The organism is Aminobacter anthyllidis (genome assembly GCF_018555685.1).
Taxonomy (GTDB): Bacteria; Pseudomonadota; Alphaproteobacteria; order Rhizobiales; family Rhizobiaceae; genus Aminobacter; species Aminobacter anthyllidis.
Map to the genome: position 1 here is coordinate 55670 of NZ_JAFLWW010000003.1, position 225134 is coordinate 280803.

Consider the following 225134-nt stretch of genomic DNA (forward strand, 5'->3'; position numbering starts at 1 on the left):
CTTCAAGCGCAGGTCACAGCACCCGGTGCTACCTGGATCGATCATCGCCTTGTCGAGCGCGATGCCATGTCGATGTCGCAGACCGGGTTTGGTCGCGAGGTACGCGAGGCCATGCAAGCGCGCGCCGAACATCTCGCCGATGAGGGTCTTTCCCGGCGCGACGGCCAGCGCATCATCATGCAGCGCGATCTCCCCGCCACGCTTCGCCGCCGCGAGCTCGAGGCCGTCGGCGAGAAGCTTTCGGCCGAGACCGGCTTGCCGCATGTGAAGACGCAAGCCGGGCACCGCGTCACGGGCGTCGTGCGCCAGCGCCTTGCCCTCTCTTCTGGCCGCTTCGCCATGATTGACGACGGTCTCGGCTTCCAGCTCGTGCCCTGGTCGCGCGATCTCGACCGCAAGCTCGGCCAGCATGTCGCCGGCGTCGCGAAGGTGGCCGGCGGCATCGAACTGTCGGGACGCAAGCGCGACCTCGGCCTCTGACAACGACGGAAAAGGATCACGCATGTCGGCGACCAAAATCCTCTGGGGCCAAATCACGGTGGTCTTCCTGATCGTGATCGTCACCACCTGGGCCGCGACCCAATATGTTGCCTGGCAGCTTGGGTATCAGGCGCAACTCGGCACGCCCTGGTTCAGTCTCGGTGGTGTCCCGATCTACTATCCGCCCGCCTTTTTCTGGTGGTGGTACTTCTTCGACGCCTACGCGCCCGAGATCTTCAACAAGGCTGCTTTCATTGCGGCCTCAGGCGGCTTCATCGCTATCGCCGTCGCCATCGGCATGTCGGTCTGGCGCGCTCGCGAGGCCAAGAACGTCCAGACCTACGGCTCCGCACGATGGGCCCAAAAGAAGGAGGTGGAGGCCGCTGGGCTTCTCGGCCGAGACGGAGTCGTGCTTGGCCGGCTCGATCACGACTATCTGCGCCATGACGGGCCCGAGCATGTGCTGTGCTTTGCGCCGACACGTTCTGGCAAAGGCGTCGGCCTTGTGGTGCCTACGCTCCTGACCTGGCCGGGCTCGGCAATCGTTCACGACATCAAGGGCGAAAACTGGCAACTCACGGCCGGCTTCCGCGAAAAGCATGGTCGCGTGCTGCTCTTCGATCCGACCAATCCAAAATCAGCCGCCTACAATCCCCTGCTCGAGGTTCGTCGCGGTGAATGGGAGGTGCGCGATGTACAGAATGTCGCCGATATCCTCGTCGACCCCGAAGGCTCGCTCGACAAGCGCAACCACTGGGAAAAGACCAGCCACTCCCTTCTCGTCGGCGCGATCTTGCATGTCCTCTATGCTGAGGAGGAAAAAACGCTCGCCGGCGTCGCAGCCTTTCTCTCCGATCCGCGCCGTCCGATCGAAGCGACACTCGCAGCGATGATGACGACGAGGCATCGCGGGGAGGCCGGCCCGCATCCCGTTGTCGCATCGACGGCACGCGAGCTCCTCAACAAATCCGACAACGAAAGATCCGGCGTGCTGTCGACCGCCATGTCTTTCCTTGGCCTTTATCGCGATCCGGTCATCGCGGAAGTGACTGGGCGTTGCGACTGGCGCATCTCTGATCTCACCTCGGACTCAAGGCCAACGACGCTCTATCTGGTCGTACCACCCTCGGACATCTCCCGAACCAAGCCGCTGATCCGTCTCGTCCTCAACCAGATAGGCCGACGGCTGACCGAGGACCTGCACGCAATGGAACGCAAGCACCGCGTCCTCATGATGCTCGACGAGTTCCCGGCGCTCGGCCGCCTAGATTTCTTCGAGTCCGCGCTTGCCTTCATGGCCGGCTACGGCATCAAGAGCTTTCTCATCGCACAGTCGCTCAACCAGATCGAAAAAGCCTACGGCGCCAACAACTCGATCCTCGACAATTGCCATGTGCGCGTGAGTTTCGCGACCAATGACGAGCGGACAGCCAAACGCGTGTCCGATGCTCTCGGTACAGCCACCGAAATGAAGGCGATGAAGAACTATGCCGGCCACAGGCTCTCGCCATGGCTTGGGCACCTGATGGTCTCGCGTTCAGAAACGGCGCGCCCCCTCCTCACCCCCGGCGAGGTCATGCAACTTCCACCGTCCGAAGAAATTGTCATGATCGCAGGCACGCCGCCGATCCGGGCAAAGAAGGCGCGCTACTATGAGGATGCGCGCTTCCGCGAGCGCATCATGCAGCCGCCGGATCCGGCCAAATTGGGCAAGACCCCTCGCTGCGACAGTTGGTCGACAGTCCTGCCGCAGAAGCCCGACCCAGTACCTGCAGTCGCTGAAGGGCCTGACAGCGCCAATGCCGGCCTGCGCCGCGAACCGGAACTTCCCGAACACGTCGCGATCGCAAAGGAAACCGCTGACCAGAAGCCGGCCGAGGAGTTCGCGCATATCCTCGACGACGAGCCGGAGGACACCGCTCGACAGCGTCAGACGCTACGCCGCCAGATGAGCGGCATCGCTCGCCAAGTCTCGCTCGATCCGGGCGACGGAATGGAGCTCTAAGCACATGCGCGACCGTCTTAACTTGACCCTGCCGGTGGAACTTATCGGGCGCATCAACGAGCTTGCCGACCGCAAGAAATTGCCTAGGTCGGCCATCGTGGAGGCGGCGGTGAGCTCGTTCCTGTCGCCCGACCACTCAGATGTGCGGGAAGCAGCTTTCGCACGCCGGCTCGACCGACTGTCGAGGCAGGTCCAGCGGATGGAGCGCGATCTTGGCGTCACCGCGGAAACACTCGCCCTTTTTGTGCGCTTCTGGTTGTCGATCACCCCACCACTCCCGCCGGAGGCGCAAGCTGCGGCTCAGGCCAAAGGCCGCGAGCGTTTCGACGGCTTCGTAGAAACGCTCGGCAAGCGGCTTCAGAAGGGCCAGAGCTTCCTGCGCGAGATTCCCGAAGATGTTGAGGGCAATTGAATCCGTAGATGTGACAATAGGCGGGTTCTTAGGGCGAAAGGAAATACCCCGGCTGCGACCGCACAATTTGTTCCCACCATGGATTAGTCAGGTTACGCGTTTTGGAAAACCCCCATCCGCCTAGTAAGGGATGTTTTACTTAGGTTGCTCTAATATAGTAAAATGACTAGACGGAATCTCATCCTTGCTAAGGCAGCGGTCGTGAGCGCCATTGCGATCATTTCGACCTTTGCACTTTCATTTTCCACCAGATTAGCTCTTGGAATGCCGATCGACTGGCTCAGCTGGATCGAATGCACCGTGATTCCTATTGTGATCGCGATGCCGGTCGCCTCGTATATTTTCCATCAGTCCGAGTTGTACAGGGAAGCCAGTGAGGCGCTCGCGAAATCGCATGCGGCATTGAGAAAGACGCACGAAAAACTCAACTATGCGACCAGCCACGATCCGGCGACAGGACTTTTTAATCGCGAGGCCTTCATTAGCCATCTGGCTCGTGCGCGTCGTGATGAAGACTGCGACACACTTCTCCTGATCGATGCTGATGATTTCACAAAGATCAACGACCGGCACGGCCATGCCAAAGGGGATGAGGCCTTGGTCCGTATAGCTAAGGCTCTTCTGTACGCAACGCGACCCGGCGACGTTGTTGCCCGAACCGGCGGCACCGAGTTTGGCGTCATCCTAGGCGGCGTCGACAAGGAGAACGCGATGTTGCGGGCAGACATCATCAGACGGCAAGTTGAGACGATCCCCTCGATGAAAAGCGGTCGCGGAAGCGTCAGGGCAACGGTCAGCATAGGCGGCGCGGAGATCCGCGGCTCGGCCGATGCAGCAGAAAGCCTGCGTCAAGCCTCTCGATGCCTATACGAGGCAAAACTTCAGGGCAAAAACCGCGTCTCTTTCAGCTACAAATCGGCGTAATGCCCGGCTGGCTATGTGTGGTTGAATTGGCTGGAAGCCCACCCGCGCTCATCGCTTGCCCTTACGTTAGGATTGGCTAAATCACGGCTGAAGCTCAGCATTGTCGGGTCTGCCTAGACACGTACCTCGCTGGCCTGTGCTGGGAAGGTCTCGTCCTGCCCCGGGGTTGATCGCGTGCTTGACAATGCGGAATGCTGGTGCAGTTTTACATGGTGGTGGAATGTCTGAAATCGAACTGTCCGAAGCCCAAGAACTGGCGCAGGCTATGGGCGATCCGGAGTTCACTTATACTCTGGACGCAAATGAGGCCGTCGAGATTGGCATGATTGCCCTCGGCCGGTTAATCTATTGACCATGCCGTCCTCAATGGTGCTGTCGAACTCCGGCTGATCTCGAGAGCGATCTGGGCATGCTGCTTTGAACCGCCAGCCACCCGCGAGCCTCCAGCCGGGGCTTTCTCGGCGAACGCGCATGCGGATGCGGCCCTCTGCCCCGCCCTTTTTCCTGCAATTGCACGCTGCTCTACTACGCTTCGTGAAATCTGTTGAACCTGCCTGATTTCTGGCTCCCTTAATCATCCCCGATCAGGGTCGCGCGGCGCGCCACCCGCACCAGAACGGGGACGATGTGGCAACTTCTCAACGACATTCCGAAGCATCCTTGCGCGGTGCGCGCATGCTTCGCACCGCGCTGGGCCCAGCGATCGCTGGATTCCTTGAAGATCCGTTGATCGCCGAGGTGATGCTCAATCCCGACGGGCGGATCTGGATCGACCGTCTCTCCGGCGGCCTTGAAGATACAGGTTGCACGCTTGTGGCCGCGGACGGCGAACGCATCATTCGCCTCGTCGCCCACCATGTCGGCGCCGAGGTACATCCTGGCAATCCACGCGTTTCGGCCGAGCTTCCCGAAACGGGAGAGAGGTTCGAGGGGTTGCTGCCACCCGTCGTCGCAGCACCAGCCTTTGCGATCCGAAAGCCGGCCGTCGCCATCTTCACCCTCGACGACTACGTCGCAGCCGGCGTCATGACAGCGCAGCACGCAACGGCCCTGAGTCAGGCAGTCGCCGCGCGCGCCAATATTCTCGTCGCTGGTGGCACCTCGACCGGCAAGACCACGCTCACCAATGCTCTTCTTGCGGAAGTCGCCAAAACCTCAGATCGCGTCGTCCTGATCGAGGACACACGCGAGCTGCAATGCGCTGCGCCCAATCTCGTGGCCCTTCGCACCAAAGAAGGCGTCGTCTCCCTCTCCGATCTCGTTCGCTCGTCACTTCGACTGCGGCCCGACCGCATTCCCGTGGGCGAAGTGCGCGGCTCCGAAGCGCTCGATCTCCTCAAAGCCTGGGGCACCGGACATCCTGGCGGCATCGGCACCATCCATGCCGGCACTGGCATTGGCGCCCTGCGGCGCCTCGAACAACTCATCCAGGAAGTCGTCGTCACCGTCCCGCGCGCACTGATCGCGGAAACCATCGATCTTGTCGCGGTGCTTTCGGGGCGCGGGTCCGCCCGACGACTGGCTGAACTTGCCCGCGTCGAAGGGCTCGGCCCCGGTGGCGACTACCGCATCGCACCAATCCCCTCCAACAACGAAGGAACGTCCGCATGACCTCGCCCCTTTCCCGAGCCGGACGCCGCATCGCGGCATTTTGCTCGGTCACCGCCCTCGCACTCGCTGTCGCCCCTGTCGCACACGCCGCGGGCTCGTCCATGCCCTGGGAACAGCCACTGCAGCAGATTCTTCAGTCGATCGAAGGCCCGGTCGCCAAGATCATCGCCGTGATCATCATCATCGTGACCGGTCTAACGCTCGCTTTCGGCGACACCTCGGGCGGCTTCCGGCGGCTGATCCAGATCGTCTTCGGCCTCTCGATCGCCTTCGCCGCATCGAGCTTCTTCCTCAGCTTCTTTAGCTTCGGCGGCGGAGCGCTCGTCTGATGGAGGAACAGGTCCCAGGGTTCAGCGCACCTGTTCATCGGGCGCTTTCAGAACACATCCTGCTCGGCGGCGCCCCACGCTCGATCGCCATCCTGAACGGCACACTGGCTGCGGCCCTCGGGCTCGGCCTGCGGCTCTGGATCATCGGGATCGCGCTGGGGTTGATCGGCCATCTTGCCGCCGTCTGGGCCGCCAAGCGCGATCCGATGTTCGCCGACGTTGTGCGCAGGCATCTGCGCATCCCCGGCCACCTCGGGGCGTGAGGTGATCGCCATGATGAACCTTGCCGAATATCGAAACCGCAATGCCCGTCTCTCGGACTTCCTGCCCTGGGCCGCTCTGGTGCGCCAGGGCGTTGTCCTCAACAAGGATGGCAGTCTCCAGCGCAGCGCCCGATTCCGCGGCCCGGATCTCGACAGTTCGGTCGCAGCTGAGTTGGTCGGCATCTCAAGCCGGCTCAACAATGCTTTCCGACGCCTCGGCTCGAACTGGGCGATCTTCGTCGAAGCCCAGCGTCATGCAGCCGGCGCCTATCCGGAAAGCACATTCGCTGACCCCGCCTCCGCCCTGGTCGATGCCGAACGCAAGGCCGGCTTCGAAGAGACCGGGGCCCACTACGAATCCAGCTATTTCCTGACATTCATTTATCTGCCGCCGGCCGAGGACGCCGCCCGGGCGGAAAGCTGGCTCTACGAACGCAAAGCCGAAAGCGGCGTCGATCCGCACGAGATCGTCATCGGCTTCGTCGACCGTACCGACCGCGTGTTGCAACTTGTCGAAGGCTTCATGCCCGATTGCGCATGGCTCGACGATGTCGAAACCCTGTCTTACCTTCATGCCTGCGTTTCGACCGAACGCCATCGAGTGCGCGTTCCCGAGACGCCGATGCATCTTGACGCGTTGCTCGCGGACCGATCCCTGACCGGTGGCCTCGAGCCACGTCTTGGCGACCAACATCTTCGCATTCTCACCATCATCGGCTTTCCGACCGCGACCACACCTGGAATCCTCGACGAGCTCAATCGCCTCGCATTCCCCTATCGTTGGTCGACCCGCGCCATCCTCCTCGACAAGACTGACGCCACGAAGCTCCTTACCAAGATCAGGCGGCAATGGTTCGCCAAGCGCAAGTCGATCGCAGCGATCCTCAAGGAGGTGATGACCAACGAGGCTGCTGCCTTGGTCGACACAGATGCGGCCAACAAGGCTGCCGACGCCGATCTCGCCCTGCAGGAACTGGGCGCCGACTATGCCGGACAGGCTTACGTCACAGCGACGCTCACCGTCTGGGACGCCGATCCGCGTGTCGCCGACGAAAAGCTGAGGCTCGCCGAAAAGGTCATCCAGGGGCGCGACTTCACATGCACGCCCGAGACCATAAATGCCGTTGACGCCTGGCTAGGTTCGCTGCCCGGGCACGTCTACGCCAATGTGCGGCAACCGCCGCTCTCCACCGTCAATCTAGCCCACATGATCCCGCTCTCGGCTGTATGGGCAGGACCGCAAGAAGATGAGCATTTCGCAGCGCCCCCTCTGCTGTTCGGCAAGACCGATGGCTCGACTCCGTTCCGCCTTTCGCTTCATGTAGGCGACGTCGGCCACACGCTGATCGTGGGCCCCACAGGTGCTGGCAAATCGGTGCTGCTCGCGCTGATGGCACTACAGTTCCGCCGGTATCGCCGCTCGCAGGTCTTTGCCTTCGATTTCGGCGGCTCAATCCGCGCCACCACACTCGCCATGGGTGGTGACTGGCACGATCTTGGTGGCGGACTGAGTGGCGACATTGCCGAGCCGGTTCAACTCCAGCCGCTCGCACGCATTCATCATGTACCGGAGCGTGCCTGGGCGGCGGACTGGATTGTCTCGATCCTGGTCCGTGAGAGCGTCTCCATCACGCCAGACATTAAGGAGCATCTGTGGTCGGCGCTGAGCTCTCTCGCCAGTGCTCCGGTCCATGAGCGCACGATCACTGGCCTCAACGTCCTGCTCCAGTCAAATGACCTGAAACAGGCGCTTCGCCCCTACTGCGTCGGAGGTCCTTATGGCCGGCTCCTCGACGCCGAGTTCGAGCGGATCGGCGAGACATCGGTCCAGGCCTTCGAAACCGAGGGGCTGGTCGGCACAGCTGCCGCGCCCGCGGTGCTTTCTTATCTCTTTCACCGTATCGAGGACCGGCTCGACGGCTCGCCTTCGCTCATCATCATCGACGAAGGATGGCTCGCGCTCGACAGTGATGGCTTCTCCGGCCAGATCCGGGAGTGGCTGAAGACGTTGCGCAAAAAGAACGCCAGCGTCGTCTTCGCCACGCAATCGCTGGCAGACATCGACAACTCGACGATCGCGCCCGCCATCATCGAGAGCTGTCAGACCCGGCTCCTGCTGCCGAACGAACGCGCAATCGAACCGCAGATCACCGCAATCTACCGTCGCTTCGGCCTCAATGATCGTCAGATCGAGATCCTGGCGCGCGCTACACCAAAGCGCGACTACTATTGCCAGTCTCGGCGAGGCAACCGGCTCTTTGAACTCGGCCTTTCCGAAGTCGCGCTGGCGCTTTGCGCCGCATCTTCAAAATCCGACCAGACGCTGATTGGGCAGATCTTCAGTGAGCATGGCCGCGACGGCTTCCTCACAGCTTGGCTGCGCGCCCGCGGCGTCGACTGGGCGGTCGACCTCATCCCCAACCTCACCAACTTCGTCCCCGAACCTCATAAGGAGCCCGCGCCATGACCACCCAATCCTCGACCCTGCGTGCTGCCTTGCTTGCGGCAACGGTTCTTTCCATCACCGGAGCCCTTTCGCCCATGGTGACGAGCCCAGCGAAGGCCTTCTTCGGCCGGATTGTCTACGATCCGACCAACTACGTACAGAACGTGCTCACCGCCGCCCGCACGCTTGAGCAGATCAACAACCAGATCAAAAGTCTGCAGAATGAAGCGCAGATGCTCATTAACCAGGCGAGGGACCTGGCGAGCTTGCCATACTCGTCTCTCCAGCAGCTGCAGCAGTCGGTCCAAAAGACTCAAGCGCTTCTCAGCCAGGCGCAGAACATCGCCTTCGACGTGCAGCAGATCGACCAGATTTTTGAACAGAAATACGGCAGCGTGTCATTGTCTGCCTCAGATCAAGAGCTCATCGCCGACGCGCGTACCCGCTGGCAAAACACCGTGGGCGGCTTGCAGGACGCCATGCGTGTCCAGGCAGGCGTCGTCGAAAACATCGAGACCAATCGTGCCCAGATGTCGGCGCTGATCGGCCAGAGCCAGAATGCCGCCGGCGCACTTCAGGCAACACAAGCCGGCAACCAGCTCCTTGCGCTCCAGGCTCAGCAACTCGCCGACCTCACCGCTGTCATCGCCGCCAATGGCCGGGCGCAGGCGCTGACCGAGGCCGAACGCACAGCCGCTGCCGAACAGGGCCGCGAGCAGCGCCGCCGCTTCCTGACCCCGGGTTCCGGCTATCAGCCCGGCAATGCCCGCATGTTCAACAATGGCAACTGACGGCCAGAGGAGAACATCATGGACGGCAAGATGCTGGCGCGCCTCGGCGCAGTCGTGTTCGTCGCTGTCGCCATCACGGCGACAGCGATCGAATTGACCCGGAAGGAAGCAGTGCCTGCGACGGCGCCGGTACTGGTTCTGCGGCCCGAGGCCGATCAGTTGCACGAGAGACAACGCCGTTGCCAGCAGTTTGGACTGAAGGCGGCTGAAGACGCCGAATGCCTGCGCGTCTGGGCGGAAACCCGCGACCGATTCCTTGGTCGCACGCCCGTGCCTCCTGCTCCGCAAATTCAGGAAGGGCGGTGAAGCATGGGCGGCGCCGGCGTCATCGACAACTTCCTCGAAGTCTTCGCCCGCTACATCGACAGCGGATTTGGCCTGCTCGGCGGAGAAGTCGCCTTCATCGCCACCACGCTGATCGTCATTGACGTGACGCTGGCGGCTCTGTTCTGGAGCTGGGGCGCTGACGACGACATCATCGCACGGCTGGTCAAGAAGACACTGTTTGTCGGCGTCTTCGCCTATCTCATCTCCAACTGGAACAATCTCGCAAACATCGTCTTCGACAGTTTCGCAGGTCTCGGCCTCAAGGGCTCCGGCACGGGATTTTCGACGGCGGACCTGATGCGCCCCGGCAAGGTGGCACAAACCGGCCTGGATGCCGCCCGGCCGCTGCTTGAGTCCATCTCCGACTTGATGGGATGGGTCGCCTTCTTTGAGAACTTCATCCAGATCGCCTGCCTGCTCTTCGCATGGGCGCTGGTCATCCTCGCCTTCTTCATTCTGGCAATTCAGCTCTTCGTCACGCTGATCGAGTTCAAGCTGACCACGCTGGCCGGCTTCGTGCTGATCCCCTTCGGCCTGTTCGGCAAGACCGCCTTCATGGCGGAACGTGTGCTCGGAAACGTTGTGTCATCCGGTATCAAAGTGCTGGTGCTCGCGGTGATCATCGGCATTGGCTCGACATTGTTCAGCCAGTTCACCCAAGGCTTCGGCGGCCAGACCCCGAGTATCGATGACGCCATGGCTGTCGTGCTCGCCGCCCTGTCGCTGCTTGGTCTCGGCATCTTCGGTCCCGGCATTGCGTCGGGGCTAGTCAGCGGTGGACCCCAGCTTGGCGCAGGCGCGGCGGTGGGCACGGGTCTTGCCGCAGGTGGTATGACGCTGGCCGCTGCTGGTGCTGCTGGTCTTGCAGCGAAGGGCGGCGCTGCCGCTTTGTCGACTGGCGCGGCAGCCGTCCGTGGCGGTGCATCAGCCGCTGGGGCGGCATCTTCTGCCTATTCACTCGCATCCCTCGGTCAGTCCGGAGCGGCCAGCAGCGCATCCGGACTCGGGGGCGTCGCACATGCCGCCGGCAGCGCCGTGACATCCCCGCTTCGCAGGGCTGCAGCCAGCGTCAAGTCAAGCTTCTCCGACGGCGTCAAGGCCGGCTTCAACGCGACCGGCGGCTCCTCGACCATGGGCTCGGTCGGAGGCGCGGCTGAAACTGCGCCCGCTTCCACCATCCATGCTTCCAGCACACCACCCGGCTGGGCGCAGCGTATGCGCCGGTCTGGCCACATCGGCCATGCCGTCCAGACAACTGCGCATGCCGTTCGCTCCGGCGACAGCCATGCCTCCGCCTCTTCCGTCAACCTTCACACGAGTGACCGTTCATGAACCTCTTCAGGCGACCCGCCGCGCATTACGGCAAAACACCTCAACCCGAGACCCCCTATCAAAAGGCCGCGCAGGCCTGGGACGAACGCATCGGCTCGGCCCGCGTTCAGGCGAAGAACTGGCGGTACATGGCGTTTGGATCGCTGATCCTTTCTGGCATGTTCGCCGCGGCGCTCGTCTGGCAGTCGGCTCGCGGGACTGTCGTGCCCTGGATCGTGCAAGTCGACAATCTCGGTCAGGCGCAAGCTGTCGTACCAGCAAGCACCGACTATCGGCCAACCGATCCGCAGATCGCATGGCATCTTGCCCGCTTCATCGAACAGGTCCGCTCGATCCCGGCTGACCCGATCATCGTTCGACAGAATTGGCTGCGCGCATATGAGTGGACCACGGATCGTGGCGCGGCGGCGCTCAACGACTACGCTCGCACCAATGACCCGTTCACCAACGTCGGCAAGCAACAGATCGCTGTCGAGGTCTCCTCGGTGATCCGCGCCTCGCCGGACTCGTTTCGCGTCGCCTGGACCGAGCGCCACTACGAGAGCGGGAAGCTCTCCACGACCCAGCGTTGGACAGCGATCCTGACCAACGTGATCCAGCCGCCACGCAATGCCGAAAGGCTTCGCTCCAATCCGCTCGGGATCTATGTCAACGCCATCAACTGGTCGCAGGAGATGAGCCAATGAACCGGCCGATGATCCGCAGAGGCGGCAACCCGTCCTTCCGCAAATCCACAATTCCAGCCCTTTTGCTTTCCGCAACCTTGCTCGCGGGCTGCGCCACCAACAAACCGCCAGAGATCAGCTACGACGCCGACGTGCCGCCTCTCCCGGCGATGCCAATGGCTGCCGCAGATGTGCAACCGAAGCCTCTCCATATCCCGCCTGCCTGGGCCCCGGCACGTGGCGGCACCGCCGCCTCGACGCCCACCGCGCGTGTCGAGAATGCCAATGCCGCCGCGCGCGTCCAGCCACGCCGCGAAGGCTATTACAATGCCATCCAGATCTATCCCTGGAGCGAAGGTGCCCTCTATCAGGTCTATGCCACGCCCGGGCAGATCACCAATATCGCGCTCGAGCTCGGCGAGAGCCTGACCGGCGCGGGCCCGATCGCCGCAGGTGACACCGCTCGGTGGATCATCGGAGACACCGAGAGTGGTAGCGGGATCACCCGACGTATCCATGTGTTGGTAAAGCCCACGCGCGCCGACATCTCGACCAACCTCGTCATCACAACCGACCGGCGCACCTACATGATCGAGCTGCGTTCCGGCGAAAAGCCATACATGCCGGCGGTGGCTTGGGCCTATCCAAAGCAGCCAGCCGGACAGCGCCAGGCCATTCCGGCAACACCCCTCATTCCGGCTGCCGCAGCGCGGAACTATCGCTACGGACTTAAGGGCGACAATCCGCCTTGGCGGCCGGTCGCTGTCTATGACGACGGCCGGCGCGTCTTTGTCGAGTTTCCACGCGGGATCGTGCAGGGCGAGATGCCGCCACTGTTGATCATCGGCCCGGACGGCGAAGCCCAGATCGCCAACAGCCGCATCTACCAACATGTCCTGATCGTCGATCGCCTGTTCGGCGCAGCCGAACTTCGTCTTGGCGGCGGCGATCGGCAGCAGACCGTAAGGATAGTGCGCACTGATGGAAGGCCATCGACATGAGTGAGACAGACAATGTCGCTCCGATGCGCCTTCGCGCCGAAACGCCGCGCATCACCCGCCTGTCGCCAAAAGTCATCGTCGGCGTCGGCGTCGTCGCCTTGCTCGGCATCGGCGGAGCGCTGATCTATGCGCTTCAGACGCGTGTGTCCGGCGCCGACGACCAAGAACTCTATTCGACGGCCAATCGGCAACCCGCCGATGGTCTCGCCGGCTTGCCACGCGACTATACCGGCCCGATCCTCGGGCCGCCGCTACCCGGTGATCTCGGTCGGCCTATCCTCAATGCACAAAGCAGGGGGCAACCGGTCGTGCCGCCCGTGATCATGGCACCGGCTGTCGACGAGGCGGAACAACGCCGGCGCGCTGAGGAAGAGGCCGCACGGACGAGCACCGTCTTTTTCCAGTCACGCGGAGGATCAACCGCAACGGTGGGGACGGAAGGAGAACCGGCGAGCTCTGTGGGCCTTGATCTGAGCGGCCAGCCTGGCCAGCAGGCGGCGCAGGACAAGCAACTGGCTTTCCTCAACGCCGCCGCCGACAGACGCACAGTGGCGCGCGACCGCGTCATGCCACCGGCATCACCTTTTGTTCTTCAGGCTGGCGCCGTCATATCTGCCGCGCTCATCACTGGCATCAGGTCCGATCTACCTGGACAGGTCACGGCGCAGGTGACGGAGAACGTTTACGACAGCCCAACCGGCCGCGCCCTGCTCGTGCCGCAAGGCACGCGGATCATCGGGCAGTACGACAACAACGTCCAATTCGGCCAGCGCCGTGCGCTTCTAGTCTGGAACCGGCTCATTTTTCCGACTGGCCGTTCCATTGTTCTCGAACGTCAGCCGGGCGCCGATACGCAAGGCTATGCCGGCCTTGAGGATGGGGTCGACTATCATTGGTGGGATTTGGCCAAAGCCGCCGGTCTCTCCACGTTGCTTGCCGCCGGTGCTGAACTGGCCATCGACGACGAGAGCCGGCTATTGCGCGCAATTCGTGACGGAGCGCAGGACACGATCAATGATGCCGGCCAGCAGATCATCCGCAGACAGCTCAACGTCGCGCCGACGCTCACTATCCGGCCGGGCTTCCCGGTACGCGTCATCGTCACGCGCGACCTCGTGCTCGAGCCTTATGGAGCAACGCAATGATCAAACTGAAGTTGAGCCCCATCGCCGACGACAGGCCCGTCAAGGTGACGCTGGAGCTTCCAGCGTCGCTGCATCGCGATCTCAAAACTTATGCTGATGTTCTCGGCCGCGAGAGCGGTCAGCCGGCAACCGAGCCAGTCCGGCTGATCGTACCGATGCTCCAGCGCTTTATCGAGACCGATCGAGGATTTGCAAAGGCTCGCCGGAACGCCCATCCAGATCCGTAGGGCGGCGCAGTGCTGACAGCTGTCGAAGAGGGTTCGGGCAATTTCGGCCATCAAGCCCTATGCAAGCGGCAACGTGCGGCCGGCTTCTACAACATCGGCCAGCTGACACGGGCGCAGAATTAATCAAGCAATGCATTGATGAGACCGGAAGCATCGACCTGACCGTAAGCCTGTCGGCCATCATTGCGAAAGCCAGAATTGCTCGCATGCGCCGGAAATAGGGGGATCGGTTGGGAGTTTCCTACACTCCGCCCGATCAAACAGCGGCGGCAACCACGTTGAGGTTCGCTATGGCGGCGTGGATTTCCGCGTAGAGTTGCGCGTTCGTCTCGCCCGCATCGATCTCAACGATCAGGGCAAAGCGCGCTTGGCGGTTTTGCGGATCTTCAACAGTTTTGGTTTTCCACCAGCCGGCGACCGGGTGCACCGCGATGAGATTACGCCTCGCCAAGTCCGAGGCGGGGCAAACCAGTTCGTCGATCTGGAGAGATCCGACGTCTCGCCGATTCCGACCGTATGACCAGTTGTCATCTTCCTCAACGATTGGACCGTCAGGTTGCTCCGCGGCTTTGCTAATGCGGGCAAGGAAGGCGGCTTGGTCCTCGTTAGGGCGATTGAGCTTGAAGCGGAGATTGTGTGAGGCATATCGGAACTTCGAGCCCCTCGCCGGCTCGGAAGGGTTCGGATCGATGAAGGTACTAAGAGCGACACGAAGCGTCACTGGGGCGTTGACGAGGTTGCGGAGCTCCTCGACCGGCCACGGGAGTTGGAACAGCTTCATCTCGTTGTGAATGTGCTGTGCAGAGGGTTTATTCGCCACTCGATAGGGTGTGATCGTGTCTTCTACGATGAGAGTTAGAGCATTCGAGGCGCTGCGCCGGGCGCGCTCGAGCTCCGGGACCCCGTAGCCGTAGCGTTTGAAGAGAGGGCTATAATCGCCTTTTGCAGGGTTGGCAGGCAGGTGGCTGCGCATCTTCGGCGTCCACCGAGCAGAGGATACGAAGAGGGCACGGATTGTTTCGGGCCATAGATCAGGGTAGTCCGCCCAAAGCTCGGTTACGGCGCGGGCTGCGAGCGCTGTTGCGCCACTTGTCTCTCCGGTCGTCGTGAAACTGCGCATCGGGTACTGATGGTTGGTGGTGAGCAACGACAACGCGGGGTGCTTCATCGGTGGAGGGGCGCCGTGGATCAACCAATTGCCACCCTCGAAAACCACATCCGGCTTCAGGGGCCAATGGGAGGACCAACTCGCCGTTCGAGATGAGGGCGCAAGATCGCCGAAGGGCGCCAGTGGCGTGCCCGCCTCGCCGTCCGGCAGGGCATTTTTTTCAGTGAAGGCTCCGACGCAGATCGCGTTCCACGCATGGGCAGGAGACTCCACTTCATTGTCGGGATGGTCGCAAACGGCCAGGTAGTCGCCATTGCCATAGACGTTCTGGTTCGTGTTTCCCGCGGAGATGAGCATCAAGCGTTTGATGTTGTTCTCCCCTGAAGCGCCCGAAGTCAGCTGGTCTATTTCACTCGACCAGGATGTCGGAGCACCGTCGTGAGGAGTGTCGTCCTCTGTGGTGTTCGCCATCGTGAAGGTCCGCCGGCGCTCGCCCGTCATTTCGGCCGCATTGATACCGGCGCGCGTGACAGCGCCAAGAAGATGATGGGGGTTGTGACCCGCGTCTGGGATGATCTTCGCCGATTCCAGGCGATGTCGAACCTGGATTGGGTTCATCGTCTGGAGCGCGACGGTGAGATCCCCGAAGAGCGCCAGGCCCGCAAGCTGCGTGCCATGGCCAACCTGATCCTCGACACTCCACCCGGGTTGAGCTGCATGGCGATCGGCAACGGCGAGTGCGGGAGCAATCAGGGGGTGGGCACGGCTCACACCTCGGTCGAGAAGGGTGATGTAGTTGGCATTGGGTTCGTTCTGAAACGTCGTCCTACCAACCAGTTCATCGACCCATTCCACCTGCCCCTCAATATCCATCGCGTCGAAATAGTCGGCGGTGACAGTCGGCGCCGCTAGCGCTCTCACGCCGCCCAACCGCCGCACAGCGAGAGCCAGAGCCTCGCTCGTCGCCGCCCCAATGACCACGATGTCTTCGGGAAACGTCAGGCGATCAGCGCTGATGACGACGCCGAGCTCGGCAGCACCATCGATGAACTTGGCTGCCGTCTCCCTGCCGAGCCAGATTTCCCAGGGCCTCGGGTCATTACCAACGGGGAACTTGTGGCTCGGACTGCGCCACAGTGCCCGCAAGCCCGCCTCAACGATCGTACCGATACTCAGAACGAGATCGGCATTATAGGGCCGACCTTCCGATCCATCCTGTTTCGTTCGGTTCTTGTCCCGGAAATCTTCAATCTTCTGGCGCAGCTTGCCGAGGCCTTTCTCGGAAGCGAAGACGGTCGCGGAGGCGGCTTGGTTGGCGGCCACGGCTGGCGCGACCTTCAAGAGGGTCAAGCCACTTGCATCGAGGCCGGACGTGATCATCACCTCGCCTGGACGCCCTGCGACCTGGAGATAAACACCGGGCCGATCGTCGGCAGTTACGTCGGGGAGATGATCGAGCGCCTGCAGGAGAGCAAGGGCATGGGCCGCGCGATCGGCGACGTTATTTGGTCTTTTTGGTGACCCGCCGCCCTTGGCCTTGAAGACCTGTGCTCTTCCGAGATTTTGCAAGATGAAATGTTCGCGATCCCTCGGCATGCCCAGGCATTCCCCCTATTCCATGCAGCGAGCGGCGTCGGTCCAGGGAAGCGATGAGGGCTGCGGTCTCGATGCGGTCCTGATATGCTAATACTGCCCGTCTCGCGGCATCTTCCGCTGCAGCAACAACGTCGGCGGTCGACAAGCCTTCAGCGTGGTGCGTCACGGCAGTCCATTCGACGCCTGTCGAATCGAAACCCGTCAGCCGTCGGCGCAGTGCAACCTCGATCGCCGGCCCCGTGGGCATCTCGTATGGCAGAACGAGGTCGAAGCGGCGCAGAACTGCCTTGTCGAGGATTTGGGGGAGGTTCGTGGTCGCAACAACAATCGACGGACCGGTATCCTCATCGAGGAACTGCAAGAAAGAGTTCAGGATGCGTCGTGCTTCGCCAATGTCGTTATCGGATCCCCGCGCTGCGGCAAGCGCATCGATCTCGTCGAAAAGGTATACGCCACGTGTTGTACGGACAGCGTCGAAAATCATCCGCAGCTTTTGGGCGGTCTCGCCCATGAACTTTGTAATCAGACCGTGGAGAAGTACGCTAAAGAGGGGGAAGTGCAATTCGCCGGCGAGTGCTGCCGCGCTCAGTGTCTTCCCTGTCCCGGGCGGTCCTGCAAACAGAAGGCGGCGACGTGGCCGCAACCCCTTTTCCTCAAGCCGTTCACGCATGCGCGTCTCAGTGACGATGTGCGCAAGTTCGTCCTCGAGGTGAAACGGAAGGATTACATCGATTAGCCGCGTCGAGGGGTAGCTTGCATCCAGGAAGCCTGCCAGATCCCCTCGAGGCGCTGCCAAAGGTGTTGGTTTGCCCGACGACGTTTTCGGCGGCACCCGGCTGGCCTCCGCCCATTGCCGAAGCTGTACGGCAAGTTTGATGTGGCCTTTCTGGTCCTCGGCGGCAGCAAGCTGCATGGCGAGATCGAAAAAACGCGCCTCGTCACCTTCGGCATGGCTCTTGACGAGTCCTATAAGTTGCTGTGCCGATGCCATGTTACTGCGCCTTCCAGAAGTCCCCAAGGTAATTGCACGAAATCACCTGCGAAGAACATTATATGTCTCAACTGTTAATGGAAGAGCGAGGACGCGGTTCCGGGCACGTTCAACCACTTTATTGCGGCCGTCGTTCCAGCATTACGCCATTCGTGTGAGGAATAGCCCGCGAAAGTGATTCGAATCGGACGGGCAAACCTAGCATTTGAAGCGATGAGGGACGATTAGATCCGTCCCAGCACGTGAGCGATATTGCCTCATGATGTTCCCTAAGCGCTCACCATCGCAGTGGCCGGCCCTGCCCAATTGAAGCCGACCGCACCGTACTCGTGTATGCTTACATCGCGCATGTGAGCATAAGGTGACGCCCGGCCCTTGTCATAGCCACCGAATAAGAACGAACCCAGCGCCGGGTGGGGCACCGGTTAGGCTGACGACAAACAAGGCCTTTCAAAGGAATTGCTACCCGCGTTAGAACTCCTATCTGACTGAAGGAGTGTCTGCTTTTGGTGCGGATTCCTGATCGACTTAATGGCTGACATGGGCGCATACCAGACACTCAGTAGCTGGCCGACTGCGGGTCGGTCCCTTCGCGGCGTCTTGGCGAACAACGCTGTAATGACCGCGATGGTGGACGCCCTCGCCTGCTACGAGACCGCCATCACGTCAGCAACCTTTCTCTTGCCTGTATTGAATGGGACTTCGCCTTTACCCAAGGCCAGATAGGCAGCGGCGGCCTCCGGCATTGGCGAGAGATTATCTCCGCAGCCATGCCGCTGCAAAGCCAGACTGCCTTGGGGCAAGCCGGACGGTTGATCGGCCGGGACCGGCTACTCCGACTTGATGGCCCGGCAATGAAGGACAATCCCATCGAACGTGACGATTTGCCCGTGCCTTCGCAGAGCTGCCAGCCATGGCTAAGAAAATCGTCAACGACAGCGAGGAAAGACTCGCCGCGTTCTTTCATACGCTGCGGCCGACGTGTGCGACGCAGAAAGTTCGAAAGAATTTCACGACCAGCCAACAATTCCACAACAAAAATCGTGATACGGCAGGGAAATTGGTCCTTTATTTTTTGAATCTCTAAGCTTCCGATAGGTCCTGCACGAGGCCGCGTCATGCCCACCGATAGCCAGTACATTCTCGAAAGCATCAAGCAGGGATGCACGACGCTTAGCGATGACGAGTTCGTCGTCGACAGGCTGGTAAAGTACTTCGGTAACGGGAGGATCCGGTGGCACGTCGAATTCCGTGGGCATCGCATCGAACTGACGACGGGCCAGATCAAGAAGCAGCCTACCTTCCGAAGGAAGATACTCGAACAAGCTGGTGTGCTTCCGCCCCAGCGTGCCGGGGCCAACTACCGGCGATGGGCTATCGACCTGAGGAAGAATGCCATCGCGCTTCCCTGGCGGGACAGGCCGGTCGATGCCGGTTTCGCCATTGATAGGCTCGCCAGCCATGGGGATGGGCGCTGGATGGTTGAATACCAAGGCAAGGCGATCAAGTTCACGACGACCAAACTTCGCAGGCAAGTCAGTTTCCGCAAACGCATGCTGGCCAAGGCCAAGGTGCTGCCGCCCCAACTGGACCCGGCTACCTATCGGAAGTGGGTGGACTGGCTCATTCAAAACGCCACCGAGGCTGCACCGCAGACGGAGGATGCCTCGATGAAAGAGAAAAGCTGGCTTGATGACCTACCAGAGCTAGCCGGTTGGCAAAATGAAGCACCGCCCCAAGCGACCAGCTAGGGCGGCGGTTCCCAAAGCAGAAGCAATCGAGCCAAAGGGGGCAGCGGACGGTGTTTGCCCGATGCAAGTACGATCCGCTCAGATCGATATGTCCTGGGACTCGCCGTTGCTTAGTTCCATTGTTCCTTCGAAACTTCGCCGGGAGATGCGCCGCAGCACAACAGTGCCGGTCAATTCACTCGTCATTTGACCGGAAATTCTAGCTCCGTTGATCCTGGCTCGAATCAAGGTTCCCTAGGCAAACTGGACGCCGCGGCGGATAAAGGAACGGATATCACGGCGAACATCCGCGTTGGAGCGGTCACAGCCTTCGGCTGCAGTGCGCCCGAAAAGGGCTATCGGCGGGCCCCTCGTGGGAACGAAAAAAGAAGAGAAGCAGAACTTTCGTGCGCAGTTTTTGCACACGAACACTAATAACCTATTGATATTACTTATCTATCTTCCCCATCCATCATCGGTGCAACCGATACCACCGGGGCACTGAAGTAGCGCTGCATAGGCTGTTTTGTTGGCTTTGCGATCAAGTCCGGCCTGCCTGTTTGACGTCTTTGTGGCACTTTGCCCATTCTCACGGCGCCGTTTGCTACACCGCAGCATTCAAACCGGTCGTGTAGCACCGAAGGACAGTGGCAGCCAATAGCAGGAAGGCTTGCCGGTGAGCTATCGCTGCAGGCCTCAATATGGAGTGATTTCTGGTGAGCCCGCAGGGTTCCATACCCACAGTCCGAAATAACCACGGCGGCGCCATCAGACGAGTAAGCTACGGTCACCCATCGCAATGAACTGATTGTTTCTGTACCTCCGAAGGGCATAGATTCGAGTTCGTGAAGGTGGGGTAGCGCCGACGCGGTGTGCCTTAATTCCTAGGTGTCGGGTCCGCGCCCGCCAAAACTGAGATGGGCAGCGCGCAGCAAGACGGTCTCTTCGACTCTATGCCGCCCCCTTTCGGAGTCAAATCCTGACTGGCCTGTTGCCGCCTGATTGCGCTGAATTGCACCTAGCCCGCGAGATGTTCGAAAAGCCTCGCCACCGCTTCAGCGCCCGGGTCAATGTGGCCTTCTAGCTGCTTGGCGTTGATGTAGGCAGCACGTCCGGCCTTGGCGCGGGTAAGGGTCGACGTGAAGTTCGCTCCCTTCCGCGCCGCATTGGCAGCGTTGGTCAAGCTCTCGTCAAGCGCCTCGAGAGCGGGGGAAAGGGCGTCCACCATCGTCCTGTCGCCGATCCTTGCACCGCCGATCTCCTGCATGCGGGCAAGCCCGGCTCGAAGCGCCTCGCGCATCGGCAGCCCACTAGACGCGCCGTCGCCGGCGGCGGCAAAGAAGATGGCGAGCAGCACGCCGGAAGAGCCGCCCATCGTCTGGCTCAGTTCCTGGCCGATGGCGCGCAACAGCTGCGTGTGATCAGACAGCGGCAGGCGGTCGACAGCGTTGATCAGCGCGCGGGCGGCGCCAGCCAGTGTAGATCCAGTATCGCCATCGCCTGACTTGGCGTCGAGGGCATTGAGGTCCTGCTCGGAAGCGATCAGCACGTTGCAGCAGTTGATGAGGAAGGTACGTGTTGCCGCGTGGTTTGACGGCATGGGGGTGATCGGTGTCAGGCCGTCGGGCATAGGTGCGATCGCAATCGGTTCGACCCGCGAAACGCCCGTCCAGGCCGGGATCGTAACAGGTGCCTTGAGCAGTTCCAGCTCGACCGCATCAGCCGGGAAGACCGAGACCGAGAAGCCCTGCATGTCGAGCGACGTCATCAGCGGCGAAGGGCCGATGGCATGGGTGATCCTCTCGCCTATGGATGACTGGAGAAGTTCGTGCGCGAGCACTGACATTTCGAGGACCGAGGTGCCGCCGAGATTGTTGATGAGGGCTACATGCGGCCCTTCGCCCATCACGGCTGCCAGCCTCTCGACCATGGTGGCGACGGATGCGCGCGCGCCGGCAAAATCGATCTGCTCTACGCCGGCTTCGCCATGAATGCCGAGGCCGAGCTCGGCCTTCCCTAGGGGGATGCGGTCCTCCTTGGGCGAGCCCGGGACGCTGCAGGTGTCGAGCGACATGCCGATGGAGCGGGTTCCCGAGATGACGTGCCTTGCCGCCGCCGCCACCGTTTCAAGGTCAGCGCCGCGTTCGGCAAGCGCGCCGGCGATCTTGTGCACGAACAGCGTGCCGGCAACACCGCGCGCCTGCGGCAGGTCAGGCAATGCGATGTCGTCGCCGACGATCACCATCGAAACGTTGAGCCCGAAGGCGCGCGCCCGCTCGGCGGCGAGACCGAAGTTCAGTCGGTCGCCGGTGTAGTTCTTCACGATCAGCAGGCAGCCAGCCGGCCCTGTCACAGCCAGGATGCCGGCGAGCACCGCATCGACGCTGGGCGAGGCAAAGACGTCGCCGCAGACCGCGGCCGTCAACATGCCCTTGCCGACGAAGCCGACATGCGCCGGCTCGTGGCCGGAGCCGCCGCCCGAGACGATCGCCACCTTCGACTTGTCCCAGTCGCTTCGCAGCACGACGCGGATATGCGGATAGCCGTCGAGGCGGGTCAGCGCGCCGCCCGACAACGCCAGCACGCCATCGATGGCCTCGGTGACGACGTCTTCGCGCCTGTTGATGAATTGCGCCATGGAATTCTCCTCAAGCTATGCGTATGCCAGCCGCATCGAAATAGAGCGGCCGCGACGGTTGAATCCTGATGGTTTCGCCGCCTCGGAGCGGCGTGTGGGGGTCGGTGACGGTGACGAGGTCGTGCCGCTTCAGGGTCAGATGCAGGCGCGTCTGGTCGCCGAGATGCTCGACACGCCTGACCAGCGCCTCCTCGCCCTCGCCCTGCACGATGTGCTCGGGGCGAAGGCCGATGCTTTTCGCGCCCGAAGGCGCGCCGGCGAACAGGTCGGCAGGCAGCACGTTGATGCGCGGCTGGCCGAGCCGGGTCGCGGCGTAAACGCTGACTGGGTGCTCATAGACCTCGCGCGGCGCGCCGAACTGCACCAGCCTGCCTTCATTCAGCACCCCGACATGGGTCGCCATCGTCATCGCCTCGATCTGGTCGTGGGTGACATAGAGCAGCGTCGCCCCCAATTTGGCCTGGATGCGCTTCAGTTCGATGCGCAGGTCGGCGCGCAGCTTGGCATCGAGCGAACTCAACGGCTCGTCCATCAGGAAGATCTGTGGGTTTCGTACCAGCGCCCGGCCGATAGAGACGCGCTGCATCTCTCCGCCCGACAGCGCGGTTGCCTTGTTGTCGAGCTTGTGGACGATCTGCAGGACCTCGGCGACCTCCTTCACAGTCCGGTCGATCAGCTCCAGTGGCGTCCTGAGCAGCGGCGATTTCAGCGGGAACTCGAGGTTCTGCCGCACCGTCAGGTGCGGATAGAGCGAGTATTGCTGGAACACCATCGCGACGTTTCGTTCGGCCGGCGACAGCCCTTTCATCGGCCGCCCGCCGATATAGACCTCGCCGCTGTCGGGCGTATCGAGGCCGGAGACCATGCGTAAAGTCGTCGTCTTGCCGGCGCCCGTCGGGCCGAGCAGCACAACGAAGGAACCGTCGGGGATCGTCAGCGAGACATTGTCGAGCGCGACCGTGCCGCCAAAGGTCTTGGTCACATTTTCAAGGACAATCTCAGCCATGTCCCAGCACTCCGTCATTGGCGTCCGACCGCAGGACCTTGCCGGTTTCGGCGTCGAACACCGACAGCGTCCGCGGATCGAACTCGAGACCGACAAGTTCGTCCTCGCGAACAAACTGGTCGGATGGAATACGCGCCTTGAGGTCGCCATGGCTCGACCTCAGCGTCACGATCTGGGTGGTGCCGAGATACTCGACCGCGCTGACCCGACCCCGATATGCCGACTCGGTGACAAACCGGACATGTTCGGGCCGCACGCCGAGCGTCAGCTTGCCGGCCCGGCCCTCGCGCGCGGCCGGCACCTCGATCCTCGCCTCGCCGAGATCTACCGACTTGCCGCCGATGCCGATCATGCCCTCGAACTCCAGGAAGTTCATGGGCGGCGAGCCGATGAACTGGGCGACGAACTTGGTCGCCGGCCAATCGTAGATCTGCTGCGGCTTGCCGAACTGCTCGACAACGCCATGGTTCATGACGACGATCTTGTCGCCCATCTGCATGGCCTCGAGCTGGTCATGCGTCACGTAGACGGTGGTCGCGCCCATGCGGTCGTGCAGCGCCCGCAGCTCCTCTGCCATGTGCTCACGGAACTCGGCATCGAGTGCGCCAAGCGGCTCGTCCATGAAGAAGGCTTTTGGCCGCCGCACAATCGCCCGGCCCAGTGCGACGCGCTGGCGATCGCCGCCCGACAACCCGCCGACGGGCCGGTCGAGGATGTTCTCGATCTTGAGGATACGGGCAACCTCGGCGACGCGCGTCTTGACGTCGTCGCGTTTCATGCCCTGGCTCACCAGCGGATAGGAGATGTTCTTGCGCACGTTCATGTGCGGATAGAGCGCGAACATCTGGAACACGAAGGCGATGTCGCGCTTGCTGGCCGGCTTCATGCCGACCTCCTCGCCATCGATGAAGATCTCACCCGAGGTCGGCAGTTCGAGGCCGGCCATCATCCTGAGCGTCGTCGTCTTGCCGCAGCCGGACGGCCCGAGCAGCATGAAGAACTCGCCATCCTCGATGGTGAAGGTCGAGGAGCGGACGGCGGTGAAGGCGCCGAACTCCTTGCGCACATTCTGGATTCGGATCTGCGCCACGGGCCTACTCCGGAAAATGGCTGACGATGATGAACATCACCGTGCCCAGCAGGGTTACGAGGAAGGACCAGGAATAGAGGACCAGGGCGAAGGGCTGCATGAGCATGAAGACACCGGCAGCGATCAGCACCGAGGCCAGCATCTCCCAGGCGCCGCGCCGGAAATGAAGCAATCCGTCGAAGAAGCTGGTCATTTGCGTACCGCTCCGAAGGTGATGCCGCGCAGGAGATGCTTGCGCAGGAGGATGGTGAAGACCATGACCGGCACGAGGAACAGCGTCGCGCCCGCGGCCACCGCCGGCCAGTCCTGGCCGCTGACGCCGATGATGGTCGGGATGAAGGGCGGCGCCGTCTGGGCATTGCCCGAGGTCAGCAGCACGGCGAAGGCGTATTCGTTCCAGGCAAAGATCAGGCAGAAGATCGCGGTAGACGCGATGCCCGTGGCCGCCTGCGGCAGCACGACCTTGTAGAAGGCCTGGAAGCGCGTGTAGCCGTCGATCAGCGCCGCCTCCTCGTACTCGATCGGAATCTCGTCGATGAAGCCCTTGAGCAGCCAGACCGACAGCGACAGGTTCACCGCCGTGTAGAGCAGGATCATGCCGGCATGGGTGTCGCTGAGGCCGAGCGAGCGGAACATCAGGAAGATCGGGATGGCGACCGCGATCGGCGGCATCATGCGCGTCGACAGGATGAAGAACATGAGGTCGTCCTTCAGCGGCACCTTGAAGCGCGAGAAGGCATAGGCCGCTGCCGTGCCAAGCACGATGCAGAGTATGGTCGAACCAAAGCCAATGATCACCGAATTGGTGAAACGCTCGGCAAAGCGCGAAGGCCCGGAAATGACCAGACCATCCTTGCGCACCAGCCTGTCGTACCAGGTCTGGGGCTCTCCGACCGCCTGCAGTTGCTCCTCGGTGAGACGGGTACGTGTCGTGAAGACGTTCACATAGCCTTCGACGGTTGGCGTGAAGAAGGTCTTGGGTGGATAGGCAATGGCATCAGACGGGGTCTTGAAACTCGTGGCGATGATCCAGACCAGCGGCAGGATGGTGATCAGCGCGTAGAGGACGACGAGCACCCCGGCGAACCATTTCTGCCGGCGTGACGGCTCGGTGACGGAATAGCTCATCGCTGCTTCACCTTGTTCAGGGCTTTGACGTAGATCGAGGCCAGGCCGAAGACGGTCACGAAGAGGATGACGGCGTAGGCCGAGGCATAGCCGGTGCGCCACTTCTCGAAGGCTTCGCGCTTCAGGTTGATCGAGGTGAGCTCGGTGATCGAGCCCGGACCGCCGCCGGTAAGCTGGACGACGAGGTCGAACATCTTGAAGTTCTCGATGCCGCGGAAGAGTACGGCGAGCATCAAAAACGGCAGTACCAGCGGGATGGTGATGGTCCAGAACTGCCGCCACTTGCTGGCGCGGTCGCATTCGGCGGCTTCATAGATGCTATCGGGAATGGAGCGCAGGCCGGCCAGGCAGATCAGCATGACGAAGGGCGTCCACATCCAGGTATCAACGATGACGATCGCCCAGGGCGCCAGTGACACATCGCCGATCATGGAGAAGCTCGACGGATCGGCGCCCGTCAGGAAGCCGACGGCATAGTTGAACAGGCCGATCTGCGGCTGGTAGAGGAAGGTCCAGAAATTGCCGACCACGGCCGGGCTCAACATCATCGGCAACACGATGATCGTCGTCCAGAGATCGTTGCCGCGGAACTTCTTGTTGATCAGGTAGGCGAGCGAGAAGCCGATCAGCACCTGCAGCACCAGCGTCCAGATCAGGAAGTGGGCCGTCGCCTGCATCGTCAGCCAGATGTCCTTGTCGGACAGGATGCTGATGTAGTTCTTCAGCCCGACGAACTCGACCTCGGCATTGGGGCGATTGACGCGGAAATTGGTGAAGCTCAGCCGGATCGTCCAGATCAGTGGAAAGATGTTGACCGCTAGCAAAAGCACGATCGATGGGGCGACGAAGAGCCAGGCGAGCGAGCGATCCGACAGTCCCCTGAACCGTTTGGCAATGGCGTGCGGCGTCGCTTCGGCGACCCGTTCCACCGGTGAATGCAGCATTGATATTCCCCTGATTATCAACTGTGCGGCGACGGAGCCGGGTTAGTCCCGGCTCCGTACCGTAGCATGGCCCCGCTGGGAGGATGCGGGACAGGGCTTTGCAGCGATCAGTACTTGCCTTCGTCGTCGAAGACCTGCGTCCAGTCCTTGGCGAGGCCGTCGAGCGCATCCTGGGCAGAACCCTGACCAGCGACCACATAGTCGTGGAAGCGCTTCTGTGCCGCCTGCAGCAGCGAGGCATAGGACGGCTCGGCCCAGAAGTCCTTCACGATGGCCATGGAGTCGAGGAAGGTCTGCGCATAAGGCTGGCTGGTCGCAAAGCCCGGGTCTTCGACCACCTTGCGCAGCGCCGAATAGCCGCCCATCTGCCACCATTTCTGCTGGATTTCGGGCTGGGCGAACCACTTGATGTAGGCGAGCGCGTCGTCCTTCTTCTCAGACGCCGAGACCACCGAGATGCCCTGCCCGCCAAGCTGGGCGAAGGCTTTGCCGTCAGGACCAGCCGGATTGGGGAAGTAGCCCGACTTGTCGCCGCCGACATTGGCATCGGCATTGATGCCCGGCCAGGTGAAGGCGAAGTTCATGTGCAGGGCGACCTGGCCCGACTTGTAGGCGTCGATGTCTTCCGACATGTAGGCGTCGGAGTGGCCGGGCGGCGTGCAGCAATCATAGAGCTGCTTGTAGAACTCGAGCCCCTGCACCGCATTGGCGGAGTTCACGAAGCCTTCCAGCTCATAGGGCTTGTCGGGGTTCTCGTACTGGAAGCCGAAGCTGTAGAGAACATCCATGACGCCCATGGTGATGCCTTCCGAACCGCGTTCGGTGTAGATGGCGGCACCGTAGACAGTCTTGCCGTCGATCTCGCGCTTCTGGAAAAATTCGGCGATGTCCTTGAGCTCGGCGAAGGTCTTCGGCACGGCGAGATCGCGGCCGTATTTCTGCTTGAACTCGGCCTGCAGCTCGGGGCGGGCGAACCAGTCCTTGCGGTAGCTCCAGCCGACGACATCGCCGAAGGCCGGTAGCGCCCAGTAGTTCGGCGAGTTCTTCGGCCATTCGGCGTAGCCCACGACGGTCGCCGGAATGAAGTCGTCCATCTTGATTCCTTCCTTGTCGAAGAAATCGTTGAGCTTCACATATTGGCCGTTCTCGGCCGCGCCGCCGATCCACTGGCTGTCGCCGATCATCAGATCGCACAGCTTGCCGCCTGAGTTCAGCTCGTTGAGCATGCGGTCGGCGAAATTCGGCCACGGCACGAACTCGAACTTCATCTTGACGCCGCTCTTGGCCTCGAAATCCTTGCTGAGCTCGACGAGCGCGTTTGCCGGATCCCAGGCGGCCCAGCATAGCGTCAGGTCCTTTGCGCTGGCCTGGCTCGTACCTGCCACGCCGGCAGCCAAAACGGCGCCGAATGCGGCCAATGATCTAACATGGCGAAATGTCATGGCTGGGACCTCCCTCCCATCCTTCCGACCTCCATCGGAAGGTGAAAACGCCCTTTGCGGGCACCTGACGCGGAACGATCTTCCCGGCGGGCCAGTTTCCTCCGCGCCGCCTGCGTGGCTCGCTCAAATCCTCCGGGCGACCACGATTAGAGTCATAATTGAGGTGCGCACCTCAACGCAAGCGGTTTTTGAGGTGCGCACATCAATTCTTGCTTTTCGCCTGTTTTTGTTTGAGAAATCGCGTGACGATCACGTAGCTGTGCAAGAGAGCGGAATGCGGCCAACCACACGAGACCTGGCAGAAGCCGCGGGCGTAAGCCTGGCGACGGTCGACCGCGTCCTCAACGAGCGCCCGAATGTCAGCAACAAGGCGGCGAAAAGCGTCGCCGAGGCCATCGAACGCATCGGCTTCGTACGCAATCCGGCTGCCGTGGTACTGGCGCGGAACAAGACCTATCGCTTCCGCTTTGTCCTGCCGACCTCAGGGGACCAATACCTCGCGGAGCTCATCGCCCGTGTCGCCGAGGCGAAGGAGGCGCTACGCGCCGATTCCACCGAGGTCGAGGCAGCACAGATCCCGATGAGCGACCCCCACCATGTCGCCAAATACCTCGCCGGCATCGATCACGACATGATGGACGGGGTGGCCGTGATGGCCCCGGAGTCGCCACAGGTGCGCGACGCGCTGGTCCGGCTCGTCGAGCGAGGCGTCAAGGTCGTGCAGTTCCTGTCGGGCCAGGAGCATCTGGAGAGCGCGGACTACGTTGGCGTCGACAATTTTGCCGCAGGTGCTACCGCCGGAAAGATCGCTGGCCGCTTCGTCGGCGCGCGGCGCGGCAAGATCATGGTTGTCGCAGAAACCATGATGGCGCTCGACAGCATCCAGCGCCGCCTCGGCTTCGACAGCATCATCAACGCCCAGTTTCCCCACCTTGAGAGCTTGCCGTCACTGGAAACCTATGGCGACGAAAAGCGCGCGGACCTCATCATCCAGCGTACCTTGCAGCACAACCCGGACACTGTCGCTGTCTATGTCCTGAGTTCGGAAGCAAGGATGCCGCTCACGGCCATCTGGAACACGCAAGGCTCACTGCCCCTGACCGTCGTAGCCCACGAGCGAACCCCCTTTAGCGAACAGGCGCTGATGGATGAGCGCATCGACGCCGTGATCGCACAGGACCCCGGCCACGCCGTCCGCAGCGCGGTCCGCATCATGCGTGCCCGCTCCGACCACCGCGAGCTTGTGGCCTCACAGGAGCGTATCCGTATCGAGGTGCTGCTCAAAGAGAACCTGCAGTTCGATTGCTCCGGCGGTTCGCGGACCTGACGAACCCAGGCACCCGCCGGCCGCGCACAAAACCGATCAGCCTGACCTACCGGAAATCGGCGGCGGTCAGGGTGTAGTAGGTGCGGCGACCGTGGGAATAAGCTTCGCGTGCGACATCGTAGATTGATTTGCGCTCTGCATCGAAGGCCGTCAGGCATTCTGACTCTGATAGCTGTGTCCTGCCTGCCCTGGCCCCTGCCTTCGCCAATGCGGCGGCTTCGATGAAGAAACGCACTTCGAACATGCCGTCATGACCGATGAAGCGGACAGCTTTTTTGGATTCGTCGAAGCTGCGGCTCGGATTGAGAAAAGCGAGTGTCATGTGTTGCCTGCCGTGCTGCCGTTAGGTCCAAGCGCGCCCAACCTGATCCGCTCCTTATGGCGACCGACGTTGCGACGATTGAGGGACATCATACTACTCGCTGCACCCGACCGGGTCATGCCCGTCATTGCCTGGCCGTCGACATGCACCGGAACGGTGAAGACATGATAGACGGTCCAGGAGCGATCCGCCTCGACACGCCGCCCGACCTCATTTTCGATGGAGCAAAGCGCCCCGCCTTCATTGTCCCAGATGGCGATCGCGGCAGCATCACGTCTGCGTTGGCTTTCATTGATGCGGTCATTCATGGTCGTGATCATCCTTCATGGTGTGCGCGGCGATGAAAGCAGAAATCCGCAGCCAGGTTAGTCGGGGATGCCTGCGGTCGGCTCCTCCATGCGGCTTGCCGGTTGCGGTGCGTTGAGGACTGCGAACGAAAACGCGAATGAGACGTGGCCGACGGAGTGCGTGGTGCGACGGGCCATCATTGCCTTCTCCGCCGCATTGCGCTCGCCTGCATCATTCCGATCCCACCCGAAATGACACTGATGCCGCCAGTACATCCATGGCCAGCGTCAGGCTTCATTTCAGGGCTCGAACCAAACGACAGGAGCGCCGGATCGGCGTCCTCAATTCACTATCGAAAATCCGGTGGTGATGGCGGGTCGAAGGCCTCTGACACCGCGAAAAGCCAAGTCGGCCAAATCATCGAAATACAAATATACGCCCACCGGCGGTCGCTAGCAAGGTGAAATATATAAACCACAAATTTCAAACAAGTATTATTTCCTTACCTCACAAAGAATATAAATTGTTCAATTTCCAAAAATACGCATGCATTGCGTCAAAGATTCTCGGAAAAATACTATTGAATTTACAAAAACATTATATAATAATCTCCATATGCAAATTTAGTCAATTTCAATCAAGATACAAATATCAACAAGTCCATTAGTTTCCCCACGGTACTTTCGACCTAACTATTTCGCGCAACCATAAGCGATCGGCCGGGTTTTCGCATTTCCTCACCGCGGGCGAAGCTGATCTCGCCTTGGGCGATGATTGGCTCACCTTCCTGGGTTTCAACTTCGCGGCTTCCTCCGCCGGGTCACCGCTCGCCCGAGCTATCCGCTGTTCATTGGATGGATGACTTCAGCGGCGGCCACGCTTTGGCGCCCTGGCCGCTGTATTTTCATCATGCAACTTACGCCAGCGTGAAAAGCGCTCGGGATCGATGCCGCCACGCGCAAGGGCGCTGAGCACGGCGCAAGAAGGCTCGTGGGAGTGCGTGCAATCGCTGAACTTGCACTGTGTCGCCAGTTCGATGATTTCGGCGAACACCACATCCAGTCCGTCAGCCACGTCGCCCAGATGCACCGTACGGATCCCGGGAGAATCAAGTACCCAGCCGCCGCCTTCGACCGGATGGAGCGAGCGCGCCGTCGTCGTATGCCGCCCAGTTGAATCATGGGCTCGAATAGCACCGGTGAGCTGGGCTGTACCTCCGCCCGAGGCGGCTAGCGTGTTGACGAGTGTCGACTTGCCGACACCCGACGACCCCGTGAGCGCCACCGTCCTGCCCAGGCCAAACCAGGTCTGCAGCTTTGCTAACGCGTCGGGCCTTCGCGGATCGACGACCACCACCGGCAGATCGCGCGCCAGATCGGCTGCTTGCGCGAGAAAGGGGGCGGCGTCATTGGCCGTGTCGGCCTTGGTCAGAACAAGGACCGGCGCGATTTCGGCCTGGCCTGCCATGGCCAGATAGCGCTCGAGCCGTGGCACGTTGAAATCACCATTGCAGGAGGTGACGATGAACAGTGTGTCGATATTTGCGCCGGACAGCTGTGTGCTGCCGTCCCCCATACGACGTGTGAGAAGCGAAGTGCGATCAAGCCGCCGCCGCACGAGGAAATCGCCTGGCTCGGCGAGCACGAAGTCGCCCACCGCATAATCACCGGTGACACTGTTGGCCGGCAGGGTGAGATTTACCGCACCCATGATGGATTGCCCGCTCATTCGCGCGCGATGGACATGGGCGATGCGGACGGGCACAAGGCTGGCCTCCTCTACGCCCACCTGATCCCCAAAGAAGGAAGACCAGCCCAACCCGATGAGTTCGGCGTGGTGTATCGGTTCTATCAATGCCATTTTCCTTGTCCAAGCCGCGCGTCTACCTAGCGAGGCAGCATAGTGAGACGCCGCTGTCTCCAAACCGCGACCCTAGCACAGCGCAAGGAGCCCGCGCCTGGGGAAATGGGTATCGTTGCGCAGCGGGCTGCACAACTTAACCGGCTGTCGCATGCCAGTTTGATTTTCCGGCACGCAATCAAGTCTGCGGTGAAATCGAAATTCGCGACTTTGGCCGGGGCACCGCTTTCGGTGGCAGCTGCCATCGGCTTGTCGAGCTGGCGCATATTTTTCTGAACGAGGTTTGCCAAAGGCAGAGAATCCGAGCGGAGCATTATTGTCTTTTACTCATCAAAAGATTGAAATAATAAATTTGTCTAAACTAATCGCTCGTGCTCTCTTTCCCGTCATAACAAGAATGCGGGAACAAGCTGTGCGCGATACTCCAACTGCATCGATCGCAGACCTTATCTCTGGCCAGTCCTTTGCACTCACCGGGGGAGCTGTCATTCAGACAGACGGCTCGCAAGCGCTTAGCGACATCATCGTGGGGGCGGATGGGCGCTTTGTCGCAATCGCGCCGTTGCTGGACACAAAGGCCTGCAGCGCGTGCGTCGACATTACCGGCATGCTGGTTTCGCCCGGCTTCCTCGATGCACACCAGCACCTCGACAAGACCGGAGTGCTGCCCTTCACCCCCAATCCCTCCGGTACGCTCCAGGGCGCCCGCGAGGCCTTCGCCAAATATGCCCGGACCGCCGGTCCCAACGACATCCGCAAGCGGGCGATGCGCACCATCAGGCGGTGCCTTTCCCGCGGCACGACGGCCATTCGCAGCCATGTCAACGTCGACAAGGATGCGGGTTTTCATGGCATCGAGACACTGGCAGGCGTCCGCGACCGGGCACAAGACGACATCATTCTCCAGCTCGTCGCCTTCATGACACCGCATCCCGGCCAGGACTTCGATTGGCTGGCTGAGAACATCGACCGCGCGGTGGCGCTCGCCGATGCAGTGGGTGGCACGCCTGCTGTCTCCGAAGACCCGCCTCGTTACCTGGACATGTTGTTTTCTGCCGCCGTGAAGGCCGGAAAACCGGTCGATCTGCATCTCGACGAACACCTCAAGGCCGATGTGCATCTGCTCGATGCCGCGCTCGAACGGGTTGAGCGCTTCGGCATGCAGGGCCGCACCGTGTTCAGCCACGTCTCCGTGCTGAGCGCCCTGCCCCGCAAGGAATTCCAGCGTATCGCCGAACGTCTTCGGGCGCTTGATGTCGGCGTCGTCACATTGCCGGCGGCGAACCTCTACCTGCAGGGCCGCGACGCCGAGATGTTGCCGCCGCGCGGCCTGACGCGCGTCGCCGAACTCTACCGCGCCGGCGTCACCATCGCCACGGCGTCGGACAATATCCAGGACCCGTTCGTGCCCACCGGCTCGGGCGACATGCTGGAAATCGCGCGCTGGACGCTGCTCGCCGGCCATCTTCGCGGCGACGAGCTCACAGCCGCGCACCGCATGATCACCACGGCGCCGGCCCGCCTGATGGGCCTCGGCAAGGATTACGGCCTCAGGGCCGGCGCTCGCGCTGACTTCGTCGTCACCAACTGCGTCGATACCGACACGCTGGTTGCTGGCGGACCGGACCGGACCTTCGTCTTCTCGAGGGGCCGCCTCGTCTCACAAAGCGCGACCGAAACATTTGGCTTGAAGGAGGACGCATAAGTCGAGCAGCGGCTCCGGGGGATTGGACTTCAATCTAATGGGAGAATGGGATGAAGAGCACTGCAATTTCACGTCGTTCGCTGCCTGTCTCCACTCTCGGGGCGGTACTTGCCGTCATTGTCTGGCAAGGCCATGCCCACGCCGAAGATTTCAAGATGGGCCTTCTGGTACCCGGCAGTGTCGCGGAAGAAGGTTGGAACCGGATCGCTTATGACGCGCTGAAGCGGGTCGAAAAGGAACTCGGCGCCCAGATCAGCTATGTCGAGCTGCCCGACAATCCGGCAGCCTTCGAAAAGGCATTCCGCGACTATGCGAGCCACGGCTACCAGGTCGTCCTGGGCCACGGTTTCCAGTTCCAGGACGCTGCGCTGACGACGGCGGAGGATTTTCCCGAGACCGTCTTTCTCGTCTCGTCGAGCTATGTCCATGAAGGCAATGTCATCGGCCTCAACACCGATGCCAGCCAGCCCTTCTATCTCATGGGCATGATCGCCGCGAAGATGGGCAAGGGTGCGGGCCTTATCGGCGGTATGGAAATTCCGCCCATCGCGCATGCCTTCGAGGGCTTCCGGAAAGGTGCCGAGAGTGTGAACCCGGATTTCCCCGTGTCCACGGTTTTCATCAACAGCTTCACCGATGCGAGCGCCGCCAAGGAAGCAGCCGTGAGCATGATGTCCCAGGGCGCCGATTTCGTCGTTCCCAATGCGAACGCCGCAGGACTCGGCGTCATCCAGGCCGCGCAGGAAGCAGGCACGCAGTCCGGCACCTTCAGCGTCTACAGCGACTACACGGAGGTCGCCCCCAAGAACATCCTCGGCACGTTCATCGCCGACTACGGTCAAGGCATCGTGCGCATCGTCTCGGGCATTCGAGACGGCACCGTGCCGCAAAGCAATGTCGATTTCGGCCTGAAGGATAAGGACGTCATGAAGTTCACCTTCAACGACGAAGCCGCCAGATCGATACCGCAGGACCTGCGCAAGCACCTGGAGGGGGTGAGTGCGAAGATCGTTGCGGGCGAGATCCAGACACGCGCGAAATAAGCGCGGCCCCTGGGAACTTATCAAATGGGAGGAAGAGCAATGAGACTTTCACGCAGGACGTTCGTGGAAGGAGTGGCGGCGCTGTCCATCGCCGTGTCCATTCCGGCGACGGGATATGCCGAAGACTTCAAGATGGGCCTTCTCGTGCCCGGCAGCGTTTCGGAAGAGGGATGGAACCGCATCGGCTTCAATGCGCTGAAGGGCGTCGAAGGGCAGCTCGGCGCCAAGATCAGCTATGTCGAGCTGCAGCAGAACCCGGCGTCCTTCGAAAAGGCGTTTCGCGACTATGCCAGCCAGGGCTACAAGGTCATCCTTGGCCACGGCTTCGAATTCCAGGACGCCGCACTCGAAGTGGCACTCGATTATCCGGACACCTATTTCCTGATCTCCTCGAGCGCCATCCACGAAGGCAATGTCATCGGCCTCAACACCGATACCAGCCAGCCCTTCTACCTGATGGGCGTGATAGCAGCGAAGATGGGCCGCAAGGCCGGCCTTGTCGGTGGCATGGAAATCCCGCCGATCCAGCAGGCCTTCGCCGGCTTCAAGAACGGCGCAAAGAGCGTCAATCCGGACTTCCCGATCAGCGAGGCCTATATCGGCAATTTCACCGATACGACAGCCGCCAAGGAAGCAGCCCTCAGCATGATTTCGCAGGGTGCCGATTTCGTGGTGCCAAATGCCTCGGGCGCCACCGTCGGCGGCTACCAGGCAATCTCGGAATCCGGGCCGAACGTGCGCTCGTTCTCGATCTTCAGCGATTTCACCCAGGTCGCGCCGAACAACATTCTCGGCCTCTACGTGGCCGACTATGCGCAGGGCGTGGTGGAGGTCGTGCGCTCGATCAAGGACGGCAGCCCGCCTAAGGAAAACGTGATCTTCGGCCTCAAGGATCCGAAGGTCATGTCCTTCACCTTCCGCGATGACGGCCCGGTCTCGGTGCCGGAAGACATCCGCTCCGAGGTCAAGGCGATCAGCGACAAGATCGCTGCCGGCGAGATCAAGACCGGTTCCGAGTAGCCGGCATGCGCTGCGGCCGGCCCATCCGGCCGCAGCGCCTGTTGCACGCCACACCAACATCCGGAGCGATCCATGGAACAGGTAAACCAGGGAGTGCGTGAGAACGTGTATCCTCAAGCAGCCCAAGCCCTCTACCGGACGCTCTCGCAAGCTGCGATCAGCGCCGTGACCCCGATCGCGGCGGTCCTCGTTGCGCTCGCCTTCGGCGCGACCCTCCTGTGGCTGAACGGCTTCGACGGGACCGACGTGGTCACGGTGATGATCTTCGGCTCCTTCCAAGACACGCGCTCGGTAGCCGAAATCCTCCTGAAGGCGACGCCGCTCATTCTCATTGGCGCCGGCCTCTGTGTCGCCTTCCGGTGCAGCATCTGGAACATCGGCGCCGAGGGGCAGCTCTATGTCGGCGCAATCGCCGCCACCTTCGTCGGCACCAGCATCGACGGCCTTTCCGTCTGGGTGCATGCGCCGCTGGTCATGCTGGCGGGCGCCCTGGCGGGCGCTGCCTGGGCAGGCATTGCCGGCTATCTCAAGGTTCGCTTCCAGGCAAGCGAGATCGTGACGACGATCATGCTCAACTACATCGCCATCATCCTGACGAGCTATCTCGTCACCGGGCCGATGAAGGACGCGAGCGCCGCCTATCCGCAATCGGCCCGCCTCGTGCGGGAAGCCTGGACGCCGCGCATCGTCTCGGACATGCGGCTCCATATCGGCATCCTCGTGGCCGTGGTGCTGGCGGTGGCACTCTATATCTTCCTGCAACGGAGCAGCCGCGGCTTTGCGCTGCGCGTCGTCGGCCTCAATCCGCATGCGGCGCGTTATGCCGGCATGGATGTAAGACGCAACGTGATGATCGCCATCTGCATCAGCGGTGCTCTGGCAGGGCTTGCCGGTGCCTTCGAAGTGGCGGGCGTCACGCACCGGCTCTACCAGAACATCTCGCCGGGCTACGGCTTCGAGGGCATCGCCGTCGCACTGCTTGCCAACAACAATCCGCTTGCGGCGATCATCTCGGGCGGGCTTTTCGCGACACTCCGGTCCGGGTCGGAAGTGCTCCAAATCACCTCGCAGGTGCCGCAGGTCCTCGTGCTCGTCATACAGGGCATGGTGATCCTGTCGGTCGTCGCCTTCGCGAAGTTCCGCGACAAATTCAGGTTCGTGGCTTGAAAGAATGGAAACTCCCGCAAAGCACATGTCAGCTTTCGGGAAAACAAAGACTTAGGCGACATTCCTGAAGGGTCTATTCAATGGACGACATGATGTTTCTCACCTTCCTCGCGACGCTCGTGGGCGCCGCCTGGAGGCTTGCCACGCCGCTGATCTTCGCCTCGATCGGCGAGGTCTTCTCTGAGCGCGCCGGCGTTCTCAACATCGGGCTGGAAGGCACCATGCTCGTCGGCGCCTTCTGCGGTTTCGCCACGGCATTCGCGACCGGCAGCATCCTGCTCGGGCTTCTTGCCGGGGTCGGCGGCGGCATGCTTTTCGGGCTCGTCTTCGCCTTCTTCACGATCACCATCAAGGCGGACCAGATCGTGGTGGGCGCGGCGCTGAACTTGCTCGGCATGGGCCTCACGGCCTTCCTGTTCCGCACCTACTATGTCTCGACCGGCAAGGGCATCGAGATCGCACAGCCGATCCATATCCCGTGGCTAAGCGACCTGCCCTTCCTCGGCGAAGCCTTCTTCAAGCAGAACCTCATCGTCTACTCGACGATCCTGGTCGCCATTCTCGCCACGCTCGTCCTCTACCGCACGTCCTTTGGACTAACATTGCGTGCGGTCGGCGAGCATCCCAAGGCCGTGGATGTCGCCGGCCGCAACGTCGCAGGCTATCGCTACGCCGCCGTGCTGGTCGGCACGGGGCTTGCGGGGCTCGGCGGGGCGTTCCTGACGCTCGGCCATTCCAACCAGTTCGTTGAAGGTATCACGTCGGGCCGCGGCTTCATCGCGCTCGCTGTGGTGGTCTTCGCCCGCTGGTCGCCGATGGGGGCCTTCTTTGTCTCGCTGCTCTTCGGCCTCTTCTATGCCTTGCAGCTGATGCTCCAGGCCCAAGCGTCCATCGTCGTGCCCTACCAGCTCCTGCAGGCCCTACCCTACATCATGACCATCATCACGCTGGTCGTGGTCCGCGGCAAGGGTGCAGCACCGAGCAAGCTCGGCCAGCCTTACGAGATGAGGTAATCGACATGTCCGCAAAACCTTTCCTGCGCATCGACAACATCCGCAAGCGCTTCGGCCCCATCGTCGCCAGCGACGGCGTGTCTTTGGAAATCGAAGAGGGCGAGATCCACGCACTGCTCGGTGAGAACGGCGCCGGCAAGAGCGTGCTGATGAGCATGATCTGCGGCATGGTGCGGCCCGACGAGGGCGAGATCATCTACCGGGGCCAGTCCGTCCGCTTCAACAGTCCGCGCGAGGCGATCCGCCAGCGCATCGGCATGGTGCATCAGCACTTCATGCTCGTGCCCAACCTCACCGTCGCGGAGAACTACATCCTCGGCCAGGGATCGGCGCTCAAGGTCATCAATGACATGGACAAGGTCGATGCGAAGATCCGCGAATTGAGCGACCGCTATGCGCTCGACGTGCGCCCCGACGCAATCATCGAGGACCTGTCGGTCGGCGAACAGCAGCGCGTGGAAATCCTGAAGGTCCTGTTCCACGGCATCGACCTGCTCATCCTCGACGAACCGACCGCGGTGCTGACGCCGCAGGAAACCGACCGGCTGCTGGCGCTGATGGGCGACCTCGTCAAGGATGGCAAGACCGTCGTCTTCATCTCGCACAAGTTGGACGAAGTGATGCGCGTCAGCAACCGCATCAGCGTCATGCGTGACGGGCGCGTGGTGCACACCGTCAATGTCGGCGAGACGGATGCGCGCGGCCTTGCCCGCATGATGGTGGGGCGCGATGTCGGCATGGAGCTTCCCCGAAGCCCTTCCGCTCCAGGCCCGCTCGTGCTGTCGGTGGACAACCTCACCTGCCGTGGCGAGACCGGGCTTCCGGCCGTGCGTGGCGTAAGCCTCGATGTGCGGGCCGGCGAGATCGTCGGCATTGCCGGCGTTTCCGGCAACGGCCAGACCGAACTCTCGCTGGCGCTCTCCGGCCTGCTGCCGGTCGATACCGGCCGTGTCGTGCTGAACGGCAAGGATATTACCGGGCTGGGGCCTGCCCGCATCAATGCCAGCGGCTTTTCCCACATCCCGGAAGACCGGCACAAGCACGGCATCGTCATGTCGCTCTCGCTCGGCGAGAACACTATCCTACAGCGCTACGACCAACCGCCCTTTGCCGCCCGCGGCATGCTGAACCGGCGCGCGATCGGCGAACATACCCGCGACCTCATCAAGCGTTTCCGCATCAAATCCCGCGACGAGAACCAGCGCATCGGCGACCTTTCCGGCGGCAACCAGCAGAAGCTGGTGGTCGCGCGCGAACTCGCGCGCAATCCGGATTTCATCCTCGTCAACCAGCTTGCCCGGGGCATCGATATCGGCGCCATGGAATTCGTCATGGAAGAGATGCTGAAGCAGCGCGACAGCGGCAAGGCGATCCTGCTGATTTCTACGGAGCTGGAAGAACTCTTCGCCATCTGCGACCGCATCCTCGTCATGTGCCACGGCGAAATCCTCGGCGAACTGCCGCCGGAACGCACCCGTCTCGACGAGTTGGGGCTGCTCATGGCGGGCAAGAGGGCGGATGTAGTACAACCACCCCTTGCCAGCTAGACAAGAGGGCCCACGACGGACCATCTACATAGCCGGCTGGTCCCGAAACGTGGATTGCTCGATATGAACATAACGCTGCGGCAACTCAAGGCTTTCATAGCGGTGGCCGAATTCGGACAGTTCAATCTTGCCGCCCGAAGCCTCCACCTCACCCAGTCGGCCGTCAGCATAGTCATTCGAGATCTAGAAACGGAGATCGGCGTACGCCTGTTTGACCGCCACACCCGCATGGTTTCGCTCACCCTCGTGGGCCAGGAGTTCCTGCCGCAGGCCCGCAAGATACTGAAAGACCTGGACCTTGCGGTTGGCGACATGCGCGACAACGCCTCGTTGAAGCGCGGCCAGGTGACGATCGCTGCCGCAATCGTGCTTGCTGCCACCATTGTGCCGCCTATCATCGCAGCGTTCGTGAGCATGCATCCCGAAATCCTGGTCAGCATCCGCGACATGCCGGAAGAGGCAATCAGCCCGGCGCTCAAGCGCAACGAGGTCGATATCGCCATCGGCACGCTCTCGGAAGACGACCCCGAAATCACCGCTACGCCTCTCATGCGCGACAAGCTCATGCTGGTCTGCCGGGAAGACCATCGTTTCGCCAGGCAAAAATCCGTGCGCTGGGCCGAGCTGAAGGATGAGACTCTCATTACGCTCGCGGCCGCGAATCCGCTTCGGAGCATTGTCGAGCACAACCTCATCCGTGTTGTGCCCAATTTTCAGCCAAAATACGAAGTGCGCTTCTCGACCACCGCCATCAGCATGATCTCCGCCGGCATGGGCGTGGCCGTCTTGCCGGAGAATTCCAGCCAACTGGCGTCAGCGGTGCGCGTAACCACCGTGGATCTCGTCGACCCGACCGTAATGCGCAATGTCTCCCTGTTGCAACGGCGCCATCACAGCCTGTCACCGGCAGCAGAACATTTGAAAGCGGCCTTCGTGGTGGCGATGCAAACTGAAAATGCCGGCGCAAGCACGGTCGGTAGCACTTAGGTGCGCGCTCCAACCACCGTCATACGGCTTCTCAATGAGCTTGCGGCTGGCCTGGACCTGTCAGCACGCATTGAACATGACGAGTTCACGGCTTCTTAGCGCGCTGACAGTCTCTTCGGCGATACCTTCGGGCGGCTGATTTACGGGAAACCATCGCGCCTCATCCAATTGACCGGAGGCTGTCACGCCCAGCTCTCCGGAAATTATTGAAACAGCATAGGTGATCGAAAGTACGTGGTGGCCAGCAACGTCATCTAACTGGTCATTGATGAACACAGCCGAGACGGGCCATGCGAGGATTCCCAGATCGTCATGAAGGCATCGCACAATCGACATGGCACAATTTTCTCCACGCCGTATCTGGCGACCCGGCATCTGCCATAGGCAATCAGCGGAATTCTTGGACCGGACCAGCAGGATGCTGCCACGCTCATTCCTGATGAGCGCGCGAGCGGTTAGTTCGACGCGATTTGACAAAGACGCCTCCACCCCTTGCGGACAGGCACCGTGGATGCTGCCGTTTGCTCCTGGAATGGAAACGCTCTTCATCGGTTCGCCTTTCACACGACTGGCTGGCACTCCAGGCCGAGCAGAACAGGGAGCCGGCGACGCCAGGGAGCGTTGTGGAACCCCCTGAATACGCCGCCGGCCTACGCCGGGCTTTGGGAACACGCAGGGCAAGCTGGGAGGCTTGAGGCCCGCGAAAAGCCCGGACGTATCGTTAGTCGACCACCGCGCTTGTGATGTGTTCGCTTGCGTGCATGGGGTCGAAGCTCTTGTTGATGTCTTTGGGCGCAAGCGTGCGGGTGATCATCGGGTCGGTCTGGACCTTGCACTTCATGTCGAGCAATCTTGCCCGCGCAAGGTCAGCGACCACCGAAAGGGCAAGCGAGTTTGCGTCTGTCGCCTTGTCGAAGATGCCGATTGGTGCCTTGATCCGGGCCAGCGTGGTCTCGCCGTGACCGCGTTTGCGCAAGGCCTCACAACGTTTCGCGTGGGTACGACGGCTTCCCAGAGCGCCAATGTAGAAGGCGGATGAGGCGAGCGCGGCGTCGAGCAGCGGCAATTCGCGGTCGATGTCATGGAACAGGAGCACGACCGCGGTGTCAGCGTCCAGTTGGTCCTGCGACAGGGTTTGGCCCCGCTCGACCTTGACGACGTCGTAGCCGGATACTTCCGCCACACGCGCCACCGCGCCAGCCTCCAGGGGCGTGCCGGCGAGAAGCATGCGCTGCCTTGGGCGGTAGGCGCGCACAAATTCCTCCCCTTCCCAGCCACTCACGCCCTCGCCCGGTTCGAACAAAAGAGCCTGCCTGCCAGGATGGTACCGGAGGCGCGCGGGTGCGCGGCGGTGCAGCGCGGCAAGCACATGACGGAGCGCGGTGGCATCCCTCAGGACGTGGATAGCCAGCGTGATGCCGCCGCCACAGGGCAGCACGATGTCGAAGAAAGGCGAGCCTTCGCCGAGGCGCAGCTTGCGGTCGATGCCTTTCTGGAGGGCGACTACGGCATCAGCGGCGACGGCCGCTTCGGTGCAGCCGCCGGAGACGAAACCGCAGTAGAGGCCGTCGTCGCGCACCGCCATCTGCGCGCCGATGGCGCGGGCAGCACCGCCGCGGATGTCAACGAGCGTGACGAGGGCGACGGCGTGGCCCCGCTCGATCGCATCAGCGGCGAAGGCCAGGATGTCGATCGCATCGTCCGATAGGAAGGCGGCGCTGGGTTCTGGCGCGAGTGTTTTCGGCGACGTGGCAATGCGGGTGGCCATATCATTCCCCTCCCTGCGTTCCCTGCCAGCGGCGCACCATGCCAGGGTCGAGATCGAAGAGGTCGAGCACCCGGCCGACGGTGTGGTCGACCATTTCCTCAAGGCTTTGCGGCTTGGCGTAAAAGGCCGGAACGGGCGGATAGATGATGCCGCCCATTTCGGTGACCTGCGCCATGTTCCTGATGTGGCCGAGATGGAGCGGCGTCTCGCGAAGCATCAAAACGAGGCGGCGGCGTTCCTTCAGCACGACGTCGGCGGCGCGGGAAAGCAGATTGTCGGTCGTTCCAGTCGCAATTTCCGCCATGGTCTTCACCGAACAGGGAGCGACGATCATGCCGAGCGTCTTGTAGGAGCCGGAAGAGCAGACGGCACCGATATCCTTGTTGGAATGGGTGACCGTCGCCAGCGCCTCAAGATCCTGCTTGGTGAAATCGGCCTCGGCAGTGAGCGTGATGCAGGCGGCGCGCGACATGATCAGATCCGTCTCGATTTCGAGGTCGCGCAGCACCTCGAGGATGCGCTTGCCGTAGATGACCCCGGAAGCCCCCGAAATGCCGACGATCATCCGTCTTGGCCGCGTCGTCATGACCTATCCCACCGATTTGAGGAGTGCGGCGGCGCGGGCCGAGGCCTCGTCGCTGATGCGGGCACGAACGCCATGGAAGTTCGGGCCGCGTGTCGCGTCGAGGCCCATGCGCGAGGTCGTGCCAATGCCGCTCGCCGAAGGGTCGAGCGCATTGCCCGGCAGGCCCTCGATGATGACGACATCCTTGTGCGGCTGGAAATGGGTGGCGAGCGCCCAGAGGACTTCACTGTCCTTGGTGATATCAACGTCAGCGTCCACCACCACGACATTCTTCAGGTACTGGTCCCAGCCAAGCAGGCCCAGCATGACCTGCCGCGCCTCGCCCTCGCGCGACTGGTTCATCGCGATATAGGCGTGGAAATGAGTGCCGGACGACGGGTAGTGCACGGCGGTAATGGAAGGAAAACGCGCCTTCAGCTTTTCCACCACCTCTGCCTCGCGCGGTACGCGGCCGAGATTGAGATGCTCGGCCGAATTGCCTCCGGCGACGGAAACGAGGATCGGATCACGCCGGCGCATGATGGTTTCGACGGAGAAGAGGTTGTTGGTCGAGCGGTCGGATGAATAGCCGGTGAACTCGCCGAACGGCCCCTCCTCCACATGGGCCTCGGGGTCCAGCACGCCTTCCAGCACGATCTCGGCATGGGCGGGAACGCGAATGCCATATTTCGGCGAGCGCACAACCTGCAGCGGCTCACCCATAAGGCCGCCGGCGACATCGCGCTCGTCCTCGCCGAAGGCAAGACGGGCGGAGGCGGCGATCATGAACAGCGGATGGCCGCCGATCACCATGGCGACCGGCATCGGCTCGCCCTTCTCCTTTGCCATGTTCATCAGGCGCCAGAGATGGCCGCGCGAATGCAGCGAGGTCGCGAGCGAATTCTTCGAATGGATCATTGCGCGGTGATAGCTGAGATTGCCGGCGCCGGTTTCAGGGTGCTCGCCGATGATGATGCCTGATGTGATGTATTTGGCGCGGTCGGTGTCGAAGTGCTTCAGCATCGGCAAATTGTGGAGATCGACGTCATCGCCGGAGATGATCTCTTCCGTGATCGGACCGCTATCCATGACCTCCGGCGCGAACGGCCGGTTGGAGCGGGCCTGGTAGGCCTCATGCAGCTTGTCGGCGGTCGAGCCGAGCAGACGGGCGATGCGGTCACGCGAGGCAAAGATGTTGCAGACGACCTCACTTTCGATGCCGTTGACATGCTTGAGATGCAGCATCGGATGCTGGCCCTTGTCTGCAAGATTCCAGATCAGCGCGGTTGCGTCCTGATCGTCCGAGACCGGCCCGTCGATGGTGATGACGTCCTCGGGATGCTGGTCCCGATAGTCGGCGAGGAAACGGCGGACGTCTTGCTTGTGATGCTGGGTCATGTCTCGGCCTCGATGCTGCGGGTGGAGAGCGGCGCCCCGGAGGGCGCCGCCCTAATCAATCACGCGAACTCCAGATGCTTGCCGGTGGCGCGGTCGATGCCAGCGTAGGAATCCTTGAGGCGTGCCTGGGCGTCCTTCACGTCGCGCGGCGGCGGCGACGGGTCGATGCCGACGAGCTTGGCGATGTTGTTGCCGAGATAGCCTTCCAGATCGTCCTCGGAGAGGTTGATGCCGTGCGGCGGGTCCTTGCAGAGCACTTCCAGTTCGCGTAGCCACATGCCCGGATCGTTCGGCGGGCTGTCCGTGCCGAAGACGATCTTGTTCTTCGGCAGCTGCTGGGCGAACTCCACGATGCGCGACTGGAAGCACCAGCCGGATTCGCAGTAGACGTTCGGCGTATCCATCGCCATCCAGAAGGATTCGAACGAGTAGTTGCCGCCCGTCTGGATGCCGAAATGGCCGATGATGAAGTTGACCATCGGGAACTCGCGGATGATCGGGTAGAACATCGTCGGGATCGTGTATGGGCCGTCGCCGGTGTGGATGAGCACGACCACGCCGAGTTCGGCGCACTTCTTCATTGCCGGACGCAGCCAGTCGAGCGCACGGTCGGGACGATAGCCGTGCATGTTGGCGTGCAGCTTCAGCATCTTGAAGCCGTATTCCTTGACGTGGAATTCCAGCTCCGCCGCGCCGTTTTCAGGGCCCCAGCGCGGGTTGTAGTTGAAGTTGCCGATGAAGCGGTCCGGGTATGTCTGGCACAGCTCGGCGCAATAGGCCATGTAGTCGCGAATGCCGTCGCGGCCCTTGCGGTTGCCGTCGCGGTAGCCGGTATTACCCGGCGGCGGCTGGATGAAGCCCATGTCGATCCGGCGCGGCTTGCCGTTGATCATGTAGGGGCCGTCCATCAGCTTCAGCATGCGCTCGCCGGTGAAAGGCGTTCCGGTATGGCGCCATGCCTCGTCGACGAGGTTGGTCGGGTGAAGATGGGTATCGATGATCATGATTCACTCCGTTCAATTTTACGCGGCGAGCGCGACGCCGTGCTGGCGCAGATACGCTTCGGCTTCCTCGACGCTCGCCGGCGCCTTGGTTGGCTCGAGGCCGATCATGCGGGCGGTGTTGTTGCCGAGGTAATCCTCCAGCGTATCCTCATCGAGGTTGAGGCCCTGGGGCGGCTCGTGGCAGAGGACTTCCAGGAGATTGATCCACATGCCCGGCTCGTTTGGCGGCGTATCTGAGCCGAACAGGATCTTGTGCTTGGGCAGGACCTTGGCGAATTCGACGATGCGCGACTGCAGGCACCAGCCGGATTCGACGTAGACACTCGGTGTATCCAAGGCCATCTGCATCGGCTCGAACACGTAGACGCCGCCGGTCTGCACGCCGAAATGCGCGAGGATGAAGTTCACTTCCGGGAACTCGCGGATGATCGGGTAGAACTCGGTCGGGATCGAGTACGGACCGTCGCCGGTATGCACCTTCACCATCAGGCCGAGCTCGGCGCATTTCTTCATGGCCGGACGCAGCCAGTCGAGCGCGCGGTCGGGACGGTAGGCGTGCATGTTCGCCTGCAGCTGCACCATCTTGAAATCGAACTCCTTGGCGTAGCGTTCGATCTCTTCGGCGCCGTTCTGCGTGCCGTAGCGCGGGTTGTAGACGAAGCATCCGAGGAAGCGGTCGGGGTGCTCGGTCACCATCTTTTCCGTATAGGCCATGTACTGGCGGATGGCGGCCTTGCCTTCCAGGTCCATGACTTCGTGGGTGTAGATGGTGTTGCCCTGCGGCGGCTGGATGAAGGCCTTGTCGATGCGGCGCGGCTTGCCGTTCACATAGTACGGGCCGTCCATCATCTTCAAAAGCTTGTCGCCGGTGAACGGTGGTCCGTCGTGGCGCCAAGCCAGGTCCACCAGATCGGTGGGGTAGCAGCTTAGATCAATGATCATCCTTGTTCTCCTGTCGTAGAGGGTCCGGTCGATGCGGGGCCGCGCGACGAACGCCATCCCGGCGAAAAGCCGGCATGGCTGCGCGATCTCAGGAAATGCCGATGACAGGGAAGGATAGTCGGTGCGGATGCCGCAGCGCGGCTGCAACCGACAGGTGTTCCTTTCGCAGTGAGCATCGACATCGCGGCCTCATCGTCCAACAGACGGTGAGCAATTGTCGGCGCTTCTACTCGCCTTTGAAGAAACCATGAGGCCGACTCTTTGTCAACGGGCAAATCCATCTAAGCTATTCTTTTTAAAGTGTTTTTACCGAGAATAGCAGCCAATCGCCCGCGCTGGATATGGCGCGAACGTCTTAGGCAGAGGACTTGAACAGGCGTACTAGGACGAGAGAAGCACCGCTAAGCGGCCAGGCATGCGCGCAAGTTCCTGTCTATGCCGTCACGGTCGAGATTGCGGCCGATGAAGACGAACTTCGACTTCCGCGTGTCCTCGCCCCAGCTGTGGTCCGGGCGGAAATCGACCAGCTTGTGCACCGCCTGGAGCACGAAGAAGCGCTCGTCATTGGCCACCGAAACAATGCCCTTGGTGCGGAAGATGTCGTCGCCGCGCTCGCCTAGATAATCCTTCAGGAAGGTGGCGAGCTTCTCGCCGTCGAAGGAGTGCGGGTAGACGAAGGAGTGGGACTTCACCGTCGCGTCGTGGCTGTGCGGGCGCAGGACCGATGCGTGGCCGTGATCATGATCCGGATGGTCGCAGGCCGCATCGTGGCATTCGTCGTGGCCATGCGCGTCGTGGTCATCGTCCATGTCGATGTCGAGTATTTCCGCCCGCTCGCGCACGTAGGACGGACGGAAGCCATTGACGCCGAGGATGTTGGAAAGATCGACCACACCGTAACTGCAACGCAGAATGGGTGCTGTCTGGTTGAGCTTGCGCAGCGACGCCTCCAGCGAGCCGAGCGCCTCTTCGCCGGCAAGGTCAATCTTGTTGACGATGATGCGGTCGGCCGCGACGATCTGGTTGACCGCCTGGTTGTCGCTGCCGTCAAGCACCGGATCGTAGAGGTGCTGATCGATATGCATGGCATCCACCAGGGTCACGATGGCATCCAGTTCGACCTCGTCGGCAACGCTGCGGTCGACGAAGAAGGCTGTGGCGACGGGGGTTGGGTCCGCCAACCCCGAAGTCTCGACGATGATGTGGTCGAACTTGTCCTTGTGGCTCAACAGCTTCTTCATCACGTCGATGAGGTCGTTGCGCACGTCGACGAAGCAGCAGATGCAGCCGTTCTGCATCTGGAAGATTTCTTCGTCGGAGGCGAGCACCAGGTCGCTGTCGACGTCGACTTCGCCAAACTCGTTCTCGATCACCGCGATGCGGTGGCCGTGGCGTTCGGTGAGGATGTAGTTGAGCAGCGTCGTCTTTCCCGATCCCAGGAACCCGGTAAGGATCGTTATCGGGAGCTTCTGGCTCGCAGGTTCGATATGCGTGTTCATGCGCCCTTCTCCCTCAAGGCCTTCAGGATGTCTTCCGGAGTGATCGGATAGTGGTGGAACCGAACGCCAATGGCGTCGTGGATGGCATTGGCGATGGCTGGGCCGATGGCAATGATCGGGTCTTCGCCAACACCCTTGGCGCCCCAGGGACCGCCCGGATCGGGTGCTGCTTCGAGGATGATCGTCTCGATGTCCGGCATGTCCATGGAGAGCGGCATCTTGTAATCGACGAGGCCGGCGTTGAGCGACCGCCCGGTCTTCTTGTCGATGATGTAGTCTTCGGTCAGCGTGTGGCCGATGCCTTGCTGGATGCCGCCCTCGATCTGGCCCTGCGCCGCGATCGGGTGGATGACCCGGCCGACATCGTGCACCGGTATGACGCGCTTGACCTCGACGATGCCGGTTTCCGTATCGACATGCACCTCAGCGAAATGCGCGGCGAAGGAATAGGACTTCGTCGGCTCGTAGGTGCCGTTCGCGACGATGTTGGCGGCGGGAATGCCGCGGGACGGCCCCATGGCTTCCGCGACCGTCATGAAGCGGCCCGGCTCGGCCTTGACGAAGATATTGCCTTCGGAAAGGTCGATCTCCCCAGGCTTGACCTGCAGCTTCATCGCAGCCCGTTCGAGAACGGACGCCCGTACCTTGGTGGCGGCCATCTTGGCGGCCGTGCCGACAAGATAGGTCGTGTGGCTGGCAAAGGCGCCGATGTCCCAAGGCACCACGTCCGTATCGCCATGGATCGTGCCGACATCCTCGAAGCGCACGCCGAGTTCTTCGGCAACGATCTGCGCCAGCGCGGTATGCGCGCCGGTGCCGAGGCCGGCGGCACCCGTGAGCAGCGTCACCGTGCCATCCTCGTTGACCTTCACCGTGGCGTTGCCCTGTTCCTTGATGCCGGGATAGGCGGAAGAACCGTGCATTTCGCAGCCGATGCCCCAGCCGGTACGGATGTGGGGGCGCTTGGGGTCCGGCGTACGGTCGCGATTGCGCAGTGACTTCCAATCGAGCACATCCATGCCGTGCTGGAGGCAGATTTCCAGGCCGTGGCCGAGAATGGGATGGCCCGATGGGGCGATATCGCCGGCGCGTACTACGTTCTTCAGCTTCAGCTCCGCCGGGTCCATGCCAATCCGCTCGGCCGCCTCGTCCATCTGGATGTCGAGCGCATAATAGCTCTGCACCACCCCATAGCCGCGGAAAGCGCCGTTGATCGGCGTGTTGGTGTAGACGCAGCGCCCTTCCAGTCGCACGTTCTCGCAGCGATAGAGCGAGGTGGCAGCCGTCGTGCCGACGATGGTGACGCCCGGACCATGCGAGCCATAGGCGCCAGAATCGTAGACCAGCTTCATGTCACGCGCGACGAGCGTGCCGTCGTTTTTGAAACCCTGCTTCAGCCAGATCTTGCACGGGTGGCGCGAGCGGCCGGCGACGAAGGTCTCGTGGCGGGTGAACTCCATCTTCACCGGCCGGCGCGTTTCTTTCGCAAGCAGCGCGCAGAGGAATTCGTGCTGGAACAGATCCTGCTTGGCCCCAAAGCCCCCGCCCATATGGTCGACGAGCACGCGGACCTTGGTCAGCGGCAGGCCGAGCACTTCGGCAAGGATGCCGCGCACCATGAAAGAGGTCTGGGTAGAGGTCCAAAAGGTCAGCTTGTTGGAGCCGTCCCAGTCCGCGATACAGACATTCGGCTCCATATAGGCCGGATGCGGCCGCCCCCCGGAGAAGGTGCCTTCGAGCACGAAATCCGCCTGGGCAAATGCAGCGTCCACGTCGCCACGATTGACGCGCACCGGATCGAGCACCAGGTTGCCGCCCGGCCCGACCTCATGGATCAGCGGCGCACCCGGCTGGGCGGCATCTTCCGGCTCAAAAACGGCCGGCAGGGGCTCGTATTCGACCTCGATCAGGTCAAGCGCCTCATCGGCGATCTCCTCGCTGATGGCGGCGACGGCGGCGACGCCCTCGCCCCAGAACCGTACCCTGTCGTCGAGGATATACTGGTCCTTGGTGCAGGAGGCCGAGCGCGGATGCGGCGAACCGTAGTGCAGCACGCGCGGCACGTTCTCATGCGTCAGCACCGCCTTGACGCCAGGATAGGCGAGCGCCTTGCTGACATCGATGCTCTTGATGCGGGCATGCGCGATTGCCGCGCGCTTGATCTTGCCGTGCAGCATGCCGGGCAGCTTGACGTCGCCGGTATATTCGGCCTCGCCCGTCACCTTTTCCAGCACGTCGTCGCGGCGAACGCTCTTGCCGACGATCTTGAAATCGCGCTGTTCAATAGGGGTCGTCACGTTCATGATCTTGCAGCCTCCATCTCGATCGCGGCGGCTTTGATCGCGTCGAAAATCTTGGTGTAGCCGGTGCAGCGGCAGATATTGCCGCTAAGGCCGAAGCGGATGTCCTCGTCGCTCGGGCGCGGATTGTCGTCGAGCAGCTTCTTGGCCATCATCAGGATGCCCGGCGTGCAGAAGCCGCATTGCGAGGCGCCGTGGCGCATGAAGGCATCCTGCAACGGATGCAGCGTATCGACGCCAGGCTGTAGCCCCTCGATCGTCTCGACCGTGCGGCCTTCGGCCTCCACCGCAAGCATCAGACAGGCATTGACCGGCTCGCCATCGACGATGACCGTGCAGGCACCGCAATCGCCGACATCGCAGCCCTTCTTGGTGCCGGTGAGGCCGACATCGTCGCGCAGCGCATCGAGCAGCGAGCGGCAGCTGTCCACCGTCATGTCGCGCGGCTCGCCATTGATGGTGAGTTCGACGATGCGTTTCATGCGAAAGCCTCCAATGCCTGTTTGATGGCGCGGCCCGTGAGCACGCCGACCATGTCGCGGCGGTATTCGGCACTGGCGCGCACGTTGCTGATCGGCGTGCACTCTTCCATCGCCTTGTCGGCGGCGTTTTTGACAATTGCCGCGTCGAGCGAAGTGCCGCGCAGCATGGCTTCGGCTTCTGGCGCGCGCAGCACGGTTGCTCCGACCGCGCCGAGCGCGATGCGGATGTCGTTGCAGAGGCCATCTTCCATGGTGAGGCTGACAGCGACGCCGACGGTGGAGAGTTCCATCGCCTTGCGGCGGCCGTGCTTGAGATAGGCCTTGCCGGCGTTGTCACCGGCGGGCGGCACGGTGATGCCGGTGACGATCTCGCCCTTGGCCAGCACCGTCTTGCCGGGGCCGGTGAAGAATTCGGCAAGCGGCACGACACGCATGTTGGTGCGGCTGTAGATGTGGATGAACGCGCCATCGGCAATCAGCGGTGGGATCGTATCGGCCGACGGCGAGGCACGACAGACATTGCCCACCACTGTCGCACGGTTGCGCACCTGGATGGAGCCGAGCGAGGCGAAGGCCGCGCGCAGGTTCGGGTAGCGCTGGCGCACCAGCGGCAGGTTTTCCAGTCGTCCAACGGTCACTAGCGCGCCGAACGTCAGGCCGCGTGTTTCGTCATAGGTGATGTCGGACAGGCCCCGGATCTGCTTGATGTCGACGACGTTGCGCACCCGGCGCAGCCGTTCTCGGATTTCGACCAGAAGGTCCGTACCACCGTTGAACAGAAAGGTGTCGTCACCGAGATCGACGAGAAGGCGGGAGGCCTGCTCCAGCGTGTCCGCCCGATGGTATTCAAAGCGCCTCATGGCATTCCTCTTGGATTCTGGCCGCTTGGCCTCTTGGGCTGCGCGGCTCGGGGCTCCGGCGGCGCGAAGGCCGCCGGACTCATGTTTGTGCTGTTCAGGCGAGGTCAGCAGCCGGCGTATGGTTCTGCAGCTCGCTGTCCTCACGCTCTTTCGCGGGCACGCCGTTGAAGAGGATGTTGAGGAGTGCTGCCGCAAACGTGCCGACGAGCACGCCACTGTGCAGGAACTTTTCGACTGCGGCCGGAAGCTGGGCGAAGATGTTGTCGGCGACGACCGGCACCATGGCGAGGCCGACGCTGACCGCAACGATGTAGAGATTGCGACGGTTGGCGACGAAATCCACCTTCGCCAGGATCTTCACACCCGTCGCCGAGACCATGCCGAACATGACGATGGCGGCACCGCCGACGACGTAGCTCGGGATCGACGCGCTGATGAAGGCCACCTTCGGCAGCGAACCGAGCAGGATCAGGATGACGCCGCCCGCCGCGACCACGAAGCGACTCAAGACGCCGGTGATCTGGAGCAGGCCGACATTCTGCGCATAGGTGGTGTAGGTGAAGGTGTTGAGCAGGCCGCCAATGATGTTGCCCACGCCGTCGGTCCTCAGGCCGCGGGTAAGTTCGGCCTGGCTGATCTTGCGCCCGGCCATGTCGCCGACCGCCAGGAATTGCCCGGTCGATTCGATCATCATGACGGTCATCACCGCACAGAGAGACAGGATCGACCAGAACTCGAAGACCGGCCAGCCGAAGGCGAGCGGGTGGATGATGCGCACCCAGCCGGCGTCCGCAACGCCATGGAAATCAACCTTGCCGGATGCGATCGCGATGGCAAAGCCGACGCCGATGCCTATCAGTACCGCAAGGTTGGACAAGAAGCCCTTGAGAACCCGTGTGAGCAGCAGGATCGACAGCAGCACGATGGCCGCGACGGCAAGCGCGAAGGGTGCGCCAAAAGCGGGATTCGGGATCATGCCTTCCGGCCCCCGGATCATCGGCTGGCCGCCGGCGGCCCAGTTCACGCCGACGCGCATCAACGAAAGGCCGATGACCAGCATGACCGTGCCGGTGACAACAGGCGGGAAGAACCGCACCCAGCGCCCGAAAAAGGGCGCGGCGATGACAGTGAAGACACCAGAGCCGATGACCGCGCCAATGACGCCAGGCATGCCTAGGTCCGGATTGGTGCCCGTCGCGATGATCGAGGGAACGGCGGTGAACGAGATGCCCATCATGATCGGCAGCCGGATGCCGACGTGGCGGCCGAAGCCAAGCGCCTGGATGATGGTGACGATGCCGCAACAAAACAGATCCGCGCTGACCAGCATCGCGATCTGATCCTTGGGCAAATGCAGCGCGCTCCCGACGATGAGCGGCACGGCGACAGCGCCGGCATACATGACGAGAACGTGCTGCAGGCCTAGAGCGAAAAGGCTCGGGATCGGATACTTCTTCTCGACGGGATCCGTCGTATCAAGATTGGACATTCGCTATCCTCCCAGCGAATAGTGTTCCGGCGCGGTGGGGGCATCTTGGCCTCATGTTTTGTCACCGCACGCCGTACAAGAGGGATCATGCGGCTGGCCAACTCAGCAAACAATCGGCACAATCATATTTATTCATCTAGTAACTGAATGAATGGATCGGCATGGACATCACGCTGAAACAGCTTCGCGCCTTCGTCACCGTGGCCAATCTCGGGCAGTTCACGCTGGCCGCCGACAAGCTCGGCTCGTCGCAATCGGCCGTCAGCACGCTGGTGCGGCAGCTCGAGCAAAATCTCAATCTTCGTCTCTTCGACCGGCACACCCGCCTGCTGCGCCTTACCCAGGCGGGCATGGACATCCTGCCGGTCGCAGCCCGCGCCGTTGCCGATATCGAGGGCATGGTGGAGGGCTCGCGGGAACTGAATGCGCTGCGGCGCGGCAAAGTCACGATAGCCGCCGGCACGGTTCAGGCTGCCCTGATGCTGCCGCAGCTCGTCAACGCCTTCACCAAGCTCTACCGCGAGATCACGGTCGAGCTGCACGATGTCGCGGAGAAAACCGTGCTGGAGCAGGTCGCCAACGGTTTGGTGGACCTTGGACTAGGCACGGTGCCGGAAGACGATTCGGAACTCGTCGGTACGCGGCTCTCCACCGATGAGTTCTTGGTGGTGCTCCATGCCGATGACCCGCTGGTGAAACGTCCCGAACTGCGCTGGACCGACCTTGCCGACTGCAAGTTGATCGGCCCGCAGCGCGGCAACCCGATCCGCGACCGGCTGGAAAACGAACTGGCGCGCAACGGCATCGTTCTGCCGCTCGACAAGTCGATGCAAGAAGTGGCGCTGCCGCTGACCATCATCGGCATGGTTGAAGGCGGCCTCGGCGTCGCGATCATGACCTCGGCCGTCACGCGCCTTGCAACCTCCATGGGCCTCGTCGTTCGTACCCCGACCGAGCCGCACATCAAGCGCGAGGTCAGCCTGATCCAGAAACGGACCCGTTCCCTTTCGCCTGCCGCACGGTGCTTCCGCGATTTTCTGCTGAAGTCGGTTCATTGACCCGCGACTAGCGCCATCTGACGTTGCGTCCACGGCCGTCTCTTATAGCCGGGCTGGATTGTGCCCAAGCGTCTATCGGTGGCTAGCCTCATAGCCAAGATCGGGATCCACTTTTCGGCAAACCTCTAGTCGTTTGCAGGAAGCCCTAGACGCCCCCATTGCTCGCGCGGAATCGTAGCTCCGACGCGGAAGGATAACGACAGGATTGTCGTCGCGTCGGTGTCGACCTCGCATCGGAAGCTCAGAGCGTGCCACGCTGTTCGCGTGCGGAAAGCAGCCTCCGGGACGTCGAGGACATTGCCCCGCTTTAGCGAAACAAGTGGCACCAGGTCGGGGGAATAAGAAGCGGCCAGCAATTGCTTCTGCAACGCGCTGGCGCAGAGTTTGGCAGCCCGCTTGTCACGAGGCACGCCAGCCATCGAGGTCGTGGCCAACGCATCGCCGGTAGCACCTTGCGATTGGAGCCTTCGAACACCCGGCAATCCCGAATAGGGTTGCGATTTGGCAACGTCCACATTCTTGGAGTTTGGACTCCTGGTACTCCCGTTTTCGGGCTTCGAGATCTTTGCAAGGCTGGGCTTCGGCGTATTCGCGGGTCTGGGCTGTGGCGCCTTGGCCAAGGCGGGAAGCGCTATCTCACCGTCGCTGCCGGCTCCACCCAACGGCGTTTGTGCCAGGGCTGTTTGCTTGTCGGCACCGTCCACCAGGCCCTCTTGTTTGTCTTTTTCCTGCTTGCCTATGTCCTGGTTCGCGGCTGCTTCGTTCTCCATATCCTGGGCGGACTGGGTATCATTTGCCGCGGCTGCCTGCTTTTCGGCGTCGTTGGCTGCATCCGGCCGCTCCTTGGAAGGCGGCTTCGAATCGTCATCCTTCGCCGGCGAAGGCGAGGTGTCTTGAACACTTCCCCCCTCAAAAGATTTGCCAGAGCCGGCATCCTTGTCGCCGAACCGGAAAACAGGCTTCAGGACCTCGATTTGCGCCGGCTTGGGCGGCTGCCTTTCCGACGCAGGCAGTTGCTTCGGTTCGAGAGGCTTTTCGGAATCGGGATCCTTTGCGGGCGGCGGAGGCGCAGGTTTTGACTTTGGCTGCTCCGGCGGAGGCGCGAGTGTGACGTTTACCGCCTGCTCCTGCAACTCTTGAGGAAGCCTCGGCTGGCTGTAGGCCACCAAGACCGCGACGAAGAACCCGTGCAGGATCAGCGATGTGGGCAAGGCCCACGGCAAATCCCGACGTCGGTTTCTTATCTCATCCGCCATGCTGACCGATGTGCAGTGAAATATTGGCGGCATCAAGCATGATCGTCGGTATTGCGCAAAATGGCCGCCGGAGGCCCGAACAGTGGAATTGGATCTCGGATTGCCAGGGCCAGCGCAGCGTGTTCGGGTCCGCCTACTTCCTCGCGTGCATCTCTCCTTTCTGCGTCGACAGCTGGAGGGCGAATCCCCAGCGGCCACCTTCGGCCGCAGCAATCAGTCGGCAGACATTCCGCCGGTCAATCGTTAGTCCGGATGGTCGCACCCAACAGTCAGTCGCTTCGGCTTGAAAAGCCGGTCTCACAGAAGCTGATGATGTCATCGATCAGAGCGCTGTCGCTGACGTGATCCTGGATATCCTCGAGACCGGGGATGCGACGGGCATTCGGGTCGAGGTCCGCGAGGATGTGCAGGATGGCGCCGCGGATGTATTCGTAGCGTAGCGCGATCTGCACCTCGCTGAGGTGCGGTGTCACCTGCCTCAGCATTTGTCGGGACAGGCGATGGAGTTCGTCGAACTGCTCGGCGAAGATTTCATTGGTCAGGCTTCGAGGCAATGCCTTGGTTTGCAGCATCAGCCGGATCGCCGCGCGCCCCCCGCGCTCGTCGAGGCTGAGCTCGACAAGCGGTCCCACGATCGCGCGCAGCACCGTGCGCAGGGTTGGCTGCGGGTCTTTCTCACATGCCTTCATCGCCCACAGGCGCGCCGCGTTCAGCGGGCCGAGGCATTGTTCGAGCGTCAGGCGCAGCAATTCGTCCTTGGAGCGGAAGTGATAGTTGACTGCAGCAATGTTTGCCCCAGCCACCTTGGTGACTTCCCGCAGCGTGGCCGCGTCGAACCCGCGGTCGGCGAACACGAAGGTAGCCGCGCGCAGCAATGCGCTGCGCGTGTCGCGATCGTCGTGCCGGCCGGTTTTTTCTTCTGCTGCCTCCATCCACCCCTCATAGCCGAAAGCTGGTTCGCGCGCTTCTCCCACCGGCGTCAAATCTGAGGATATGTAGCAGCGGAGCGCCGACAAACCGCGACGCCGGGTGGCAGTCTCGTTCTCGGAGTGTGGGGCCGTGGCCACCAATCAGCGCGTCAGGCGGTAGCCGTAGGTCCTGTCGAGTTCAAGTTCGCGGACGATACGGATGCCGTCTTCAAGCAACTTGGGATCAGCTGCCCGGAGTGGTTTGCGCAGCGGTCCTGCCGGCAGGCCGACCGCCGCCATGAGCGACTTCATCGAAACGGGATTAACGGCCGCATAGGCGAAATGCAGCATCGGCAAGTTGCGCAGCCAGGCCGAGCGGCAGGCGAATGCGTCTTCGCCTGACACCCATGGCTTGGAGATGACTGCCATCTCGCGCGGGATGATGTTGCCCGTCATGTTCGCGGTACCATCGCCGCCCAGCGCCATGGTCGGGATCACCAGGCCGAGATTCGGCGAGCAGCAGCACATGACGGAGATGTCGAGTTCGGCGCGGCAGACCTGCGCCACCTGGCCGACGCGGGTGGTCGATTCCTTGAGCACGACCATGTTCGGATGGGCTGCGATGCGTTGAATGTCGGTCCAGTGCAGGTCCGTCTTCACGCGCGGGGGATTGTTGTAGAAGCCGATTGGGAAGTCGACCGCATCGCAGACTTCCAGAACATATTCGACGATCGATTCATCGTCGGCGCAGATATAGGAAGGCGCCGCGATGATGGCGCCGTCGCCGCCTTCGTTCTTGGCGTAGCGCACCAAGTCGATTGTGCCTTGGGTGTTGGAGCCCGTGCAGCCGAAATAGAGCAGCATGTCGCCGCGCGGCATCTTTGCCGTTTCGGTGATGATCGTGCGCCGCTCTTCCGGCGTCAGCATCGAGACCTCCCCAGTCGACCCCATGATCAGGATCGCCTTCGTATGGTTTTGCCGGTGAAAATCGAGCAGGCTGCGAAACCCGGCCATATCTACAGAGCCGTCGGAGTTCATCGGCGTAATCAGCGCCACGAACGAACCATTTGGTCTGGTATGCACGACACCCTCCAGCGTTCAAGACACCCAGCCAAGCCATGGGCGAATACGTATTTGAATTGTACGTTTCAAACATATGTTTGAATCTTGAGGACGCATTGTCAATGGCGCGTGCACCTCGCGCGTTCGCGCATCACCAGCCGTTTAGGTTCTGATGCAAAGCTGCATGTATACTGTGCCAGCAGCCAGTTGCTCAGAACTCAGACACTTTACTCTGCCTGCCCGTCGCGCGCCTCATCCGCGCCATCAGCTGCGCTTGCCGTGCCAAGCCGTTCGGGTCGCGTGGTGACATAAATGGCTGCGGCCACGACGAATGCGGCAACCACGACAGCCAGCAATGGCTCAGGCCTGGCTCCGGCAAAAAACAGGCCATAGCCTGATGCCATGCCCAGGCAGGCTACGATCTTCGCCTTGCGCGGCACGGCCCCGTATTGCCGCCAGTCGCGCAAGGTCGGGCCGAAGCGTGGGTGATTGAGCATCCAGGCCTCGATGCGTGGCGACGAACGGCCGAAACACCACGCCGCCAGAATGAGGAAAATCGTCGTCGGCATGACCGGCAAAAAAGCGCCGATGATGCCGAAGGCGAGCATCAGCACGCCGAGCGCGACCAGCCCGGCGCGCTTGGCGCTGAATGCCGCCTTGCCGGCGGCTTTGCGCAACGACGGCTTCATTCAGTCAAACAAAGCCCTGACCGTCTGCCATCATGCGAAAACCTCCTTGACCAGTCCGTGCACGCGGCGAAACGCAGCCTCGGCCCCCGCAATCGCGCGATCCTCCTCGGAAACGCTCATCTCCAGGGCGTCGAGTGCGGCAGTGAACGTGCGCCAGTGCAAACCGCGCCCTTCCGGCGCTGGCGCAAGATGCCTTGCGCCGAAGGTTTCGGAAAGCCCAAGCTTGGCTACCTCCTTCAAAAGGAAGGCCGCGCCAAGGTTCGAGCCTTCCGCAACGTAGTGCCAACCGAGAGCAGTCGGAGTGTCGGCTCCGCTTTCCAAAGCAGGCGCCGACGCGAAAGTGGGCGGTTCCAGCCCAAGATCGGCGACGTCTTGCGTGATCAGGCCCAGACGCCGGCGCCCCTCGAGATCGGGCAACAATCCGTCCAGAACCGGGTTCGCATACAGTGCGTCGATGTCGCGATGGAAGCTGTACTGCACCGTCAGGAAAAGCCCGTATCGCTGCCGGTCTTCGAACGGCCGCCCCGCTATGATCGATTGGTCCGCGCCTTCAGACGCTTGGCCCAGCTCGCCTCAACAGGTTTTTCAAATATCGATGGTCGTCATGGTCTTCCGCGACACCCTCGACGTCCCTGGCATCGGTGACATGCCTGCCCTCGACGGAGCGGCGGCGTATGCAGTCGATCGCAAGGTTGCGGATGATGCGGCAGAGATAGCCGACAGGCTCGTCCAATGTGCGCCCGGCGGTGGCCGCGTCGAGACGCAGGAACGCCTCCTGCACTTCGTCTTCGCCGCGCGCGATCGCCAACGATCGCTGTCGCGTAGTCGACGAGCTCGACACGGTGAGCAAGGTAGAGATCCGAATAGCCCACTCAAATGACCCTGCCGGCCATCGCCAGAAAGCGGATGCCGGTTTGGAATTTCCAGATTTGCGAGATGTCTTCGGGCTACTCAGCCATGACCCATATTGGAATTGACGACGACGCTCAAGCCCGCGGCTCGTGCGTCGACGGGTCCTGGTGCCGCCAGATTCTCAGCGCCGGGCGATGATACGGCTGTCGACGTCCTTGATGTCGCGCAGGCCGCAGAAGGCCATGGTGATGTCGAGCTCCTTGCGGATGATGTCGAGGCACGCGGTCACGCCCGCCTCCCCACCGGCGCCGAGGCCGTAGAGGAACGAGCGGCCGATGAATACGCCCTTGGCGCCAAGCGCCACGGCTTTGAGCACGTCCTGGCCGGAACGGATGCCGCCGTCCATCAGCACCTCGATGCGGTCGCCGACCGCGTCGACAATGCCGGGCAGCGCCGAGATCGAGGAAATCGCGCCGTCGAGCTGACGGCCGCCATGGTTGGAGACGATCAGCGCATCGGCGCCGCTTGCAACGGCCTTCTCGGCATCCTCGGCATCGAGGATGCCCTTGAGGATCAGCTTGCCGCCCCACTGGTCCTTGATCCACTTGACGTCGTCCCAGCTGAGTGCCGGGTCGAACTGTTCGGCCGTCCATGACGACAGCGAGCGCAGGTCCGTGACGCCCTTGGCGTGGCCGGCGATGTTGCGGAAGGTGCGCCGGTTGGTGCGCAGCATGTTGAGGCACCAGCGCGGCTTGGTCGCCAGGTTGATGATGTTGGAGACCGTCATGCGCGGCGGCGTCGACAGGCCGTTGACGATGTCCTTGTGGCGCTGGCCGAGAATCTGCAGGTCGAGCGTCAGCACCAGGGCCGAGCATTTGGCAGCCTTGGCACGACGGATGAGATTGGAGACGAACTCGCGGTCGCGCATCACATAGAGCTGAAACCAGAACGGCTTTGACGTGTTTTCGGCGATGTCCTCGATCGAGCAGATGCTCATAGTCGACAGCGTGAATGGTATCCCGGCCTTCTCGGCAGCCCGCGCACCGTGTATCTCGCCGTCGGCATGCTGCATGCCGGTGAGCCCGGTCGGAGCGATCGCTACCGGCATCGACACGTTCTCGCCGGCCATCGTCGTTTCAAGGGTGCGGTTGCGCAGGTCGACGGCGACGCGCTGGCGCAGCTTGATCGGCACGAAGTCGCTCTCGTTCTCGCGATAGGTGCTCTCGGTCCAGGAGCCGGAATCACAATAGTCGTAGAACATGCGCGGCACCCGGCGCTTGGCAATGGCTCGAAGATCGGCGATCGAGGTAATCGGACGCGCCATTCCACTATGCTCCAGGATGCTGATGAGTTGCGACAGGACGGCGGCATGTAAGCCGCCTTCGCGACCGATGCCAAGGGCCGACCGGCAAGATGTCTATCCGGAAATCGCAGACTTTCGTTCTATGTCGCGTGTTCGAGGATGTTGATGATGTTGCCGAACGGATCGCGGACAAAAAACCGCCTGACGCCCCAAGGCTCATCGGCAAGATCGTAGACGATCTCATGGCGCGCGGCCTTCACCCTGTCATATAGCTCATCGACATTGTCGACCTCGATCGACAGCACCGGTACCGGCGTACCCGCCCCACCCTCGCTGGCAACGCCAAGCTGCGGCGTCATTGAGCCGTCGGTGCCGAAGGTCAGGATCCAGCCATGATCCATCAGAATGTCGAGCCCGAGCAGGTCGCCGTAAAATGCTTGTGCTGCCCTGGGGTCGGCTGCGTGGAGATTGGCCACGATGCGACGAACGGCCATGTAGGCTCCTCTTGTGTTTCCCACATGAAAAGGGGCCCGAAAGGCCCCTTCCCCTCTTGGGATCGTGGCCCTTTCAAGCGTTGGCGGCTGCCACAGCGCGCTTGGCCATGACGACCACGAGATTGGCACGGTATTCGGGCGTGGCATGGATGTCGCCCATCAGGTTCTTCGACGGCACCGAAACACCGTCAAGCGCCGCCGGCTCGAACTTCTTGGTCAGTGCAGCCTCTATCTCCTTGGACCGGAACACGCCGTCGTCGCCGGCCCCGGTGACCGCCGCGCGCACGCCGTCCTTGCCCTTGGTCACGAACACGCCGGTCATGGCATAACGCGACGCCGGGTTCGGAAATTTGGCGTAGCCTGACTTGGCGGGCGCGGTGAAGGTGACGGCGGTGACGATCTCGTCGTCCTTGAGCGTGGTTTCGAACAAGCCCTTGAAGAACTTGTCAGCCGCGATCTGGCGCTTGTTGGTGACGATGGTCGCGCCCAGCGCCAGCAGCGCCGAGGGGTAGTCGGCCGCCGGGTCGTTGTTGGCGACCGAACCGCCGATGGTGCCGCGATGCCTGACCGCGGGATCACCGATGTGACCGGCGAGATGCGACAGCGCCGGGCAGACTTTCTTGAGTTTCTCGTCGTTGGCGACGTCGAAATGCGTCGTCGCCGCACCGATGGTGACATTCTTGCCCGAGACCTTGATGCCCTTGAGGTCGGCAATGTGGCTCAGGTCGACAAGATCAGACGGTGCAGCAAGCCGGGTCTTCATGGCGGGAATGAGCGTCATGCCGCCCGACAAGAACTTGGCGTCGCCGGCCTTGATCTTCTTGGCTGCGTCCGCGACCGAGGTAGCGCGGTGATAGTTGACGGAATACATTTATCTTTCTCCCTTCGGGGAAAGAAGCGAGAGGGAATAGCGAATAGCGAGCAGTGCGCCTTCGCTTTCGTTTCTTCCCTATTCGCTACTCCCTATTCCCTATTCGCTTTTCTCAGTGTTTCGCGCCGGCGCGCAGTGCGGCCCAGACCTTGCCCGGCGTCGCCGGCATGGTCAGGTTTTCGTGGCCGAGCGCGTCGGTGATGGCGTTGATGACCGCCGGCGGTGAACCGATCGCCCCGGCCTCGCCGCAACCCTTGATACCGAGCGGGTTGCCCGGGCACGGCGTGTTCGACGTCGATATCTGGAATGACGGCAGATCGTCGGCGCGCGGCATGGTGTAATCCATGTAGCTCGCCGTCAAAAGCTGTCCGCTGGCGTCATAAACTGCACCTTCGAGCAGCGCCTGGCCGACACCTTGCGCAATGCCGCCATGAACCTGCCCCTCGACGATCATCGGGTTGATGATGTTGCCGAAATCGTCGGCGGCGACGAACTGGACAATGTCTGTCTTGCCCGTCTCGGGATCGATCTCGACTTCGCAGATGTAGCAGCCGGCCGGGAAGGTGAAATTGGACGGATCATAGAAAGCCGTCTCCTTCAGGCCAGGCTCCATGCCTTGCGGCAGGTTGTGCGCGGTGTAGGCCGCCAGCGCCATCTGGAACCACGGCACGTTCTTGTCGGTGCCGGCCACCTTGAGTTGACCGTTCTCGATGACGATGTCGCCCTCGTCGGCTTCGAGCAGGTGGGCGGCGATCTTCTTGGCCTTGGCCTCCACCTTGTCGAGCGCCTTGACGATCGCCGACATGCCGACGGCACCGGAGCGCGAGCCATAGGTGCCCATGCCCATCTGCACCTTGTCGGTGTCGCCATGGACGATCGAGACGCTGTCCAGCGGCACGCCGAAGCGCGAGTTGACGAGCTGGGCGAAGGTGGTTTCGTGACCCTGGCCGTGGCTGTGCGAGCCGGTCAGCACCTCGATGGTGCCGACGGCATTGACCCGCACCTCGGCGGACTCCCACAAGCCAACGCCGGCACCGAGCGAACCCACCGCCGCCGACGGCGCAATGCCGCAGGCCTCGATGTAGCAGCTCATGCCTATGCCGCGCAGCTTGCCTTTCTTGGCCGCCGCCGCCTTGCGCTTGGCGAAGCCGGCGTAATCGGCCTGCTTCATTGCCGCATCGAGCGAGGCGCCGTAGTCGCCGGCGTCGTAACACATGATGACAGGGGTCTGATGCGGGAAGGAGGTGATGAAGTTCGTCCGCCTCAGTTCCGCTGGCGACACGCCGAGCTCGCGCGCGGCAATCTCCATCGTACGCTCAAGCACGAAGGTGGCCTCCGGTCGCCCGGCGCCGCGATAGGCGTCGACTGGCGCAGTGTTGGTGTAGACCGTGCGCACATTGCCGTAGATCGCCGGGATATTGTACTGGCCCGACAGCAGCGTGGCATAGAGATAGGTCGGCGTCGCCGAGGAAAACAGCGACATGTAGGCGCCTAGATTGGCGATCGTGTCGACCTTCAGCCCGACGATCTTGTTGTTCTTGTCGAAGCCCATCTCAACAGTGGTGTGATGGTCACGGCCGTGGGCGTCGGTCAGGAAGCTCTCGGTGCGATCGGCCACCCATTTGACCGGCACACCGGTTCGCTTGGAAGCCCACAGGCAGACGATTTCCTCGGGATAGATATAGATCTTTGAGCCGAAGCCGCCGCCGACATCGGGTGCGATGACGCGCAGCTTGTTTTCTGGCGCGACATTGTAGAACGCACTCATCACCAGGCGAGCGACATGCGGGTTTTGCGAGGTCGTCCAGCAGGTGTAGTGATCCTCGGCCTTGTCGTAGTGGCCAAGGGCCGCGCGCGGCTCCATCGCATTCGGAACCAGCCGGTTGTTGACGATGTTGAGGCGCGTGACGTGAGCGGCGGATTTGAGCGCCGCGTCGGTCGCAGCTTCATCGCCGATGCCCCAATCGAAGATCAAATTGCCTTCGGCCTCGGGGTGAAGCTGCGGCGCGCCCTTGCCCAAGGCCTCGACCGCGTCGGCGACCGACTTGCGTTCCTTGTAGGTGATCTCGACCGCTTCTGCAGCGTCGCGCGCCTGGCCCTTGGTGTCGGCAACCACGACGACGACGGCGTCACCGACATAGCGCACCCGATCGACCGCCAGCGGCGACCAGGCACCCATCTTCATCGGCGAACCATCCTTGGAGTGGATCATCCAGCCGCAGATCAGGTTGCCAATACCGTCGGCCTTGATCTGCCTGCCGGTGAGCACGCCGATGACACCCGGCATGGCTTCCGCCTTCTTGACGTCAATCTTCTTGATGTCGGCGTGCGCGTGCGGGCTGCGCACGAATGCAGCGTGTTTCATGCCCGGCACGACCATGTCGTCAACATAGCGGCCGGCACCGGTGATGAATCTCTTGTCTTCCTTGCGCGCAACGCGTGCGCCAATGCCTTCGATTCCCATCTGAGTTCCTCCCGAACTTCAAAGAGCGAATAGCGAATAGTGAGTAGTGAGTAGTGGATAGCGGAGAGTGGGAAAGCAGATCAGCGATGGGACACGTCCCTACTTGCTACTCGCTATTCCCTATTCGCCCCTACCTCATGCCGCCTTCTTCGCCTTGCTCTTGGACGCCTTCGACATCGTTTTCGAAGCAGCGAGGATCGCCTTGACGATGTTGTGGTAACCTGTGCAGCGGCAGATGTTGCCTTCGAGTTCCGCGCGCACGGCTATTTCGTCGAGCCCTTCGGGATGCCTGCGGATCATATCGGTCGCGGTCATGATCATGCCCGGCGTGCAGAAGCCGCACTGCAGGCCATGGTGTTCCTTGAAGGCCGCCTGCACGGGGTGCAGGTCGGCGCCATTGGCGAGGCCTTCGATGGTGGTAATGGTCGAACCCGAGGCTTGGACCGCGAGCATCGTGCAGGACTTCATCGCCTTGCCATCGACATGGACGACGCAGGCGCCGCATTGCGACGTGTCGCAACCGACATGCGTTCCGGTCAGGCCCAGATTCTCGCGCAGGAAATGAACTAGAAGCGTGCGGTCCTCCACCGCGCCGCTGACCTTTCGGCCATTCACGACCAAAGATACCTCCGACATGAAACCTCCCATGTTGCCGCGACCGGCTAGGCAGACCCGCGCCAGTCAGGTGAAACAAATCCTATCTGTGCAAATGCAGGCTGCAAGCGCCTTTTTGGATCCAGACACGCAATGCGTGCAGGCCAGTGCAGAAAAGACGCCAGATCGGAACCGCTTCGACTCTCGTCATCTTGCCGCGAGCGAGCAACAGCCGCCACCGGATCGTTGATTGCAAGTGGAATGCGCGCGCAGATCGTGCCAAAAACCGTCATCACGTTTGCGGGAGGTACTGCTTGGTCAACTTCGTCATCGCTCCGCCCGAGCCAGCTTCGGTCGCCGTTTCCGGATCGTCCGAACGGTTTCCGGTACGGCGCATCTTCTGTGTCGGACGCAACTACGCGGCGCATGCCCGCGAGATGGGCAAGGATCCTGATCGCGAGCCGCCGTTCTTCTTCGGCAAGCCTGCTGATTCGGTCGTCGACAGCGGCGTGACGATCCCCTACCCGCCGCTGACCAGCGACCTGCATCACGAGATCGAGCTTGTGGTCGCCATCGCAAAGGGCGGATCGAACATCGCCGCAGCCGACGCACTCGACCACGTCTGGGGCTATGGCGTCGGCATCGACCTGACCCGCCGCGACCTGCAGGACGCCGCCAAGAAGCTCGGCCGCCCCTGGGACTGGGGCAAGGGCTTCGACCGCTCGGCGCCATGCGGGCCGCTGGTGCCGGTGTCCGACATCGGCCACCCCGACAAAGGCCGCGTCTGGCTCGCCGTCAATGGCGAAACCAGGCAGCAAGGCGACCTCTCCGAACTGATCTGGTCGATCCCCGAAGTGATCGCCATCTGCAGCCAATCGATGGAACTGAAGGCCGGCGACCTGATCTACACCGGCACGCCGGCGGGCGTCGGCGCCGTGAAGCCCGGAGACCGCATCACTGGCGGTGTCGACGGCGTGGGCGAGATCGAGGTTTCGATCGCCTAGCTGACCGGAAAATGGCGGCGGCTCAGGCCGTCACCTTCTTCCGCTTCTCGTAGAGCATTACCAGCGTTTCAGCGACCAGCGCCGGCTTGTCCTCGCCTTCGATCTCGATGGTGTTTTCCGCCTTGAGCAGATATTGCCCCGGCCCCTTGTCGTCCATCGACATCAGCACGGTACGCATGCGCACCCGTGAACCGACCTTCACCGGCGAGACGAAACGCACCTTGTCGAGCCCATAGTTGAAGGCAGCAAGCGTATTGTCGGGCACCACGCCGATTTCCTGGACCAGCGCGCCGATCAGCGACAAGGTCAGGAAGCCATGCGCAACCGTGGTGCGAAAGGGGCTGCGCCGCTTCGCCCGTTCGGGGTCGACATGGATCCACTGACGGTCGCCGGTGCAATCGGCAAAGGCGTCGATACGGCTCTGATCGATAAGCACCCAATCCGAAACGCCGAGTTCCTGCCCGATGTTTTCGCGCAATTCCTCATAGGTCTCGATTGGTTTCCGCACGCTTCCCTCTCCTGACGTCAGGTGCCAAGTGCTGCGTTGGGGACCATAAACGAGGCGCGCTTGTCAACCTCCAAGCGCAGCGCAGAAGCTACTCCGCCGCTTCGCGCTCAGGGAGATCGTCCGTTCTCTCTGGGTCGCCAAGCGCGGTTTCGCAACCAAGCTCGGGGAATGCCACCGAGCGCTTGCCGTGGAAATCGGTGCGCACGACAACCAGCCCCTGTTCTTCGAAATAGGTGAGCAGCCGCCGCGCCCGGCGCGCCGAATGACTGCCATAGGCATGCGCTATGGCAGCATCGGAGGGGCAAGGCGCCCCCTTCACCGCCGCTTGGGCAACGATCAGGAACACCGCCTGCAGATCCTCCGGAAGCGCCACGGACATGCCGAGCGCCTGCTGCCAGGTGTCGCTCGATGCGGTTTCGTCGTCGATGCCCGACCGCGCAACCGCGTAGCGGCGACGGAACATCGACAGCGCCGGCGGCTCGCCCTGCATGCGCTTGATGCGGCAGCGGACCAGAAAATCCTGGTAGAGCACGGCATCGGTGCGGAACGCCGCGTCGGGATCTTCGACCATCTCGCGCACGATGGTGTCGATCAGCGCTTCGCGCTCGGCTTCGTCGAAAAGCGGGAAGATCGGCTCGGCGACCGGCGCCGAAGCCTCGGCGCGCACCTGGGAAAGCTGGGCGATGATGTCGGCCGTCGGCGTCGGCGCGGGCGGCGCCGTGCGCCGGACCGTCTGGCGCGTTTCCAGCGGCGCCGGCGCGAAAATCAGCTCGCGCGTATCGTCATTGGCATCAGGCAACGGCATCAGCTTGGGGCTGACCGAGCGCGCCGACGTCTCCACCGGGCCGATGGCGACCGGCAACGGTCGGCGCGACATCGCCGGTCCCAATGCAATGAAATTGCCACGCGCCAGATCGCGGAACATTTCCGCCTGGCGCCGCTCCATGCCGAGCAGGTCAGCGGCGCGCGCCATGTCGATGTCGAGGAAGGTGCGGCCCATCAGGAAGTTGGACGCCTCGGCGGCGACGTTCTTGGCGAGCTTGGCCAGGCGCTGGGTGGCGATGACGCCGGCCAGGCCGCGCTTGCGGCCTCGGCACATCAAATTGGTCATCGCGCCGAGCGAGATTTTCCGCGCCTCGTCGGAGACCTCGCCGGCGATGGCCGGCGCAAACAATTGCGCCTCGTCGACCACGACCAGAACCGGGTACCAGAAATCGCGCTCGGCATCGAACATGCCGTTCAGGAAGGCCGCGGCGCCGCGCATCTGCTGCTCGACGTCAAGGCCCTCGAGATTGAGCACGACCGAAACGCGATGCTGGCGGATACGGCCGGCGATGCGGGTCAGCTCGGCCTCGGTACGCTGGGCATCGACGACGACGTGCCCGAATTTGTCGGCGAGCGTGACGAAGTCGCCCTCGGGATCGATGACGCATTGCTGCACCCAGGGCGCGCTCTGTTCGAGCAGACGGCGCAGCAGATGCGACTTTCCCGAGCCCGAATTGCCTTGAACCAGCAAACGGGTCCCCAAAAGTTCTTCGAGATCAAGCTGAGCCTTCGTCCCGCCGGACGCCGCTCCCATCTCGATGCCTACCTTCATCCTCTACCCCAGTTGAACCCTGCTGCGCCGGCCCGCGAATCCAAGTCGATTCGCGGAATGCACAATACCCGGATTCAAAGTGTTAAAGCGTCTTTGTGCGCCCAGATGGACGCGCAACGCTCCAGTGGTGATCGGCCTTCATTAGCATCCGAAGACCGGCAATGCGCGGCCCGTCTCGCGAAACCCACAAGAGAGCTGACATCTGCCGCAACAGCAGGATTTGGTCGAGATTGGCTACTTCTTCTTGTCGTAGCTGTCGCGGATCTCCTGCATCGATTCACGAATGCGCTCGCGCAGGACCTCAATCGACTCCGCGCCCGATTTACGCACGATTTCAGCCGCTTCCCCGGCATTCCTCAGCGCTGCCTCAAACGATCGCTTGGCGAAATCGGCCTGCTTGCCGAGCAGTTCCTGCGGATTGCCGGGCGCTCGGATGCCTTGTGCAGCCTCGGTGATTTCGTGCAGCGCGCTCTGGATCATTTCGCGCTGCTTAGCCACAAGCGAAGAGGCCCCCGCGGCGCTCGCCTTGACCGATTTCTCCAGCGCTTCGAGGTTCTTGCGATGATGGCTGACGATGTCGTCGACATCGACCGCGGGCATCTTCAGATCGCGGCCGAACTTCGAAAACATGTCCAGAAAGGATTCCGGTTCCGGCTTCTTCGCCATGACTTGCTCCCGTTTGGCTCCGAGGCGCTCCCGGAGGTCCAAGACCAGAATAGAGCAGCAACTGTCCCGGTCAATTCGCGAGCAACAGCAACTCAGCGGAATAAAGCGCAAGGCCTGCAAGGCCGCCGATCAGCATGCCGTTGAAACGGATATATTGCAGGTCGCGGCCGATGTTGATCTCAATCAGCCGGGTCAGCTGGCCGAGGTCCCAGCGCCTGACTTGCTCGGATATGAAGCCAGATACACCGCTCTTCTGGCTTTCGACGAAAGAGGTAAGCGCCACGACGAAACCTGCATTCATGTCGGCACGGATTTGGGGATCGCGCGCGAGGTTCTGGCCGACTTCGACGAAGAGACTGGTCAGGTGCTTCCGCGTCATTGATTGAGGCGATGCGACGTCTTGTTCGATGAAGCCGCGCATGCTTTTCCAGACATCCTGCGCCAACCCGCGCAGTTCCGGGCGGGCAAGGAAGTTGCGCTTCAACTGCTCGGCGCGCTTGGCGTAGTCAGGCGAATGACGAAGCTGGTCGATGAAGCCGTGGACGAACTGGTCGAACTCGCCGCGCAGCGGATGGTCGGGATCGCCCCTCACTTCATCAAGCAAGGTCGCTGCCGACGCAACGATCCGCTTGAGCAGATAGGCATCGGCACGAAACAGGTTGAACACCGATGGCAATTCTTCCCTGATCTTCTCGCGAAGCACCGCCAGCGCCTGCTCGTCGCTCAGGAAATTGCCGATGATCTTGGTGAACTCGTCGAGCAGGCGCTGGTGCCGACGGTCTTCGGTGAAGGCCGACAACAGCTCCGCCGCCAGCGGTGCGACCTCGACCTTGCCGATACGATCCAGCATGCGGCGCGTCGCAAACTCGCGCAGGCCCGAGCCTTCGATCGCCTGCAGCATCTGCGGCACCAGCCGGCCGACAAACAGCGACAGCCCCTCCGCCCTGCTGCGGTCCGAAAGCCAGTCGGCGACGAGTGCTGCGAAATCCACCTCCTTGAGCTTCTGCCGCACCGGCTCGGGCGCCAGGAAGTTGGCTTCGATGAAACGGCCGAGATTGTCGGCGATCCTGCTCTGATTGGACGGAATGATTGCCGTGTGCGGGATCGGCAGGCCAAGCGGCCGCTTGAACAGGGCAACCACGGCATACCAGTCAGCCAAGCCGCCGATCGTCGCGGCCTCGGCGAAGGCGGCGACGAAGCCCAGCCATGGCCAGTTGCCCTGCAGCGACTTGGCGACGGCAAAGATCGCGACACAAACGACCAGCGCGCCGGTGGCCACGAACTTGGTCCGGCGCAGCGCGGCCAGTTTGGCGGCCTCGTCGGAACTCAACGCGCGCAAGGCCGTGGGCATGGCGTCGCCGTCTGCCGCAGCCATTCCGGGTCCATTCTTGCTCATTTTCCACCCTCGCCTGCGGCTGCCTGGTCGACGCGACAAACATGCCTCATGCCGGTCAGATATCGAGACGGCGCAGCCGATTACAACCCTTCAGGCAAATCAGGCCTGCTCGTCTTGAAAAGCTTATGCCAGGAGCGAGCAGACCCAGACGACCGAGATCGCGGATCTGTGACGCATCCATGGGCGCTACCGCGCACCATCAAGACATGCATCAGGCCGCAATGGCCTTACCGGTAGCGCGCCTGCCCAGATCGGTGGGCGCTCGCCGATCGGCATCGAGGTCTGTCTCGCCGTTGAGTTCGATGATGCCGTTGGTTTCGCCCTGCTGGAAGCTGAGCTTGGCATTGAAACGTCGGGCCAGGGCCTTCATGGCGCTGTTGTTGGAATGGGTTGTCACCTGCAGCCGGAGGTAACCGAGCCCCCTCGCCTGCGCCACGAGCCGCTGGAACAGACGCCCGCCGATACCCCGGTGCTGGATCTCGCGCTCGACGCTGAAAGCGATTTCGGCTGTCGGCTCGCTCGCTTCGGCGCGTTCGTGCAGTTCGGCGGCGGCAAGCACCTTGTCGCCCTCGACGTAGCCGATGACGGTTGCACCTTCGTGGAAGCTGCGTTCGGCATAGGCTTGGAGAAAGCCGTCATGCGTGAGGCCGTTGAAGCGGTCGCGCCGGCTCTGATCGTCAAGTCGCAGGAGATGTTCGGCAAAGCGAGGCAGATCGGACGGCCTCAACTGACGGATCACGCCCGTCAATGGCCTTTGTGTACGTATGATCTGTTCCATGTCGCAGTCCTCTTGGGTTCCTCCCCAGAGTCTCCGACTCCCGACGCAGCACATATTGTGCAACGCAGCATCAAAATCAACCGTTTGACCTTTACGTAAACGCAAGGCTGCTATGCGCCAAAATATGACTGATGATGTCATATATTTTTCGAAACCCTGTCTGGAATTGTTCTAAGGTATGGGCCATATTAAGAAGCACTCGCGGACTCACAACGCAGAGCAAGGAAATCGCAATGCGCCTCACACGCCAGACCAACTACGCCATGCGCATCCTGATGTATTGCGCGGCCAATGACGGACGGCTGAGCCGCGTCCCTGAAATTGCCGCCGCCTACACGGTGTCGGAACTGTTCCTGTTCAAGATCCTGCAGCCGCTGGTCGAAGCCAAGCTGGTCGAGACGGTGCGTGGACGCAATGGCGGCGTACGCCTTGCCAAGCCGGCTGACCAGATTTCGCTGTTCGACGTGGTGCGCGTCACCGAAGAGAGCTTCGCCATGGCCGAATGCTTTGAAAACGACGCAGCTGAATGCCCGCTGGTCGATAGCTGCGGCCTGAACTCTGCGCTGCGTGAAGCGCTGAACGCGTTCTTTGAAGTGCTCGGACGTTACTCGATCGCCGATCTGGTCGCCGCGCGCCCCAACATGCGTGATCTGCTCGGCATCCATTTCCCCGAACAGCATGCCCTGGCCGGCTAGAGCCGGCTAGGCAACTGCCGACTGTGGCAGTACGAACGGCACATTTGCTGCCGGAATGGCACCGACGCGCAAGCGGCAGCCGAACACCTTTTCGATCAGATCGTCAGTGAGTACGGCTTGTGGCGCACCTGCAGCCGCCAGCTTGCCACGATGCATGACGCAGATCTGATCCGCATACATCGCAGTCAGGTTGAGGTCGTGCAGGATCGCGACGACACCACCGCCGCGCCGCGCGAAATCACGGGCGATGTTCATGATGATCAGCTGGTGCTTGATGTCGAGGCTGGACACCGGCTCGTCGAGGAACAGGTAGCGCGGCTGCCCGTCCAGCACTGGCGCCCACACCTGGCACAGCACCCGGGCAAGCTGCACGCGCTGCTGCTCGCCGCCCGAAAGCTCCTGATAGAAGCGCCCGGCAAAGCCTTCGAGATCGACTCGGGCCAGCGCGCGCTCCGGCAGCCGGTCGCCCTCCCCGGCCAATACGCCGGAGCGGCCGCCCGTCATGCCAAGCTTGACGATCTCACGAACCGTGAAGGGAAACGACAGGGCCGTCGACTGCGGCAGCACGGCCCGGATGCTCGCAGCTTCCCACGGCTTGAGCTTCGCGGCGTCGCGGCCATTGAGCGATACCTGGCCCGAATAGGCGAGTTCGCCCGTCAGCGCCCTCAGGAAGGTCGTCTTGCCGGACCCGTTGGGTCCGACGATCGCGGCAAGTTCGCCCGGGCGCACGATGAAATCCACATCGCTGACGATGCGCGTGCTGCCGATCGACACGGAGACTTGGCGTGCTTCGATCATTTTTTAACCCTCACAGCCGCATCAAAGATCGACGACGCCGCGCTTGCGCAGCAATATCCACAGGAAGAATGGGCCGCCGACGGCAGCGGTGACGATGCCGATCGGCAGTTCAGCCGGCGCAACGATGGTGCGGCTGACCGCATCCGCCAGAAGCAGCAGGCATGCGCCCAGCAGCGCCGACGCCGGCAGCAGGTAGCGGTTGTCGGGTCCGATCGCCAGGCGCAGCAGATGCGGCACCACGATACCGACAAAGCCGATGCCGCCGCTGACCGCCACCGAAGCGCCGATTGCCGCCGAAACCGCGACAATCGCCACATATTTCAGCCGCTGGACCGGAACGCCCAGATGGCTTGCCGTCGCCTCGCCCAGCGCCAGCGCGTTCAGGCCCTTGGCCATGAATGGCGTCGTTGCCAGCGCAAGGATGATGATCGGCCCGGCACCGGCAATCTTCAGCCAGGTGGCGCCAGCGAGCGAGCCAAGTTGCCAGAACGTCAGATCGCGCAATTGCCGGTCGTCAGCGATGTAGACCAGCACTCCGGTAAGGGCCATGGCCATCGCCCCTAGCGCAATACCGGCAAGCAACATGGTGGCAATCGATGTCCGCCCCTGCCGGGTCGCGACGTTGTAGAGGATGATGGTGGTGAGCAGGCCGCCGCCAAACGCGGCGAACGGCAGCGCATAGCTGCCGAGCAAAGCCGTGAGCGGCGCAAGCACCGTTGCCCCCAGCACGATCACCGAGACCGCGCCGAGGCCTGCACCAGCGGACACGCCGACCAGTCCGGGATCCGCGAGCGGATTGCGAAACAGGCCCTGCATGACCGCACCCGACACGGCAAGTGCCGCGCCGACGAGCATGCCCATCACGATACGCGGCAAGCGTATGTCGTAGACAATGACGCTGTCTCTCATGGAGAGCGCTTCGTTGCCCGGTGTCGCTCCGAACAGCCAGCTGCGAACGAGCCCGAGCGCCGAAGCGTCTGACGCACCCCAGGTCAGGCTGAACAGCGCTGTGATAGCCAAAACCACCGCGAGCACGGCGATAGCCAGCAAAGCACGACCGGAGCGGTCGCCACTTACCGGGCGGCCACTCTCTTGCACGCCGGCAGCGCCGGCGATCGTTTCATCCACCACTGTCTTGGCCTTATTTCTTGACCGCGTCGCCATAGAACGCAACGGCGAGATCCTTGATCGCCGCTGCCGTCCGTGGGCCGAATCTGAGCAGATAGGCGCCATCCATGCGGATCACCCGCTTGGCCTGGCCGGCGGGCGTCGACGCGATGGCCGGATGGGCAAACAGTTCGGCATCGGGAACCGCGGTGCCGCCGCCGCGATCCATCATCAGGATCACATCAGGTTTTGCGGTGATCGCCGCCTCGTCGGTCAGCTGCTTGTAGCCGGGATAGCCTTCGACCGCGTTGACACCACCGGCCAGCGCGATGATGCCATCGGCAGCCGTATGGTTGCCGGAAGCCAGTATCTTGCCGCCCTGCATGCTCAGGACGAACAGCACGCGCTTGCGCTCGCCCTGCGGAATGTCCTTGGTCAGCGCCTCCGCGTCGGACAGCTGCTTGCCGACATCGGCGGCAAGTGCCTCCGCCTTGGCATCGGCGCCGAGCGCCTTGCCGACGATGCGGATCTTCTGGAGGATGCCGTCATGGCTGAAGCCTTCCGGCACCTGGATGTAGGGTACGCTGGCCTTCTTCAGGACGTCGATGGCTTCCTTCGGCCCGCTGCCTTCAAGCGCCAGGATGCCAGTCGGATTGACCGATAGCACACCCTCGGGCGACAGCGCCCGCATGTAGCCCACATCGGGAAGCTTGAAGACGGCTTCCGGATAGACGCTGGTCGAATCGCGGGCAACGAGTGCCCGCTCTTCGCCGAGCGCATAGACGATTTCGGTGATCGAGCCGCCGACGGAGGCGACGCGCGTGCGGTCAGGCAGAACCGAGGCTCCCTCGACCGCCAGGCTGGCTGTGCCAGATGCAAGTAGAACCGACAGGCCTAGTGCGGCTGAGCGAAGCAGCCGTTGGGTAGTCGACATGATCATCTCCTTACGCCGCGTCCTGCTGGACAACCGGCAGCGCCTCGACCAGGCCGCGCCAATCCGCGCGCTCGTCGTGACCTTCCTTGCGCTTGCCGAAGAACTGAATGATCATCTCTCCATTGGCGTCATAGGCCTCGACCGACGTCACATGGCCATCCTTGGTCGGCTTGCGAACAGCCCAGAGCTCCTGGACGTGATCGGTTCGGAGATGGAGGTGGAACGTCTCGTCCATCACATTGAGCCACGGGCCCATCGGCTTGATGTTCTTGACTGAACCGGAATGGATCTGGATGCAGCCATGATTGCCGACGAAGCACATGATTAGCTGGCCGCTTTCGGCCGCCCGGTCGAACACGGCCGGAAGCGCGTCCTTTTCGAGCCTCCAGGCATAGTCCTCGCCGACCATGCGCATGGCCTGCTGGCGGCCGAGCTTGAGCGACTTCAGCATGCCGAAGAACTCATGCGTGTCGGTCAGCTTGCTCCAGCGCTCACGCAACTCCTCGACGCCGGTCGACGTTTCCTCGACCGGCGACTTCAAGACAGAAGGAACCGTCACAATGGAAGGATCCTGATTGTCGCTGATCAGCTGCTCCACCAGCTTCTGATAGGCATAGAGATTGGACGCGGGCCGCAGATGGATCTTGTGCACCGCCATGCCGGCAGCGTCGAAGAACTGCAGGCTGCGGCGGATGTCGTCGCCGTCGCGCTTTTCGACGGCAAAGCCGTGGACCCAGGCCCTCGGAAAAATCCGGAGGTCGATCTGTTCGCCGAGCACCATTGCGGCTTGCGCGCCGGGCACGACCTTGTCGTAGACGCCGATCTTTTCGTGGACCGCGCTTTCGTTGCGGGTCAGGGCCATGACCTCGCCGACGGCCTCGATGCCGGCGAGCAGGTCATTGACGCGCGGTTCGATGCGAACGACACCGTCACCGCAATGCGCGGCCACCAGTTCAGCCTCGGAAATGCCGAGCTGGCTGGCGAGATCGCGCTCGCGCATCTTGGGGTTGTCGGTTCGCGCCCGCCTGATTTCGTGTGGGTTGGGCCTTACGCGCTGATCCATTTGAAAACACCTACTTGTTGAGAATGAGTTTGCCCTGACGGGTAATCTTGAGGCGGTACATCGCGCCGCCGTGGTCGATGCCGATCTCGAAATCGCCGAGAAACAGCGACTCGCTGGTCAGTGTCCTGGCAGTCGATCCACCGATCGGACGCGGCGCCACCTGGCCTTCCGGCCGGCGATATCCAGCCCGAAACTGACCAGAACGGAATTGGTTCGGATTGTGTGAATTCATCTCATTCCACTCCTTCATCCGTCCGCCGCGCCGGATAAGCCCGGTCGAGGCGCTCATGACTGAATCTATTAGTTGACTCGAACATTCATGTTTACTAGTCAGTGCAATACCGGAGTGATCAAGTCAAGATTTAAGACGTAGCCGGCGAGCGAAAAATTGCTAGCGAGCGGAAAGCAAGCCAGCACGGGACATTTGGAGTGGGACATGGGGCTAGTTGGTCGGAATAAGGCTGCTCTGCTGGGCGGAGCGGCGATGGCGGTTCTCGTGGGCGCGCATGCTGCCTACGCGCAGGAAGTAAAAACCACAGAACAGGACAAGAAGCCGCGCGTCACGGTCCTGCAGCGCCTCGTCGTCAGCGCCGGCGTCGCCAAGGTCGCAATCGACACGCCGCAGGCGGTGACTGTCGTTGAGCAGGAAGATATTGACCGCCTTCAGCCCGAGACGATTGGCGAGATCATTCGCGCGACACCCGGCGTCAACGTTACTGGCTCCGACAGATTGCTTGGCCAGAGCTTCAACATCCGTGGCATCGGCGCTCCCGAAAACACCGGCGACGGTGGCCGCATCATCGTCAATGTCGATGGCGCGCAGAAATTCTACGAGCAGTACCGCCTCGGTTCGTTCTTCTCGGAGCCAGAACTCTACAAGCGCGTCGAGGTGCTTCGCGGACCAGCCTCCTCCACGCTCTACGGTTCAGGCGCTCTCGGTGGTGTCATCAACTTCGAGACCAAGGATGCCTCCGATTTCATCGCGGAAGGACAAACCGGCGCCCTGCGCCTGAAGAGCTCCTGGAACAGCAACGGCAATGGCTACTTGCTGAATTCCGTGCTTGCCCAGCGGCTCGGCGAGAACGCCGAGTTCCTGTTGACAGGCAACTACCGCGCTTCCGACCCTTATGAATCCGGCAACGGAAAAGAAGTCATCGGTACCAATTTCAACGCCTGGTCGGGCCTAGCCAAGGGCACGTTCAACGTCGGCGACGAGGGCAAGCTGCGCCTTTCCTACCAACAGTGGGATTCCGATCTCGAGCGTCAGCAGCTGTCGCAGACGAGCGGCGACGCGGCTTTGGTCTCGTCGACCGACACATCATCGATCGGACAGCTGCCGTATCCTACGAGAATCCGTTTGCCGACAACGACATGCTGGATGTGAAGGTATCGGCGTCCTACTCCAATACGTATAACGAACAGCGCGCTGCCACCTTGCGGTCAAACTGCAGCAGCGGCACTTTCGCCGTGGTTTGCGACTCGAACTACGGCTACGAAACCTGGCAGTTCAATGCCCAGAACACGATGCAGTGGACGGGTGACAACTGGGTCAACCATCTGACCGTCGGTTCCCAGTCGAGCTACCAGACCCGCAAGGCGGAAGCCTTCTTCAACAACGGCGCACAGTTTCCGGTTCAGTTCCATCCTGAGGGCACGGACCTGAAAACCGGTGCCTTCGTGCAAAACGAGTTCGTCTGGGACGAACGGCTGACGATCACCCCCGGAATGCGCCTGGATTGGCACCAGCTGACACCCGGCGATGCGTTGAACGCGCCGTCCAGCGACGACACAGCTTTTTCACCGAAGATCGCGGCTCACTACAAGTTCAACGACACCGTCGCGGTTTTCGGCTCGATCGCCCACACCGAACGCTTCCCGACCATTGACGAGGTTTTCTCGACCCGAAGCTCCTCCTCGGTATTCCTGCCAAGTCTCGACCTGAAAAAGGAGCAGTCGAACAACTTCGAAGCTGGCTTTGCCTTGTCCGGATACGACCTGGTTCAGGACGGCGACGCAGCTCAGCTGAAGTTCACCGGTTTCTACAACGACGTGAAGGACCTCATAGCCCTCAAGCAGGTTCTGCTTCCCACGCAGCCCGGCTACCAGAACATCGACAATGCGAACATCTATGGCTTTGAAATCGAAACTGCCTATGATTCCGACTACGTCTTCGCCAATGCGTCCTATTCGTACGTGGTTGGCAAAGACAAGGCGACCAAGGCATATCTGACGACCATAGCGCCGCACGAGTTGGCACTGACTCTGGGCGGAAAAGTTCCGGACTACGACCTTACCTTCGGCTGGAAAGCTCGCTTCGTTGCCGATCCGCAGGATGCCCGCCGCCAGGCTTCGGCTCCTGTGATCATCGCACCGAGCACGCGACCATCGTCGCGCTATGCGCAGGCGTTCGACGTCCATGACATCTTCGTCACCTGGAAGCCGCAGGACGGTCAGCTTGCCGGATGGGAAGCCAATTTCGGCGTCGATAACATCTTCAACAAGCAGTACAAGGAGTTCCTGATGAACGACGATGCCAAGGGCCGGACGTTCAAGGTCTCCCTGTCCAAGCAGTTCGGATGGTGATCGTGAGGCTCAGCGTGAAATCGTTGTCGCCTCTGGCCGCGGCAGCATTCCTCACGGCCACAGGCATGGCGGGCGCGCAAAGCGCCCCGCCGGCCCCTGCCCTGGTGCTGGAACTCAACGCCGCGCAACCCTCGGACAAGGGCTGCCGCTTCACTTTCGTCGTCACCAACAATCTCGGCGCCGAGCTTTCCAAGGCGGCGTTCGAAATTGCGCTGTTCAACGAGGCGGGCGTTGTCGACAGGCTGACGGTGCTCGATTTCAAGGAGCTGCCGGCCGGCAAGACCAAGGTCACGCGCTTCGACCTCTCGGGCACCGACTGCACGAAGGTCAGCCGTGTCCTGATCAACCAGGCAACTGATTGCGCTGGCGCCGGCATAGACGCGGCGGCCTGTCTCAAGGCGCTGCGAACCGAATCCAAATCCGGCATCGCCTTCGGCATCTGAGACCAGCCTTGCCCAGACTCCTCTCCCCTGGCGCCAGGCGCATCGAAAGGCATAAGCGCGTGTTCGGACTGAACAAATTCGATCAGTTGGTGAAGCGCCAAGGCGACGGGCTGCTGCCCGAGATGCGCGAGCTGTTCGATCGCCTGGCAGCGATCAAGGCAAGCGAAAACGTCACCGAGCTCGCAAGCTACCGTGCTCAGTCCCCGGCCCAGGCTGGGCCAAACCCGAGAATTGCCGGCGACTGCCCCGGCGCCAATGTTGTGTCGCTACGCAGCGCTCAAAGGACTACAACAGCGCAACGCAAGGCCCGTTGAAAGGAAGACCATGTACATCGCAATGAACCGCTTCAAGGTGCAGAACGGCTCTGAGACCGCCTTTGAAGACGTCTGGAAGAACCGCGACTCCTCGCTCAACGAGATGAAGGGTTTTCGCGAATTCCACCTTCTGCGCGGCCCGGCAAACGAAGCCGAAGGCTACACGCTTTACGCCTCGCACACGATCTGGGCGAGCCAGGACGACTTCGTCGCCTGGACGAAATCGGAAAACTTCCGCAACGCCCACAAGAATGCCGGCTCGTCCAAGGCATCCTATGTCGGCCATCCGCAGTTCGAGGGTTTTTCCGTCGTCGAAGGCGCCTGACGATTGACCGACCTCGCCCGTAGCATTCCGGTGATGCCCTCGCCTGACATCGGCGAGAGCCGCGATTTCTATCGCGACAGGCTTGGTTTCGACGTCATAGGTCCCGAGATGGACGACTATCTGATCGTGCGACGCGGCGAGATCGAGATCCATTTCTGGAAGACGGACGACCGCAAGCTGCCAGAGGTGACGTCCTGCTACATCAGGGGCGGCGAGGTTCCTGCCCTTCACGCCGAGTTTTCGGCGCGCGGCGTGGAACGGCTAAGCTCATTCACCGCACGGCCTTGGAACATGAAGGAATTCTACATCCACGACCCACACGGCAACCTGCTGCGCTTCGGTTGCGCGCCGGAAGAAACATAAAAAAGAGGGGCAGGCCCAGGCCTGCCCCTTTCGTTTTGTCCGAGCAAAATCTTGCTCTGGACCATGCCTTAGGCCGAGGCCAACAGGCTGGCGTTGCCGCCGGCCGCCGTCGTGTCGACGCAGACAGCACGCTCATGGGCGTAGGCGGCGGGATAGATCACCTCGCTGATCAGCGGAACGATCGGCCCCTTGCGCTCGGCGATGACCTTGCGCACGATCCGCGTGCTCTCTTCCGTACCCGAATAAGCCACGACATCGACGGCCAGCGCGCGCGCTTCCACCGGGTCGGGGCGACCGTCGATCGCGGCGATCGGCAAGTCCTTGCCCATCAGGGCATGGACGGCCGCCGGCGCGCCGGGCGCAACGGCCAGGACCGCATTGCCGGCGGCCAGCGCCTGGATTGCCTGGGCAAGCAGCGTCTCGGCGTCGGGGCCGAGGCACAACACACGGCCGCGCGGATTGAGCGACAGCGTGTTCGCTTCGCCAGTCGGTCCAGGAAGGTCGACCTGGCCGAAGTCGATGCTCGCCGCGGCCGCAATGGCCTGGGCACCCTTGCCACGCAGATGCTTGCGCAGGATGGCGATACGGTCGGGCCGCGTCGCCCATTCGCCGGCATCGACAAGATTGTCGACCAGCTCAGTCGCGGTGACCTTGCGGCCTTCCGGCAACTCCGTTCCCGCTTCGGGCGACTTGCGGAAGCGACGGAGATAGTGCGGGCCGCCGGCCTTGGGCCCGGTGCCCGACAGCCCCTCACCGCCGAACGGCTGCGAACCGACGACAGCGCCGATCTGGTTGCGGTTGACGTAGATGTTGCCGGCGTGGATGCCGTCGACGATGTGCTGGACGCGGCCCTCGATACGGGTGTGCAGGCCGAAGGTCAGGCCGTAGCCCTTGCGGTTGATCGCCGAAATGATGGCGTCGATCTCGTTCGCCTCGAAAGTCGCGACATGAAGCACGGGGCCAAACACCTCGCGCTCCATCTCCTCGATGCCCTTGACGCGGAAGACGTGCGGGGCCACGAAGCGGCCATCCGCAGGCGCATCGAGCTTGGCGATGAGCTTGCCCTTGGCCTCCATCTTTGCACAGTAGTCACTGATCGAGTTCTGCGCCTCTTCGTCGATGACCGGGCCGACATCGGTCGACAACTGCCACGGATCGCCGATGGTCAAGGCAGCCATCGCGCCCTTTAGCATCTCGACCATCTTCTTTTCGACATCGGTCTGGACGTAGAGCACGCGCAGGGCTGAGCAGCGCTGGCCGGCGCTCTGGAACGATGAGGCCAGCACGTCGCGGATCGCCTGCTCGGGCAATGCGGTGGAATCGACGATCATCGCATTCAGGCCGCCGGTCTCTGCGATCAGCATCGCGTCGGGCGCCGCCGTCTCAGCGAGCTGCTTTTCGATCAGCTTGGCGACCTCAGTCGAGCCTGTGAAGCAGACTCCGGCAATGCGCGGGTCGGCGGTCAGCGGCGCCCCAACGGTCGGGCCGTCGCCCGGCAGAAGCTGGATCACGTCTTCCGGAACGCCGGCCTCGCGCATCAAGGCAACCGCGCGGGCGGCGATCAGCGGTGTCTGCTCGGCGGGCTTGGCAATGACCGAATTGCCGGTGACGAGCGCCGCCGCGATCTGGCCGGTAAAGATGGCGAGCGGGAAATTCCATGGCGAAATGCAGACGATTGCACCACGCGCCTCGGTGCCGGCCTCGGTCTTCTCGGCTTCGGCAGCATAGTAGCGCAGGAAGTCGACCGCCTCGCGCACCTCGGCGACGCCGTCCGACAACGACTTTCCGGCCTCACGGGTGGCAAGGGCGAAGAACTCGGCGGCATTCGCCTCATAGAGATCGGCCGTGCGGCGCAGGATCGCTGCGCGCTCGCCAACAGGCCTCTTCGCCCAGGCCGGCTGCGCCTCGATGGCGAAACGCACGGCCGTCGGAACCTGCTTGGCGGCTGCGTCGGTCACCGTGCCGACAATATCGCCCGGCTTTGCCGGGTTGATCACCTTGCGAGATGCGCCGTAGCCGGCAGCACGGGTGACCGGTTTGGCCGTCCAGCGCTCCGGGCCCTTGAACTCCGCCTTGGCCTTGTTGAGTGCGGCAAGCGTCACCGGGTCGGTGATGTCCCAGCCCTTGGCGTTGATGCGGCCGGCACCGAAAATCGCGGCCGGTGCCGGGATCGACGGATTGGAGGCCGGGCCCTGCATTTCCACCGTATCGAGCGGATCGCGGGCGATGTCTTCCGGCGCCACGTCCTCGTCGGTCAGCTGATGCACGAAGGACGAGTTGGCACCGTTCTCGAGCAGGCGGCGGACCAGATAGGCGAGCAGGTCCGAATGCGCGCCGACCGGCGCATAGATGCGGCAGCGCGTACCCTCTGCCTTGCGCACCGTCTCGTGCAGCGCCTCGCCCATTCCGTGCAGGCGCTGGAACTCGAACGAGGTGCGGTCCGTGGCCATCGACAGGATGGCAGCGACGGTGTGGGCGTTGTGGGTGGCGAACTGCGGGTAGATGCGGTCCGTCATCGACAACAGCTTGCGGGCGCAGGCCATGTAGGACACGTCGGTGTTGGCCTTGCGGGTGAACACCGGATAGCCCGGCAGGCCCATCGTCTGGGCACGCTTGATCTCGGTGTCCCAATAGGCGCCCTTGACCAGCCGCACCATGATGTTGCGGTCGAGCTTGTTGGCGAGCGCATAGAGCCAGTCGATGACAAAGGCTGTACGTGGACCATAAGCCTGGACGACGACGCCAAATCCGTTCCAGCCTTCGAGCTGCGGGGCAGCCAGCACACGTTCGATGACGTCAAGCGAGAGATCAAGGCGATCGGCCTCCTCGGCATCGATGTTGAGGCCCATGCGCGCCTGCTTGGCGGCGAGGCACAGCGACAGCAGGCGCTCGGTCATGACAGGCAGCATCTCGTCCTTGTGCGAGACCTCGTAGCGCGGATGCAGCGCCGACAGCTTGACCGAAATGCCGTGGTTGTAGCGGATGTCTGGGCCGTTGGTGCCATTGTCGAGCGACGAGATCGCCTCGGCATAGGCGCGGTGATAGCGCAGCGCGTCGGTCTCGGTGCGGGCGGCTTCGCCCAGCATGTCGAAGGAATAGAGATAGCCCTTCTGGATCATCGAGCGACCGCGCTTGACGGCCTCGGTGATGGTGCGGCCAAGAACGAACTGCTCGCCCATTTCACGCATCGCTGCCGCAACCGCCGTGCGAATGACAGGTTCGCCCAAGCGGCGGACCATCGAGCGCAGGGTGCGTTCGATCGAGCCCTCGCCTTCGTCGAGCACGCGACCGGTCAGCATCAGCGCCCAGGTCGACGCATTGACGAAGATCGAACTCGAACCGCCGGAATGCGACGACCAGTCGTGCGGGGCGATCTTGTCCTTGATCAGGTCGTCCATGGTCTCGGTGTCGGGCACGCGCAGCAGCGCCTCGGCCAGGCACATCAGCGCAACGCCTTCCTTGGTGGACAGGCCGTAGGCCGAGAGGAAAACCTCCATCAAGCGCGGATCGGTCGAGCCGCGCACGGCGCGCACGAGATCGGCAGCGCGGGCGGAGATTGCCTTGCGGTCGTCGGCGGAAAGAGCGGCAGTCGCCGATAGCCGCTTCACGGCCTCAGCTTCATCAGGGAGGTAGTTGGCGCGGATTTCCTGGCGGATTGGGTCGAGCGCTGGCATGGCGTTCCTGTCGAGCAAATTGAGGCTGCGCCCGGCGGGAAACTCGCTGCCGAGCCTTTGTCGAAAGCTAGCACATCGCCCCGAAACTGGCCGGTCCAAAGAATTCGACTTTCTAGTCCAAAACGCCTAGGATCGGCACGCCTGCATCGCCAATAGAGCCGCCAAATTCATGCCTGAAGACCAACTGGACCGTATCGACCGCAACATCATGTTCGCTCTTTCACGCGACGGACGCCTGTCGATGGCAGAGCTTGCCACAAAAGTCGGGCTTTCCAAAACCCCCGTGCAGGCGCGGGTCAAGCGGCTGGAAAAGGATGGCTTCATCAAGGGCTATCAGGCGATCATCGACAGCGAACGCATGGGCGAAGGCCACGTCGCCTTTGTCCAGGTCAAGCTGTCGGATACGCGTTCGGCCGCACTCGACGATTTCAACCGCGCGGTCCATGCGGTGCGCGAGATCGAGCAATGCCACATGATGGCAGCGAGCTTCGACTATCTGCTGAAGGTGCGGACCAGGGATATCGCAGCCTACAGGCGTGTGCTCGGCGAGCGCATCTCCGCCCTGCCCCATGTCGCCCAGACATCGACATTCGTGGCAATGGAAACGGTGAAGGACCGCTGACTACTCGCTGAGGGTCTTCAGGAACGCCACGAGCGCTGCCCGTTCGCCGTCGGACAGCGCCACCGCATGTATCTCGCTCTCGCCCTCGACTGATTTCGGCGCAGTCGCGTAGTGGCTCACGACCTGCTCAAGGGTCGCGAACTGGCCTGCATGCATGTAGGGTGGACGCCCGGCAACGTTGCGCAGCGACGGCGTCTTGTAGGCGCGGACCAGTTCGGGCGAACTCTTTTGCACGAAGCGCAACTCGCCGCACGCCTCCTCACCGCCATCGCGGAACTTTCCCGCACAATTGAACGGATCGGCCAGAACCTCATCGACCACTGCGATGCGTCCACGATCCGCAGGCAATCCGGCGACCGGCGGCACACCGGTGTTGTGGAAGTGGTTGTCGGTAAAGCGGGGCCCGGTATGGCAGGTCGAGCAATTGGCCTTGCCGATGAAAAGCTTGAGCCCATGCCGCTCCTCGGCCGACAGATCGTCTTCGGCTGATGGACTTCGCCCCTGTGCCAACGCGTCGGCGAAACGGTCGAGGCGGGTTTTGCCGTGGACCAGCGAGCGCTCGAAGGCAGCGATCGCCTTGCCGATGTCGGAAAAGATGCGGTCGACGCCCTTGCGCTCCGCATCGCTCATCCCGGCCCAGGCGGCCTTCTCCGCCGGCGTGCCGAACGGCCCGGCACTGGCCGGCAACATCGACAGCTCAGGCAGCGGCTGGAAGATGCGCTCGTAGCGCTCGCCGAAGCGGCGCTTGAGGTAGTGCGCATAGGCCGTGCGCGTGCCGGCATGCTCGAGCACATTTTCCAGCGGCACCAGCGCTTGCGACCACAGGCTGTCGCGCCGGCCATCCCAGAAAAAAAACGGATCGCGCGCCACGCCCGCCAGCGGCATGGTGCGCCGGTTGGTCTCAGCTACACCTATGCCGCGCGGAAGATCGTCCTGGAACTGCCGGTCGATCTTGTGGCACGTGCCGCAGGCGACATTGCCGTCGCGGCTCATGCCGGTGTCGAAGAACAGCGTCGCGCCAAGTGCTGCAGCGCCCGGATCGTCGGCGAAGCGGTTGGTCGGATCCGGCGGCAGCGGTGCAAGTGCGGCCAGCGACATCGACACGATGGTACGCTTCTCCGCATCGCTGAAATCGGCATCGCTACAGCCCGCCAGCGCTGCCGTTATCGTCGCAGCGGCAATCAGCTTGGTGAGCAGGCCGCGTACCATCGCCTCACAGCACCAGGTTGAATGTGGCTTCGTCGGCGCCGGCAGGTGCGGTGATGCCAAACTTGAGCTGCCACCAGCCGGTCATGGAAAACTTCATGCCTTCGATGCGATAGCGGCCGTCGCCGAGATAAGCTGTCGCCTCTGGGCTCGTCGGCAGGCCATGCGCATGCTCGGGCATGCCGCCACCTATCGCGATCTCTGCACCTTCTACCGGCGCGCCCTGGCGCGTCTTCACCGTCACCACCCAGGCATGCAGGTCGCCCTGCCTGGGCTCACCGGCCTCGGGCGCAATGGACAATGCATAGAGACCCTTGGCCGAATTCTTGGAACGCGCGAGGTCGGGTCCCGGAGCCGCAGGAGCCGTCAGGAAAACGACTGACAGAAAGCCGATGGCCAGCGCCACCAGCCCGAACGCCCCGACAACCATGCGCCACGCTGAAGTCATTCCAGTTCCTCCCGCCTGCCGACAACGTTTTGCTGGCAGCGCGCCTTCCCGGCGCCACCAGATTCGCGGCAACGGCAAGATGGCCCGTTCTCAAGCACTTGGCTATTCGATACGCGACACGATGTCGGGACGGACTGAGCATAACAGTTACAACAGGTTACGCCGCTTTCCGGATTCTTCCTGTCAAAGTCTCAAAAGAAAACGCGCGACCCTAACGGACCGCGCGTTCATTCATTCCGGAGGAATCTGGAGCGCCTTAGAGGCCCAGCCCGCCGATGCAGACATATTTGGTGTCAAGATAATCCTCGATGCCCTGATGCCCGCCTTCGCGGCCAAGGCCGGATTCCTTGACGCCGCCGAACGGCGCTTCCGGCGTGGTGATCAGGCCTTCGTTGACACCAACCATGCCGTATTTCAGCCCCTCCATGACGCGGAAGGCACGGCCGAGGTCGCCGGTGTAGAAGTAGCTCGCAAGGCCGAACTCGGTGTCGTTGGCGAGTGCAATCGCCTCCTCTTCCGTCTCGAACTTGAAGACGGGGGCCACAGGACCAAAAATCTCGTCCTTCATGAACATCATGTCAGGCGTTGCGCCAGAAATGACGGTCGGCTCGAAGAACGAGCCGCCGAGCGCATGGCGCTTGCCGCCGGCAACCACCTTGCCGCCCTTGGCGGTTGCGTCGGCAATGAATTCCTCGACCTTCTCGACGGCCTTCTCGTCGATCAGCGGCCCCTGCTGCACGCCGGCGTCGAGGCCGGACCCGACCTTGAGCTTGTTCGAAGCCTCAGCCAGCTTCGTCACAAACTTGTCGTAGATGCCGGCCTGGGCGAAGAAGCGGTTGGTGCAGACGCAGGTCTGGCCGGAATTGCGGAACTTCGCGGTGATGGCGCCCTCGACGGCACGGTCGATGTCGGCGTCGTCGAAAACCAGGAACGGCGCGTTGCCACCGAGTTCCATCGACACCTTCTTCACGGTTGAAGCCGACTTGGCGATCAGCATCTTGCCGACCTCGGTCGAGCCGGTGAAGGTGATTTTCTTGACCAGCGGATTGGCGCAGATTTCGTCGCCGATCTCGCCAGCCGAGCCGGTCAAAACGTTGACCACGCCCTTGGGGAAGCCGACTTCCTCGCACAGCGCGCCCCAGGCAAGGCCCGAATAGGGTGTCTGCGACGCCGGCTTGACCACGGCAGTGCAGCCCGCGGCAAGTGCCGGCCCGAGCTTGCGCGACAACATCGACGACGGGAAATTCCACGGCGTGATGGCTGCAATGACGCCTACCGGCTCCTTGTTGACGAGGATGCGACGGTCGGCCCAGGGCGACGGCACGACATCACCATAGGTGCGGCGCGCCTCCTCGGCGAACCACAGCACATAGGCGGCCGACGAGCCGATCTCGCCCTTGGCCTCGGTCAGCGACTTGCCCTGCTCGATGGTCAGGAGTTCGGCCAGCGCATCCTGGTTGTCCATGATCGCGTCATGCAGCTTGCGCAGCAGCTTGGAGCGCTCGAGCGCCGAGGTCTTGCGATAGGTCTTGAAAGCCTCGTTGGCGGCCTCGATGGCACGCCGGGTCTCGGCGCCGCCCGAACGCGGCACCGTGCCGATCTTCAGGCCCGTCGCCGGGTTGATGACGTCTATGGTCTTGCCGGAATCGGCCTGCACCCATTCGCCGTTGATGAGATTGGCCTGCCGCATGAAATGACTTGTTTTCTGAAGCATGGCTTCATCTCCTGAAATGGCGCCGGTTGCGACGCAGGCTTAATCTGAAAATCTTCGAAAAGCGCCTGTTCGGGACGGATTGTCGCCCGATGCGCCCGGCAATTTAGTAGCGTGCCGCCGGGCCAGCGATCAACCGCATTATGGCATAGATGCGTTGGTCCAGCCTAACTGAATACCGCGCCTAACCAGGCACCCGGCCTACCCAAACACCATTGTCGCAACGGTCAGCCAGAACGCGGTAGTGACCACGGCGCAGGCCGTGGCGATCGTCATCTGGTTGGAGGCAAGCGCTTGGCCGGTGCCGAACTGCGTGGCGATGAGATAGGAATTGACGCCCGACGGCAGGCTCGCCGCTGCCACCGCGACTTTCGCCGACAAGGGCGGCAGGCCGAACAGCCAGGCAAACAGCAGCGCCACGGCCGGCATCAGCATCAGTTTGAGAACCGACAGTACCAATGCCGGCTTGATATTGCCCGAAATGCCGAACTTTCTGAGCCCGAGGCCCATGGCAAACAGCGCGACCGGGCCGGCAATGTTGGCAAGCGCATCGACGAAGCGCGTGGCAAGGCCTGGCATAGGCACGCCGGTCGCCCGCCAGGCGAGCCCGGCCAGGATGCCGACGATCAGCGGATTGGTCAGGATCTTGCGCAGGAAATCACGAATGATGACAAGCGGATGCATGGGTTCGCTACGCCGTGGCCCGAACATCTCGAACAGAATGATCGAAGCCATCATCATGGTCGGCAAGTGCACCGAAACGATCAATGACAGTAGCTCAAAACCTTCCTGGCCGAAGACGCCGAGCATGAAAGGGATGCCGAGCAGCACGAGATTGGAAAAGGCCGAGGAAACACCACCGACCACGCCTGCCTGCCCGTCGCGACCAAAAACGCGCGTCGTGACCAGATGCCCTGCTGTCCAGGCAACCGCAACGGCGATGAAATAGGTCGCCCACAGCGCCCATGGCGCCGATCCGTTGAAATCGGCGCCTATCATCGTGCGAAACAACAGCAGCGGCAGCGCGACCCCAATGGCGAATTCGGAAAGTGCATCGCCGGTTTCGGTGCGCAGATAGCCGGTCGCGCCTGAGAGATAGCCGAGAGCCACAAGGCCGAAGACGAAGAGCACGGTTTCAACGAGTGGTGACATCGGCGCTCTGGGAAGTCGAGAATCAGTTTTCAGAAGCATTGCGCCCTGCTCGACCTCGATCAAGCTCGGACGCGATCAGATCAGATGCCGGCCGACATCATTTGGCGTCGCCTTGCCTTTCAATCAGCTTTGGCCTCCCTATATCCGCATCGCCTGTTCGGGATCATTCATGCTCAGAATTGCCATTGCGATCATGCTGTTGTTCGGCGCGCTGCCCGCCCAGGCCACGGAAGCCGGTTGGGCGTTGCTGCGCAATGGCGGACATGTCGTGCTGCTGCGCAACGCCATGACCACCGGCACGGTCGAGCCACCCAACTTCGACCTCGAAAAATGCGCGACCCAGCTCAACTTGTCCGACCGCGGCCGCCAGCAGGCACGCAAGATCGGCGCGCTGTTCGCCGCCCGCGCCGCTCCCGTCGAGCGCATCCTGGCAAGCCGCTACTGCCGGACCCTGGAAACCGCTCGCCTCGCCTTCGATGACCAAAAGGTCGAGCCGATGGCCGCGCTCGACAAGCCGACGGAAGCCACCGCTGAAGCCGATATCGCCGCAGTCATGGACATCATCCGCAACTATTCCGGCTCTGATAACATCGTGCTCGTCACCCATCTCGAGAACATCCAGGCACTGACCGGCGCAGCGGCGCGCGAAGGCGAAGCGCTGATCGTCGGCCTGCAAGGAGAAAAGCTGCATGTGCTTGGCCGCATCGTATTCTAGTGCATCAAGAGGCTTGCCTTCCGCAACGTGCGGGGCCGGGCACTGCAACGCAGGCGCAGGATTTGGCCTTTTCCTGTCCGGAAAAACCGATTAGACAGCCCCTCAAAACTATGCGCGCAGAATCTGTCCCGGGTTCATGACCGCCCTCACCAAAGGAAAAACCGTGTCCACGACCTTCGAGAAAGTCGCCAAGATCATTGCCGAGACCAGCGAGATCGACATCGACACCATCACGCCCGAAAGCCACACCATCGACGATCTGGGCATCGACAGCCTCGACTTCCTCGACATCGTCTTTGCCGTTGACAAGGAATTCGGCATCAAGGTGCCGCTCGAGAAGTGGACGCAGGAAGTCAATGACGGCAAGGCTTCGACTGACGAGTACTTCGTCATGAAGAACCTCTGCGCCAAGATCGACGCGCTCGTCGCGGCGAAGAACGCCTGAGCACGCTGAAGCCGCCCATGGCCAATCGCGACGTCGTCATCACCGGCATCGGCCTCGTCTCCTCCCTTGGAGAAGGCGGCGCTGCCCATTGGGAAAAGCTGACAACAGCGGGCACAGCCCCGGTGATCGACGCCGAACGCTTCCAGCCCTATGCCATCCACCCCCTGCCCGAGATCGACTGGGGCCTGCAGATCGCCAAGCGTGGCGACCAGCGCCAGATGGAAACCTGGCAGCGGCTTGGTACCTATACGGCGGGTATGGCGCTGGACGATGCCGGCATCAAGGGCAATGACGAACTCAGCGCGACCATGGACATGGTCGTGGCGGCAGGCGGTGGCGAGCGCGACGAGTCGGTGGACGCCGGCGTGTTGGCGGCATCCGAAAACCGCACCGACCTCGACGTGCTGATCAACGAAAAGCTGACCACCGAACTTCGACCGACGCTGTTCCTCGCCCAGCTTTCCAACCTGCTCGCCGGCAACATCTCGATCGTCCACAAGGTTACCGGCTCCTCGCGCACCTTCATGGGTGAAGAAGGTGCCGGCGTTTCGGCCATCGAGACGGCAGCAGCCCGCATCCGTTCTGGCCAGTCGACGCATGTGCTGGTCGGCGGCGCGTTCCAGACCGAACACTCCGACATGCTGCTCGGCTACGAGCTCGCCGGCTATCTGCATCGCGGGCCGTGGAAACCCGTCTGGCAGCGTCAGGGCTCGGAAGGCGGCGGCGTCGTCACCGGCTCCGGCGGCGCGTTCCTGGTGCTTGAATCGCGCGATCACGCCGAAGCGCGTGGGCAGAAGATCTATGCCGAACTTGGCCCGGTCCTTTCTGGCCGCACCAAGCGCCGCAATGGCGGGCTCGAAGCAGCCATTGGCGCGCTGCTTGCCAAGGCCGAGATTCCGGAAGGCGAACTGCTGGCAATCTCGGGCTCTTCTGGCGCCCATGCTGCAACGGCCGCTGAAAAGGCCGCCCTCGACTCCAATCCCGCAATCGCCGCGCGTGCCCTTTCGTCACTAACCGGGCACATGAAGGAAGCACAATTTCCGTTCGCGGTTGCTCTGGCCGCCCTCGCTGTCGAGCGCGGCGCCGGCTATCCGGCATTTGAAGCAGGCGAAAGAGAATTTGCGGGCAAGCCACGCAATGTTCTCGCAACGGCGATCGGCTATCACCAATTCGAAGGCATGGCGCTCGTCTCCGCGCCGCGCTGAAGGGTGTCAGGACAAAACATGGCCAATCTGAAGGATCATCTCGGCAGACCCGTCGTTGCCGTCACCGGCATCGGCGTCGTCACCTCACTTGGTGTCGGCAAGGCCGACAACTGGGCCGCACTGACGTCAGGCAAGTCGGGCATTCATCCGATCACCCGCTTCCCCACCGATCTGCTCAACACCCGCATCTCCGGCATGGTCGATTTCCTGCCGTCGAGCGCCAAGGGCGCCAGCGCGCTGACTTACGAACTGGCCGAAACGGCAGCACTCGAAGCCGTCGAGGAGGCAGGTTTTGCCTCCGACGACTTCGACGGGCCGCTGTTCCTCGCCTCGCCGCCGGTCGAGCTCGACTGGCGCGACCGCTTCACGCTCTATGCCGGCGACGACGAAGGCTCGGCCTCCGAGCGCCTGCTGAAGGTCGCGCGCAGCCAGAACTCGCTCGACATGTTCGACACCTCGCAGTTCGGCTCGATCGCCGATCGCCTCGCTGACCGGTTCGGCACGCGCGGCCTGCCGATCACCACCTCGACCGCCTGCGCATCGGGCGCCACCGCCATCCAACTCGGGGTTGAAGCCATTCGTCGCGGCGAATGCGACCGCGCGCTGTCGGTTGGTGCCGATGGCTCGGCGACGGCAGAAGCGCTGATCCGCTTTTCGCTGCTCTCGGCGCTTTCGACCAACAACGACGTGCCGGAAAAGGCCTCCAAGCCGTTCTCAAAGGACCGGGACGGCTTCGTGCTGGCCGAAGGTTCGGCCGCGCTCGTGCTCGAATCGCTCGAAAGCGCGCTCGCCCGTGGTGCCGAGGTGCTCGGCATCCTCCGAGGCTGCGGCGAAAAGGCCGACGACTTCCACCGGACCCGCTCCAAGCCCGACGGCTCGCCGGCGATCGCCGCGGTCAAGGCAGCCCTTGCCGATGCTGGTCTCGCCGAAGACGAAATCGACTACGTCAATGCGCACGGCACCTCGACGCCCGAGAACGACAAGATGGAGCATCTGTCGCTGTCGACGGTGTTCGGCGAGCGCATCCGCAAGATTCCGGTGTCGTCGAACAAGTCTATGATCGGTCACACGCTCTCGGCAGCCGGCGCCATTGAGGCCGCTTTCTCGCTGATGACCATGCGTGAAGGCGTCATTCCCCCGACCATCAACTACGACAATCCCGATCCTTCGATCGAGCTCGACGTGGTGCCGAACGTGAAGCGGAAGGCCGAGGTTCGCACCGTGCTTTCCAACTCCTTCGGCTTCGGCGGCCAGAACACCTGCCTTGTCATGGCGCGGGAACCGGTCTAAGCGACCGCCTATACGTCCCAGAGACAAGGATTTAGCGACATCATGCGCGCATTGCAGCTCGTCGAGGACCGCCGGCTCGAGCAGGTGGACATTGCACCACCTCCCCCTCCAGGCCTTGGCGAAGTCACGTTGCGCATCAAGGCCGTGGCGCTCAACCACATCGATGTCTGGGGCTGGCGCGGCATGGCATTCGCCAAGCGCAAGCTGCCGCTGGTCATCGGCGCCGAAGCCTCCGGCGAGGTCGACGAAGTTGGCCCCGGCGTCACCGGCCTAGCACCCGGCCAGCTCGTTTCGATCTACGGCGCCCGAACCTGTGGCCTGTGCCGCCCGTGCCGCGAAGGCCGCGACAATCTCTGCGAACACGTCTCGGGCGTACACGGCTTCCACCTCGACGGCTTTGCCCAGGAAAAGATCAACCTGCCGGCGCGCCTCTTGGTGCCAGCCCCTCCCGGCGTCGACGCCATCGGTGCTGCGGTAGCTCCCGTCACCTTCGGCACCGTCGAGCACATGCTGTTCGACAACGCCAAGCTTGAGCCTGGCGAGACGATCCTGGTTCACGCCGGCGGTTCGGGCATCGGCTCTGCCGCGATTCAGCTCGCCAAGAAGATGGGCTGCACCGTCATCACCACCGTCGGCTCCAACGACAAGATCGAGAAGGCCAAGGCACTCGGCGCCGATCATGTCATCAACTATCGCGAAGACCGCTTCGAAGGCGTCGTGCGCAAGCTGACGAAGAAAAAGGGCGTCGACGTCGTGTTCGAGCACGTCGGCAAGGACACCTGGGCCGGTTCAATGTTCAGCCTGAAGCGCGGCGGCCGCCTCGTCACCTGCGGCTCGACGTCAGGCGTGTCGACCGAAATCAACCTGATGATGCTGTTCCAGCAGCAGCTCAAGCTGCTCGGCTCCTTTGGCTGCCGCATGGAAAACATGGCCGACGCCATGCAGAAGATGGCCGCCGGCCTGGTCAAGCCGATCATCGACACCGAAGTCGATTTCACCTCCATCGACACCGCGCTGAAGCGGATGGAGGGTCGCGACGTGTTCGGCAAGATCATCCTCCGCATCGACTGAGGATTTTCCCGAATTGCCCCGCAGGAAGGCCAGCAAGATCCCCAGCCCCACGATGATGCGCATCATGGGGCGGCTGCGCATGCTGAACTACTGGCTGGTGGCTCAGGTCGCCTTGGTGGCGCTCAAGCTGCTGCGCTTGCTGCCTGTCGACAAGGCGCTCAACTTCGCCGATCGCGCCGCCCGCACCGTTGGCCCATGGTTCGGCCGTCACCGCGTGGCGCTGTCCAACCTGCGCGCCGCCTATCCCGAGAAAAGCGAAGCCGAAATCGAAGCCATTGCCCTCGACATGTGGGGTAACATGGGCCGGCTTGGCGCGGAATATATCTTCCTCGAGCAGATATTCGACCATGATCCGGAAGCGAAGACGCCTGGTCGCATCGAAGTGACCGGACGCGACCATTTCCTCAAAATCGCCAGCGAGGACAGGCCGCACATCGTCTTCACCGCCCATCTCGGCAATTTCGAGCTGCTGCCGATCGCCGCCGCCACCTTCGGCATGAAGATCACATCGCTGTTCCGCCCGCCGAACAACCCCTATCTGGCGGAATACATCTTCTCGACACGTGCTTCGAACATGGGCGACCTGCTTGCTTCGCAGCGCGGCGCATCCTTCGCGCTTGCCGGCATTCTTGACCGCGGCGGCAATGTCGGCGTGCTCGTCGACCAGAAATTCAAGCGCGGGCTGAGGACGACATTCTTCGGCCGCGAATGCGAGACCAACCCGGTGCTCGCCATGCTCGCCCGTCACTACGACTGCGACGTCTACCCGGCCCATTGCATCCGCCTGCCCGGCGGGCGCTACAGGCTGACGATCGAAGAGAAACTGACACTGCCGCGCCGCGACGATGGCGCCGTCGATGTCCAGGCGACCACACAGATGCTCAACGACACCGTCGAGCGCTGGATCCGTGAAGATCCGGGCCAGTGGATGTGGTTCCACAAGCGCTGGGGCCTGACCGAAGGCAAGCGCCGCAAGGTCAACAAGGCGGGGAAGATATCAGCCGATTCCTGACGGTCTATCCGCCGTAGTAGTTCATGACCGCGTGCCGGGCTTCGGCGAAGAACAGCCAGCGTTCGACGACAAGGCCGAGCGCGTAGCAGAGCGCGGCCAGGACAGCTGCCGGCACGGCTGCCGCTCCACCGGCAAAGATCGCCATCAGCAGCAGTACGATGGGGGCCACCCCACCGACCAGGATAGCAAGCCTGGACAGCTTGAGCGCATGTTTGCGCGCGACCTTGAAGCCCATTTCCCGGGTCAGATAGTTGTCGTTGATGTGGGGTCGTTCGAACAGCCTGACATGGCCGATATTGCCGAGCCCGGTGGCGCTCTCGGGCGTCGAGAGCGGTACCAAAGTGCGCAGCCGGTTCCACCAAGCGTGCTTCGCAATCCACGCAACCGCGACCAAGATCAGCGCCAAAATGGCGCAAACTGTAGCCCCGCTCCCCGAGACAAAGGCGCCGACAGTTGCTAGCAGCAGCCCGCCAGCAGCAGCGAACAACAGGTAGCACAGCGGCGTAAGCCCTGTGTTCCAGGCCTGGATCGAGCGCAGCGAGGCATAGATCATCGCCGTGCAGTAAACGGTGATGCCACACATGACTGACCCGATCAGGCCTACCACTGGAAGGTAGCGCCCCTCGACGACGGCGAACCATGTCGAAACCATCAGCGGCAGGAAGGTTGCAATCGCCATCACGCCCTCGCGCGAAAGCCAGCTCGAGCGCCATTGCGACAGCGCCCGCCATGCCCGTTGCGGATTGCCGAGATGCAGCGTCGACGACAGCAGCCCGCCCGCTATCATCGCCAGCGCGCCTAGATGGGCAAGCTTGACCGACAGGGTCGAGGCGTCGAGCAGGCCAAGCCCGAGCACCGCCGCCAGGCCGTAGCCGAGCCCGGAAAGCGTGGTGAACAAGATGATGGAGAATGCGGGATGCATGTTTCAGATTCGGTCTAGCATGCCGTCGAGCCAGGCAAAGAAGCCCTTGGCACCGTCAGTGTTTTCAGCGAGCACGGCAGAACCGGCACTTGCGGCCAGCGGCTTGCGCGGCCGTGGCGGCAGGTACTTGTTGGTCGGGCGTGTGCCCTGCTCCGGCATCAAGTCGTAGCCGCCGCGTTCGGCCACCATGCGCGAGACCTCGGAGCCGGGATCGGCGAGATCGCCGTAGTGTCGGGCGTTGGCCGGGCATGTGCGCACGCACGAAGGCACGCGGTCGATCTCCTTCAGCGTCTCGTTGTAGACGCGGTCGACACACAACGTGCATTTCTTCATCACGCCGGCGGCGAGGTCCATCTCACGCGCGCCATAGGCACAGGACCATGCGCACAGGCCGCAGCCGATGCATTTGCTCTCGTCGACCAGAACGATGCCATCTTCGGCGCGCTTATAGGAGGCGCCTGTCGGGCACACCGTGACGCACGGCGCGTCCTCGCAATGCAGGCAGGATTTCGGGAAATGCACGATACGTGCCTCGCCCGCCTCGCCGATCACCTGCCCGCCTTCGGGCACGACTTCAAACGTGTGAATGCGGTTGAGGAACGTGCCGGATACTTCGGCGCCATATGGATCCTGGTCGGACAACGCCGCGCCATAACCTCCGGTGTTCCATTCCTTGCAGCTGATGACGCAGGCATGGCAACCGACGCAGACGTCGAGGTCGATGACCAGCCCGAGCTTTTTCGGTGTCGGCAATGACGGCAGGCTGGTCATGGTCTGTCCCTCCCTTCGCCCCGTTCACGGGGAGAAGGTGGTCTGAAGGACCGGATGAGGGGCAGCGCAAGCCGATGATGGCGATGCGGCCCCTCACCTGCCTGCCGGCATTCTCTCCCCGTAAACAAGGAGAGGACACGTGTTCTGGCCGCCGCAGCAATGGTCATTTCGCCCACTCCTGGCCGTAGCGGAGTTCGTCCACAGGGGTGCGCGCCTCACCCGGCTGTGCGACAGCGGCAAAATGCGGCTCGCTAACTTCAGCCGGTTCGGCTTTCTCGATGCGTACGCGCAGATCGTACCAGGCGGCCTGACCGGTGATCGGATCGGAGTTCGACCAGCGCATGCCATCGCCCTTCGGCGGTAGAAGTTCGTGGATCAAGTGATTCATCAGGAAGCCTTTTTTGGCTTCGGGCGCATCCTTGTCGAGCGCCCAGGCGCCTTCGCGCTTGCCGATCGCGTTCCATGTCCAGATCGTGCTCGAATTGACCGCCTCCATACGCGCGACCTCGACCTTGATGCGGCCGTGATGCGAGATCACCCAGACCCAGTCGCCGTCGACGAGCCCGACTTGGTCGCAGATCGGGCCGGGCACGTAGAGCGGGTTCCTGGTGTGGATCTGCCTCAACCAGGCGTTCATCGAGCCCCAGGAGTGGTACATCGCCGCCGGTCGCTGGGTGATGGCGTGGTAAGGATACTCCTCCCGGCTGACCGCCGCTTCCTCGAACGGCCGGTACCACATCGGCAGCGGATCGAAGGTGGCGAGGATGCGCTCACGATGCGTCTCGGGCGCCACCGGTTCGCGCAGGCCTTCGGCCGAAAGCCGGAATTTCTGCAGCGTCTCCTGATAGAGCTGGAAAATCACCGGCTTCGGCTCGTCGAAGAAGCCCATGCGCACGGCGAAATCCTGGTAGGCCTTGTTGGCGTGCTTGAAGAATTGCGCTTCGAGCGGGATGTGGGCCGAAAAGAACGAGCCGTTCTCGATATAGCGGTTGAGCTGCTCCGGGTTGATCGCCCCACGCCCGGTACGGTCGCCATTGCTGCCGCGGAAGCCCGCCAGCGGCCCGATGCCCGGACGCCGTTCATGGCGCACGATGTAGTCGGCATAGTCCTTGTACAGCGCCTTGCCACGGCTATCGACGAATCCGGGCAGCTTGAGCCGCGCACCAAGGTCGATCAGCACGCTCTGGAAGCCGCGCACGTCGCGATCGGGTTCGACCACCGGCCAGCGGATGGCGTCCTGCACCGCGTCGGGCTCGGAGATCGGCCGGTCGAGCAGCGAAATACAGTCATGCCGCTCAAGATACGTCGTGTCCGGCAGCACGAGATCGGCATAAGCGACCATCTCGGAGGAATAGGCGTCGGAATAGATGATCTTCGGGATGCGGTATTCGCCTGTCTCAGGGTCCTTGTCTTCCAGCATCTTGATGACGCCCGCCGTGTTCATCGACGAGTTCCACGCCATGTTGGCCATGTAGAGGAACATCAGGTCGATTGGATACGGGTCGCCGGCATGCGCGTTGGCGATGACCATGTGCATCAGTCCATGGGCCGAGATCGGGGCATCCCAGGAAAACGCCTTGTCGATGCGCATCGGCTTGCCGTCGGCATCGATCAGCAGGTCCTCCGGCCCGCGGGGAAAACCGAGATGCGGGCCCGACAGCGGTTTGTTGGAGCCGAAATGCTCGGCCTTGCCGTGCGGCGTCGGATGCGCCTCGATCGGCTTGGGATAAGGCGGCTCGAAACGGAACGCTCCCGGGCAGTCGACGGCGCCGATCAGCACCTGCAGCATGTGCAAGGCGCGTGCCGTCTGAAAGCCATTGGAATGCGCCGAAAGCCCGCGCATCGCGTGGAAAGACACCGGCCGTCCGACGAATGCCTCGTGGTGCTCGCCATTCATGTCGGTCCAGGGCTGATCGATTGTGATCGCGTCGTCGAAGGCGACACGCGCGATCTCGGCGGCGAGGCCCCGGATGACGTCGGCGGCGACGCCGGTTTCCCTGGCGACCGCCTCCGGCGCATATTGCGGGTCGAGATATTTTTCCGCCAGAAGCTGGAACGACGGCACGGCAAACCGCCCGTCCGGCAATTCTACCCGGCCTGACAAGGCCGCCCTTGCGCCTTTCGTGCCCAGTGGCACGACATGCTCGGTCACGGATTCAAAGACCTGCGGCTTGCCGCTGTCGTCGCGTACGAAAAGTCCGTGTTCGGCTGTTCCCGGCGCATCGACCACCAGCCAGGTCGCGTTTGAATAGCGCACGATGTAGTCGACATCGATCTTCCGCGCCTTGAGCAGTTCGTGCACGACGGCAAGGATCAGCAGGCCATCGGTGCCGGGGCGGATACCGATCCAGTTGTCGGCAACGGACGAATAGCCTGTACGCACAGGATTCACCGAGACAAAGCGCGCGCCGCGTTTCTTGAGCTTCGAAATGCCGATCTTGAGCGGGTTGGAATCGTGATCCTCAGCGACGCCGAACATCACAAACAGCTTGGTGCGGTCCCAGTCCGGCGCGCCGAACTCCCAGAACGCCCCGCCGATGGTCATGATGCCGGCGGCCGCCATGTTGACAGAGCAGAAGCCGCCATGGGCGGCGTAGTTGGGCGTGCCGAACTGCTGCGCCCAGAAGCCGGTCAGTGACTGCGACTGGTCGCGCCCGGTGAAGAAGGCCAGCTTCTTCGGATCGGCCTGCCGCACGCCGTCCAGCCAGCCGGTCGCAAGCGCCAGGGCCTCGTCCCAGGAAATCTCCTTGAACTGGCCCGACCCGCGCGGTCCGGTCCTGAGCAACGGCGCACGCAACCGTGCCGGCGCATAATGCTGCATGATGCCAGCCGAGCCCTTGGCGCACAGGACACCGCGATTGACCGGATGATCACGGTTTCCTTCGATGTAGCGGACCTTGCCGTCCTTGAGATGGACGTCGATGCCACAGCGGCAGGCGCACATGTAGCAGGTGGTCTTGCGGACCTCGTCGGAGACACGTTCCGAAAGCGCGACATGCGGTTCTGACTTCATCCGGCGAACTCCCTGAACATGAGTCCTACCGAGGCCACGGCTGAAAGGAAATGCCCGAAAAAGGCTCTCTACGGCAAAATTTGTCTATATCCTGAAAGGAACTTAGGTCAGGCGCCTAAAGTAGCGCCAGAAATGAAAAGGCCGAGGAGCCCCCACTCCCCGGCCTTTTCGTAGGCACGTCGCCCCGAAACTGAATTGAGGGCACATTAGCACCAACTTTATAGACGGCAATTCCCGGACCGTTGATCGACGGATCGTTCAGGGACTTTGGCCGCCGCATGAAGCAATTTTGCAACAGAAATGCCAGTATCCGGGAAAACGATACGTATGTTTCCGCATCGAACGGTCAGTTGGTAACGACGATCCTCGTATTGCTCGCCCCGACTTCCCTGACCAGCGAATAGAACCTTGCGGCATTGGCGGTCTGCAGCCGCACACAACCATGCGATGCCGGACGGCCCAACTGCCTGACCGCACCCGTGCCATGGATGGCGTAGCCGCCATTGTAGAACACCGAATAGGGCATCGGCGAATTGTCGTATTTCTGCGAGTACCACATCCGGTGCAGGCGCTTGGGCCGCCAGCTGCCGCGCGGGGTGACATATCCCCTGCGTGCCGTCGAAACCGGCCATTGGTGGATCACCCGCCCGTCAAAGCTGACGGTCATGGTCTGCGTCGCGATACTGACCCTCGCGACAAGAACATCTGCAAGTGCCTGAGTTGGAACGCCAGCAAAGCCCAGTGCGGCGGCCATGAAGAGAGCCTTGTACATTCTTCGCACACTCCCCGAACCGGCAGTATTTTCCCTGCCCGCCAAAGATGGGAGCATGAAAAGCTGTACGGTTGGTAAATTGAACGCGAAAGATGAACACAACCAACAACACTACCACAGGTAGCGGTCGCGCATTTTTGCCGGCTTTCAGGTGGCCCAAGTCAGTGCCCCTCGCCGCCCCCTCTGGCCCAGTTGACTCGACCCGGCATGGGCATAGGCTGCCCGTCGCAGCTGGAGCCACGTTCCAAGATGCTCCAGCCGGATAACGTGCGGCCAACAGCGGACCGTCGCCCGGAGGATCTCAGAAATGCAACAATCCCAATATTTTAGCGGTATGAGCAGGCGAAACCTGCTGTCGTTGATCGGCCTCACGGCAGGCACGGCGGCGATGTACCAGGCGATGACCAGCCTCGGTCTCGCGGTTGAATCAGGCTACAAGGGACCGGTGAAACTGGAAGGCGATCCGAAGGGCGCCAGCGTGCTTATCCTCGGTGCCGGCCTCGCCGGCATGACGGCCGCACTGGAACTCCGGCAGGCCGGATACAAGGTCAAGATCCTCGAATACAACAACAGATCGGGCGGGCGTAACTGGACGCTGCGCGGCGGCGACACCTACACCGAACTCGGCGGCGCGACGCAGAAATGCGAATTCGACGAAGGCCTCTACATCAATCCCGGGCCGTGGCGCATTCCCTATCACCACAACGGGCTCCTGGCCTATTGCCGGCGTCTTGGCGTCACACTGGAACCGTTCCAGCAGATCAACCACAACGCCTTCTTGCATTCGTCCAAGGCGTTCGGCGGCAAGCCGCAGCGCGTCCGCGACATCAAGATCGACTTCCAGGGCCATGTCTCCGAACTGCTTGCCAAGGTCGCGCACACCGGCAAGCTCGAAGGCAGCGTCACCAAGGAAGACCAGGAGATGCTGGTCGAGGCACTGCGTTCCTGGGGCGCGCTCGACAAGGACTATGCCTATACCAAGAGCGTTGCGAACTCCGAATTCCGTGGTTTCGCCAAGGATCCGGGCGGCGGTCTCGGCGCGGCACCGGTGCCGAGCGATCCCATTGCGCTGACTGACATCCTGAGCTCGGGCCTGTGGGGCAGCCTCGCCAATTTCGCGCTCTACGAATTCCAGACGACGATGTTCCAGCCTGTCGGCGGCGTCGACATGATCGGCAAGGCCTTCACCAAGGAGGTCGGCGACCTCATTACCTACAACGCCAAGGTCTCCAAGATCCACCAGGACGACAAGGGCGTCACTGTCACCTACGAGGACGTCCAGAAGCCAGGAACGATGACGGAGGAAAAGGCCGACTGGTGCATCTGCACCATCCCGCTGACCATCCTCAGCCAGATCGAGATCAATGTCGGCGCCCCGATGCAGGCGGCGATCGAGGCAGTGCCTTACGCGTCGTCGGTCAAGGTCGGCCTGCAGTTCAAGCGCCGTTTCTGGGAACAGGACGAACTCATCTTCGGCGGCGTCAGCTACACCGACCTGCCGATCACCCAGATTTCGTATCCGAGCACCGGCTTCAACACCAACGGCAAGGGTGTTCTGCTCGGCGCCTACACCTGGAACGGCCCGCACTCATACGAATTCACCTCGATGGCACCGGAGGAGCGCGTCAAGCGCGCCGTCGAATACGGCTCGCAGATCCACCCGCAATACAAGGACGAGTTCGAGAACGGCATCTCGATGGCCTGGCACCGCTCGCCCTTCACACTGGGCTGCGCCGGCGACTGGACCGAGGAAGCGCGCAAGGAGCACTACGACAACCTTTGCCAGATCGATGGCCGCATCGTGCTCGCCGGCGAACATGCCTCTTATATTCCGGCCTGGATGGAAGGGGCGATCCTATCGTCGCTCGATGCCATCACCAGGCTGCATCAACGCGTCGTGGCGGGATGACGGCAGTGCCCGTTCGTCCCTCAACCCTCGTTTTCGCAAGGCATGCCATCATGACCCAGCAATCCAAGCACACTTTTGGCCTTTTGGCCGTAACCGCCGTCTTCACCGTTTTTTCCGCCGCCGGGGCCTTGGCCGACTCGGCGGGCGCAACCTTCAGCGACGGTGACAACTTCTCGGAAAAAACCGGCCAGGAGCTTTACGCAAACGTCTGCCAGGCCTGCCACATGGATCAGGGCCAGGGCGCGGTTGGCGCCGGCAAATATCCGGCGCTCGCCAAGAACGAGAACCTGGAAGCTGGCGGCTACCCCGTCTACGTCATCCTGCACGGCCAAAAAGGCATGCCGCCCGTCGGCAGCATGATGAGCGACGACCAGGTGGCCGCTGTCGTCAACTATGTCAGGACCAATTTCGGCAACGACTACAAGGACCCGGTAACAGCCGAAGATGTTGCCGGCGCGCGCTGACACATCAGCGCCAAAGTCGAGCGGCGATCATAGGCGAATCGACAGTTTGGAGCGCTCGCTCCAGCGACCGAAGCAGCCGGTCAATCCTGCCGGCTTCTTCACTTTCATGCGGCAAAAGGAGAACTAGATGACAACAATGCGGATCGGTGCCGCCACGCTCGTGGTCGGCCTCTTCCTCGCAGGTGGCGCGATGGCCCAAGACGTCGTGCGCCACAAGAACCCGAACTCGGACTTCCCGATCGCCCAGGCGGTCGAAGTGCCTGCCGGCAAGACCACCGTCTATGTCAGTGGCGCTGTCCCCTCCGTCGTCGACGAAAAGGCCGAAAAGGGCAGCATCGCCGCCTTTGGCGACACCAAGACCCAGACGGAATCGGTATTGAAATCCATCGAAAAGACCCTTGAAGGCCTCGGCCTCAAGATGGGCGATGTGGTCAAGATGCAGGTTTTCCTCGTCGGCGATCCAGACAAGGGCGGCAAGATGGATTTCGGTGGCTTCATGGAAGGCTACACCAAGTTCTTCGGCACCAAGGAGCAGCCGAACCTGCCGGCCCGCTCGGTCATGCAGGTCGCCGGCCTCGTTGCTCCCGGCTGGCTGGTCGAGATCGAAGTCACGGCCGTTCGCCCCTGAGTGGAATGGTTTGCGTGGGCTGCCCCCGAAACGGGCAGCCTGCGCGCTCGACAGCGGCTGACGGATGCGCAAGACTGGCAACGATCCGGGCAAGGTGAAGCCAGACAAAGTGAACAATGTCGACCGCATGTATGACAAGCTTTTCAAGATCATAGACGACCGTCGTGAAGAACTGGCGGAACTGACTGCGGAGCTGATCCGTTTTCCCACCATCAACCCGCCCGGCGACGCCTATCGCCCGTGTGCGGAATACCTCGGCAATCGCCTGGCCAGGCGCGGCTTCGGCGTCGAATACATCAGGGCCGAAGGCACGCCAGGCGACACCGACCGCTATCCGCGCATCAATGTCGTCGCCCGCTTCGATGGCCGCGTGCCAGGACCTACAGTCCATTTCAATTCCCATATCGACGTCGTAGAGGCCGGCGAAGGTTGGTCGGTCGATCCCTTTGCAGGCGTCATCCGCGATGGCCGGGTCTATGGCCGTGGCGCCTGCGACATGAAGGGCGGCCTCGCCGCGTCGATCATTGCCGCCGAAGCGTTCATGGACATCAATCCGGATTTCCCTGGCGCCATCGAGATATCGGGCACGGTCGACGAGGAATCGGGCGGGTTCGGCGGCGTCGCCTATCTTGCTGGCAAGGGATACTTCTCCAAGCCCAGGGTCGACCACGTCATCATTCCGGAGCCACTCAACAAGGATCGCATCTGCCTCGGCCATCGCGGCGTCTGGTGGGCCGAAATCGAGACCAAGGGCGAGATCGCCCACGGCTCCATGCCTTTCCTCGGCGACTGCGCCGTCCGCCACATGGGTGCCGTGCTCGAAGCCTTCGAGCAAGAGCTGTTCCCCGCGCTCGACCGCAAGACGACTCGCATGCCGGTGGTGCCGGAAGGCGCGCGGCGCTCGACCATGAACATCAATTCGATCCATGGCGGCCAGACCGACGACTTTCGCCCAGGCCTGCCCTCGCCCAACGTGCCTGATTCCTGCCGCCTGACTATCGACCGCCGCTTCCTGCTCGAAGAAAACATCGCCGACGTGAAAGGCGAAGTCACAAGCATTCTCGACCGGCTGAAGCGCGAGCGCAAAAAATTCGACTATGAGATCCGAGACATCATGGAGGTCCAGCCGCTGATGACCGAGCGCGACGCGCCGGTGGTATCGGCCATAGCCAGGGGAATCCGCGAGATTTTCGACAAGGAACCGGAATATGTCATCTCGCCGGGCACCTACGACCAGAAGCATGTCGCCCGCATCGGCCATTTGTACGATTGCATCGCCTATGGCCCCGGTATCCTCGACCTTGCGCACCGGCCGGATGAATGGGTCGGAATCGACGACATGGTCCAGTCGGCGAAGGTGATGGCAATAGGCCTCGACATCTTGTTGCGCGGCCAGTTCAACGGCTGAGCAGCGAAGCAACGCCTGTTGCGGCGTGAGAAAATCATTTCCGCAGCACTGCTGCAATTGTAACAAACGCGATTTACTCGGCCGGGAAATCACGCTTCTATCCGGCCCGTCGAAGTCGAAGCGGGGAGATCTGAGCATGAAGCAATGGAAAACCATCTTGGCGGCCGCAGCGCTGGCGCTGGCATCCAGCACAGCCGCGATGGCCGCCCGCACCGACCTTGTGCTTGGCATGCCGCTTGAGCCGCCGCATCTAGACCCGACTGCGGGTGCCGCCGCAGCCATCGACGAGGTTTTCTACGCCAACGTCTTCGAAGGCCTGACCCGCATCGGTTCGCGCGGCGAGGTGCTCCCCGATCTGGCCGAGAGCTGGACGATTTCCGACGACGGCAAGACCTACACCTTCAAGCTGCGCTCCGGCGTGAAGTTCCACGACGGCAGCGACTTTGACGCCTCCGACGTCAAGTTCTCGCTCGACCGCGCCCGTGGCGAAAACTCGGTCAATGCGCAGAAGGGCCTCTTCGCGCCGATCGACACCGTCGAGGTCGTCGATCCGACCACCGTCAAGGTGACGCTGAAGAACCCGCTCGGCTCATTCCTCTACAATCTCGGCTGGGGCGACGCGGTGATCGTTGCGCCGGAGAGCGCCGACACCAACAAGGAGAAGCCTGTCGGCACCGGCCCGTTCAAGTTCCAGAACTGGGCCAAGGGCTCGGCCATCACGCTGGTCAAGTCCGACGGCTACTGGGGCGATCCAGTGGCGCTCGACAAGGCCGAGTTCCGCATCATCCCCGATGCTGCGGCCGCGATCCCTGCCCTGCTTTCTGGCGACGTGCAGGCCCTGCCGAACTTCGCGCTCGGCGACGCGCTCGCCCAGGTCAAGGCCGACCCGCGTTTCAAGGTCGTCATTGGCACCACCGAAGGTGAAACGGTGCTGTCGACAAACAACAAGCGCCCCCCCTTCGACAATCTCAAGGTGCGCCAGGCAATCGCGCATGCGCTCGACCGCAAGGCGCTGATCGATGGTGCCACAGGCGGCCTCGGCACACCGATCGGCTCGCATTTCGCGCCACACAACCCGGCCTATGTCGACCTGACCGGCACCTATCCGCACGACATCGCCAAGGCCAAGGAACTGCTCAAGGAGGCAGGCCTCGCCGATGGCTTCAAGGCGACGCTCAAGCTGCCCCCGGTAGGCTATGCCCGCCAGGGCGGCGAGATCGTCGCTTCGCAGCTACGCGAGGTCGGCATTGACCTGCAGATCATCCCGGTCGAATGGGCCGACTGGCTCAAGCAGGTGTTCACCGACAAGGACTACGACCTGTCGATCGTCTCGCACACCGAGCCCAACGACATCGATATCTATGCCCGCAAGGACTACTACTTCAATTACGACAACCCGGCCTTCAACAAGGTCATCGACGAACTCAACCTGACCTCCGACGAGGCCAAGCGCACCGAGCTCTACAAGCAGGCGCAGAAGATTCTCGCCGACGATGCCGTCAACGGCTTCCTGTTTGAGCTGCCCAAGGTCGGCATCTGGGACGCCAAGGTCGAAGGCCTGTGGGAAAACTCGCCCATCCAGTCCAACGACCTCACCAAGGTGAAATGGGTCGATTGATGGCAAGGTGGCGCGGCCTTCGGGTTGCGCCACGCGTCGCCCCAGCGCGGCATGTTTGCCGCCGCTATTTCTGGGGGCATTGGAAGAGTTCTGTGAACTCAGCCGCTCCGCAACCTGCGCGAGCTTTCGGAGCGGCACTTTCTCGGGCAGTTTGCGCCTGATGACGATCTATTTGCTCAAACGCCTTTTGATCGGAATTGCGACCCTGGTCGTCGCCTCGCTCGTGGTTTTTCTGATGCTCGAGGTTGTGCCGGGCGACCCTGCGCGGCTGATGCTGGGCATGAATGCCAGCGATGCGCAGGTCGAACTGCTGCGCGAGCAGATGGGGCTCAACCAGCCGCTGATCCTGCGCTACCTCGACTGGGCCCGGGGCCTCCTGTCGCTCGATTTCGGCAGATCCTACACCTATTCGGTGCCGGTCATCGATCTGATCAAGGAACGGCTGGTCGTCTCCTTTCCGCTCGCCGTGATCGCCCTCACACTGTCGACGCTGATCGCCATTCCTGTCGGGCTGTTCGCCGCCGCGCGGCGCGGCAAGGCTGGGGACACCGCAGCCATGGCCGTGGCACAGGTCGGCGTCGCCATGCCCAACTTCTGGTTCGCGCTGCTGCTTGTCTATGTCTTCGCGGTGTGGTTGCGGCTGGTGCCCGCCGGCGGCTTTCCTGGCTGGAGCAACGGCGCCTGGCCAGCGCTCAAGGCGCTGATCCTGCCGGCTTTGGCCCTTGCCTTGCCGCAAGCCGCCATTCTCGCGCGCGTCACGCGTTCCGCCCTCATTGAAGTCCTCAACGAAGACTATATCCGTACCGCTCGCGCCAAGGGCATGCCGATGCGCGCGGTGCTGTGGCGGCACGCGCTGCGCAATGCCATGATCCCGGTGCTGACCATCATGGGGCTGCAGTTCGCCTTCCTGCTTGCCGGCACGATCATCATCGAAAACGTCTTCTACCTGCCAGGCCTCGGCCGATTGGTCTTCCAGGCGATCACCCAGCGCGACCTGATCGTCGTCGAAAGCGTGGTCATGCTGCTCGTCGCCGCCGTAGTCATCGTCAACCTGATCGTCGATCTCTCCTATGCCGTTGTCGACCCGCGCCTGAGGGCACGGCAATGACCGAGACCGCACCGCAGAGCGACGGAACCTTCGGCGATCTTGTCAGCCGGGCTCTTGGAAACCGCTCCTTCGTCATCGGCCTCGTCATCACCCTGGTCGTCGTTGCCATGGCGGCCGTCTCGTTCTTCTGGACCCCCTTCGACGTCACCAGGCTTGTCGTTGCCGACCGCATGCAGCCGCCCTCCGCCGAGCACTGGTTCGGTACCGACCATTTTGGCCGCGACGTGCTATCGATGATCATGATCGGTTCGCGCAATTCGATCGCCGTGGCACTTGTCGCCGTCGTCATCGGCATGGGCATCGGCGTGCCGCTCGGATGCTGGGCCGCGGCGCGCGGTGGCTGGGTCGACGAGGCGCTGATGCGCTTCAACGATCTCGTCTTCGCCTTCCCCGCCCTGTTGTCAGCGATCATGATCACGGCGGTTTTCGGCCCAAGCGCGATCAACGCCATCATCGCCATTGGCATCTTCAACATTCCGGTCTTTGCCCGCGTCGCGCGTGCCGGCGCACTGTCCATCTGGCCCCGCGAGTACATTCTTGCCGCGCGGGCCGCCGGCAAGAACAAGGCGCGCATCACCGTCGAGCACATCCTGCCCAACATCGCCAACCTGCTGCTGGTCCAAGGCACCATCCAGTTCGCGCTCGGCATCCTCGCCGAAGCCGCCCTCTCTTATGTCGGGCTCGGCACGCAGCCGCCGATGCCAAGTTGGGGCCGCATGCTGTTCGATGCGCAGACGCTGATGATGGTGTCGCCATGGCTGGCTCTGTTTCCCGGCTGCGCCATCCTGCTCACAGTCCTGGGCCTCAACCTGCTTGGCGACGGCATATCGGACATTTTCGATCCGCGCGCGAGGCGCCGGATATGAGCCTGCTCGAGATAGAAAAGCTGTCGCTGAAGATCGGCAGCGTGCCTATCCTCAAAGACATCGACCTGTCGATCGCGGCGGGCGAAGTAATGGGGCTTGTCGGTGAGTCCGGCTCAGGCAAGTCGATGACGGCCCTCGCCGTCATGCGGCTCACGCCTGCCTTGGCCAGGATGGAAGGGCGCATCGCCTTCGAAGGCATCGACATCATTGGCGCGACAGAGTCCCAAATGTGCGCGCTGCGTGGCGACGACATCGGCATGGTGTTCCAGGAGCCGATGACCGCGCTGAACCCGGTCAAGACCATCGGCGAACAAGTCGCCGAGGGCATCCGCTGGCACACCCGGGCCAGCCGCGCCGAGGCTGAAGAGCGCGCCAGGAAGATCCTCGATCGCGTCGGCCTGCCCGAGCAGAAATTCGCGCTGACGCGCTATCCGCACGAACTGTCCGGCGGCCAACGCCAGCGCGTGGCCATCGCGATCGCCTGCGCGCTCAAGCCCAAGTTGTTGATCGCCGACGAACCGACCACGGCCCTCGACGTGGTGCTGCAGGCCCAGATCCTTGATCTGCTCAAGGAACTGGTCAGCGAAAACAGGATGAGCCTGCTGTTCATCTCGCACGACCTTGCCGTCGTCACCGCAATGGCGGACCGGATCACCATCCTGCGCCAGGGCGCGGTTGTGGAGGCCGGCGACACCGCCCGCACGCTGTCGGAAGCGACCCATCCCTACACGCGCCAGCTCGCCCTTGCCTCGATGCACGTGCCGGCACGTGTGAAACCGCATGGCGAGGAAACGACCGAAAACCTGCTCGAAGTTGCAAACGTCACACGCGATTATCCAGGTCGCCGCAGGTCGCTGTTCTCCAGGCCAGAACCGGTCCGCGCGGTGGACAATGTCTCGCTCAAGATGAAGCCGGGCGCATCGGTGGCGCTTGTCGGCCGCTCCGGCTGCGGCAAGTCCACCCTCGCCCGCATGATCCTGGCACTCGACACGCCGACCTCTGGCGCAATCAGGTTTCGCGGCATTGATGTCACCAGCGGCAGCGAGACCGATCTCAGGCGCGCGCGCCGCAACATGCAGGTGGTGTTTCAGGATCCCTACGGATCGTTCGACCCCCGCCACACCGTCGAGCGGCTGGTTTCCGAGCCACTTCATCTTCTCGAGCGCAAGCCCAACCGCAAGGAGCGCCGCGATATGGTCGGCCGCGCCTTGCATGAAGTCGGCCTCAACCGTTCGGACATGGAGAAATACCCACACGAATTTTCCGGCGGCCAGCGCCAGCGCCTGTCGATCGCCCGCGCCATCATCACCCGTCCGAAGCTGGTCGTCGCCGACGAGCCGGTTTCGGCGCTCGACGTTTCGATCCGCGCGCAGATCCTCGACCTGTTCGCCGAGCTCAACCAGAAGCTCGGCGTCGCCTATCTCTTCATCACCCACGACCTGACCGTCGCCCGCGCGATCACCGACGACGTTCTGGTCATGCACGAAGGCAGGATTGTCGAGCGCGGCAAGACATCAGAGGTGCTCGACCACCCGCAGACTGAAGCGGCGCAAGCGCTCGTCTCTGCTGCGCCGGACCTGCACCGGGCAATTGCCCGGCGCCTGCAGGAACAGGGGTAAGCGCAGATTCGCGTAGCGAATTCCAGCGGCACGATGAAAGGCCAGCGAACGCCGGGACGATGCGAAGCATCGGGGACCCGGCCGGAAACGCTAAGAAAATCTATGTCGCCGGCTTGACCACATCGACAGGGCTGATGCCCAGCAGGTCCAGCGTGCGACGCAAAAGCTTGACCTCGTTTTCCGCAAGATGGGAGTCGGCCTTGGCGATATCGGCCATGTGACGCGCCAACTGCCTGCGCCGCTCGACGTCGAGATCGCGAAACATCGCTATGGCCTGCGAGCCGTTGGTTTCGTAGCCAAACTCGTTGAGATACTCGACGACGGCATCGATGCTGCCTTCGGCAATGCCGAAGGCTTCCGTGCAGATCCGGCGGAAGGCGGTCATTTCGCTCTCGCTGGCGACGCCGTCAGCCAGGATCATCCGGAACAGCAACAACAGCTCGGCCGAAAGCACCGGATCGTCGGCGACCTTGCGAACGCCGGGGTCGCCCTCGAACATGTTACGAATCTGGGCCAGCAATCCTGTCGCCATGCGAATCCCTTCCATCGAAGCAGCTTCTATTCCGATATAGAGCAATGCGCGACGAAAGACACTTGGCCCAATGGCTAAGCAGCGGCCGATCCGGAGGCCCTATTGCGCAAGCAGGCTTGCTGTGGTCGAAGGCCTCATCCCTCCCGCGCAACGGCGCCGATGTTCGACATAGCCACAGAAACCCTTCTGATCTTGATTGCAGCGGCGTTCATCGCCGGCTTCATCGATTCCATCGCCGGCGGTGGCGGACTGATCGCCATTCCGGCGTTGCTCCTTGCCGGCCTGCCGCCGCTTGAGGCGCTCGGCACCAACAAGCTGCAATCGTTGTTCGGCTCCGGGTCTGCCACCATCAGCTATGCAGCCAAGGGCCATGTCGACCTGCGCAAGCAATTGCCGTTCGCAGCCATTTCATTCGTCGGCGCGATGCTTGGCGCCATGCTGGCGACGGTCCTGCCCGGCGACATCCTGCGCATCTTTCTGCCGTTCCTGCTGATCACGATCGCGCTGTATTTCGCGTTCAAGCCCAACATGGATGACGTCGATCGCGTCGAACGCCTGCCGCCGCTGCTGTTCGGCCTGGCCGTCGTGCCGCTGATCGGCTTTTATGACGGGGTGTTCGGCCCGGGCGCCGGCTCGTTCTTCATGCTCGCCTTCGTCACTTTGGCCGGCTACGGCGTGCTCAAGGCCACAGCCCATACCAAACTGCTCAACTTCGCCTCCAATGTCGGCAGCTTCCTCGCCTTCGCCTTTGTCGGCGTTGTTGCCTGGAAGATCGGGCTGCTGATGGGCGTCGCCCAGTTTATCGGCGCCCGGCTCGGCGCCCATATGGCAATGCGCAACGGCGCCCGGCTGATCAAGCCGCTCCTGGTCTGCACCTGCGTGGCGCTCGCCATCCGCCTGCTCATCGACCCCACCAACCCGTTGCGGGTGATGATCGGCTTCTGACTGCATTTTGACCGTCAATCGCGGCGCTGGTAACGTTCAATTGCCTCAGCGGAGCCAGCACCATGGCAAGCGGCCACGTAACCACGGAGACATCGGCTGCACCTGTCCAGGCGCAGTTCGAATACGTGCGGCGCGGCCCGTCACCATTGCTCGCCGGAATCGTCACCGAATTGATCGGCTTTCGCGAGCTTGTCCCTGTTTACGTCAGGCAGACCGAGGTTGCTTCGCTTCATGTCCCGCTGGTCATCAGCTTCGGCGAACCCTTCGCCATCGGCTTGAGCCGGACGCCTGGGGACAATGACCGCTTCGCAAGTTTTGCCGCAGGCATTCATGCCGGGCCGGTGGTCATCGATTCCTTTGGGCAGTCTTGCTGCATCCAGGTCAATTTTACCCCTCTTGGCGCCCGCCGCTTCTTCGGCATGCCTATGAGCGAGCTTGCCGACCGCATGGTGCCATTCGACGAGTTGCTTGGCACCGCCGGCCACCGGCTTCGAGAACGGCTTGGCGATGAAACCGACTGGCACCAGCGCCTCGATCTTGCCGAAAGCTTCATCATCGAACGCCTGGCGAAAACTGCCCCAGCTTCGAGCGAAATTGGCTGGGCACTAGGAGAAATCATGGCGAGCGGTGGCCGCAGCCGCATGGCGACCCTCGCAAGCGAAATCGGCTGGAGCCGCAAACACCTGGCCGCGCGCTTCGCCGACCAGGTCGGTGTCGGGCCAAAGACCATTGCACGCATCGCCAGGTTCAATCGCGCCACCGGCCTTTCGAAGCAGCCCAACCGAGCAGGCTGGGCCGATCTTGCGGCGGAATGCGGTTATGCCGACCAGGCGCATCTTGTCCGCGAGTTCCGCGACCTTGCCGGCACGACGCCGACCGGTCTTGGCCACAGTTGAGCCGGTAACATTTGTTCAATACGGCCAGGCAGCATTTGGTCACTGTGGGCCCTCGTTCAACGCCACAAGGAGGCGCGAGATGCCCATATCAGAAGCTCCACGCATATTCCCGACACTGCGCTACAACAACGCCGCCAGCATGATCGACTGGCTTGGCGAAGCATTCGGCTTCACCATCCGCGCCAAATACATGGACGGCTCCGAAGTCGGCCATGCCGAACTGGCCCTGGGATCCTCGATGATCATGATCGGGTCATCGCGCGCCGATGCCTACGGTGCCATCGTCGGCCAACCCGGCCAGAACGGCGGCAAGTCACTCTACATCGCGGTCGACGACGCCGACGCGGCCTATATCAGCGCCAAAGCTGCAGGTGCAGTCATCGTCCAGGAACTCACCGATCGAGACTACGGCAGCCGCGAATTCATCTGCCGCGACCCCGAGGGCAATGTCTGGAGTGTCGGCACCTATTGGCCAAAGCCCGGCGAGCACGCCGCCTGACAGGCTCAGCGCGCCGCCGCAAAGATCGCGTCGCAGTCGAGATGACGTTCGAGATGGTCGGCGATTTCATCAAGGGCCCGTTCGACTTCGGCGCGATAGTCGATGCCGCCGCCCCTGATGCCAAGGCTTTCGAGGAAACGCCCACGAAAGCCGTCGGCGCCGAACAGGCCATGCAGATAGGTGCCGAAAACCTTGCCGTCGGCCGAAGTCGCGCCGTCGTCGACACCGTTGATGACGGCAGTTGGGCGGGTGCAGTCGGCACCCGTCGTCTTGCCGAGATGAATTTCATAGCCTGACAGTGCCTCGCCGTAGCGCACAGAGCGCGCCTCGACATTGCGCACGGTCTTTTCCGGCTCCATCACCGTCTCGACGTCGAGCAGGCCAAGGCCTTCGGCTTCCATGATACTGCCTTCAATTCCATGAGGGTCATGCACCACGCGCCCCAGCATCTGGTAGCCGCCGCAGATGCCGACGACATGGCCGCCGCGCCGGCGGTGTGCCTCGAGATCGCGGTGCCAGCCATTTTCACGGAACAGCATCAGGTCGCCGATAGTCGATTTAGACCCGGGGATGACCACCAGACCGGCATCTTCGGGCAGCCGCTGGCCGGGCGGCACGAACACCACCTCGACCTGCGGCTCGGCGCGCAGCGGATCGAGATCGTCGAAATTGGCGATGCGGCCGAGCATCGGCACCGCGACCTTGAGCGCCCGCTTCTCACCACCTGCCAGCCGTTCGAGAATCACCGAATCCTCGGACGGCAGGAGTGCCGCCGCCTTGAGCCAAGGCACGACGCCAAAGCAGTGCCAGCCGGTGAAACGCTCGATCGCGGTAATGCCCTCGTCGAACAGGCTGGCATCGCCGCGGAACTTGTTGATGAGATAGCCGACGATCATGCGCCGATCCTCTTCCGGCAGGATCAGGTGCGTGCCGGCAACCGAGGCGATGACCCCGCCGCGATCGATGTCGCCGACAAGGATCACCGGCACGTCGGCTCGGGTGGCGAAGCCCATATTGGCGATGTCGCGCGGGCGCAGGTTGATCTCGGCCGGCGAGCCAGCACCTTCGACGATGATCAGCTCGGCGCCCTCGCCCAGCTTTTCCCAGGAATCGAGCACCGCCCCCATCAGTTTGGGCTTCAGTTCCTGATAGTCGCGGGCCTTGGCGTGGCCGAAGACCTTGCCCTGCACCACGACCTGGCTGCCGATGTCGCTCTGCGGCTTGAGCAGCACCGGGTTCATGTGGATCGACGGCTTGACCCCGCAGGCTATCGCCTGCAGCCATTGCGCGCGGCCGATCTCGCCGCCGCCCGCTTCGCCGGGAATGTCGGCCACAGCGGCGTTGTTGGACATGTTCTGCGGCTTGAATGGCCGTACTTCCATCCCGCGATTGCGTGCCGCCCGGCACAGCCCGGCCACAAGCACCGTCTTGCCGACATCTGAGCCCGTGCCCTGGAGCATGATCGCTTTGGCCATGGTTCAGGCTCCCTTGGACAGGAGGCTGAAAGTGACGGATGCGCCTCTCAAAAATGTCGCCACAAGTACCCTCGCTATCGAAATACTGCACAGCCGCTTCGCGGCATTCGTCGGGTTGCGCGGCGGCATCATTGGTCTAGATTGAACTTCGCGCATAGCCAAAAAACGACAGGGAGGCCGACATGGACGCCGCAATAGATGCGACTGCCGGTCAATTCGAGCTCAACGAAGATCAGCTGGCCATCCGCGAAATGGCGGGCAGTTTCGCCGCCGAGAAGGTGGCGCCCTTTGCGCTTGAATGGGACAAGGCCAAGCACTTTCCCGAAGACGTCATCCGCGAGACCGGCCAGCTCGGCTTCGGCGGCCTGTATGTCAAGGAAGATGTCGGCGGATCCGCCCTCTCCCGCCTCGACGCAGTGCTGGTTTTTGAGCAGCTCGCGCATGCCTGCCCGGGCTTCTCGTCGTTCATCTCGATCCACAATATGGCCTCGTCGATGATCGACCGGTTCGGCAACGAGGAGCAACGCCAGCGTTTGCTGCCCAAGCTGACGTCGATGGAATGGCTCGCCAGCTATTGCTTGACCGAGCCGGGCTCGGGTTCGGACGCCGCAGCACTCAAGACGAAAGCAGTGCGCAGCGGCGGCAACGGCAGCGATTTCGTCGTCAACGGCACCAAGCAGTTCATTTCAGGCGCCGGCGACAGCGACGTCTATGTCGCCATGGTCCGCACCGGCGCCGACGGTCCGAAGGGCATTTCGACGCTGGTCATCCCCAAGGATGCACCCGGCCTGTCCTTCGGTGCCAATGAACACAAGATGGGCTGGCACATGCAGTCGACCCGACAGGTCATCTTCGACGACTGCAAAGTGCCGGCCGAAAACCTGCTTTCCAACGAAGGCGCGGGTTTCGGCATCGCCATGGCCGGTCTCGATGGCGGGCGGCTCAACATCGCCGCCTGCTCCGTCGGCGGCGCCCAGTCGGCGCTGGACAAGGCGCTCGCTTACACCGCCGAGCGCAAGGCCTTCGGCCAGACCATCGACCGCTTCCAGGCGCTGCAGTTCCGCCTCGCCGACATGGAAACCGAGCTCCAGGCTGCGCGCCTGTTCCTGTACGCCGCCGCTTCCAAGCTCGACCGCAAGGCGCATGACGCGTCGAAATGGTCGGCCATGGCCAAGCGTTTCGTCACCGACGCCGGCTTCGACATCGCCAACGACGCCCTGCAACTGCTCGGCGGCTACGGCTATCTGCACGACTACGGCATCGAGAAGCTGGTGCGTGACCTGCGCGTCCACCAGATCCTCGAAGGCACCAACGAGATCATGCGCGTCATCATCGCCAGGCATTTGATTGGAAAGTAGGTCGAGGGCAGTAGGGGAGTAAGGCAATGAGGCAGTAAACCGCATCCTTCACTCACCCTATTTGCCCTACTCCCCTACTGCCCTGTCCCCTTCCCACGGAGGAAACCACCCAATGACCACCATCGCCTTCATCGGCCTGGGCAACATGGGCAATCCCATGGCCGCCAATCTCGTCAAGGCCGGGCACACGGTCCTCGGCTTCGACCTCATGGCCGAGCATCTTGAGACGGCGCGCAACAACGGCGTCACGGTCATGGCCGACGCGGCCGCCGCGGCAAAGGACGCCGATGTGGTTATCACCATGCTGCCCGCCGGCAAGCATGTGCTTTCGGTCTATGAAGACATTGCGCCGAAGCTGAAGAAAGGCGCGCTGCTCATCGATTCCTCGACCATCGACGTCGATTCGGCGCGAAAGGCCCACGCCATCGCCGCCAAGCACGGTCTGCTTTCGGTCGACGCGCCTGTGTCGGGTGGAACCGGTGGGGCCGCCGCAGGCACGCTGACCTTCATGGCCGGTGGCGCGCAGGCAGCCTTCGATGTGGCCGAGCCCTTGTTGCAGCCGATGGCCGGCCGCATTGTCCATTGCGGCGACGCCGGTGCCGGCCAGGCCGCCAAGATCTGCAACAACATGATCCTCGGCATTTCGATGATCGGCGTTGCCGAAGCCTTCGTGCTCGCCGAAAAGCTCGGCCTGTCGCACCAGGCCCTGTTCGACGTCGCCTCGACCTCTTCGGGCCAGTGCTGGTCGCTGACGTCCTATTGCCCGGTACCCGGCCCGGTGCCCAATTCGCCGGCCAACCGCGACTACCAGCCAGGCTTTGCCGCAGCCCTGATGCTGAAGGACCTCAAGCTGTCGCAGGAAGCGGCGCAGCAGGCAGGCGCGGTTACCCCGCTCGGCGCCGAGGCAACCCAGCTCTATGCGCTCTATTCGGCCCTCGGCAACGGCGGCACGGACTTCTCCGGAATCATCAAGTTCCTGCGCGGCGAGACAGCCTGATTAATCCAAAAAAGTTCAAAATTTAGGTTTGCTTAAGCTCTCGATAACCGCGCGGTAACGATGTCCAGCTAAAACGGTTTGCAAGGGCGGTCATTCGCAGTCGCCCCGGGCTCCGGATCAGGTCTCGCGTACCGGAGCTGTAAACCTTCGCTGGTCAAGCGTTGCGAAGGGCCATGCGTTCAAGTGGCAAAGCCGCGTTCCCGTCCGGGACGCGGTTTTTGCGTTACATCCCCCTCACGACCCGGATTTGGTCGCCAACCGACGAAAGTTGGCTCGCACGCGCTTGCTGGCCGGCCGCATTGCTGCCGCGACCGACTTCTGCGCGGCAACGCCGTTCAGCACCGAAGGCGTACGCCCCGACAGAACTTCCGGCCAGAACTGCATCGCCGACTGGAAATATGACATCTGTGCCGCCACCATGCCCTCGGCGATGGCAGTGGTCTTTTCGGTCACCGCCGCCAGGCTTTCGCCGCGCAACGGTCCGCCATTACGCGCTTCGGTCGCCATCATCGGCAACCGCATCGCCATGACCATCGGCGCCAGCATCAAATTGCCGGCAATGGCGCTGGATTGGCGCGAGGCCCTTGCCAATCGTCTGTTTTTCATGCGGCGCACTCCGGCAACTTGGCCTACCCGCATATGCGGGTGAGCTCATTGTGCAGTGCACAATATATGCCTTCGCACTGTCATGAACAACCCGATACGTCTCAGCCTGTCGGCTCGAACTGCACATCGACCGGCGGGCGCAGGCCGTTGACAAGGCGATTCGTCTCGTTGGCCGGGCAGGAGTGCCCTGCCCGGCGGTTTGCATCAGGCTTTCCTCAGATCGGCTTCGGCAAGGTCGAGCGCCTTCAGGATGCGGTCGCCTGCCATGTCGATCGTGGCGCGCGTCCAGATCAGCGGCGGCGACAGGATCATCGAGTCGCCCGTCGCCCGCATCATCATGCCGTTGGCGATGGCGTGGTCGCGCACAACAACCGCGGCACTGCCTCCCGGCGAGAAGCGCTCCTTGGTCGCCTTGTCCTTGACGATCTCAATGGCGCCCATCAGGCCAACCGAACGCACCTCGCCGACCAGGCCATGGCCAGCAATGCGTTCCTTCAGCATCTGGGCGAAATACGGACCGGTGTCGGTCTTCACCCGCTCAACCAATCCCTCTCGTTCAATGATCTCGAGGTTCTTGAGCGCCACGGCACAGGCGACCGGGTGACCGGAATAGGTGTAGCCGTGGTAGAATTCGCCGCCCTTTTCGACGAGCGTCGCAGCGATACGGTCGCCGACCAGAAGAGCGGACAGCGGCTGATAGCCCGATGTCAACGCCTTGGCGGTGGTGATCGTGTCGGCTTCGATGCCAAAAGTCTGCGCCGCGAACCACTCGCCGGTGCGGCCATAACCGGTGATGACCTCGTCGAGCATCAGCAGCACGTCATACTTGCGGCAAATGCGCTGGATCTCCGGCCAGTAGCTCGCCGGCGGAATCTTGACGCCGCCCGCCCCCATGATCGGCTCGCCGATAAAGGCCGCGACATTTTCGGCACCCGCCTCGAGGATCGCGTCCTCGACGGCCTTGGCGGCGCGCAGGCCGAAATCGTGATCGCTTTCGCCGGGCAGCGCCAGTTCATAGGCGTAGGGCATCATCACATGGACGATGTTGGGCACCGCGCCGCCGAGCTGGTGGTGCATGCCATCCATGCCGCCAAGCGAGGTGCCGGCGACGGTCGAGCCGTGATAGGCCATCTTGCGCGAGATGATGCGGTTCTTCTCGGGCTTGCCCTCGAGCGCCCAGTAGTGGCGCACCAGGCGCAGCGCCGTGTCGTTGGATTCCGAGCCGGAGGAGCCATAAAACACCTGGTTGATGTTCTTCGGCGCCAGTTCCGCAAGCTTCTTCGACAGCAGCACCGGCGTCGGCGTCGAGCATTTGAAGAAGGAGTTGTAGTAGGGCATTTCCTTCATCTGGGCATAGGCCGCTTCGGCCAGCTCGTCGCGGCCATAGCCGACATTGACGCACCACAGGCCAGCCATGCCGTCGAGCAGTTCCGTGCCTTCCGAATCGTAGATGAACGGGCCCTCGGCTCGGGTGATCATGCGCGAGCCGATTTCGCGCAGTTCCTTGTGATCGGTGAACGGGTGGAGATGGTGCGCGGCATCGATCTGCTGAAGCTGCTTCAGCGAATAGTTCTGATAAGTCATTGGCTTGTGCCTTTCTCTTGAATCAATCCGGCAAGCGCCGGGGCGGATTCGAGGTCAGGCGGGCGGTGAATAGCCGATGCGCGCGCACAGCCGCAGAAGCTCTGTATGGCGCGTCCGCGGGGACGGCGTCGAAACGGCGCTTGGTAGCGGGATATGAGCAACAAATGCGCACATGGGGCGCACTCTAACCTGGCGTCTTGCCAATCCACAAGCGCTCGAAATTTCCTCTTTAAGGTAGGCCGCTGGAATAGAGGGGCCGCCGAAAGCGTTGGCTGCATGTCTGGCCGAAATTTCTTGGCCAAGCCCAGGAGCGATTATCATGAAAACCATTCTGTCCGCATTTGCCATCCTGCTCGCAAGCTCAGCCCTTTCCTTCGCCGCGGAACCGGCCAAAGTCATGGAAGGCGCCGGCGGCAAGATGTACACCGACGCTAACGGCATGACGCTCTACACATTTGACAAGGACGCGGCCGGCAAGTCTGCCTGCAACGGCGACTGCGCAGCCAAGTGGCCACCTCTGATGGCTGCTGCAGATGCCAAGGACGAAGGCGACTGGACCATAGTCACCCGCGATGACGGCTCCAAGATGTGGGCCTATGAGGGCAAGCCTCTTTACACATATGTCGAGGACAAGAAGGCCGGCGACGTGACCGGCGAAGGTAAGGGCGGCGTCTGGCACGTAGCCAAGGCCGACTGACCTTTTCCCCTGCGCGACAGTTCCGTCCGGGCCTGTCGCGCAGCTTCCGCCCGATTTTTAGCTGGTACTCCGCCGCCGTGACGCCGCGCGATAGAGGGCAAAGGCGAGCAGCATGATGTTGAGGCTCGCCAGCACGGCTGGCAGCCCGATCGGTCCGAACGCCTGCATCACCATGCCGGAACTTGGCGGGCCGACGATACCGCCAAAGCCCCACATCAACGCGAACGCTGCGTTACCGGCGACGAGCAGACTGCCGTTGAAACGATTGCCAAGCTCGACCAGCGCCATGGTGTAGACACCGTAGCCGACCGCCCCCATTATGACGAGGACCGGCCAGATCAGCGACGTCTCGATCAGGATCGGCAACAGCACTGCGCAGGTGGCGGTTGCTGCTGCGCAAAACAGGATCATGGTGCGGCCACCCACGCGCTCCGCCATCAGGCCGAGCGGAATCTGCAGCAGGATGTTGCCCATCGACAGTGCCGTCAGCATTGCGGCCAGCACCGCCTCAGGCAGGCCATGGCCCGCGCCGAAAACCGGCAGCAGCGAATAGGTGCTCTGCTGGTTGGCTGCCGACACCAGAACGGCAAACAACAGCGCCGGCGCAAGTGCTGCAAAGCCCAGAACGCCGCCCTTCGACTGACCGTCATCCTCGAAGCCGGACAGATCGGACAAGATGCGCAGGACGGTGGCACAGGCGAGGAAGCCGACGATCGCGATGACGAATGGCGTCCAGCCTGCCGTGCCGACGAAGGTCAGCACCAGCGGCCCGCTGGCATACCCCACCCCCATCAGCGTGTTGAACACGCCCATGACACGGCCGCGTCGCGACGGCGGCGCCATCGACAGCGCCCACACCTCGCCCAGGATGTAGAGCGGGTTGATGACCACGCCGATCATGAAGCGCACGACAAACCAGGCAAACCAGTCCTGAAGGTAGCCGATAAGCAGGAAACAGGCTGCTGCAGCGAGCGAGCAGCCGACCGCAAGGTTTCGCGCCCCAACGAGACGCACGGCCGCTGGCACGAAGGCTGCTGACGCGATCAGCCCCAGCGGCATCATCGCAGCCGACAGGCCGATCATCGCCGGCGACATGCCCTGCTTCTGCATCAGCAGTGAGAACAGCGGGTAGCTCAGCCCCTGCGCTGCGCCAAACATCGCAAGTGCTGCGGTAACGCCGACAAGAGGAGCCCATCTGAGCGGCGGCTCGTCAGCTACGGAAGCGGAAGAAATCAAAGTTGGTCACCACGAGAATCGAATGACGGCGATCCTACAGACGAAGCGCCACGTGCCGGATGCCTCACCACGACGGAGAACGTCGGTCCAGTCCTAACTGCACAGCCCCGGGCCTAACTGCCCGGGCCTAACTGCAATGTCGTTTCCCTCGCGCTACTTGTCGCCGCCTCCGCAATGAGCCGCACCGCCCCGGTCCATTATGCCCGCGACACTGAAGCTTGCCGTGAGGATTCCATGACCGTGGCCCTGCAAACAGCCGAACAGGCCCCTGCCTCCGATCGCGCTCGCCGCGGCGGCCGTGCCGGCAAGCGCGCCGGCGGGTCAGCCGCATTTGAGCAACCGCCCTTCCGCCAGCTCAAGATACCTTTCACACCGACCAAGCTGATCTCCGACGACCAGCTGGAATCGATCCACCTTGCATCGCTGCGGGTACTGAAGGAGATCGGCGTGGACGTGCTGCATGACGAAGCGCGCCGCATCATGAAGGCGCACGGCGCCGACGTGCGTGACGGTTCGGAACGCGTACGCTTCGATTCAGACATGATCCTGGAATTGATCTCGCATGCACCGGCCGAATTCACGCTGCATGCCCGCAATCCGGACCACAACGTGCGTTTCGGTGGCAACAACCTCGTCATCTCACAGATGGCGTCGGCACCCAACTGCTCCGATCTCGATCGGGGACGGCGGCCGGGCAACCAGGCCGACTACCGCAATTTCCTCAAGCTCGCCCAGATGCACAACATCCTGAACACAACTGGCGGCTATCCGGTCGAGCCGGTGGACATCCACCCTTCGGTGCGCCACCTCGAATGTATCCGTGACCTCGCGACGCTGACCGACAAGGTGTTTCACATCTATTCGCTCGGCAAGGAGCGCAATGTCGACGGCATCGAGATCGCCCGAATCGCCCGCGGCATTTCCCGCGAGCAGATGATCGCCGAACCCTCGGTCTATACCATCATCAACACCAATTCGCCGCTCAAGCTCGACGTGCCGATGATGGAAGGCATCATTCAGATGTCGTCGATGGGCCAGGTGGTGATCGTCACCCCCTTCACCCTGTCGGGTGCCATGGCCCCCGTCACCATTGCCGGCGCGCTGGTGCAGCAGAATGCCGAAGCGCTGTCGGGTCTTGCCTTCACCCAGATGGTCCGCAAGGGAGCACCTGTCGGTTATGGCGGCTTCACCTCCAACGTCGACATGAAATCGGGCGCCCCGGCCTTCGGCACGCCTGAATATATGAAGGCCCAGCTTGTCGGCGGCCAGCTCGCCCGCCGCTACAACATCCCCTACCGCACCTCCAATGTCTGCGCCGCCAACGCGGTCGACGCCCAGGCGGCCTATGAAAGCGTCTTCTCCTTGTGGGGCGCGATCCAGGGCGGCGCCAATTTCATTCTCCACGGTGCCGGCTGGCTCGAAGGTGGTTTGCGCTGCTCGTACGAGAAGATGATCCTCGACATCGACCTTTTGCAGATGGTGGCCGAGTTCCTGACCCCGCTCGACATGTCGGAAGAGGCGCTCGCCATCGACGCCATCCGCGACGTCGGCCCCGGCGGCCATTTCTTCGGCACCCAGCACACCCAGGATCGCTACAAGAACGCGTTTTACTCGCCTGTTATCTCCGACTGGCGCAATTTCGAGACCTGGGCCGAGGCCGGCAGCCCAACAGCCGTAGAAAAAGCAAACCGCGTCTGGAAGGAGCGCCTCGCCTCCTATGAGGAGCCGTGGATGGACCCGGCCATTCGCGAGGAACTCAACGCCTTCGTCGACAAGCGCAAGGCCGAAGGCGGCGCGCCGACCGATTTCTGAGGACGGTTCCCATGCAACGACGAGAGATCAACGCCCAAGACGCTCCGTTACCCGCCGGCGGTTACGCTCAGGCGATCGAAGTGACGAACAATTCGCGCACGCTTTACATCAGCGGCCAGATTCCGGTCGCCAAGGATGGTTCGGTTCCCGACGATTTCGACAGCCAGTGCTGGCTCGCCTGGCGCAATGTCGAGGCACAGCTGCATGCCGCCGGCATGACCCTCGACAATCTGGTCAAGGTCACGATCTTCCTTTCCAGCCGCGCATATGCCCTCGACAACCGCCGCATCCGCGCGGAAGTGCTCGGCGGCAGAAAGATCGCGATGTCGGTGATCATCGCCGGAATTTTCGACGAAGCCTGGCTACTGGAAATCGAAGGCGTGGCGACCGCCTGAGCCATCAACTCCCAGATTCATTTTACGCACAACTGGACATAACCTGATGAAATCCCATGTGAAAGCAGTTGTCATCGGTGGTGGCGTGGTTGGCTGCTCGGTGCTCTATCACCTCGCCCGCGCCGGCTGGACCGACGTCATGCTGATCGAACGCTCGGAGCTGACCTCCGGCTCGTCATGGCACGCCGCCGGCGGCTTCCACACGCTCAACGGCGATCCGAACGTCGCCAAGCTGCAAGCCTACACCGTCCAGCTCTACAAGGAGCTAGAGGAGATCTCCGGCCAGTCCTGCTCGCTGCACCTGACCGGTGGCGTCATGCTTGCTGACAGCCCAGAGCGCATGGACTTCCTGCGCCTCGCCCATGCCAAGGGCCGCTATCTCGGCATGGACACCGAACTCATCACGCCGTCAGAAGCCAAGAAGATGTTCCCGCTGATGGACGAAAAGCATTTCGTCGGCGCCATGTGGGACCCGGTCGAAGGCCATCTCGACCCGTCGGGCACGACCCATGCCTACGCCAAGGCGGCGAAGAAGCTCGGCGCCGAGATCGTGCTGCGCAACCCCGTGAAGGAGTTGACGCAGGATCCTGACGGCATCTGGAATGTTGTCACCGAGCAGGGAACCGTCAGGGCCGAGCACGTCGTCAACTGCGGCGGCCTGTGGGCGCGCGAGGTCGGCCGCATGGTCGGCGTCGAGCTGCCGGTGCTGGCCATGGAGCATATGTATCTGCTCACCGAGCCGATGCCCGAGGTCGAGGCCTTCAACAAGGAAACCGGCCGCGAAATGATCGGCGTTCTCGACTTCAAGGGCGAGATTTACACACGCCAGGAGCGCAACGGCATCCTGCTCGGCACCTATGAGAAGGCCTGCAAGCCGTGGTCGCCGGTCAACACGCCATGGGACTTCGGCCACGAACTGCTCGCCCCCGACCTCGACCGCATCGCCCCTTCGCTGGAGATCGGCTTCCAGCATTTCCCCGGCATTGCCAATGCTGGCATCAAGCAGGTCATCAACGGCCCCTTCACCTTCGCGCCCGACGGTAATCCGCTGGTCGGCCCGGTCCAGGGCCTGACCAATTTCTGGGTCGCGTGCGGCGTCATGGCCGGCTTCAGCCAGGGTGGCGGTGTCGGCCTTGCGCTGTCCAACTGGATGGTCGATGGCGACCCGGGCTTCGACGTCTGGGGCATGGATGTCGCGCGCTGGGGTGAATGGGCATCGCTGCGCTACACCAATGCCAAGGTGCGCGAGAATTATTCGCGCCGCTTCTCGATCCGTTTCCCCAATGAAGAGCTCCCCGCCGCCAGGCCGGCCCAGACCACGCCGCTCTACGACACCATGGTCGCCAACAACGCCGTCATGGGCGACAGCTGGGGCCTGGAAACGCCGCTATGGTTCGCACCTCAAGGCACTGAGCCGAAGGACATCGTCTCCTTCCACCGCTCCAACGATTTCGAGCATATCGGCAATGAGGTTCGCGCCACCCGTGAGCGCGTTGGCGTGACCGAGATCGCCAACTTCGCCAAATACGAGGTCTCGGGTCCGGCATCGGAGGATTTCCTCAACCGGCTGATGACCAACCGCATGCCGAAGAAGGGCCGCATCGTGCTGACGCCGATGCTCAACGAGTTCGGCCGGCTGATCGGCGACTTCACGATTGCCAAGACCGGCGACGACAAGTTCATGATCTGGGGCTCGTCGGCAGCGCAGAAATACCACATGCGCTGGTTCGAAAAGCACCTGCCCAAGGACGGGTCGGTGCGCATCCACCGCTTCGACCAGACGCTCGTCGGCCTGTCCATAGCTGGCCCGAAGTCGCAGGCGCTGCTGGCCAAGCTTGTCGACGTCGATGTGTCGAGCAAGGCCTTTCGCTTCATGGACTTCCGCGAGATGGCCGTCGGCGGCGCGCCATGCATGGTCAACCGCATCACCTATACCGGCGACCTCGGCTACGAGATCTGGATGGCGCCAACCTACCAGCGCCTCGTCTACAAGGCGATCAAGGACGCCGGCGAGGAGTTCGGCATCGTCGATTTCGGCATGCGCGCGCTGCTTTCGATGCGCCTCGAAAAGAACTTCCCGACCTGGTTCCGCGAGTTGCGACCGATCTATGGGCCGTTCGAGGGATCGATGGAACGCTTCATCAAGCTCGAGAAGAACGACTTCATCGGCCGCGAGGCAGCCGCCAAGGAGCACGCCGAGGGGCCGAAGCTGCGTCGTGTCTCCTTCTATGTCGATGCGCAGGACGCCGACGTGATGGGCGACGAGCCGATCTGGGCCAAGATCGGCGCCAAGGATTTCGGCACAATCGAAAAGCCGCATGGCTATGGTGCGCCGCGCTTTGACGAAACCGGCAAGGAAGTGCGCGGCTCGGACGCCGCAACTGGCGCCTCCGCCGTGCGCGGCATCGTCGACGGCGACTGGCGCGTGGTCGGCTGGGTGACGTCGGGCGGCTATGCCCACTATGTCGAGAAATCGATGGCGCAGGGTTACGTGCCGGCAGCGCTCGCTGAAAACGAGGCGGAAGGCCTGTTCGAGATCGAGATCCTCGGCCACCGCCGCCCCGCCCGCATCAATGTCGAGCCGCCTTTCGATCCGTCAGGCGACAAGATGCGGGGGTAACCTCACGCAGGGATCGGGAACGCAAATGCTCTACGTTGCCCCCCTCTGTCCTGCCGGACATCTCCCCCACAAGGGGGGAGATTGGCTGTCATGCTCGCCTCACCCCTTCTCGACCGCCTCAGGAATCGCGCATAGGTCGCAACTGCTGATCTCCCCCCTTGTGGGGGAGATGTCCGGTAGGAAGGAACGACGCCTTCAACCATCAAAGGGGTGTCGCTGATGGAAACCCCCGCAAAAGGCAATTTCGGCCGCCACCGCAAGATCATGCCGTTCGAGCCTGGCTCGGCGGAGGACCTGCGCGAGCGAGCCCGCACCAAGGCGGCAGCACTAAACCAGCACGTTCTGGGTTATGGAGCACAGGCCGAAGCCGAATGGGCGGCGGCCGGCATCGCGGCACCCGACATGCCGGCCCTGCGCAAGTACCGGCTGGAGCGCATCCGCACCGAGCTCGCGCGGCGCGGTTATGCCGGCGCCCTGCTCTACGATCCCGTCAACATTCGCTACGCCACCGATTCGACCAACATGCAGCTGTGGGTGGCGCACAACCCGACCCGTCACTGTTTCGTCGCCACCGACGGCCCGGTGGTGCTGTTCGACTACTTCTCCTGCGAGCACCTGTCCGATCATTCCGGCGTCGTCGACGAGGTTCGCCCGGCAGTGTCGTGGATGTATCTCTACAGCGGCGAAATGACGGAGATGAAGGTCGAGCGCTGGGCGCAAGGCATCGCCGATGTCCTTGGCGAGCACGGCGGCGGCGTCAGGCGCATTGCCGTCGACCATCTCGACCATAACGGCGTCGACGCGCTGGCACGGCTTGGCATTTCGGTCGGCAATGGCGAGGCGGTGATGGAAAACGCCCGGCTGATCAAGTCGCCTGACGAAATCCTCTGCATGCGCCGTTCGATCGTCGCCTGCGAGGTGGCGATGAGCGAGATGGAGGCAGCACTCCGGCCGGGCATCTCCGAGAACGAGCTCTGGGCCGAACTGCATCGCGGCAACATCGCCCGCGGCGGCGAATGGATCGAAACCCGGCTCCTGGCATCGGGACCGCGCACCAATCCCTGGTTCCAGGAGTGCTCGTCGCGCGTGGTCGAGGCAGGCGATCTCGTCGCCTTCGACACCGATCTCATCGGGCCCTACGGATTTTGCGCCGACCTGTCGCGGACCTGGCTGTGCGGCGACGGCGAGCCCAAGAGCGAACAGCGCGACCTCTACAGGATTGCCGCCGAACAGATCGCCCACAATACGGCGCTGCTCAGGCCCGGCCTCGGTTTCCGCGAACTGGTGGAACGCGCGGCCGCGCCCCCGCCCGACTGCTTCCCGGCGCGTTATGGCGTGCTGTTCCACGGCGTGGGCCTGGCCGACGAATATCCCACCCTGCCCCACGCCTCCGACTGGACGGCCGATACGCCGGACGGCGTGCTCGAGCCCGGCATGGTGGTCTGCGTCGAGAGCTACATCGGCCGCCTCGGTGGGCATGAGGGCGTCAAGATCGAGGAGCAGATCCTGATCACTGAAAGCGGCAACGAGCAGCTCTCAAACTATCCGCTCGACAAGCGCCTGCTCGGCTAGGCGCCCAAAGCCCCGGCTTCCTGTTCGAGATATTCCAGCGACCAAGAACAGTTGATCGGCAGCCGAAATCGCTCGCCGGCGACTTTACTGCGATGGCGCAAGATCACTGGGCTGCCGGATTTGATGTGGACAGGAGCGGTGGCGAGTGGCTTCCGCGGCAAGCTGCACCGATAGTGAAAACGGCGCTGCAACATCGCCGTTTTTCTCAGATCGGATCGCATATGACGCACATCTATCGGATTGGCCTTTCAGCCCTCGCCCTTGCCGCCGGCTTTGCCTCGAACACATCAATGGCGTCGGCGGAGCCGCTGGCCCCCAAAGTGCTGGTCATAACGATGTTCGGAGGCGAGGCAAAACCATGGCTCGAGGGCCGCAAGCTGGAGACCAGGCTGACGATTCCGGGCTTCGCCAAGGAGTATCCGGAACTTGCCTGCGACGCTGCCGGGCTGTGCGTCATGACGACGGCGATGGGTTATGCCAATGCAGCAAGCTCGGTTTCAGCACTCGTCTACAGCGGTCTTGTCGACCTCAAGCAGAGCTACATCGTGATCGCCGGCATTGCTGGTGTCGATCCGAGCGATGGCACGCTGGGTTCGGCACATTGGGCGCGTTATGCCGTCGATGCCGGCCTGCGCCACGAAATCGATCCGCGCCAGATTCCCGCCGACTGGCCTGATGGCGTGGTCGGGCTGGGCGCCAAGCGACCCGGCGAAAAGCCGAGCTGGGGCTCGGCAACCGAGGTCTACCAGCTCAACGAGCAGCTGCTGCAGAAGGCATTTGCCCTGACCAAGAGCGTCGAACTCGCCGACAGCGCCGAAGCGAAGGCCTATCGCGTGGCCTACAAGACCGCACCCGGCAACGCTGCCCCAAGTGTCAGCATCTGTGACACGCTGTCGACTGACACCTACTGGCATGGCTCGATGACTGCCAAAAGCATGGGCGATTGGGTATCGTTGCTGACCGAGGGCAAGGGCAATTATTGCACGACCCAGATGGAGGACAACGCCTCGCTGACCGCGCTGCGGCGCGGCGCGGATGCCGACCTGCTCGATTTCGATCGCATCGCCTTGCTGCGCACGGCGTCGAACTTCGATCGCGAGCCCGCCGGCATGAGCCCCATCGAATCGCTGAGCGCCAAGTCGGGTGGCTTCGGTCCGGCAGCCATCAACGCCTATCGTGTCGGCGCGGCCTTTGCGGATGCTGTCACCGGCGATTGGGCGAAGTGGGAAAAGGGCGTGCCGTCAGAATAAACCTCGGCCAGGCAGAGCGGGCGGTTCAGGCCGCCCGCTTTCTTCAAAGCGCGGCTTGGCTCAGCGCAAGGTTGAGCAACGTCACCGAAACGGGCGACGTGCTTGGCCCGGTGATGTAAGGCAAGCCCTTGCGTTTTGCTGTCCAACCGATGACCACGACGTCCCGGGCAGCCGGCTCGAAGCGCTGCGCCAGCGCCCAGCTCCGGCAATCGATGGTTGCCACGTCGGCCCGGCCCTCGGAGATGGCGACGATCGACGCGCGATGGCCGCCGCTTTCGATGCGTTCGGAAAAAATCCGCAATCCCTCGCCCATGGCGGCAAGATCGCGCGAGATACCGATGAACCCCGACATCGAATCGTGGCTGTTGAAGGCCAGGCGCTTGTCGCGGATCAGATCGAGCGGGATGAGCGGCGCATCGCCGTCGGGGGCATGCGCATGGTCGGCGGTCACCGTTCCGCGCCGCACGACGATGGCGCTGGAATAGAGTTCGCCACGACCGCCTTCGATGCCGTCATAGTTTGGCTGACCGATCACCTTGACCTGAGCCGCAAGGCCCGTGCTTTCCATCGGCCCCCAGCAGGTCTGGCCGAACAGCAATTGGGGATGCCGCCACAGCGTCGGCAGGTCGAGTTCTTCGGGCGGCAGCGTAGCCGGGTCGAATGCAATCACCACACCCGATGCGTCGCGAATACCACCTGGAACCGCCGGCAGATCGGCGTTGCGCCTGGCAAGGCGTTCCGGCGCGTCCAAACCAAGCTGACGCAACGCCGTTCGCAACCTGGCCCATTGCGCATCGACCTCGTCGCGCATCTCGGGCCAGTCATACATGGGCAGTGCGGCGATGAAGTCGCTCATTGCATCATTTCAGGCTCGAACGCGAGAATTGGCAAGCTCTGGAAGATATCATTCCTTTGGCGGCTCGGCAGGCACCGGCGCGGTTCCAAGCCCGTTGACGCTGCGGGCCCTGACCCGTGGCACAAACGCCCTGCCCTGTTCGGGAGCGCGACGCAGCGCCGGATGGCAGACCGGCTCCTTGGCGCGGAAGGCATAGGCCCTGACCAGCGCGAAATAGTTGGGATAGACGTAGCCCTTGTTCATCTTCAGCCATTCCGCGCGGCGGGCGCGAAACAATGCCGGTAATTTGTACCAAGCAACCGTCGGGCTCTTGTGATGGACGAAATGCAGGTTGTTGTTGAGAAACAGCAGCGACAATGGCGAGCGCTCGACAATGACAGTGCGCCCTTCCGGGTGCTCCGACCACTGATGCTCGGCAAAGGTTCGGATCGAAATCAGCGACTGGCCGAGCCATACCGGCACCAGCACATAGAGCCACAAGGGGACACCGAAGCCGAACTGTACCACCGGCAGCACCACCGCAAGGCCTGCGGCATGCAGTAGCCACGCTTTTCGGATGGCCTTGTCGCCGGCGACAATCTGCTTGGCGTCGTCGATGAAGAAGCCGACGCAGGCAAGCAGCGGCCCGAGCACGAAGCGCCCCGCCATGGTGTTGTTGATGCTGAGCAGCAACTTCATGCTGGCCGGCAGGTCGTCGTGCTGCCACAGCGCCCGATAGTAGCTTTCCGGGTCATCGAACGGATCGGTCAGGCGCTCGTCGGCATGATGGCGCAGGTGGATCGTCTTGAAGCGGCGATACGGCCAGACAACGCCGATCGGCAAGGACACCAGCGCTTCGTTGATGCGCGCGTTTCGGGTGGGATGGCCGTGCAGCACCTCGTGCACCAGCGACGACTGGAGCGCAACCATAAGCGCCATCACCGCAAGAGCGGCCACCGGATAGGCCTGCCAGAGCAGCAGGCCGGCAGCAAGCCAGGTTCCGTAGCAGCCCAGGATGAGAAACACCGTCGGCCATTCGACCCCTGTGGTCGTGCCGCGTCTGTTTCCGTTCTTGGTCATGCGCTGCCTGCTGTCCTTGGATGCCTGGAACTCGATGATTCCTGACATAATGCTGTCAGTAGTCATTGATTTCCGCAACGAGACAATGCGCACAGACTGTTTACATTGCGCTGCTCACGCCGCAAATGTTATGTTTAGTAAACACTCCGGACGATGAATCTAATTTGGATGGCCATGCGGCGGCGGATTCGCAAAACCATTCCCCAATGGGCAGGTCATGGACAAACGCGATCTATCGGGTGTCTTCAGGGAGCGGCTCAAGGCGCTGGTGCAGCGCTCCGGCCTCAACCAGTCGGCCTTTGCTACCTCGGTCGGCATTGACCGTTCGGCGCTGTCGCAGCTGCTTTCGGGTGCCACCGTGCGCCTGCCGCGCGCCGAGACGCTGCTGACAATCGCCACCGCCCACAAGGTTTCGCTCGATTGGCTGCTCGGGCTCAGCCAGGACGAAGGCGTCACCGGCGAAATCCGCGAAAGCCTTGAAATCGAGGAGGCCTCCGGCGGTTTTGAACGGACGCTGATCGCCAAATGGCATGCCGAGGCAGCGGGCACGAAGATCCGCTATGTGCCAGCCGGCATCCCCGACCTTCTGCGCACCGAAGCATTGATCGACTACGAGGCCGATATCTCCAACAAGAGCCGCGAGGTCCAGGCCGGCGAGACACAGTACCGGATCGACTACAACCGCAGGCCCGAGACCGACATGGAGGTCTGCATGCCGCGCCACACGCTTGAGATTTTCGCGCGCGGGCTGGGCGTCTGGTCGGGCTTTCCCGACAAGGATCGCAAGCAGCAGCTTCGCCACATGGCCGACCTGCTCGACGATCTCTACCCGACCTTCCGCTTGTTTCTCTATGACGGGCGCATGCGCTATTCCGTGCCCTACACGATCTTCGGCCATTCCCGCGCGGCGATCTATGTCGGCGACATGTACCTTGTGCTCTACGCCACCGATCCGATCCGGACGCTGACCCGCCATTTCGACAATTTGATCCGCGCCGCCGACATCAACGCCCACGAGACCGCCGCCTTCGCGCGACGGCTGGCGGTGGCGTCTTTCCCGGCCAGTTGGGGCTGATTGGCGCTCAGGTTGAATTTGGCGCCGCGATACGGCAGCGTGCGGCGCACATCCCTGAGGAAACCGATGCCAGATCAGAAAAATGTCGTCGTACCCGCCCAGTCGGGCCGTTCCATCCGCGTGTCCAGCGGAGACCTGGTCCGCATCATCGACATCAAGGGCCAGCAGGTCGCCGACCTCTGGGCGTTCACGCCTGACTTGAAGGACTGGCTGAGCACGTCCAACACCCGCGACATCGGCGAGCGGCTGTTTCCCAAAACAGGCGAACATTTCTACGGCACGACGGGCGTGCCTTTGCTGACGCTGGTCGAGGACGCTTCGCCGGGCCCGCACGACATGCTCTACCCCGCCTGCAATCATGCGCTCTATGTCCGTGCCGGCTTCGACGAGCACCCCAGTTGCCAGGACAATCTGCACAAGGCACTTGCCTCGGAAGGGCTCGCCTTGCCCTTCACGCCTGACCCGGTCGACCTGTTCCAGAACTCGCTGCCGCAGCCCGACGGCAGCATCGACGTCTTTGCCTCGATCAATCCGCCCGGCGGCTACGTAACGCTGCGCGCCGAATGCGACCTGCTGCTCGTCGTCACCGCGTGTTCGGTCGATCATTATCCGACCAATGGCGGCGTCTGCACCGAGATCGCGGTCGAAGTGACGCCAGCGGCACAGCCAGCCCTGTAAACGCGTTGACTGGACATAAAGACTTCTTTATATCCTTATCCAATCTCCTGATATGAAAGTCGCTGCGATGACGACCAATCCGATCGATGCCCTGCTGGCCGAAAAGGGCGTGCTGCTCGCCGATGGCGCGACCGGCACCAACCTGTTTGCCATGGGCCTCGAGGCCGGCGAAGCACCCGAGCTGTGGAACGAAAGCGCGCCCGAAAAGATCTCGACGCTGCACCGGAAGTTCGTCGAAGCCGGCGCCGACATCATCCTCACCAACTCGTTCGGCGGCACCCGTCACCGGCTCAAGCTGCATCACGCCCAGGACCGGGTTCACGAACTCAACAAGCGCGCTGCCGAAATCGCCCGCGCCGTTGCCGACAAGGCCGGCCGCAAGGTTGTCGTTGCCGGCTCCGTCGGCCCGACCGGCGAGCTTCTGGTTCCGCTCGGTGCCATGACTTATGACGAGGCAGTCGATGCCTTCGCCGAACAGATCGAAGGCCTCAAGGCCGGTGGCGCCGAAGTCGCCTGGATCGAAACGATGTCCGCCCCGGACGAGATCCGCGCCGCTGCCGAGGCAGCCATCCGTGTCGGCCTGCCCTACACCTATACCGGCTCGTTCGACACCGCCGGCCGCACCATGATGGGTCTGCTGCCCAAGGACATCCACGGCGTTGTCGACGGCCTTGCCGAGACGCCGCTCGGCGTCGGCGCGAACTGCGGCGTTGGCGCTTCCGACATCCTGGCCTCGCTGCTCGACATGAGCGAAGCCAGGCCGGATGCGACCATCATCATCAAGGGCAATTGCGGCATTCCGGAATTCCGCGGCACCGAGATCCACTATTCGGGTACGCCCGAACTGATGTCGGACTATGTCAGGCTCGCTGTCGATGGCGGCGCCAGGATCATCGGCGGCTGCTGCGGCACCTCGTTCGAGCATCTGGCCGCGATGCGCAAGGCGCTCGACGCCCACAAGAAGGACGTTCGTCCAACCGTCGAGGCGATCATCGAGCGCATCGGCCCGATGCGTAACAAGCTGGCCGCGCCGAACACCACGGAAACCAGCGAAGGCCGCCGCGAACGCCGCCGCCGCGGCTGAGATATACTAAATCGTCAGCTGTTTTCCTCGTAGCGCGCAAGCGCCGATTTGATGTCGGTGCCCCCGCCTTCGACCGGGCGCATCATCATCACTGCGTCCGACGTGCGCACATCACCCAACTTCTCCATCGCCAGCCGGAAGCGCTCATTGTTGAGCGCCGACCATGCCGTACGGTGGGCGTCTTCGATATCGCTGATGCGGGAGCGCGACGGACCCAGGGCGGCGACTTGCGCCGCCTGCTGAATAGGCTTGGCGGGCACGTAGATGTGGCTGCTGGTGGCAGGCAATGCTGCCTGTATTGCAACGTCCGTCACGGTGTCGCCATTGCGGTGGCAGCTTCTGGCCGAGCCGGCATCGCCAAGGGGTCGCCGGTGCGAACATTCAAAACCGCACCCGACGTCAAACGACCAACCTGCATTCTCAAACCACCCCTTATTCACCCGCTGCTGTATTAGCCGGGGATCGTTGCGATCGGGTTCCGAGGCAAATCGGCCTTTGAATCAAATTGTTTGAAACGGCCCGCAAATCTGGCCTTACGATGGGTTTTACACAGAAAAAAGCTCCCGCCCTGCGGCGGGAGCTCCGGCAGTTTGGAGCCTTCGGGAATCACAGGTCTTCGAGGTCGCGACGCGCCTTCTTCAGGATCTCGCGCGCCTTCTCGGCCTGTGCCGCCGTCAGTGAGCCACTGCGCAAACGGCTGAACACGGCGAAATTCAGTGCCTTGACCTCGTCGCCGAGCGCGACGCCACTGACCTGCGTCGAGTTTTCGTTGATCTGGCCATTGATCTTGGCCAGTTCGTCGGCGTTTTCATCGAGATAGGCTTGGCCTGCTTCGGTGATCGAACAGAGCTTCTTGTTGCCATTGGCGACGGAGACGACGAGGTCCGCCTCTTCCAGCATCTGCAGCATCGGATAGATCGCGCCGGGGCTCGGGCTATAGGCGCCCTGGAACTTGGCCTCCAGGGCCTTGATGATGTCGTAGCCGTGGCGCGGCTCCTCGGCGATCAGGCCGAGCACGACCAGACGCAGCGCGCCGGGATCGAACATGCGCGGGCCGCGGCCACCGAAAGGACCGCCGCGATGCCGGCCGAAGGGACCGCCTCGGCCGCCCCGGCCGCCGCCCCTGCCACCTTCATTCTGGCCCGACATGGACCATTCTCCGCGGCAACGATCGTTGAAATTTGGGTGGTTGAACATGTGAGTGCCTCTCCAGGATGTTTGCTTCATGCCGCTATATCTATTCAAAGATATATCTTTTGCAAGATAGAACGTAAGGGATTTTCGTGCCGCGCCGCCAAGGCGTGCGGAAACAGCCCGGAAGGGAGCACCCTCCCCGGTCCGTCCGATAGTCGATTTCAACTTTTTTTCAGCCACTTAGGGCTGGATCGAGATGTTCTTTCATGACCACGGCGCCGGGACGGAATTTCGCTTCCGTCCGGCGCCTAGGTGCCGACAACCATGTCGCTCAGGACATGACTGAAGTGCTTTTCCTGCCGTTCCAGCCACTCGTAGGCCTGCGGCCAGTTGGCCGGATCGGTCATCGCAACCGGATGGTTGGACAGGTAGCAGAGCGCGTATTCGCCGCGCAGGCTGACACCCAGCGCCTTGCCCAATGCGGGCTCGAAGGCGGTCAGCCGGTTCGCGGTGGTGACATACCCCTCGCCGCGTTGGCCCCTGACGAACAGCCCGACGCTGCGGTTGGTCAGATAGAGCGAAACCACCAGATCGTGGGCGACATGCCGCCAACGCGAATAGAGGCTGCCATGGCGTATCCTTGGGTCGTTGCGGCGGGCGAGATAACCGTCCCAGAAAACCTTGATCTCGCGCGACGACAGCGAGCGCAGCCCGCCATGCGCAATATCCCATTCGTCCAGTTTCCGGTCGGCCATCTCTCGTCTCCGAAACACCACCCCATCGATTTTCGGGTGGATGCCTAGAGATCACAAGAGATCGGCCGGCGGAAAGCCCCCTTTCCGCCGCCTGGAGATGAAAGAACGGCCGGCGGAAAGCCCCCTTTCCGCCGGCCGGCCCACCTGCCCTGCCTGTTGCCTTACGGCTTGTTGCCCTGGAGCGACGATGCCAGCCGCACCAGCGACAGGAATTCGGCGCGATAGCCATAGGGGTCGGCACCGCGTGCCGCAGAGGCGATCTCGGCAATCCGGTCGAAGCCGAACCTGGCTGTCGCATCCTCGTCGCGCAGCTTCTGGCCGAATGCCGCGACCGCGACCGAGAAGCGCTGGTCGGTGCCAGCCGCATCGAAGCTCGCGACTTCATTGGCTTTGGTCACAGGCGTCGTGATCAGCCTGCTTGTGTCGCCGTCGGGCGCCTTGTAGCGGATCTTCACGAAGGCATATTCGTCGGCGTTCGCGACACCGCCATTGCTCGTCGTTGCCTCGCCGTAGCGCAGATTGTCGATCTGCTGCGGCGCGCCCTTGGGCGTGATCTCGTAGATCGCGGTCACCGAATGGCCCGAGCCGATCTCCCCGGCATCGACGCGGTCGTTGTTGAAGTCTTCGCGGTTGAGCGCGCGGGTCTCGTAGCCGATGAGCCGGTATTCGGCGACGGCAGCCGGATTGAACTCGACCTGGATCTTCACGTCCTTGGCGATCGGAAACAGCGTCGACGACGCATCCTGCACCAGCACCTTCTCGGCTTCCGCCAGCGTGTCGATATAGGCAGCGGTACCGTTGCCGTTCTGGGCGATGGTCTGCATCATCTGGTCGTTGAGATTGCCCCGACCAAAGCCGAACACCGACAGGAACACGCCCGACTTGCGCTTGTCTTCGATCAGCCGCTTGAGCTCGTCGTCATCGGTCTGGCCGACGTTGAAGTCGCCGTCGGTCGCCAGCATCACGCGGTTGATGCCGTCCTTTAGGAAGGATTTTTGCGCCAGCCGGTAGGCCTCGCGGATGCCGGCCTCGCCGGCGGTCGAACCGCCAGGGGCCAGCGTGTCGATGGCCGACAGTATCTTTTCCCGGTCCGACGCCTTGGTGGGCTCGAGCACCGTACCGGCGTTGCCGGCATAGGTGACGATCGAAACCGTGTCGTCGGCATTGAGCTTGTTGACCAAAAGCCGGAATGCCGAGCGCAGCAGCGGCAGCTTGTCCGGCTCGTCCATCGATCCCGACACGTCGATCAGGAACACAAGGTTAGCCTTAGGCTGCTCGGTTGGCTTGACGTCATAGCCCTTGATGCCGACATGCATCAGCTTGGTGTGCTCGTTCCACGGCGTCGGCATGACGCTGACGGTGGTGTTGAACGGCGTGGTGATCGCCTCCGGCCCCTTCCAGTCATAGGGGAAGTAGTTGATCATCTCCTCGACCCGCACAGTGTCCGCATGCGGCAGAACCCCTTCCTTCAGCAAACGCCGGGCGAAGGAATAGGAGGCCGTGTCGACATCGATGGAGAAGGTCGAGACCGGATCCTCGAGCGCCGAACGCACGGGATTGGTCTTGAAATCCTCGACGCGGTCGCGGTTTTCCGGCAGCGGCATCGGCACGTCCGATGGCGCAATCACGCCATGCAGCTCGGTTGTCAGCGTCGGCGCCGACATGCGGCTCATCTGCGCTGCCGCGTCGGCCAACGGAGCCAGCGCCGGCATGGCAGGCGCTGCCTCGTTCATCACGACCGCTTCGTCAGCGCTTGCCTCTGCCTCGGACTTCCCTGCCTGCGAAGCAGCCAACGGCTTAGCCGGTGAGGTCGGTGCCGCGCCTGAATCGGTCTTCTTCAACTCGGCAGCAAGCGGCTCCTTCAAGCGGACGGAAGGTGCATCGGCGATCTCCTGCTCCGCGCCAAAATTGAACGGCGAGCCCTCCATCAGATAGAATGTGGCATAGCCGGCGATCGGCAGAGCAACGAGACCGGCAAGGGCCGGCGCTGCAATCAGCTTCTTTTGCATGATGTCTCTCCAGAGCTTTCGTGCTCGTTCGGTGAGACGACCGGCATTGGCGGTTCCTTGGGTGGCCGCAGGATTTTTTTCGAGGTCGTAGGCCGCCATCGCCGCGGCAAGCGCGCGCGCCTTGGCCTCAGGGCCTGGCGCCGGCGTCGGAATGTTGCGCAGCATGTCGAGTTCGTTGTCGTCGACCATGGTCACTCTTCCCCGGCCGAGCGCATGAGCAGCTTCAGCCGTTTCTTCGCTTCATGGATGTGCCAGGACACGGTGGCCTCGGCGATCGCCATGGCGTCCGCCGCCGCCGCGTGGCTCAACCCTTCGCCATAAACGAGCAGGATCGCGTCGCGCTGCTTGTCCGGCAACTGCCTGACCGCCGCCCACATCCGTTCGGCCGGATCTTCCGCTTCGCGCCCGCCATCGCCCGCAACGAGCGCATGAACGCCATAGGCGGTGGTCTTCGCCGTCTCGCGCGCCGATTTGCGCTGCATGTCGCGCGCTGCATTCAGCGTCATCGCATAGAGCCATGTCGTGAAGGCAGCCCCGCCGCGATAGTCGCGGATGGCCCGGCCCAGCCGTGCACAGACCTCCTGGGCGATGTCTTCGGCATCCGACCTGTTGCCGCACCAGCGCCAGGCGACGCGATGGACGAATCCGTAATGTCTTTCGACGAGTTCGCCGAAAGCTGTCCTGTCACCGTCGCGCGCTCGTCCGACCAGATCGCTGTCGGAGGCTTCGCTTTCATCCAACATCATCGCCATCATTTGTCCGTTGGACGAAAGCTTTGAGGCAATCCTTGGGGTGCTGGAAAGAAAAATTTCGGCGCCAACCCAAGACATGCCGGGCGGCGCGACGCCTCCGTCACGAGCCGGGGCAGACCAGCTTGACGCTTACCGTGTTCTTGCCGCTGACGGACATGCCGCTGGGAACGTATTTGGCGAATGGCAAGCTGCGGACGTCCTGCGACACGTCGGTACCTATAGTGAAGGCTTCGTCGGCGAAGACATTGCCGCCGTCGACCTCGCCCTGCGGCCGCATCGACATGCCATGACCACCCTTGCAGCGGATCATGATGTCGCCAGGCTTACCCTTGGACTTGCTGTCGAGCCCCATGGTCAAGCCGTCGAGCTTCAGCGCCAGGTCGATGTCGTCGTTGATCTGGCCGCTCGGCGTGCACGACATCCCGGCAAGCTTGACGCTCTTGATCTTGCCCGCGCGGCGCGCCTTCCCCTTCAGCGTCCATGTGTCGGATCCTGGCGAACTGTTTCCGTTCATCTCTGCCGGCTGTGTGACGTAGGAATAGGTCACGTCGAACTGTGGTCCCGAAATGCGCGGCTCGAGCTTGGCCTCGATGGTGACGGTACCCTCGTCGATGATGCGCTTGAGCAAGGCGCGCGTGGCCTTGGCCTGCTCGCTATAGCGCTCCGCTTCTTCAGCTGCGAAGTGGCTTGGCAGTCTGTCCCAGTAGACGGTGGCGGTGTCTCTTGCGCATTTCGCCCGGTGAACGGCTTCGTGCTCCAGGGCGAAATCAGCGAGTTCCTTGCATTGCGAGCCTGCTTTCAAGGCTTCGAGTGCTGCGGGTTGCTGCTCGCAGCTGCCATATTTCATGTCGACCGTCGCTGGCCCCTTATAGCCATGGGCGGGGCGGTGGGGTAAGCGGAACCTCGCCATGATTTCGGTCCGTTTCAGCGACGAGCGGTGATAGATGCTGACGTTGGAATCCGGATGCGTCGGGATTTTGTGCGCCTCGATCAGCGGGTCCTCGACTGCCTTGAGCTGTGCAGCCATGTCGGCGAAGAATTTTGCCGCGTAGTCCGCGTTCCTGAGCTCTTCCTGCACGCTTTGCAGGTTCTTGCACGAGCATTGTTGCTGGTCGGCCAAAACAGGCATCACCAGCGCGCCGCCGAGCGCCAGCGAAACGGCAAACGCCTTGATTGTCGAGAACATCCGCACCACACCTTGTGATTGATTCAGGTGCCAGTCGGTATCGGAAACCTGTGTATCCGCAGGATGTTGCGAGGCGGGTGCGTCGGATGCAGAACGAAAACAGGGATGAGCAGATCAGGCCGCCTGCCCTGCGGCCCAGCCCGACGACCATGCCCACTGGAAATTGTAGCCGCCGAGCCAGCCGGTGACATCGACGACCTCGCCGATGAAATAGAGACCAGGCACCGACTTCACCTGCATCGTCTTCTGGTCGAGCGACTTGGTGTCGACGCCGCCAAGCGTCACTTCCGCCGTACGATAACCCTCGGACCCCGCAGGCTTGATACGCCACTGGTTGACCGCGGCATCGACGGCTTTCAGGTGCGTATCGTTCAGATCGGCGAGATTGCCGTTGAAGCCGAGCCGCTCGGCAATCGCCTGGGCCAGCTTCTTGGGCAGGTGCGCGGCCAGAACGGTCTGCACCGCCTGGCGCCCGTTGGCGCGCTTGGCGTCGCGCAGGATCGCCGCGACATCGGTACCCGGCAGCATCGAGATCGCGATTTCGTCGCCCTCGCGCCAATAGGACGAGATCTGCAGGATCGACGGTCCGCTGATGCCGCGATGGGTGAACAGCATGGCTTCGGAGAAGCTGGTCCTGCCACAGGCGACATCGGCATCCACAGCGATACCGGCAAGCGGCGTCAATTTCTGCAAGGTGTTGGCGTCGAAGGTCAGCGGCACCAGTGCTGGCCGCGTCTCGACAACAGGCAGCCCGAACTGCTCGGCGATCTCGTAGCCAAAGCCGGTCGCCCCCATCTTGGGAATCGACTTGCCGCCGCAGGCGACCACCAGAGACGTGCACGCCACGCGGCTGCCGGAGACAAACAGCGCGAACCCGTCGGCGGTCCTGCTGATGTCCTCGACCTTGGTCGACAGCCTCAGTTCGGCGCCGTTTTCCTGCATTTCCTCGACCATCATGTCGATGATCTGGCGTGCCGAGCCATCGCAGAACAGCTGGCCAAGCGTCTTTTCGTGATAGGCGATGCCGTAGCGCTCGACGAGGCTGATGAAATTGCGCTGGGTGTAGCGGCTCAGCGCCGAGATGCAGAAATGCGGGTTCTGCGACAGAAAATTCTTCGGGCTGGCGTGGATATTGGTGAAGTTGCAGCGCCCGCCGCCGGAAATCCGGATCTTTTCGCCGGGCGCCGAAGCGTGATCGACGACCAGCACCGAGCGGCCGCGCTTGCCGGCTTCCACGGCGCACATCATGCCGGCCGCGCCGGCGCCGATCACCACGACATCAAAGGACTGCATTCCGGAGTGTTCCCACTGGCCCGTCGGCGCCTTGCCGGCGCGCGAACCCTGTTTGTCGGATCAAGCTGTTCGATGCCTGATAGCCGAAGCTGTCGGGATGGCAAAGTTGGAAGTTACGCCAGCGTCTCCTCGAACAACGCCGTCAGCCGCTTCCAGTGGCGCTCGGCGCCGGCGGCATCGTAGACGCCGTGGTCGGACACGCACCAGCCATGGCCCATGCCGACATAGTTTTCGAGAATGTGGTCGACGCCGGCAGTGCGCAGGCTCTCGGCCAGGATTGCCGACTGTTCCGGCGGGAAGCTGCCGTCGACACCGGCAGAGCCGACATAGACGCGCGCCTTAATCTTTGCCGCGCTGCGGTGCGGGCTGCCGGGCGCATCGCTGGCCAGATTGCCGCCATGAAAGCTTGCCGCGGCCGCGATGCGGTCCGGATGGGCGGCGGCGGCGTTGAGCGCACGCGAGCCGCCCATGCAATAGCCGACAGTGCCAATCGGGCCTGTCGCGCCGGCCTTTACCAACGCCTCGATGAAGGAGCCCGTGTCGCGTGCGGTCATCTCCTGCGTCGTGCCGCCGATCGGGGCACGCAACTCGGTACGCGTCTTCTCCTCGACGAAGGCCGTCTTGGCGTCAAACGGACCATAGGCGCCTGCACGATAGAACAGGTCCGGCACCAGCACCGCATAGCCTTGGCTGCCCAGCCGTTCGGCCATCTCATCCAGCGCCGGGCGCGGACCGAAGGCATCCATATAGAGGATCACACCGGCTTTCGCCTTGGCAGGTCCGAACAGCCCGGCCTTGCAGACGCCATCCGCCGTCCTGATCTCGATCTCGCGCTTGGTCGGCATGGCAACGCTCCCTCTGTCTGTCCCGTCGCGAACATAGGGACTTCGGCCCGCCAGACAAGCTCAGGCGGCAAAGGTCCGCTCGGTGCGCGCGCCGACATGCAGCGCCCTGCCCGCGCCCAGTCCCGTGATCGCAACGCCAAGGCCAAGCGCCACGAACAGCACCGAAGAGGCAGCGAAGCTGCCGGTCCAGTTGCGGATCAGCCCGACCAGCAGCGGGCCGATGGCTGCCAGCGTGTAGCCCACGCCCTGCGCCATGCCGGAGAGATGCGCCGCGACATGGGCATCCGGCGAGCGCAGCACGATCAGCGTCATGGCGGCGGCAATCAGCCCGCCCTGGCCGATGCCCTGCAGCACGGCCCAGAACAGGATCGTCGAGGTCGGCGCAAACAGGATACCGAGCAATGCCGTCACGGCAGCCACGACGAGCGCCACATTGACGCCGCGCTGGTCCTTGCGGCGGATGGCGATCGAGGGCACGGCAAGGCAGGTCACGACCTGCGCCATGACCGACAAAGACACGATCGCGCCTGATGTCGTGGCGTCGAAGCCGCGCTCGCGCAGGATCGGCGCCAGCCAGCCGAAGACGCAATAGGCCAGCGCCGACTGCAGCCCCATGAACAAGGTGACCTGCCAGGCCAGCCGGTCGCGCCACAGGCCGACTACGCGAAAACCGCTGTGCCTTGCCTGTCTGCGGCTGCCCAGCGCCTGCGGCGTCCAGATCAACAGCACGATGAAGGCCGGCACCGCCCATGCGGCAAGCGCGCCGGACCATGAGCCGGTCACTAGATGTTCGATGGGCAGTGTCAGTCCCGAGGCGGAAGCAGCACCAGCGCAAAGCGCCATCGTGTAGAGCCCGGTCATCATCGCCGCCTTGTCGGGAAAGTCGCGCTTGACCAGCCCGGGCAAGAGCACGTTGCCGATGGCGATCGCAGCGCCGGCCATGAAGCTCGCGATGAACAGCAGCGGCACGGTGCCAAGCCCACGAAGGACGGTGCCAAGGGCCAGCAGCGCCAGCGAGAACAGCAACGTGCGTTCGGCGCCGAAGCGCTGCGCCAGCTTTGGCGCCAGCGGCGCAAACAAGCCGAGGCAGAGCACCGGCAGCGTCGTCAAAAGGCTTGCGCCGGCGGGCGACAGGCCGGTCGCCTGCATCACCTCCGGCAACAGCACGGAAAGGCTGGAAAAGATCGGCCTGAGGTTGAAGGCGATCAGGACCAGACTCGCGCCCAGCACGAAACGCGCCATGCCGCTTCGCATGACTGGTGCCTGCGGTGCCGGCAGACTGTCGATCTCGGCATCGACAAGCTGATCGTCGAGACCATCGATGGCGACGGCCTGGGCCGTCCGGCCAGCCGGGATAAAGCTCTGGTTCATTGGGCAAGCAACCTGTCGAGTTCGAGAAGCACCGGCGCCATGAAGGCGTGGACTGCGGCGGCAGCCCTATCGGGATCGCCGGAGGCGACAGCATCGATGATGGCCGCATGCGCCGGAGCGTCCGGCTCGGGCAGCTCGCCTGACAGGGTCGCCTTGATGGTCTCGGCAATGGCACCGGTGAAGAAGTCGTAGAGTTCGATCATCGCCCGATTGCCGGAGGCCTCGATGACAGCCTTGTGGAAGGCGATGTCGCGGCGAATGAAGGCCTCATGCCCGCCATCGGCCACGTTGCCGCGCGCCTCCAGCAAGCGGCGCATTTTCACCAGATCCGCTGGCGTGTGACGCTGTGCTGCCAGCCGCGCCGCCTCGGCGTCCAGGGCCGCGCGTGTCTCCCACTGGTCGCGCAGGCCGGCGCGCTTGACGCGGTCCAGCGCCGCCGACGGATCGACCGCCGAGCGGACATAGGTGCCCGAGCCTTGCCGTGTGTCCAGAAGGCCTTGCGAGACCAGCGCGCGAACGGCTTCGCGAACCGTGCCGCGGCTGACCGACAGCAGGTCGGTGAGTGATGCTTCGTTGGGAATACGCTCGCCCACGGCCCAGCGGCCGGTGATGATTTCGGCGCGCAGGCTATCCGCGGCGCTGTCGGTGAGATTGGTTCGAGTGGCTGGCTGCATGGCATGATTCATCAAGTCATCTGATGACTTTGAATACGCCGTTCGGCCGACGATGGCAACAAGCGGAGCCAGGAAGCGGTTGGGCCAGCTCAAATCGAGCCAGGTCAGAGGCCGGCGTAGCTCTTCATATGGAAGGCCTGCACGTCGTCCGGATAGCGGTAGGCCGTGCCGTAGGGACAGGCATTGCGATCGCGGCACCCTTGCGTCCGGCAGGCACCTCCCGATGGGCCGCGAACATGCCCGAGGCATTGCTCATAGGCAAACCCCGTCTCGGAATAGGCACTGACGGGGCAGGATTTCAGACAAGGTTTTCCAACACATAGGTCGCAAAGATGACTCTGTTTGCGAACTTCGCCGAATTGCAGCTCGACTTCAAACAGCAACGCGCCCCGATAGGCATGCCACAGCCCATATTCAGGATGCATCAGGATGCCGAGCGGCGACGGCCTGAGCCCTTCCGCGCGCATCGCCCATTGCTGGAACGGCAGATAGGGCTTGTCGGACGGCGACACCGCGCGCGCCCCGAACACAAGCGCCACGGCGCCGATCACCTCGCGCGACCAGCTGTCGAGCGGGTTGTCGGGACTGGCCGGCTGCGCCTCGCGCCAACGTTGGAAATGCGGCCAGGGCGCGGCACCCGCCTGCCCCACCAGCAGCACCGATCGCGCTGGCCTGCCCGCCGGGCCGTCCGGCGCGACATCGCCATCGCCAAAAACAAGACCGCCGCGCTGGATGAGGCCATAAGCGGCCAGCGCGGCGGAAATATTCTGAACAATGCGCATCGCCCCTCATCCCCCTGCCGGGACCTTCTCCCCGTGAACGGGGAGAAGGAGGCTAGTCGCTACGCTGACGTCCCCCTCGCCCCGTTTACGGGGAGAGGGTAAGGGTGAGGGGCAGCGCGAACGCATCAAGCGTTACCCCTTCTTGTCCGGCTCGGAGAATGCGCTCCGCCAGACTTCCTTGTGAATGATGCTGGCGACTTTAGCCCCGCCTGTATCGGGCTCCCTTCAAGTGAAGGCGTCGGGCATCGACGCCTTCTTCGCGGCGATGAAGTCCTTGAGGCCGTCGTCGATGCTCGGATCGAGATATGGCGCCTCGTAGCTTTCGAGCCAGCGTCGGGCGAGCTCGTTGGCGCGCTGCGGCGCGGACTTCTGGCCCTCGGCCAGCCACTGCTCGTAGGAATTGTTGTCGGCGATACTGGAGCGGTAGAACGCCGACTGGAAGTTGGCCTGGGTATGGTCGCAGCCGAGATAGTGGCTGCCGGGCCCGACCTGGCGGATGGCGTCCATCGCCTGGCCGTTCTCGGAGAGATCGACGCCCTCGGCAAATTTCTGCTGCATGCCGAGCTGGTCGATGTCCATCATGAACTTCTCGTAGCACGAGGCGAGGCCGCCCTCGAGCCAGCCGGCCGAATGCAGCACGAAATTGGTGCCGGCAAGCAGCGTCGAGTTCAGCGTGTTGGCGCTTTCATAGGCCGCCTGCGCATCCGGAACCTTTGAAGCGCAGAGCGAACCGCCGGTGCGGAACGGCAGGCCGAGGCGGCGTGCGAGCTGGGCAGCGCCGTAGGACACCAGCGACGGCTCCGGCGTACCGAAGGTCGGCGCGCCCGACTGCATCGAGATCGACGAGGCGAAGGTGCCGAACAGCACCGGCGCGCCCTTGCGGATCAGCTGGGTGAACGAGGCGCCGGCCAGCACTTCGGCCAGGACCTGGGTCAGCGTGCCGGCAACCGTCACCGGGCTCATCGCGCCGGCAAGAATGAACGGCGTGACGATGCAGGCCTGGTTGTGACGTGCATAGACCTTCAGCGCGCCCAGCATGGTCTCGTCGAACACCATCGGCGAGTTGGCGTTGATCAAGCTGGTCAGAACCGTGTTGTTTTCGACGAAGTCGTCGCCGAACACGATCTTGGCCATCGCCACCGTGTCCTCGGCGCGCTCCGGCGCGGTGACCGAGCCCATGAACGGCTTGTCGGAATATTTGATGTGGCTGTAGATCATGTCGAGGTGGCGCTTGTTGACGGGCACGTCGACAGGCTCGCACACGGTGCCACCCGAATGGTGGATCGACGGCGCCATATAGGCCAGCTTCACGAAGTTGCGGAAATCCTCGATCGTGGCATAGCGGCGGTTGCCGTCGAGATCGCGCACGAAGGGCGGGCCGTAGACCGGCGCGAAGACCGTGGCGTTGCCGCCGATCTGCACCGAGCGCTCCGAATTGCGCGCGTGCTGGGTATAGACGGACGGTGCCGTCTTCAACAGCGAGCGGCACAGGCCCTTGGGAAAGTGCACGCGCTCGCCCTTGACGTCGCAGCCGGCCTCTTTCCAAAGCTGGAGTGCTTCGGCGTCGTCGCGGAATTCGATGCCGATTTCCTCGAGCACGGTGTCGGCGTTCTTCTCGATGAGCGCCAGCCCCTCCTCGTTGAGGACCTCATAAACATTGATCTGACGCTTGATGTAAGTGAGCTGGGTGCCCGGACCGCCGCCCGAACGCGCCGCGCGCCGCGCCGCCGCTCCGCCGCTTGCGCCACGCCCGCGCCGCGCGTTCGACGCTTCCTGATCGGTCACGAGGTTTTCTGTCATCGCCATCATCCCTGAAACACGTTTGGCCGCCTGTCGCAGCTCCTCGCGAGATCGTAGTCATGCACCCTAGGCGAAACGGCTTGCCAGCGCCAACGCCTGTCGCAAAATCGACAAGCAAGTCGACAACTTGTCAGTCGCTTTCGTTTTGCAGGAGGTCGCAAATCAGCTATGGATTTGCGGCACTTGCAAGCTAGGTATAGCGCAGTAGCCGCACGCTGGATTTCGGCGCTGCATGAGGGAGCTTCCAAAGATGTCCGACGACGAAATCATCCTGTCCGAGCTTTCCGACGACGAACTCGTGCAGCAGATGCATGACGATCTATATGACGGGCTCAAGGAGGAGATCGAGGAAGGCACCAACATCCTGCTCGAGCGCGGCTGGGTGCCCTACAAGGTTCTGACCGAAGCGCTGGTCGAAGGCATGCGCATCGTCGGCGAAGACTTTCGCGACGGCATCCTGTTCGTGCCGGAAGTGCTGCTTTCGGCAAACGCCATGAAGGCCGGCATGTTCATCCTGCGCCCGCTGCTTGCCGCAACAGGCGCGCCCAAGCAGGGCAAGATGGTGATCGGCACGGTCAAGGGCGACATCCACGACATCGGCAAGAACCTCGTCGGCATGATGATGGAAGGTGCCGGCTTCGACGTCATCGACCTCGGCATCAACAACCCGGTCGAGAACTATCTCAATGCCATCGAAGAGCATCAGCCCGACATCATCGGCATGTCGGCGCTTCTGACCACGACCATGCCCTACATGAAGGTCGTCATCGACACGATGAAGGAAAAGGGTATCCGCGACGACTATGTCGTGCTCGTCGGCGGCGCGCCGCTCAACGAGGAATTCGGCAAGGCCGTCGGCGCCGACGCCTACTGCCGTGACGCGGCTGTCGCCGTCGAAACCGCCAAGGACTACATGAAGCGCAAGCACAATCTGCGCGCTGCTGGATAAAGCAAAAGGGCCGCACCTTGCAGCGCGGCCCTTTCATTCCGATCTAAAACGGACAGTGACATAGTGCCTTATTGGACTGTGTCCTCGATGGCGTTCGCTGTACCTTTGACATCCTTGCCGACGCCGCGAACAGTGTTGGCGCAGGCGGAAAGAGCAAGCGCACAAGCGATTATGGCGATCGGCGCAAGGCGTGACAGTTTCATGGACGATGTCTCCCTCATCAAATTTGCAATATTTGCCTATCTGGAACGAAACCCGGCTAAACTGGTTCCATGACCGCCCTGCAAAAGCAAAAGCGTAGTCCAGGCGACAAACTTTCAGGCGAGAAGCTGCTTGTCATTGGCTGCGGCATGATCGCGCGCGAAGTACTGGCGGTGAAGCAGCGGCTGGGGCTCGATCACCTCGAACTGACCTGCTTGCCAGCTGATTTCCATTTCCACCCGAACCGGATCGCGCCGGCCATGGACAAGGCGATATCAGAGGCGAAAGCGGAAGGGTATCAGCACATCTATGTCGGCTACGCCGATTGCGGCACCGGCGGCCTGCTCGACCGTGTCTGCGAAAAACATGGTGTCGAGCGCATCGCCGGGCCGCATTGCTTTGCCTTCTATCAAGGCGCTGCTGCCTATGCCGTAGTCGGCGAAGCCGACATGATGTCGTTCTACATGACCGATTTCCTGTGCCGCCAGTTCGAGGCTTTCTTCATCAAGCCGCTCGGCCTCGACCGGCATCCCGAGCTGGTGACGGACTATTTCGGCAACTACGAGAAACTGATCTATCTCGCCCAGACTGACGATCCCGCGCTCGACAAGGTCGCCGAGGATGCGGCGGAGATGCTCGGCCTCGTCTATGAGCGCCGCGCCACCGGTTATGGCGACCTGCCCGAGGTACTTGCCAAGGCAGCGGCCGCTGCGGCAGATCATCAAAGAGCCTGATTCTTCACTTGAGGTTCGGCCTTTGGAGAGGTGCCATGGCTGTTCGAAAACTGATTCTTGCTGCGGCCCTCGCCGCCACGGCGACCTTCGCGCATGCCGATGGCGTGGTGCAGAAGCTGATCACGCCGGCCGACAAGGCCAGGCTCGAAAAATACGACGCCACGCGCAAGGAAGCCCTTCAGGAGGCAAAGGCCGGCCTGGCAGGCGAGGTCGCCACACTCGACGCGATCGTTGCCCAAAAGCCCTTGTCGTTTTCCGATTTCGACATGACCGGAAACTGGCAGTGCCGCACCATCAAGGCCGGCGGCTTGGGCGCGCTCGTCGTCTACGGCTGGTTCAAGTGCAAGGTCACCGATGACGGCTCGGGCTGGATGCTGGAGAAAATCTCGGGCTCGCAGCGGACCAAGGGCCGCTTCTACACCGAAAGCGACAACAGGTTGATCTATCTCGGCTCGGGCTTCGTCGCCGGCGACAAACCCAAGGCCTATGGCCGCGGCCCTGATGCCGACCAGGTCGGTTATGCCTTCAGATCCGGACCGGCAGCATGGCGTATCGAGTTTCCCGCGCCGCGCTACGAATCCAAGCTCGACATCATTGAATTCCGGCGCTGATGTTGCATTCCGCGCGAAGCGACATCACATTCGCACCCTCCGGGGTCATCAAGGATTAACCTGGCCGTCGCACACTGCGATGGGGACTGGCGCGTTTGAAAGCGGGCCGCAAGTGGGCTGAAGGCTGAATGCAAGGGCAAGAAAACCAATCCGACGCAGGCGAATTCGATGCGGCACCGAAGCGTCGCCGTGGCCGTCGTCTGTCCGCGATCTTCGCCCAGCTCGCCCGCGATGCCAAAGGAAACATCTCGATCGGCGATATCAGGGATACGCTGGGCAAACGCAGCTTCGCGCCGCTGCTGGTGCTGTTTGCCGCCTTCAACATGCTGCCTCTGCCGCCGGGTGCCTCGGCCGTACTTGGCCTGCCGCTGCTGATCGTCGCGGCACAAATGGCCTTCGGCAGTAACCGTGCCTGGCTGCCGACCTTCATCGCGCAGCGCTCACTGTCGGCGGAGCAGTTCCGCACCGTCACAGACTGGGTCATTCCGAGGCTTGTCCGCCTCGAACAGGTGGTTCGGCCGCGCTACTGGCCGTTCTGGCGCAAACGCGGCGACCGCGTCATCGGCATCATCGCGCTCATCTTGTCCGTCTCGATCACGCTGCCCATCCCGTTCGGCAACTGGCTGCCAGCCTTCGCCACCGCCCTTCTTGGCCTGGCGTTGTCCGAGCGGGACGGCATCCTGTTTGCCGTAGGCAGCGCGGTCGGCGTGGCCTCGCTCGCCGTCGTCTGCGCGGTTGTCGGCGGCGCCGGCTTTGCCACGCACGCCTTCCTGGCATGGCTGGGGTAGACTGAATGGACCGCAGGCCGATCGTCTTCGTCACCGAAGGCGGCGAACATATCTGGGCGATCATCAACAGCCTGACCGATCGCTTCGGCCCCATGACAGTCGTTCTGGAAACGCCTTACTCAAAGCGTGAGCTGCTGATACGCCGCGCCAAGAAGCTCGGCTGGATCTCCGTGGCCGGCCAGTTGGGCACCATGGTGCTCATCCGTGTCGCCAAACGTTTCCTGAACGGCGGCATCGAGCGCATCGTTGCCGAGGAAAAACTGGAAACCAGCCCACGCGTGGGCCAGGAGATCGTTTCGGTAGCCTCCGCCAATGGCCCTGAACTCGTCGAAATCGTCCATAAGCTCGAGCCGGCCACGGTGTTCCTCGCCAGCTGCCGGCTCTTGTCCGCCAAAACACTCGCCGCCATTCCCTGCCCGGTCATCAACTATCATTCAGGCATCAATCCGAAATATCGCGGCATGAATGGCGGTTATTGGGCATTGGCCACTGGCGATCACGACAATTTCGGCTCGACCGTGCATGTCGTAGACGCTGGCGTCGACACCGGCTCGGTGCTGTACCAGTCCAGGGGAAAACCAGGCAAAGGCGACACCATCGCCAGCTACGCCATGCGCCAGGCCGCCTTTTCGCGCGACATTTGCGCCAAGGCTATCGAAGACGCGCTTGCCGGCCGACTCACGCCGGTCGACACCGGTCTGCCCTCGCGGCAATGGTACCATCCGACCATCTGGCAGTACCTTTGGACAGGGATCCGCCGCGGCGTCTGGTAGACGCTCCAGCGACAATCCAAGCTTTATCTTTTGCGACAACAGGTCGCGTCGCTTTTGAATGCGCGCGCGTCGTCCCATAACAAGCAGCACCCCCGTGGTTGCGGCAAAGCTCAACGTCACCAAAAGCGAGACCGAAATGGCCGACCTGATCATCGTCTACTGGCGCGACATCCCTGCACAGGTCATCGTCAAGAAGGGCCGGCAGAACGCCAAGCGCGAATTGCCGCTGCGTTTCACCGAAGCGATCGACATGTGCGCCATGCGTACCGGCGCTGGCGACACCGACGCCTACCTCGCCGAGTGGCGCAAGGCCGAACCGGTCCCGGTCAGCGACGACCTTGAGGCGGAAGCCGACAAGGCCTTGGCTGAAATCGATGCGAATTTCACACGCGAGCGGCTGGTCGCTCTCGTCAAGGCAGGCGGCAAGGAAGATGGTTGATACCCAGCCGACGGTAACCCAGGCGACTTTGGTCAAGAAGGCCGCGCCGAAAAGCGACTACAAGCCAGCCGATGTGTCGCCGCAGCGACGCGTCCAGCGCAGCTATACGATCAGGCTGTGGTCGATCCGCCACTCGCGCCTGCTCGAATGGTTCTACAGCCGCTTCGCGGACATGTTTCTGCTGCTCCATCCGCTGTGGAAGAAGATCGGTTATGGCCGCGTCGAGGCCCCGATCAAGTTTGTCGAGAAGCGGGTCAAGGGCCTGATGTTCGACTGCCGCATGTGCGGCCAGTGCGTGCTGTCTTCCACCGGCATGTCCTGCCCGATGAATTGCCCAAAACAGCTACGCAATGGCCCGTGCGGCGGCGTTCGTGCCAACGGCAATTGCGAGGTCGAGCCCGACATGCCCTGTGTCTGGGTCAAGGCCTGGGAAGGCTCGCGCAACATGGTCAAGGGCGACGCCATCCTCAACGTCCAGAAGCCGGTCGACCAGTCGCTGCGCGAAACCTCGGCATGGCTGAGGGTGACCGCACAAGCCGCCGCAACGCGCGAAACCGCCAGCAAGGAAGTTGCATGACCCCGCCGCGCCCGCGCCAGCCAGACGAACATCCCGATGGCATCGACCTGCCGCTCGATCCCCTGCCCGGCCATTCTTCGCGCGGCCGCCTGGAGCGCGTGCTGCGTCGCGGCGAGTTCGCCGTCACCACGGAGCTGAACCCGCCCGACAGCGCCGACCCCGAAGACGTCTACAACCGCGCCAAGATCTTTGACGGCTGGGTCGACGGCATCAACGCGGTCGACGCGTCCGGTGCCAACTGCCACATGTCTTCCGTCGGCATCTGCGCACTGCTGACCCGCATGGGCTACGCGCCGATCATGCAGATCGCCTGCCGCGACAAGAACCGCATCGCCATCCAGGGCGACGTGCTCGGCGCCGCCGCCATGGGTGTCGCCAACATCCTGTGCCTTACCGGCGACGGCGTGCAGGCAGGCGACCAGCCCGGCGCCAAGCCGGTGTTCGACCTCGACTCGATGTCGTTGCTCGAAACAGTCCGCATCATGCGCGACAACGGAAAATTTCTCTCGGGCCGCAAGCTGAGCACACCACCGCAGCTTTTCCTTGGCGCGGCGGTCAACCCCTTCGCGCCGCCCTTTGATTTCAGGCCCATTCATCTGGGCAAGAAGATCGCCGCCGGCGCGCAGTTCGTGCAGAGCCAGTATTGCTTCGATGTGCCGATGTTCCGCACCTTCATGAACCGCGTGCGCGACCTGGGCTACGACGAAAAATGCTTCATCCTGGTCGGCGTCGGCCCGCTTGCGTCGGCCAAGACAGCCAAATGGATCCGCGCCAACGTGCCTGGAATCCACATTCCTGATGCAATCATCAAGCGCCTGGAAGGCGCCCAGGACCAGAAGAAGGAAGGCAAGCAGCTCTGCATCGACATCATCAACGAGGTCAAGGAAATATCAGGCGTATCGGGGGTCCATGTGATGGCCTACCGGCAGGAGGAATACGTCGCCGAGATCGTCGATGAATCGGGCGTGCTGAAAGGTCGTCGGCCATGGAAACGCGAGGCCCGTGCCGACGACCAGCGTGTCGCCGACCGGCTTGAGCACCTCCTGCACGACGACGTTACAGAATCGCAGGTCGACATGGTGAAGACCGCGCACTGACAGGCAGGCGCGGCTGCCGCGCTTGAACGAAAACAGACAACGATATAAAGAAATCTTTATATCTTAGGGAGAACTTCATGACCCGCACGATCGTCGCTTCGGCGACCCGCGAAATCGTTATCGGTTTCGACCAACCTTTCTGCGTCATTGGTGAGCGAATCAATCCGACCGGCCGCAAGAAGCTGGCCGCCGAGATGGTCGCCGGCAATTTCGAGACCGTCATCAGGGACGCGCTGGAACAGGCAGCTTGCGGCGCGACGATGCTCGACATCAATGCCGGTGTCACCTCGGTCAACCCGAACGAGACCGAACCGGGCCTGCTGGTGCAGACGCTTGAGATCGTCCAGAACCTCGTCGACCTGCCGCTGGCGATCGACAGCTCCGTGTCGGCGGCAATCGAAGCTGCGCTCAAGGTTGCCAAGGGCCGGCCGCTGGTCAACTCCGTCACTGGCGAGGAAGAGAAGCTTGAGGCGATCCTGCCGCTGGTCAAGAAGTACAACGTGCCGGTGGTCGCCATCTCCAACGACGAGACCGGCATTTCGATGGACCCGGACGTGCGTTTCGCCGTCGCCAAGAAGATCGTCGAGCGTTGCGCCGATTTCGGCATTCCAGCCCATGACGTCGTCGTCGATCCGCTCGTGATGCCTATCGGCGCGCTCGGCGATGCCGGACGCCAGGTCTTCGCGCTGCTGCGCCGCCTGCGCGAGGAGCTCAAGGTCAACACCACCTGCGGCCTGTCCAATATCTCTTTTGGTCTGCCGCACCGCCATGGCATCAACGCCGCGTTCATCCCGATGGTCATCGGCGCCGGCATGACGTCAGCGATCATGAACCCGGTGCGGCCGCAGGAAATGGAAGCGGTCCGTGGCGCCAACGTGCTCAACGGCACCGACGAGCACTGCACCAACTGGATCAAGACCTACAAGGACTACAAGCCGTCGGAGGGTGGCCACGCCGTGGCAGCGCCGGTCGCCGTCAACGCACCGGGAGACGCCGCCGGCGGCCGTCGCCGCGGCGGACGCGAAGCCCGCATGTCGAGGGGATAATTAATGCCGAGACGCGAAGGCAACAAGTTCATCACCAAATGGATGACATTTGATGCCACGTTCCCTCCCAGCGGCGACTGGGAGGGAACGTACGCGAGACAGTTTAGCTCAGGCAAAACGTTCTCTGATTTCGTTGGCATGCTGACGCGAATTTTCTTCTGCATGTCGATATCCACAGTCTTCTACTTAAAGTGGAAATCAGCAAGTTCAACGTTTGACGAAATATTGTCAGTTGTTGGAATTTTTGTATTCACAACATTGGCTCTCGGATTAACGTGGATGGTCGGCCTGATTACATCGTCAGCCATGCTGAAATTTGGAAAAGATGGTGCATCAAAGGCCAAACGATCCGTAATATTCTTTTTGTCTCACATCATCTCATCTTCCGTCACGCTCTCAATAACGGTCGGATCGCTGTTTTTGATTGAGCGCTCAATGCTGAGGTGATTGCAATGAACTCTCCCGCCAACATCACCGACCCTCTTGTGCTGTTCATGCCATCGGGCAAGCGCGGCCGGTTTCCGGTGGGAACGCCGGTGCTCGACGCGGCGCGCACGCTTGGCGTCTATGTCGAAAGCGTGTGCGGCGGACGCGCCACCTGCGGCCGCTGCCAGGTCGAGGTGCAGGAAGGCAATTTCGCCAAGCACAAGATCGTCTCGTCAAACGACCACATCTCGCCCAAGGGCCCCAAGGAAGAGCGCTACGAGCGCGTTCGCGGCCTGCCGGACGGCCGCCGCTTGTCCTGCTCGGCGACGATCCAGGGCGACCTCGTCATCGACGTGCCGCAGGACACCGTCATCAACGCGCAGGTCGTGCGCAAGGCGGCGACCGACCGCGTCATCGAGCGCAACGCCGCCGTCCAGCTCTGCTATGTCGAGCTGGAAGAGCCCGACATGCACAAGCCGCTCGGCGACCTCGACCGGCTGAAGGTCGCGCTCGAAAAGGACTGGGGTTGGAAAGACCTGCTGGTCGCACCCCATCTCATCGCGCAGGTCCAGAAGATCCTGCGTACCAAGCTGCCCGACCAGCCGGAAGTCAGCCCGGGCAAATGGGGCGTGACCGCCGTTGTCCACCGCGACATGGATTCGTCGCGCCCCTTCATCATCGGCCTGTTCCCCGGTTTGAAGAACGAAGCCTACGGCATCGCCTGCGACATCGGCTCGACGACGATTGCCATGCATCTCGTGTCGCTGCTGTCGGGCCGCATCGCCGCTTCGTCGGGCACGTCCAATCCGCAGATCCGCTTCGGCGAAGATCTGATGAGCCGTGTTTCCTATGTGATGATGAACCCCGACGGCCGCGAAGCCATGACCAAGGCCGTGCGCGAGGCCGTCAATGGACTCATCGGCAAGGTCTGCGAGGAAGGCCAGGCCAACCGCGAGGACATCTTCGACTGCGTCTTCGTCGCCAACCCGATCATGCACCACCTGTTTCTCGGCATCGACCCGACCGAACTCGGCCAGGCGCCGTTCGCGCTCGCAGTTTCGGGCGCGCTGCAGTTCTGGGCGCATGAGATCGACATCGAGGTCAATCGCGGCGCGCGCCTCTACACCTTGCCCTGCATCGCCGGCCATGTCGGCGCCGACGCGGCTGGCGCGACCCTGTCAGAGGGACCATACCGCCAGGACAAGATGATGCTGCTGGTCGATGTCGGCACCAATGCCGAGATCATCCTTGGCAACAGGAACCGGGTCGTCGCCGCATCCTCCCCCACTGGCCCGGCCTTCGAAGGCGCCGAAATCTCCTCTGGCCAACGCGCGGCCCCAGGCGCCATCGAGCGCGTGCGCATCGATCCGGAAACTCTGGAGCCGAAGTACCGCGTTATCGGCACCGACAAATGGTCGGATGAAGACGGCTTCGACGAGGCATCGTGGACCACCGGTGTCACCGGCATCTGCGGCTCGGCGATCATCGAGGTGGTGGCAGAGATGTATCTGTCGGGCATCATCTCCGAAGATGGCGTCATCGATGGATCGATGGCGGAGAAAAGCCCGCGCATCATCCCGAACGGCCGCACCTTCTCCTACCTGCTGCGAGAAGGCCGCCAGGGCGAGCCGCGCATCACCGTGACCCAGAACGACGTCCGCGCCATCCAGCTTGCCAAGGCAGCCCTTTACGCCGGCGTGAAGCTCTTGATGGAAAAACAAGGCGTCGAGACAGTCGACACGATCCGCTTCGCCGGCGCGTTCGGATCGTTCATCGACCCGAAATACGCGATGGTCCTGGGCCTGATCCCCGATTGCGACCTCGACGAGGTCAAGGCTGTCGGCAATGCCGCCGGCACCGGCGCGCTGATGGCGCTGCTCAACCGCAACCATCGCCGCGAGATCGAGCAGGAAGTCGGCCGCATCGAAAAGATCGAGACCGCGCTCGAACCGCACTTCCAGCAGTTGTTCATCGACGCCATGGCGCTGCCCAACAAGGTCGACCCGTTCCCCAAGCTGTCGGCGGCGGTCAAGCTGCCGCCGCGCAAGGCCAGTGAAGGCGAGCCGACGGACGGCGCACCGCGCCGACGTTCGCGCGAGGAACGCGCGGCGCGCCGCTCCCGCGACTGACCTGCCCTTGCGGATTTGAGGCTTCGGCGAGGCATTCCATGCCTCGCCGAAGCGCTTTTGTGTTACAATGCACGTATCGGGAGTGTTTCCGTTACGCAACAATTCTACCGTAGGTTGCTATCGATGCGAAATCGATACGAAACAATCCCGAACTAGTTTCCGCTCGTCAGCCGCCAGCGAGGTTCGCCTCCAGGCGGCAAACGTGCATGGCCTCGAAAATCGAATTCGGTTTTTGAAATGGATCAGGCACCGATTCACACGAACCACAGCGTTCATTGCGCGCCGCAGCAGGCTCGCGACGCAGCGGGACTTGCAGGAGACGACAATGTCGATGATGAGCACCATCGGCCGCTTTGGTGCGGCTATCCAGAGCGCACGTCGCGCCGCCCAGTCCGAACGTATGCTGAACAGGCTGCCGCCAGAGATCCAGAAGGACATTGGATGGCCCGCTCCGGAACACGGCAGGCGCCATGCGACACTGGCGATCTACATGTCGCCGGACCGCTGATGCCAATGTTTCAGTATCGCGCGCTATCTGAAACAGAAAAGCGCATAAGCGATATCAAGCCGAAACAGAACAGAGCATAAACTTTGCCCGGCCGGCGGCGCATCCAGTCTCGCGTGGTGCTGCCGGCCCGTTACTCCCAGGAGACGACCATGTCCATCATTGGAGAGTTTCATCAATACGGTTCGGTGTTGCGCCATGCGTGCCGCGACAGCCGCATCGAGAACATGATGAACGGCTTGCCGCGCGAATTGCAGGTCGAACTCGGCTGGATCGACGGGGTGACCCATCATGGGTCGGGAGCCGCGGGTCAACTCCACAAATATGGTCGCGTGGCGATGCTGATCGACGCGTTGCCTATCGACATCCAGATCGAACTCGGCTGGCCCGTCGGCCCCTTGGCACCGGCGACAAACGTCATCGCGTTCGCTCGGCCGAAAGCCCGCTGCGCATGACCTTCGCCGAAAAGGTCGGCCTGCTCGCCTTTCGCCAGCGCACCGCCGGCCGGCCTGCCGCGGCCGACCGGCGCCTGCGCATGGCATTGAAGCCGCGCCGCCGCGCGATCTGATTGCCTGCATTTCGACAATTGGAATTCACGACACTTGAAAGGAGGGCCAGATGCCCCTTTTCGACGATCTCGGCCGCATTGGCGTCCGCTACAAGCAGGCGCGAAGCGCCCGCCAAACCGCCCGCATCATGAATGCGCTGCCACCGGAGATCCAGCGCGACCTCGCCTGGAACCCGCCATCGTCGCTGATGGCGAGCATCTATCGTTCCATGGCCACCGCAGTGCGGCGTTGAGGCTGTAATCGCAGGCGCGCTCTAGAACTTCCCGGTCAGGTTGAAGGTCTCGAAGGCCGCACGGATGTGATCGGCCGCGGCCTTGACCGGCGCGCTCGCCTCGGGTGCCACGATCATCGCCAGGCTGTAGTTGCCGATCTCCGGCATGCCGTCCTTGACGCCAAGCTCGACAAGCTCGTCGCCGATGAACGACCTTGGCAGCGGTGCGACCGCGAGGTCCGACAGGATAGCGGCACGCTGGCCGGCCGTATGCGCACTCATATAGGCGACGCGGTAGTTGCGGCCATCGCGGCCGAGCGCCTCAAGCGCCCCTGCCCGCCAGGCACAACCTTCTTCCCAGATCGAGACAGGCAGCGGTTCGCGCATGTGGGCGCAACCGCCCCTGGCACCGGCCCAGACGATCGGCTCGGTCAACAGCGTTTCGGCGCCTGCCGCATTGGCCCTGCAGGCATTGGTGAGCAGCGTGATGTCGAGCGCGCGATCGTCCATGCGGCGCCTCAGATTGCTGCTCTGGTCGATGACGACATCGACGGCGATCGATGGATGCGTCTGGGCAAAACGCTTGAGCACATGCGGCAGCACGCGCTCGCCGAAATCGTCGGGCGAACCGAGCCGAACCACGCCGACGATGTCGGGAATGATGAACTTCGACACCGCCTCGCGGTTGATCGCCAGCATGCGCCGGGCATAACCGAGCAACATCTCGCCGTCGGTTGTAAGCGTCACCGAGCGCGCGTCGCGGAAGAACACCGAACGCCCCAGGATGTCCTCGAGCTTCTTGATCTGCATCGACACAGCCGAAGGCGTACGGAACACCGCATTGGCCGCAGTGGTGAAACTGCCGGTCTCGGCGATCGCCACGAAGGTGCGAAGCACGTCGAGATCGAGCAACGGAAGCGGGTGATTGAGTGGTGCGTTCATGGCCACTGCCCTTCAATATTTCTGATCGAACACATCATTTCATTTCGTTTGATTGAACCTCATCGGTGAGAGATAGTCAACACCATCGAAGCAGCGGCCATTGGCTCTGCATCGATAATGCCCGGAGTAAGAAGCGCAAAATTGCGCAAGACGGTTGAAACCAGCGGTGCCCACCGGGCGAGCACCAAAAAGCCGGCCTTGAACCGGCCCAGTAGGAAAAGGAAACCGCAATGTCCATTCTCTCGTCGATCGGGCGCATCGCCAGCGAATTCACCGCCGCCCGCACGCGCTTCAACACCGCACGTTCCATCCGTTCGCTGCCGCTCGAACTGCAGAAGGACATCGGCTGGCCCGAGGCCTTCGATTCGAAGACCGGTTATCGCCACGGCCATGGCGGCGAGGCAGTCTGAAGATGGTCGGGACCACGTCGCGGCCTGTCGTACGCATCGGCAGGTCCTGCGGCGAGGTCCAGCCATGCGAGCGCCGCACGCCTGGCCTGAATGCCTTGCATGACAGCGCAGTGCCCCGCCCAACCGACTGTAAATATTGATTGTTTTTCGGCAATGGTGGCGGCAGACAAAGACATGTCGCACGCCATGTCGCTTTTACGGTGTGCCGCTTCGCATTTGCAGCATACCGGCGCTTAGCCAAGCCCTATATGCGCATCATCAAACGAGTTGCCCCACTCCACAACGCGAAGGCACCCCGTGTAACCTGGATGCATGGAGAAGTGTCATGAAGATTTTTGCCCGCCTGTTCGGCCTCCGCCGCGATAGCTCGCTTTCGACCGCGATCGAGCGTCAGCGCCTTGCCAACACGATGCCCGGCCAGACCGCCGCAATCGCCGCCAACCGCCTCGGCATGCTCGTCGGCTGAGTTTCATTCGATCCTCCTCCCGGATCGAACCATTGGAGCGGCGCAAGCCGCTCTTTTCTTTTGTGATTGCCATTAATCGACCACGTCGCCGGCATTTCGGCGCAGCCCGGGTCAGACCCACCGTTTCAAACACGCCATTTGCTCGTCCAAAAGAGCCAGCGTCGTTTTGCCCATGTCGCAAACTTTAATTTTAGCGACAGCTTCAACCCCATTGACAGCAAGGGAATTTGCTGTTGACGCTATGCTATTCGCGACATCAAGTTCGCGTCGTTTCCGGTCAGCGTGAGGGTTCCTTGAACGCCATCAGACATCCGATCAAACGATCGCTTGTGTTCTTCCTTGTACCCGACTTCACCATGGTCGCCTTCGCGACCGCTCTCGACCCTTTGCGCATCGCCAATCGCATGCTCGGTTACGAAGCCTACAAATGGCGCCTGGCCAGCATCGACGGTAAGGCCGTACCGGCGTCAAACGGCGTCGAATGCGCCGTCAACACCTCGCTCGACGAGGAACGCAAGAAGATGGCTGGGCCGGAACGCCCATCGATGGTCATCGTCTGCACCGGCATCAATGTCGAGACCTACACCAACAAGTCGGTCTTTGCCTGGCTGCGCGAGGAGTACAATCGCGGCGTCGCCGTGGGCGGACTGTGCACCGGCGCCTATGTACTGGCCAATGCCGGCCTGCTGTCCAACAAGCGCTGCGCCATCCATTGGGAAAACCTGCCGGGCTTCTCCGAGGCATTCCCGAAGGCCAACGTCTATGCCGACCTCTTCGAGGTCGACCAGAACATCTATACCTGCGCCGGCGGTACCGCAGCGCTCGACATGATGCTGAAGCTGATCGGCGACGATTTCGACGACAACCTCGTCAACCGCATCTGTGAACAGGTGCTCACCGATCGCGTCCGCAGCCCCACCGACCGCCAGCGCCTGCCGCTCAGGGCGCGGCTCGGCGTGCAGAATTCGAAGGTGCTGACCATCATCGAGCTGATGGAAGCCAACCTGTCGGAGCCGCTTTCGCTGATCGAGATCGCCGACCATGTCGGCCTGTCCCGGCGCCAGATCGAACGCCTGTTCCGCACCGAGATGGGCCGCTCCCCTGCCCGCTACTATCTCGAGATCAGGCTCGACCGGGCCCGGCATCTGCTGATCCAGTCGTCGATGCCTGTGGTCGAGGTCGCCGTCGCCTGCGGTTTCGTGTCGGCCTCGCACTTCTCGAAATGCTACCGCGAACTTTATGCCCGCTCGCCGCAGCAGGAGCGCATCGACCGCAAGCAGCTGATTGCGGCCTGAACGCCTACTGCCGCCGGTAGGGATCGTAACCGTCGTCGCCATCGTCCTGATAGTCGTCGCAGATGCACTCTGCCGACGATATCTGGTCGTTCCAGCCGCCGATTGAGCGGGCATTGCGATCAAACTCTTCCGACGCGCCCTGCATGCCTGTGTGCTGGTAGACAACAAGGGTGCAGCCAGGCGCCACCCGCACCGACGAAACGCGGTCGTTCCAGAACCGGCCGGCGCGGAAGCTGATCGACTGGTCGGGGCGCATTGGCAGGACACGGCCGCCATAACCGTTGTGCTCGTACATCTCGCAGGCAACGTCGTCGTCATATTGGGCATTGGCGCTGCCGGCCATCAGGGCTGAAGCGATTGTTGCAAGCACGGCAAGTCTCATGTCTGTCGATGTCCTCGTGAGCCAGGACAGGCAGAAAAGACATCCGCGTGGCCAAAATTTGGCACCGCGCGCGGCATGACTGTCAATGGAGGCAACTCTAGCGGCTGTCCCACAGCCATGAGCGGTCGCGCCACAGCTTTTCGCCGATCAGGCAGTCGTATTTCGGCTGCGCCTGGGCAAGCATGACGGGAGGATGCGCCGCTTCCTCGGCCGCCCACTGGCGCGACGCCGGTCCGGCCAGTTCCATGACCAGCTTGCGCCGGATCGCCTCGGGAAACTGCGACCACTCATTGACGGGAATCATGAAGGCGCCCGGCCCGCCAATGACGCAATCGGCATAATAGCGGTCGAGGTCCTCGACGTCGTAGGCGTTGCCGAAGCCGCCATTGGTCATCAGTGGCAGGCCGTTGATGGTGATGCCTTGCGCCACTGCCGCGTCGCGGATGAGATCCACCGGCGGCCCCTGGTTGTTGGGGCCGTCACCCGAGATATCGATCACCCGCTTCAAGCCGCGAAAGGCGCTTTCGGCGAAAAGATCGGTGCCGAATTCAAGCGCACTCGAGATCGAGGTCCGGCGGGCGCTGTTGGGCGGCTTGGCCGACAGCTGGCGCACGACGCGCTCGGCATCGGCGCGATTGGCGATGACCGTCCACGGCACGACGACGATCTGCGACGTCGAGCCGGCCCATTCGACATAGGTCACAGCTATCTTGCCAAAAGCGCCCTCGGCGATCACCTCCAGCACGCGTTCATGGGTCAGCGCTGCCGCGTAGCCGTGACGCTGTATCTCGAGTTCATCGGGCGACATGGAGAGCGAAACGTCGACGGCAAGCACCAGCTCGACATCGACCTGTTCAGCTGCGTTGGCATGAAGGCCGAGACCTAGCATCAGTGCCAAGGCAGCACCGCCTGCGAGAAGAGCTTTGGCCACGGCAGACATGCACGAAGGGTAAGCGAGATTCGCCCGCTTCAAAAGAAAAGCCCGGCCAGAAAGCCGGGCTTTTCAATCACATTGTCGGGAAGCAGGCCGCGAAACCGTCACTTGGTCGAGGAGATACTACGCCTTTTCGCCCGAGCCTGCAGGCCGACCGTAAGAACGATCGAAACAATGAGCACAACCGGCAACCCGCTCGGCGGCATGATTGCCGTCAGTATGGCTGTCCAAACGACGAGTCCCCAACCGACGAACACGGGGATCGGCAGGCCATGCCGGTCGAGCCAGAAGATGAGTGCGCCGAGAATGAGCAGCGGAACGGCCAGCGAGCCAATGGACTGCCAGAACACACCACCGGAGAGCGCCAGGTCGAGCGGTTGCGCCCTGAGCGGCGCCCAGTGATCCCAGGTCCACATATTGAGCGACGACCAATTCAGCAGTTCCGCGGGGATATCGGCCCCAAGCACAAGCAGGTGAATGATGCCGAGCGCGATCAACGCAACGGCGCTCCATTTGACCATGGCTTAGATCTCCTTCGATTGGTGCGGGCAGCGCCACATGGCATCACCATACGGTAGCGTATGTATAGCAATTGCCTCGAAACCGCCATACGGATGCGTATGGCGCGGCGTGATGCCGCAAGAAAGAGACGCGATGGCTGAAAAAGGCGTGGAAGCGAAAAGCGAGATTAAGGACCTGACGCGCGAGGATTGGTTGATGGCCGCTGTCGCGGCACTTGCCGAAGGGGGCGTCGAGGCCGTCAAGGTGGAGCGCCTCGCCAAGTCGCTCGGCGTCAGCAAGGGCTCGTTCTACTGGCACTTCAAGGACCGGCCGCAATTACTGGCAGCTATCCTCGACGTCTGGGATGCGGATTTCACGCAGCAGCTGATCGACAACGCGGCGGGCTTGGCAACGCCCAAGCAGCGCCTGCGCCATCTCGCGCAGGACGCATTGGTCAAGACGGTCTACGGCATCGATTCGGCACGCGCCGAAGCAGCGATCCAATCATGGGCTGCGACCGACGCGCATGTCGCCGAACGTCTGCGAGCCGTGGACGCCGCCCGCCTCGCCTACCTTGAAAAGGAACTTGCCGCCGCAGGCCTGGCGTCCGAAACGGCTCGTGCCAGGGCGAAGATGCTCTACCTGGCGCTGCTCGGCCTCTATTCGGCACGGGGCTACAATCCAGACCTCGCCGACGATGGCGCTTATCTAGCGCTGGTCGAACTGGTCCTCGAATAGCCCAAGCCCAGCGTCAGCTGCGCGGCTTCAGGTTCTCCGGATCATAGAGCGGCTTGTAGCCGATGCCGACAACCTCGACCGGATAGGTATCTGCGAAATATTCGACATTCAGCTTGCGGCCTTCCTGGCAGTAGGCGTGAGGCAGGTAGGCCAGCGCGATGTTCTTGCCGATGGACGGGCCGAAAGCGATCGAGGTCGTGTACGAGCGGCGGCCGAGTTCGTCGACCAGCACCTCGCCGGTCTCCGGGTCCATGACCGGCAGCGTGCCGACCGGGTAGCGCTTGACGCCGTTTTTGTCGGTATTTTCGGTCATCTCCAGCGTGCAGAGCATGGCGGGCTGATGATCGCGCGCCTTGTACTCCAGATGCTTCGCCCTGCCGCGGAAGTCCGCTTCCTTGACCTTCGGACGGGCAAGATCGGCCTCGATGAGGTTGTACTGGGTGAGAAGATCGGCGTTCTGCAGGCGCAGGCTCTTTTCCATGCGACGCGAGTTGGCATAGGTCTCGACGCCGAAGGCCATGACGCCGGTCGAGCGCAACGCGTCCCAGACGGCCAGGCCGTCCTCGTACTTCATGTGCAGTTCCCAGCCCTGCTCGCCGACATAGGAAATGCGGAAGGCGGTAACGTTCTTGCCAGCAATCTCGATCTGCTTGATCGCGGCGAAGGCGAAGTTTTCCTGGTCGAGCCCAGCTGGGTTTGCCACCACCTTCTTCAGCGTCTCGCGGGCGTTCGGTCCCCAGATGCCGATGGTGATGAATTTTTCCGAGGTGTCGGTGATGGTGACGTCGAGGCCACGATCCTCGGCGACGCGCTTCATGTAGTGGAAGTCGCGCGGGCCGGCATCGGCACCATTCACCAGCCGGCAGCGGTCGGCCATGCGGAAGACGGTGAAGTCGGCGCGCACCATGCCCTCGTCGTCGAGGAAGTGGGTGTAGACACCCTTGCCGATGTTGCCGTCGCCGCCGATCTTGGCGGCGCAGAGCCATTCCAGCAGCTCGACATGGTCGGGGCCCTCGATATCGACCATGTGGAAATGGCTGAGGTTGACGATGCCGCAATCCTCGCTCATCGCCAGGTGCTCGGCGTTGGAGACGCGCCAGAAGTGCCTGGAGTCCCACTCGTTCTCGCGCACCGGCACGCGGTTGCCATACTTCTCCAGCAGGTGCTCATTGGCCTTGTAGCCATGCGCACGCTCCCAGCCGCCAAGTTCCATGAAGTAGCCGCCGAGCTCGACTTCGCGCTCGTAGAAGGGCGAGCGCTTGACGTTGCGCCCAGTGGCATAGGGCTCGCGGGTGTGCACGGCCGGGAAATAGATCTTCTGGGCCGCCTCGAAGGTGCGGCCCTCGATGAACTTCTCTTCCAGCTGGTGCGGATAAAAGCGGGCATAGTCGATCGAGTTGTGGTCGATCTCGGTGCGGCCATCGGTCATCCAGTCGGCGATCAGCTTGCCGTAGCCGGGGCCGTCCTTGACCCAGATGGCGACGCAGTACCACAGGCCGCGCACCTTCTGGCTCTCGCCGCAGGAGGCGCCGCCGGCAGCTGAAACCTGGAGCAGGCCGTTGAACGAGTGGCTTTCATTGTAGCCGAGTTCGCCGAGGATCGGCGTCAGCTCCATGGCACGCTCGAGCGGCTCCATGATCTGCTCCATGTCGAGATCGCGCTGCGACGGCGACAGGCGCGCCTCATGTTTTTCCAGGAGCTCGCGCGGATGGCAAAGGCGCGGGTTGGTCTGCTCGTAATAGCCCCACTCGATCTGGCCGCCCTCGGTGGTCTTGGGGTCGCCGGTGTCGCGCATATAGGCAGAGTTGCCTTGGTCGCGCAAAAGCGGGAAGCCGATCTCCTTGCCGGTGCCCTCGAACTCGTTGTACGGGCCGAAGAAGGTCAGCGGGTGGTCGACCGGCATGACCGGCAGGTCCTCGCCGACCATTTCAGCGATCAGGCGGCCCCAGATGCCGGCGCAGACGACGACATGGTCGGCCATGATCGTGCCGCGATGGGTGACGACGCCCTTGATGCGGCCGCCCTCGACAATCAGCGACGTCGCCGGCGTGTTGCCGAAGACCTGGAGCTTGCCGGACTTCTCTGCGGCATCGACCAGCTTGCCTGCCACCGTCTGCGAGCGCGGGATGACGAGACCCGCATCGGGATCGAACATGCCGCCCATCACCTGATCTTCCTCGATCAGCGGGAACATCGCCTTGATCTCGGCGGGCGAAACGTAATGCGCGCGGGTGCCGAACGCCTTGGCCGAGGAAAGCTTGCGCTTGATCTCCTCCATCCAGCTGTCGTCGCCGGTGCGGGCGACCTCGAGACCGCCGATGCGGGCGTAGTGGCCCATCTTCTCGTAGAAATCGATCGAGTACTGGGTCGTCCAGACCGACAGATAGTCGTGGCTGGTGGTGTAGCAAAAATCAGAGGCATGCGCCGTCGAGCCGATGTCGGTGGGCACGCCGGACTTGTCGATGCCGACGATGTCGGTCCAGCCGCGCTCGATCAGGTGATGGGCAATCGATGCGCCCACGATGCCGCCCAACCCGACGATGACGACCTTTGCCGCTTTCGGAAACTCAGCCATTACCCACGACTCCGAGATGATATTTGCGGGCAGACTATAGAGCGCCGCGGCGCGATTGCAGCCTGTTTGCGACATTGCCACAAGGCCGCGCGACCTCACGAAAATTGCTGGCGATCATCAAGCAGACGGCAAGTCATACGACTACGTTAACCGGGCTTTGTAGTTTGTTCGCTAACAAACGTCCGAAGTCATGGGGAGAAGGCTTTCAACATCGTGCAGGGCCTCAAAGTCGCGCATTCCGAAAAAGCGGATTCGAAGAGCCGCGCCGCCGAAACACCGGCGGTGGCCCTCGATCCCGATTTCGATTTCCAATCGAGTGAGTATGCCCGTCTCTACGCCGTTTCCGACGCGACGGCGTTCCAGCATCCGCTCTGGCTCACAGCCTTCTACCGCCTGGCCGGACACCGGGGTGCAGAGAAAATCGTCGTCACCGGCCGGCACCCGACGGGCGGGGAATTGCTGTTCGTGCTGCCAATGATCAGACGGCGACACACCGGCGTCGTGCTGCTCGAAAGCTGCGATCTCGGAGTCAGTGACTATGCGGCGCCTGTTGTCTCTGCGAACTTGCCCGACAACGCACCCCTCGCCCCGGCTGTCCGCGCTGTCCTGCCCGCCTTCGACATCCTGCGCCTCCGCCCGGTGCGCCCCGAACATGTTGCCCTATGGCAGCTCCTGCTAGGCGGCGAAGCCCGCAAGCTCGATTTTTCGGCACATGCCACGGACCTGCACGACAATTTCGCCATATGGCGCGAAACCGCCCTCGACGGCAGTTTCCGACGCATGCTCGACCGCAAGAAGAAGCGGTTCCTCAAGCAGGAAGGCGCGCAGTTGCGGCTGCTTCGCGAGCCAGGCGAAATCCGCGCCGGCATTGCCCAACTCGCCCGGCTGCGCGCCGGTCGCTTCGACAGCGACCTGATCCAGGGTGCGGAGGTCGAGCAATTCTATGCCGACGTGGCCGCGACCGGCGCAGCCACCGGATTTGCCCGGACTTACGTAATCGCCATAGCCGGCGAAACGATCGGCTACGCCTTCGGCATCGCGGTGGCTGGCCGCTTCAATTACCTGCTGATCGGCTGTGACTACGATGCCCACGGGCGCCACTCGCCGGGGTTGGTCCTGTATGACTCGATGATCGAGGACTGGATGGCAAACAATGGAAAGGTCTTCGACTTCACCATTGGCGACGAGCCGTTCAAACACCAGTTCGGCACCACTGCGACGCCGATGTTCCTGGTGGGCGAAAACGCCACCTGGCGCGGCCGGCTGGGGGCAGCCGCCTTCGCTGCGCGCGAACAATTGCGCAGGCTGCGCACCAAAACCGACGACAACGCCAACTCGGCCAATAAGACCGTTTCTGGGGGGAGTGATGCGGACAAGACCGGAGTTTCTTGAAAACTCAGTCATCATTGGCGCGCATCCCGATGATGAACTGCTGTGGTTCAACTCGATCCTGCGCGACGCCGACGAGGTCATCATCGTCTATCGCGAGTTTTGGGCGCAGCCGCGGATCGGGGCGGCGCGCAGTGCGGCCATCGCCGAGTATCCGCGCGACAACGTCACCTGCCTGGACATCGACGAATCCGGGGCTTATGGCTGCGCCAACTGGGCAGAACCGGTACTGACCGACTACGGCATCGGCTTCAGCATCGAGGCCAACCGGCGGGCGATGACGCGGCTGGCGCGCATTTCGATTGCGGCCCTGCCGACGGTGAAGTTGCAACGCATCGCCGCAGCGAGCGTCGCCAATGCCTACGAGGCCAACTTCCAGGTCCTATGCGACCGCCTGGAAACGCGCTTGAGACCCGACATGAACGTCTTCACCCACAATCCATGGGGCGAGTACGGCCATGAGGAGCACATTCAGGTTTTCCGCGCGCTCAACCTCTTGCGCGACAAGATCGGCTTCAAGCTGTGGATGTCGAACTACTGCACGGAACGGGCCCTGCCCCTGGCCATGCGCCACTTCTCGGCCACTCCTGGGGCCTACATCAGGCTGCCGACGGACAAGGCATTCGCCAACGAGGTGGCCGATGTCTATCGCAAGCATGATTGCTGGACCTGGGCAGACGACTGGGCCTGGTTCGACGAGGAGTGCTTCATGGAAGCACCACGCGAGGCTGCGGAGACCGCAGCGCATAGCCACCTCTTCCCGCTCAACTTCTTCACCATCGACGCGTCGCGGTCGAAGAACTGGCTGCCGATTGCACTGACGATGTCCGCGGCATCGGCAGCACTGGCCGTGACATTGGCCGACGCCATCTGAGACCGCGCGGTCAAGCCACCGCCGTAGCGTGATTGCTACATCGCCGACCGGCGCTCGCCGGTTGGCGGACGGGCTGATGTCCAAATGAATAGTGGCTGGAAAGATCCAGTCGCATTCCAAGCATTGCCTTAGGCATGTTTAACGTTTTTATCGCCATTTACCTGTAGCTGAATACAACAACGTCGTGTCGATCGAACTTGCCGCAGGTGCCGAAGATGAACACCACTTTCACTCCGCCTCCTGCCTCCCTGAGCTCACGCCTCAAGGCCAAGACAAGAAGCCCGCTTTTTCTTTTGGCCATGGCGTTTCTGCTCATCTGCGCCTTGCTGGCACTGCCGGTCGCCGTGCCGATCGGCCCGATGTATTGGGACGTGCTGATCTATTACGATGCGGCGAACCGCATTTTCGACGGTCAGGTGCCGATCAACGATTTCTTCACGCCCGTCGGCCCGCTCGGCTACTACCTGTTTGCCGGCTGGGTGACGCTGTTTCCCAATGCACAGCCGGCACTTGTGGCGCACTGGTCGCTGCTCGCCGTCACCGCGCCACTGATGGCGCTGGTACTGTGGGATGTCGGGCAGCGCTCGCGCGGCATCGCATTCGCGCTGCTGGTGCCCTTCCTGCTTTTCGCGCTGCTGCCCTTCAACACCCGAGAATTCTATCCGTTCCCCGGCTCCGACGCCTTCGGCATCTACAACCGCCAGGTCTGCCAGATGCTGTATGTGCTGGTGGCGGCGCTGATGTTCGTACGCAATCGCTACCTGCTGGTTGCGCTGATTTCGCTCACCATGACCGCGCTGTTCTTTCTCAAGATCACCGGTTTCGTCGCTGGCGGCGTCATCGCCGCCTATGCGTTTTTCGCCGGACGGGTGAAGTTCCGCTATGCGTTGGAAGCACTGGTCATCTTCGCCGCTGTGCTTGCCGTCATCGAGGTGGCCAGCGGCCTAGTCAGCCACTATGTCACCGACATCCTCAGGCTGGTGATGATGAACGGCGGCACGCTGCTGCCGCGCTTCCTGCAATCGACGTCGATCAATTTTGGCGTCGTGCTCGCCACCTCTGCCCTGGCAATCGTTTTGCTCTGGTCCGACCGGCGCAAGCTGCTCGAGCGCTTCGCCGCCGACCGGAAGACCTCTGTCACCACAGCGGTTTCAGGGCTTCTCGACCACAATGGCCTTTGGCTGCTCGCGGTGCTCTTTGCCGGCGTGCTGTTCGAGACGCAGAACACCGGCAGCCAGGCTTTCATCTTCCTGGCACCGCTCGTCGTCGCCATCCTGCTCAAGGCGTCCAAGCTCCTTTCCAGGCCAATGGTGTTGTTGTCTGTGCTGGCACTCGCCGCTGCGGTCGTGTTGCCACCGGCGTTGTTTGTCATCGAACGCGCGGCCCGCGCCTATATCGGCTCACTCAAGAACCAGCCCATCGCGCAACGCAATCTGGGTACGCTCGGTGCCGTCAACATGCGCAGCGAAGTCGCCGTTCGCGTCGACCACATGCTGAAGTTCTATCCCGAGCACCGCTCGCTCTATACCGATCTCACCAATGCCGGCGAATTGCCGACGCCGCTGCTCTATTCCGACTTCGACTTCCAGGTCACCTATCTGAGCAACGTCGACACGGCGGTCGATTCCATCCGCAAGCTGGAGGCCGACAAGGGCATCCGCTTCAACACGCTGATGTCGCTGAACTTCGTCAACCCGTTCCCTTGGCTGCTGGACCGCTCGGCGCCGCTGCACATCGCCATCGGCGCCGATCCGATGCGCGCGGTGCCCGATCCCGGCTCGACCGAAGAGGCTGCGGTGGCGGACACCGACCTCATCCTTCTGCCCACCTGCCCGCCGACGACGGCCAATGCCGCGCTCTACGACATGTACAAGAGCGGCCTGACCCAGCACCGCCGTATCCAGCTCGATGCCTGTTACGACGCCTTCGTCCACCCCCGGTTCTTCGCCGCGCTGGACAAGTAGGCTTCGCCTCCAAAGCGGAAAGGCTCAGTTCTTCTCGCGGTCGTAGAAGTCAGCCGTGTTCTCGGCCAGGAACATCTTGCGCAACCTCGGAGCGCCCTGCTTGCCAGTGACCACCAGCACCTTGCCGGAATCGGGTATTCGCAAGCCTCGACCTCCACCAGCGTCGACAGTGCGAGATAGCGCATCGTCCTCATCCCGGTGTTGATGATCTGGTGAGCCACTTCAGCTCCGCCAGTTGGACAGGCGATGACGTCATGCTGGCGGATCGGAAAGCGCTTGTCGCCGAAGCGAAGCTCGCCCTCGCCTTCCAGGATGAAGAACATCTCCTCTTCGCCGTGGTGGCAGTGGAACGGGCATTGAACCTTGCCCGGCGGCAGGATGGTCAGGTTGTAGCCGAGGCTTTGCGCGCCGATGTGACGGCTTATCGACGCCCTCTTCGACGTGTAGATGCCATTCTCCTCGATGTCGTCGAACTCGACCTCGTCCAGGTTCATGATCGGCTTGACCATTCGCTCCTCCCGATTGTTGCTCCGCCGCACAATCCGAGCATGCCTCGCTTGAGAAAGCCGGACAACCGCCTCCCGCCAACAGCGACAACGCCCTCCGGCAACCAGCCAACAAAAAAGCCGGGTCGAGACCCGGCTTTTGAGGCGACAGGGATGATGTCCCCTTACTTGACCTGGCTTTTGACGAAATCCTTGACGATCGAAACGATGCCACGGCCAAGCAGGCTGTCGAGAGCGGCGATCAGCACGTCGACGTCAGCGCGGCTGCAGGTCAGCGGCGGCAACAGGCGCACCACATTGCGATTGTACTCGGTAAAGGCCACCAGCACGTCGTAGTCGCGCAGCAGCAGGGCACCGACGAAGCCGGACAGCGACCCCTTGAGCTTGTCGTCGAGCACGCTGACCACCGGGCGCAACACCATCGGCAGGGTCTGCGAGAAGTCGTGGAACTCGAGCCCGACCATCAGGCCCTGGCCACGAACTTCCTTGATGATCTTGGGGTACTTCGCCTTGAGCTCCTCCAGCCGCTCCAGCAGATAGGCGCCGGTGTTGGCCGAATTCTCGATCAGGCCCTCGTCATAGAGCACGTTGAGCGTCTCGATGGCCGTGATGCAGCCCTCGCCGATGCCGCCAAAGGTCGCCATGGCGTGGATCATCGCCGTCTTGGGCGTGCCATAGGCCTTCATGTAGACGTCGCGGCGCGCGATCATCGCGGCCATCGCCGCCTTGCCGCCGCCCAGTGACTTGGCGACCGCAGTGATGTCGGGCACGACATCATAGTGCTCGAAGGCATAGAAGCGGCCGGAACGGCCGACACCGCACTGCACCTCGTCGGCGACCCAGATGACGCCATACTGGTCACACAGCGCGCGCAGCTTGTGCCAGAATGCGGCCGGCGCCTTGTTGATGCCGCCGCCGCCCTGGATTGTCTCGAGCACGATGGCACCGATTGCCGGATCGGAACGGAATGCGTTTTCGATGGCATTGATGTCGCCGAACGGCACGCGCACGGTGTTTTCGGTGAGCTTGAATTCACCGCGATAGAGCGCGCCGTCGGTGACCGAGAGCACGCCCTTGGTCTTTCCGTGGAACGAGTTCTCGGCGTAGACGATCTTGGGACGTGCCGGACCGGCCGCACGCTCGGCGAGCTTGACCGCGGCTTCCATCGCTTCCGAACCGGACGAGCCGAAGAACACCATGTCGAGATCGCCGGGCGAAATCTGCGCCAGATTGTAGGCCAGCGCCGAAGCATATTGCGACATGAAGGCGATGCCGATCTCGTGGCGCTTTTCGTCCTGGAACTTCTTGCGCGCCTCGAGCACACGCGGATGGTTGTGGCCGAGTGCGAGCGAGCCGAAACCGCCGAAGAAATCGAGGATCTTGCGGCCGTTCTGGTCGATGTAGTGCATGCCCTCGGCACGCTCGATCTTGATCTTGTGGAAGCCGAGCAGCTTCATGAAATGCAGCTGGCCGGGATTGAGATGCGCCTTGAACAGGTCGGTCATTTTGGCGACGTCGAGCGCCTTGGCCTGCTCGACCGACATCAGGTTCGGCTTGGCGAGCTTTGCCGAAGTCATTGCCGGCGCCACAGCGACAGCATGCGAATGGGCCGTATCCGGCTTGGTAACGAGCGTCATGTTCATATCCTCTATTCGGCCGGGGCGTGCTGTGGGGACGCAGTGACGCCGTCCTTCTTGGCGCGATATTCCTTATAGGCGGCGATGAGCATGTCCTCGTCGCGATATTGCGGCACCCATCCGAGCTGGCGCTCACCCTTGGAGACGTCGAGCACGCACTCCTCGTCGGCGATCAGATATTGCTCCGGATCCATGATCGGCATGTTCATCAGGTCGAGAAGGTCGAGTGTACGCTTGACCGCCCAGCCCGGCGTCGGCAGCAGGATCGACTTCGAACCGGCATGCTTGACGAGGTCGCCGAGCAGCTTGCGCACCGGCGGCGGGTTGAGCGAACCGAGATTGTAGGCCTCGTTCGGCACGCCGGCCTTCCAGGCAAGCCGCGCGGCTTCGGCGCAGTCAAACACCGAGATGAACTGATAGGGGTTCTTGCCCGAACCGATCATCGGCACCGGCAGGTTCCAGTCGATCAGCTTGAACAGCTTTTCCAGGATGCCGAGACGGCCGGGCCCGATGATCAGGCGCGGGCGGAATAGCGAGATGTTCATGCCGCGCTCGCGCCAATCGGCAGCCAGTTCCTCGGTCTTCTGCTTCGACCAGCCATATTCGCCCAGCGGCGCCACCGGATGCTCTTCGGTCATCGGCTGGGTTACGGTGTGGCCGTAGATCATGTCGGTTGTGTAGTGGACCAGCTTCGGCGCCGCCGCATGGTCCATCGCCTTGATGATGTTTTCGGTGCCGAAATAGTTTACCGGGAAGAAGAAATCGTGGCGCTTGGCTCGAACCTGCAGCGGCGACAGCATCTTGGCCGACAGGTTGTAGACCATGTCGTCGGCCTTGATGCCGACAGCAGCGATCGAGGCCGGCTCGGTCACGTCGCAATTGATAAAGCGTGCATTGCGATAATGCGCGAGATCGCTCTTGACGATGTCGGCAACGACAACCTCTTCGCCATCGGCGATCAGTTTGGGCGCAAGATGACGACCGACGAAGCCGTCGCCTCCGAAAATGATGTGTCTCATCGCAAAAGCTCGCTTGTCTTGGTGGGTTCGTTAGAGGCCGCGGCGACAACTTCGCCGTGGTCGCGGCCACTCTGGGCGATCAGCACGGTGCCGACGCAAATGAAGGCGATGCCGGCGATGCGCCAGGCATTCAGGTCTTCATGGAAGACGAAGTAGGCGAACACCGCAACCGCGACATAGGCCAGGCTGAGGAAGGGATAGGCGAAGCTGAGTTCGACCTTCGACAGCACGTAGAGATGCGATGCCATCGAGATGACGAAAGTCAGAAGGCCGGCGAAGACCCAGGGACTGAAGACGATCTGCAGTATCTTGATCAGCGGATTGGTGCCTTCGAAAGAAAGCGGCCCGAGCGACATCATGCCCTGCTTGAGCATCAATTGTGCCGCCGCATTGGTCATCACTGTGAAAAGGATGAAGATGATATATTTCATTGCTTTGTCCGTCCTTCGCACAACCTAACGGAAAGCTCCTGATATTCTGTGAAGCTTTCCAAGCAATTTGAACTTTTCCCGCACGTCTCTAACAAACGCCTACTCGGCCGCCTGCGCCGTCTCGCCATTGCGCCCGCCCAGCCGGCCGGCGGTGCGGGCCCAGAAGTCGGACATGAATGCCGGATCGCGCATCGCCTCGAGCCGCTGCCAGTCCGGGAACGAAGCGGCGAATGTTTCGGCCGACATGCGCGCGTCCTTGTAGGGATTGACCGCGCCACCCGCGCCCACGGTGATCCGGTCGAGTTCGGCAAGCAGCTCCAGCGTGCGCCGGCCATGGTTCGGAAAATCGAGCGTCAGCGTGTAGCCGGGGCGCGCGAACGACAGCAGCGCCGGCGAACGCTGGCTGCCAAAGCGCTTGAGCACCGTCAGGAACGAGCCCTGCCCCGCGCGCCGCGCCGCCTCCAGCAAAGCAGGTATGGTCTCGCGGGCCACCCCTTCGGGCACGACGCTCTGGTGCTGGTAAAGCCCGCTCGGACCGTAGAGCCTGTTCCAGTCGGCAACCCCGTCGAGCGGAAAGAAGAACTTCTGGTAGCTCGCCTGGCTTTCCCTCAGCCGGCCGCGCCGCCAGCCATAGGCTGCGTTAAACAGCTTCAGGAAAGGCCGGTTGAGCAAGGTCAGCGGCGGCTGGAACGGCACTGAAAGTTTCGCTGTGCCGCGCTCTGCCGTCCGCGCGCCATAGGTTGCGTGGTTGCCCGAAAGCAGCAGGCCTCGCCCGGCGTGCTTGCCGCCGGCCATCTGGTCGATCCAGGCCACGGCATACTCGTTGTCGCGATCGGCGGCTTCGGAAAGATCGAAATATTCGCCGAGGCTGCCGAACGGCTTGACCGTCTCGGCAATGTCGAGCGAAGGCACACGCATCAGCCGTATCGCGGCGGACAGGATGATGCCCGTCAGCCCCATGCCGCCGATCGTCGCCCAGAACAGCCGGGCGTTCTCCGCCGCCGAGCAGGCATAGGTGCGCCCGTCCGAGCGCAGCAATGTCAGGCGCTCGACATGGCAGCCGAAACTGCCGCGACGGTGATGGTTCTTGCCATGCACGTCGTTGGCGATGGCGCCGGCGAGCGTGACGAACTGGGTGCCTGGCACCACCGCGGGGAAAAACCCGTGCGGGGCGGCGTAAGCGATGATGTCTGCGAGCAGCGCGCCGGCCTCGGCTTCGATCAAGCCGGTCTCGGCATTGAAATATAAGACGCGCTTGCGCGGCCGCATGTCGACGACCGCACCGGCGCTGTTCTGGCAACTGTCGCCATAGCTGCGGCCATTGCCATAGGCGAGCAGCGATCCGGCGCGTGCCGTCCCGCCGGCCAGCAGCTTCTCTGCCTCGTCGATATCGATCGCCTGGCTTGCGCCCGGATTGGCGCGGCCAAAGCTCTGGTAATCAGCCAGTCCCACGCTCACAGTCCCGCCACCACAAGCAGCACCGCACCGGCGAAAACGACGATCTGGCTGCGCCAGTCGCGGATGATGAAGACAACCGGGTCGTCATGCAGTTCGTCGCGCCGCGCAAGGATCCAGATGCGCATGGTGAGATAGAGTACGATCGGTGCCAGCGGCCAGACCAGCCAGGGATGCTGGTAGAGCTCGCGCACTGCGCTGCTGTCGATGTAGAGCGCCAGAACCAGCGCCGAGGAAAACGCCGACGCCATGCCGGCCTGGGCAACGATCTCCTGGTCCTCGATGCGGTAGCCGCGTCCGGCAATGCGTTCGCCGACACTGAGGCTGGACGAGCGCAGCTCGACATAGCGCTTCACCAGTGCCAGCGAGAGGAAGAAGAAGATCGAGAATGCGAGCAGCCAGAACGACACGTCAACGCCGGTAGCCGCCGCACCCGCCAGGATGCGCAGCGTGTAGAGCCCCGCAAGGGTCAGCACGTCGAGCAGCAGCATGCGCTTGACCGAAAGCGAGTAGGCGGTCGTGGCAACGAGATAGACCAGCAACACACCGGCAAACTCGATTGTCGTGAAGGCCGCCGTTGCGAGGCTGATGCCAAGCAGTATGCCCACCGACGCCAGCCCGAACGGGATCGACAGCCTGCCGCTGGCGAAAGGCCGTTCGCGCTTGGTCGGGTGTACCCGGTCCAGCGCCAGATCGAAGAAGTCGTTGACGATGTAGATGGCCGAAGCCGCCGCGCTGAACGAGATGAATGCCAGAACCGCCGGCACCAGCATCTCGGTATTGAAATATTTGTGCGCCAGTACGAGCGGCACGGCGATCAGCACATTCTTGAGCCACTGATGGACGCGCAACATCTTGCGGACGGTGCGCAGATCGGGCTTCGGCGTCTCTATGAGCTCGGACTGGTGGCTGGCCTGCCAGCGCGCGGCGGCGCGGTCGGGCGCAACGACGATCGCATCACGCGCGGCATCGAACACCTTGAGATCGTGGCGGCTGTTGCCGGCATAGTCGAAGCCGCCGTCGCCATAGGCTTCCACAAGCGCCTTGCGCTTGCGTTCGGCGGTCAGGTTTTCACCGCCGTCGCTGGCAAGTACGGCGTCGAACAGGCCGAGATGGCGAGCGATGGCTTCTGCAAACTTGCGTGGCGTGCCGGTGGCGAGGACGAGCTGGCGGCCATTGGCTTGCTCTTCACGCAGGCGTTTCAGCACTTCCGGCCGGTATGGCAGGGTTGCCGGATCGATGTCGACCGCAGCGGCAATCGCCTGCTTGAGACGCGCGGGACCCTTGAGCAGCCAGAACGGCACCATGAAGATGGTGAGCGGATTCTTCTTGAGAAGGGCGAAAAGTCCTTCCCACAACAAATCGCTGGCGATCAGCGTGCCGTCGAGATCGACGGCCAGTGGTACTGCCTTGTTGTCTGAACGCGCATCCATAAAACTGCCTGCCCTGCCCCTTGCCGGACGGCGTGAACCTTCCGGACCCCTTGCCGCTATAGCGGGCGACCGGGTTCCGGATGGTTAAGGTCGAGGCCGAATGCTAAACGAGCACCAGTCATTTCGCTAGTCATGCTTAAGCAGACGTTAGCAGAATGCAGAAAAGGCCGAGCACATGCCCGGCCTTTTCGATCATTAGCCAGCAGGTTGGCCAGCTTTACTTGATGCGGGCGACGCCGCCCGAAATCTCTACTGTTTCACCACCGGTCAGCGCTTCGCGGTCGCCATTGGGCAAGGTCACGAAGCAGCCGCTCGAGCAGAACTCGACCGTTTCGCCGGCGGCAAGGGAAAGCTCCGTCTTGGAGCCACCTTCCGTGACGATCAGGGTCCGTGGTTCGGCATCGAGGTTTACCGCGCTTGCAGCATGCGCGGCGCCCGACATTGCCAGGACCAGCGCGCCTGCGGCGACAAGAAACCTTTTCATTCTGCACTCGGTGTTTCCACCGCCCCTGTTCATCTCAGCAAGGCATTTTCGCCGTTTGCATGAGAGCTTATATGAGTTTGAAGCTGAACGGCAACTGAATGCCTTGTTCATGCCATAATTGGGTCGAGCCCGTCTGCCGTCATTCCGGATCCGGCTTTTTGGACCTTCCCGGCTTGCGGCCGGCCGCAGCTTGTGCCGCGCGTTTGCTGCGCGCTTCCTCGAGTTCGGCCACCTGTGCCTCGACCTGCTCGTCGTCGGCAGGCCACTTTTCCGCCGGCTTGACGTCATGCGCGCGGGCTGTCGACGGGATGGCGATGTTCTCGCGCTCGAACGCCTCAAGGACGCCGAAGCGGATATCGTTCTGCACGGTATTGCTGCCGAGAAGATCGGCCAGGAAGAACCGCATCTCGAATTCCAGCGCCGCCGGGCCGAAATTGGCAAACAGCACGAAAGGCTCCGGGTTCTTCAGCACCATCGGATGCGAGCGCACGATGTCGAGCATGATCTCGTGGGCCCGCTTGGCGTCTGAATCGTAGGCTACGCCAATCTTTATGTCGACGCGGCCGAGCTTGTTGCGATGGGTCCAGTTGCCGACCGCGCTGTTGATCAGGTCCGAATTGGGCAGGATCACCGACTGGCGCTGGAAGGTTTCGATCTCGGTAGCGCGCACGCTGATCTTCTTGACCGTACCAGACACGGCACCCGCGACGATCCAGTCGCCGACCTTGAACGGACGTTCGGCCAGCAGGATCAGGCCCGAGACGAAGTTCGACACCACATTCTGCAAGCCAAAACCGATGCCAAGGGAGAGCGCGCCGGCAACAAGTGCGAGGTTGGAAAGATCGATACCGGCTGCCGAAACCGCGATCAACCCGGCGATCGCCACGCCGGCATAGCCAATGGCGAGACGGATCGAATTGCGCACGCCGGCGTCGACCTTGCCGCGCGCCATGACCGAACCGTCGAGCCAGCCCTGGAACCAACGCGTCACGAAATAGCCGATGGCAAACACCATGACGCCGGAAAGCAGGCCGGCGGGCGAGAAGGTGAAACTGCCGATCTGGAAGCCCGAGCCGATGCGGTAGAGCCAGGTGATCATGTCGCCTGGCTGGAAACCCCAGGTAAACAGGATCAGTGGCACGCCGACGATCAGCACGAGCAGATTGATGACCATACTGGTGACGAGGCCAAGCTGGTCGAGCGTTGCATCGTCGAGGGTGAACATCCGCTTGATGCGCCGGCCAACCGTCGTCTTGATGAAGGCGTCTTCCACGTTGATCGCCTGTGACGACAGGAAGCCGATATACATCGTCGCGAGGATCGTGCCGGTAATGACGATCTGCTGCGACACGAAGCGCGCAAGCCCGATGTAGCCCAGCAACGCCGCGGCGATCGTGACACCGCCAAGGGTAAGCACGATGTAGCGGAAGAGACGCGGCCACGGTTTCGGACGGCCTTCTTCATCGACGAACGGCTTGACCAACCCGATCAGGATGACCAGCACGCCGATCACGACGGTCGAGGTCAACGCCTCGCCGACGGTCAACGCCAGCGGCGATCCAAGCACGCGGTAGACCGAGCTCAGGAAGTAATCGAGGCCGGTGAAGAGGGCTGTCGCCGTGATCAGAAGCATCAGCCAGCGCGCCGCACGGCTTTCGACCGGAATCAGCCGCCACTTGGGCAGCCTGGGCGACAGCACGGCCATGCCAAGGCGCGAAACGAAGAACACGATGGCGATGACGTAGAACAGTGACCACAGCATCGCACCGATGTCGCCGCGCAGCACCTCGAAATAGTCGAACAGGTAGTATGTGACGCCAAGGAACACGACCAGTGCCGCCGACTGCATGAAGGTCGACCAGAAGGCGACCGAAAGCCGGCTGAGGTAGGACGGCTCCTCTACCCTGCCGTCGGGTTCGAACATCCGGCCGAACATGCGCCGGCCGCCGATGATGATCACCGCTGCCGCGCCCAGGGCGAAGAACGTTGCAGCCAGCATCGACTTGAGCTTGAAGCTGGCAACAAAACGAATCCAGGATGCGACCGTCCGGTAGAGGTCGTTCATCTCCGTCTTGAAAGCGTCGACCACCTCCGATCCCAGGGCGAAATTGATCTGGTAGCGCTTGGTCAGCAGGTTCTGGAACAGGTCGCGGCGTATCTCGGTGATCTGGCTGATCAGCTTGTCGATGCGGATCGACAGGTTCTCGGCAACGCCGAGCACGGCATTGATTTCGGTTTTCTCGGCGTTCAGCTTCTCGCGCTCGCTGGTCACGACTGCAGGCTCGGCCGGCTGGCCCTCCGCCGGCGGCTTGCCAAGCTGTTCGAGCCGGGTGTTGATCTCCATCAGGCGTGGACGGAAAGCGACGCCGCTTTGCAGGAGTTCACGCGACAGCTGCTCGAGTTGCAGGCGGATATCGACGAGACCGGCATCGTCTTCAGCACTCAGCTCCATCTTCTTCTGCAGCGCATCCGTCTTGGCGGTAAGGCTGGAGATGACCTCCTGCTGGTCGGAGACGACGCCTGCCGGCGCTTTGCCGACATCCTGCGCTGCGGCCTGCGCCACAAGCACGGCCGTGAAGATGAACAGGGTGGCAGCAATGCGCCGGACTGTAGAAAAAAACATGATTTGTCAGCGACTCACGGTCTGATTGCCGAATGAAAAGGCAAGCCATTGATAAAGACGCGCATCTTGCCGGGCAAGCCGATGCGCGCTGGCCCATGTGAAAGTCGGCCTGACGAAAAACAATGGCGGAATATTGGCTTGATCGCAGCAGTGCTGCCTGTAGTGTCCCCGCGCAGCCTGAAGGATGACATGAAGTATGGCGGAATATTCGGCCTTTTCGCTTCTCAAGAACGCGCTCAGCGGCAACCGCGACTGGAAGCCGGCGTGGCGCAAGCCGAGCCCCAAGGCCTCGTATGATGTCGTCATCATCGGCGGTGGCGGCCACGGATTGTCGACGGCCTACTATCTCGCCAAGGAGTTCGGCATCACCAACGTTGCCGTGCTGGAAAAGGGCTATCTCGGCTCCGGCAATGTCGGCCGCAACACCACCGCCGTGCGCTCCAATTACCTGTTGCCGCAGAACACGCGCTTCTACGAACACTCGATGAAGATGTGGGAGAACCTCTCCCACGACCTCAACTACAACGTCATGTTCTCGCAGCGTGGCGTGCTCAACCTGGCGCACACGCCCGGTCAGCTCGACGACCTCGCGCGCAAGGGCAACGCCATGCGCCACCTCGGCGTCGACGCCGAACTGATGACGCCGGCTGAGATCGGCCGCCGCGTGCCCGGGCTCGACATGTCGCAGCAGGCACGTTTCCCGATCTATGGCGGCCTGATGCAGGAACGCGCTGGTACCGCCCGCCACGATGCCGTTGCCTGGGGTTATGCCCGGGGTGCCGACCGCCGCGGCGTCGACATCATCGAAAATTGCGAAGTCACCGGCTTCCTGCGCGATGGCGACCGGGTCACCGGCGTCTCGACCAGTCGTGGCGAGATTCGCGCCAGGAAAGTCGCGGTTGCAGTTGCGGGCAGCACCGGGCGGGTGATGCAGCTTGCCGGCATCGACCGCATGCCCATTGAGAGCCATGTCCTGCAGGCCTTCGTCTCGGAATCGCTGAAGCCGTTTCTCGACACCGTGCTGACCTTCGGCATGGGCCATTTCTATGTCGGCCAGTCCGACAAGGGCGGCCTTGTCTATGGCGGCGACCTAGACGGCTACAATTCCTACGCCCAGCGCGGCAGCCTGCCCATCGTCGAGGAAGTCATGAGCGAGATGCTGGCGCTGTTCCCGTCGCTGGCGCCCGTGCGCGTGCTGCGCTCATGGGGTGGGGTCTGCGACATGTCGATGGACGGCTCGCCGATCATCACCACCGGCCCCCTGCCCGGCATGTATCTCAATTGCGGCTGGTGTTACGGCGGCTTCAAGGCAACGCCTGCTTCCGGCTTCTGCTTCGCCCACACCATCGCCAAGGACGCGCCGCACGAGTTCAACGCGCCCTTCACGCTCGACCGCTTCAGCCGTGGCACCGTCATCGACGACAAGGGCCAGGGTCCGACGCCACGGATGCACTAGGGGCCTGATGTCATGTTGATCACCTGCCCCTATTGCGGCCCGCGCGACGTCTCGGAATTCGCCTATCAGGGCGACGGCAACCGCACCCGCCCCGATCCTGCTTCGACCGATCCCGAGGCGTGGAACGCCTACGTCTATGACCGTCTGAACCCGGCGGGCCTCCACAACGAGATCTGGCAGCATGCCGGCGGCTGCCGCGCCCATCTCGCTGTCGTCCGCGACACGCTTACCCACGAAATCTCAAGCGTGCGCTTTGCACGTGAGCATGGCGCGCCCGCGCATGGTCGCCGCAAGCCAGGAGCCAAGGCATGAGCCCGCGCCGCACACCCTCGGGCGGCCGTATCGACAGGCTGCGCACCATCCGCTTTATCTTCGATGGCACGGCCTATACCGGCCACCAGGGCGACACGCTGGCCTCGGCTCTGCTTGCCAATGGCGTTTCGCTGTTTGGCCGCTCATTCAAGTACCACCGCCCGCGCGGGGTGCTGACCGCTGGCGTCGATGAGCCGAACGCCCTGGTGACGGTGCTGCGCGGCGAGGTCCGCGAGCCGAACATTCCCGCGACGATGGTCGAGATCCATGACGGCCTCACCGCCGTCAGCCAGAACCGCTTTCCCTCGCTCGCCTACGACGTCAGCGCCATCAACCAGCTCGGTGGCAAGTTCATCTCCGCCGGCTTCTACTACAAGACCTTCATGGGTCCGCTGATCGGCCCGCTCAAGGGCACCCGCTTCTGGATGCTCTGCGAAAAGATCATCCGCCGCGCCGCCGGCCTCGGCCGCGCCGGCCACGCGCCCGATCCGTCGCGCTATGAGCGCATGAACGCCTTCTGCGACGTGCTTGTCGTCGGCTCCGGGCCCGCCGGCCTTGCCGCCGCCCTCGAGGCTGCCCAGTCGGGCGCCCGGGTCATCTTGGCTGAGCTCGATCCATGCTTCGGCGGCTCGGCCAACTGGTCGGGCGAGAAGATCGATGGCGAGCCCGCCGCAACCTGGGCCTCCGACGTCGTCGGCGAGCTCAAGGCCCACGGCAATGTCCGCCTGCTCAAGCGCACCACAGTCTGGGGCTACTATGACGGCAATACGCTTGCCGCCATCGAGCGTGTCGGCGACCACAAGGATGCGCCCGCCAGGGGCGCGCCGCGCCACCGCCACTGGACCATCCGGGCAAAAAGCGTCGTGCTCGCCACCGGCGCCTTCGAACGGCCGCTGGTTTTCCCCGGCAACGACCGGCCGGGCGTGATGATGGCCAGCGCCGCGATGCGCTATGCCAATCAGTACGGCGTGCTGCCGGGCGAGAAGATCGCCGTTCTGGCCAACAACGACAGCGCCTATCGCGCAGCCGTAGCGCTCGCCAAGGCTGGAGCCAGGATCGTCGCCATCGCCGACCTGCGCCCCGACGTCTCCGCGGCCTGCCGCAAGCTTGCCACCGAGGCCGGCGCTGAATTGTTGACCGGCCATGCAGTGATCGGCACCGAAGGCGGCAAGAAGCTGTCCGGCGTCAAGCTGGCCCCGTTCTCCGCCGCATCAGGTGTTTCCAAGGGCAACGCACGCGACATCGGCGCCGATTGCCTGGTCGTTTCGGGCGGCTGGTCGCCGACTATCCACCTCGCCAGCCAGGCCGGTGCGCGGCCGCTCTGGAGCGACGACCTGCAGGCCTTCCTGCCACCCGAAGCCGGCAAGGGCTGGATCGGCGCCGGCGCCTTCAACGGCACGTTCTCGACAGCCGAAGCCATCTCCGAGGGTTTCGCCGCCGGTCGCAAGGCTGCGGGCCAGCCGGCACTCGAAACCACCACCCTGCCCGACGTCGAACCCGCGCCGCTCGACCCCAACCCGGCGCCGGTCTTCGAGATCAAGGCCAAGGGCAAGGCCTTCGTCGACTTCCAGCACGACGTGACGGCCGACGATGTCCGCCTCGCCCACCTCGAAGGTTTCGTCTCGGTCGAGCATCTCAAGCGCTACACCACCCTCGGCATGGCGACCGACCAGGGCAAGGGCTCCAACGTGCCCGGCCTTGCCATCATGGCCGAAGCCCTGGGCAAGCCGATCCCCGAGGTCGGCACGACGCGCTTCCGCCCGCCATACGCACCCGTCTCCGTCGGCGCGCTTGCCGCCGAGCGCTTCGGCGACCTCAAGCCTGACCGGCTGACCCCGATGCATGACTGGCACCTGGAGAACGGCGCGACGATGTATTCGGCCGGCCTGTGGTTCCGCCCGATGATCTATGGCGGTCCCGGCGAGACGATCGAGCAGGCCTATGTCAGGGAAGCGGGAGCGACCCGCGAAACAGCCGGCATCGTCGACGTCTCGACGCTCGGCAAGATCGCCGTCCAGGGGCCGGATGCCGCCGAGTTCCTCGACCGCGTCTATTCCAACGTCTTTTCGACCTTGCCCGTCGGCAAGGCGCGCTACGGCCTGATGCTGCGCGAGGACGGCCTAGTCTTCGACGACGGCACCACCTGGCGGCTCGGCGAGCACGATTTCCTGATGACCACGACCACAGCCAATGCCGGCAAGGTCATGCAGCATCTCGAATATTTTCTCGATGTCGTCTGGCCTGACCTCAAGGTGCACCTCACCTCCGTCACCGACCAGTGGGCTGGTGCGGCGATCGGCGGACCGAGGGCGCGCGAAATCCTCGCCTCCTGTGTCACCGGCACCAGGGTCGACAACGAGGCCCTGCCCTTCATGGGCATTGTCCATGGTGAGATCGCAGGCGCGCCAGTCATGATCTGCCGGCTCTCCTTCTCCGGCGAGATGGCCTTCGAGGTCTATTCCGGCGCCGGCCACGGCACCCATGTCTGGGAAGCGCTGATCGAGGCCGGCAAGCCTTTTGGCATGGTTCCCTATGGGCTCGAGGCCCTGGGCACGATGCGCATCGAAAAAGGCCACGTCACCGGTGCCGAGATCGACGGCCGCACCTCGGCGCGCGACCTCCATCTCGGCTGGATGCTGTCCAAGAAAAAGCCCTTCATCGGCTCGGCCATGATGGACCGCGAGGGACTTTCCGCCTCGGGCAGGCTCGAACTCGTCGGCCTGATTTCACTCGACAACCGCCCGCTCAGCGGCGGCGCGCACATCGTTGAAGAGGTCGATACCGCCAATCCGCACGGATCGCTCGGCCATATCACCGCCGCCTGCTTCTCGCCGGCGCTCGGCAAGTACATAGCACTTGCGCTGGTCTCGGGCGGCAAGGCGCGCCATGGCAAGCGTGCTCACGTTTCCGACCCGTTGCGCAACCGCTTCGGCCCGGTGGAAATCGTCAGCCACCACTTCTTCGATCCTGAAGGGAAGCGCATGCATGGTTGAGCAGCTTTCACCGCTCGAACCGGTATTCCGGCCCGGCTCGCATGGCAATTTCGTCGATGGCGTCGGCGTAACCTTGTCCGAGATCGCACCCGGCTCGATTGTCCAGCTTGCCGCCTGGCCGGGCGAGGAGAAAAAGCTGATGGCAACGATCGGTTCCGTCACCGGCCTCAAGCTGGCCGACGGTGCGGGCACCGGCGCGTCGTCCGAGCGCTATACTGCCTTCGGATTTGCCCCCGGAAAGTTCCTGGTATCAGACGCTTCGGAAGGACTTGCCACAGCCTTTGCCGGCAAGGTCACCGCGGCGATCGGCACGATCACCGACCTGTCGCATGGACGCACGGCGATCCGAATTGGCGGCCCGAAATCGGAATGGGTGCTGGCAAAGCTTTTTGCCGTCGACTTTGCTTTGGCCGCCTTTCCCCAGGGTTCCGGCATCTCGACCACCCACCACGACGTCTTCACCCAGATCCAGCGCAGCGGCCCCGACAGCTTCGACCTCTATGTCTTCCGCTCCTTCGCCCGCTCGTTCTGGAAGATGCTGTGCCATGCATCTGATGAAGTCGGCTACGAGGTCAGGTGACGCCGGCTGAGGGCGCGCCCCAGGCGGCATTCTGCAGCACGACGCGGTAGCCGTCGCCGTCCTCGAAGGTCACGCCGCGCCTGTCCCAATAGGGATTGAAGGACGGCACCGGCTGATGGCCATGCGCCTTCATGCGCGCGATCGCCGCCTGCCAGTCGTCGGCGTCGGGCAAATAGAACACGACGAGATTGTCTTTCGTCGGCGCCCTGCCGGCATCGTGGCCATGGGCGCGGGTGAACTCGAAATGATGTGCTTCGCCCGGCTTGCCGAGCATCACGCCATCGAAACCGTCGTGGTTTTCGAAGCGGGCGAGTTCGTCGAGGCCAAGGCCGTCGCGGTAGAAACGGACGATGGCCTCGAGATCGTTCGTGGGTCGCGCCACGCGCAGGACGACGTTCTGTTTCATGGTCACTCTCCCTGGGTCGAGCCTAACCTGCCTCAGCAGCACTTGCCCACTGGGTGACGACGAGCCCAACAGCGATCAGCACCAGACCGGCAACCCTGGCGAGACCGGCCGGGCGCTGCACGAACCCCATCAATCCGAAATGGTCGATGACGAGCGACGCCATCATCTGCCCGCCGATGACGGCAACGATGAAGCTCGCCGCCCCCATCTTCGGCGCGAGCAGCAGCGCCGCCGTGACATAGACAACGCCCGCGGCGCCGCCGATCCATATCCACCAGGGCCCGGAAGCAGCAGCAGTCGCGAAGGCAGGCACCGGCACCTTGAACGCCAGCATGACAGGCACGGCCAGGGCCACGCTGACGGCCAGCGAGACCATCGTGGCCCAGAGCGGATGGCCGAGCAGCCGCCCGAGCATGGCGTTGGCGCCGGCCTGAAACGGGATGGCGGCACCAGCGACCAGCGCTGCGGCGAGCAGGGATGAACCTAGATTCGGCATGACACGTCTCCTTGTTTTCCCAAGGCGTAGGACATCCGAAATTCTGATGGAAATTCACAATTCATACCCGCAATATGCACAAGATGAATAATCTTGCTGGCATCGACCTCAACCTCCTCGTCGTGCTCGACGCGCTTCTTGCGGAGCGCCATGTCTCGCGCGCCGCTGTCCGACTGAACAAGAGCCAGCCGGCGATCAGTCACGCGCTTGGCCGTCTCCGCCATCTGCTGGACGATCCGTTGCTGGTCCGCCACGGTGGCGCGCTTCAGCCGACAATGCGCGCCCTGGAAATTGCTCCCCGGCTCGCCGAGGCGCTGGAACGCATGCACGACCTGCTCGCCCCGAGCGGTTTCGACCCGGCCACCGCACACCGCAGCTTCCGCCTCGCAATGTCCGACTATGGCGCAACTGTCGTGCTGCCGCGCCTGCTACCGTTGTTGCGCCACCAGGCGCCAAGTATCGACCTCCATGTCAGCCAGGCCGGCCGTGAAGCCATGGCCGCACAGGTCATGGACGGGGAGCTCGACATCGCGATCGGCGTTTTCCAAACGCTCGACAAGGCCGTCCGGCGGCAGCGGCTGTTCGAGGAAGATTACGCCTGCCTGGCCGACGCCACGTCGCTAGGCGGAGCGGCCGGATTGGATCTTCCCGCCTATCTCGAACGGCCCCATGCACTCGTTGCCCTCCGCGCCGATGTCGAAAGCGAGGTCGACATGGCGTTGGCGGCTGCCGGGCACAAGCGGCGCATTGCGCTGGTGCTGCCGCATTGGGGCGTCGCCCCCGGGCTGGTCGCCGGAACCGACCTGGTGCTGACCATCGCGCGGCGCCTGCATCCGTCAGTGCCGGCAGCGGTCGGTCTCGCCGCCTTCGATCCGCCATTTGCGATACCATCGTTCGCCTTCGAGCAGATATGGCACCAGCGGCGCAACGGCGACACCGCGCATCAATGGCTGCGTGAGACGATTTCAGGCCTGTTCGAAGGCTGACGGCAGTTTCCGTAGCCGAAAAGGCGCCGATGAACTAAAATCGTTTGCCGCTTGAATGGCAGCTGCAAATCGGTATCGGCACCGCGTCATGGCCAGCAACGCGTTCCACTTCGATGAAGTTTGGGAAATCCCCGGAGCATTACCGCAACAGGTTTGGGACGTGCTCGCCGATGCGACGCTGCTGCCGAAATGGTGGGGCGATGTCTACAAGAACGTGGAAAAACTGACCTCCCATGACAAGCCGGCAGTCGGTGCCAAGGTCCGCGCGCGTGCCCGGGGTTTTCTGCCCTACGAGTTGAACTTCATCCTCGAAGCGGTTGAACTCGAGCCGGGCAAGGTCGTGGCGGTCAGGACCTCAGGCGATTTCGACGGCCTTTGGCGCGCCGTGCTCACGCCTGCAGGCACGGGCACGCATGTCGCGCTCACCTGGCAGGTCATCGTCGAGCGGCCGATCCTGCGCCTGCTGTCGCCGCTGCTCCGACCCGCCTTCGCCTGGAACCATCGCTGGACAACGCCGCGCGGCGAAGCCGGCCTGCGCCGTTATCTCGCCGAGCGAAAGGCCGGCAAAGCCTGATCGCCTTGTTCGACAGATATAGCCGCATCTCGGCGCGATCATTCCGCGTGGAAGGCGTCGACGAGAACGTAAGGCCGCCCCCACAACGCGGAAGCCACTTGCCTCGCCCAAGGGCTAGCGGCCCGACTGCCTGATCAATCCCTGCCGGCGCTGCTTGCGGCGCCGGCATTGTCCCGACTGACCTATTTCAGGAATTGCACCCACTCGTCGAGCGGCGCGCGGTCGGTGCGGAACGTGCTTTCCGGCTTGCTGGTGTCCTCGTGGCCCAGTGCCATGCCGCAGACCACGACCTCTTCTTCCGGAATGCCGAGCACCGGCCGGATCTGGCGGTGGTAGGGTGCGAACGCCGCCTGCGGGCAGGTGTGCAGCCCCCTCGCCCGCGCCGCGATCATGATGTTCTGCAGGAACATGCCATAGTCGATCCACGAGCCCTGGTTGAGCCGGCGGTCGATGGTGAAGATCATGCCGACGGGCGCATCGAAGAAGACGAAGTTGCGGTCATGCTGGGCCCGCATCCGATCGACGTCGCGGCGACCGATGCCGAGCGTGCTGTAGAGTCCGAAGCCATTGGCGCGGCGACGCCCGAGATAGGGCTCGAAGAACTGGTCGGGGTAATATTTGTACTCGTCCCAGACGGCCTTTTCTGCGCGCACGCCGGAATTCAGGATGGCGTCGCCGATGCCGCGCAGCGTCTCGCCCGAGGTCACATAGACCTTCCAGGGCTGCATGTTCGTGCCTGACGGCGCACGCGCGGCAACGTCGAGAATGTCTCTGATGACGCTGTCTTCGACTGGAGTCGGCAGGAAAGCGCGCACCGAACGCCGCGATACAATCGCTTCGTCGACGATTTCGGTGTCAGTCAGTTCGAGCGGCTTTTGCTCAGGTGCCAGCATTTACGGTCCCTTGGCTTCGATAGTGTTCGAAACGGCCCCCGCCTCCCGTGAGGCCAGCCTTTGCACCGTCGCCAAGAGTCCCGCAAGCAAAACTTGCTGGACCATGAAAAAGCCCTTGAAAATTTCACGAAGATACCATCTCATGAAATTCGTGGATGAAATTTCATGAAGGCCGGATCTTGAGCCGTAACGCTACCGCCTCATTGCGCAAGGAAAGCGACGTCGCCGGCGATGTGCTCGCCAACGACCTGCGCGCGTTGCGCAAGTCGCGCGGACTGACGCTGGCCGAGATCGCCCTCAAGCTTGGCCGCTCGGTGGGTTGGGTCAGCCAGGTCGAGCGCGGCCTGTCGACGCCCTCGATCGGCGATCTCAGGGCCTTTGCCGAACTGTTCGGCGTGCCGATCAGCCTGTTCTTTGCGCATGAAGCCCCTGTTGAGGTCGAGCGTGGCGTCGTTGTCCGCTCCGGCCGGCGGCGTACGCTCGGCAGCAACGAATCCGGGCTGGTCGAAGAACTGTTGTCGCCCGACCTCGGTGGCAGCTTCGAGATGCTGCGCTCGATCTTCGCGCCGGGCGCCGGCATGGCCAAGCCGGTGACGCGCCCCACCGAAGAGGCAGGCTACGTCGTGTCGGGCGGCTTCGACATCGAGATCGACGGCACCTGGCACAGCCTGGGCGAAGGCGACAGTTTCCGCTTCGACCACAAGCCATTCCGGTGGCGAAACCCGGGTTCAGTGCCGGCAGTGGTCATCTGGGTCGTGGCACCGCCGGTCTACTGATCGCGTTTTGGGAGGAACACATGGCGGAATTGCCGAGCACGGCACGCGTGGTGATCATCGGTGGAGGCGCGGTTGGCGTTTCCTCGCTCTATCACCTCGCCAAGGCAGGCTGGACCGATTGCGTGCTGCTCGAAAAGAACGAGCTGACCTCAGGTTCGACCTGGCATGCCGCCGGCAACGTGCCCACCTTCTCCTCGTCCTGGTCGCTGATGAACATGCAGCGCTATTCGACCGAGCTCTATCGCGGGCTCGCGGCCGAGGTCGACTACCCGATGAACTACCACGTCACGGGCTCGATCCGCCTCGCCCACACCAGGGAGCGCATGCAGGAGTTCCAGCGCGCCAAGGGCATGGGCCGCTACCAGGGCATGGACATCGACGTCATCGGCCTCGACGAGATCAGGCGCCGCTACCCCTTCGTCGAGACACACGACTTGAAGGGCGCGCTCTACGATCCCAGCGACGGCGACATCGACCCGGCGCAGTTGACCCAGGCGCTGGCCAAGGGCGCGCGCGACATGGGCGCGAAGATCGTCCGTTTCTGCCCGGTGATTTCGGTCCATCGCGACAAGGACGAATGGGTGGTCTCGACCGAGCAGGGCGAGATCCGCTGCGAAAAAGTGGTCAACGCTGCAGGCTATCGCGCCGGCGAGGTCGGAAAGATGTTTGGCCGCGACGTGCCGATGATGGTGATGAGCCACCAGTACATCCTGTTCGACGAGATCCCCGAGCTCGCCGCATGGTCGCGGGAAGCAGGCAAGAAACTGCCGCTGCTGCGCGACGTCGACAGCTCCTACTATCTCCGCCAGGAGAAGAACGGCATGAATCTCGGCCCGTACGAGCGCAATTGCCGCGCTCATTGGGCAACGCCTGACGACCGGATGCCCGACGATTTCTCCTTCCAGCTCTATCCCGACGATCTCGAGCGGCTGGAATGGTATCTCGACGATGCCGTCCGCCGGGTGCCCATCCTTGGCACCGCCGGCCTGTCCAAGATCATCAACGGCCCCATCCCCTACGCGCCCGACGGCAACCCGATGATCGGCCCGATGCCCGGCGTGCCCAACGCCTTCGAGGCCTGCGTCTTCACCTTCGGCATCGCCCAGGCCGGCGGCGCCGGCAAGGTGCTGGCCGAGTGGGTCACCCAGGGCGAAACCGAGTGGGACATGTGGTCCTGCGACCCGCGCCGTTTCACTTCGTTTGCCTCAGCGCCCGACTACGCTGTCGCCAAGGGCATGGAGGTCTACGGCCACGAATACGCCATCCACTTCCCGCGCCACGCCTGGCCGGCGGCGCGTAACCGCAAGCTCTCGCCCATCCACGACCGTATCGCCGCCCTCGGCGCGCAGTTCAACGCCTATAATGGCTGGGAGCGCGCCACCTGGTATGCCCGGCCCGGCGACGACACCTCGGAACAATCGACCCAGACCTTCGCCCGTTCCGGCCCCTGGGAGCAGCGCATCCGCGAGGAATGCCTCGCCGTCCGCGATGCCGCCGGCATCCTCGACCTGCCCGGCTTCTCGCGTTTCAACCTCGACGGCCCAGGTGCTGCCGCATGGCTTGAGACGCAAGTCACCGGCACGGTGCCCAAGGTCGGCCGCATCGGGCTGTGCTATTTCGCCGACGATCACGGCCGCATCGTCACTGAGATGTCGGTGGTCCGCCATTCCGAAGACCTGATGACGTTGATAACCGCCGCCGTCGCCCAATGGCACGACTTCGAATGGCTGAAGTCGCACATGCCTGCCGACGCCACCTTCAAGCTCATCGACCGCACCGAGGAATATTCGACGCAAATCCTCGCCGGACCCAATGCGCGGAAGATCCTGGCCGCAGTCTGCGAGGCAGACCTCTCGGCACCCTGGCTGACGCATCAGGAAACCGACATCGCCGGACGCTGGGCCAAGCTGGTGCGCGTGTCCTTCGCCGGCGAGCTCGGCTGGGAAATCCACACCAGGGTTGCCGACACAAAGACGGTATTCGACGCGGTCTGGGCCGCCGGCCAGGCACATGGCCTGAAACCCTTCGGCATGTTCGCGCTGGACAGCCTGCGGCTGGAAAAAGGCTACCGCGCCTGGAAGGGCGACCTTTCAACCGACTACACCATCCTGCAGGGCGGGCTCGAACGCTTCGTCAAATGGGACAAGCCCGACTTCCGCGGCAAGGCAGCCTTGCTCAGCGAAAAGCAGCAGGGCGTTTCGAAGCGTTTCGTCACGCTTGTCATCGACAATCCGGGCGAATGCGACGCGCCCTATATGTCGACGCTCTGGCACAATGGCCAGATTGTCGGTGAGACCACGTCAGGAGGCTGGGGCCACAGGGTGGACAAATCGATCGCGCTGGGCATGCTGCGTGCCGATCTGGCCGTGCCGGGCGCACCCATCGAAGTCGAGATTTTCGGGGAGCGCTTCAGCGCCACGGTCCAGCAGGATAGACCCTTGTGGGATCCCGAAAACGAAAGGCTGCGCTCCTAATGACACCTCCCTTTTCCAATCGAGGCTTTGGCGCCTTCATGTTCGACATGGACGGCACCATCCTGAGCTCGATCGCCTCGACTGAACGCGTCTGGACCGCCTGGGCGATCAAGCATGGCCTCGACGTGGAGAGCTTCCTGCCGACCATCCATGGCGTCCGGGCGTTCGAAACCATTTCCAGACTGAACCTTCCCGGCATCGACCTGATGACCGAGATCGAGGAGCTGACCCAGGCCGAATTCGACGACGTCGAGGGCATCGAACCCATTCATGGCGCAGCACACTTCCTCAACGCCCTGCCGGTCGAGCGCTGGGCGATCGTGACCTCGGCACCGCGCCGGCTGGCGCTCCGCAGGCTCGAAGCCGCCGGCTTGCCTGTCCCTCCAATCATGGTCACCGGCGAGGACGTCGCCAACGGCAAGCCTGCTCCCGACTGCTTCCTGCTCGGCGCCCAGCGGCTTGGCCACAAGGCGGAGGACTGCCTGGTGTTCGAGGATGCGCCGGCCGGCATTCGCGCGGCGCAGGCTGCTGGCGCGCATGTGCTGGTCATTACCGCCACGCACAACCATGCCGGCGGCACCCCGCACCCTTCGGTTCCTGGCTACGGGTCGCTTACGCCCCGGCTCGACGGCGCCAGCAGGCTGACGCTCGCCCGCCTGGCGGCCTTGCAGGAAGCGGGAGCCTGAGATGCCGAAACCATCCTCCCGCATCTCCGGCATCGTTCCCTCGGGCAAGGACGGCTGGGAAGTGCATTTCGCCGCCATGACGCGAAAGCAGGCCGGCGAAGACATCATCATGCTGTCGGTCGGCGACCACGACTTCGACACGCCGGCTGAAACTGTCGAGGCCTGCGTCGACGCCGTGCGCGCTGGCTTCCACCACTACACGCAACTGCCCGGCCTGCCGCGTCTGCGTGCCGCCATGGCCAGGATCTCCACGCGCTGCACCGGCGTCGACACCGCACTTTCCGAAATCATCGCCACGCCGGGCGGCCAGGCGGCGCTCTACGCCGCGGTCCAGGCAACGCATGATCCGGGCGACCACGCCGTGGTCGTGGCGCCCTATTATGCCACCTACCCCGGTACGTTCCGCGCCGCCGGTGCCAGCTACACCGTCGTCGAGGCCCACGCCGCCGACGGCTTCCAGCCGCGTGCCGCGGAGATCGAGAAGGCACTGAAGCCCAACACGCGCTCGATCCTGATCAACACGCCCAACAACCCGACCGGGGCTGTCTATTCCAGGAAATGCCTGGAGGAGATCGCCGAGCTCTGCATCCGCCGCGATCTCTGGCTGCTCTCCGACGAGGTCTACTGGACGCTCGGCGGCGGCGAGCATGTGTCGCCGCGGGCTCTGCCCGGCATGGCCGAGCGCACGCTCATCATCAACTCGATGTCCAAGAGCCACGGCATGACCGGCTGGCGCATCGGCTGGCTCACTGCCCCCGCCGATCTCATCTCGCTGGTCATCAACCTCAACCTCGTCACCACCTATGGCCTGACCGACTTCGTCAGCCGCGCGGCGATCGAGGCGCTCGAAAACGATTTCGGCGTCGAGCAGATAGCAAGCACCTATGCCGGCCGCCGCACGCTGTTCATCGACCAGATGCGCGGGCTGAACAACGTCACCGTGCGCGGCTCGGAAGGCGGCATGTATGTCATGCTCGATGTCAGCGCCATCGAGCCCGACTGCGAAAAATTCGCCTGGGACCTGCTCGAGGCGGAAAAGGTCGCGGTCATGCCGGGTGTCAGCTTCGGTGACGCTGCCGCAGGCCACATCCGCATCAGCCTGTGCCAGCCCGACGACGTGTTGAGGGAGGCCGCCGGCCGCCTGAGGCGCTTCGCCAACAGCTACGAGAGAACAGCCGCATGACCGAAATCCCCGCCCGTGCCCGCGCCGTCATCATCGGCGGCGGGGTGTCAGGCTGCTCTGTCGCCTACCATCTGGCGAAGCTCGGCTGGACCGACATCGTGCTTCTGGAGCGCAAGCAGCTCACATCAGGCACGACATGGCACGCGGCGGGATTGATCGGGCAGCTGCGCGCCTCGCAGAACATGACAAGGCTGGCGAAATACTCCGCCGATCTCTACGTCAAGCTCGAGGAAGAGACGGGCGTCGCCACCGGCATGCGCCAGGTCGGCTCGATCACTGTGGCTCTGACCGAGGAGCGCAAGCACGAGATCTACCGCCAGGCGTCGCTGGCGCGCGCCTTCAATGTCGACGTGCGCGAGATTTCGCCAAATGAAGTCAAGGAGATGTACCCGCATCTCAATGTGTCCGACGTGGTCGGCGCCGTGCACCTGCCGCTCGACGGCCAGTGCGATCCGGCCAACATCGCCATGGCCTTGGCCAAGGGAGCACGCCAGCGCGGCGCCAGGATCATCGAAAACGTCAAGGTCACCAAGGTCCATACCAAGGACGGCCGCGTCTCCGGCGTGTCATGGGCGCAAGGCGGCGAACAGGGGACCATCGAGACCGACATCGTCGTCAACTGCGCCGGCATGTGGGCGCGCGAGCTTGGCGCCCGGAACGGCGTTACCATCCCGCTGCACGCCTGCGAGCATTTCTACCTCGTCACGGAGGCTGTTCCCGGCCTCGGCCGCCTGCCGGTGCTGCGCGTGCCCGACGAGTGCGCTTACTACAAGGAAGACGCCGGCAAGATGATGCTCGGCGCCTTCGAGCCGGTCGCAAAACCCTGGGGCATGGACGGCATCCGCGAGGATTTCTGTTTCGACCAGTTGCCCGAGGACATGGACCATTTCGCGCCGATCCTGGAAATGGGCGTCAACCGGATGCCGATGCTGGAAACCGCTGGCATCCACACCTTCTTCAACGGCCCCGAGAGCTTCACCCCCGACGACCGCTATTATCTCGGCGAGGCGCCTGAAGTCGGTGGCTACTGGGTCGCCGCCGGCTACAACTCCATCGGCATCGTCTCGTCAGGCGGCGCCGGCATGGCGCTGGCGCAGTGGATCCATGATAGCGAGGCGCCGTTCGACCTCTGGGAGGTCGATATCCGCCGCGCCCAGCCGTTCCAGAAGAACCGCCGCTATCTCAAGGAGCGCGTCTCGGAGACGCTCGGCCTGCTCTATGCCGACCATTTCCCCTATCGCCAGATGGCGACATCGCGGAACATCAGGCGTTCGCCGCTGCACGAGCATCTGAAGGCGCGCGGCGCCGTGTTCGGCGAAGTCGCCGGCTGGGAGCGCGCCAACTGGTTTGCCCGCGAAGGTCAGGAACGCGAATACAGATACTCCTGGAAGCGGCAGAACTGGTTCGACAACCAGCGCGACGAGCATCTCGCCGTCCGCAACGGCGTCGGCCTGTTCGACATGACCTCTTTCGGCAAGATCAGGATCGAAGGCCGCGATGCGCTGGCCTATCTGCAGCGCCTCTGTGCCAACGACATGGACGTTGAACCAGGAAAAATCGTCTACACCCAGATGCTCAACGAGCGCGGCGGTATCGAGAGCGACCTGACGGTCACGCGTCTTTCGCCAACGGCCTTCCTGGCAGTCGTGCCCGGCGCCACGCTCCAGCGCGACCTCGCCTGGTTCCGCAAGCATCTCAACGACGAATTCGTCGTAATCACTGATGTAACCGCAGCAGAATCGGCGCTCTGCCTGATGGGTCCGAAGTCGCGTGAGCTGATCCAGAAGGTCAGCCCCAACGATTTCTCCAATGAAAACAACCCATTCGGCAGCTGGCAGGAAGTCGAGATCGGCATGGGCCTCGCACGTGCCCATCGCGTCACCTATGTCGGCGAACTCGGCTGGGAGCTTTATGTGTCGACCGACCAGGCGGCGCATGTATTCGAAGCGATCGAGGAAGCCGGCGCCGATCTCAGCCTGAAACTGTGCGGCTTGCACACGCTCGATTCCTGCCGCATCGAAAAGGCTTTTCGGCACTTCGGCCACGACATCACCGACGAGGACCATGTGCTGGAAGCCGGGCTCGGTTTTGCGGTGAAATCGGGCAAGGGCGAATTCATCGGCCGCGATGCGGTGCTGCGCAAGCGCGACGCCGGTCTCGCCCGCCGGCTGGTCCAGTTCCGGCTCACCAACGCTGAGCCATTGCTCTTCCACAATGAAGCTATCGTGCGCGACGGCGAGATCGTCGGCACGATCACATCAGGCAATTATGGCCATCATCTTGGCGGCGCCATCGGTCTCGGCTACGTGCCATGCGCCAACGAGACCGAGGCGGACGTGCTCGGTTCCCGCTACGAGATCGAGATCGCCGGCGAGCGTTTCGCGGCAGAGGCATCTCTGAAGCCGATGTACGATCCCAAGGCCGAACGCGTGCGCATGTAGGCGCCCCTTACAAAATCGCCCGTGCTGACATATTCAGTCGGAGGCGAATTTCATGCGGCGAGGCCGGGCAGTGACGAAAAAACAGCGACGCGTCTGGTGGGGCGACTTCAAGGCGGCCGATTTCACCGCTCTCGATCCGGAAGCGACGATCGCCGTCATCCCAGTCGCGGCCATCGAACAGCACGGCCCGCATCTGCCTGTGTCCACCGATCTCGCCATCATGGAAGGCATGCTGGCCGAGACCTTCGCCCGCCTGCCCGACGATCTCGATGCCCGCTTCCTGCCGATCCAGGCAGTCGGCAAGTCCGACGAGCACATCCAGACACCCGGCACGCTCAGCCTGCCCGCCAACATGCTGGTCGACGCCTGGACCGAACTCGGCGCCTCGATCGCCCGCGCCGGCATCCGCAAGTTCGTGTTCGTCACCTCGCATGGCGGCAACGAAGAGGTGATGGGCATCGTCTCGCGCGAATTGCGCGTGCATTTCGGTGCCCTGTCGGTGCGCTCGAGCTGGGGCCGCTTCGGCACGCCCGACGGCCTCTATTCTGCCCGCGAAATCCAGCTCGGCATCCACGGCGGCGATGTCGAGACGTCGCTGATGCTGCACTTCCGCCCTGAACTGGTCGACATGGCCAGGGCCCAGGACTTTGCCTCCAGCTTCGAGCGTACCGAGGCCGAATTCGACCTGCTGCGCTCGCATGGCCCACATGGCTTCTCGTGGATCGCGAGCGACCTCAACCCGCACGGCGTGGTCGGCAATGCCGCTATTGCGACGGTGGAAAAAGGCCGCCTGACCGCGGCGCATCAGGCCCAGGGCTTCATCCAGTTGTTGCAAGACATCCGCAAGGCCAAGCTGGCCGAGTGGCTGGCGTAGCGCGTCCTTTGAGGCTCGCCCAGCGAGGACAGCGGCTCAACGACAACGTCGTGCAGGCTCGCACTTCAGGATGAGGACCGGCAGCGCCAGGCCACCATTCGCCCGGGACGGTGACCGTTCCCAGCGCAGCTAAACTTCAGCTTTGACTGCAGTTGTGGGACGACGCACGACAGCCCTCATCTTGAGGTGCGAGCCCGCACAACCTGCACCTGTCGCGCGCAGTGATCGGCGGGCGAGCCTCGAAGGCCGCACGACCGGCCAGGCTGACCCTCGCTGCTCTAAAGCTCCAGCCCGAACGGCACGCCCTCGAAACAGTCGGCGCCACGCCCAATCGCAGCGATAGCAGCGACCATCCGCCCGTTGCGTCCCAGAATCTGGTCTGCCACCGCAATCAGCCGTGGATTGGGCGTCGCCGTCGGGGAAAGCCTCCGCAACAGCAGGGCAAGCTCCGTCTCGTCGCGCGACGGATCGAATGCCGCCGCTATGATGTAGGCGGACGCCGTCGACCTGCTCACGCCAGCCCAGCAATTGATCGCCAGCGGCCGCGAGCGGTCCCAGGCACGGGCGAAGTCCAGCAGCTGCCGCACATGCGCCTCGCCAGGCAGTGTCATGCCGTCTTGCGGGGCAGCGATGTCGTGCATGTTCATCAACAGATGGTTTTCGGCCCGGATGGCCACGGGCCGTACCATCTCGGTCCCAACCGACAGCAGCGAAATCAGGCGCTCGGCGCCAACACGCCGAACCGTATCTTCAATCCTGGAAAGCGGGCTGACGTAGATCAAGACACAGCTCCCTCGCCGACGGGCTGCCGGTCCTGCGCCCAGTCGCCAAGCGCAATGTCAAGCCGCCGCCACTCGATCTCGGTGCCCGGCAGGCCGCAGCGCAACTGCGTCGGCCGGTCGGCAAAGCTGCGCACCAGTATGCCCTCGCGCCCCAGCGCCTTGAACAGGCCGGCGGCGTCGGGGATGTCGACATGACGGAACAGCGACGTGCCACCGGTAACGATCACACCGGCGCGGGCAAAGGCCTGGTCGAGACGATGCGCGGCATGCGCCAGCGTTGTCCGCATCTCACGCTGCCAGTCCGCATCCGACAGTGCCTTGACGCCGTATTCGAGCGACGGCACGGCCACCGACCAAGGCCCCAGTTCCTCCTCCAGTCGACCGGCGATATCTGGGTGGGCCAGCGCGAAGCCGAGACGGATGCCGGCCAGCCCGTAGAACTTGCCGAAGGAGCGCAGCACCACGAGGCCACCCTGCTCGACGTCGCCGGCAAGGCTCTGCGCCTGCGGGCCGACATCCATGAACGCCTCGTCGACGACCAGCAGCCCGCCCTTGGCGCGCAGCTTCTCGGCAAGGCCGAGGAGGTCGGCACGGGAGACAACGCGACCGTCAGGATTGTTCGGATTGACCACCACCGCGAGGTCGGCTTCGGCAAGCCGCTCGAACGAGCGCACTTCCGCAACCTGGTGACCGGCGATCGCCGCCGCCCGCGCATGCTCCTGATAGGTCGGCCCGAGCACGAAGGCGCGGCCCGGCCGCACCAGCGAGGCGATGCGCGGCAGCAGAATCTGCGTGCCCGGCGCCGGCACCACATTGGCCGCCGAGGGTGCGCCATAGGCAGTGGCGGCAACCGCTGCGAGGTCGCGCGCCCGGCCCGGCTCGGGCAGGCGCGACAAGGCTGTGGCAGGCAGCTCGAAAAGCGGATAGGAGTTTGGATTAATCCCGGTCGACAGGTCGACGAATGGCTCGGGCGCTCCCGGAAACAGCGCCCTCGCCCGTTCCAGGCTGCCGCCGTGGTCCACGGTCCCTGTCCTACGTCCTGCAAGAAGCGTCATGTCTTTTCCGCTCGCCTTCCTGTCGCTTCTGTTCGAACTCGGTCTCGGTTACCCGGATCGGCTGGTGCGTGCCATCGGCCACCCGGTGATCTGGATCGGCAAGCTGATATCCTTTCTCGACGACCGCCTCAACCGCGCCACCGATACCGACGCCAGGCGCCGTTTTCTGGGCGTGGTTGCTCTTGCGGTCATCGTCACAGTGCCCGCCACAATCGCCTTCGCCATGGAGCGCCTTTTCGGTTTGCTGCCCTTCGGCATGCTCCTGACCGCCATCGCCGCTTCCAGCCTCGTCGCCCAGCGCAGCCTCGGCAGCCATGTGAAGGCGGTCGCCGACGCGCTCGACAGCGGCGGTATCATTGCCGGCCGCAAGGCGGTGTCGCAGATCGTCGGCCGCGACCCTGAGCGCCTCGACGAAGCAGGCGTCAGCCGCGCCGCCATCGAAAGCCTGGCCGAAAACTTCTCCGACGGCATCACCGCTCCCGCTTTCTGGCTCGCCGTCTTCGGCTTCGCCGGCGGTGCCGCCTACAAGGCCGCCAACACCGCCGATTCGATGATCGGTCATCGCACCAGCCGCCACCAAGCCTTTGGCCGGGCCGCCGCCCGTTTCGACGACCTCATCAACCTGCCGGCCTCGCGCCTGACCGCACTTGCCATCGTGCTCGCCGCGTTCCTCGTCCCTGGCGCCGACCCGCACAGCGCATGGCAGGCAGTCTGGCGCGATGCGAAAAAGCACCGCTCCCCCAATGCCGGCTGGCCGGAAGCGGCGATGGCCGGCGCTCTGGGCCTCGCCTTGGCCGGCCCGCGTGCCTATGGTGGCGTCATGGTCGACGACGCCCTCATGGGCGATGGCGGACGCCGTGAAGCTACTGCGGCCGATATCCGCGCCGCACTCCGGCTCTATTGGACGGCCGATGCGCTGATGGTCGGCACTCTCGGGCTGATCGCTTTCATCTTCTGGTTCTGACCGCCACAGGCGCTCAGAACTCGATACCCTTCTGCGCCTTCACGCCAGCTGCAAAATGGTGCTTGGTCGCGCCCATCTCGGTCACAAGATCGGCTGCCTCGACCAGCGCCGGCTTGGCGTTGCGGCCGGTGACGACGACATGCAGCCCCTCGCGACGGTTCTTCAACGTCGCGACGACTGCATCCAGATCGAGATAGTCATAGCGCAGCGCGATGTTGAGCTCGTCGAGCACGACAAGCGAAATTGTCGGGTCGGCCAGCAGTTCCTGTGCCTTTGCCCAGGCTGCTTCGGCAGCGGCGATGTCGCGCTTGATATCCTGCGTCTCCCAGGTGAATCCTTCACCCATCGTGTGCCAGACGGCACGATCGCCGAATGCGGCGAAAGCGTCCTGCTCGCCAGAATGCCAGGCGCCTTTGATGAACTGCACCACTCCGACCCGCTGACCGTAGCCGAGCATGCGCAACGCCAGACCAAAGGCCGCCGTCGACTTGCCCTTGCCGGGACCTGTGTTGACGACCAGCAGGCCCTTCTCGACGATGGTCTTGCCGGCGACCTCGGCATCCTGCACCGCCTTGCGCTTGGCCATCTTGGCGCGGTGGCGTTCGGCTTCCCGTTCGTCGATCGTCTTCATCATTTCACCTTCATCGGCAGGCCGGCGACCAGAAACAGCACCTCGCCGGCCACCGCCGCCACCTTCTGATTGAGCCTGCCGGCATCGTCACGAAAACGGCGGGCCAGTGCATTGTCGGGCACAATGCCGAGCCCGACCTCGTTGGAGACCACGAACCACGGCCCGCGCGGACGCGACAGCACCTCGACGAGCGCCGCACATTCGGCCTCGACGTCATGATCGGCCAGCAGATGATTGGTAAGCCAGAGTGTCAGGCAGTCGACCAGCACCGGTTCGCCATCGGGCACGCTGCCAAGCGCGCCCACCAGATCGAGTGGCGCGTCGAGCGTTCGCCAGCCCTCGCCGCGGCGGCCGCGATGGATCGAAATGCGCTCGCGCATCTCGTCGTCATAGGCCTGCGCCGTGGCGATATACGTCCACGGCGCAGGAAACTGCGTGATGAGCCGCTCGGCATGCGCGCTCTTGCCGGAGCGCGCGCCACCGAGCAGGAAGGTCAGCTTCTCAGGCAAGGCGGCCTTGCAGCGCTGGCGTCGCACCCATGAAGCGATTGCGCACCATGCCGACTGCCGCGCCAAGCACGATCCAGAACACCAGATTGGTGATGGTGACGGCGACGACGAAGCTGTGGTGCAGGTCGGCGGGGATCGGCGAGTCGTGGCTTTCGGGCTGCGGCGCACCAACGATGTGCGGCGCAACGATCAGCGCCACGCCAAGGATGGCGAGCGGCAGCGACTGCCGGAAGGCAATCAGCGCAAGACCCACAGCCGTTGCAACCACCGTCGAGCTCCACCAGATTTGGCGCGACACGAGATCGGCCGCCGGCATGGCCGGCAGTTCCGGTGGCAGGCCAAGGCCCGGCGCAAGCGTGAACACCGCAAAGCCGGCGAACCCCCAGAACACGCCCTGGCGCCAGTTGGCGATGCCACCGGCGAATTCGGAAACGGCGACAAGGATCAAGGCGAAAGCGATGCCACTGACGATGTTGGCCAGCGCCGAATAGGCAAAACGCTCGGCGCCGTCGGCGGGAGCCCAGGCCTCTGCCTCTTCTTCAGCGGGAGCCGCCGCGGGTGCCGCGGCTTCGGTGCCGGCTGCCGGCGTTGTGGCCTCGGTGCCAGCCGCTGGCGCAGCAGCGGCATGCTCATGGCCGCCGCCGGCATTCTCATATGTCTCCGCCTTGAAGATTAGTGGATCGGTTGCATAGGTCTGGAGTGCGGCAAGGACCACGCCGGCCAATAGGCCGCTGATCGCCGCGATGAACACGACGTTTCTGAAGATCGACATGATTGGATCGCCTTGGTTAGTGGCAGGGGAAAGCCATCGAGTGGCGATAGTCGTGGGCAGCGTTGTGCACCACGTCCATATGCGAGAACCCGAGGAAGCCAACAACAAAAAGGCCGAGCAGCGCGGCAAGTGCGAGCTGCATGCTACGCGACTGCGAAGAGACGTCGGTGCCGAGAGCAGAAACAGTGTTCATCGTAAGTCCTTTCGCCCTCCACCCGAGGGCACAGAGATAAGTGCCTGTCGCCGGCAGGTCTCCTGGCTTGCGGATCGACACCCTTCCCCGCCTTCCCGAAGCAAGCTTCAGTGGCATTTGGGGAGAGCTAGCCGCATACAGTTGCGGGGGCAGCCACGGCTTCGGGCCTCCAACAGGCCCTTACCGCATTCCCTCTTGATTCCGTAACGGAACCGACGACGCCGCAACTATAGAAACAAATGCATTGGGCGGCAAACCAAATTCCGACGCCAGACGGCGCGAATGCGGCGTTCTGGCGGTCAGCCGCGCGCAACGATTCGCTCGGCCACCAGATGCTGCAGCCGCCACAGATGCCGGTCGTGGATGGCCCGTTCTTCGAGGTTCTTGACCACATTGTAGAGGTAATCCGCCGCAGAACCCCAATGGCCGCAGGTCGTCGCCAGCCGCTCGACCACCTCGTCCTCGCCGAGCGCGCCGGCATAGGCGTGGCCTTGGCGGTTGATGACGAAGGCGAGCGCTGTCAATGGCCCCTCGTCGGTAGCGAGGTTCAGCCAGCGCGGCTTGTAGGTCGAGGGCTTCAGCGTCATCTCGCGGCGAAACAGCTTGTCGAGCTGCTCGCGCCGGTCGCCGTCCGTCAGCCTGAGCGCCACGCCCTTGCACTGGCCGCCGCGATCCATGCCCATCATCAGTCCGGGCTGTTCTTTCGTTGCGCGCCATCGGTTCATGCTGATGCAGAACGACCGGTGCCAGCCGCGCGCCAGCGCCACCCTTTCATCGGTGTGCTCCACCTCGGGCTTCCAGATCAGCGAACCGTAGGCGAACAGCCATAGCGGTCCATTGTCGGGATGCGCGGCAAGCGTCTCATCGATCATCGCCTCATAGTCGGCGTCGTCGAGATGCATGGCATCGGGATCAGGGCCCGTATCGGCAACCTCGCGATGGCAACGCGCCACCAGTTCTTCGGTCAGCGCCATCTTTCGTCCGGTCATCCCCGCCCCATCAATTGCTTAACCCTGTGCACGACAGACAGTTCTGCTCTCTTCCGCCCCGCTTCAACCATGATAGTGCTGCATGGGCGCTGCAACACCCGAAAACGCCGAAGCGAACAACCATGACGATGCAACCGAGCCCCGACCAGATAAAAGCCCCTTCGCGGCGTGTATCGGTCATCGACATCGCACGCGGCGTGGCCCTCATCGCCATGGCGATCTACCATTTCGCCTGGGACCTCGAATTCTTCGGCTATGCCGACCCGGGCATGACCGCCTATGGCAACTGGAAGCTGTTCGCGCGCTGCATCGCCTCGAGCTTCCTGTTCCTCGTCGGCGTCAGCCTGGTGCTGGCGCACGCCAAGGGCATCCGCTGGCCCGGCTATTTCAGGCGGCTCGCCATGGTGGCGGCTGCTGCGCTGGCGATCACCATCGCAACCTGGTTCGCCACGCCCGACACCTTCATCTTCTTCGGCATCCTGCACCATATCGCGCTCGCCAGCGTGCTTGGCCTCGCCTTCCTGCGCGTCCCGCCGGTGCTGACGCTAGTCGCCGCCGCTCTGGTGGTCGTAGCACCCCAGTACCTGCGCTCGGAGGCGTTCAATCACCCTGCACTGGTCTGGATCGGACTTTCCACCGCCAACCCACGCTCCAACGATTTCGTCCCGCTGTTTCCTTTCTTCGGCGCCGTATTGGCCGGCATCGGCGTCGCCGGACTCGCGCTCAGGGCAGGCCTGATCGAAAAAATGGCGCGGCTGCAGCCCGGCGCCTGGTCGCAGCCCCTCTCCTTCTTCGGTCGACACAGCCTTGCGTTCTACCTCATCCACCAGCCGTTGATGATCTCGCTGGTCTGGCTCTTCGCCCAGGTCTTTCCCGCTCCTGTCGAAACCCGCGAAGTCACCTTCCTCAAATCGTGCCAGGTTTCGTGCGAGCAGAGCCGCGACACCGATTTCTGCTCGCGCTACTGTGTCTGCATGCTCGACGAGCTGCAGAAGGATGATTCGTTCGATCGGCTCTATGCCACCGACCAGAGCCCCGAGCTCAGGGCGCATGTCGCGCAGACCGCCGCGATGTGCACGGCCAACACCGACAGCCAGACGATACCAGGAGGAGCGCAGTGACAGATCTCAACGCCGCCCCCAGCAGGGTGCCATGGCCGCCGATCCTCTACCTCGCCGCGATCGTGGTGGCGGCGGTTCTCGGGCTGCTCTATCCCTTGCCGTGGATCACCGAACCCCTGTCGGATCTGCTTTTTGCAGCCGGTTGGCTGGCGGTGGCCGGCGTCGTTGCGATCTATTATTCGGCCATGCAGACGCTGAAGCGCGCCAAGACCACCATCCGCCCCGACCGGCCGTCCGAACATCTGGTGACGTCGGGCGCCTTCTCCTTCACCCGCAACCCGATCTATTTCGCCAACACGCTGCTGATGATCGCCATCGGCCTGATCACGGCGAATGTCTGGTTCCTGGCGTTGGCGCTCATTGCCGCCTTTGCCACGCAAAAGCTCGCCATCGTGCCAGAGGAAAAGCACCTGCAGGCCCGTTTCGGCAAGAAATACATCGATTATTCGAAGAAGGTCCGGCGCTGGATCTAACCCGTGACGGCGGTAGCTTCGCTTCGACGGAAACTGCTTGTTCCGTATATCGCGACGATCGCCACGGCGAATGCCAGCCACAAAATCAGGCCGATCCACTGATGCTGGACCGCATCGCTGCCCTCAAACACGCGCCCTAAAAACCGGACGCTGTTCTGGTGCGATGCGTGCATGAGGATTGCCGGCAGCACGCTGCCCGCGGAATTTTGATACAGCCACGTGAACACCACCGCCGCAGCCATGACGTGGAGCGCGCTGGAAATGCTGTAGTCATTCAGCAAAACCAGCGGCAAGTGCCAGGCCGTCCAGATCATCCCGAGCACAAGACTGGCATTCAGCGCCGCGCGCTCGCCCAGCAACGCGGGCAGTGCAAATCCCCGCCATCCTGGTTCCTCGCCAAGCGGACCGCTGAAAACCAGCAGCAGCGCCACCATGACGGCGATTTCCGCAATCGCAGGCACGTTCGCCCAATTTGGTGGGGCAGAGCCGAACAAAGGGTTCAGCCAGATCGCGAGCAGTTGCACCGCCACCGGCATGCCAATCGCCACGAGGTACCACACTGGTGGCACCCGCCATTTCGCCACCGAGGCAAGCAGGGCTCGAACCTTCGGCCAGCCGCCCAGGATGGCCGAAATGACAATGGCCGCGACGAACGGCCCGAATGTGAACCAGGCGATGGCTTCGCCGCCAGCCTGATAAAACGGGATAAAAACGATCCAGGTGATCGCGAATGTCAGCACCACGAAACTTACGACCGGCCAGTCGCGAACCATCCTGATGAGCATCGAAAGCCACTCCCGAGGGGCAGCCAACCATACCACAATGCAGCTATTGAGTCCGGCCACCGCCATGTCGGATGACCCGATCGGCTGTCAGGTGTTGACGCCGAGCTCGACCAGACGTTCGACGCAGGATTCCTCTGCCTGGTCCAGTTCGGCCAACGTTTCCTCGAGGTCGCGGCGCTTCTGGCGCAGATCCTCGCGCTTTTCCTCGATGCGTTTGATCATCAGCTTGAGCTGACCGACCTCGCCGGGCGGCTCGCGATACATCTGGATGATCTCGCGAATCTCGTTGATCGAGAAACCGAGCCGCTTGCCGCGCATGATCTGGCGTATGAGCTGCCGGTCAGACGGGCGGAACAGCCGGGTGCGGCCGCGGCGTACGGGCTGCACCAGCCCCTCGTCTTCATAAAACCGCAGCGTTCGTGTCGAAATGTCGAATTCGCGGGTCAGTTCGGTGATCGAATAATATTCCCGCATCGTCCCTCCACCCGGCGGACGCTGTCGCCCCGCCTTAAAATCATGCCGGGCACCAGCCGAGGCGATCATGCCGCGCGACAACAACCGTGCGGCCAAAGGACCGTTGTTGGCCCTCAGGGAGTCTCGCACGCGACTTACGTAAAAGTCAATCGAACACGGCTAGCCTGCAGCCGCGCCGAGATGCAACCACCAGGTGGCGAGACTGAGGAAAGCGAGGAAGCCGATGACGTCGGTGATCATCGTCGTGAAGATCGACGACGATATTGCCGGATCGGCGCCGAACTTGTCGAGCAACAGCGGAATGAGGATGCCACCGAGCGCTGCCGCCAGCATGTTGAGGACCATCGCTGCGGCGATGACGAAGCCAAGATCCGGATTGTGGAACCACAGGCCGGCAACCAGGCCGAGGATGGTCGCGATGACCGCGCCATTGAGCAGGCCGACCATCACCTCGCGGCGGATGACGCGGCCGGCATTGTAGATATCGAGATCGCGGGTGGCGAGCGCGCGAACCGTCACCGTCATCGTCTGGGTGCCGGCATTGCCGCCGAGCGAGGCGACGATCGGCATCAGTGCCGCCAGCGCCACCATCTCCTCGATCGTCGCGCCGAACTGGCTGATCACCGATGCCGAGATGAAGGCGGTGCCTAGATTGACGAGCAGCCAGGGCACGCGCGAGCGTGACGTCGCCGCTACCGTGTCGGACAGCTCCTCGTCGCCGACGCCGCCCATGCGCAGCAGATCTTCCTCGGCTTCCTGCTGGATGACGTCGACGACGTCGTCGATGGTCAGGACGCCGACGAGGCGCTCGTTCTCGTCGACGACGGCAGCGGACAGTAGATCGTATTGCTCGAATTCGCGCGCCGCTTCTTCCTGGTCCATCGTTGCAGGAATGGCATGGCGCGTCTCGTGCATCACCTCTTCGATCTTGATCGCACGCTTGGTGCGCAGAATCTGGTCGAGGTCGACGGCGCCGAGCAGCTTGAAGCTAGGGTCGATGACGAAGACCTGGCTGAAGCGGTCCGGCAGGTCCTTGTCGTCGCGCAGATAGTCGATCGTCTGGCCGATGGTCCAGAACGGCGGCACCGCGACGAACTCGGTCTGCATGCGCCGGCCGGCCGACTCCTCGGGATAGTCGAGCGAGCGGCGCAACCTGATGCGTTCGGTGAACGGCAATTGCGCCAGGATCTCGTCCTGGTCCTCGGCGTCGAGATCCTCGAGGATGTAAACCGCGTCGTCGGAATCGAGTTCCTGGACGGCCTGAGCGATCTGCGCATTGGGCAGGTTGTCGACGATATCGAGGCGAATCGCCTCGTCGACTTCGGTAAGTGCCGAAAAGTCGAAATCCGAGCCCATCAGTTCGACCAGCGCCAGCCGCTGCTCGGGCAGCAAGGCTTCCAGCAAGTGGCCGAGTTCGGACTGGTGCAGCACGGAGACGTCGCGCTTCAGCGTCAGCGTATCGCGGTCGGCGATCGCCGCCCCGATATGCGCCAGGAACGACGCAAGGATCACCCCGTCCTCGCCGTAGATTTCGGCGCGGACAGCGTCAGCGGCGTCGGCGCCGTGCGTATGGTCGTGTCGGGCTTCCATCGGCGCTTCCCGCTTGCGGATTTCGGGATTCGAGGTGGGCTATCCCTAGCCCGCAAAGGGCCGGAATATCAAATGAAATACGGTCCGACCTACCCGCGCGGAACAGGCAATCTCAGGCTGTTTCAATCAGGCCACATGCTCGCTGACACATTGCCTGTGATCAGCCAGCACCTCGATGATGCGGCAGTCACAGATCCGGCCATGGCCACACTCGTCGATCATCCGCGACAGCTCGCCGCGCAGCGCCTGAAGCCGCTCTATACGCCGGTCGACTTCGCGCAGGTGCGACTTGGCGATACTATCGGCCTGATGGCACGACGCCTGCGGCTCCTGCGACATGACCAGCAATTCCCTGATGTGGTCGACCTCGAAGCCCAGTTCGCGGGCATGGCGGATGAAGTTCAGCCGGTCGATCTCGGCCTTGCCATAACGGCGCTGGTTGCCTTCGGTGCGCGGCGGAGCGGCAATCAGCCCGATCTGTTCGTAAAAGCGGATCGTCGGCACTTTTACGCCCGTGCGCCGCGCCAGTTCGCCAATCGGCAGATTCATCGAAAAAACCCCTTGATCCTCTAGTGGCTAGAGATTCTAGCATTGCTTCATAGTGAATTGAAAGGACCCATCATGAACGATGCCAGCCACGGCAAGACACGATTCCGCGTTGGCGGCATGGATTGCGCCTCGTGCGCGACAAAGATCGAAAACGCGGTCAGCCGACTGCCCGGCATCACCGAGGTCGGTATTTCGGTCTCGGCCGGCACGATGATCGTATCGCATCAGGGGCCGGCACCTTCCGCCGCGATCTCGAAGCAGGTGAAGGCGCTCGGCTATTCCGTTGCCGAAGTCGGCGCAGCGAGGACCGCGGAACCGAAGGCCCATGTCCACGAACACGGCCAGAACTGCAGTCACGATCACGCCGACCACAACCATAGCCATGGCGAACACGCCGGCCACGATCATGCAGGTCACGATCATTCCGGACACGACCACGGAGCGCCGGCAACGAATGCCACTGGCGCCGGCCACGACCATTTCGACCTCGACGACGGCCCATGGTGGAAGTCGCGTAAGGCAAAGCTCACCATCGCCTGCGGCGCGGCCCTTGTCGCCGCCTACGCCATCGGCCAGTTGCTGCCGCAGGTGGGCCATTGGGCGTTTCTGGCTGCCCTTGCTGTCGGGTTGGTGCCCGTCGCACGGCGCGCCTACGCCGGCGCTATATCAGGCACGCCCTTCTCGATCGAGACGTTGATGACCATCGCCGCCGTTGGCGCGGTGTTCATTGGCGCCACCGAAGAAGCGACGATGGTCGTGCTGCTGTTTCTCATCGGCGAATTGCTGGAGGGCGTCGCCGCCCGCCGCGCGCGCGCCAGCATTCGAGGGCTTGCCGACCTCGTGCCCAAGACCGCGCTGGTCGAGGAAGGTGGTTCGACCCGCGAAATTTCAGCCGACGCGCTTCAGGTTGGGGCGATCATGCTGGTCAGGCCCGGCGACCGTGTCGCCGCCGACGGCGTCATCGTCGAAGGTTCGAGCACGCTCGACGAAGCCCCCGTGACCGGCGAGAGCGTACCCAAGTCGAAGACCACTGGTGACGACGTCTTCGCCGGCACGATCAACACCGACGCGGTGCTCAGGGTTCGCGTCACGGCGGCGGCGGCCGACAACACCATCGCCCGCGTCATCAAGCTGGTCGAGGAGGCGCAGGAGAGCAAGGCGCCGACCGAGCGCTTCATCGACAGCTTCTCGCGCTACTACACGCCGGCTGTCCTCGTCGTCGGCGCGCTTGTCGCGATCCTGCCGCCGCTGGTTGCCGGTGGCGACTGGTCGGAGTGGGTCTACAAGGGCCTCGCCATTCTGCTGATCGGCTGCCCTTGCGCGCTGGTCATCTCGACGCCGGCCGCGATTGCCGCTGGCCTGTCCGCCGGCGCCCGCCGTGGCCTGCTGCTCAAGGGTGGCGCCGTGCTCGAAGGCATGCGCCGCGTCACGACGGTCGCGCTCGACAAGACCGGCACGCTGACCGAAGGCAAGCCCAAGGTCACCGACATCGTTGGCATTGGCCGCTCCGAGGCCAGGGTCCTGTCGCTCGCGGCGGCTTTGGAGACAGGCTCCAGCCATCCACTGGCGCTCGCCATCCTGGGACGCGCCAAGGCCGACGGCGTGCCGGTACCGCCGGCCAATGCCGCCAAGGCAATCGCCGGCAAGGGCGTCACCGCCACGGTGGGCGGCGAGGACGTGTTCCTGGCCTCGCCTGGCGCAGCCGATGAAATGGCCGGATTATCAGGCGAACTGAAAGCGCAGATCGCCGCCTTCAACGCCAACGGCAAAACCGTCTCGGTACTGCTGGTCGACAACAAGATCGCCGGCATCCTCGCCATGCGCGACGAGCCGCGCGCCGATGCCATCGCGGCATTGGCCACCCTCAAGGCCGACGGCATCGCCACCGTCATGCTGACCGGCGACAACGAGACGACGGCCCAAGCCATCGGCAAGGGCCTTGGCATCAACGTTCGCGCCGGCCTCATGCCCGACGACAAGCAGCGTATCGTGCGCGAGTTGCAGAAGCAGGGTCAGGTTGTCGCCAAGGTCGGCGACGGCATCAACGACGCCCCTGCCCTGGCCGCGGCCGATTTCGGCATCGCCATGGGTGGCGGCACCGACGTCGCCTTGGAAACGGCCGACGCGGCTATCCTGCATGGCCGCGTCAGCGACATCCCCGACATGATCGCCCTATCGAAGTCTGTGATGGGCAACATCGCCCAGAACATCACCATCGCCCTCGGCCTCAAGGCGGTGTTCCTGGTGACGACAATCATGGGCATCACCGGCCTGTGGCCGGCGATCCTGGCCGACACCGGCGCAACGGTGCTTGTCACCGCCAACGCCATGCGCCTGCTCGCCTGGCGCGGGCGCTGAGAGACGTCCTCCCAGGACCTGCCCGGGGCCATTCGACGGCTCCGGGCAACTGCCCAATCAACACCAAGGGGCATTTGGTCAGCTATTTCAGGGCATTTTTGACAATCTTGCCGCCACCCCATAAGTTTGCCGGAAACTAGTAGTCGTCCGCTCCTGTCGATGGAGCAGGCCTTTCGAAAAGATCGGCGACGAGATGACCTCGGCAATCATGGCTCTGCTTCTGGCGGTTTTTACCTTCTCCGCAGCCATTGCGGACGAGAAGGACTTTATCGACACCCTATCCGGCAATTGGCATGGCTCGGGACAGGTCCGGCTGAACCCCGGCGCCATGCCGCTTGCCGTCTCCTGCAGCCTCGATTCCCGCGCAGATGGCGCAGCCCTCAACCTTGATGGCGCCTGCCGCGCAAAAGTCGTGTTCACCCGTCGCATAGGGGTGGATCTGCGTGCCAGCGGGACGCGCTATACCGGCTCATATATCGGTTCGAGGCGTGGCGCCGCACGCCTCGTCGGCATACGCACCGGCGACACGCTCAATCTCCAGATCATCTGGCCGGACAAAGGCACCGGTTCGCGCGTGGCAAGCATGCGGCTGGCAAGCGCCGGTACAGGGCATATGCAGATCGTCACGATCGAACCGCATCCCCAGACCGGAGAGAAGGTCATAACCGCGAAAATCGAACTCACCCGGAATTAGGCGGCGTCTGGCAGTCGATAGTTGCAGGGCAGCTGTGGCGTCGCTTGTTTGTCTCTACGATATCCGGCGCGTGGACGCTTCACATCCCGAGGGCGATAATCGACTGCAGCAAAGCCACACAATCTTCTGTAAAGTCTTGGAAAAAGCCGGCTGACCCCGGCGATGCTCAGCTGCCTCATCCCTAATGGAACAGCTTGCTCAGATGATGGTAGTCATCTGAAAAGTGACTGGTGCGGTCGAGAAGACTCGAACTTCCACGGGTTGCCCCACAGCGACCTCAACGCTGCGCGTCTACCAATTCCGCCACGACCGCACTGTCACGAAGGGCCGGTCCGAACCGGCTCGCGGCATGTAGCAAATCGTTTCCGGGGAAACAAGCGCCCTGTGCGATATTCGTCCATCATTCTTGCATGCCCCAGCGGAAGTCCCTGGCGGCAGCCGCCAATAGCCGGCTTTCAAAGCCCAGGCACTGGACGTTTCCGCGCCAAGCCGCCATATCAGGTCGACGAACGGACCCCCAAAATGACCGAACGCAGCCTGATCGCCACGTCGTTTCTCGCCCTGCCGGGCTCAGCACCCGTCGAATGGCGAATCGAACCCGGTCTCACGCCCTATGACCAGGCGCTGGCCTTCATGGAGGAGCGCGCCGACGCGATCCGCCAGGGCAGCGCCGGCGAGATGGTCTGGCTCGTCGAACACCCTCCAATCTACACCGCCGGCACCAGCGCGCAGGAGCAGGACCTCGTCGAGCCCGACCGTTTCCCTGTCTTCAAGACCGGCCGCGGCGGCGAATACACCTATCACGGCCCCGGCCAGCGCGTGGCTTACGTCATGCTCGATCTCAAGCGCAGGCGCGAGGACGTCCGCGCCTTCGTCGCGGCACTCGAAGCCTGGATCATTTCAGCGCTCGCCGCCTTCAACGTGAAGGGTGAGCGCCGCGAGGATCGTGTCGGTGTCTGGGTCGTGCGCCCGGATCGCCCGGCCTTGCCGGACGGCTCATCGGCCGAAGACAAGATCGCCGCCATCGGCATCCGCCTGCGCCGCTGGGTCAGTTTTCACGGCATCGCCATCAATGTTGAACCGGAGCTCGGCCACTTCTCCGGCATCGTGCCTTGCGGCGTCACCGACCATGGCGTGACCAGCCTCGTCGACCTCGGCCTGCCGGTGACGATGGCCGACCTCGACGTCGCGCTGAAGGGTGCCTTTGAGGAAATCTTCGGGCCGGCAGACACCGTCTCTGCTTCGGTTCGGAAAACGGCCTGAGGCCATCCCCCGGCGCGCCCAAAGGCACACGCCTTCTTCCATCCAGTCGCGCCACACGACGCGCTTCATTCATTTGTTCAATCTTGGCGGCGTCCCGCCTTATCCCGGCATCGGGAAAACCCGGTGCCTCACTGTTTCATGGTTGGGAATGCCAACGGCAAAGATGCCCCAACAGGCGCTCAAATCAGAGCGCGCCGATCCACATCGCCATGGTGACGAGGAAGGTGCTCATGCAGACCATCGAAATGACATCTTGTACCAGCTCGGTCATCTGTTGCTCCTGTTTTTAATATGTTCTTAATTTGTTCTATTTCTGTTCAGATGTCAACGCGCACCATTGCATTCGAGCGCAGCCAGTTGCCGCACGCGATTCGACAGTAAATGAAGGGTTTATGCAGGCGAACGCAGGCCCTCGCCCGTTAACGAACAGGCGACGGCGCCGTCAGGTCATAGGAATGGCAACTGAGCATCGCCCGACTCAAAGCCGGACACTTCCGCCGCGCCTAGACTAACGCAGCGGGCCGATCTTGCCTTTCGATGGCGCGGCCAGCGCCACCATCTGGCCCGGCTTGAGCGATAAGTTGGCGTCGTTGAGGATCGTCAGCTTGCGCGAAACCTGCTCATAGTGGCGCTCGACCTTCTTGAGCTCGATAACATGCTCGATGCCCATCATTCGTACCTCAGCGCCTCGACAGGATCGAGCGCTGCCGCCCGCCATGCCGGAAACAGCGTCGCCAAAAACGACAGCACCAGTGCCATCAGCACCACCGAGACGGTCTCGCCGACGTCCATCTTCGCCGGCAGCTGGGACAGGAAATAGAGTTCGGGGTTGAACAGCACCGTGCCCGACAGCCACGAGAAGAACTGCCTGATGCGCTCGACATTGAGGCAGATGACCACGCCAAGCAGAACGCCGGCGAGCGTTCCGGTCATGCCGATGGCCGCCCCCGTCATCAGGAAGATGCGCATCACAGCGCCTCGCGTCGCCCCCATCGTGCGCAGGATCGCGATGTCATGGCCCTTGTCCTGCACCAGCATGATCAGGCCGGAGATGATGTTGAGCGCGGCCACCAGAACGATCAGCGTCAGGATCATGAACATGACGTTGCGCTGGACCTGCAGCGCCGAGAAGAAGGTCTGGTTGCGCTGGCGCCAGTCGGTCAGGAAGATCGGCCGCTGCGCCGCCTCCTCGACCTTGGTCTTCAGCGCGTCGACATCGTCGGGATTGTCGACATAGATCTCGATCGAGCCGACCTTGCCTTCCGAATTGAAATAGAGCTGCGACTCAGCGAGCGGCATGAAGACGATCGAGCTGTCGTATTCCGACATGCCGACCTCGAAGATACCGGTGACCGGATAGGCCTTTGCCCGCGGCGTTGTCCCCATCGGGGTGACGTCGCCGTCGGGCGAAATCAGCTTGATCGAATCGCCCAGCACCAGGCCCATGTTTTCTGCCATGCGCTTGCCGATGACGACGCCCTCGCCGGTATCGAACCCGACGATGGAGCCTTGCTTGATGTTGTTGGCGACCAGCGTCACCTTGCCGAGGTCGCTGCCTCTGATGCCGCGCACCAGCGCGCCGGCGCCCGCGCCGACATTGCCCTGGGCCAGCACCTGGCCTTCGACCAGCGGGATCGCATATTTGACACCCGAGACACCGTTGATGCGGTCGGCAACCGCGGCATAGTCCTCAAGCGGCGTGTCGGTCGCGATCACGACAAGATGGCCGTTGATGCCGAGGATGCGTGACAGCAGCTCCGCGCGGAAACCGTTCAACACCGCCATCACCACGATCAGCGTCGCGACACCCAGCATGATGCCGAGGAAGGAGATCGAGGCGATCACCGAGATCATCGTTTCGTTGCGGCGCGAGCGCAGATAGCGCCACGCCACCATGCGCTCGAACACCGAGAACGGCCCTGCGCCTGCCGGTTTCGCCGCCACCGCTTGGCTCATGCCTTGGCGCCCAGCTTGGCCAGCGCCTGCGCCACCGGCAGCGTCAGGCGCCCGCCGGACTTGCGGTTCTTGATCTCGACCTCGCCGACAGCGGCACCGCGCGGTCTGACGATCACCTGCCAGGGCAGGAAATAGCGCAACAAACGCATCGGCTGGTCCGTAAATGAAGAACGCCGCGCCAGAATCGGCGCACAGCAGGCTTCAATGCAAAGGCTTCATAGCTATTTCATGGCGGAACGGAACCTGCGCGCCCGTGGCAAGTGCGCGAGGTGCCCGGTTATGCCGGGAACCCACAGCGCGTGTTCCGCTGCCTTACGAGAAGGGCCGCGAACCGCGACCTGCAACTGCAGGAGATGTGAGGCGGACAGCAGCTCGCCTCCAGACTCCATTGATGGAAGGCAGGCCTACAGGGGCACGATCCTGCCTTCGGCCAGCGTGACGCGGCGGTCCATGCGCGCCGCCAGCTCGTGGTTGTGGGTGGCGATCAGCGCCGCCAGTCCCGATTGCCGAACGAGCGCCGAAAGCGCATCGAAGACATAGCTTGCCGTCACCGGGTCGAGATTTCCGGTCGGCTCGTCAGCCAGCAGCACCAGAGGCGCGTTGGCCACCGCGCGCGCGATCGCCACGCGCTGCTGTTCGCCGCCGGAAAGCTCGGACGGCCGATGCTGGGCGCGCTTGCCGATCTTCATGTAGTCGAGCAGCTGTGCCGCCCGCTCGCTCGCCTGCTTGGGGCTCAGGCCCTTCACCAGCTGCGGCATCATCACATTCTCCAGCGCGGAGAATTCGGGCAGCAGGTGATGAAACTGGTAGACGAAGCCGACGTCGTTGCGGCGGATCGCAGTGCGCTCGTCATCCGACAGCCGCCCGCAGGCACGTCCGTTCAGGAAGACATCGCCAGCATCGGGGCGTTCGAGCAGGCCGGCGGTGTGCAGCAGCGTCGACTTGCCTGCGCCCGATGGCGCGACAAGCGCCACCATCTCGCCTGCCTTCAGCGAAAAGTTGGCGTCGTTGAGGATCGTCAGCTTGCGCGATCCCTGCTCATAGTGGCGCTCGACCTTCTTGAGCTCGATAACATGCTCGATGCCCATCATTCATACCTCAGCGCTTCGACAGGATCGAGCGCTGCCGCCCGCCATGCCGGAAACAGCGTCGCCAAAAACGACAGCACCAGTGCCATCAGCACCACCGAAACGGTTTCACTGACGTCCATCTTCGCCGGCAGCTGGGACAGGAAATAGAGTTCGGGGTTGAACAGCACCGTGCCCGACAGCCACGAGAAGAACTGCCTGATGCGCTCGACATTGAGGCAGATCACGACACCGAGCAGCACACCCGCAATGGTGCCGGTCATGCCGATGGCCGCCCCCGTCATCAGGAAGATGCGCATGACAGCGCCACGCGTCGCCCCCATCGTGCGCAGGATCGCGATGTCATGACCCTTGTCCTTCACCAGCATGATCAGGCCGGAGATGATGTTGAGTGCGGCCACCAGCACGATCAGCGTCAGGATCATGAACATGACGTTGCGCTCGACCTGCAGCGCCGAGAAGAAGGTCTGGTTGCGCTGGCGCCAGTCGGTCAGGAAGATCGGCCGCTGCGCCGCCTCCTCGACCTTGGTCTTCAGCGCGTCGACATCGTCGGGATTGTCGACATAGATCTCGATCGAGCCGACCTTGCCTTCCGAATTGAAATAGAGCTGCGCTTCGTTGAGCGGCATGAAGACGATCGAGCTGTCATATTCCGACATGCCGACCTCGAAGATACCGGTGACCGGATAGGCCTTTGCCCGCGGCGTCGTGCCCATCGGGGTCACGTCGCCGTCGGGCGAAATCAGCCTGATCGAATCGCCCAGCACCAGGCCCATGTTTTCGGCCATGCGCTTGCCGATGACGACGCCCTCGCCGGTATCGAACCCGACGATGGAGCCTTGCTTGATGTTGTTGGCGACCAGCGTCACCTTGCCGAGGTCGCTGCCTCTGATGCCGCGTACCAGCGCGCCGGCACCCGCCCCGACATTGCCCTGGGCCAGCACCTGGCCTTCGACCAGCGGGATCGCATATTTGACGCCCGAGACACCGTTGATGCGGTCGGCAACGGCGGCATAGTCCTCAAGCGGCGTATCGGTCGCCGTCACGACAAGATGGCCGTTGACGCCGAGGATTCGGGTCAGGAGCTCGGCGCGAAAGCCGTTCATGACAGCCATCACCACGATCAGCGTGGCAACGCCCAGCATGATGCCGAGGAAAGAGATCGAAGCGATGACGGAAATCACCGTCTCCTTGCGCTTCGAACGCAGGTAGCGCCACGCCACCATGCGCTCGAACACCGAGAACGGCCCTGCGCCCGCCGGTTTCGCCGCCACCGCTTGGCTCATGCCTTGGCGCCCAGCTTGGCCAGGGCCTGCGCCACCGGCAGCGTCTCGCGCTCGCCGGTCTTGCGGTTCTTGATCTCGACTTCGCCAGCTGCCGCACCGCGCGGGCCGACGATCACCTGCCATGGCAGGCCTATCAGGTCGGCGGTGGCGAACTTGCCGCCAGCGCGCTGGTCGGTGTCGTCATAGAGCACGTCCTTGCCGGCAGCCTCGAAGGCCTTGTAGAGCTCGTCGCAGATACGGTCGCACTCGCCGTCGCCGACCTTCATGTTGATCAGGCCGATGTCGAACGGCGCCACGGATTCCGGCCAGATGATGCCGTTTTCGTCATGGCTCGCCTCGATGATCGCGGCGATCAGGCGGCTCGGGCCAATGCCGTAGGAGCCCATCGACACGAAATGCTCCTTGCCGTCAGGCCCCATGACCTTGGCGCCCATCGGCTTGGAGTACTTTTCGCCGAAGTGGAAGATGTGGCCGACCTCGATGCCGCGCGCCGAAACCTTGTCGGCTTCAGGAACGGCGGCCCAGGCCGCTTCATCGTGCATTTCTTCGGTCGCGGCGTAAGGCGTCGTCCACTGCTTGACGATACCGTCGATCTCGCCGTCATTGGCGAAGTCCGTCGCAGCACCCGGCACCGGCAAGGCGAGATAGTCGCGGTGGCAGAACACCTGGCTTTCGCCGGTTTCGGCCAGGATGATGAATTCGTGGCTCAGGTCGCCGCCGATCGGGCCGGTGTCGGCGCGCATCGGGATCGCCTGCAGGCCCATCCTGGTGAAGGTGCGCAGATAGGAAACGAACATCCTGTTGTAGGCGGCCTTGGCGCCGTCGAAATCGAGGTCGAAGGAATAGGCGTCCTTCATCAGGAATTCGCGGGAGCGCATCACGCCGAAGCGCGGACGCACCTCGTCGCGGAACTTCCACTGGATGTGGTACAGGTTGAGCGGCAGGTCCTTGTAGGTCTTGACGTAGGATCGGAAGATTTCCGTGACCATTTCTTCATTGGTCGGGCCGAACAGCATGTCGCGCTCGTGCCGGTCCTTGATGCGCAGCATCTCCTTGCCGTAGTCGTCATAGCGGCCGCTTTCGCGCCACAGGTCGGCCGACTGGATGGTCGGCATCAGGATTTCCAGCGCCCCTGCCCGGTCCTGCTCCTCGCGCACGATGCGGCAGATCTTGTCGAGCACGCGCTTGCCCAGCGGCAGCCACGAGAAGCTGCCGGCCGCCTGCTGCCTGATCATGCCCGCACGCAGCATCAGCCGGTGGGAAATGATGTCCGCCTCGCGGGGATTTTCTTTGAGGATAGGCAGGAAATAGCGCGACAGACGCATCGATTGTTCCATGAAAACGATGATGCCGGAATCGGCACGAGAAAGAGGCTTGCTTGAACGGGCTTCATAGCCATTTCAAGGCGGAATGAAAACCCGCGCACGCCGTTTCGACGCAGCGTCAGAATGACCTTTGTGGCGGACCGGCGGCGCCTGCCAATCAATTGTGCAATGCAGCACAGGATTGCCCGCCTGGAAGCAAAATTCCGCGTGACAATTCATTTCCGCTTGGTCTAATGTGCCCCGATAACCGAGAGGGCGGAGAAAAATTCGCTCTCCTGCGCGGTCAAAGTCTTGGGAGGATGCGATCTAGGCGCGATAACTCGCTGCCGCCGGCAACGGAAAGCAGATCGGACGCGTTTAAATTGCAAGGCTTCGTGCCTTGCATTTTTTTTGGGCAATCATCAGCTTATGCCGCTTCGTTAAGAAGCAACACTAACTGCATTCCCCACTCGCTGGAATGCGTCAATTGATCTCGGGAATGAACTGCGGGAAGTCGTCGAAGCTGTAGCCCAGCCCCTTGGTGACGAAATAGAACGCCCCGATCACCACTGCCGTAACCACCGTCGTCCACAGCATCGCACGCAGCATGTGCGGCCCCCGCGGCGCACTCGCCTCGGTGCCGAGCGTCACGTCACGGTCTTCGTCCTGGGTCTTGACCCCAAAGGGCAGGATGGCAAACAGCGTCAGCCACCAGAAGACGAAATACATCGCAGCAAGTGATACCCAGGTCATACCTGCTCCAGTTCTACCAGCGTGCCCTGGAAATCCTTGGGATGAAGAAACAGCACCGGCTTGCCATGTGCCCCGATCTTCGGATTGCCGTCGCCGAGCACGCGCGCGCCAGTCGCCTTGAGATGATCGCGCGCCGCCAGGATGTCGTCGACCTCATAGCAGACGTGGTGCATGCCGCCCGACGGGCTCTTCGCCAAGAACGCCACAATCGGCGAACCCTCGCCCAGCGGCTCGAGCAGCTCGATCTTGGTGTTGCCGACGTCGATGAACACCACGGTCACGCCATGCTCGGGCAGCGCCTGCGGCTCGCCGACTTTGGCGCCGAGCGTATCGCGATAGGTGGCACTTGCCGCCGCCAGGTCCGGCACGGCGATAGCGACGTGGTTGAGACGTCCGAGCATTGTCTAAATCCCAGCGAATGGCGAATAGTGAGTAGGGAATAGGAAGAGGCGGCCTGAGAACCAGTCCATTCGCTATTCGCTACTCCCCATTTGCTCACCTCGTGACGAACACCGTCACCAGCGGTTTCTTGCCCCAGGCTTCGTTGGCAGCACCTCGCACGGCGCGACGCACGGCTTCCTGCACCAGGTCGAGGTCTTTTCGGCGCGCACGGGGTATCGAGTCCACGGCGCCGATTGCCGCATCAAGCATCAGCTCTTCGAGATCCTCGCCACCGGCGTCGGTTTCGGCCACGCCGATCGCCACCAGATCCGGGTCGCCGGCGAGCTCATACTTGTCGTCGAGCACGACATTGACCGCAACATGGCCGGCAAACGACAGCTTGCGCCGGTCGCGGATGCCCATCGCCTCGTCGGAGCCGATCAGCTTGCCATCCTTGTAGACGCGGCCGAACGGTACCTGGTCGATGATCTCGGCGGCGCCCGGCCACAGCCTGAGCATGTCGCCGTCGCGGATCTGCGCCACCTCGGGAATGCCCGACAGCGACATCAGCGAGCCTTGGCCGACAAGGTGGGCGGCCTCGCCATGCACCGGAACGCCGATGCGCGGGCGGACCCACTCATACATGCGCTTGAGTTCGCTGCGACGCGGATGGCCGGAAACGTGGACCAGCGCGTCGCCGTCCTCGATGATCTTGATGCCCTGGTCGATGAGCTGGTTCTTGATCTCGAGGATCGCCTTCTCATTGCCGGGAATGGTGCGGGAGGAAAACACCACGGTGTCGCCGGGCGACAGCGCAACAGACTTCATCTCGTCACGCGCCAGCTTGGCGAGCGCTGCCCGCGGCTCGCCCTGGCTGCCGGTGCAGATGACGACGAGGTTTTCGCGCGGAATGTAGCCATAGTCCTCTTCGGACACGAATTCCGGCAGCCCGTCCATGTAGCCGAGCTCGCTCGACACATCGATGACACGCTTGAGCGAACGGCCCATCACCAGCACCTGCCGGCCGGCGTCGCGCGCGGCTTCCGCGATCGAGCGGATGCGGCCGACATTGGACGAGAAGGTGGTGACCGCAACGCGGCCCTTGGCTTCCTCGATGACCTTGCGCAACCCCTGCCCAACCTGCTGCTCGGACGGCGAGTCGCCTTCGCGCAGCGCATTGGTGGAATCGCAGACCAGTGCCAGAACGCCCTTGTCGCCATAGGCGCGGAAGCGTGCCTCGTCGGTCATCGGCCCGATTTCGGGCGCCGGGTCGATCTTCCAGTCGCCAGTATGGATCACGGTGCCGGCAGGCGAGGTGATCGCCAGCGACACCGGCTCCGGAATAGAGTGGCTGACCGCGATCGCCTCGATCTCGAACGGACCGACGGTGAATTTTTCGCCGGCACGATAGATTGTCACCGGAATTTTCGGCGCGCCCTGCTCCGACTGCCGCTTGGCTTCCAGAAGCCCTGCAGCGAACGGCGTCATCCAGACCGGCGCCTTGAGCTTCGGCCAGGTGTCGTGCAGCGCGCCATAATGATCCTCGTGCGCGTGCGTGATGATGATGCCACGGAGGTTCTTCAGGTCCTCCTCGATGAAGCGGGTGTCGGGCAGCACGAGGTCGACACCAGGCAGCGTCGCATCGGGGAACGTCACGCCGACATCGATGATGATCCACTCGCGCGCATTCGCCGGGCCGAAGCCATAGAGAGCGAAGTTCATGCCGATCTCGCCGACGCCGCCCAGCGGCACGAATACGAGCTCGGCTTTTTCCGCTTTCGCCATACCAGAAATCCTTTCAGGCCTTTCAGGCCGCGCCGGCCGAAGCGACCGCGCCGAAATGCACGTCGCCGGCAGCGATCTTTACCGTTTCACCTTTTGCGTCACGGATCACGAAGCGGCAATCCTCGTCGATGGTCTCGAAGACGCCGCGCACCACATTTCCTTCGATCCGCACGGCGACTTCGCTGCCGAGTCCGGCCGCGCGGGCAAGCCAGCGCTTGCGGATCGATGCCAATCCCCTGCCGCCTGCCCAGATGCGCTCGTTTTCGCTCCAGGCATCGGAGAGCGCAAGGAACAAGGTCTCGGCATCGACACCGGCACCCAGGCTGCCAAGCGAGGTCGCGGGATACGGTACGTCATCAGGATGCGCAACGACATTGACGCCGATGCCGATGGCGATCGCCAGCCGCCCTTGCCCGAGCAAGGTCGATTCAAGCAGGATGCCGGCAAGCTTGGCGCCCGAGGCCAGAACGTCATTCGGCCATTTCAGCTCGAAACGCTTGACGCCCTGCCCGCTGCCACCATCGACGCCAACCGAAAACCGCGCATTGGGCGCGACAGCATCGAGCGCATCGGCCAGCGCCAGCCCGGCGACGAAACCGAGTGTCGCCGCATGTTGCAGGTCGTGGTCGAGAACCTTGAGCAGGGTCGCGGCGAGATTGCCTTCCGGCGTTGCCCAGGCGCGGCCACGTCGGCCACGCCCGCTTTCCTGTTTCTTCGAAACCACCCAGAGCTTGCCCGGGTCGCCGGCCATGGCCCGCTCCAGCGCCAGTGCGTTGGTCGAACCTACGGCGTCATGGGCTTCGAGGCGGAAACCGTCGGCAGTTGCTGTCGGTGCGAGCTGGAATCCCATACCGTCAGAAGAAGGTCTTGGCAGCAGCTTCCGCCATCTGCCCGATCGGGCCGCCAATCAGCACGTAAAACAGCACGAACGCACCTGACAGGCCAAGCACGAGGCGAAGCTCGCCGGCCATCGGCTGGAAACCGCCGACCGGCTCATCGAACCACATGATCTTGATGATGCGCAGGTAGTAGAAAGCACCCACCACCGAAGCCAGGACACCGATGATTGCGAGCGCGTAGAGGTTGGCGTTGATCGCGGCGAGGAAGACGTACCACTTCCCCCAGAAGCCCGCGAGCGGCGGGATGCCGGCCAGCGAGAACATCAGGATGGTCAGGATCGTCGCCATCATCGGATTGGTCGACGACAGGCCGGCGAGGTCGGAGATCTGCTCGACATTGCCGTCCTTGCGGCGCATCGCCAGGATGAAGGCGAAAGTGCCGAGCGTCATCACCAGGTAGATCAGCATGTAGATGACCACGCCGCGCACGCCGGCTTCGCTGTTGGCGGCCAGACCGACAAGCGCGTAGCCCATGTGGCCGATCGACGAATAGGCCATCAGTCGCTTGATGTTCTTCTGGCCGATCGCGGCAAAGGCGCCGAGCGCCATCGACGCGATCGAGACGAAGACGATGATCTGCTGCCAGTCGGTACCGATCGGCTCGAACGCACCCATGGTGACGCGCACGATCAGCGCCATCGCCGCCATCTTGGGGGCCGCGGCGAAGAATGCCGTGACCGGCGTCGGCGCGCCTTCATAGACGTCGGGCGTCCACATGTGGAACGGCACCGCCGAGATCTTGAAGCACAGGCCGGCGAGTACGAAGACCAGACCGAACACCAGGCCGAGCTGACGCTCGCCACCAGAGAGCGCCGCGGCGATCGCCTCGAACGAGGTGTGGCCGGTGTAGCCGTAAACGAGGCTGATACCGTAGAGCAGCATGCCCGACGACAGCGCGCCGAGAACGAAATACTTCAGACCCGCTTCGGTCGACCGCACATTGTCACGGTTGATCGCGGCGATGACATAGAGCGCCAGAGACTGCAGCTCGAGCCCGAGATAAAGCGCCAGCATGTCGTTGGCCGAGATCATCAGCAGCATGCCGAGCGTTGCCAGCAGCACCAGCACCGGGAACTCGAACTTGTCGAACTTCTCGGCCTTGGCGAAGCCAACCGACATGATCAGCGTCACCGCCGCGCCGAGCAGCGTCAGGAACTTCATGAAGCGTGCGAAGGGATCGGACACGAAGGCCGTGCCGTAGCCCGCACCGTCATGGCCGAACACCAACATCCAGGCACCGGCCGCCACCAGCAGCGCGACAGCCAGACCGGTCACGGTCGAGTTGGCGCGCTCGCCGGAGAACACGCCGATCATCAGCAGCGCCAGCGCGCCAACGGCAATGATCAGCTCCGGCGTGGAGAGCGAGAGGCTCGAAAGGAGTTCGGGCGTCATGGTTCGCAAAACCCCTGTCAGTTCGCCGCCGCGGTCTGCGCGGCGTCGATCGATACGGTTACGTTGTTGATCAGCGCCTTGACCGAAGCGGTCGTGGCGTCGAACACCGGCGCCGGATAGACGCCGTAGAAGATGACCAGGATGACCAGCGGATAGAGCACCACCTTCTCACGGCCAGACAGGTCGAACAGACCCTTCAGGCTTTCCTTGGTCAGCGCGCCAAACACCACGCGGCGGTAGAGCCACAGCGCATAGGCCGCAGACAGGATCACGCCGCTCGCCGCGATCAGCGCCACCCAGGTGTTGACCTGGAAGATGCCGAACAGCGTCAGGAACTCGCCGACGAAGCCTGAGGTGCCGGGAAGGCCGACATTGGCCATGGTGAAGATCAGGAAGGCCACCGCGTATTTCGGCATGTTGTTGACCAGGCCGCCATAAGCCGCGATCTCGCGGGTATGCATGCGGTCGTAGACGACGCCGACGCACAGGAACAGCGCGCCCGAGACGAGGCCATGGCTGAGCATCTGGAAGATAGCGCCCTGCACGCCCGCCTCGTTCATCGCGAAGATGCCCATGGTGACGTAGCCCATGTGGGCAACCGACGAATAGGCGATCAGCTTCTTGATGTCTTCCTGCATCAGCGCCACCAGCGAGGTGTAGACGATGGCGATGACCGACATGGCGAACACCAGCGGCGCGAAGAACTCGGACGCCAGCGGGAACATCGGCAAGGAGAAGCGCAGGAAGCCGTAGCCGCCCATCTTCAGCAGGATGCCCGCCAGGATGACCGAACCGGCAGTCGGTGCTTCGACGTGCGCATCCGGAAGCCAGGTGTGCACCGGCCACATCGGCATCTTCACCGCAAACGAAGCGAAGAAGGCCAGCCATAGCCATGTCTGCATGTTGGCCGGGAAGTCGTGCGCCAGAAGCGTCGGGATGTCGGTCGTGCCGGCCTGCCAGAACATCGCCATGATGGCCAGCAGCATCAGCACCGAGCCGAGCAGCGTGAACAGGAAGAACTTGAAGCTGGCATAGACGCGGCGCTTGCCGCCCCACACGCCGATGATGATGAACATCGGGATCAGGCCGGCTTCGAAGAACACGTAGAACAGCACGATATCCAGCGCGCAGAACACGCCGATCATCAGCGTTTCCAGGATCAGGAACGCGATCATGTATTCCTTGACGCGCTTTTCCACCGACTCCCAGCTTGCCAGGATGCACAGCGGCATCAGGAAGGTCGTCAGGATGACGAACAGCATCGAAATGCCGTCCACGCCCATGTGGTAGGAAATGCCGGAATCGAGCCAGGCGGCCTTCTCGACAAACTGGAAGCCGGCTTCCGCATTGTCGAAATAGATCCAGATCAGCAGCGACACCGCAAAGGTGAACACAGTCGTCAACAGCGCAACATTGCGGATATTGCGGCGCGCGGCATCACCATCGTCCCTGATCAGCAGGATCAGGAACGCGCCGACCAGCGGCAGAAAGGTGACCAGCGATAGAATGGGAACGCCAGACATCAGAAGGAGCTCCCGAGCATCATCCAGGTAACGAGGGCCGCCACGCCGATCAGCATGGCGAAGGCGTAGTGGTAGAGGTAACCGGTCTGCAGCTTGACGACGCGGTTGGTGACGTCAACGACGCGGGCCGAGATGCCATCGGCGCCAAAGCCGTCGATCAGCCAGCCATCGCCCTTCTTCCACAGGAAGCGGCCGAGCCACTTGGCCGGGCGCACGAACAGGAAGTCGTACAGCTCGTCGAAGTACCACTTGTTGAGCAGGAAGGCGTAAAGTCCGCGATGGCGTTCGGCCAGTACCTTCGGCATCTCCGGCGAGCGGATGTAGAACAGGTAGGCCATGGCGAAACCGCCAATCATGGCCGCGAACGGCGCGAGCTTCACCCACATCGGCACGCTGTGGAAGTCGTGCAGGATGTGGTTCGTGTCGAGCGTGAACAGCGCGCCCTTCCAGAACTCGTTGTAGGCCTCGCCGATGAACTGGTCATGGAAGATCACGCCTGCAAACAGCGCGCCGACGGCCAGGACAAACAGCGGCACCAGCATCACCGGCGGCGATTCATGCACGTGGTGCATGACGTCGGCGGTAGCGCGCGGCTTGCCGTGGAAGGTCATGAAAATCAGGCGCCACGAATAGAAGCTGGTGAAGCAGGCGGCGATGACGAGCATCGTGAAGGCAAAGCCGGCGACCGCATTGTGGCCGACGAACGCGCCTTCGATGATGGCGTCCTTGGAGAAGAAGCCGGCAGTGCCGATGATCGTCGCCGGGATACCGACGCCGGTCAGGGCCAGCGTGCCGATGACCATCATCCAGTAGGTGGTCGGGATCAGCCTCCGGAGACCGCCCATCTTGCGCATGTCCTGCTCGTCGGAAACGGCGTGGATCACCGAGCCCGAGCCCAGGAACAGCAGCGCCTTGAAGAAGGCATGCGTGAACAGGTGGAAGATCGCAGCCGAGTAGAAGCCCATGCCGAGTGCGACGAACATATAGCCGAGCTGCGAGCAGGTCGAATAGGCGATGACGCGCTTGATGTCGTTCTGCACCAGGCCGACGGTCGCCGCGAAGAAGGCGGTGAAGGCGCCGATGAAGGTAACGACGGTCAGTGCCGAGTGCGACAGCTCGAACACCGGCGACATGCGCGCCAGCATGAACACGCCGGCAGTGACCATGGTCGCCGCGTGGATCAGCGCCGAGACCGGCGTCGGGCCTTCCATGGCGTCCGGCAGCCAGGTGTGCAACGGCACCTGCGCCGACTTGCCCATGGCGCCCATGAACAGCAGCAGGCACACGATGGTCAGCGCGCTGTGCTTGTCGAGCGCATAGCCGAGGAAGTTCAGCACAGTGTCGCCATGCTCGGCAGCACCTTCAGCCGGCAGGTAGGACGCAGCGCTGGCGAAGATGGTGCTGAATTCGACCGAGCCGAACAGCACGAACAGGCCGAAGATGCCGAGCAGGAAGCCGAAGTCGCCGACGCGGTTGACGACGAATGCCTTGATCGCGGCGGCGTTCGCCGACGGCTTCTTGTACCAGAAGCCGATCAGCAGGTAGGACGCGAGACCCACCCCTTCCCAGCCGAAGAACATCTGGACGAGGTTGTCCGACGTCACCAGCATCAGCATGGCGAAGGTGAACAGCGACAGATAGGCAAAGAAGCGCGGCCGATGCGGATCGTGGTGCATGTAGCCGATCGAGTAGATGTGAACCAGCGCCGACACCGTGTTGACCACGACCAGCATGACCACCGTCAGCGTGTCGATGCGCAGGGCCCAGTCGGCCTGGATCCCGCCGACGTCGAGGAAGCGCAGCACCGGCACGGTGAAGGCTTCGGCGTGGCCGAGCCCGACTGTCACGAAGGCAACCCAGGAAAGTGCGGCCGACACCACGAGCAGGCCCGAGGTGATGTATTCGGATGCTTTCGCTCCAATCGAACGGCCGAACAGGCCGGCGATCAGGAAGCCGAGAAGCGGAAGGAAGACGATTAGCTGATACATTTTTGTCCCGTCAGCCCTTCATCATGTTCACGTCTTCGACCGCGATGGAGCCGCGGTTGCGGAAGAATACGACCAGAATGGCAAGCCCGATTGCCGCTTCAGCAGCAGCGACCGTAAGCACGAACAGCGCAAAGACCTGGCCGACGAGATCGCCGAGCTGGGCCGAGAACGCCACGAAATTGATATTGACCGCGAGCAGGATGAGCTCGACCGACATCAGGATGACGATGACGTTCTTGCGGTTCAGGAAGATGCCGAACACGCCGAGCGTGAACAGGACCGCCGAAAGCGTCAGATAGTGCGCGATGCCGACAACCATGGTCAGATTCCCTTGCCTGTCTCGACCTTCTTGATCTCGATCGCGGTCGCCGGGGTACGGGCGACCTGGGCCGAGATGTCCTGGCGCTTGACGTTCGGCTTGTGGCGCAACGTCAAGACGATGGCGCCGATCATGGCGACCAGCAGCACAAGGCCGGCGATCTGGAAGAAGTAGATGTAATCCGTGTAGAGAATGTCGCCGAGTGCTGCCGTGTTGTGGCGCGTGGCGATATCGGGTGTTGGCTGGGCTACGGCCGTGGCGAGCTTCGGGGTGAAGGCATAGCCACCGGTCACCACGATCAGCTCGGCGGCAAGGATCAGGCCGACAAGCGCGCCGATCGGCGCATATTGCAGGGCGCCCGACTTCAGTTCCGCAAAGTCGACGTCGAGCATCATGACGACGAACAGGAACAGCACCGCCACCGCGCCGACATAAACGACGAGCAGGATCATCGCCAGGAACTCGGCACCGGTCAAAAGGAACAGGCCCGCCGCGTTGAAGAACGTCAGGATCAGGTAGAGCACCGAGTGAACCGGGTTGCGCGCCGAAATGACCATGAAGGCCGACGCCACCGCGATGAAGGCGAAGAGGTAGAAAAATACCGCTTCAAGTCCGTTGAGCATGGGTTCCCCCGGTTTTCCTTTCGGGCAGTACGCATCTGCGCCCTGCCCTGTTCACGTCCTTGCTCCGCCTCCGGTGCAGGTCGCGCGTTCCTTAGACGAGCCGGCTTGGCCCGTCCATTGTTCAAGCCTCAGCGATAAGGCGAATCCATAGCGATGTTGCGCGCGATCTCGCGCTCCCACCGGTCGCCATTCGCAAGCAGCTTGTCCTTGTCGTAGTACAGCTCCTCGCGCGTTTCCGTCGCGAATTCGAAGTTCGGCCCCTCGACGATGGCGTCGACCGGGCAGGCTTCCTGGCAGAAGCCGCAATAGATGCACTTCACCATGTCGATGTCGTAGCGCACCGTGCGGCGGGTGCCGTCGTTGCGGCGCGGGCCGGCCTCGATGGTGATGGCCTGCGCCGGGCAGATCGCCTCGCACAGCTTGCAGGCGATGCAGCGCTCTTCGCCGTTCGGATAGCGGCGCAGCGCATGTTCGCCACGGAAGCGCGGGCTGACCGGACCCTTTTCATGCGGATAGTTCAGCGTCGCCTTGGGCGCGAAGAACTGGCGCATCGACAGGAAGAAGGCGCCGACGA

The 225134-nt window shown here is 62.8% G+C and carries 218 protein-coding genes, 1 tRNA gene, 2 pseudogenes and 1 riboswitch (2 of these 222 running past the window's edge); of the genes and pseudogenes, 103 read left to right on the forward strand and 118 right to left on the reverse strand.

Going from position 1 to position 225134, the window contains the following annotated elements; genetic code table 11:
* The 16 genes from J1C56_RS09895 to J1C56_RS09965 form a co-directional block, all read left to right on the forward strand.
* Positions 1–480, forward strand: partial view of a relaxase/mobilization nuclease domain-containing protein gene (locus J1C56_RS09895; RefSeq protein WP_214388500.1) — the final stretch only. It extends 1281 nt beyond the left edge of the window; the window shows 480 of its 1761 coding nt (coding positions 1282–1761); the start codon falls outside the window, past its left edge; its stop codon occupies positions 478–480.
* Between the two features lie 22 nt (positions 481–502).
* Complete coding sequence (locus tag J1C56_RS09900; RefSeq protein WP_214388502.1) at positions 503–2485, forward strand: conjugal transfer protein TraG; 1983 nt, start codon at positions 503–505, stop codon at positions 2483–2485.
* A 4-nt stretch (positions 2486–2489) separates the two neighbouring features.
* Positions 2490–2897 (forward strand): ribbon-helix-helix protein, CopG family, encoded by a 408-nt coding sequence (locus J1C56_RS09905; RefSeq protein WP_214388504.1) that lies wholly within the window; start codon positions 2490–2492, stop codon positions 2895–2897.
* Between the two features lie 201 nt (positions 2898–3098).
* On the forward strand, positions 3099–3821 hold the full coding sequence (locus J1C56_RS09910; RefSeq protein WP_214388505.1) for a GGDEF domain-containing protein: 723 nt from the start codon (positions 3099–3101) through the stop codon (positions 3819–3821).
* 220 nt (positions 3822–4041) lie between these two features.
* The gene (locus J1C56_RS33295; RefSeq protein WP_275945146.1) at positions 4042–4173 is read left to right on the forward strand and encodes a hypothetical protein; all 132 of its coding nucleotides are present in this window, start codon (positions 4042–4044) and stop codon (positions 4171–4173) included.
* A 323-nt stretch (positions 4174–4496) separates the two neighbouring features.
* Complete coding sequence (trbB, locus tag J1C56_RS09915; protein ID WP_246591294.1) at positions 4497–5432, forward strand: P-type conjugative transfer ATPase TrbB; 936 nt, start codon at positions 4497–4499, stop codon at positions 5430–5432.
* The gene (locus tag J1C56_RS09920) at positions 5429–5761 is read left to right on the forward strand and encodes a TrbC/VirB2 family type IV secretion system protein (protein ID WP_214388509.1); all 333 of its coding nucleotides are present in this window, start codon (positions 5429–5431) and stop codon (positions 5759–5761) included. The genes trbB and J1C56_RS09920 overlap by 4 nt, the downstream gene beginning before the upstream one ends.
* The gene (locus tag J1C56_RS09925; RefSeq protein ID WP_214388511.1) at positions 5761–6024 is read left to right on the forward strand and encodes a VirB3 family type IV secretion system protein; all 264 of its coding nucleotides are present in this window, start codon (positions 5761–5763) and stop codon (positions 6022–6024) included. The genes J1C56_RS09920 and J1C56_RS09925 overlap by 1 nt, the downstream gene beginning before the upstream one ends.
* A 10-nt stretch (positions 6025–6034) precedes the next feature.
* Positions 6035–8491, forward strand: a complete 2457-nt coding sequence (gene trbE, locus J1C56_RS09930; protein WP_214388513.1) for a conjugal transfer protein TrbE — start codon at positions 6035–6037, stop codon at positions 8489–8491.
* Positions 8488–9261, forward strand: a complete 774-nt coding sequence (gene trbJ, locus J1C56_RS09935) for a P-type conjugative transfer protein TrbJ (RefSeq protein WP_214388515.1) — start codon at positions 8488–8490, stop codon at positions 9259–9261. Before trbE ends, trbJ begins: the two co-directional genes overlap by 4 nt.
* An 18-nt stretch (positions 9262–9279) precedes the next feature.
* Positions 9280–9567 carry a putative entry exclusion protein TrbK-alt gene (gene trbK-alt / locus J1C56_RS09940; protein ID WP_214388517.1) on the forward strand — a complete coding sequence of 96 codons (288 nt, stop codon included), beginning with the start codon at positions 9280–9282 and terminating at the stop codon, positions 9565–9567.
* A 3-nt stretch (positions 9568–9570) separates the two neighbouring features.
* Positions 9571–10920, forward strand: coding sequence for a P-type conjugative transfer protein TrbL (gene trbL, locus J1C56_RS09945; protein ID WP_214388525.1), 1350 nt, complete (start codon positions 9571–9573; stop codon positions 10918–10920).
* A complete protein-coding gene (gene trbF / locus J1C56_RS09950) occupies positions 10917–11606 on the forward strand; it encodes a conjugal transfer protein TrbF (RefSeq protein ID WP_214388527.1) in 690 nt (229 codons plus the stop codon). The genes trbL and trbF overlap by 4 nt, the downstream gene beginning before the upstream one ends.
* A complete protein-coding gene (gene trbG / locus J1C56_RS09955; protein WP_214388529.1) occupies positions 11603–12586 on the forward strand; it encodes a P-type conjugative transfer protein TrbG in 984 nt (327 codons plus the stop codon). The genes trbF and trbG overlap by 4 nt, the downstream gene beginning before the upstream one ends.
* Complete coding sequence (locus J1C56_RS09960; RefSeq protein ID WP_214388531.1) at positions 12583–13731, forward strand: TraB/TrbI/VirB10 family type IV secretion system protein; 1149 nt, start codon at positions 12583–12585, stop codon at positions 13729–13731. Before trbG ends, J1C56_RS09960 begins: the two co-directional genes overlap by 4 nt.
* Positions 13728–13958 (forward strand): DUF2274 domain-containing protein, encoded by a 231-nt coding sequence (locus J1C56_RS09965; protein WP_214388533.1) that lies wholly within the window; start codon positions 13728–13730, stop codon positions 13956–13958. Before J1C56_RS09960 ends, J1C56_RS09965 begins: the two co-directional genes overlap by 4 nt.
* A 256-nt stretch (positions 13959–14214) precedes the next feature.
* Here the strand turns inward: J1C56_RS09965 and J1C56_RS09970 are convergent, their stop codons facing one another.
* Complete coding sequence (locus J1C56_RS09970) at positions 14215–16662, reverse strand: S8 family peptidase (RefSeq protein WP_246591295.1); 2448 nt, start codon at positions 16660–16662, stop codon at positions 14215–14217.
* Positions 16568–17653, reverse strand: coding sequence for an AAA family ATPase (locus tag J1C56_RS09975; protein ID WP_214388535.1), 1086 nt, complete (start codon positions 17651–17653; stop codon positions 16568–16570). The genes J1C56_RS09970 and J1C56_RS09975 overlap by 95 nt, the downstream gene beginning before the upstream one ends.
* 1118 nt (positions 17654–18771) lie before the next feature.
* On the opposite strand from J1C56_RS09975, the gene J1C56_RS09980 reads away from it, so the two are divergent.
* Positions 18772–19404 (forward strand): hypothetical protein, encoded by a 633-nt coding sequence (locus tag J1C56_RS09980; RefSeq protein WP_214388537.1) that lies wholly within the window; start codon positions 18772–18774, stop codon positions 19402–19404.
* 997 nt (positions 19405–20401) lie between these two features.
* On the opposite strand, the gene J1C56_RS09985 is transcribed toward J1C56_RS09980, so the two are convergent.
* From J1C56_RS09985 to J1C56_RS10015, 7 genes are all read right to left on the reverse strand, one after another.
* The gene (locus J1C56_RS09985; protein ID WP_214388539.1) at positions 20402–22021 is read right to left on the reverse strand and encodes a dihydroxyacetone kinase subunit DhaK; all 1620 of its coding nucleotides are present in this window, start codon (positions 22019–22021) and stop codon (positions 20402–20404) included.
* Between the two features lie 10 nt (positions 22022–22031).
* Positions 22032–23027 carry an ABC transporter ATP-binding protein gene (locus J1C56_RS09990; RefSeq protein ID WP_214388541.1) on the reverse strand — a complete coding sequence of 332 codons (996 nt, stop codon included), beginning with the start codon at positions 23025–23027 and terminating at the stop codon, positions 22032–22034.
* Positions 23020–24117, reverse strand: a complete 1098-nt coding sequence (locus tag J1C56_RS09995) for an ABC transporter ATP-binding protein (protein ID WP_214388543.1) — start codon at positions 24115–24117, stop codon at positions 23020–23022. Before J1C56_RS09995 ends, J1C56_RS09990 begins: the two co-directional genes overlap by 8 nt.
* A gap of 4 nt (positions 24118–24121) precedes the next feature.
* Positions 24122–24310: a hypothetical protein gene (locus J1C56_RS10000; protein ID WP_214388544.1), complete on the reverse strand. Its 189-nt coding sequence runs from the start codon at positions 24308–24310 to the stop codon at positions 24122–24124.
* The gene (locus tag J1C56_RS10005; RefSeq protein WP_214388546.1) at positions 24307–25245 is read right to left on the reverse strand and encodes a carbohydrate ABC transporter permease; all 939 of its coding nucleotides are present in this window, start codon (positions 25243–25245) and stop codon (positions 24307–24309) included. Before J1C56_RS10005 ends, J1C56_RS10000 begins: the two co-directional genes overlap by 4 nt.
* Positions 25242–26189 carry a carbohydrate ABC transporter permease gene (locus J1C56_RS10010; protein ID WP_214388548.1) on the reverse strand — a complete coding sequence of 316 codons (948 nt, stop codon included), beginning with the start codon at positions 26187–26189 and terminating at the stop codon, positions 25242–25244. The genes J1C56_RS10005 and J1C56_RS10010 overlap by 4 nt, the downstream gene beginning before the upstream one ends.
* Before the next feature lie 107 nt (positions 26190–26296).
* Positions 26297–27631: an ABC transporter substrate-binding protein gene (locus J1C56_RS10015; protein WP_214388558.1), complete on the reverse strand. Its 1335-nt coding sequence runs from the start codon at positions 27629–27631 to the stop codon at positions 26297–26299.
* Between J1C56_RS10015 and J1C56_RS10020 the strand changes: the two genes are divergently transcribed.
* Positions 27630–28958: a LacI family DNA-binding transcriptional regulator gene (locus J1C56_RS10020; protein ID WP_338001424.1), complete on the forward strand. Its 1329-nt coding sequence runs from the start codon at positions 27630–27632 to the stop codon at positions 28956–28958. The two genes, J1C56_RS10015 and J1C56_RS10020, sit on opposite strands and share 2 nt — an antisense overlap.
* Positions 28959–29004: 46 nt before the next feature.
* Here the strand turns inward: J1C56_RS10020 and J1C56_RS10025 are convergent, their stop codons facing one another.
* The 4 genes from J1C56_RS10025 to rsgA form a co-directional block, all read right to left on the reverse strand.
* On the reverse strand, positions 29005–29280 hold the full coding sequence (locus tag J1C56_RS10025) for a DUF1488 family protein (protein WP_214388560.1): 276 nt from the start codon (positions 29278–29280) through the stop codon (positions 29005–29007).
* A complete protein-coding gene (locus tag J1C56_RS10030) occupies positions 29277–29588 on the reverse strand; it encodes a hypothetical protein (protein ID WP_214388562.1) in 312 nt (103 codons plus the stop codon). The genes J1C56_RS10025 and J1C56_RS10030 overlap by 4 nt, the downstream gene beginning before the upstream one ends.
* 57 nt (positions 29589–29645) lie before the next feature.
* Positions 29646–29768 carry a hypothetical protein gene (locus J1C56_RS33300; RefSeq protein ID WP_275945147.1) on the reverse strand — a complete coding sequence of 41 codons (123 nt, stop codon included), beginning with the start codon at positions 29766–29768 and terminating at the stop codon, positions 29646–29648.
* 664 nt (positions 29769–30432) lie between these two features.
* Positions 30433–31428, reverse strand: a complete 996-nt coding sequence (gene rsgA / locus J1C56_RS10035) for a ribosome small subunit-dependent GTPase A (RefSeq protein ID WP_214388565.1) — start codon at positions 31426–31428, stop codon at positions 30433–30435.
* A 105-nt stretch (positions 31429–31533) separates the two neighbouring features.
* On the opposite strand from rsgA, the gene J1C56_RS10040 reads away from it, so the two are divergent.
* The 8 genes from J1C56_RS10040 (at position 31534) to J1C56_RS10075 (ending at position 39910) form a co-directional block, all read left to right on the forward strand.
* A complete protein-coding gene (locus J1C56_RS10040; RefSeq protein ID WP_214388567.1) occupies positions 31534–31704 on the forward strand; it encodes a hypothetical protein in 171 nt (56 codons plus the stop codon).
* 121 nt (positions 31705–31825) lie between these two features.
* Entirely contained in the window at positions 31826–33133 is a 1308-nt protein-coding gene (locus J1C56_RS10045; protein WP_420797379.1) for an amidohydrolase family protein, read from the forward strand.
* A gap of 50 nt (positions 33134–33183) precedes the next feature.
* On the forward strand, positions 33184–34176 hold the full coding sequence (locus J1C56_RS10050) for a BMP family protein (RefSeq protein ID WP_214388569.1): 993 nt from the start codon (positions 33184–33186) through the stop codon (positions 34174–34176).
* A 39-nt stretch (positions 34177–34215) separates the two neighbouring features.
* A complete protein-coding gene (locus tag J1C56_RS10055; protein ID WP_214388571.1) occupies positions 34216–35196 on the forward strand; it encodes a BMP family protein in 981 nt (326 codons plus the stop codon).
* A 72-nt stretch (positions 35197–35268) separates the two neighbouring features.
* Complete coding sequence (locus J1C56_RS10060; protein ID WP_214388573.1) at positions 35269–36363, forward strand: ABC transporter permease; 1095 nt, start codon at positions 35269–35271, stop codon at positions 36361–36363.
* Positions 36364–36443: 80 nt separating this feature from the next.
* A complete protein-coding gene (locus tag J1C56_RS10065) occupies positions 36444–37376 on the forward strand; it encodes an ABC transporter permease (RefSeq protein WP_214388575.1) in 933 nt (310 codons plus the stop codon).
* A 5-nt stretch (positions 37377–37381) separates the two neighbouring features.
* Positions 37382–38923, forward strand: a complete 1542-nt coding sequence (locus J1C56_RS10070) for an ABC transporter ATP-binding protein (RefSeq protein ID WP_214388577.1) — start codon at positions 37382–37384, stop codon at positions 38921–38923.
* Between the two features lie 63 nt (positions 38924–38986).
* Positions 38987–39910 carry a LysR family transcriptional regulator gene (locus J1C56_RS10075; RefSeq protein WP_214388579.1) on the forward strand — a complete coding sequence of 308 codons (924 nt, stop codon included), beginning with the start codon at positions 38987–38989 and terminating at the stop codon, positions 39908–39910.
* Positions 39911–39970: 60 nt separating this feature from the next.
* Here J1C56_RS10075 and J1C56_RS10080 read toward each other — a convergent pair whose 3' ends face one another.
* The 11 genes from J1C56_RS10080 to J1C56_RS10130 form a co-directional block, all read right to left on the reverse strand.
* Positions 39971–40459, reverse strand: coding sequence for an NUDIX domain-containing protein (locus tag J1C56_RS10080; protein ID WP_214388581.1), 489 nt, complete (start codon positions 40457–40459; stop codon positions 39971–39973).
* A gap of 172 nt (positions 40460–40631) precedes the next feature.
* Positions 40632–41678, reverse strand: coding sequence for an XdhC family protein (locus tag J1C56_RS10085; protein WP_214388583.1), 1047 nt, complete (start codon positions 41676–41678; stop codon positions 40632–40634).
* Between the two features lies 1 nt (position 41679).
* Positions 41680–42264 (reverse strand): UbiX family flavin prenyltransferase, encoded by a 585-nt coding sequence (locus J1C56_RS10090; RefSeq protein ID WP_214388586.1) that lies wholly within the window; start codon positions 42262–42264, stop codon positions 41680–41682.
* 3 nt (positions 42265–42267) lie between these two features.
* Complete coding sequence (locus J1C56_RS10095; RefSeq protein WP_214388588.1) at positions 42268–43641, reverse strand: UbiD family decarboxylase; 1374 nt, start codon at positions 43639–43641, stop codon at positions 42268–42270.
* Between the two features lie 59 nt (positions 43642–43700).
* Complete coding sequence (locus J1C56_RS10100; RefSeq protein WP_214388590.1) at positions 43701–44645, reverse strand: amidohydrolase family protein; 945 nt, start codon at positions 44643–44645, stop codon at positions 43701–43703.
* Positions 44646–44663: 18 nt separating this feature from the next.
* Positions 44664–45587, reverse strand: a complete 924-nt coding sequence (locus J1C56_RS10105) for an amidohydrolase family protein (RefSeq protein WP_184771647.1) — start codon at positions 45585–45587, stop codon at positions 44664–44666.
* Positions 45588–45988: 401 nt separating this feature from the next.
* The gene (locus J1C56_RS10110) at positions 45989–47086 is read right to left on the reverse strand and encodes a CobW family GTP-binding protein (RefSeq protein WP_214388591.1); all 1098 of its coding nucleotides are present in this window, start codon (positions 47084–47086) and stop codon (positions 45989–45991) included.
* Entirely contained in the window at positions 47083–49389 is a 2307-nt protein-coding gene (locus J1C56_RS10115; RefSeq protein ID WP_214388593.1) for a xanthine dehydrogenase family protein molybdopterin-binding subunit, read from the reverse strand. Before J1C56_RS10115 ends, J1C56_RS10110 begins: the two co-directional genes overlap by 4 nt.
* Positions 49386–49868, reverse strand: coding sequence for a (2Fe-2S)-binding protein (locus J1C56_RS10120; RefSeq protein ID WP_214388595.1), 483 nt, complete (start codon positions 49866–49868; stop codon positions 49386–49388). Before J1C56_RS10120 ends, J1C56_RS10115 begins: the two co-directional genes overlap by 4 nt.
* Positions 49865–50728: an FAD binding domain-containing protein gene (locus tag J1C56_RS10125; RefSeq protein ID WP_214388597.1), complete on the reverse strand. Its 864-nt coding sequence runs from the start codon at positions 50726–50728 to the stop codon at positions 49865–49867. Before J1C56_RS10125 ends, J1C56_RS10120 begins: the two co-directional genes overlap by 4 nt.
* Before the next feature lie 94 nt (positions 50729–50822).
* Positions 50823–52217 carry a nucleobase:cation symporter-2 family protein gene (locus J1C56_RS10130; protein WP_214388599.1) on the reverse strand — a complete coding sequence of 465 codons (1395 nt, stop codon included), beginning with the start codon at positions 52215–52217 and terminating at the stop codon, positions 50823–50825.
* A gap of 161 nt (positions 52218–52378) precedes the next feature.
* On the opposite strand from J1C56_RS10130, the gene J1C56_RS10135 reads away from it, so the two are divergent.
* Positions 52379–53275, forward strand: a complete 897-nt coding sequence (locus tag J1C56_RS10135; protein ID WP_214388601.1) for a LysR family transcriptional regulator — start codon at positions 52379–52381, stop codon at positions 53273–53275.
* 125 nt (positions 53276–53400) lie between these two features.
* Here the strand turns inward: J1C56_RS10135 and J1C56_RS10140 are convergent, their stop codons facing one another.
* The 11 genes from J1C56_RS10140 to J1C56_RS10190 form a co-directional block, all read right to left on the reverse strand.
* Positions 53401–54486, reverse strand: coding sequence for a DUF930 domain-containing protein (locus J1C56_RS10140; RefSeq protein ID WP_246591296.1), 1086 nt, complete (start codon positions 54484–54486; stop codon positions 53401–53403).
* Between the two features lie 314 nt (positions 54487–54800).
* Positions 54801–55463 carry a TetR/AcrR family transcriptional regulator gene (locus J1C56_RS10145; protein WP_214388605.1) on the reverse strand — a complete coding sequence of 221 codons (663 nt, stop codon included), beginning with the start codon at positions 55461–55463 and terminating at the stop codon, positions 54801–54803.
* A 138-nt stretch (positions 55464–55601) separates the two neighbouring features.
* On the reverse strand, positions 55602–56522 hold the full coding sequence (locus J1C56_RS10150) for a dihydrodipicolinate synthase family protein (RefSeq protein ID WP_214388607.1): 921 nt from the start codon (positions 56520–56522) through the stop codon (positions 55602–55604).
* A gap of 206 nt (positions 56523–56728) precedes the next feature.
* Positions 56729–57190, reverse strand: a complete 462-nt coding sequence (locus tag J1C56_RS10155; protein WP_214388609.1) for a YbaN family protein — start codon at positions 57188–57190, stop codon at positions 56729–56731.
* Between the two features lie 30 nt (positions 57191–57220).
* The gene (locus J1C56_RS10160) at positions 57221–57757 is read right to left on the reverse strand and encodes a biliverdin-producing heme oxygenase (protein WP_214390185.1); all 537 of its coding nucleotides are present in this window, start codon (positions 57755–57757) and stop codon (positions 57221–57223) included.
* Positions 57741–57998 (reverse strand): sigma factor, encoded by a 258-nt coding sequence (locus tag J1C56_RS10165; protein ID WP_214388611.1) that lies wholly within the window; start codon positions 57996–57998, stop codon positions 57741–57743. Before J1C56_RS10165 ends, J1C56_RS10160 begins: the two co-directional genes overlap by 17 nt.
* A gap of 225 nt (positions 57999–58223) precedes the next feature.
* Positions 58224–59366 carry an alpha-hydroxy acid oxidase gene (locus J1C56_RS10170; RefSeq protein ID WP_214388613.1) on the reverse strand — a complete coding sequence of 381 codons (1143 nt, stop codon included), beginning with the start codon at positions 59364–59366 and terminating at the stop codon, positions 58224–58226.
* A 119-nt stretch (positions 59367–59485) separates the two neighbouring features.
* A complete protein-coding gene (locus tag J1C56_RS10175; protein ID WP_214388615.1) occupies positions 59486–59839 on the reverse strand; it encodes a VOC family protein in 354 nt (117 codons plus the stop codon).
* Positions 59840–59912: 73 nt separating this feature from the next.
* Positions 59913–60710 (reverse strand): FAD binding domain-containing protein, encoded by a 798-nt coding sequence (locus J1C56_RS10180; RefSeq protein ID WP_214388617.1) that lies wholly within the window; start codon positions 60708–60710, stop codon positions 59913–59915.
* Positions 60711–60822: 112 nt separating this feature from the next.
* A complete protein-coding gene (locus tag J1C56_RS10185; RefSeq protein WP_214388619.1) occupies positions 60823–63174 on the reverse strand; it encodes a xanthine dehydrogenase family protein molybdopterin-binding subunit in 2352 nt (783 codons plus the stop codon).
* 135 nt (positions 63175–63309) lie between these two features.
* Entirely contained in the window at positions 63310–63810 is a 501-nt protein-coding gene (locus J1C56_RS10190; protein WP_214388620.1) for a (2Fe-2S)-binding protein, read from the reverse strand.
* A gap of 272 nt (positions 63811–64082) precedes the next feature.
* Here J1C56_RS10190 and J1C56_RS10195 point away from each other — a divergent pair, with 272 nt between their 5' ends.
* Complete coding sequence (locus J1C56_RS10195) at positions 64083–64772, forward strand: fumarylacetoacetate hydrolase family protein (protein ID WP_214388622.1); 690 nt, start codon at positions 64083–64085, stop codon at positions 64770–64772.
* 22 nt (positions 64773–64794) lie between these two features.
* On the opposite strand, the gene J1C56_RS10200 is transcribed toward J1C56_RS10195, so the two are convergent.
* From J1C56_RS10200 to J1C56_RS10220, 5 genes are all read right to left on the reverse strand, one after another.
* A complete protein-coding gene (locus J1C56_RS10200) occupies positions 64795–65280 on the reverse strand; it encodes a MaoC family dehydratase (RefSeq protein ID WP_338001425.1) in 486 nt (161 codons plus the stop codon).
* A gap of 88 nt (positions 65281–65368) precedes the next feature.
* Positions 65369–66877 carry a helicase HerA domain-containing protein gene (locus J1C56_RS10205; RefSeq protein WP_214388625.1) on the reverse strand — a complete coding sequence of 503 codons (1509 nt, stop codon included), beginning with the start codon at positions 66875–66877 and terminating at the stop codon, positions 65369–65371.
* A gap of 234 nt (positions 66878–67111) precedes the next feature.
* The gene (locus tag J1C56_RS10210; RefSeq protein WP_214388627.1) at positions 67112–67543 is read right to left on the reverse strand and encodes a phasin family protein; all 432 of its coding nucleotides are present in this window, start codon (positions 67541–67543) and stop codon (positions 67112–67114) included.
* 70 nt (positions 67544–67613) lie between these two features.
* Entirely contained in the window at positions 67614–68894 is a 1281-nt protein-coding gene (locus tag J1C56_RS10215; protein WP_214390189.1) for a DUF445 domain-containing protein, read from the reverse strand.
* 256 nt (positions 68895–69150) lie between these two features.
* Positions 69151–69717, reverse strand: coding sequence for a GNAT family N-acetyltransferase (locus J1C56_RS10220; protein WP_214388629.1), 567 nt, complete (start codon positions 69715–69717; stop codon positions 69151–69153).
* A 233-nt stretch (positions 69718–69950) separates the two neighbouring features.
* On the opposite strand from J1C56_RS10220, the gene rirA reads away from it, so the two are divergent.
* Positions 69951–70412 (forward strand): iron-responsive transcriptional regulator RirA, encoded by a 462-nt coding sequence (gene rirA / locus J1C56_RS10225; protein WP_214388631.1) that lies wholly within the window; start codon positions 69951–69953, stop codon positions 70410–70412.
* A gap of 6 nt (positions 70413–70418) precedes the next feature.
* On the opposite strand, the gene J1C56_RS10230 is transcribed toward rirA, so the two are convergent.
* Genes J1C56_RS10230 through hemP form a run of 5 tightly spaced genes read right to left on the reverse strand, consistent with a single transcriptional unit; the run spans position 70419 to position 74546 of the window.
* The gene (locus tag J1C56_RS10230) at positions 70419–71210 is read right to left on the reverse strand and encodes a heme ABC transporter ATP-binding protein (RefSeq protein ID WP_214388640.1); all 792 of its coding nucleotides are present in this window, start codon (positions 71208–71210) and stop codon (positions 70419–70421) included.
* Positions 71211–71231: 21 nt separating this feature from the next.
* Positions 71232–72341, reverse strand: a complete 1110-nt coding sequence (locus tag J1C56_RS10235; RefSeq protein ID WP_214388642.1) for a FecCD family ABC transporter permease — start codon at positions 72339–72341, stop codon at positions 71232–71234.
* 10 nt (positions 72342–72351) lie between these two features.
* Entirely contained in the window at positions 72352–73251 is a 900-nt protein-coding gene (locus tag J1C56_RS10240; protein ID WP_214388644.1) for a heme/hemin ABC transporter substrate-binding protein, read from the reverse strand.
* A gap of 10 nt (positions 73252–73261) precedes the next feature.
* On the reverse strand, positions 73262–74314 hold the full coding sequence (locus tag J1C56_RS10245; protein ID WP_214388646.1) for a hemin-degrading factor: 1053 nt from the start codon (positions 74312–74314) through the stop codon (positions 73262–73264).
* 10 nt (positions 74315–74324) lie between these two features.
* Positions 74325–74546 (reverse strand): hemin uptake protein HemP, encoded by a 222-nt coding sequence (gene hemP / locus J1C56_RS33435; protein ID WP_214390191.1) that lies wholly within the window; start codon positions 74544–74546, stop codon positions 74325–74327.
* A 252-nt stretch (positions 74547–74798) separates the two neighbouring features.
* On the opposite strand from hemP, the pseudogene J1C56_RS32855 reads away from it, so the two are divergent.
* From J1C56_RS32855 to J1C56_RS10280, 6 genes and pseudogenes are all read left to right on the forward strand, one after another.
* Positions 74799–75200: pseudogene (locus tag J1C56_RS32855) on the forward strand (TonB-dependent receptor plug domain-containing protein); the annotation flags it as partial.
* Positions 75201–75556: 356 nt separating this feature from the next.
* A complete protein-coding gene (locus tag J1C56_RS10260; RefSeq protein WP_338001426.1) occupies positions 75557–76897 on the forward strand; it encodes a TonB-dependent receptor domain-containing protein in 1341 nt (446 codons plus the stop codon).
* A 65-nt stretch (positions 76898–76962) separates the two neighbouring features.
* A complete protein-coding gene (locus J1C56_RS10265; protein WP_246591348.1) occupies positions 76963–77340 on the forward strand; it encodes a hypothetical protein in 378 nt (125 codons plus the stop codon).
* Positions 77341–77399: 59 nt separating this feature from the next.
* Complete coding sequence (locus J1C56_RS10270; RefSeq protein ID WP_214388652.1) at positions 77400–77654, forward strand: hypothetical protein; 255 nt, start codon at positions 77400–77402, stop codon at positions 77652–77654.
* Between the two features lie 10 nt (positions 77655–77664).
* Positions 77665–77979 carry a heme-degrading protein HmuQ gene (gene hmuQ / locus J1C56_RS10275; protein ID WP_214388654.1) on the forward strand — a complete coding sequence of 105 codons (315 nt, stop codon included), beginning with the start codon at positions 77665–77667 and terminating at the stop codon, positions 77977–77979.
* A gap of 3 nt (positions 77980–77982) precedes the next feature.
* Positions 77983–78342, forward strand: coding sequence for a bleomycin resistance protein (locus J1C56_RS10280; RefSeq protein WP_246591299.1), 360 nt, complete (start codon positions 77983–77985; stop codon positions 78340–78342).
* Positions 78343–78410: 68 nt separating this feature from the next.
* Here J1C56_RS10280 and putA read toward each other — a convergent pair whose 3' ends face one another.
* The gene (putA, locus tag J1C56_RS10285; RefSeq protein ID WP_214388656.1) at positions 78411–82016 is read right to left on the reverse strand and encodes a bifunctional proline dehydrogenase/L-glutamate gamma-semialdehyde dehydrogenase PutA; all 3606 of its coding nucleotides are present in this window, start codon (positions 82014–82016) and stop codon (positions 78411–78413) included.
* Between the two features lie 169 nt (positions 82017–82185).
* Between putA and J1C56_RS10290 the strand changes: the two genes are divergently transcribed.
* On the forward strand, positions 82186–82638 hold the full coding sequence (locus J1C56_RS10290; protein WP_214388659.1) for an Lrp/AsnC ligand binding domain-containing protein: 453 nt from the start codon (positions 82186–82188) through the stop codon (positions 82636–82638).
* Here J1C56_RS10290 and J1C56_RS10295 read toward each other — a convergent pair whose 3' ends face one another.
* The 4 genes from J1C56_RS10295 to J1C56_RS10310 all read right to left on the reverse strand — a co-directional run bounded on the left by J1C56_RS10295 (position 82639) and on the right by J1C56_RS10310 (position 87155).
* Positions 82639–83847, reverse strand: coding sequence for a cytochrome-c peroxidase (locus tag J1C56_RS10295; protein WP_214388661.1), 1209 nt, complete (start codon positions 83845–83847; stop codon positions 82639–82641).
* A 4-nt stretch (positions 83848–83851) separates the two neighbouring features.
* Positions 83852–84292 carry a FixH family protein gene (locus J1C56_RS10300; protein WP_214388663.1) on the reverse strand — a complete coding sequence of 147 codons (441 nt, stop codon included), beginning with the start codon at positions 84290–84292 and terminating at the stop codon, positions 83852–83854.
* Between the two features lie 256 nt (positions 84293–84548).
* Positions 84549–86006 (reverse strand): NAD-dependent succinate-semialdehyde dehydrogenase, encoded by a 1458-nt coding sequence (locus J1C56_RS10305; RefSeq protein WP_214388665.1) that lies wholly within the window; start codon positions 86004–86006, stop codon positions 84549–84551.
* A gap of 198 nt (positions 86007–86204) precedes the next feature.
* Positions 86205–87155: an AEC family transporter gene (locus J1C56_RS10310; RefSeq protein WP_214388667.1), complete on the reverse strand. Its 951-nt coding sequence runs from the start codon at positions 87153–87155 to the stop codon at positions 86205–86207.
* A gap of 169 nt (positions 87156–87324) precedes the next feature.
* Here J1C56_RS10310 and J1C56_RS10315 point away from each other — a divergent pair, with 169 nt between their 5' ends.
* The 6 genes from J1C56_RS10315 (at position 87325) to J1C56_RS10340 (ending at position 92893) form a co-directional block, all read left to right on the forward strand.
* Positions 87325–87870 (forward strand): histidine phosphatase family protein, encoded by a 546-nt coding sequence (locus J1C56_RS10315; protein ID WP_214388669.1) that lies wholly within the window; start codon positions 87325–87327, stop codon positions 87868–87870.
* Between the two features lie 136 nt (positions 87871–88006).
* Positions 88007–88315 carry an acyl carrier protein gene (locus J1C56_RS10320; RefSeq protein WP_214388672.1) on the forward strand — a complete coding sequence of 103 codons (309 nt, stop codon included), beginning with the start codon at positions 88007–88009 and terminating at the stop codon, positions 88313–88315.
* A 17-nt stretch (positions 88316–88332) separates the two neighbouring features.
* Positions 88333–89520, forward strand: coding sequence for a beta-ketoacyl-ACP synthase (locus J1C56_RS10325; RefSeq protein ID WP_214388674.1), 1188 nt, complete (start codon positions 88333–88335; stop codon positions 89518–89520).
* Between the two features lie 18 nt (positions 89521–89538).
* Positions 89539–90810: a beta-ketoacyl-ACP synthase gene (locus J1C56_RS10330; protein WP_214388676.1), complete on the forward strand. Its 1272-nt coding sequence runs from the start codon at positions 89539–89541 to the stop codon at positions 90808–90810.
* Positions 90811–90852: 42 nt separating this feature from the next.
* Positions 90853–91881: a zinc-binding dehydrogenase gene (locus J1C56_RS10335; RefSeq protein ID WP_214388677.1), complete on the forward strand. Its 1029-nt coding sequence runs from the start codon at positions 90853–90855 to the stop codon at positions 91879–91881.
* Between the two features lie 52 nt (positions 91882–91933).
* Positions 91934–92893 (forward strand): lipid A biosynthesis lauroyl acyltransferase, encoded by a 960-nt coding sequence (locus J1C56_RS10340; RefSeq protein ID WP_214390195.1) that lies wholly within the window; start codon positions 91934–91936, stop codon positions 92891–92893.
* Positions 92894–92897: 4 nt separating this feature from the next.
* Here the strand turns inward: J1C56_RS10340 and J1C56_RS10345 are convergent, their stop codons facing one another.
* The 4 genes from J1C56_RS10345 to J1C56_RS10360 form a co-directional block, all read right to left on the reverse strand.
* The gene (locus tag J1C56_RS10345) at positions 92898–93815 is read right to left on the reverse strand and encodes a dimethyl sulfoxide reductase anchor subunit family protein (RefSeq protein ID WP_214388678.1); all 918 of its coding nucleotides are present in this window, start codon (positions 93813–93815) and stop codon (positions 92898–92900) included.
* Positions 93816–93818: 3 nt separating this feature from the next.
* On the reverse strand, positions 93819–94586 hold the full coding sequence (locus J1C56_RS10350) for a 4Fe-4S dicluster domain-containing protein (protein ID WP_214388681.1): 768 nt from the start codon (positions 94584–94586) through the stop codon (positions 93819–93821).
* 163 nt (positions 94587–94749) lie between these two features.
* Entirely contained in the window at positions 94750–97599 is a 2850-nt protein-coding gene (locus J1C56_RS10355; protein WP_214388683.1) for a molybdopterin oxidoreductase family protein, read from the reverse strand.
* Between the two features lie 346 nt (positions 97600–97945).
* A complete protein-coding gene (locus tag J1C56_RS10360) occupies positions 97946–98371 on the reverse strand; it encodes a L,D-transpeptidase (protein ID WP_214388685.1) in 426 nt (141 codons plus the stop codon).
* Positions 98372–98678: 307 nt separating this feature from the next.
* On the opposite strand from J1C56_RS10360, the gene J1C56_RS10365 reads away from it, so the two are divergent.
* From J1C56_RS10365 to J1C56_RS10400, 8 genes are all read left to right on the forward strand, one after another.
* Positions 98679–100280, forward strand: a complete 1602-nt coding sequence (locus J1C56_RS10365) for a flavin monoamine oxidase family protein (RefSeq protein WP_246591300.1) — start codon at positions 98679–98681, stop codon at positions 100278–100280.
* 50 nt (positions 100281–100330) lie between these two features.
* On the forward strand, positions 100331–100744 hold the full coding sequence (locus J1C56_RS10370; RefSeq protein WP_246591301.1) for a c-type cytochrome: 414 nt from the start codon (positions 100331–100333) through the stop codon (positions 100742–100744).
* A gap of 127 nt (positions 100745–100871) precedes the next feature.
* Positions 100872–101372, forward strand: coding sequence for a RidA family protein (locus tag J1C56_RS10375; protein ID WP_214388690.1), 501 nt, complete (start codon positions 100872–100874; stop codon positions 101370–101372).
* 127 nt (positions 101373–101499) lie between these two features.
* Positions 101500–102780, forward strand: a complete 1281-nt coding sequence (locus J1C56_RS10380) for an acetylornithine deacetylase/succinyl-diaminopimelate desuccinylase family protein (RefSeq protein WP_214390199.1) — start codon at positions 101500–101502, stop codon at positions 102778–102780.
* 136 nt (positions 102781–102916) lie between these two features.
* On the forward strand, positions 102917–104398 hold the full coding sequence (locus J1C56_RS10385) for an ABC transporter substrate-binding protein (protein WP_214388692.1): 1482 nt from the start codon (positions 102917–102919) through the stop codon (positions 104396–104398).
* A gap of 160 nt (positions 104399–104558) precedes the next feature.
* Positions 104559–105506: an ABC transporter permease gene (locus tag J1C56_RS10390; RefSeq protein ID WP_214388694.1), complete on the forward strand. Its 948-nt coding sequence runs from the start codon at positions 104559–104561 to the stop codon at positions 105504–105506.
* Positions 105503–106372 (forward strand): ABC transporter permease, encoded by an 870-nt coding sequence (locus J1C56_RS10395; protein WP_214388696.1) that lies wholly within the window; start codon positions 105503–105505, stop codon positions 106370–106372. The genes J1C56_RS10390 and J1C56_RS10395 overlap by 4 nt, the downstream gene beginning before the upstream one ends.
* Positions 106369–107991, forward strand: a complete 1623-nt coding sequence (locus J1C56_RS10400; RefSeq protein WP_214388698.1) for an ABC transporter ATP-binding protein — start codon at positions 106369–106371, stop codon at positions 107989–107991. The genes J1C56_RS10395 and J1C56_RS10400 overlap by 4 nt, the downstream gene beginning before the upstream one ends.
* A gap of 100 nt (positions 107992–108091) precedes the next feature.
* Here J1C56_RS10400 and J1C56_RS10405 read toward each other — a convergent pair whose 3' ends face one another.
* Positions 108092–108523, reverse strand: a complete 432-nt coding sequence (locus J1C56_RS10405; protein ID WP_214388700.1) for a tellurite resistance TerB family protein — start codon at positions 108521–108523, stop codon at positions 108092–108094.
* Between the two features lie 159 nt (positions 108524–108682).
* Between J1C56_RS10405 and J1C56_RS10410 the strand changes: the two genes are divergently transcribed.
* The 3 genes from J1C56_RS10410 (at position 108683) to J1C56_RS10420 (ending at position 110863) form a co-directional block, all read left to right on the forward strand.
* Positions 108683–109468 (forward strand): TSUP family transporter, encoded by a 786-nt coding sequence (locus J1C56_RS10410; protein ID WP_214388702.1) that lies wholly within the window; start codon positions 108683–108685, stop codon positions 109466–109468.
* A gap of 62 nt (positions 109469–109530) precedes the next feature.
* A complete protein-coding gene (locus J1C56_RS10415; protein ID WP_214388705.1) occupies positions 109531–110364 on the forward strand; it encodes a helix-turn-helix domain-containing protein in 834 nt (277 codons plus the stop codon).
* Positions 110365–110443: 79 nt separating this feature from the next.
* Positions 110444–110863, forward strand: coding sequence for a VOC family protein (locus tag J1C56_RS10420; RefSeq protein WP_214388707.1), 420 nt, complete (start codon positions 110444–110446; stop codon positions 110861–110863).
* 5 nt (positions 110864–110868) lie between these two features.
* On the opposite strand, the gene J1C56_RS10425 is transcribed toward J1C56_RS10420, so the two are convergent.
* On the reverse strand, positions 110869–112338 hold the full coding sequence (locus tag J1C56_RS10425) for a cobyric acid synthase (protein ID WP_214388709.1): 1470 nt from the start codon (positions 112336–112338) through the stop codon (positions 110869–110871).
* Positions 112339–112520: 182 nt separating this feature from the next.
* Here J1C56_RS10425 and J1C56_RS10430 point away from each other — a divergent pair, with 182 nt between their 5' ends.
* Complete coding sequence (locus tag J1C56_RS10430; RefSeq protein WP_214388711.1) at positions 112521–113696, forward strand: isobutyryl-CoA dehydrogenase; 1176 nt, start codon at positions 112521–112523, stop codon at positions 113694–113696.
* 112 nt (positions 113697–113808) lie between these two features.
* Positions 113809–114693, forward strand: a complete 885-nt coding sequence (gene mmsB / locus J1C56_RS10435) for a 3-hydroxyisobutyrate dehydrogenase (RefSeq protein WP_214388713.1) — start codon at positions 113809–113811, stop codon at positions 114691–114693.
* Positions 114694–114927: 234 nt separating this feature from the next.
* Here mmsB and J1C56_RS10440 read toward each other — a convergent pair whose 3' ends face one another.
* Together J1C56_RS10440 and J1C56_RS10445 are read right to left on the reverse strand one after the other, a co-directional pair.
* Complete coding sequence (locus tag J1C56_RS10440; RefSeq protein WP_214388715.1) at positions 114928–115299, reverse strand: hypothetical protein; 372 nt, start codon at positions 115297–115299, stop codon at positions 114928–114930.
* Positions 115300–115503: 204 nt separating this feature from the next.
* The gene (locus J1C56_RS10445) at positions 115504–116883 is read right to left on the reverse strand and encodes an aspartate aminotransferase family protein (protein WP_214388717.1); all 1380 of its coding nucleotides are present in this window, start codon (positions 116881–116883) and stop codon (positions 115504–115506) included.
* A 319-nt stretch (positions 116884–117202) separates the two neighbouring features.
* On the opposite strand from J1C56_RS10445, the gene J1C56_RS10450 reads away from it, so the two are divergent.
* On the forward strand, positions 117203–117580 hold the full coding sequence (locus J1C56_RS10450; protein ID WP_214388719.1) for a COG4315 family predicted lipoprotein: 378 nt from the start codon (positions 117203–117205) through the stop codon (positions 117578–117580).
* 57 nt (positions 117581–117637) lie between these two features.
* Here the strand turns inward: J1C56_RS10450 and J1C56_RS10455 are convergent, their stop codons facing one another.
* Positions 117638–118738, reverse strand: a complete 1101-nt coding sequence (locus tag J1C56_RS10455) for an MFS transporter (protein ID WP_246591302.1) — start codon at positions 118736–118738, stop codon at positions 117638–117640.
* A gap of 312 nt (positions 118739–119050) precedes the next feature.
* Here J1C56_RS10455 and J1C56_RS10460 point away from each other — a divergent pair, with 312 nt between their 5' ends.
* The 5 genes from J1C56_RS10460 (at position 119051) to J1C56_RS10480 (ending at position 126465) form a co-directional block, all read left to right on the forward strand.
* The gene (locus J1C56_RS10460; protein ID WP_214388729.1) at positions 119051–120628 is read left to right on the forward strand and encodes a trimethylamine methyltransferase family protein; all 1578 of its coding nucleotides are present in this window, start codon (positions 119051–119053) and stop codon (positions 120626–120628) included.
* 11 nt (positions 120629–120639) lie between these two features.
* Positions 120640–121023 (forward strand): RidA family protein, encoded by a 384-nt coding sequence (locus tag J1C56_RS10465; RefSeq protein WP_214388730.1) that lies wholly within the window; start codon positions 120640–120642, stop codon positions 121021–121023.
* 46 nt (positions 121024–121069) lie between these two features.
* Entirely contained in the window at positions 121070–123643 is a 2574-nt protein-coding gene (locus J1C56_RS10470) for a GcvT family protein (protein WP_214388732.1), read from the forward strand.
* 219 nt (positions 123644–123862) lie between these two features.
* Positions 123863–125215 carry a M24 family metallopeptidase gene (locus tag J1C56_RS10475; RefSeq protein WP_214388734.1) on the forward strand — a complete coding sequence of 451 codons (1353 nt, stop codon included), beginning with the start codon at positions 123863–123865 and terminating at the stop codon, positions 125213–125215.
* Positions 125216–125436: 221 nt separating this feature from the next.
* Positions 125437–126465: a purine-nucleoside phosphorylase gene (locus J1C56_RS10480; RefSeq protein WP_214388736.1), complete on the forward strand. Its 1029-nt coding sequence runs from the start codon at positions 125437–125439 to the stop codon at positions 126463–126465.
* Between the two features lie 43 nt (positions 126466–126508).
* On the opposite strand, the gene J1C56_RS10485 is transcribed toward J1C56_RS10480, so the two are convergent.
* Together J1C56_RS10485 and J1C56_RS10490 are read right to left on the reverse strand one after the other, a co-directional pair.
* Positions 126509–127321: a phosphate/phosphite/phosphonate ABC transporter substrate-binding protein gene (locus J1C56_RS10485; RefSeq protein ID WP_214388738.1), complete on the reverse strand. Its 813-nt coding sequence runs from the start codon at positions 127319–127321 to the stop codon at positions 126509–126511.
* 48 nt (positions 127322–127369) lie between these two features.
* Complete coding sequence (locus J1C56_RS10490; protein WP_214388741.1) at positions 127370–128380, reverse strand: fatty acid desaturase; 1011 nt, start codon at positions 128378–128380, stop codon at positions 127370–127372.
* A gap of 217 nt (positions 128381–128597) precedes the next feature.
* Between J1C56_RS10490 and J1C56_RS10495 the strand changes: the two genes are divergently transcribed.
* The 3 genes from J1C56_RS10495 to bmt all read left to right on the forward strand — a co-directional run bounded on the left by J1C56_RS10495 (position 128598) and on the right by bmt (position 131217).
* Positions 128598–129455 carry a helix-turn-helix domain-containing protein gene (locus J1C56_RS10495; protein ID WP_214388743.1) on the forward strand — a complete coding sequence of 286 codons (858 nt, stop codon included), beginning with the start codon at positions 128598–128600 and terminating at the stop codon, positions 129453–129455.
* 66 nt (positions 129456–129521) lie between these two features.
* On the forward strand, positions 129522–130133 hold the full coding sequence (locus tag J1C56_RS10500) for a DUF1989 domain-containing protein (protein WP_214388745.1): 612 nt from the start codon (positions 129522–129524) through the stop codon (positions 130131–130133).
* 67 nt (positions 130134–130200) lie between these two features.
* Complete coding sequence (bmt, locus tag J1C56_RS10505) at positions 130201–131217, forward strand: betaine--homocysteine S-methyltransferase (protein WP_246591303.1); 1017 nt, start codon at positions 130201–130203, stop codon at positions 131215–131217.
* 14 nt (positions 131218–131231) lie between these two features.
* Here bmt and J1C56_RS10510 read toward each other — a convergent pair whose 3' ends face one another.
* The 12 genes from J1C56_RS10510 to J1C56_RS10565 all read right to left on the reverse strand — a co-directional run bounded on the left by J1C56_RS10510 (position 131232) and on the right by J1C56_RS10565 (position 143818).
* Positions 131232–131531, reverse strand: a complete 300-nt coding sequence (locus J1C56_RS10510) for a hypothetical protein (protein WP_214388749.1) — start codon at positions 131529–131531, stop codon at positions 131232–131234.
* 292 nt (positions 131532–131823) lie between these two features.
* The gene (locus tag J1C56_RS10515) at positions 131824–132366 is read right to left on the reverse strand and encodes a PadR family transcriptional regulator (protein WP_246591304.1); all 543 of its coding nucleotides are present in this window, start codon (positions 132364–132366) and stop codon (positions 131824–131826) included.
* Positions 132367–132659: 293 nt separating this feature from the next.
* Positions 132660–133106 (reverse strand): hypothetical protein, encoded by a 447-nt coding sequence (locus J1C56_RS10520; protein ID WP_214388760.1) that lies wholly within the window; start codon positions 133104–133106, stop codon positions 132660–132662.
* 161 nt (positions 133107–133267) lie between these two features.
* Entirely contained in the window at positions 133268–135304 is a 2037-nt protein-coding gene (locus J1C56_RS10525; protein ID WP_214388769.1) for a vWA domain-containing protein, read from the reverse strand.
* 2 nt (positions 135305–135306) lie between these two features.
* Entirely contained in the window at positions 135307–135867 is a 561-nt protein-coding gene (locus J1C56_RS10530) for an RNA polymerase sigma factor (protein WP_214388771.1), read from the reverse strand.
* Between the two features lie 100 nt (positions 135868–135967).
* A complete protein-coding gene (locus tag J1C56_RS10535; protein WP_214388773.1) occupies positions 135968–137053 on the reverse strand; it encodes a hypothetical protein in 1086 nt (361 codons plus the stop codon).
* A gap of 114 nt (positions 137054–137167) precedes the next feature.
* A complete protein-coding gene (locus J1C56_RS10540; protein ID WP_214388775.1) occupies positions 137168–138346 on the reverse strand; it encodes a BaiN/RdsA family NAD(P)/FAD-dependent oxidoreductase in 1179 nt (392 codons plus the stop codon).
* Between the two features lie 113 nt (positions 138347–138459).
* Positions 138460–139191: a dienelactone hydrolase family protein gene (locus J1C56_RS10545; protein ID WP_214388783.1), complete on the reverse strand. Its 732-nt coding sequence runs from the start codon at positions 139189–139191 to the stop codon at positions 138460–138462.
* A gap of 60 nt (positions 139192–139251) precedes the next feature.
* Positions 139252–140562, reverse strand: a complete 1311-nt coding sequence (locus J1C56_RS10550; RefSeq protein WP_214388785.1) for a CynX/NimT family MFS transporter — start codon at positions 140560–140562, stop codon at positions 139252–139254.
* Positions 140559–141236: a FadR/GntR family transcriptional regulator gene (locus J1C56_RS10555; protein WP_214388787.1), complete on the reverse strand. Its 678-nt coding sequence runs from the start codon at positions 141234–141236 to the stop codon at positions 140559–140561. The genes J1C56_RS10550 and J1C56_RS10555 overlap by 4 nt, the downstream gene beginning before the upstream one ends.
* Before the next feature lie 104 nt (positions 141237–141340).
* Entirely contained in the window at positions 141341–142018 is a 678-nt protein-coding gene (locus tag J1C56_RS10560; protein ID WP_214388789.1) for a 4Fe-4S dicluster domain-containing protein, read from the reverse strand.
* 225 nt (positions 142019–142243) lie between these two features.
* Positions 142244–143818, reverse strand: a complete 1575-nt coding sequence (locus tag J1C56_RS10565; RefSeq protein ID WP_214388791.1) for a trimethylamine methyltransferase family protein — start codon at positions 143816–143818, stop codon at positions 142244–142246.
* Positions 143819–144068: 250 nt separating this feature from the next.
* Between J1C56_RS10565 and J1C56_RS10570 the strand changes: the two genes are divergently transcribed.
* Positions 144069–144767 carry a corrinoid protein gene (locus J1C56_RS10570; protein WP_115731653.1) on the forward strand — a complete coding sequence of 233 codons (699 nt, stop codon included), beginning with the start codon at positions 144069–144071 and terminating at the stop codon, positions 144765–144767.
* A 68-nt stretch (positions 144768–144835) separates the two neighbouring features.
* Here J1C56_RS10570 and J1C56_RS10575 read toward each other — a convergent pair whose 3' ends face one another.
* Positions 144836–144970, reverse strand: a complete 135-nt coding sequence (locus J1C56_RS10575) for an entericidin EcnAB (RefSeq protein ID WP_214388799.1) — start codon at positions 144968–144970, stop codon at positions 144836–144838.
* A 69-nt stretch (positions 144971–145039) separates the two neighbouring features.
* Here J1C56_RS10575 and J1C56_RS10580 point away from each other — a divergent pair, with 69 nt between their 5' ends.
* The 13 genes from J1C56_RS10580 to J1C56_RS10640 all read left to right on the forward strand — a co-directional run bounded on the left by J1C56_RS10580 (position 145040) and on the right by J1C56_RS10640 (position 154894).
* Entirely contained in the window at positions 145040–145702 is a 663-nt protein-coding gene (locus J1C56_RS10580; protein WP_246591305.1) for a DUF1638 domain-containing protein, read from the forward strand.
* A 35-nt stretch (positions 145703–145737) separates the two neighbouring features.
* The gene (locus J1C56_RS10585; RefSeq protein WP_214388801.1) at positions 145738–146313 is read left to right on the forward strand and encodes a DUF4893 domain-containing protein; all 576 of its coding nucleotides are present in this window, start codon (positions 145738–145740) and stop codon (positions 146311–146313) included.
* Positions 146314–146441: 128 nt separating this feature from the next.
* Complete coding sequence (locus J1C56_RS10590) at positions 146442–147101, forward strand: exopolysaccharide biosynthesis protein (RefSeq protein WP_214388803.1); 660 nt, start codon at positions 146442–146444, stop codon at positions 147099–147101.
* A gap of 5 nt (positions 147102–147106) precedes the next feature.
* Positions 147107–147874 (forward strand): formyl transferase, encoded by a 768-nt coding sequence (locus J1C56_RS10595; RefSeq protein WP_214388805.1) that lies wholly within the window; start codon positions 147107–147109, stop codon positions 147872–147874.
* A 136-nt stretch (positions 147875–148010) separates the two neighbouring features.
* Complete coding sequence (locus tag J1C56_RS10600) at positions 148011–148313, forward strand: virulence factor (RefSeq protein WP_214390203.1); 303 nt, start codon at positions 148011–148013, stop codon at positions 148311–148313.
* Positions 148306–148890, forward strand: a complete 585-nt coding sequence (locus J1C56_RS10605) for a methylenetetrahydrofolate reductase C-terminal domain-containing protein (protein WP_108607793.1) — start codon at positions 148306–148308, stop codon at positions 148888–148890. The genes J1C56_RS10600 and J1C56_RS10605 overlap by 8 nt, the downstream gene beginning before the upstream one ends.
* The gene (locus J1C56_RS10610) at positions 148887–149987 is read left to right on the forward strand and encodes a methylenetetrahydrofolate reductase (RefSeq protein ID WP_214388807.1); all 1101 of its coding nucleotides are present in this window, start codon (positions 148887–148889) and stop codon (positions 149985–149987) included. Before J1C56_RS10605 ends, J1C56_RS10610 begins: the two co-directional genes overlap by 4 nt.
* Before the next feature lie 77 nt (positions 149988–150064).
* Positions 150065–151033: a methyltetrahydrofolate cobalamin methyltransferase gene (locus J1C56_RS10615; protein ID WP_214388809.1), complete on the forward strand. Its 969-nt coding sequence runs from the start codon at positions 150065–150067 to the stop codon at positions 151031–151033.
* Between the two features lie 3 nt (positions 151034–151036).
* The gene (locus tag J1C56_RS10620) at positions 151037–151480 is read left to right on the forward strand and encodes a hypothetical protein (RefSeq protein WP_214388811.1); all 444 of its coding nucleotides are present in this window, start codon (positions 151037–151039) and stop codon (positions 151478–151480) included.
* A 5-nt stretch (positions 151481–151485) separates the two neighbouring features.
* Positions 151486–153588 (forward strand): ASKHA domain-containing protein, encoded by a 2103-nt coding sequence (locus tag J1C56_RS10625; protein ID WP_214388813.1) that lies wholly within the window; start codon positions 151486–151488, stop codon positions 153586–153588.
* 325 nt (positions 153589–153913) lie between these two features.
* Positions 153914–154096, forward strand: coding sequence for a hypothetical protein (locus J1C56_RS10630; protein WP_214388815.1), 183 nt, complete (start codon positions 153914–153916; stop codon positions 154094–154096).
* 149 nt (positions 154097–154245) lie between these two features.
* Complete coding sequence (locus J1C56_RS10635; RefSeq protein WP_192315726.1) at positions 154246–154548, forward strand: hypothetical protein; 303 nt, start codon at positions 154246–154248, stop codon at positions 154546–154548.
* A 163-nt stretch (positions 154549–154711) separates the two neighbouring features.
* On the forward strand, positions 154712–154894 hold the full coding sequence (locus J1C56_RS10640; protein ID WP_214388817.1) for a hypothetical protein: 183 nt from the start codon (positions 154712–154714) through the stop codon (positions 154892–154894).
* Between the two features lie 21 nt (positions 154895–154915).
* On the opposite strand, the gene J1C56_RS10645 is transcribed toward J1C56_RS10640, so the two are convergent.
* Positions 154916–155815, reverse strand: coding sequence for a LysR substrate-binding domain-containing protein (locus J1C56_RS10645; RefSeq protein ID WP_214388819.1), 900 nt, complete (start codon positions 155813–155815; stop codon positions 154916–154918).
* 230 nt (positions 155816–156045) lie between these two features.
* Here J1C56_RS10645 and J1C56_RS10650 point away from each other — a divergent pair, with 230 nt between their 5' ends.
* The 3 genes from J1C56_RS10650 (at position 156046) to J1C56_RS10660 (ending at position 157986) form a co-directional block, all read left to right on the forward strand.
* Complete coding sequence (locus tag J1C56_RS10650; protein WP_214388821.1) at positions 156046–156225, forward strand: hypothetical protein; 180 nt, start codon at positions 156046–156048, stop codon at positions 156223–156225.
* 325 nt (positions 156226–156550) lie between these two features.
* The gene (locus J1C56_RS10655) at positions 156551–156691 is read left to right on the forward strand and encodes a hypothetical protein (protein WP_214388823.1); all 141 of its coding nucleotides are present in this window, start codon (positions 156551–156553) and stop codon (positions 156689–156691) included.
* 356 nt (positions 156692–157047) lie between these two features.
* Positions 157048–157986: a GlxA family transcriptional regulator gene (locus J1C56_RS10660; protein WP_420797389.1), complete on the forward strand. Its 939-nt coding sequence runs from the start codon at positions 157048–157050 to the stop codon at positions 157984–157986.
* Between the two features lie 4 nt (positions 157987–157990).
* On the opposite strand, the gene J1C56_RS10665 is transcribed toward J1C56_RS10660, so the two are convergent.
* The 3 genes from J1C56_RS10665 to J1C56_RS10675 form a co-directional block, all read right to left on the reverse strand.
* Complete coding sequence (locus J1C56_RS10665; RefSeq protein WP_214388827.1) at positions 157991–158368, reverse strand: peptidase inhibitor family I36 protein; 378 nt, start codon at positions 158366–158368, stop codon at positions 157991–157993.
* Positions 158369–158465: 97 nt separating this feature from the next.
* Complete coding sequence (locus tag J1C56_RS10670) at positions 158466–159308, reverse strand: DUF1194 domain-containing protein (RefSeq protein WP_214388829.1); 843 nt, start codon at positions 159306–159308, stop codon at positions 158466–158468.
* A 98-nt stretch (positions 159309–159406) separates the two neighbouring features.
* On the reverse strand, positions 159407–159823 hold the full coding sequence (locus J1C56_RS10675) for a DUF6463 family protein (protein ID WP_214388830.1): 417 nt from the start codon (positions 159821–159823) through the stop codon (positions 159407–159409).
* Positions 159824–159956: 133 nt separating this feature from the next.
* On the opposite strand from J1C56_RS10675, the gene J1C56_RS10680 reads away from it, so the two are divergent.
* Positions 159957–160541, forward strand: a complete 585-nt coding sequence (locus J1C56_RS10680) for a TetR/AcrR family transcriptional regulator (RefSeq protein ID WP_214388832.1) — start codon at positions 159957–159959, stop codon at positions 160539–160541.
* A gap of 13 nt (positions 160542–160554) precedes the next feature.
* Here J1C56_RS10680 and J1C56_RS10685 read toward each other — a convergent pair whose 3' ends face one another.
* A complete protein-coding gene (locus tag J1C56_RS10685) occupies positions 160555–163116 on the reverse strand; it encodes a GcvT family protein (RefSeq protein WP_214388834.1) in 2562 nt (853 codons plus the stop codon).
* A gap of 213 nt (positions 163117–163329) precedes the next feature.
* On the opposite strand from J1C56_RS10685, the gene J1C56_RS33440 reads away from it, so the two are divergent.
* The 3 genes from J1C56_RS33440 (at position 163330) to J1C56_RS10700 (ending at position 167343) form a co-directional block, all read left to right on the forward strand.
* Complete coding sequence (locus tag J1C56_RS33440) at positions 163330–164508, forward strand: GNAT family N-acetyltransferase (RefSeq protein WP_214388836.1); 1179 nt, start codon at positions 163330–163332, stop codon at positions 164506–164508.
* Positions 164483–165379, forward strand: a complete 897-nt coding sequence (locus tag J1C56_RS10695) for a hypothetical protein (protein ID WP_214388837.1) — start codon at positions 164483–164485, stop codon at positions 165377–165379. Before J1C56_RS33440 ends, J1C56_RS10695 begins: the two co-directional genes overlap by 26 nt.
* A 215-nt stretch (positions 165380–165594) precedes the next feature.
* Positions 165595–167343, forward strand: a complete 1749-nt coding sequence (locus tag J1C56_RS10700; RefSeq protein WP_214388838.1) for a glycosyltransferase family protein — start codon at positions 165595–165597, stop codon at positions 167341–167343.
* On the opposite strand, the gene J1C56_RS10705 is transcribed toward J1C56_RS10700, so the two are convergent.
* The 8 genes from J1C56_RS10705 to J1C56_RS10740 all read right to left on the reverse strand — a co-directional run bounded on the left by J1C56_RS10705 (position 167295) and on the right by J1C56_RS10740 (position 176931).
* On the reverse strand, positions 167295–167852 hold the full coding sequence (locus J1C56_RS10705) for a cupin domain-containing protein (protein ID WP_246591306.1): 558 nt from the start codon (positions 167850–167852) through the stop codon (positions 167295–167297). The two genes, J1C56_RS10700 and J1C56_RS10705, sit on opposite strands and share 49 nt — an antisense overlap.
* 161 nt (positions 167853–168013) lie before the next feature.
* Entirely contained in the window at positions 168014–169426 is a 1413-nt protein-coding gene (locus J1C56_RS10710) for an aspartate aminotransferase family protein (protein WP_246591350.1), read from the reverse strand.
* Between the two features lie 71 nt (positions 169427–169497).
* Positions 169498–170505: an NAD-dependent epimerase/dehydratase family protein gene (locus tag J1C56_RS10715; RefSeq protein ID WP_214388848.1), complete on the reverse strand. Its 1008-nt coding sequence runs from the start codon at positions 170503–170505 to the stop codon at positions 169498–169500.
* On the reverse strand, positions 170502–170936 hold the full coding sequence (locus J1C56_RS10720) for an EamA family transporter (RefSeq protein ID WP_214388850.1): 435 nt from the start codon (positions 170934–170936) through the stop codon (positions 170502–170504). The genes J1C56_RS10715 and J1C56_RS10720 overlap by 4 nt, the downstream gene beginning before the upstream one ends.
* A 99-nt stretch (positions 170937–171035) precedes the next feature.
* Complete coding sequence (locus J1C56_RS10725) at positions 171036–172388, reverse strand: FAD-binding oxidoreductase (RefSeq protein ID WP_420797380.1); 1353 nt, start codon at positions 172386–172388, stop codon at positions 171036–171038.
* 2 nt (positions 172389–172390) lie between these two features.
* Positions 172391–173824, reverse strand: a complete 1434-nt coding sequence (locus J1C56_RS10730; RefSeq protein WP_214388853.1) for a UbiA family prenyltransferase — start codon at positions 173822–173824, stop codon at positions 172391–172393.
* 217 nt (positions 173825–174041) lie between these two features.
* Positions 174042–174308, reverse strand: a complete 267-nt coding sequence (locus J1C56_RS10735) for a hypothetical protein (RefSeq protein WP_214388855.1) — start codon at positions 174306–174308, stop codon at positions 174042–174044.
* 139 nt (positions 174309–174447) lie between these two features.
* Entirely contained in the window at positions 174448–176931 is a 2484-nt protein-coding gene (locus J1C56_RS10740; protein WP_214388857.1) for a mechanosensitive ion channel family protein, read from the reverse strand.
* A 196-nt stretch (positions 176932–177127) separates the two neighbouring features.
* Here J1C56_RS10740 and J1C56_RS10745 point away from each other — a divergent pair, with 196 nt between their 5' ends.
* The 4 genes from J1C56_RS10745 to soxG are packed head-to-tail and all read left to right on the forward strand — an operon-like array spanning position 177128 to position 182272.
* Positions 177128–178387 (forward strand): sarcosine oxidase subunit beta family protein, encoded by a 1260-nt coding sequence (locus J1C56_RS10745; RefSeq protein WP_214388859.1) that lies wholly within the window; start codon positions 177128–177130, stop codon positions 178385–178387.
* A gap of 12 nt (positions 178388–178399) precedes the next feature.
* The gene (locus J1C56_RS10750; RefSeq protein WP_214388861.1) at positions 178400–178699 is read left to right on the forward strand and encodes a sarcosine oxidase subunit delta; all 300 of its coding nucleotides are present in this window, start codon (positions 178400–178402) and stop codon (positions 178697–178699) included.
* Positions 178696–181692, forward strand: coding sequence for a sarcosine oxidase subunit alpha (locus J1C56_RS10755; RefSeq protein WP_214388863.1), 2997 nt, complete (start codon positions 178696–178698; stop codon positions 181690–181692). Before J1C56_RS10750 ends, J1C56_RS10755 begins: the two co-directional genes overlap by 4 nt.
* Entirely contained in the window at positions 181685–182272 is a 588-nt protein-coding gene (gene soxG, locus J1C56_RS10760; RefSeq protein ID WP_214388865.1) for a sarcosine oxidase subunit gamma family protein, read from the forward strand. The genes J1C56_RS10755 and soxG overlap by 8 nt, the downstream gene beginning before the upstream one ends.
* Here soxG and J1C56_RS10765 read toward each other — a convergent pair.
* Positions 182265–182678 carry a VOC family protein gene (locus tag J1C56_RS10765; protein WP_214388867.1) on the reverse strand — a complete coding sequence of 138 codons (414 nt, stop codon included), beginning with the start codon at positions 182676–182678 and terminating at the stop codon, positions 182265–182267. The two genes, soxG and J1C56_RS10765, sit on opposite strands and share 8 nt — an antisense overlap.
* Before the next feature lie 22 nt (positions 182679–182700).
* Complete coding sequence (locus J1C56_RS10770; protein WP_214388869.1) at positions 182701–183174, reverse strand: DMT family transporter; 474 nt, start codon at positions 183172–183174, stop codon at positions 182701–182703.
* Positions 183175–183257: 83 nt separating this feature from the next.
* Here J1C56_RS10770 and J1C56_RS10775 point away from each other — a divergent pair, with 83 nt between their 5' ends.
* Together J1C56_RS10775 and J1C56_RS10780 are read left to right on the forward strand one after the other, a co-directional pair.
* Complete coding sequence (locus tag J1C56_RS10775; RefSeq protein WP_214388871.1) at positions 183258–184160, forward strand: LysR family transcriptional regulator; 903 nt, start codon at positions 183258–183260, stop codon at positions 184158–184160.
* A gap of 88 nt (positions 184161–184248) precedes the next feature.
* A complete protein-coding gene (locus tag J1C56_RS10780; protein ID WP_214388872.1) occupies positions 184249–184734 on the forward strand; it encodes an SRPBCC family protein in 486 nt (161 codons plus the stop codon).
* Between the two features lie 182 nt (positions 184735–184916).
* On the opposite strand, the gene J1C56_RS10785 is transcribed toward J1C56_RS10780, so the two are convergent.
* Positions 184917–185627: a nitroreductase gene (locus J1C56_RS10785; protein ID WP_214388874.1), complete on the reverse strand. Its 711-nt coding sequence runs from the start codon at positions 185625–185627 to the stop codon at positions 184917–184919.
* A 233-nt stretch (positions 185628–185860) separates the two neighbouring features.
* Between J1C56_RS10785 and J1C56_RS10790 the strand changes: the two genes are divergently transcribed.
* From J1C56_RS10790 to J1C56_RS10815, 6 genes are all read left to right on the forward strand, one after another.
* Entirely contained in the window at positions 185861–186403 is a 543-nt protein-coding gene (locus tag J1C56_RS10790) for a helix-turn-helix domain-containing protein (protein ID WP_214390207.1), read from the forward strand.
* Between the two features lie 20 nt (positions 186404–186423).
* A complete protein-coding gene (locus tag J1C56_RS10795; RefSeq protein WP_214388882.1) occupies positions 186424–188877 on the forward strand; it encodes a GcvT family protein in 2454 nt (817 codons plus the stop codon).
* Complete coding sequence (locus J1C56_RS10800; RefSeq protein ID WP_214388884.1) at positions 188877–189563, forward strand: HAD-IA family hydrolase; 687 nt, start codon at positions 188877–188879, stop codon at positions 189561–189563. Before J1C56_RS10795 ends, J1C56_RS10800 begins: the two co-directional genes overlap by 1 nt.
* 1 nt (position 189564) lies before the next feature.
* A complete protein-coding gene (locus J1C56_RS10805) occupies positions 189565–190746 on the forward strand; it encodes a pyridoxal phosphate-dependent aminotransferase (protein WP_214388886.1) in 1182 nt (393 codons plus the stop codon).
* Positions 190743–193187: a GcvT family protein gene (locus J1C56_RS10810; RefSeq protein ID WP_214388888.1), complete on the forward strand. Its 2445-nt coding sequence runs from the start codon at positions 190743–190745 to the stop codon at positions 193185–193187. Before J1C56_RS10805 ends, J1C56_RS10810 begins: the two co-directional genes overlap by 4 nt.
* A gap of 70 nt (positions 193188–193257) precedes the next feature.
* Positions 193258–194061 (forward strand): creatininase family protein, encoded by an 804-nt coding sequence (locus tag J1C56_RS10815; RefSeq protein WP_214388890.1) that lies wholly within the window; start codon positions 193258–193260, stop codon positions 194059–194061.
* 278 nt (positions 194062–194339) lie between these two features.
* Here the strand turns inward: J1C56_RS10815 and J1C56_RS10820 are convergent, their stop codons facing one another.
* Entirely contained in the window at positions 194340–194843 is a 504-nt protein-coding gene (locus J1C56_RS10820) for a tyrosine phosphatase family protein (protein WP_214388892.1), read from the reverse strand.
* Complete coding sequence (cobD, locus tag J1C56_RS10825; protein WP_214388894.1) at positions 194840–195898, reverse strand: threonine-phosphate decarboxylase CobD; 1059 nt, start codon at positions 195896–195898, stop codon at positions 194840–194842. Before cobD ends, J1C56_RS10820 begins: the two co-directional genes overlap by 4 nt.
* Between cobD and cbiB the strand changes: the two genes are divergently transcribed.
* Positions 195897–196862 (forward strand): adenosylcobinamide-phosphate synthase CbiB, encoded by a 966-nt coding sequence (cbiB, locus tag J1C56_RS10830; protein ID WP_214388895.1) that lies wholly within the window; start codon positions 195897–195899, stop codon positions 196860–196862. The genes cobD and cbiB overlap by 2 nt on opposite strands.
* Before the next feature lie 13 nt (positions 196863–196875).
* Here cbiB and cobO read toward each other — a convergent pair whose 3' ends face one another.
* The 5 genes from cobO to J1C56_RS10855 all read right to left on the reverse strand — a co-directional run bounded on the left by cobO (position 196876) and on the right by J1C56_RS10855 (position 199956).
* Positions 196876–197493, reverse strand: a complete 618-nt coding sequence (gene cobO, locus J1C56_RS10835; protein WP_214390209.1) for a cob(I)yrinic acid a,c-diamide adenosyltransferase — start codon at positions 197491–197493, stop codon at positions 196876–196878.
* On the reverse strand, positions 197493–198002 hold the full coding sequence (gene cobU, locus J1C56_RS10840; RefSeq protein ID WP_214388897.1) for a bifunctional adenosylcobinamide kinase/adenosylcobinamide-phosphate guanylyltransferase: 510 nt from the start codon (positions 198000–198002) through the stop codon (positions 197493–197495). The genes cobO and cobU overlap by 1 nt, the downstream gene beginning before the upstream one ends.
* Positions 197995–198774 (reverse strand): CbtA family protein, encoded by a 780-nt coding sequence (locus J1C56_RS10845; RefSeq protein ID WP_214388899.1) that lies wholly within the window; start codon positions 198772–198774, stop codon positions 197995–197997. Before J1C56_RS10845 ends, cobU begins: the two co-directional genes overlap by 8 nt.
* A 16-nt stretch (positions 198775–198790) precedes the next feature.
* A complete protein-coding gene (locus J1C56_RS10850) occupies positions 198791–198967 on the reverse strand; it encodes a CbtB domain-containing protein (protein ID WP_067960811.1) in 177 nt (58 codons plus the stop codon).
* Positions 198968–199002: 35 nt separating this feature from the next.
* Positions 199003–199199, reverse strand: a riboswitch (cobalamin riboswitch).
* Positions 199200–199266: 67 nt separating this feature from the next.
* The gene (locus tag J1C56_RS10855) at positions 199267–199956 is read right to left on the reverse strand and encodes a gamma-glutamylcyclotransferase (protein ID WP_214388901.1); all 690 of its coding nucleotides are present in this window, start codon (positions 199954–199956) and stop codon (positions 199267–199269) included.
* Between the two features lie 122 nt (positions 199957–200078).
* Here J1C56_RS10855 and J1C56_RS10860 point away from each other — a divergent pair, with 122 nt between their 5' ends.
* Both J1C56_RS10860 and J1C56_RS10865 read left to right on the forward strand, forming a co-directional pair.
* A complete protein-coding gene (locus tag J1C56_RS10860) occupies positions 200079–201077 on the forward strand; it encodes an acetyltransferase domain-containing protein (protein WP_214388903.1) in 999 nt (332 codons plus the stop codon).
* Positions 201074–201550 (forward strand): methyltransferase family protein, encoded by a 477-nt coding sequence (locus J1C56_RS10865; RefSeq protein ID WP_214388905.1) that lies wholly within the window; start codon positions 201074–201076, stop codon positions 201548–201550. The genes J1C56_RS10860 and J1C56_RS10865 overlap by 4 nt, the downstream gene beginning before the upstream one ends.
* Here J1C56_RS10865 and J1C56_RS10870 read toward each other — a convergent pair.
* The 4 genes from J1C56_RS10870 to J1C56_RS10885 form a co-directional block, all read right to left on the reverse strand.
* On the reverse strand, positions 201547–202335 hold the full coding sequence (locus J1C56_RS10870) for a CPBP family intramembrane glutamic endopeptidase (RefSeq protein ID WP_246591309.1): 789 nt from the start codon (positions 202333–202335) through the stop codon (positions 201547–201549). The two genes, J1C56_RS10865 and J1C56_RS10870, sit on opposite strands and share 4 nt — an antisense overlap.
* 87 nt (positions 202336–202422) lie before the next feature.
* Positions 202423–202809 (reverse strand): MerR family transcriptional regulator, encoded by a 387-nt coding sequence (locus tag J1C56_RS10875; protein ID WP_214388907.1) that lies wholly within the window; start codon positions 202807–202809, stop codon positions 202423–202425.
* A 159-nt stretch (positions 202810–202968) separates the two neighbouring features.
* Positions 202969–204399: a magnesium transporter gene (mgtE, locus tag J1C56_RS10880; RefSeq protein ID WP_214388908.1), complete on the reverse strand. Its 1431-nt coding sequence runs from the start codon at positions 204397–204399 to the stop codon at positions 202969–202971.
* Between the two features lie 126 nt (positions 204400–204525).
* Positions 204526–204948, reverse strand: coding sequence for a MerR family transcriptional regulator (locus J1C56_RS10885; RefSeq protein ID WP_184767269.1), 423 nt, complete (start codon positions 204946–204948; stop codon positions 204526–204528).
* Between the two features lie 72 nt (positions 204949–205020).
* On the opposite strand from J1C56_RS10885, the gene J1C56_RS10890 reads away from it, so the two are divergent.
* Both J1C56_RS10890 and J1C56_RS10895 read left to right on the forward strand, forming a co-directional pair.
* Entirely contained in the window at positions 205021–207306 is a 2286-nt protein-coding gene (locus J1C56_RS10890) for a heavy metal translocating P-type ATPase (protein ID WP_214388910.1), read from the forward strand.
* A gap of 193 nt (positions 207307–207499) precedes the next feature.
* Positions 207500–208000 (forward strand): hypothetical protein, encoded by a 501-nt coding sequence (locus J1C56_RS10895; protein ID WP_214388912.1) that lies wholly within the window; start codon positions 207500–207502, stop codon positions 207998–208000.
* 228 nt (positions 208001–208228) lie between these two features.
* Here the strand turns inward: J1C56_RS10895 and J1C56_RS10900 are convergent.
* Positions 208229–208313, reverse strand: a tRNA-Leu gene (locus J1C56_RS10900).
* 209 nt (positions 208314–208522) lie between these two features.
* On the opposite strand from J1C56_RS10900, the gene lipB reads away from it, so the two are divergent.
* Positions 208523–209263 (forward strand): lipoyl(octanoyl) transferase LipB, encoded by a 741-nt coding sequence (lipB, locus tag J1C56_RS10905; protein WP_214388914.1) that lies wholly within the window; start codon positions 208523–208525, stop codon positions 209261–209263.
* 535 nt (positions 209264–209798) lie between these two features.
* Here the strand turns inward: lipB and J1C56_RS10910 are convergent.
* The 16 genes and pseudogenes from J1C56_RS10910 to nuoI all read right to left on the reverse strand — a co-directional run.
* Positions 209799–209933, reverse strand: a pseudogene (locus J1C56_RS10910) (ABC transporter); the annotation flags it as partial.
* On the reverse strand, positions 209933–211219 hold the full coding sequence (locus tag J1C56_RS10915; protein WP_214388916.1) for a lipoprotein-releasing ABC transporter permease subunit: 1287 nt from the start codon (positions 211217–211219) through the stop codon (positions 209933–209935). The pseudogene J1C56_RS10910 and the gene J1C56_RS10915, both read right to left, overlap by 1 nt.
* Positions 211216–211368, reverse strand: a complete 153-nt coding sequence (locus J1C56_RS10920) for a hypothetical protein (RefSeq protein WP_214388918.1) — start codon at positions 211366–211368, stop codon at positions 211216–211218. The genes J1C56_RS10915 and J1C56_RS10920 overlap by 4 nt, the downstream gene beginning before the upstream one ends.
* 255 nt (positions 211369–211623) lie before the next feature.
* Positions 211624–212307, reverse strand: coding sequence for an ABC transporter ATP-binding protein (locus J1C56_RS10925; protein WP_214390213.1), 684 nt, complete (start codon positions 212305–212307; stop codon positions 211624–211626).
* On the reverse strand, positions 212307–213593 hold the full coding sequence (locus J1C56_RS10930) for a lipoprotein-releasing ABC transporter permease subunit (protein WP_214388920.1): 1287 nt from the start codon (positions 213591–213593) through the stop codon (positions 212307–212309). Before J1C56_RS10930 ends, J1C56_RS10925 begins: the two co-directional genes overlap by 1 nt.
* Positions 213590–214918 carry a proline--tRNA ligase gene (gene proS / locus J1C56_RS10935; RefSeq protein WP_214388922.1) on the reverse strand — a complete coding sequence of 443 codons (1329 nt, stop codon included), beginning with the start codon at positions 214916–214918 and terminating at the stop codon, positions 213590–213592. The genes J1C56_RS10930 and proS overlap by 4 nt, the downstream gene beginning before the upstream one ends.
* 462 nt (positions 214919–215380) lie before the next feature.
* A complete protein-coding gene (locus tag J1C56_RS10940; protein WP_214388924.1) occupies positions 215381–215650 on the reverse strand; it encodes a DUF1467 family protein in 270 nt (89 codons plus the stop codon).
* A complete protein-coding gene (gene mce / locus J1C56_RS10945; protein WP_214388926.1) occupies positions 215647–216051 on the reverse strand; it encodes a methylmalonyl-CoA epimerase in 405 nt (134 codons plus the stop codon). The genes J1C56_RS10940 and mce overlap by 4 nt, the downstream gene beginning before the upstream one ends.
* Positions 216052–216145: 94 nt before the next feature.
* On the reverse strand, positions 216146–217816 hold the full coding sequence (locus J1C56_RS10950) for a ribonuclease J (protein ID WP_214388928.1): 1671 nt from the start codon (positions 217814–217816) through the stop codon (positions 216146–216148).
* Positions 217817–217838: 22 nt separating this feature from the next.
* Positions 217839–218666: a biotin--[acetyl-CoA-carboxylase] ligase gene (locus J1C56_RS10955; RefSeq protein ID WP_214388930.1), complete on the reverse strand. Its 828-nt coding sequence runs from the start codon at positions 218664–218666 to the stop codon at positions 217839–217841.
* A 4-nt stretch (positions 218667–218670) separates the two neighbouring features.
* Positions 218671–220107: an NADH-quinone oxidoreductase subunit NuoN gene (gene nuoN, locus J1C56_RS10960; protein WP_214388931.1), complete on the reverse strand. Its 1437-nt coding sequence runs from the start codon at positions 220105–220107 to the stop codon at positions 218671–218673.
* Positions 220108–220124: 17 nt separating this feature from the next.
* Complete coding sequence (locus J1C56_RS10965) at positions 220125–221630, reverse strand: NADH-quinone oxidoreductase subunit M (protein WP_214388932.1); 1506 nt, start codon at positions 221628–221630, stop codon at positions 220125–220127.
* Positions 221630–223618: an NADH-quinone oxidoreductase subunit L gene (gene nuoL, locus J1C56_RS10970; protein ID WP_214388934.1), complete on the reverse strand. Its 1989-nt coding sequence runs from the start codon at positions 223616–223618 to the stop codon at positions 221630–221632. The genes J1C56_RS10965 and nuoL overlap by 1 nt, the downstream gene beginning before the upstream one ends.
* 10 nt (positions 223619–223628) lie before the next feature.
* The gene (gene nuoK / locus J1C56_RS10975) at positions 223629–223937 is read right to left on the reverse strand and encodes an NADH-quinone oxidoreductase subunit NuoK (protein ID WP_067960754.1); all 309 of its coding nucleotides are present in this window, start codon (positions 223935–223937) and stop codon (positions 223629–223631) included.
* A gap of 2 nt (positions 223938–223939) precedes the next feature.
* Positions 223940–224560, reverse strand: coding sequence for an NADH-quinone oxidoreductase subunit J (locus tag J1C56_RS10980; protein ID WP_214388936.1), 621 nt, complete (start codon positions 224558–224560; stop codon positions 223940–223942).
* A 128-nt stretch (positions 224561–224688) separates the two neighbouring features.
* Positions 224689–225134, reverse strand: the 3' portion of a protein-coding gene (nuoI, locus tag J1C56_RS10985) for an NADH-quinone oxidoreductase subunit NuoI (RefSeq protein ID WP_055970601.1). Its footprint extends 46 nt past the window's final position; 446 of the gene's 492 nt are visible here — the last part of the coding sequence; the start codon falls outside the window, past its right edge; it ends in the stop codon at positions 224689–224691.

What these genes read in the sequence shown, in the direction of transcription:
- J1C56_RS09900 (WP_214388502.1), top strand. Translation starts at nt 503, where the DNA reads ATGTCGGCGACCAAAATCCTCTGGGGCCAAATCACGGTGGTCTTCCTG.
- J1C56_RS09905 (WP_214388504.1), top strand. Translation starts at nt 2,490, where the DNA reads ATGCGCGACCGTCTTAACTTGACCCTGCCGGTGGAACTTATCGGGCGC.
- J1C56_RS33295 (WP_275945146.1), top strand. Translation starts at nt 4,042, where the DNA reads ATGTCTGAAATCGAACTGTCCGAAGCCCAAGAACTGGCGCAGGCTATG.
- trbB (WP_246591294.1), top strand. Translation starts at nt 4,497, where the DNA reads ATGCTTCGCACCGCGCTGGGCCCAGCGATCGCTGGATTCCTTGAAGAT.
- J1C56_RS09920 (WP_214388509.1), top strand. Translation starts at nt 5,429, where the DNA reads ATGACCTCGCCCCTTTCCCGAGCCGGACGCCGCATCGCGGCATTTTGC.
- J1C56_RS09925 (WP_214388511.1), top strand. Translation starts at nt 5,761, where the DNA reads ATGGAGGAACAGGTCCCAGGGTTCAGCGCACCTGTTCATCGGGCGCTT.
- trbE (WP_214388513.1), top strand. Translation starts at nt 6,035, where the DNA reads ATGATGAACCTTGCCGAATATCGAAACCGCAATGCCCGTCTCTCGGAC.
- trbJ (WP_214388515.1), top strand. Translation starts at nt 8,488, where the DNA reads ATGACCACCCAATCCTCGACCCTGCGTGCTGCCTTGCTTGCGGCAACG.
- trbK-alt (WP_214388517.1), top strand. Translation starts at nt 9,280, where the DNA reads ATGGACGGCAAGATGCTGGCGCGCCTCGGCGCAGTCGTGTTCGTCGCT.
- trbL (WP_214388525.1), top strand. Translation starts at nt 9,571, where the DNA reads ATGGGCGGCGCCGGCGTCATCGACAACTTCCTCGAAGTCTTCGCCCGC.
- trbF (WP_214388527.1), top strand. Translation starts at nt 10,917, where the DNA reads ATGAACCTCTTCAGGCGACCCGCCGCGCATTACGGCAAAACACCTCAA.
- trbG (WP_214388529.1), top strand. Translation starts at nt 11,603, where the DNA reads ATGAACCGGCCGATGATCCGCAGAGGCGGCAACCCGTCCTTCCGCAAA.
- J1C56_RS09960 (WP_214388531.1), top strand. Translation starts at nt 12,583, where the DNA reads ATGAGTGAGACAGACAATGTCGCTCCGATGCGCCTTCGCGCCGAAACG.
- J1C56_RS09965 (WP_214388533.1), top strand. Translation starts at nt 13,728, where the DNA reads ATGATCAAACTGAAGTTGAGCCCCATCGCCGACGACAGGCCCGTCAAG.
- J1C56_RS09970 (WP_246591295.1), bottom strand. Translation starts at nt 16,662, where the DNA reads ATGCCGAGGGATCGCGAACATTTCATCTTGCAAAATCTCGGAAGAGCA.
- J1C56_RS09975 (WP_214388535.1), bottom strand. Translation starts at nt 17,653, where the DNA reads ATGGCATCGGCACAGCAACTTATAGGACTCGTCAAGAGCCATGCCGAA.
- J1C56_RS09980 (WP_214388537.1), top strand. Translation starts at nt 18,772, where the DNA reads ATGCCCACCGATAGCCAGTACATTCTCGAAAGCATCAAGCAGGGATGC.
- J1C56_RS09985 (WP_214388539.1), bottom strand. Translation starts at nt 22,021, where the DNA reads ATGGCGCAATTCATCAACAGGCGCGAAGACGTCGTCACCGAGGCCATC.
- J1C56_RS09990 (WP_214388541.1), bottom strand. Translation starts at nt 23,027, where the DNA reads ATGGCTGAGATTGTCCTTGAAAATGTGACCAAGACCTTTGGCGGCACG.
- J1C56_RS10000 (WP_214388544.1), bottom strand. Translation starts at nt 24,310, where the DNA reads ATGACCAGCTTCTTCGACGGATTGCTTCATTTCCGGCGCGGCGCCTGG.
- J1C56_RS10005 (WP_214388546.1), bottom strand. Translation starts at nt 25,245, where the DNA reads ATGAGCTATTCCGTCACCGAGCCGTCACGCCGGCAGAAATGGTTCGCC.
- J1C56_RS10010 (WP_214388548.1), bottom strand. Translation starts at nt 26,189, where the DNA reads ATGCTGCATTCACCGGTGGAACGGGTCGCCGAAGCGACGCCGCACGCC.
- J1C56_RS10020 (WP_338001424.1), top strand. Translation starts at nt 27,630, where the DNA reads ATGGCTGGGACCTCCCTCCCATCCTTCCGACCTCCATCGGAAGGTGAA.
- J1C56_RS10015 (WP_214388558.1), bottom strand. Translation starts at nt 27,631, where the DNA reads ATGACATTTCGCCATGTTAGATCATTGGCCGCATTCGGCGCCGTTTTG.
- J1C56_RS10025 (WP_214388560.1), bottom strand. Translation starts at nt 29,280, where the DNA reads ATGACACTCGCTTTTCTCAATCCGAGCCGCAGCTTCGACGAATCCAAA.
- J1C56_RS10030 (WP_214388562.1), bottom strand. Translation starts at nt 29,588, where the DNA reads ATGAATGACCGCATCAATGAAAGCCAACGCAGACGTGATGCTGCCGCG.
- J1C56_RS33300 (WP_275945147.1), bottom strand. Translation starts at nt 29,768, where the DNA reads ATGATGGCCCGTCGCACCACGCACTCCGTCGGCCACGTCTCATTCGCG.
- rsgA (WP_214388565.1), bottom strand. Translation starts at nt 31,428, where the DNA reads ATGGCATTGATAGAACCGATACACCACGCCGAACTCATCGGGTTGGGC.
- J1C56_RS10040 (WP_214388567.1), top strand. Translation starts at nt 31,534, where the DNA reads ATGGGTATCGTTGCGCAGCGGGCTGCACAACTTAACCGGCTGTCGCAT.
- J1C56_RS10045 (WP_420797379.1), top strand. Translation starts at nt 31,826, where the DNA reads ATGCGGGAACAAGCTGTGCGCGATACTCCAACTGCATCGATCGCAGAC.
- J1C56_RS10050 (WP_214388569.1), top strand. Translation starts at nt 33,184, where the DNA reads ATGAAGAGCACTGCAATTTCACGTCGTTCGCTGCCTGTCTCCACTCTC.
- J1C56_RS10055 (WP_214388571.1), top strand. Translation starts at nt 34,216, where the DNA reads ATGAGACTTTCACGCAGGACGTTCGTGGAAGGAGTGGCGGCGCTGTCC.
- J1C56_RS10060 (WP_214388573.1), top strand. Translation starts at nt 35,269, where the DNA reads ATGGAACAGGTAAACCAGGGAGTGCGTGAGAACGTGTATCCTCAAGCA.
- J1C56_RS10065 (WP_214388575.1), top strand. Translation starts at nt 36,444, where the DNA reads ATGGACGACATGATGTTTCTCACCTTCCTCGCGACGCTCGTGGGCGCC.
- J1C56_RS10070 (WP_214388577.1), top strand. Translation starts at nt 37,382, where the DNA reads ATGTCCGCAAAACCTTTCCTGCGCATCGACAACATCCGCAAGCGCTTC.
- J1C56_RS10075 (WP_214388579.1), top strand. Translation starts at nt 38,987, where the DNA reads ATGAACATAACGCTGCGGCAACTCAAGGCTTTCATAGCGGTGGCCGAA.
- J1C56_RS10080 (WP_214388581.1), bottom strand. Translation starts at nt 40,459, where the DNA reads ATGAAGAGCGTTTCCATTCCAGGAGCAAACGGCAGCATCCACGGTGCC.
- J1C56_RS10085 (WP_214388583.1), bottom strand. Translation starts at nt 41,678, where the DNA reads ATGGCCACCCGCATTGCCACGTCGCCGAAAACACTCGCGCCAGAACCC.
- J1C56_RS10090 (WP_214388586.1), bottom strand. Translation starts at nt 42,264, where the DNA reads ATGACGACGCGGCCAAGACGGATGATCGTCGGCATTTCGGGGGCTTCC.
- J1C56_RS10095 (WP_214388588.1), bottom strand. Translation starts at nt 43,641, where the DNA reads ATGACCCAGCATCACAAGCAAGACGTCCGCCGTTTCCTCGCCGACTAT.
- J1C56_RS10100 (WP_214388590.1), bottom strand. Translation starts at nt 44,645, where the DNA reads ATGATCATCGATACCCATCTTCACCCGACCAACCTCGTCGACGAGGCA.
- J1C56_RS10105 (WP_184771647.1), bottom strand. Translation starts at nt 45,587, where the DNA reads ATGATCATTGATCTAAGCTGCTACCCCACCGATCTGGTGGACCTGGCT.
- J1C56_RS10110 (WP_214388591.1), bottom strand. Translation starts at nt 47,086, where the DNA reads ATGAACACGCATATCGAACCTGCGAGCCAGAAGCTCCCGATAACGATC.
- J1C56_RS10115 (WP_214388593.1), bottom strand. Translation starts at nt 49,389, where the DNA reads ATGAACGTGACGACCCCTATTGAACAGCGCGATTTCAAGATCGTCGGC.
- J1C56_RS10120 (WP_214388595.1), bottom strand. Translation starts at nt 49,868, where the DNA reads ATGAAACGCATCGTCGAACTCACCATCAATGGCGAGCCGCGCGACATG.
- J1C56_RS10125 (WP_214388597.1), bottom strand. Translation starts at nt 50,728, where the DNA reads ATGAGGCGCTTTGAATACCATCGGGCGGACACGCTGGAGCAGGCCTCC.
- J1C56_RS10130 (WP_214388599.1), bottom strand. Translation starts at nt 52,217, where the DNA reads ATGTCCAATCTTGATACGACGGATCCCGTCGAGAAGAAGTATCCGATC.
- J1C56_RS10135 (WP_214388601.1), top strand. Translation starts at nt 52,379, where the DNA reads ATGGACATCACGCTGAAACAGCTTCGCGCCTTCGTCACCGTGGCCAAT.
- J1C56_RS10145 (WP_214388605.1), bottom strand. Translation starts at nt 55,463, where the DNA reads ATGGAGGCAGCAGAAGAAAAAACCGGCCGGCACGACGATCGCGACACG.
- J1C56_RS10155 (WP_214388609.1), bottom strand. Translation starts at nt 57,190, where the DNA reads ATGAAGCCGTCGTTGCGCAAAGCCGCCGGCAAGGCGGCATTCAGCGCC.
- J1C56_RS10170 (WP_214388613.1), bottom strand. Translation starts at nt 59,366, where the DNA reads ATGGCGCGTCCGATTACCTCGATCGCCGATCTTCGAGCCATTGCCAAG.
- J1C56_RS10175 (WP_214388615.1), bottom strand. Translation starts at nt 59,839, where the DNA reads ATGGCCGTTCGTCGCATCGTGGCCAATCTCCACGCAGCCGACCCCAGG.
- J1C56_RS10180 (WP_214388617.1), bottom strand. Translation starts at nt 60,710, where the DNA reads ATGTATTCCGTCAACTATCACCGCGCTACCTCGGTCGCGGACGCAGCC.
- J1C56_RS10185 (WP_214388619.1), bottom strand. Translation starts at nt 63,174, where the DNA reads ATGGGAATCGAAGGCATTGGCGCACGCGTTGCGCGCAAGGAAGACAAG.
- J1C56_RS10190 (WP_214388620.1), bottom strand. Translation starts at nt 63,810, where the DNA reads ATGTCGGAGGTATCTTTGGTCGTGAATGGCCGAAAGGTCAGCGGCGCG.
- J1C56_RS10205 (WP_214388625.1), bottom strand. Translation starts at nt 66,877, where the DNA reads ATGAAGGTAGGCATCGAGATGGGAGCGGCGTCCGGCGGGACGAAGGCT.
- J1C56_RS10210 (WP_214388627.1), bottom strand. Translation starts at nt 67,543, where the DNA reads ATGGCGAAGAAGCCGGAACCGGAATCCTTTCTGGACATGTTTTCGAAG.
- J1C56_RS10215 (WP_214390189.1), bottom strand. Translation starts at nt 68,894, where the DNA reads ATGCCCACGGCCTTGCGCGCGTTGAGTTCCGACGAGGCCGCCAAACTG.
- J1C56_RS10220 (WP_214388629.1), bottom strand. Translation starts at nt 69,717, where the DNA reads ATGGAACAGATCATACGTACACAAAGGCCATTGACGGGCGTGATCCGT.
- rirA (WP_214388631.1), top strand. Translation starts at nt 69,951, where the DNA reads ATGCGCCTCACACGCCAGACCAACTACGCCATGCGCATCCTGATGTAT.
- J1C56_RS10230 (WP_214388640.1), bottom strand. Translation starts at nt 71,210, where the DNA reads ATGATCGAAGCACGCCAAGTCTCCGTGTCGATCGGCAGCACGCGCATC.
- J1C56_RS10240 (WP_214388644.1), bottom strand. Translation starts at nt 73,251, where the DNA reads ATGTCGACTACCCAACGGCTGCTTCGCTCAGCCGCACTAGGCCTGTCG.
- J1C56_RS10245 (WP_214388646.1), bottom strand. Translation starts at nt 74,314, where the DNA reads ATGGATCAGCGCGTAAGGCCCAACCCACACGAAATCAGGCGGGCGCGA.
- hemP (WP_214390191.1), bottom strand. Translation starts at nt 74,546, where the DNA reads ATGAATTCACACAATCCGAACCAATTCCGTTCTGGTCAGTTTCGGGCT.
- J1C56_RS10265 (WP_246591348.1), top strand. Translation starts at nt 76,963, where the DNA reads ATGGCGGGCGCGCAAAGCGCCCCGCCGGCCCCTGCCCTGGTGCTGGAA.
- hmuQ (WP_214388654.1), top strand. Translation starts at nt 77,665, where the DNA reads ATGTACATCGCAATGAACCGCTTCAAGGTGCAGAACGGCTCTGAGACC.
- putA (WP_214388656.1), bottom strand. Translation starts at nt 82,016, where the DNA reads ATGCCAGCGCTCGACCCAATCCGCCAGGAAATCCGCGCCAACTACCTC.
- J1C56_RS10290 (WP_214388659.1), top strand. Translation starts at nt 82,186, where the DNA reads ATGCCTGAAGACCAACTGGACCGTATCGACCGCAACATCATGTTCGCT.
- J1C56_RS10295 (WP_214388661.1), bottom strand. Translation starts at nt 83,847, where the DNA reads ATGGTACGCGGCCTGCTCACCAAGCTGATTGCCGCTGCGACGATAACG.
- J1C56_RS10300 (WP_214388663.1), bottom strand. Translation starts at nt 84,292, where the DNA reads ATGACTTCAGCGTGGCGCATGGTTGTCGGGGCGTTCGGGCTGGTGGCG.
- J1C56_RS10305 (WP_214388665.1), bottom strand. Translation starts at nt 86,006, where the DNA reads ATGCTTCAGAAAACAAGTCATTTCATGCGGCAGGCCAATCTCATCAAC.
- J1C56_RS10310 (WP_214388667.1), bottom strand. Translation starts at nt 87,155, where the DNA reads ATGTCACCACTCGTTGAAACCGTGCTCTTCGTCTTCGGCCTTGTGGCT.
- J1C56_RS10315 (WP_214388669.1), top strand. Translation starts at nt 87,325, where the DNA reads ATGCTCAGAATTGCCATTGCGATCATGCTGTTGTTCGGCGCGCTGCCC.
- J1C56_RS10320 (WP_214388672.1), top strand. Translation starts at nt 88,007, where the DNA reads ATGACCGCCCTCACCAAAGGAAAAACCGTGTCCACGACCTTCGAGAAA.
- J1C56_RS10325 (WP_214388674.1), top strand. Translation starts at nt 88,333, where the DNA reads ATGGCCAATCGCGACGTCGTCATCACCGGCATCGGCCTCGTCTCCTCC.
- J1C56_RS10330 (WP_214388676.1), top strand. Translation starts at nt 89,539, where the DNA reads ATGGCCAATCTGAAGGATCATCTCGGCAGACCCGTCGTTGCCGTCACC.
- J1C56_RS10335 (WP_214388677.1), top strand. Translation starts at nt 90,853, where the DNA reads ATGCGCGCATTGCAGCTCGTCGAGGACCGCCGGCTCGAGCAGGTGGAC.
- J1C56_RS10340 (WP_214390195.1), top strand. Translation starts at nt 91,934, where the DNA reads ATGATGCGCATCATGGGGCGGCTGCGCATGCTGAACTACTGGCTGGTG.
- J1C56_RS10345 (WP_214388678.1), bottom strand. Translation starts at nt 93,815, where the DNA reads ATGCATCCCGCATTCTCCATCATCTTGTTCACCACGCTTTCCGGGCTC.
- J1C56_RS10350 (WP_214388681.1), bottom strand. Translation starts at nt 94,586, where the DNA reads ATGACCAGCCTGCCGTCATTGCCGACACCGAAAAAGCTCGGGCTGGTC.
- J1C56_RS10355 (WP_214388683.1), bottom strand. Translation starts at nt 97,599, where the DNA reads ATGAAGTCAGAACCGCATGTCGCGCTTTCGGAACGTGTCTCCGACGAG.
- J1C56_RS10360 (WP_214388685.1), bottom strand. Translation starts at nt 98,371, where the DNA reads ATGTACAAGGCTCTCTTCATGGCCGCCGCACTGGGCTTTGCTGGCGTT.
- J1C56_RS10365 (WP_246591300.1), top strand. Translation starts at nt 98,679, where the DNA reads ATGCAACAATCCCAATATTTTAGCGGTATGAGCAGGCGAAACCTGCTG.
- J1C56_RS10370 (WP_246591301.1), top strand. Translation starts at nt 100,331, where the DNA reads ATGACCCAGCAATCCAAGCACACTTTTGGCCTTTTGGCCGTAACCGCC.
- J1C56_RS10375 (WP_214388690.1), top strand. Translation starts at nt 100,872, where the DNA reads ATGACAACAATGCGGATCGGTGCCGCCACGCTCGTGGTCGGCCTCTTC.
- J1C56_RS10380 (WP_214390199.1), top strand. Translation starts at nt 101,500, where the DNA reads ATGTATGACAAGCTTTTCAAGATCATAGACGACCGTCGTGAAGAACTG.
- J1C56_RS10385 (WP_214388692.1), top strand. Translation starts at nt 102,917, where the DNA reads ATGAAGCAATGGAAAACCATCTTGGCGGCCGCAGCGCTGGCGCTGGCA.
- J1C56_RS10390 (WP_214388694.1), top strand. Translation starts at nt 104,559, where the DNA reads ATGACGATCTATTTGCTCAAACGCCTTTTGATCGGAATTGCGACCCTG.
- J1C56_RS10395 (WP_214388696.1), top strand. Translation starts at nt 105,503, where the DNA reads ATGACCGAGACCGCACCGCAGAGCGACGGAACCTTCGGCGATCTTGTC.
- J1C56_RS10400 (WP_214388698.1), top strand. Translation starts at nt 106,369, where the DNA reads ATGAGCCTGCTCGAGATAGAAAAGCTGTCGCTGAAGATCGGCAGCGTG.
- J1C56_RS10405 (WP_214388700.1), bottom strand. Translation starts at nt 108,523, where the DNA reads ATGGCGACAGGATTGCTGGCCCAGATTCGTAACATGTTCGAGGGCGAC.
- J1C56_RS10410 (WP_214388702.1), top strand. Translation starts at nt 108,683, where the DNA reads ATGTTCGACATAGCCACAGAAACCCTTCTGATCTTGATTGCAGCGGCG.
- J1C56_RS10415 (WP_214388705.1), top strand. Translation starts at nt 109,531, where the DNA reads ATGGCAAGCGGCCACGTAACCACGGAGACATCGGCTGCACCTGTCCAG.
- J1C56_RS10420 (WP_214388707.1), top strand. Translation starts at nt 110,444, where the DNA reads ATGCCCATATCAGAAGCTCCACGCATATTCCCGACACTGCGCTACAAC.
- J1C56_RS10425 (WP_214388709.1), bottom strand. Translation starts at nt 112,338, where the DNA reads ATGGCCAAAGCGATCATGCTCCAGGGCACGGGCTCAGATGTCGGCAAG.
- J1C56_RS10430 (WP_214388711.1), top strand. Translation starts at nt 112,521, where the DNA reads ATGGACGCCGCAATAGATGCGACTGCCGGTCAATTCGAGCTCAACGAA.
- mmsB (WP_214388713.1), top strand. Translation starts at nt 113,809, where the DNA reads ATGACCACCATCGCCTTCATCGGCCTGGGCAACATGGGCAATCCCATG.
- J1C56_RS10440 (WP_214388715.1), bottom strand. Translation starts at nt 115,299, where the DNA reads ATGAAAAACAGACGATTGGCAAGGGCCTCGCGCCAATCCAGCGCCATT.
- J1C56_RS10445 (WP_214388717.1), bottom strand. Translation starts at nt 116,883, where the DNA reads ATGACTTATCAGAACTATTCGCTGAAGCAGCTTCAGCAGATCGATGCC.
- J1C56_RS10450 (WP_214388719.1), top strand. Translation starts at nt 117,203, where the DNA reads ATGAAAACCATTCTGTCCGCATTTGCCATCCTGCTCGCAAGCTCAGCC.
- J1C56_RS10455 (WP_246591302.1), bottom strand. Translation starts at nt 118,738, where the DNA reads ATGTTTGGCGCAGCGCAGGGGCTGAGCTACCCGCTGTTCTCACTGCTG.
- J1C56_RS10460 (WP_214388729.1), top strand. Translation starts at nt 119,051, where the DNA reads ATGACCGTGGCCCTGCAAACAGCCGAACAGGCCCCTGCCTCCGATCGC.
- J1C56_RS10465 (WP_214388730.1), top strand. Translation starts at nt 120,640, where the DNA reads ATGCAACGACGAGAGATCAACGCCCAAGACGCTCCGTTACCCGCCGGC.
- J1C56_RS10470 (WP_214388732.1), top strand. Translation starts at nt 121,070, where the DNA reads ATGAAATCCCATGTGAAAGCAGTTGTCATCGGTGGTGGCGTGGTTGGC.
- J1C56_RS10475 (WP_214388734.1), top strand. Translation starts at nt 123,863, where the DNA reads ATGGAAACCCCCGCAAAAGGCAATTTCGGCCGCCACCGCAAGATCATG.
- J1C56_RS10480 (WP_214388736.1), top strand. Translation starts at nt 125,437, where the DNA reads ATGACGCACATCTATCGGATTGGCCTTTCAGCCCTCGCCCTTGCCGCC.
- J1C56_RS10485 (WP_214388738.1), bottom strand. Translation starts at nt 127,321, where the DNA reads ATGAGCGACTTCATCGCCGCACTGCCCATGTATGACTGGCCCGAGATG.
- J1C56_RS10490 (WP_214388741.1), bottom strand. Translation starts at nt 128,380, where the DNA reads ATGACCAAGAACGGAAACAGACGCGGCACGACCACAGGGGTCGAATGG.
- J1C56_RS10495 (WP_214388743.1), top strand. Translation starts at nt 128,598, where the DNA reads ATGGACAAACGCGATCTATCGGGTGTCTTCAGGGAGCGGCTCAAGGCG.
- J1C56_RS10500 (WP_214388745.1), top strand. Translation starts at nt 129,522, where the DNA reads ATGCCAGATCAGAAAAATGTCGTCGTACCCGCCCAGTCGGGCCGTTCC.
- bmt (WP_246591303.1), top strand. Translation starts at nt 130,201, where the DNA reads ATGACGACCAATCCGATCGATGCCCTGCTGGCCGAAAAGGGCGTGCTG.
- J1C56_RS10515 (WP_246591304.1), bottom strand. Translation starts at nt 132,366, where the DNA reads ATGTCGGGCCAGAATGAAGGTGGCAGGGGCGGCGGCCGGGGCGGCCGA.
- J1C56_RS10520 (WP_214388760.1), bottom strand. Translation starts at nt 133,106, where the DNA reads ATGGCCGACCGGAAACTGGACGAATGGGATATTGCGCATGGCGGGCTG.
- J1C56_RS10525 (WP_214388769.1), bottom strand. Translation starts at nt 135,304, where the DNA reads ATGGTCGACGACAACGAACTCGACATGCTGCGCAACATTCCGACGCCG.
- J1C56_RS10530 (WP_214388771.1), bottom strand. Translation starts at nt 135,867, where the DNA reads ATGGCGATGATGTTGGATGAAAGCGAAGCCTCCGACAGCGATCTGGTC.
- J1C56_RS10535 (WP_214388773.1), bottom strand. Translation starts at nt 137,053, where the DNA reads ATGTTCTCGACAATCAAGGCGTTTGCCGTTTCGCTGGCGCTCGGCGGC.
- J1C56_RS10540 (WP_214388775.1), bottom strand. Translation starts at nt 138,346, where the DNA reads ATGCAGTCCTTTGATGTCGTGGTGATCGGCGCCGGCGCGGCCGGCATG.
- J1C56_RS10545 (WP_214388783.1), bottom strand. Translation starts at nt 139,191, where the DNA reads ATGCCGACCAAGCGCGAGATCGAGATCAGGACGGCGGATGGCGTCTGC.
- J1C56_RS10550 (WP_214388785.1), bottom strand. Translation starts at nt 140,562, where the DNA reads ATGAACCAGAGCTTTATCCCGGCTGGCCGGACGGCCCAGGCCGTCGCC.
- J1C56_RS10555 (WP_214388787.1), bottom strand. Translation starts at nt 141,236, where the DNA reads ATGCAGCCAGCCACTCGAACCAATCTCACCGACAGCGCCGCGGATAGC.
- J1C56_RS10560 (WP_214388789.1), bottom strand. Translation starts at nt 142,018, where the DNA reads ATGCGCATTGTTCAGAATATTTCCGCCGCGCTGGCCGCTTATGGCCTC.
- J1C56_RS10565 (WP_214388791.1), bottom strand. Translation starts at nt 143,818, where the DNA reads ATGACAGAAAACCTCGTGACCGATCAGGAAGCGTCGAACGCGCGGCGC.
- J1C56_RS10570 (WP_115731653.1), top strand. Translation starts at nt 144,069, where the DNA reads ATGTCCGACGACGAAATCATCCTGTCCGAGCTTTCCGACGACGAACTC.
- J1C56_RS10575 (WP_214388799.1), bottom strand. Translation starts at nt 144,970, where the DNA reads ATGAAACTGTCACGCCTTGCGCCGATCGCCATAATCGCTTGTGCGCTT.
- J1C56_RS10580 (WP_246591305.1), top strand. Translation starts at nt 145,040, where the DNA reads ATGACCGCCCTGCAAAAGCAAAAGCGTAGTCCAGGCGACAAACTTTCA.
- J1C56_RS10585 (WP_214388801.1), top strand. Translation starts at nt 145,738, where the DNA reads ATGGCTGTTCGAAAACTGATTCTTGCTGCGGCCCTCGCCGCCACGGCG.
- J1C56_RS10590 (WP_214388803.1), top strand. Translation starts at nt 146,442, where the DNA reads ATGCAAGGGCAAGAAAACCAATCCGACGCAGGCGAATTCGATGCGGCA.
- J1C56_RS10595 (WP_214388805.1), top strand. Translation starts at nt 147,107, where the DNA reads ATGGACCGCAGGCCGATCGTCTTCGTCACCGAAGGCGGCGAACATATC.
- J1C56_RS10600 (WP_214390203.1), top strand. Translation starts at nt 148,011, where the DNA reads ATGGCCGACCTGATCATCGTCTACTGGCGCGACATCCCTGCACAGGTC.
- J1C56_RS10605 (WP_108607793.1), top strand. Translation starts at nt 148,306, where the DNA reads ATGGTTGATACCCAGCCGACGGTAACCCAGGCGACTTTGGTCAAGAAG.
- J1C56_RS10610 (WP_214388807.1), top strand. Translation starts at nt 148,887, where the DNA reads ATGACCCCGCCGCGCCCGCGCCAGCCAGACGAACATCCCGATGGCATC.
- J1C56_RS10615 (WP_214388809.1), top strand. Translation starts at nt 150,065, where the DNA reads ATGACCCGCACGATCGTCGCTTCGGCGACCCGCGAAATCGTTATCGGT.
- J1C56_RS10620 (WP_214388811.1), top strand. Translation starts at nt 151,037, where the DNA reads ATGCCGAGACGCGAAGGCAACAAGTTCATCACCAAATGGATGACATTT.
- J1C56_RS10625 (WP_214388813.1), top strand. Translation starts at nt 151,486, where the DNA reads ATGAACTCTCCCGCCAACATCACCGACCCTCTTGTGCTGTTCATGCCA.
- J1C56_RS10630 (WP_214388815.1), top strand. Translation starts at nt 153,914, where the DNA reads ATGTCGATGATGAGCACCATCGGCCGCTTTGGTGCGGCTATCCAGAGC.
- J1C56_RS10635 (WP_192315726.1), top strand. Translation starts at nt 154,246, where the DNA reads ATGTCCATCATTGGAGAGTTTCATCAATACGGTTCGGTGTTGCGCCAT.
- J1C56_RS10640 (WP_214388817.1), top strand. Translation starts at nt 154,712, where the DNA reads ATGCCCCTTTTCGACGATCTCGGCCGCATTGGCGTCCGCTACAAGCAG.
- J1C56_RS10645 (WP_214388819.1), bottom strand. Translation starts at nt 155,815, where the DNA reads ATGAACGCACCACTCAATCACCCGCTTCCGTTGCTCGATCTCGACGTG.
- J1C56_RS10650 (WP_214388821.1), top strand. Translation starts at nt 156,046, where the DNA reads ATGTCCATTCTCTCGTCGATCGGGCGCATCGCCAGCGAATTCACCGCC.
- J1C56_RS10655 (WP_214388823.1), top strand. Translation starts at nt 156,551, where the DNA reads ATGAAGATTTTTGCCCGCCTGTTCGGCCTCCGCCGCGATAGCTCGCTT.
- J1C56_RS10660 (WP_420797389.1), top strand. Translation starts at nt 157,048, where the DNA reads ATGGTCGCCTTCGCGACCGCTCTCGACCCTTTGCGCATCGCCAATCGC.
- J1C56_RS10665 (WP_214388827.1), bottom strand. Translation starts at nt 158,368, where the DNA reads ATGAGACTTGCCGTGCTTGCAACAATCGCTTCAGCCCTGATGGCCGGC.
- J1C56_RS10670 (WP_214388829.1), bottom strand. Translation starts at nt 159,308, where the DNA reads ATGTCTGCCGTGGCCAAAGCTCTTCTCGCAGGCGGTGCTGCCTTGGCA.
- J1C56_RS10675 (WP_214388830.1), bottom strand. Translation starts at nt 159,823, where the DNA reads ATGGTCAAATGGAGCGCCGTTGCGTTGATCGCGCTCGGCATCATTCAC.
- J1C56_RS10680 (WP_214388832.1), top strand. Translation starts at nt 159,957, where the DNA reads ATGGCTGAAAAAGGCGTGGAAGCGAAAAGCGAGATTAAGGACCTGACG.
- J1C56_RS10685 (WP_214388834.1), bottom strand. Translation starts at nt 163,116, where the DNA reads ATGGCTGAGTTTCCGAAAGCGGCAAAGGTCGTCATCGTCGGGTTGGGC.
- J1C56_RS10695 (WP_214388837.1), top strand. Translation starts at nt 164,483, where the DNA reads ATGCGGACAAGACCGGAGTTTCTTGAAAACTCAGTCATCATTGGCGCG.
- J1C56_RS10700 (WP_214388838.1), top strand. Translation starts at nt 165,595, where the DNA reads ATGAACACCACTTTCACTCCGCCTCCTGCCTCCCTGAGCTCACGCCTC.
- J1C56_RS10705 (WP_246591306.1), bottom strand. Translation starts at nt 167,852, where the DNA reads ATGGTCAAGCCGATCATGAACCTGGACGAGGTCGAGTTCGACGACATC.
- J1C56_RS10710 (WP_246591350.1), bottom strand. Translation starts at nt 169,426, where the DNA reads ATGACTTCGGCAAAGCTCGCCAAGCCGAACCTGATGTCGGTCGAGCAG.
- J1C56_RS10715 (WP_214388848.1), bottom strand. Translation starts at nt 170,505, where the DNA reads ATGAGACACATCATTTTCGGAGGCGACGGCTTCGTCGGTCGTCATCTT.
- J1C56_RS10720 (WP_214388850.1), bottom strand. Translation starts at nt 170,936, where the DNA reads ATGAAATATATCATCTTCATCCTTTTCACAGTGATGACCAATGCGGCG.
- J1C56_RS10730 (WP_214388853.1), bottom strand. Translation starts at nt 173,824, where the DNA reads ATGGATGCGCGTTCAGACAACAAGGCAGTACCACTGGCCGTCGATCTC.
- J1C56_RS10735 (WP_214388855.1), bottom strand. Translation starts at nt 174,308, where the DNA reads ATGAAAAGGTTTCTTGTCGCCGCAGGCGCGCTGGTCCTGGCAATGTCG.
- J1C56_RS10740 (WP_214388857.1), bottom strand. Translation starts at nt 176,931, where the DNA reads ATGTTTTTTTCTACAGTCCGGCGCATTGCTGCCACCCTGTTCATCTTC.
- J1C56_RS10745 (WP_214388859.1), top strand. Translation starts at nt 177,128, where the DNA reads ATGGCGGAATATTCGGCCTTTTCGCTTCTCAAGAACGCGCTCAGCGGC.
- J1C56_RS10750 (WP_214388861.1), top strand. Translation starts at nt 178,400, where the DNA reads ATGTTGATCACCTGCCCCTATTGCGGCCCGCGCGACGTCTCGGAATTC.
- J1C56_RS10755 (WP_214388863.1), top strand. Translation starts at nt 178,696, where the DNA reads ATGAGCCCGCGCCGCACACCCTCGGGCGGCCGTATCGACAGGCTGCGC.
- soxG (WP_214388865.1), top strand. Translation starts at nt 181,685, where the DNA reads ATGGTTGAGCAGCTTTCACCGCTCGAACCGGTATTCCGGCCCGGCTCG.
- J1C56_RS10765 (WP_214388867.1), bottom strand. Translation starts at nt 182,678, where the DNA reads ATGAAACAGAACGTCGTCCTGCGCGTGGCGCGACCCACGAACGATCTC.
- J1C56_RS10770 (WP_214388869.1), bottom strand. Translation starts at nt 183,174, where the DNA reads ATGCCGAATCTAGGTTCATCCCTGCTCGCCGCAGCGCTGGTCGCTGGT.
- J1C56_RS10775 (WP_214388871.1), top strand. Translation starts at nt 183,258, where the DNA reads ATGAATAATCTTGCTGGCATCGACCTCAACCTCCTCGTCGTGCTCGAC.
- J1C56_RS10780 (WP_214388872.1), top strand. Translation starts at nt 184,249, where the DNA reads ATGGCCAGCAACGCGTTCCACTTCGATGAAGTTTGGGAAATCCCCGGA.
- J1C56_RS10785 (WP_214388874.1), bottom strand. Translation starts at nt 185,627, where the DNA reads ATGCTGGCACCTGAGCAAAAGCCGCTCGAACTGACTGACACCGAAATC.
- J1C56_RS10795 (WP_214388882.1), top strand. Translation starts at nt 186,424, where the DNA reads ATGGCGGAATTGCCGAGCACGGCACGCGTGGTGATCATCGGTGGAGGC.
- J1C56_RS10800 (WP_214388884.1), top strand. Translation starts at nt 188,877, where the DNA reads ATGACACCTCCCTTTTCCAATCGAGGCTTTGGCGCCTTCATGTTCGAC.
- J1C56_RS10805 (WP_214388886.1), top strand. Translation starts at nt 189,565, where the DNA reads ATGCCGAAACCATCCTCCCGCATCTCCGGCATCGTTCCCTCGGGCAAG.
- J1C56_RS10810 (WP_214388888.1), top strand. Translation starts at nt 190,743, where the DNA reads ATGACCGAAATCCCCGCCCGTGCCCGCGCCGTCATCATCGGCGGCGGG.
- cbiB (WP_214388895.1), top strand. Translation starts at nt 195,897, where the DNA reads ATGTCTTTTCCGCTCGCCTTCCTGTCGCTTCTGTTCGAACTCGGTCTC.
- cobD (WP_214388894.1), bottom strand. Translation starts at nt 195,898, where the DNA reads ATGACGCTTCTTGCAGGACGTAGGACAGGGACCGTGGACCACGGCGGC.
- cobO (WP_214390209.1), bottom strand. Translation starts at nt 197,493, where the DNA reads ATGAAGACGATCGACGAACGGGAAGCCGAACGCCACCGCGCCAAGATG.
- J1C56_RS10845 (WP_214388899.1), bottom strand. Translation starts at nt 198,774, where the DNA reads ATGTCGATCTTCAGAAACGTCGTGTTCATCGCGGCGATCAGCGGCCTA.
- J1C56_RS10850 (WP_067960811.1), bottom strand. Translation starts at nt 198,967, where the DNA reads ATGAACACTGTTTCTGCTCTCGGCACCGACGTCTCTTCGCAGTCGCGT.
- J1C56_RS10855 (WP_214388901.1), bottom strand. Translation starts at nt 199,956, where the DNA reads ATGACCGGACGAAAGATGGCGCTGACCGAAGAACTGGTGGCGCGTTGC.
- J1C56_RS10860 (WP_214388903.1), top strand. Translation starts at nt 200,079, where the DNA reads ATGACGATGCAACCGAGCCCCGACCAGATAAAAGCCCCTTCGCGGCGT.
- J1C56_RS10870 (WP_246591309.1), bottom strand. Translation starts at nt 202,335, where the DNA reads ATGCTCATCAGGATGGTTCGCGACTGGCCGGTCGTAAGTTTCGTGGTG.
- J1C56_RS10875 (WP_214388907.1), bottom strand. Translation starts at nt 202,809, where the DNA reads ATGCGGGAATATTATTCGATCACCGAACTGACCCGCGAATTCGACATT.
- mgtE (WP_214388908.1), bottom strand. Translation starts at nt 204,399, where the DNA reads ATGGAAGCCCGACACGACCATACGCACGGCGCCGACGCCGCTGACGCT.
- J1C56_RS10885 (WP_184767269.1), bottom strand. Translation starts at nt 204,948, where the DNA reads ATGAATCTGCCGATTGGCGAACTGGCGCGGCGCACGGGCGTAAAAGTG.
- J1C56_RS10890 (WP_214388910.1), top strand. Translation starts at nt 205,021, where the DNA reads ATGAACGATGCCAGCCACGGCAAGACACGATTCCGCGTTGGCGGCATG.
- J1C56_RS10895 (WP_214388912.1), top strand. Translation starts at nt 207,500, where the DNA reads ATGACCTCGGCAATCATGGCTCTGCTTCTGGCGGTTTTTACCTTCTCC.
- lipB (WP_214388914.1), top strand. Translation starts at nt 208,523, where the DNA reads ATGACCGAACGCAGCCTGATCGCCACGTCGTTTCTCGCCCTGCCGGGC.
- J1C56_RS10915 (WP_214388916.1), bottom strand. Translation starts at nt 211,219, where the DNA reads ATGAGCCAAGCGGTGGCGGCGAAACCGGCAGGCGCAGGGCCGTTCTCG.
- J1C56_RS10920 (WP_214388918.1), bottom strand. Translation starts at nt 211,368, where the DNA reads ATGCGTTTGTTGCGCTATTTCCTGCCCTGGCAGGTGATCGTCAGACCG.
- J1C56_RS10925 (WP_214390213.1), bottom strand. Translation starts at nt 212,307, where the DNA reads ATGGGCATCGAGCATGTTATCGAGCTCAAGAAGGTCGAGCGCCACTAT.
- J1C56_RS10930 (WP_214388920.1), bottom strand. Translation starts at nt 213,593, where the DNA reads ATGAGCCAAGCGGTGGCGGCGAAACCGGCGGGCGCAGGGCCGTTCTCG.
- proS (WP_214388922.1), bottom strand. Translation starts at nt 214,918, where the DNA reads ATGCGTCTGTCGCGCTATTTCCTGCCTATCCTCAAAGAAAATCCCCGC.
- J1C56_RS10940 (WP_214388924.1), bottom strand. Translation starts at nt 215,650, where the DNA reads ATGACCTGGGTATCACTTGCTGCGATGTATTTCGTCTTCTGGTGGCTG.
- mce (WP_214388926.1), bottom strand. Translation starts at nt 216,051, where the DNA reads ATGCTCGGACGTCTCAACCACGTCGCTATCGCCGTGCCGGACCTGGCG.
- J1C56_RS10950 (WP_214388928.1), bottom strand. Translation starts at nt 217,816, where the DNA reads ATGGCGAAAGCGGAAAAAGCCGAGCTCGTATTCGTGCCGCTGGGCGGC.
- J1C56_RS10955 (WP_214388930.1), bottom strand. Translation starts at nt 218,666, where the DNA reads ATGGGATTCCAGCTCGCACCGACAGCAACTGCCGACGGTTTCCGCCTC.
- nuoN (WP_214388931.1), bottom strand. Translation starts at nt 220,107, where the DNA reads ATGACGCCCGAACTCCTTTCGAGCCTCTCGCTCTCCACGCCGGAGCTG.
- J1C56_RS10965 (WP_214388932.1), bottom strand. Translation starts at nt 221,630, where the DNA reads ATGTCTGGCGTTCCCATTCTATCGCTGGTCACCTTTCTGCCGCTGGTC.
- nuoL (WP_214388934.1), bottom strand. Translation starts at nt 223,618, where the DNA reads ATGTATCAGCTAATCGTCTTCCTTCCGCTTCTCGGCTTCCTGATCGCC.
- nuoK (WP_067960754.1), bottom strand. Translation starts at nt 223,937, where the DNA reads ATGGTTGTCGGCATCGCGCACTATCTGACGCTTTCGGCGGTCCTGTTC.
- J1C56_RS10980 (WP_214388936.1), bottom strand. Translation starts at nt 224,560, where the DNA reads ATGCTCAACGGACTTGAAGCGGTATTTTTCTACCTCTTCGCCTTCATC.